Source organism: Luteimonas wenzhouensis (assembly GCF_007859305.1).
GTDB lineage: Bacteria > Pseudomonadota > Gammaproteobacteria > Xanthomonadales > Xanthomonadaceae > Luteimonas > Luteimonas wenzhouensis.
Genome location: NZ_VOHE01000003.1, coordinates 1 through 228,828 on the forward strand (window position 1 = coordinate 1; position 228,828 = coordinate 228,828).

Sequence of the window (228,828 nt, forward strand, 5' to 3'; positions counted from 1 at the left end):
ACGGCAACAAGTACCTGCGCCGGGCGCTTTACATGCCGGCCCTGACCGCCATCGTCCACGACCCGCATGCCAAGGCCTTCCGCGATCGGCTGCTGGCCCGGGGCAAGAAGAAGATGCAAGCCGTGGCGGCGGTGATGCGCAAGCTGCTCACAGCCGTGTGGGCCTTGGTGCGCAACCCCGCACGCTACGACGGCAGCAAGCTGTTCGCGGTTGTGCAGGGTTGACTGGGAACAGAGTGTCTACAGGCGTCGCGGAGGGTCGGCGCTCAGCCCGCGACGTGCGCGGGGCGCTATGCCGTGGCATCCGCGACCGTGGCGAACCACGCCGCCGGCAGCGCCGGCGGATGCGCGGCCGGGTCGTGTCCGGCGAGCAGTGCATCGAGGCCGTGGTCGTCGAGGTCGGGGACCCTGGAACGGGCCAGCGCCAGCACCTCGCACGCGAGCTGGCGCATGCAGGCCACGTCGCGGGCGGTGCGCTCGAGATAGGCGTCGTCGTCGAGCCGTTCGGTCAGCCCGGCGTTCATGCGCCGGCACCAGTCCACCGCGTACTGGTCGTAGGCGCGCGCGGCATCCAGCCGCGGCGCGGCAACGCGCAGGCCCCAGTCGCGCAGCAGCGCCTGCATCGCCAGGTTGAGGCTGCGCCCTTCGTCGAAGTACGGACGCAGCCGGCCCAGCACCGGCAGCCGTGTCAGCCGTCCGCTGAAGAACAGCGGCGCCAGCAGCGACCAGTAGTAAGCGTAGTCCCACAGCACCTTGGCCGGCATCACCTCCGGATGGCCGAACACCGGGTACTGGTCCTGGTAGAGCGTGAGCGTGTTGCGGTAGAACGAGAAGTACAGCTGCTGGAACAGGTCGGCATGAAGGCCGATGGGCTCGCCGGCGAAGTCCAGCCGCACCAGTTCGGCGATATAGGTGTTGCTGATCGCGATGAAGTCGCTGCCGGGCGAGTAGAACGGATCGAGGAACACGCCGGCCTCGCCGGTCAGCGCCCAGCGCCGGCCCGAGAACACCTGGCGGCAGCCATGCGAGAAGTGGCGCAGGAACAGGAAGTCCTGCACCTTGTGGCGCGGGTCCTCCAGCGCCCGTGCCGCGCGCGGCTGGTGCCGGCGCAGCCAGTCCATGGCCTTGGCGTGGGTGTTCATGGTCTCCAGGGGATGCATCTTCGCGTCGCAGACGATGCCCAGCGAGTGCGAGTCCGAGGCCAGCGGGATCAGCCAGAACCAGTAGCCCGGGCCGCACAGGTGGTTGGTCGACTTCCAGCGTTCGGCCGGCTGGAAACGGTCCGGCCAGTTGCCCTCGCCGGTCCAGGCGTCCACGTCGATGTGGCCGTCCACCCGCCACCAGGCGGCGTTGGCGTCGTGGTCGTTGGCCTCGGCCAGGCCCAGCTTGCGCTTGAGCAGCCCCGCGCGGCCGGCCGCGTCCACCACCCAGCGCGCGCGCAGCACGTGCTGTGCGCCTTCGTGCTCGAACGCCACCGCGTGCGCGCCGCCGTCGTCGGCCAGCTCGATCCCGCGCACCACCGCGCCATGGCGGAAATCCGCGCCCAGCGCCAGCGCGCGTTCTCCGAGGTGGTTCTCGAACCGCCCGCGATCGAGCTGCCACGAAGGCGTGGGCAGCAGCCGGCTCACGCCCATTTCCGAGCAGGCGTGCACCTGCGCCATGCCGTCGCTGAAGAAGTAGCGCAGGCCGTACTTGCGCACCTGGGCGGTCTCCAGGTGCCGGCGCAGGCCGAGCACCTCTGCGAAGTAGTGGGCGCCGATCTCGACCGTCGACTCGCCCACCTTGTGCGCGGCCTCGCGCACTGGATGCGGGCGGCGCTCGAGCACCGCCACGCTGCGGTCGGGCTGCTGCAGGCGCAGCTGCATCGCGAGGGTCAGGCCGGCGAGTCCGCCGCCGAGGATCAGGACGTCGACGTCGGTGGCGGGGGCTGGCGAAGGGCTTGGCATGCTGCGGTCTCGCGTGGCGGAAGGGGGAACGCGTGGTGCCGCAGCGCACGCCTACCGGCGCGCGACGGGACCGGATGTATCGGGGTCGAATACCACGGGCGGGCGTTGGCGGGCGTCGCGGTAGGCGCGCACCACCTGGCCGTTGGCGATCACCTGGCCGACGACGTGGCTGGTGATCCGGTACAGGTCGCGGAACAGGCGGAAGTGGCTCTTGCGGAACTGCTCGCTGCCGCCGGGCACGGCGTAGCGCGTTTCCACCGGGACCGCCACCACGCCGTACCCGAGGCGGCGCGCGGCCGAGATCAGGATCTGGGCCTCGAACACGAAGCCCTCGCCGGGCACCTCCTCGAGCGCCAGCACCGGCGCCGGGTACAGCCGCTGCCCGCTTTGGCTGTCGACCAGGCCGAAGCCGCAGCCCCAGGCGATGCCCCAGTCGCCGAAGGCGTTGCCCAGCCGCCGGTACCAGGGCTGGGTGCTGCGCTTGCGCAGCCGCGCGCCGATGATGATGTGGCCCGGGTGGGCGTTCGCCGCGGCGACCAGGCGCGGGATGTCGCGTGCGTCGTGCTGGCCGTCGCCGTCCATGGTCACCACCGCGGCCACGCCGCGGCGCAGCGCCTCGGCGAAGCCGTCGCGCAGGGCGCGGCCCTTGCCCATCCGCCGCCGATGGCGCAGCAGCACCGCGGGCGTGCCGGCGACGATCGCGGCGGTGTCGTCGTCCGAGCCGTCGTCGACCACGATCACCAGCTCGGACTGCTCCAGCGCGCCCGCCACCACTTCGGCGATGCGCAGCGACTCGTTGAGCGCCGGGACCACCACCGCGACGTTGCCGCGATGCAGGAGCGGCTGCTCAGCCATGCGCGATGTCCAGCTGCAGGTGGCGGCCGGCGCCTGCATGCAGCGCGACGCGGTCGCGGCCGCATGCCAGCGCGTCGAACAGTGGCAGCATCGGTGCCATCGCGTTGGCGTGGCCGCGCATGGCCAGCGGGCCGTCGCCTGCACCGGCTTCCCCTTCCTCCAGCGTGGCCGTGATGCGCGGCCCCGGCCCGGTGCGCGCGAGCACCAGCGCCGCGCCCAGCAGGCCTTCGCTGTGGGTCATCGTCGAGAGCAGCCCGGTGGCCCAGGTGTCATAGCCGACCAGCAGCACCGCGTCGGCGTCCGTGGCCAGCTGCGCCAGCGCTTCGAGCAGGCCCTGGGCGAAGCTCGCACGATGCGCGCTGATCGCGGTGGTCGTGCGCATGCAGCCGGTGCCGATGGTCCAGTAGCCGGCGGCGGCGTTGTGCACCGAATTGTGGAACTTCGTCGGCGAGACCTCGGTCGGCGCCTGCGCCAGGGTGGTGCACATGTAGTCGGTGATGCCCAGGTCGCCGTGGGTGGAGATGAACACCGAGGGCAGCGAGTCGGGCGCCAGGCCCGCGTCGCGGCAGGCGGCCTGCGCCACTTCGAGCGCGACCAGCACCGAGGGCGGCGCGCGCCGGCGCTCGTTCGGCGGCAGCAGCTGCGGCGCGGGCCTGGCCGGCGCGTCGGCAGGCAGCGTGCCGGTGTTGGCGAACGCGCGCGCGGCCGCCCAGCCGGGCAGGCCCTCGCTCCAGTAGCCGATGCCGGCGATGGTGGCGGCGAGCGGGGTCATGCCGCGCCTCCCTTGCCGAACACCAGCGAGCAGTTGTTGCCGCCGAAGCCGAACGAGTTGTTCATCGCCCAGGCGGTCGGGCGCTGGACGTGGTCGAAACGGATCTGCGGCCCGCAGGCGGGGTCGGGCGTGGCGCTGTTGAGCGTGCCCGGCAGCAGGCCGTCACGCAGCGCGATCAGCGCGAACACCGATTCGACGATGCCGGCCGCGCCCAGGGTGTGCCCGGTCCAGCCCTTGGTCGAGCTGGCGTGCAGCGAATCGGGGAACAGCGCGGCGACCGCGCGTGCCTCGATCGCGTCGTTGGCCGGGGTCGAGGTGCCGTGCAGGTTGAGGTAGCCCACGGCGCCGGGGTCGATGCCGGCCCGCGCCAGCGCGTCGCGCATCGCCAGCGTGGCGCCGAGGCCCTCGGGATGCGGCGCGGACATGTGGTGGGCGTCGCTCGACTCGCCGTAGCCGCGCAGCTGCAGGCCGTCCTCGTCCGGCGCCGCGCGCTCGAGCACGGCGAAGCCGCCGGCCTCGCCCAGCGACAGCCCGTCGCGCGAAGCGTCGAACGGCCGGCACGGTTCCGCCGACACCAGGCCGAGCGCGTTGAAGCCGAACAGCACGCTGCCGCACAGCGTGTCGACGCCGCCGACCAGGGCCGCGTCCACCACCCCGGCGTGGATCAGGCGCGCGGCCTGGGCGAAGACCTTGGCGCTCGACGAGCAGGCGGTGGCCACGGTCATGCACGGGCCGCGCACGCCGGTGGCGTGCTGCAGGAAATCGCCCAGCGAATGCAGGGTGTGCACCATCGGCCGCTGCAGGTCGGGCGGGAAACAGGGCTGGCCCTGCGCGTCCACCGTCGCGCGCGCATAGCCTTCCTCGCTGGCGCCGATGCTCGAGGTCGAGGTGCCCACCACCAGCGCGACGCGGTCGGCGCCGTGGCGCGACACCGCGGCCTCGAGCGCTTCACGCAGCCCGTCCTGCTGCAGCGCCAGCCAGGCCAGGCGGTTGTTGCGGCATTCCCAGGCGGCGAGGGCCTCCGGCAGCGGCGTGTCCTCGATCCCGTCCACGCGGCCGATCCAGGTCGGCAGTGGCGAGGGACCGAAATCGTTGCGGCGCAGTCCGCCGCGCCGCGCCGCCAACGCTCCTGCCTGCGCTTCCACGCCATGGCCCAGGGCCGTGGTCGCGCTGAACGCGCGGATGGCGATGGGCGGCATGGGGCGGGGCGGACTCGTTGCGGGCACGGCGGCTCCTGGCTGGGGCGGGCCGAGTATAGCCAGCGCCCCGTGAGGATGGGCGTTCCCCTACGGACCCAGGCAGCGGCGCAGGAACGATTCGGCCAGCCGGTAGCGGTGCAGCGCGTCGCTCCCGCGCAGGCCGTGCTTGGCGCCCGGGTAGGTCATCAGCTCGAACGGCGTGCCGCGCGCCTGCAGGTCGCTCATCAGCGCGGTGGAGTTGCTGAACAGCACGTTGTCGTCCGCCATGCCGTGCACCAGCAGCAGCGCGCCCGGCCGGATGCTGGCCGAGTGCGCGAGCACGCGCGCGGCCGCGTAGCCGTCGGGGTTCGCGTCGGGCAGGCCCATGTAGCGCTCGGTGTAGTGGGTGTCGTACAGCGCCCAGTCGGTCACCGGCGCGCCGGCGATGCCGCAGGCGTAGTCGTCGGGCGCGCGCGCCAGCAGCATCAGGGTCATGTAGCCGCCGTTCGACCAGCCGTGCACGCCGATGCGATCGCCGTCCACCCACGGCTGCGCGCGCAGCCACTCCACGCCCTTGCGCTGGTCGTCGACCTCCACCGTGCCCTGGCGACCGTACAGCGCGCCGCCGAACTCGCGCCCGCGCCGCGGCGTGCCGCGGTTGTCGAGCGAGAACACCACGTAGCCCTGCTGCGCCAGGTACTGGTTGAAGAACGCGTCCGAACGCCCCGGCCAGGCGTCGAGCACCGTCTGCGCCGCCGGACCGCCGTACACATGCACGACCACCGGGTACTTGCGGGACGGATCGAAGCCGGCCGGCCGGATGAGGCTGTAGTGCAGCGGGGTGGTGCCGTCGGCCGCGGTGAGGGTGCCGAATTCGGTCGGCAGGTGCGCGGCGCGGTAGGGCGCGTAGGGGTGCGCCGGATCGTCCAGGTCGTTGGGCAGCAGGTTGGCGATCAGGCGCCCGTCGGCGTCGTGCAGCACGACCTGCGGCGGCGTGGTGGTGCTGGACCAGCTGTCGACGTAGACGCTGGCATTGCGCGCGAAGCTCGCGTTGTGCACGCCGTCCTCGCGCGACAGGGTGCGGACCCGGCCGCCTTCGAGCGGTACCACGTGGACGTGGCGCTGGGTCGCAGCCGCGTCCGGCGCGGCGCCTTCCACGGCGCGTGCGCCGGCGCTGAAGTACACCAGGCCACGTGCCTGGTCGACCGCGAGCAGCTCGTCCACCGGCCACGGGCCGCTGGTGATCGGCTCGAGGCGCGAGCCGTCCTCCGACGCGAGGTAGAGGTGCTGGTAACCGCTGCGCTCGGACGACCAGATGAAGCGGCCGTCGGCCAGGAAGCGCAGGCTGTTGTGCAGCGGCACCCAGGTGTCCGCGGTTTCGGTGACGAGGATGCGCTGGCGGCCGGTGGCCAGGTCCGCCTCGACCAGGTCCAGGCGCTGCTGGTCGCGGCTCTGGCGCTGGAAGGTCAGGCGCTGCGGATCGCGCCAGTCCACGCGCGCCAGGTAGATGTCCGGATCGGGACCGAGGTCGATCCACTTCGGGCGCGCGCCCGCGCGCGGGGCGATGACGCCCAGCTGGATCCGCACGTTGGCCTCGCCCGCGGCCGGGTAGCGCTGTTCGACGACCTCGGTGCGGTCGGCGTACACCTCGTAGCGGCGCACCAGCGGCACCGGCGATTCGTCGATGCGGGCGAAGGCGATCGCCGAGTCGTCCGGCGCCCACCAGTAGCCGGTGTGGCGATCCATCTCCTCGTCGGCGACGAATTCGGCCACGCCGTTGGCGACGGTGTCGCTGGCGTCGGAGGTCAGTCGCAGCTGGCGGCCGGTGGCCAGGTCGATCACCCACAGGTCGCGGGCGCGGATGAAGCTGACGAAGCCGCCGCGCGGCGAGATCTTCGGATCGGTCGCGAAGCCTTCGCCGGAGGTGAGCTTGCGCACCGCGTCGGCGCCCCCGCGCTCCAGGTCGTACAGGTAGAGCTCGCCGCCGAGCGGGAACAGCAGGCGCTTGGAGTCGGGCGACCACTGGTAGTCGACGATGCCCGAGAGCCCGGCGATGCGCTGGCGCTCGCGGCGCGCCTTCTCCTCGTCGCTCAGGGTCTCCTCGCCGGGCAGCGCCACGCTCGAATCGACCAGCATCCGGGTCTGCCCGCTGGCGACGTGGTACTCCCACAGGTCGAGCCGGTTGCGGTCGTCGTCGCGCCCGCGCAGGAAGGTGACGCGCGAGCCGTCGGGCGCGATCTGCGGCTTCATCAGGGTCGGCCCCGACAGCGGGGCGTCGCCGGTGATGGCTTCGAGGGTGAGCTTGCCCGGCGCGGGCGGATTGGCGAGTGCGGGCATGGCGGCGAAGGCGAGTGCGGCGATCAGCACGGTCAGGCGCATGGAGCGGCGTTCCCGTCGGAATGGAATGGTCGACATCGTACCCGGACGCGGCGCGGGCGACGGGTGCGCGTGGTCATGCGTGCCCTCGGCCACTCCTGCCAGCCCTCGCGACGGGCGCCCGGAGAGCGCGTCCATCACAGGCCGCACGCGCCCCCGGTTCTTCACCTGCCGTAGCCTGGAAACGCACCGCAGCGATGCCGCAGTGACCCGGGGCGGGAGGGTGCGAGCGGCACACGGATGTGCCGCGGCCGCGAGTCGGACACGGACGTCCGACCGAGCGGCGCACCCTCCCGCCCTGGGGCGCTGCGGCCCGTCCGAAGAGGTGAACCGGAACGTGGGGGCCAGGCCCGGTCGGGCCAGCGCACCCGTCCGCGCCTCACCGCTTCACCGCTTCGGCTCGATCCCGAACAGCAGCTTCTTCTGCTCGTCGCTCATCGGCTTGCCCGCGTCGGGATTGACCTGCTTCGCCAGCGCGTAGGCGCGCGCGGTCGCCGGCCGCGCCCGGATGGCGGCGTGCCAGCGCCGCACCTCGGGGTAGGGCGCCATGTCAATGGGCGCCTTGTCGTAGACCCCGATCCACGGGTAGATCGCCATGTCCGCGATCGTGTACTCGTCGCCGGCGACGAAGGCGCGCCCCGCCAGCCGCCTGTCGAGCACGCCGAGCAGGCGGTTGGCCTCGTTGGCGTAACGGGTCTGCGCGTACTCGATCGGCTCGGGCGCGTACACGTGGAAATGCCCGTACTGCCCGGTCATCGGCCCGAGCCCGGCCATCTGCCAGAACAGCCACTCCAGGGTCGCGGTGCGGCCACGCAGGTCGGTTGGCAGGAAGCGTCCGGTCTTCCCGGCCAGGTAGAGCAGGATCGCGCCGGATTCGAACACGCTCAGCGGCGCGCCGCCGTCGGCCGGCGCGTGGTCGACGATGGCCGGCATCTTGTTGTTGGGCGAGATTGCCAGGAATTCCGGCTTGAACTGGTCGCCGTTGCCGATGTCGACGCCGTGGACGCGGTATTCCAGCGGCGCGCCGGCCTCGGCCAGTTCCTCGAGCAGCAGGGTGATCTTGTGGCCGTTGGGCGTGGGCCAGTAGTAGAGGTCGATCATGGGGACAGCTCCGTTCGGGACTTTCCCCAGTGTAGGCACTGCCGCCGGAAGCGGGCGTCATCCCCCAGGATGCACGCGGCCCGGGCCGAAACCCGGGCCGCGTGCGATGCGACGGGAAAATACCGGGGCGGCCAGTCCATGGTCGGCACGCCCCGGCGGAGGAGACTGCTCAGCTGGTCGGGCAGGTGACCAGGTAGTCGTACTCGGTGCTGGCCGCCGCCCGCGCCAGCGCGATCTTCGCGCCCGCCTCGCTGCGCAGCTGGAACGGCACGTCCAGCCGGCCGGTGTCGGCGCCGTACAGGCGCAGGCACTTGAGCGGCACGGCCAGGCGGGTCCACTCGCCGTGCGGCAGGCCGGCGAGCGCATCGCCGATCTCCACCTCGCTGCCGCAGCCCGCGCCGCAGCCGGCGCCCAGCCAGGCCTTGCCGCCGTCGGGCAGCGCGTCCACGCGCAGCTGCAACACCACCGGCACGTCGCCGTTGGTTTCACGGGTCAGGTCCAGCGGTTCGGGCGACACCACCCGCACCGCGGCCGGGCCAGACCAGGCGAACAGGCGCGCGCCTTCCTGCACCTCGTGGTTGATCGCGGTCATCTGCAGCGCACCGTCGCGGCTGGAACCGGTGGGCTGGGTCACCTCGACCGCGTCGTCGTCGGCGCCGACCAGGCGCAGGCTGAACCCGGCGGCCGGCACGCCGCGCTCGAACCAGGTGTTGCCGCCGCCCGCCTCGGGATCCACGCCCGGGTCCTCCGACAGCGGCGCCAGGTCCCCGTCGTCGGCGTAGCTCAGCCCGTAGCCGAACGGGAACAGCGGGTCGTAGCCCTCCTGGCCGTGGTTGTTGAGGTACTGGTCGGCGCGCCGCGGCCAGGAGAAGCTCAGCTTGCCCTTGAAGTCGTACTGCGGCTCGCCGTCGGCGCCGCGCAACAGCACGTCGGCCACGCCGCCGCCCTCCGAGCCCGGCAGCCAGGCCGCGACGAAGGCGTCGGCGGCGTTGATCTCGCGGTTGAGCCACAGCGGGCGCCCGCTCAGGAACACCGCCACCACCGGGATGCCGTCGGCCTTGAGCTTCCGGATCAGCTCCAGGTCGCCGGATTTTCCGGACTTGAACATCAGGTCGGACAGGTCGCCCTGGAACTCGGCGTAGGGCTCCTCGCCGAACACCACGATCGCGACGTCGGGCTTGCGCTTGTACGCACCGTCCACCGCCAGCTCGGCGCGGCCGCCCGCGGCCTCGACCTGGGCGCGGATGCCGTCCCAGATCGTGTCGGCGTTCGGGAAATCCTCGCGCCGGGTGTCGCTGCCCTGCCAGGTGAGGGTCCAGCCGCCGGTCTGCTTGGACATGTTGTCGGCGCCGTCGCCGGCCACCAGCACGTTCTGCTTCGGCGACAGCGGCAGGATCCCGCCCTGGTTCTTCAGCAGCACCAGCGACTCGCGCACCGCCTGGCGCGCGACCGCGCGGTGCTCGGGCGCACCAAGCAGCTCGAACTTCCCGCCCAGCGCACGCTCGGAGGGCTTGGGCTTGTCGAACAGGTTGGCGCGGAACTTCACCCGCAGGATGCGGCGCACCGCGTCGTCGAGCCGCTCCATCGGGATGGTGCCGGCCTTGACGTGGGCCAGGGTGGACTCGTACAGGCCCTTCCAGCTGTCGGGCGCCATCGCCATGTCGAGCCCGGCGTTGAAGGTCTGCGGGCAGTCGGTGGTGGTGCAGCCCTCGACCTGGCCGTGGCCGTTCCAGTCGCCGACCACGAAGCCGCCGAAGTTCATGCGCTCCTTGAGCACGTCGGTGAGCAGCGGCTTGTGGCCGTGCATCTTCCGGCCGTGGTAGCTGTTGAACGAGGCCATCACCGCCTGCGCGCCGGCGGCGATGGCGGGCACGTAGCCGGCGGCGTGGATGTCGCGCAGCTGCGCCTCGGTGGCGGTGTTGTCGCCCTGGTCGCGGCCGCCGTCGGTGCCGCCATCGCCCAGGTAGTGCTTGACCGAACTCATCACGTGGTGGTCGTCGAGGAACTCGGGCGTGCCGGGCTTGCCCTGCAGGCCCTCGACGAACACGCCGGCGAAGCTGGCCACCAGCTCCGGGTCCTCCGAATAGCCTTCGTAGGCCCGCCCCCAACGGTCATCCTGCGGCACCGCCACGGTGGGCGCGAAGGTCCATTCCATGCCGGTGGTGCGGGTCTCGATCGCGGTGATGCGCGCGATCTCGCGCAGCAGTTCGGGGTTGCGCGTGGCGCCCAGGCCGATGTTGTGCGGGAACAGGGTGGCGCCGACGATGTTGCTCTGGCCGTGCATCGCGTCGATGCCCCAGATCACCGGGATCGCCTTGCCGCCGCCGCTGGTGTCCATCGACGCTTCCCAGAACGCGTCGGCCAGCGCCAGCCATTCCTCCGGCCTGGCGTTGTACTTGCCGCCCGGGTCGGAGCCGCCGCCGGCCAGGATCGAGCCGAGCCGGTACTTGCGCACGTCCTCGGGCGTGGTGCTGGCGATGTCGCCCTGGATGATCTGGCCGACCTTCTCCTCGAGCGTCATCGAGGCCAGCAACTCGTCGACCTTGCGCTCGAGTTCGGGATCTTCCGCGAACGGCCACTGCGGCTGTGGCCAGTTGGCCGGGTCGATCGCGCCGGCTTCGGTCGCAGCGGCGGCGTCCCGCGATGCGTCGGCGGCCGCCGGGCGGTCGCCGCCGCAGGCGGCCAGCAGCAGCGTCGCGGCCAGGCCCGCGGCCAGGCGCGAAGCGGACAGGAAGGCGCAGGATGTACTCATGGACGTCGGTTCCCCTCGTGGCGTGTGCCGGCCGCGCTGCCGCAGGGCCAATGGCGCGTCGCGACATGACAGCGTTGTCAGAATGTGCACCATACCCGGTCTTTGGCGGCGATGCTTGCTGCACAGCACAAGCGTGCCGCCCGGTTCCCGGAGGAGCAGATGGCACCGCAACGCGATGACGCGCGCAAGCCCGTGGCCCCGCGGCATGCCCGGCCCGCGCCTCTGGCAGAATCCCCGGCCGTGCAGCGGAGGACCGGCAGGCCAATGGGACGGGTACGCATCGAGGACGTGGCGGCGGAGGCGGGCGTGTCGATGAAGACCGTCTCGCGCGTGCTCAACGACGAGCCCAATGTCTCGGATGCGACCCGCGAGCGGGTGCGCGCGGTGGTCGAGCGCCTGCAGTACCGCCCGCACCCGTCGGCGCGCGTGCTGGCCGGACGCCGCTCCTACCTGGTCGCGATGCTCTACGACAACCCGTCGAGCAACTACCTGATGGAAGTCGAGCTCGGCGTGCTCGACGCCTGCCAGGCCCAGCATTACAACCTGATGCTCGCGCCGGTGACCTACGACGCCAAGGACATCGTGTCCAAGGTGGAGGCGCTGGTGCTGCAGTCGCGCCTGGACGGCGTGGTGCTGACTCCGCCGATCACCGACGACGCGGCGCTGCTGGCGCGGCTGGACGAACTCGGGATCCCGTGGTCGAGCATTTCCCCGCGCGAGGCCAACCGCCGCGTTGGCGTGGTGGTCGACGAGTGCAGCGCGGTGGTCGAGATGATCGCCCACCTGGCCGGGCTGGGGCACCGCCGGATCGCCCACATCAAGGGCCACCCCGCGCACGGCGCGAGCGAATGGCGCCTGGCCGGCTACCTCGACGGCCTGGCGCGCGCCGGCATCGAATGCGACCCGGCCCTGGTGGTCGATGGCGGTTTCTCCTACGACTCGGGGTTCGAGGCGACCAACCGCCTGCTCGAGCTGCCGGACCCGCCGACCGCGATCTTCGCCGCCAACGACGACATGGCGGCCGGCGCGATCGGCGCGATCTGCGAACGCGGGCTGTCGGTGCCCAGGCACGTCTCGGTGTGCGGATTCGACGACACGCCGATCGCGCGCCACATCTATCCGTCGCTGACGACGGTCCGGCAGCCGACGCGGGAAATGGGCCGGCTGGCCGGGCTGGAGCTGCTCAAGGAGATCCGCGGCCAAGGGCAGGGTGGCCTGGTCACCGTTCCCTACACTCTGCAGCTGCGGCGCTCGACCGGCCCCAGGCCCTGATCCGCCCGGCCGCCTGCGCGTGCGCTGGCCACGGCCCGACCGCAGCAGCGTTGCTGCAATGCCGCATCCTGGCGGGGGCACGCACGGCGCCGGCCGAATGGTAACGCTACCATCCGATTCCGGTTGACAACGCTGTCAGCTTCCGCACCTAATGCGCCCGCCGGCCGAAGCGCCGCGCAGACAACTCAACCGTTCGTGACGACCTTGGGAGAGGGAAGGTTCATGACACACTCGCACGCAGCGCCCCGGCGGCGCATGCTGGCGTCCGCGCTGTTCCTTGCGCTGGCGTCGCTCGCAACACAGGCACAGGCGCAGGACCAGGCCACCGGCCCCGCCACCCCGGCCGACGAAGCGGACACGCTCGACACGATCGTCGTGGTCGGCATCCGCGCCAGCCTCGAATCGTCGATGAACCTCAAGCGCGACGGCCAGGGCATCGTCGACGGCATCGTCGCCGAGGACATCGGCAAGTTCCCCGACACCAACCTGGCCGAATCGCTCCAGCGCATCAGCGGCGTGTCGATCGACCGCTCCATGGGCGAGGGCTCGCGGGTCACGGTGCGCGGGGTGGGGCCCGACTTCAACCTGGTCCTGCTCAACGGACGGCAGATGCCGGCCTCGAGCATCGAGGCGACCAACGCCTCGAACTCGCGCGCCTTCGACTTCGCCAACCTGGCCTCCGAGTCGGTCTCGGCGGTGGAGGTCTACAAGACCAGCCGCGCGGCGACGCCCACCGGCGGCATCGGCGCGGCCATCAACATCCGCACCGCACGCCCGCTCGACACCGGCACCCTGGCCAGCGTCGGCCTCAAGGCGGTGCACGATGGGTCGGTGGGCAACCTGCCCGGCCCGATGCGCGGCGAGCAGTGGACCGGCGAACTCTCGGGCATCTTTTCCGAGACCTTCGCCGACGGCCGCTTCGGCATCGCGCTCAGCGGCAGCTACCAGGACCGCGACTTCGGCTACAACGAAGGCGGCGTGGCTGGCGGCTGGTACGGCTGCCGGCGCTGGTGCGACCCGCTGGCCGCGCCCGAACCGGCGGCCAACGCGACCAACCCGCCCGGGCCCGACGACAACTATTCGATCCCGCAGAACCTGCTGTACGCGGTCAACTCGGTGGGCCGCCAGCGCACCAACGGCCAGGCCACGCTGCAGTGGGCGCCCAACGACCGGGTCACCGCGACCCTGGACTACACCTATGCCGAGAACCGGATCCAGGCCCGCCGCCACGAGCTGTCCACCTGGTTCAACCAGGCGGCGTCGGAAACCGAGTGGACCGACGGCCCGACCGCCTCGCCGCTGCGCTACACCGAGTACGCCGGCTGCTACAACCCGGCTACCGACCAGTGGGCCGGCAGCGATAACGCCAACAACTGCCCGGCCGGGTTCGAACCGCGCTGGGGCGACCTGGCCATGGCCGGGTCGTACAACGCGACCAGGAACGAGAACAACTCGCTGGGCTTCAACGTGGCGTGGGAGGTCAACGACGCGCTCGACCTGGAACTCGACTACCACAGCTCGAGCGCCGAGTCCGGCGCCGACGGCCCGTACGGTTCCAACAACGTGATCGGCACTGCCGCCTTCGTGCGCGGCGTGACCAGCGTCGACTTCAGCGGCGACTTCCCGGTGCTGTCGGTGCTGCTGCCGCCGGGCATGGACCGCGTCGGCGCCGACCAGATGATGGTCACCGGCTCGTCGTTCCGCAACAGCTACATGAAGTCGGAGGTCGACCAGGGCCAGGTGCGCGGCACGTTCCGCTTCGGCGACTATTCGCGCCTGGACTTCGGCGTCGCCTATACCGAGGTGCGCAACCGCACCGCCTACCACTTCACCCAGCGCGACGACTGGGGCGGCTTCGGCGGCGGGGCCGCGGACTACCCCGACGACCTGTGGATCCGCGACGACATCAGCCGCTACTTCGACCGGTTCCCCGGCAGCGGCGATGCCTTCGGCGAGTTCTTCGTGTTCGACTTCCTCGCCGTGCGCGACGCCGCGATCGCCGCGCGCGGCGGCGACGAGGCCGCCTACCTGCCGCCCGACGACTTCTCCACCGACCGCCGCACCACCGAGAAGTCCAGGAGCGCCTACCTGCAGTGGAGCGACACCTTCGGCCTGGAGATGCCGCTCAACGTCGCGGTCGGGGTGCGCTACGAAGAGACCGACGTCGTCTCCAGCGCGCTGGTGCCGATCGCGACCGGGCTGCTGTGGACCGGCAACAACGAGTTCTCGGTCCAGTTCGGCGAGCCCGACTTCACCACCCTGCGCGGCAGCTACGACTACTGGCTGCCGAGCGTCGACCTCGGCCTGGAGGTCACCGACGAGATGGTGCTGCGCGCCAGCTACGGCCACACCATCGGCCGGCCGCAGTGGAACCACATCCAGGGCGGGCAGACGATCGATTCGTTCGCTGCCTACGAAGGCGGTACCGGCTCCCAGGGCGACCCGGGGCTCAAGCCGCTGGAGTCGCGCAACCTCGACCTGTCCTTCGAGTGGTACTACGGCGAGGGCAGCTATGTCTCGGTGGGCTGGTTCCGCAAGGACATCGACAACTACATCGGCACCTCGGTGATCGAGACCTCCGCGTTCGACCTGCGCACGCCGGTGGGCGGCGCCCTGTTCCAAGAGGCCATCGCCGCGGGCTGCAGCGAGGGATCGATCGACTTCCGCGGCTGCGTGCGCCGCTACATCCTCGAGAACCATGCCGGCTCGCCGGGGGTGGTCCAGACCGGTGTCGGCCAGGACGGCCAGCCGCTGGGCACGATCGCCGGCCAGCCGGGCGATCCGCTGGCCGTGTTCCGGATCACGGTGCCGGTCAACCGCGATTCCTCGCGGCTGGACGGCTGGGAACTCAACGTCCAGCACATGTTCGGCGGCACCGGCTTCGGACTGGCGGCGAACTACACCATCGTCGATTCGGATCTCACCTACGACGATCACGACCTGTTCGACCAGTTCGCCCTGGTCGGCCTGAGCGATTCGGCCAATCTGGTGGCGTTCTACGACCGGGGACCGTGGCAGGTGCGCGCGGCGTACAACTGGCGCGACCGCTTCCTGTCGAGCACCTACGACAGCTGGCGGCCGAACCCGGTGTACATCGAGGACTACGGCCAGCTGGACGTGAACGTCAGCTACCAGGTCAACGAGAACCTCTCGCTGCACGCCGAGGCGATCAACCTGACCGACGAGACCGCGCGCTCGCACGGGCGCGATGCGCGCCAGGTGTTCTTCGCCACCCAGACCGGCCCGCGCTACATGCTTGGCCTGCGCTACCGGTTCTGAACGTCGGCGCCGCGGCGCGCGGGCAAGCCCGCCGCCGCGGCCTCCCGCGGCTCCCCGCGGCGCCGGCCCGCGCCGGCGCCCGGGGGCCGGCGCAGGGCGCTTCAGTGGCCGGCGGCCGCGGCCAGCCGGTCCAGGTCGATGCCCTGGCGGCGCAGGATCGCCGGCGTGCGTGCGGCGTAGAACGCCAGGTAGGCGAAGCAGGCCACGCCGACGACGAAGCTCACGTGGATGCTGGCGACGTCCGCCAGCCATCCCTGCAGCCAGCTCACCAGCCCGCCGCCCATGATCATCATCACCAGCAGGCTGCTGCCCTGCCCGGTGTTGCGCCCCAGCCCGGTGATGGCCAGGGCGAAGATGCACGGCCACATCGTGCTGCAGAACAGGCCGACGCTGATGAAGGCGATCACGCTGGCCATGCCGGTGGTCAGCATGCCCACCAGCAGCGCGGCGATGCCGCACAGCGAGAAGATCAGCAGCATCCGCGCCGGGTTGCCGCGGCTGGCGAAGGTCGCGGCCACCATCACCACGATCACCGCCGCGTAGAGCAGGAAGTCGGCCACGGCGTAACCGGCGATGGTGTTCACCGCCAGGAACACGCCGAAGGCGAGGTAGGGCAGCAGCAGGGTCAGCACCAGGCGCACGTTCGGCGGCGCGCCGAACGCGCCGGCGGCGCCCGCCCAGCGGCCGATCATCAGGCTGGCCCAGTACAGCGACACGAACGGCGCGATCATCGATGTGTCCAGGCCCAGCCCGCCCTGCGCCACCGGCAGCTTGAGGTAGGCCGGCAGGTTGGCGATGGTCGCGACCTCCACGCCCACGTAGACGAAGATCGCCAGCATGCCCAGCACCAGCTGCGGATAGGCCAGGGCCGAGCCCTTGTGCACCAGCTTGCTGGCGTCCTCGGCCTCCTCGGCGGCGACCTCTTCCAGGTCGATCCGGTTGGGCACCGAGGAGAACTTCAGGAACAGCGCCACCAGCACGAACGCCGCGCCGAGCACCAGGTAGGGCGTCTTCACCGCCTCGATGCTGGCCTCGGTACCGCCGGCGGCCACGCTGCCGAAGATCGCCAGGCTCACCAGCAGCGGCCCGATCGTGGTGCCGAAGTTGTTGATCCCGCCGGCCATGGTCAGGCGCTGCGCGCCGGTGGCCGGGTCGCCCATCATGATCGCCAGCGGGTTGGCCGCGATCTGCTGCAGCGAGAAGCCCAGGCCGACGATGAACAGGCCCGAGAGCATCAGCCCGAACGAGCCGGCGTTGGCCGCCGGGTAGAACAGCAGGGTGCCGACGGCCGACACCAGCAGGCCCACGGCGATGCCGTTCTTGTAGCCGATCCGGTTGAGCAGGTCGGCGCCGATCGCGCGGGAAGTGAGAAAGTAGATGACCGAGCCCACGGTATAGGCCACGTAGAACGCCACCGCGACGTACTGGCTCTGCGCCTGGCTCAGGTCGAAGGCGTTCTTGAAGACCGGGATCAGGATCTCGTTGCTGGCGGCGACGAAGCCCCAGAAGAAGAACACGGTGATCAGGACGAGGAACTGCGACCAGCGGGTCTGATGGGTCGTCATGGGGCTGCCGTGGATGAGTGGACGGTGGGCCGGACAAGTTGGAGGCGGCCGGACCCCGGGTCCGGCCGCCTCCGGCCCATGCATGGCGCGACGCGCCTCTCCTCGCATCGCGGCCTCCCTGCGCAAGGGCCGGAATGCTTGTACAGGCGCCTTGACAACGTTGTCAAACAAGAGCCCCGGAAACTGCCGTCGTGCGCGTGTAAGCCTTTGAATTTCTGCCGTTTCCGCTGCGACGCAGCAAGGACTCCGCGCGTCCAGAAGCGGGACTGGCCCGCCGCCGCGTCCGCTTGGCACGCCGGGGCGCGCCGTTTAACCTCCGCGCTCCCCGACCCGCGCCCATGCCGATGTCCACCGCCGCCGCGCCCCAGGGCCTTCGCCCGCTCGCCTACGTGATCTTCGGCTCGCGCTGGCTCCAGCTCCCGCTCTACCTCGGCCTGATCGTGGCCCAGGGCGTGTACGTGTTCCTGTTCCTCAAGGAGCTGTGGCACCTGGTGCACGACGCCAACAGCCTCAACGAACAGGGGATCATGCTGCTGGTGCTGGGGCTCATCGACGTGGTGATGATCTCCAACCTGCTGGTGATGGTGATCGTGGGCGGTTACGAGACCTTCGTCTCGCGCCTGGGCCTGCAGGGCCATCCCGACCAGCCCGAGTGGTTGAGCCACGTCAACGCCAGCGTGCTCAAGGTGAAGCTGGCGATGGCGATCATCGGCATCTCCTCGATCCACCTGCTCAAGACCTTCATCGCCGCCGGCGAGGTGGGGATGCCGGTGTGCGGCAGCGCGGAGTTCATCGATGCCATGGCCGCACATGGGGCGGCCGTCGCCGGCGGGCTGTCGCTGGCCGAACCCACGTGCACCCGGGTGACCCCGGCCGGTGTGATGTGGCAGTCGATCATCCACGGCGCCTTCATCCTCTCGGCCATGGGCATCGCCTACACCGACAAGCTGATGACCGGCAGCACCACCCGGCGCGAGCACGCCGCGGCCGGGCATTGATCGCGGCGGTGTGGAACTGCTAAAGAAGGAAGGGGATGTTCCACGCCGGCGCAGGCGCGCCGGTGGCGTGTGCGCGTCGGGGACCACGGGGAAATCCTGCGCATTCGCGCCGCGCAGGCAGCCGTTTCCAGGGAAACGACCGCGCTGTCATGCGCTCCGTGCAGCGTTGCTGCACTGCAAAGTGACACCCTGCGTAACGCTATGTTATCAATTCGTAGCGCGTATGTTAGCGCTAACAACTATTACAACCATGCAAGGAAGCGGGCCGGTTCCGTGAAACAGGCAAGGTCCAGCGTCCCATCCGGGGCCGGGAGGCGGCATCGGGTGGAGCGGCCGGGCGGCGCAGCGGGCGGTTTGAAGCGGTGATTTGACACGCGTGCCAAGTGGCGTCGCGGTTGCCCGGAGGAGGGCGTCGTCAAGGAATCCTACTGATAGTCATGTGTGATAACGGGGAGGGCAGTCGGATGATGTGCAGATTCACGTCCCGCACTGTCGCGGGCGGTGGTCACTGACCGGCCGCCTGGCGCCAGCGACATGCTTTTCTTCGCTCCAATCCAGTGCTGAGGACACAATCCATGAACCATAAGTTGAAGGGTTTGAAGTCGAAGGCCATGTTCACCTTCGTGGGTGGCATGCTGGTCATCAACCCCGCCTTCGCGCAGGACCCGGCCCCGCAGGAGCCGGTCGCGCAGTCGCAGCCCGCGGGCCAGGACGCTTCCACGCTCGACACCATCGTCGTCACGGGCCTGCGTAACAGCCTCGAGAACTCGATGGGGATCAAGCGCGACACCAGCGGTGTGGTGGACGCGATCAGCGCCGAGGACATCGGCAAGTTCCCCGACACCAACCTGGCCGAGTCGCTGCAGCGCATCACCGGCATCTCGATCGAACGCCGCAACGGCGAAGGCGCGCAGATCACGGCGCGCGGCTTCGGCCCCGGCTACAACCTGGTGACCCTGAACGGCCGCCAGATCCCGGGTGCCGACGCCTACTCCAGCGGCGACGTCATCACCGGTGGCGTGGGCGCGGGTACCCGCGGCTTCAACTTCGCCCAGCTGGCCTCCGAGGCGATCAGCGGCATCACGGTCTTCAAGACCGGCCGCGCGCACGCGCCGAGCGGCGGCATGGGCGCCACCGTCGACATCCAGACCACCCGTCCGCTGAACCTGCCGTCCGGCCTGACCTTCAACGCCGGCATGAAGGCGATGTCCGACGAGTCGCAGACCATCGGCAGCAGCATCACCCCCGAGCTGTCCTCGATCGTCAGCTGGGCCAGCGACGACAAGCGCTGGGGCGCGAGCCTGAGCACCAGCTTCCAGCACCGCAAGGGCGGCGAAGTCCAGGCCACCGAGAACGAGTGGCGCGTCCAGCCCTGGACCGGCACCCCCGAGGCGTGGGGCGACCGCGTCGAGGTGATCAACGCGCCGGCCGTCGGCTCCCTGTACTCGGTGCCGGCCGACCTGCGCTACGCGTTCTCCAACTTCGAGCGCAAGCGCGTCAACGCCCAGGCCACACTGCAGTTCGCGCCGACCGACGCGGTGACCTTCACCCTCGACTACACCCACTCGACCAACGAGCTCACCGAGGACCGCGGCGAGCAGACCCAGTGGCTCAACCAGGGTCCGTTCTCGCGCATCGAGTTCGACACCAGCGGCGCGGTCGCGGTGCCGACCTACATCCGCGAGATCGTGGGCACCAAGGACTTCGGTTACGAGCAGCAGCGCAACGAGCAGAAGTACAAGCTCGACTCGATCGGCTTCAACGTCGACTGGCAGGTGACCGACCGGCTGAACCTGAACTTCGACGCCCACAGCTCCGAAACCAAGAGCCTGCCGAACGACCCGATCACCGGCGGCAGCGTCACCGCGTTCTCGTTCGCCGGCACCAGCGCGTGCCAGTCCGCCGGCGGTCCGTACTGCGGCGGCAACTGGGCCCAGGAGTACTGGTTCAACACCGGGCTGCCGATCATGGCCCGTACCTGGTACCCCGAGTCGCCCAACGCCAACGACGCCTTCAACAACGTCAACGGCGTGGTCAACCCCGAGTTCCCGCCGGAGCAGATCGGCACCCAGATCCAGCGCATCTGGTACTCGCGCCAGGACAGCAAGGTCGAGCAGGGCCGCATCGACGGTACCTTCGACTTCGACAACAGCCGCCTGCGCTTCGGCGTCGATTCGTCCAAGGTGTCGATGCGCCGCCTGACCTCGAACGACCACCAGACCGTGCTCGGCAACTGGAGCGTGGATAACGTCGGCGAGGAGCCGGGCTTCCAGGACCTGATCCGCCCGATCAACATCTCGGGCATGTTCAATGACTACAACACCGATGGCGCGCCGCACAATGCGTGGTGGGGCAACGCCAGCCAGCTGGCGCAGTGGGCCAGCGGGTTCTACGGCACGTCCTCGACCATCAGTGGCGTGATGGCCAACGACAACCTCATCGAGGAGAAGACCAGCGCCGCGTACGTGCAGTGGGAGTTCGACGGCCAGCTTGGCACGATGCCCTACAACCTGGTGCTCGGCGCCCGCTACGAGCAGACCGACCTGCGCTCGGTGTCGACGATCCAGGTGCCGCAGTCGATCAACTGGAACGGCGACAACGACTTCGCCATCACCCCGTCGGCCGAGGAGATGCCGTTCGCCGAGGAGGCCGAGTACAACTACTGGCTGCCGAACCTGGACTTCAGCATCGACTTCACCAGCTCGCTGAAGGGCCGCCTCTCGCTGAGCCAGACCATCGCGCGCGCGCCGTACGGCAACCTGTACGCCGGCCCGACCGCCGCCGCGCCGAACGGTTCGGTGCTGTTGGGCTTCCGCGCCACGGGTGCCGCCCAGAACCCGGGCCTGCTGCCGCTGGAGTCGGACAACATCGACGTGGCCCTGGAGTGGTACTTCGCCCCGGCCAGCTACGTGTCGCTGACGTTCTTCGACAAGCGCGTCAACAACTTCATCGGCAACACCCAGGTGCAGGAGAACCTGTACGGCCTGCGTGACCCGACCGGTGGTCCCGACGCCCAGGCCGCGCTGGCGTTCCTGACCAGCCCCGCGTGCCGTGCCCAGGTCGGCCCCAACGCCGCCCCGCACGCCTGCGGTGCCAACGCCATCGCCCTGTTCACGGCGGCGGCGCTGCAGCGCCATGCCGACGTCACCGGCGGCCTGGCGGCCTACGACGGCACCGACGCGCAGTGGAACGCGATGGAGGCGCTGGTGCGCCAGCCGGGCCGCGAGTTCGTCGGCATCGCCGAGGACCCGCTGTACATGTTCAACGTGAACCGCCCGGTCAACCAGCGGAAGGCCAACATCCACGGTTGGGAGCTGGGCAGCCAGTACTTCTTCGGCGACAGCGGCTTCGGCATCCAGGCGAACTACACCAAGGTCAGCGGCGACGTGGGCATCGACGATGCCGCGGCCCCCGGCGTGGAGCAGTTCGCGCTCACCGGCCTGAGCGACACCGCCAACGTGGTGTTCATGTACGAGAAGTACGGCTGGACCGCGCGACTGGCCTGGAACTGGCGTGACGAGTACCTGTTCGCGGCCAACCAGGGCAACTCGACCAACCCGTTCTACGTCGAGGACTACCAGCAGTGGGACTTCAGCGTCACCAAGCAGCTGAACGACAACTGGTCGGTGGGCCTGGAGGCGATCAACCTCACCGGCGAGGACGTGCGCTGGCGTGCGCGTACCAACCTCCAGATGCTGCGCCTGCTCGACCAGAGCCCGCGGTACATGGCGGCGGTCCGCTACACCTTCTGAGCTGAACCTCTCCAAGGCAAGGAAGGTGTGAAGGACGGGGCCGTTGCGAAAGCAACGGCCCCTTTTTTCCGGCCGGCGCGTGCCGCGACGCCGGTCCGTATGGATCGCCGGCCGCTCGCGCGCGAAGGCCGCGCCGCCGACGCAGGATCCCCGCGCCGGTGCGCATGCGCCGCCTCGATTTAATCGCGCGGCGGGGGCATCATTGCAATGGTCGCCACGACGCGTGGCGCATCCCCGAACGAACGCCGGCGGTCGACACCGCCGGCACGGTCCGGGCCAATGCCGGAGACGACATGGCGCGACACGAACTGCTCGACAACGTGGTCCACAAGGACCTGCGCGTGGACACCCGCTTCGGCGCTGGCCTGGGCGACCCGGCCGGCCTGGTCCCGGTGTGGCCGACCGAGTTCGCCGAACTCCAGCGCGAGTACCCGATCTTCCTGCAGAAGGGCGAGGGCGAATCGGAGTACCACGCGGTGGCCCTGCTCGGCTTCGATGCATCGGAGAACCTGTTCCTGGACGGAGACCGCTGGAACGCGAACTACCTGCCGGGCGCGGTCGTGCGCGGGCCGTTCTCGATCGGCTTCCGCGACCCGGTGCCGGGTGGCTCGCTCGAACCCGAGCCGGTCGTGCACGTCGACATGGAGCATCCGCGCGTGGCCCGCGACGGCGAGGGCGTGGCGGTGTTCATGCCCAAGGGCGGGCACAGCCCCTACCTCGACCACGTGATCACCGTGCTCAAGGGCATCCACGACGGGGTCGCGGCGGCGCGCGCGATGTTCGCCACGCTCGACCGGCTCGGCCTGCTCCAGCCGGTGGACCTGGACGTGCGTTTCGACGAGGCCCGTGGCGCCCGCGTCACCGGCCTGTACGGCATCGACCGCGACCGCCTGGCCGCGCTCGAGGCCGGGCAGCTGCACGCGCTGCATCGCGACGGGCTGCTCGAGGGCGTCTACCTGATGCTTGCCTCGCTCTACAACATGCGCCGGCTGATCGCCGAGAAGCAGCGCCGGCTGCGGGCCCAGGACGGCGCGGGCGCGGCGGCCTGAGGCGCATGGCCGCATCCCCCGCCCGCGTGCGCGAGATCCGCGGCAGCCGGCCCGACCAGCTGCCGCTGCCGGAACTGCTGGCCGGCGGCGAACCGGTCGTGCTCAGGGGGCTGGTGGATGGCTGGAGCCTGGTGCAGGCCGGACGCGACTCGGCGCGGGCGGCGATGGACCACCTGCTCGAGCACTACAACGGCCGGCCGCTGCCGTATTCCTGGGGACCGCCCGAAACCCGGGGGCGCCCGTTCTACCAGGACGGCTTCACCCGGCTCAACACCGAGGCCCGGCGCGGCACGCTCGACGCGGTGCTGGCGGACATCGCCGCGCACCTGGACGATCCCTCGCCACCCACCCACTACGTGGCCTCGGTGCCGGTCGACGGCGTGTTGCCGGGGCTGCGCGCGGCCAACGACCTGGACTTCGCGGCCCACGGCGTGGAGGCGCCGCCGGCGATCTGGATCGGCAACCGCGTCACCGCCTCGTGCCATTACGACGCGCCCGACAACATCGCCTGCTGCGCGGTCGGGCGTCGCCGCTTCACCCTGTTCCCGCCCGCGCAGGTGCACAACCTCTACCCGGGCCCGCTCGAGCCCACCCCCGGCGGCCAGGCAGTGAGCGTGGTGGACTTCGACGCGCCGGACCTGGCGCGCTATCCGCGCTTCGCCGAGGCGCTCGCCCACGCGCGGGTGGCCGAGCTCCAGGCAGGCGATGCGCTGTTCATCCCGAGCATGTGGTGGCACCACGTCCAGGCGCTGGAGCCGTTCAACGTGCTGGTCAACTACTGGTGGAGCAGCATGCCGGCCTGGATCCCCACGCCGATGCACGCGCTCTACCACGCGATGTGGGCGATCCGCGACCGGCCCGAGCGCGAGAAGCAGGCCTGGCGCGAGATCTTCGAGTACTACGTGTTCGGCCCCGCGGAGCGGGCCGGCGAACACCTGCCGGAGCCGGCGCGCGGCGCGCTCGGCCCGATGGACGAAACCATGGCGCGGCGGATGCGGGCGATGCTGATCGCCCGGCTCAACCGCTGACGCCCGCCGGCGGCGCGCGTCGCCGGCTCACTGCATCATCCGGGGAGGAACCAGACATGAGCGAAGGCAGGATCAGGCGCGTCGTCATCGCCGGCGGCGGCACCGCGGGCTGGATCGCGGCGTGCGCGCTCACCCACCAGTTTCCCAAGGACGTCCTCAAGGTCGTGCTGGTGGAGTCCGAACAGATCGGCACCGTGGGCGTGGGCGAATCGACCATCCCCACCATCCGCACCTTCCACGACCTGCTCGGGATCGACGAGCGCGAGTTCATGAGTTCGGTGGCGGCAAGCTTCAAGCTCTCGATCTCGTTCGAGAACTGGCTGCGCCCCGGCCACCGCTATTTCCACCCGTTCGGCCTGACCGGGCTCAACACCTGGGCCTGCGAGTTCCACCACTTCTGGCTCGACTCGCGCCGCCGCGGTGTGCAGTCCGAGCTGGGCGACTTCTGCCTGGAGACCGTCGCCTCGCGCGCGGACCGCTTCGTCCTGCTCGGCAAGGACGGCAGCGCCGGCCAGTGGTCGACCCGCTGGGCCAGCGGCGGGATGTCGCCCGACCGGCTGCGGGTCAACTACGCCTACCACTTCGACGCCGGCCTGTACGCGGCCTACATGCGCGAGCGCGCCGAGCGCCAGGGCCTGGTGCGGATCGAGGGCCGGATCGAGCAGGTGCGCCAGCACCCGGAGACCGGCTACATCGAAGCGCTGGTGCTCGACGATGGCACCGTGATCGAGGGCGACCTGTTCATCGACTGCACCGGCGGGCGCGCGGTGCTCAGCGAGCAGGCGCTCAAGACCGGCTACGAGGACTGGGACAACTGGCTGCCGAGCAACCGCGCGGTCGCCCTGCAGACCGAGGCCGACGGCCCGGCGGTGCCGTACACGCGGGCGATCGCGCACGAGGCCGGCTGGCACTGGAAGATCGCCCTGCAGCACCGCATCGGCTGCGGGATCGTGTTCTCCAATGCGCACATGTCCGACGACGAGGCGACCGCCAGGTTGCTGAAGGAGAACCCGGCCAAGCCGCTGCGCGACCCCTGGATCATCCCGTTCCGCACCGGGCGCCGGCGCAAGGCCTGGAACAAGAACGTCATCGCCATCGGGCTATCGAGCGGCTTCATCGAGCCGCTCGAGTCGACCAGCATCCACTTGACCCTGAGCGGCGTGGCCCGGCTGATCAAGCTGTTCCCCCACGATGGCATCGACGAATCGATGGTGCGCCGCTACAACGATGTCAGCCGCTCCGAGATGGAGCACGTGCGCGACTTCATCATCCTCCATTACCACCTCAACCAGCGCGACGAGCCGATGTGGCAGCAGGTGCGCCACATGCAGCTGCCCGACGAGCTCGCGCACCGGATCCAGATGTTCCGCGACCGCGCCCATGCGACGCAGGGCGAGAACGAGCTGTTCCGGCTCGATTCGTGGACCCACTGCCTGCTCGGCCAGGGCGTGGAGCCGCGGTCGTGGCATCCGCTGGCGCGCACCCTCGCCGACGACGACCTCAAGCGCCTGTTCGACGGCATCCGCCAGCCGATCCGCCAGGCGGTGGCGGCCATGCCCTCGCACCAGCAGTTCCTCGACCAGTACTGCAAGGCGCCGCAGTCGGCCTGGGAGCTGATGTACGAGCGGGCCCGCGCCCACGCGCGCATCACCGGCAAGATCGCCGGCGTGGGCGGCGAGCTGCGGCAGTGAACCTGCGGTGCTGATCCAGCCGCATCCGGGCATGCGGATGCAGGTCCGCCGGCTCGGCGTCGAGCAGGCGCCGCTGCTGGTCATCGACCAGGCGGTGGCCGATCCCGAGCGCCTGGTGCGCAAGGCCGCGCGTGGGCATTTCCGGCCGCAGGGCGCGATGTTCCCCGGCCTGCGGCTGCGTGCGCCGCTGTTCTACGAGGCCTTCCTCGAACGCCTGCTGCGACCGCTGCTGGCCGAGCACTTCGGCCTGCCCGCGGACGGCCGCCTGGCGTTCCCGATGTGCCACTTCTCGCTGGTCACCCAGCCCCCGGAACGGCTGGTGTTCCTGCAGCGCGTGCCGCACATCGATTCGGCCGCGGACAACGGCCTGGCGACCGTGCACTACCTGTTCCGCGGGGAGTGGGGCGGCACCGCGTTCTACCGCCACCGCGCCACCGGCTACGAGCGCGTGGACGAGGCGCGGCGCGACCGCTACTTCGCGGCATTGCAGGACGAGAGCCGGCGCGAGGACGCGACCGGCGCCGGCTACATCAACGGCGACTCCGCGCTGTTCGAGCGCATCGACAGCGTCGATGGCGCGTTCAACCGGCTGGTGGTCTACCGCCGCAACTCGCTGCATTCGGGCAATATCGACAACCGGCGGGTGCCGCCGGCGGACGTCCAGGCGGGCCGCCTCTCGGTCAACAGCTTCATCGACGTGCTGGACCCGGGCGGGTGACCGCGCGGATGCGTGCGGTGGGCGGACCTTGAGCGCGCTCCTGCTGCTGATGCTGCAGCTGTCGCTGGTGCTGGCCGCGGCCAAGGCCTGCGGCGCGGTGCTGCGCCGCCTCGGCCAGCCGCCAGTCATCGGCGAGATGGCCGGCGGCCTGCTGCTGGGACCGCTGGCGTTCGGGGCCTGGCTGCCGCACGCGCATGCCGCGGTATTCCCGGCCGACTCGCTGCCGGTGCTGTCGGGCCTGGGCACGCTGGGCGTGGCCCTGTTCATGTTCATCATGGGGGCCGAACTGCGGGCGCCCGACGGCACCCGCGCGCAGCTGCGCGCGGCCGTGTCGATCGGCGGCGTGGGCATCGCCGCGCCGCTGGCGCTGGGCCTGGCGGTGGCCCCCGCGCTGTATCCGCGCTTCGCCCCTGACGGCGTGGGCTACTGGCCGTTCGCCCTGTTCGTGGCCGCGGCGATCTCGGTGACCGCGTTTCCGGTGCTGGCGCGCATCCTGCGCGACCGCGGCCTGGCCCGCTCCACGCCGGGCCGGCTGGCGCTGGGCGCGGGCCTGGTCAACGACGCGGTGGTGTGGATCTTCCTGGCCGCGGTGCTGGCCGTGGCCGGGGGCGGTTCGGGGCGCGCGGTGGCCGCCACGGCCGCGGGCGCGGTGGTCCTGGCGGGCGTCGCCTTCCGGTGGCTCCGGCCGCTGTACGCACGGCTGCTGCGCCCGGCGGCGGGCGACGGCGCGCCGTCGTCTTCGGCCCTGGTGCCGGTGCTGCTGGGCCTGCTGGGCTGCGCGGCGTTCTCGGAATGGATCGGGCTGCACGCCATCTTCGGCGCCTTCGTGTTCGGCGCCTGCCTGCCGCGCGACGACCGGATCCTGGCCTGGTGCGTGCGCGCCATCGAGCCGCTCGCGATCGGCCTGCTGATGCCGGTGATGTTCGCGGTGGCCGGGCAGCACGCCACCCCGGAGGCGTTCGGCGCCATGGGCGCGGGTGTGTTCGCCCTGCTGCTGGCGGTGGCGATCAGCGGCAAGCTGGCCGGCTGCGCCGCCGGGGCCCGGCTGTGCGGCCATGGCTGGCGCGACAGTCTGGCGGTGGGGGCGCTGATGAACGCACGCGGGCTCATGGAGCTGATCGTGATCCGGATCGGCTATGACGCCGGCCTGATCGGCCCGGAGCTGTTCACCATGCTGTTCGCGCTGACCCTGGTGACCACGGTGATGGCATCGCCGCTGCTGTCCCTGCTCTACCGCGGCACCCCGTGGCCGGCGCCGGCCGCGGCCATCGTCCCCGAACGCAATGCCTGAACCAAGCGGCGTCCGGGGGGCTGCGACGGCGCTCGCCTAGAATGGGCGCATGGATGTCTCCCACCTGCTCGACGGGCTGAACGCGGCCCAGCGCGAGGCCGTGTCCGCGCCGCCCGGCCATTACCTGGTCCTGGCTGGCGCCGGCAGCGGCAAGACCCGCGTGCTCACCCACCGCATCGCCTGGCTGCACGAGGTGGTCGGCGTCCCCGTGCACGGCATCTTCGCCGTCACCTTCACCAACAAGGCCGCGGCCGAGATGCGCCACCGGATCGAGGGCCAGCTGCGCCACGGCGCGCGCGGGCTGTGGATCGGCACCTTCCACGGCCTCGCCCACCGCCTGCTGCGCCTGCACTGGCAGGACGCGAAGCTGCCCGAAGGCTTCCAGATCCTCGACAGCGACGACCAGCTGCGCCTGGTCAAGCGCGTGGTCCAGCAGCTGGAGTTCGACGAGGCGCGCTTCCCGCCGCGCCAGGTTGCGTGGTGGATCAACGCGCAGAAGGACGAGGGCCGCCGCCCGCAGCACATCCAGGCCGCCGGCGACGAGTGGTCGAGCGTGATGCTGCGCAGCTACCAGCTCTACCAGGAGCGCTGCGACCGCGCCGGGCTGGTGGACTTCGCCGAGATCCTGCTGCGCGCACACGAACTGCTGCGCGACCACCCGCCGCTGCTCGCGCACTACCGCCAGCGCTTCGGCCAGCTGCTGGTCGACGAGTTCCAGGACACCAACGCGATCCAGTACGGCTTCGTCCGCCTGCTCGCCGGCGACACCGGCCAGGTGTTCGTGGTCGGCGATGACGACCAGTCGATCTACGGCTGGCGCGGGGCCAGGGTCGAGAACATGCAGCGCTTCCTGCGCGATTTCCCCGGCGCCCGGACCATCCGCCTGGAGCAGAACTACCGCTCCAGCGCCAACATCCTGGGCGCCGCCAACGCGGTGATCGCGCACAATCCCGACCGGCTCGGCAAGCAGCTGTGGACCGACAGCGGCGACGGCGAGCCGATCGACCTGTACGCGGCCTACAACGAGATCGACGAGGCGCGCTTCGTGATCGAGCGCATCGCGCAGTGGGTGCAGGGCGGCGGCAGCCACGGCGACTGCGCGATCCTCTACCGCAGCAACGCCCAGTCGCGCGCGTTCGAGGAGGCGCTGCTCGCCGAACAGGTCCCCTACCGCGTGTACGGCGGCGTGCGCTTCTTCGAACGGGCCGAGGTCAAGGACACCCTGGCCTACCTGCGCCTGGTCGCCAACCGCGACGACGACGCGGCCTTCGAGCGCGCGGTCAACACCCCGGCCCGCGGGATCGGCGAGCGCACCCTCGACGAGGTGCGGCGGCTGGCGCGCGGGCAGGGCATGTCGCTGTGGCAGGCCTCGCGGCGGGTGCAGCAGGCCGGCGCGCTGCAGGCCCGGGCGCGCAATGCACTGGCCGGCTTCCACGCGCTGATCGACGCGCTCGACGGCGAGGTGGCCGAGCTGCCGCTCAAGGACAAGATCGACCACGTGCTGGCGCGCTCGGGCCTGCGCGTGCACTACACCAACGAATCCAAGGGCGCGGCCGACTCGCGCGTGGACAACCTCGACGAACTGGTCTCGGTGGCCTCGCGCTTCGTCCGGGGCGACGAGGACGACGCGGCGCAGCTCAGCGAGCTGGTCGCGTTCCTGTCCTACGCCGCGCTCGAGGCCGGCGAGGGCCAGGCCCAGGCCGGCGAGGACGGGGTCCAGCTGATGACCCTGCACAGCGCCAAGGGCCTGGAGTTCCCGCTGGTGTTCCTGGTCGGCATGGAGGAAGGACTGTTCCCCAATGCGCGCTCGGTCGACGAGAGCGGGCGGCTGGAGGAAGAGCGCCGGCTGGCCTACGTGGGCATCACCCGCGCCAGGCAGAAGCTGGTGCTCAGCTATGCCGAGGCGCGCCGCCTCCACGGCCAGGACATGTACGGCGTGCCCTCGCGCTTCCTGCGCGAGATCCCGCCGGCGCTGCTCAACGAAGTGCGGCCGCGGGTGCAGGTGTCGCGCCCGGCCTACGCGCCGCGGCCGCGGCGCGACTGGGGCCACGCCGCGCTGGACGAGGCGCCGGGCCTGCGGATCGGGCAATCGGTGGTGCATGCGAAGTTCGGCGCCGGCGTCGTGACCGATCTCGAAGGCAGCGGCGCCCACGCGCGCGTGCAGGTGAACTTCGAGGACGCGGGCGCCAAGTGGCTGGTGCTCGCCTACGCGAACCTGCAGGAGGCCTGAGGCGGACCGCGGGGGGGCGGCGCCGCGCATGGGTGCCGGCCCTGGCGCGCGGCGGCGGTGGCCGGTCGCGCGTCGCTCACGCCGGTCCGGCGAGACTGGACGCGGCCTCCGGATCCCGGGCATGGTGCGGACCGGGGGCATCCGCAACCGTCCGTGGGAGGTGGAGATGCAGCTGGGGATGATCGGCCTGGGACGCATGGGCGCCAACATGGCGCGCCGGCTGCGGCGCGGCGGCCATGCCGTGGTGGGGTTCGACCCGACGCCACCGGCGCGCGCCGCGCTCGAAGACGAGACGGTGGCCACCGTCGACTCGCTGCAGGCGCTGGTGGGCGCGCTCCAGCCTCCGCGCGCGCTGTGGATGATGGTCCCGGCCGGCGCGCCGGTAGACGACACCATCGCCGCGCTGCGGCCGCTGCTGGCGCCGGGCGACGTGCTCGTCGATGGCGGCAACTCCTGGTACCGCGACAGCCAGCGGCGGCACACGGCGCTGGCCGAGGCCGGCATCGCCTACCTCGACGTGGGCACCAGCGGCGGCGTCTGGGGCCTGGCGGAGGGCTACAGCCTGATGGTCGGCGGCGACGCGGAGCCCGCCGCGCGCCTGGCGCCGGTGTTCGCCACCCTGGCGCCGGCGGCCGACCGCGGCTGGGCGCACGTGGGCCCGAGCGGCGCCGGCCATTTCGCCAAGATGGTCCACAACGGGATCGAGTACGGGATGATGCAGGCCTATGCCGAAGGCTTCGCGATCCTCGAACGCCGCTCCGACCTGGTGCCCGACATCGCCGGCCTGGCGGAGCTGTGGCGCCACGGCAGCGTGGTGCGCTCCTGGCTGCTCGACCTCACCGCCGAGGCGCTGCGTGACAACCCCGGCCTGGAGGGCATCGCCGCCTGGGTCCCGGATTCGGGCGAGGGCCGGTGGACGGTGGCCGAGGCGATCGAACTCGACGTGCCGGCGCCGGTGATCACCCAGGCGCTGCTCGAGCGGCTGCGCTCGCGGCAGGACAACGCCTACGCCGACCGGCTGCTGGCCGCGATGCGGGCGGCGTTCGGCGGGCACGGGATCAAGCGGACGTGAGGCCGCGCGCGCCCTGCTCTGGATCAATGCGGGCCGGCGACGGCGGTGGTTCCATGAAACCGTCCCCTCAACTGGAGGCAGTGCGATGTACACCCACATCCTGATCGCGACCGATGGTTCGGCCCTGGCGGGCAAGGGCCTGGACGCCGGGCTGGCGCTGGCGGCCGCGCTCAAGGCCCGGGCCACGCTGGTGACCGCTTCCGACCCCTGGCAGGCGATGATGGCCGCCGAACCCTCCGGCCTGGCCCTGGGCGCCGAGCTGCGCGAGGAGCAGCGCAGGCAGAAGGAGGCCCAGGCCCGGGCGATCCTCGACGAGGGCCGGGAGCGCGCGGCGCGCGCGGGCATCGAACTGGAGACGGTCTACGTCCCCGAATGCCCGGCCGACGAGGCGATCCTCGAGACTGCGACCAAGATCGGCGCCGACCTGATCGTGATGGCCTCCCACGGACACCGCGGCCTGCGCAAGCTGCTGCTGGGCAGCCAGACCCAGGCGGTGGTCAGTCGCGGCCACCTGCCGGTGCTGGTGGTCCGCTGACGGGCGCCGCCGCGGGCAGCGGCACGGCGCGGCCGGTCGCGGCGCTTTCGCGGCCGGCCTCGAGCACCTGCATCACCGCCAGCGACTGCGCGAGCGTCGCCGGCGGCGCGCCGCGGCCGAGGATCGCATCGCGCATCGCGACGTAGCTGGCCAGATAGTCGCCCGGCGGGCCGTCCACTTCGCGAGGCGCCCCGATGCCGCCGGACCCGGCGGGAGTGAACAGCCCCGGACGCGGGTCGCGCCCCCAGCCCCGGCCGCCGGGCGCGATGCCGTCGCGCAGCGCGGCCTCCTGCGCGTCCATCCCGTGCTTGGTGAAGCTGCCGCCGGTGCCGTGGACCGCGAAGCGCAGGCGGTTGTCGGCCACCAGCGCGCCCGCGTGCAGCACCGCGCGCAGGCGCGGCCAGCGCAGCACCACGTGGAAGTAGTCGTCGACCTGCGCGCCGTCGCGCTGCGCGCCGATGTCGGCCCGCACGTCCAGCGGCATGCCGAACAGCAGCAGCACCTGGTCCACCAGGTGCGGCCCCAGGTCGAACCACAGCCCCGCGCCGGGACCGGCGCGCTCGCGCCAGCGGTCGGGCACCTGCGGGCGGAAGCGGTCGAAGTGCGAGTGCAGTTCGACCACCTCGCCGAGGTGGCCGCCCTCGACCAGGCGCCGCAGGGCGAGGAAGTCGGCGTCCCGGCGCCGGTTGTGGAACACGCTGAGCACGCGCCCGGCCGCCCGCGCCGCCTCGGCCATGCGCCGTGCTTCATCCAGGCTGGTGGCCATCGGCTTGTCCACCAGCACGTGGCGGCCGGCGGCGAGCGCGGCGATGGCCAACGGCGCGTGGGTCACGTTCGGCGTGGCGACCACCACCAGGTCGATGCGTGGATCGGCGAAGGCCTCCGCCGGATCGGCCACCACCGTCGCATCCGGGAAATCGGCCCGGACCCGCCCGGGCCGGCTGGACACCACGGTCCGCAGCCGCAGCCCGGGCGTGTGCGCAATCAGCGGCGCGTGGAAGACCCGGCCGGCCTGGCCGTAGCCGACCAGGGCGACGTCGAGCGCATCGCCCACGGCGCGGCTTACCAGCCGAACAGCTTGAAGTAGGTCTGCGGCGGGTCGTCGCCGTCGCGGGTGGACATGACCCGGCCGTCGCGCACGTACAGGTAGTACGTCGGCCCGCGCAGCGGCTTGACCTGCACCACGCGCAACTCCCCGCCGACGCGGTACTCGGTGATCACGTCGCCGTTGGCCTCGGTCCGCACCACTTCCTCGGCGCCCGGCGGGATCTCCACCGCGGCCGGGTCGGGCGAGCTGGCGCAGGCCGCCAGGCCCAGCAGCACGGACAGGGCGAGGGGCGGGAGGCGGCGTGCGGACATGGCGGTCTCCGGGAGTGGTGGCTGCGCCCATTATGCGCGCTCGCAGCGGCGGCGCGCGTGGAAGCGGCCCCGGCGCCCCGGGGGGGTGAATCGTGGCCGGGCCGGGGCGCGTAGAATCGAGCGATGCCCAGGCTTGTACTGATCGACGGTTCGTCCTACCTGTTCCGCGCGTTCCACGCGCTGCCGCCGCTGACCAACGCGCAGGGCGAGCCGACCGGCGCGCTGTTCGGCGTGGTCAACATGCTGCGGGCCACGCTCAAGGAACGGCCCGACTACGCTGCCTTCGTGCTCGATGCCAGTGGGCCGACGTTCCGCGAGGCGCTGTATCCCGAATACAAGGCCAACCGGCCGCCGATGCCCGACGAGCTGCGCGCCCAGGTCGAGCCGATGTGCCGGATCGTCGAAGCGCTGGGCTTTCCGATCCTGCGCGAGGAGGGCGTGGAAGCCGACGACGTGATCGGCACCCTGGCGCTGCGGGCCGCGGCCGAGGGCATCGACGTCACCATCTCCACCAGCGACAAGGACTTCGCCCAGCTGGTGCGCGAGGCCGCGCCCGGGCAGGGCCTGGTCGAGCTGGTGAACACGATGACCGGCAGCCGGATGGACAGCGTCGAGGCGGTGGTGGCCAAGTTCGGCGTGCGCCCCGACCAGATCGTGGACATGCTCGCGCTGATGGGCGACAGCGTGGACAACATCCCCGGCGTGCCCAAGTGCGGCCCCAAGACCGCGGCCAAGTGGCTGGCGCAGTTCGGGACGCTCGACGGGGTGGTGGCCGCCGCCGACACGGTGAAGGGCAAGATCGGCGAGAACCTGCGCGACGCGCTCGGCCACTTGCCGCTCAGCCGCGAACTGGCCACGATCCGCACCGACGTGGCGCTGCCGGTGGGCCCGCGCGACCTCGGCCTGCGCGAACGCGACGTGGAGGCGCTGCGCGAACTGTACACGCGCTACGGCTTCAACCAGGCGTTGCGCGAACTGGACGGCGGGAGCGCGGTCGACGCGGCGGAGAAGGAGCCGGCCCGCGCGCGCGGCGGCGCCCGCTACGCCGCGCCAGCCGGCGGCGACGCGCCAGCGCCCGATCCGGCCCTGTCCGCACCCGGCGAATACGAGACCATCCTCGATGTCCCGCGCCTGGAGACCTGGATCGCCGAACTGCGCCGCGCCGGGCGGTTCGCGCTGGACACCGAGACCGATTCGCTCGATCCGATGCGTGCGCGCCTGGTCGGGATCAGCTTCGCCGCGCAGCCGCGGCGCGCGGCCTACCTGCCCCTGGGCCACGACTATCCGGGCGCGCCGTCGCAGCTCGACCGCGACACCGCGCTGGAGATGCTGCGCCCGCTGCTCGAGGACCCGCAGGTGGCCAAGATCGGCCAGCATGGCAAGTACGACCTGCACGTGTTCCGCCGCCACGGGATCGCGGTGCGCGGCTACGCCGACGACACCCTGCTCGAGAGCTTCGTGCTCAATTCCAGCCAGCGCCACGACATGGATTCACTGGCGCGGCGGCTGCTCGGCTACGAGACCCTCCCGTACGAGGCGGTGGCCGGCAAGGGCGCCAGGCAGATCCCGTTCAACGCGGTGGCGGTGGATGACGCCACCCGCTACGCCGCCGAGGATGCCGACATCACCCTGCGCCTGCACCATGCGCTGTCGCCGCGGCTGGCCGAGGCGCCCGGGTTGCAGAAGGTGTACCGCGAGATCGAGATGCCGCTGGTGGAGGTGCTGGCGCGGATCGAGGCCAACGGGGTCATGGTCGATGCCGACGAACTGCGGCGCCAGACCGCCGACCTGTCGCGGCGCATGCTCGCGGCTCAGAACAAGGCCACCGAACTGGCCGGGCGCAGCTTCAACCTCGATTCGCCCAAGCAGCTGCAGGCGCTGCTGTTCGACGAACTCGGGCTGCCGGCGCTGGTGAAGACGCCCAAGGGCCAGCCCAGCACCAACGAGGAGGCGCTGGAGGCGATCGCCGACCAGCACGAGCTGCCGCGCGTGATCCTCGAGTACCGCGGCCTGGCCAAGCTGCGCAGCACCTACACCGAGAAGCTGCCGGAGATGGTCAATCCCGACACCGGCCGGGTGCACACCAGCTACCACCAGGCCGGCGCCGCCACCGGACGCCTGGCCTCGAGCGACCCGAACCTGCAGAACATCCCGATCCGCACCGTCGACGGCCGCCGCATCCGCAAGGCCTTCGTGGCGCCGGAGGGGCGTCGCCTGGTGGCCTGCGACTACTCGCAGATCGAGCTGCGGATCATGGCCCACCTGTCGCAGGACGAAGGCCTGCTGGGCGCGTTTGCCGCCGGCGCCGACATCCACCGCGCGACCGCGGCCGAGGTGTTCGGCCGCCGCCTCGAGGAGGTGACGCCGGAGGAGCGGCGCGCGGCCAAGGCGATCAACTTCGGCCTGATGTACGGGATGGGCGCGTTCGGCCTGGCCCGCAACCTCGGCATCGGCCGCGGCGAGGCCCAGGACTACATCGCCACCTACTTCTCGCGCTACCCGGGCGTGCGCGACTTCATGGAGCGCACCCGCCAGCAGGCGCGCGAGCAGGGCTACGTGGAAACCGTGTTCGGCCGGCGCCTGTACCTGGAGTTCATCCAGCGCGGCAACCAGGCCCAGCGCGCCGGCGCCGAGCGCGCCGCGATCAACGCGCCGATGCAGGGCACGGCGGCCGACATCATCAAGCGCGCGATGGTGGACATCGACGCCTGGCTCGCGGGCCAGGGCGGCCGGGCGCTGATGATCCTGCAGGTGCACGACGAGCTGGTGTTCGAGGTCGACGCCGGCTTCGTCGAGACCCTGCTGGCCGAGGTGCCGGCGCGGATGTCGGCGGCGGCGGAACTGCGTGTTCCGCTGGTGGTCGAATCGGGCGTGGGGATGAACTGGGACGAGGCACACTGAGGCCCGCATCGCCCGTGGCGACGCGTGTGAGCGCTCACACCCGGGGGAGCTCCGGCGTGCGCCGGTGACTTCCGGCGCCGCCCGGTTTTTCCAGCCGCGTTACATCGGCGTCGGGGCCCTCGCGGCGAGGTAAACGCCGGCTGAACTTTGCCGTCGTGGGGGCGATTTCTTCACGAACTCTCAATGCCCGTGGTGGTCATATAGGTCGCGACAGATGCAAGGTCTGTCGCTGATCTCTCCCATCCCCTGGAGCAGATCCCGGAACGTAAGACTTCTCCCCGAGTCCCGTTCCCCCCGGCCCCGCAGGCCCCCCCTGCCTGCGGGGCTTTTTATTGCCCGCTTTCCGGGCCGGCGCGTTCGCGCGTGCCCTGCCCGTGCGCACCTGGCTGCGTGCGATCCGCGTTCGCCGTGCCCTCGCCGCGGTTTGACCCTCACGGCCGCGCAGGCGTTGCCGTGAACCTGAACGGCCTTCAGGTCCGCCGCATCGACCGGGTGGCCCGGCCTGCCGCGAGGGCGGCTGCCGTCCGCTGCCCGGTCTTCATCCGTCGCCTGCGAGCATGCCGGCGTGCGATGGAGGAGGCGCGGTCATGTCCGGACTGTTCGAGCTCGAACTGCCGTGGTGGGAGCTGGTGCTGCGCGGCGCGGCGGTATACGTGGCGATGCTGGTGCTGGTGCGCCTGTCGGGCAAGCGCACCGTGGGCGAGTTCACGCCCTTCGACCTGGTGCTCGTGGTGCTGCTGGGTGAATCGGTGGGCGGGGCGCTGATCGGCGAGGACATGTCGCTGCCGGGCGGACTGATCGTGGCCGCGGTGCTCATCGGCCTGAACTGGCTGGTCGGCTTCCTGTCGGCCCGCCTGCCGCTGCTCGACCGGATCGTCGAGGGCCAGCCGGTGCTGGTCGCGCGCGACGGCGAGGTCTTCCGCGACGTGCTGCGCCGCGAGTCGATCAGCATGGCCGAGTTCGAGGCGGGGATGCGCGCCGCCGGCTGTCCCGGCGTGGACGAGATCCAGGTGGCGGTGCTCGAGCCCAATGGCCACATCAGCGTCATCCGCCGCGGTTCCCGCTGAGGCGTGGCCCGGGCCGGCGCGCGAGCGCCTAGAATCCACCGGGCGTGCGCAAGATCATCCACATCGACATGGACGCGTTCTACGCCTCGGTGGAGCAGCGCGACGATCCTTCGCTGCGCGGCCGCCCGGTGGTGGTGGCCTGGCGCGGTCCACGGTCGGTCGTGTGCGCGGCCTCCTACGAGGCGCGACGCTACGGCGTGCGTTCGGCGATGCCGGCGGCGCGGGCCGAGCGGCTGTGCCCGCAGGCGGTATTCGTGCCGCCGGACTTCCCGCGCTACAAGGCGGTCTCGCGCGAGGTGCAGGCGATCTTCCGCGAGCACACCGGACTGGTGCAGCCGCTGTCGCTGGACGAGGCCTACCTCGATGTCACCGAGCCGCTCATCCCCTCGCCCAGCGCCACCGCCACCGCGCAGGCGATCCGCCGGCAGATCCGCGAACGCACCGGACTGACCGCCTCCGCCGGCGTGGCCCCGAACAAGTTCCTGGCCAAGATCGCCTCGGACTGGAACAAGCCCGATGGGCTGTTCGTGATCCGTCCCTCGCAGGTGGACGCCTTCCTGCAGCCGCTGCCGGTCTCGCGGATCCCTGGCGTGGGCCGGGTCATGCAGGGCAAGTTGGCGAAGTTTGGCGTGAAGACCGTCGGCCAGTTGCGCGAACTCGGCCTCGACGAACTCCAGGCCCGCTTCGGCAGCTTCGGCGCGTCGCTCTACCGGCGCGCCCGCGGCATCGACGAGCGTCCGGTCGAGCCGAACCAGCCGGTCAAGTCGGTGTCCACCGAGGACACCTTCGAGGCCGACCTGCTGCTGGGCGAACTCGAGCCTCACGTGCGGCGCCTGGCGGCGAAGACCTGGGAGGCCGCGGTGCGCAAGGGCGGCCGCATCGGCCGCACCGTGGTGCTCAAGCTCAAGACCGCACAGTTCCGCATCCACACCCGCAGCCTCACGCCGGACGTGCCGCCCGCCAGCAGCGAGGCCCTGTGCGCGGTGGCGCTGTCGCTGCTGCAGCGCGTGGGCCTGCCACCGGCGACCCGCTACCGGCTGGCCGGCGTGGCGCTGTCCAACTTCCGTGATGCGGCCGAGCCGGACCTGCAGCCGGAGCTGTTCCCCCGCGTCGCCATCGCGTCGTGTGCGGCAGACCAGGCGCGCAGCGGGTAGACTGCGCGGTCCTCGAGGGAGCACGGATCATGCAGGAATTTCCCCGGGCGGTGCTGTTCGACCTCGACGGCACCCTGATCGACAGCGCCGGCGGCATCGCCTGGGCGCTCGACCGGACCTTGGTGGAACTGGGCCACGCGGGCGTCGGCGAAGCGCAGGCGCGCGCCTGGATCGGCGAGGGCGCGCGGGTGCTGCTGCGGCGCGCGCTCCGCCACGCGGGATCGGCGCTGGCGGACGACGAGGCCGGGTTCGAACATGCGTTCGCGCGGTTGATGCACCACTACGCAGATTCGCTTCCGCGGCAGGCGCAGGCCTATCCGGGGGCGGAGGAGGCGTTGCACGGTCTGCGCGGGCAGGGCGTGCGGGTGGCGCTGTGCACCAACAAGCCCGAGCGCTTCATCGCGCCGCTGCTCGATGCGCTGGCCTGGCACGACCTGTTCGACGGCATCGTCGGTGGCGACACCCTGCCCGAGTGCAAGCCTTCCGCCCTGCCGCTGCGCCACCTCGCCGACGCCTTCGGCGCGCGCGAGGCCGAGTGCGTGATGGTGGGCGACTCGCACACCGATGCCAGTGCGGCGCGGGCGGCGGGCATGCCGCTGGTGCTGGTCGACTACGGCTACCACCGCGACCTCGACCTGGAGGCGGCCGGGGCGCTAGCGGTCACCCCCGACCTGCGCAGCCTGCTGGTGGCGGCGCCAGCCTGAGGACGGGCGAGCGCGCGCTGTCAGCACTCGCCCCCGCCTGCTGACAACACCTGCGCCGCGACCGGCGCTAGGCTCCAGGCGCAAGCCTGGAAGTTGGAGGGCAACACGATGGGCGATATTCGACAGGGGGCGGCGGCGGCGCTGTGGCAGGACCTGGTCCGCGAGGCGCAGGCCGCCAGCGGCGACGCGCTGGACGAATCCCGGGAGAGCTACCTGGTGTTCGTGCTGTTGCGTCACCAGCGCGATGAACGGTTGCTGGCGCGGATCCAGGCGCTGGAGTGGCTGCACGCGCAGCAGCAGGTCGGCCGCGTGCGCACCGATGCGCTGCGCGACGTGGGCGACCGCTGCCTGCTGGTGGCGGGTCTGTTCCCGGACCTGGCGCAGCGCCGCCGGGTGAGCGTGGACTACTTCGTCGACCTGGGCCGCGGCGCCTACCAGGCCGTGGCCGACGCCGGGCGCGACGCGTATGCCGAGCTGTTCGCGCACCTGGCCGCGGGCTACCGCGAGCTGGTCTCGGTGCTGCGCCGGATCCGCGGCCCGGCGGGCGCGGCCGGCCTGTTGCGACCGGCGCCGGCAGTGTTGCACTGACCCGCCGCCCCGGCGCAGGTCCGCGCGCGCAAGGCGCCGGCGGACGTGCGTCCACCGGCGCCCGCGCAGGTCAGCGCACCGGGCGCCAGCGCAGCGCCAGGTGGAACTCGCGCCCGGGCTGGTAGTACCAGGCCACGGTCTCGTACTCGCGGTCGAACACGTTGCTGGCACGCGCCAGCAGCGTCCAGTCCGGGTGCGGCGCGTACTCCAGTCGCAGGTCGGCGGTGGCATGGCCGCCCAGGCGCACGATGTTGGCCGGATCGTCGTAGCGCGCGCCGGCACCCTTGACGGTGATGCCCGCGCGCAGCGGGCCGAAGTCGCGGTCCAGGTCGATCCGGCCGGTGGTGCGCGCGCGCCGCGCCAGCACGTGGCCGTGGTTGGCGCCGTGGCTGCGGTCGCGCGGATCGGCGTGGCTCAGCTCCAGCGCCACGTCGATCCCGGCCAGGGTGGTGCCGAACGAGAACTCGGCGCCGCGCACGCGCGCCTGGTCGACGTTGCTGCCCACGCCGCGGTAGTCCGGTGGCGGATAGACGAACACGATCAGGTCGTCGATGCGGCTCTCGTACACGTCCAGTGCCCAGTGGTGCCCGGCGGTGCTGCGCGCCAGCCCGAGGTTGAGGCTGACCGACTCCTCCGGGCGCAGGCCGGGGCTCTCCGAACCGGGGTAGTAGAGGTCGTTGAACGTCGGCGCCTTGAAGCCGGTGCCCAGGCTCGCGGTCAGGCGCAGGCCGTTGCCCGCGTCCAGGCCCCAGCCCAGGCCGCCGGTGACGTGGCTGCCGAACTGCTCGTTGTCGTCGTGGCGCAGGCTGGCCTGGACGCGCTGCCTGCCCACGCGCCCGCCGTAGGCGGCGAACACGCCGGTGTTCGCGCGCCCGGACACGGCGTAGGCCGTGGTGCTGTCGACGCGGTCCTCGAGATGGTCGACGCCGAGGCTGAGCAGGTGCGCGTCCGCCAGCCGCACGTCGGCCTGCAACGAGGCGCTGTCGCGCCGGGTCTGGAAGCTGGCGCGCGGCTCGTCGTCGTGGAAGTCGTCGGAGCGGTCGACGTTGCGCGCCAGCGCCAGCGTCGTCGTGACCCGACCCTGCTCCGGCGCGTGCTGCAGGCGTGCCCCGGCGATGCGCTGGCGCACCCGCGAGCGGTTGGTCCACGAGCCGTCGAACTCGTTCTCGCCATCGGCCTGCAGGAAGCGGCCATCCAGCACCAGCGCGTCGCCCAGGCGCATCCCGCCGCGCAGGTTGAGCGAGGTGTTGCGGTAGCCGTCCTCGTCGGGCTCGTCGGCGAAGCAGCCCTGGAACAACGCGTCCGACCCGCGGCAGGCATTGATGCCGTCGGTGGCGTCATAGGCGCCGTCCACGCCGATCCAGCCACGCTTGCCGCGGTAACCGAAGCCGGCGCTGGCCTCGCGCGCGCCGTGGCTGCCGGCGCCGACCCGCGCGTGGCGCGACAGCCCGGGTGCACCGCCGTCGCGGGTGAAGACCTGGATCACGCCGCCGATCGCCTCGGAGCCGTACAGGCTCGAGCGCGGCCCGCGGATGATCTCGATGCGTTCGATCTGCGCCAGCGGCAGGTCCTGGAACGCCGGCATCCCGGCGGTGGCCGAGTTCATCTTCACCCCGTCCACCAGCACCAGCACGTGGTCGGACTCGGTGCCGCGGATGTACAGGCTGCTGAGCTTGCCGCGGCCGCCGGTATTGCCCACGTCGATGCCGGCGCGGCCGCGCAGCAGTTCGATCAGGTCGCGCGCCTGGCTGCGCTCGATCTCCTCGCGCTCGATCACCTGCGCCGGCACCAGGCTGTCGGCCAGGCGTTCCTGGCTGCGGCTGGCGGTGACGAGCACGGTGTCGAGGTCGGTGGCGGCGCCTTCGGCGCGGACGCCGGCGGGAGCCGCCAGCACGGGAAGGAACACCAGGGTGGCGGCGATGGCCGCCGGTAGGGAATGACGCATGCAGTCCTCCGTCGCGCGCACGCCCACGTACGCGCAGGGGTTACGGGGAGTCGCGAACGAAGGACCGCGCAGCGTGATCCATGCCGGCATCGCCGCCGCGACGCCCTCCGCGTCGCAACCAGTGGACTTCGTGGCCGGTCTCCGGACTTGCGCGCGAGGCATCCGATGCCTCGGCCGTCGCGCCTTCCCATGCCTGCGGCACAGTGGCGGATGCGGCGGCCTGGACGCGCCTACCGTTGCGGGGGCAGTGCCGGACTGGCCGTGTCGCGTATCGCGACGCCGGCGTCACCGGCTTCCCGTTTCAGCCCTTGGACGAACGTCCGCGGGCCACCTCGAAGCGGGTGCATTGTAGGGCGGATCGCACGCGCTTGCCTCCCGTGCCCGGAAGCGCGCGCCTGGACGCGCCGGGGCGCGTTCAGTCGTCGCCGCCGGGGCGGTCGAGGAGCTCGGGCGCCGGCATCGCGCCTTCGTCCTGGTGGTGGGTGGTGGTCACCGGGGCGGCGGCGGGACGCCCGCGCGGCGGGGGCAGCTCGGCGGTGGCCGCCTCCACCGCCGCGACCAGTTCGGCCCGCCGGGCCTCGGGCACGTCCTGCCAGTGGCAGTCCTGCAGCGCCCCTTCGAGCGCATAGAGCATGTTCAGGCTCGGCTTGAAGCCCGCCCGGCGTACTCGCATGAACGCTTCTACCGCGCCCACCGCCACCAGGTCGGCCTCGGTGCGCAGGCCCACCTGGCGCAGCCAGGCCGCGGACTTGGGGCCGATGTTGCGCATTTTCAGCGGTTCAGTCATGGCAGCGACTCGAGGTAGATGCGGGCGATGGTTTCCAGCCCCTCCTGGTCGACAACGTCGAAACGCGCCGGATCCGGGCTGTCCAGGTCGAATACCCCCAGCAGCTCGCCGCCGCGCACCAGCGGTACCACCAGCTCCGAGCGCGAGGCCGCGTCGCAGGCGATGTGGCCGGGGAAGGCCTCGACGTCGTCCACCCGCTGGGTGCGGCGGGTGCGCGCGGCGGCGCCGCAGACCCCCTTGTCGAGCGGGATCCGCACGCACGCCGGCAGCCCCTGGAAGGGGCCGACCACCAGCTCGGTGCCGTCGAAGAAGTAGAAGCCCACCCAGTTCAGCCGCGGCAGCGCGTGGTAGACCAGCGCCGACAGGTTGGCGGCATTGGCGATGCGATCGGGCTCGCCGTGCACCAAGGCGCGCGCCTGGTCTGCGAGCTGGGCGTACTGCTGCGCCGTGTCGCCGCTTAGACTGGTGGGCGTGAACATGGGGCCAGTCTAACAGCGCCGCCGCGCGCGATCGGGAGACAGGGTGCAGGCAGGCAGGCGGACATGGCGTCGGGCGAACCGGGACCGTGCGCGCGGGAGCGCGTGGTGAGCGTTGCGTGGTTGGTCACCGGCACCGACACGGGGGTCGGCAAGACCTTCGCCTCGGTGGCGCTGCTGCACCAGCTGCGCGGGCGCGGCCTGCGCGCGGTGGGCATGAAGCCGGTGGCGGCGGGCAGCGCGCACACCGCGCAGGGCTGGCGCAACGAGGATGCGCTGGCGCTGCTCGCGGCCAGCAACCCGCGGCCCGCGTACGCCGACCTCAATCCCTTCGCACTGCCGGCGGCCACCGCGCCGCAGCTGGCCGAACGCGAGGCTGGCGTCGAGGTGGCCCTTCCGCCGCTGCTGGCTGCGTTTTCGCGACTGTCGGCGCTGGCCGACGTGGTGGTGGTGGAGGGCGCGGGCGGCTGGCTGGCGCCGCTGGGCGACGGGCTGGAGCATGCCGATCTCGCGCGTGCGATCGGCGGCGAGGTGCTGCTGGTGGTCGGCCTGCGCCTGGGCTGCCTGAGCCATGCGCGCCTCACCGCGCGCGCCATCCAGGCCGACGGCTGCCGCCTGGCGGGCTGGATCGGCAACCGCGTCGATCCGGGCTTCGAGCCCGTGGACGACTACCTCGACCTGTTGCGAGAGGCCCTGCCCGCACCCTGCCTGGGCGTGCTCGACCACGGCGCCGATCCCCGCGCCGCCGCGCGCGCCCTGGCGCTCCCGCTGTAGGAGCGGTTTCAGCCGCGACCCCGGACGCCGGGTGCCGCCGCCGTCAGCCGTGCGCCATCGAGGGGCGGCACGACCGGCATCGGGCCGCGCCGCCGCTCCGTCACGCGTGCTGCGGCTCCGCCGCCGCCGCCGCGGCCCCCGCGTCGCGGGCGTGGTCGCGCGCCAGGTACATGTAGAACGCCGGCAGCACGAACAGGGTGAACAGCGTGCCGATGGTCATGCCCGAGGCGATCACCGTGCCCATCGAGAAGCGCGAGGCCGCACCCGGTCCCCGGGCGATGAGCAGCGGGACCATCGCGAACACCAGCGCCGCGGTGGTCATCAGCACCGGGCGCAGGCGGATCGCCGCGGCCCGCTCGATCGCCTCGCGCTTGGACAGCCCCTCGTTGATCTGCAGCTTGTTGGCGAACTCCACGATCAGGATGCCGTGCTTGGAGATCACGCCCACCAGGGTGACCAGGCCGACCTGGGTGTAGATGTTGATGCTCATCCCGGGGAAGGCCTCGATCCCGGCGAAGCCGAGGATCCCGCCCACGATCGCGAGCACGTTGAGCGTCAGCAGCGCGCCGCAGATCGCCATCGGCACCGTCAGCAGCATGATCGTGGCGTCGCGGAAACTCTCGAACTGCGCCGACAGCACCAGGAAGATCACCACCAGCGCCAAGGCCAGGGTCAGCAGCATCGCCGATCCTTCCTGCTTGAACTGGCGCGACTCGCCGGCGTAGTCGACGGTGTAGCCCTGCGGCAGGATGTCGCGCGCGGCCTGGTCGAGGATCGCCAGCGCCTCGCCCTTGCTCACCCCGGGGCGCGGGGCGAAGGTGATCGCCACCGCGTTGAGCTGCTGGAAGCGCTTGAGCGATTGCGGCTGCGCGCTGTCCTTCAGCGTCACCAGGGTCGAGAGCGGGATCAGCTCGCCGTCGCGGGTGCGGGTGTAGTAGTGCTGCAGGTCGGAGGCGTTGAGCCGGTCGCTGCGCTGGACCTGCGGGATCACCAGGTACGAGCGGTTCTGCATCGCGAAGCGGTTGGTGTAGCCGCCCGAGAGCATCGCCGACATGTCGGCCGCCAGGGTGCGCATGTCGATGCCCAGCGAGGCCGCCTTGTCGCGGTCGATGTGCACCTCGATGCGCGGCTTGTCGATCTTCAGGTCCTTGTCGAGGAAGATGAAGCGGCGGCTTTCCATCGCCCGCTGCAGGATCGCGTCGGCCAGTTCGTCGAGCTGGGCCAGGTCGCCGACGCCGCCGATGATGAACTCGCCGCCGCCGTCGCCGCCGGCGCTGGGCAGCGAAGGCGGGACCAGGGCGAAGGTGTTCAGGCCGGTGACCTCTGCGATCTGCGGCTGCAGGTCCTGCTCGAGCACCTGCTTGGTCGAGCGGCTGCGCTCGCTCCAGGGCTTGAGCACGAAGCCGGCCATCGCCATCGGGCTGGCGCCGCCGCCGCTGCCGCCGAAGCCGCCGTTGAACAGGAAGTAGTCCTGGACTTCGGGAATGCCCTGGGCGATCCGCGACATCTCCTCGGTGTAGCGCTCGACGTAGTCCAGGGTCGCGGTCGGGTCGGCCTGGGAGATCGCGAAGACGAAGCCCTCGTCCTCCAGCGGCGCCGGTTCCTTGGGAGCGGTGGCGTACAGGAACACGCACGAGACCAGCACGATGGCGCCGAACACGGCGACCACCGACTTCGTCTCCAGGGTGCCGTGCAGGCGCCGCATGTAGCCCGACTGCAGCGCATCGAACTTCCGGTCCAGCCAGGCCTCGAGCCGGCCCTTGCCGCCCGCGCCGTGCGACTTGAGGATCTTCGAGCTCATCATCGGCGTGAGCGTGAGCGCGATCACGCCCGACAGCAGCACGCTGCCGGCCAGGGTGAAGGCGAACTCGGTGAACAGGATGCCGGTCAGCCCGCCCTGGAAGCCGATCGGCAGGTACACCGCCACCAGGGTGGTGGTCATCGCCACCACCGGCCAGGCCAGCTCGCGCGCGCCCTTGATCGCCGCGTCGTAGGGCGACATGCCCTCCTCGATGTGGCGGTGGATGTTCTCCAGCACGATGATCGCGTCATCGACCACGATGCCGATCGCCAGCACCATCGCCAGCAGCGTCAGCAGGTTGATGGTGAAGCCCATCAACAGCATCAGGAACAGCGCGCCAATGAGCGACAGCGGCACGGTGACCGCCGGGATCAGCACGCTGCGCAGCGAGCCCAGGAACAGGTAGATCACCACGATTACGATGATCACCGCCTCGATGATCGTGCTCACCACCTCGTTGATCGCGTCCTGGATCGCCTCGGTGCTGTCGTAGGGGATGGTGGCGACCAGGCCCTCGGGCAGCTGCGGCACGATCTCGTTGTCCCACAGTGCGCGCACGTCGGCGATCACGTCCAGCGAGTTGGCGTCGGGCGAGACGAAGATGCCCATGAAGGTGGCCGATTCGCCGTTGATCCGCACCGAGGTGCCGTAGTTTTCCGAGCCCAGCACCACGTCGGCCACGTCGCCCAGGCGCACGATCGCGCCGCCTTCCTCGCGGATCACCAGCTGGCGGAACTCCTCCGGGCTCTGCAGGTCGGTGCGCGCGGTCATGTCGATCGCGACCATCTGGCCCTTGGTCGAACCCACCGCGGAGAGCACGTTGTTGGCCCGCAGCGCGTTGGCCACGTCGCTGGCGGTGACCTGCAGCGCGGCCATGCGGTCGGGCTTGAGCCACACCCGCATCGCGAACGTGCCGGCGCCGAGGATGTCGGCGCGCTGCACGCCCGGCACCGTCACCAGCTTGGGCTGGACCACGCGGGTGAGGTAGTCGGTGATCTGGTTGTTGTCGAGCGTCTCGCTGGCGAACGACACGTACATCGCCGCGATCTGCTGGCCCTGCTGCAGGTCGATCACCGGGTCCTCGGACTCGGGCGGCAGCTGGCCGCGCATCTTGTTGACCTTGGCCGCGATCTGGGTCAGCGCCTCGTTCGGGTCGTGGTCCAGGCGGATGTAGGCCTGGATCGTGCTCACGCCGGCCGAACTGGTCGAGGACATGTAGTCGATGCCCTCGGCGCTGGCGATCTCGCGTTCGAGCGGGGTGGTGATGAAGCCCTGGATCAGGTCCGCGTCCGCGCCGTAGTACACCGTGGTCACGTTGACCACCGCGTTGCGCAGCTCCGGGTACTGGCGGACGTTGAGCTCGGAGAACGCGCGCAGCCCGAAGATCAGGATGAACAGGCTGACGACCATCGCCAGCACCGGCTTGTTGATGAAGATGTCGGTGAATTTCATGGCTCGACTCCCCCTCCCCCGCGCGCGGGGGAGGGTCGGGGTGGGGGCGCGGGACCGACGTCAGCGGTTCTGCGTCTGCGGCTCCGGGTCGGCGGCCGGCTGGATCTCGTTGTTGATGGTGACCTCGGCCTCGTTGCGCAGCTTCAGCAGGCCGCTGGTGGCCACCTGCTCGCCGGGCTTGAGTCCCTCGACCACCGCGACCAGGTCGCCGCGGGTCGCCCCGGTGCGGACGAAGCGCTGGGTGACGACCAGCTTGTTGCCGGTGAGCGGGTTGCCCTGCATGTCGGTCTCGCCCTCCTTGCGCGGCACCTCGCTGATGACGAACACCGCGTTGCCGTAGGGGTTGAAGCTGACCGCGGTCTGCGGGATCACCACCACCTCGCGTTCGCCGCCCAGCGAGAACCGGACCCTGGCGAACGCGCCCGGGCGCAGCAGGTGCTCGGGGTTGGCCAGGGTGGCCTGGGCGGTGAAGTTGCGCGTGGACGGGTCGATCCGCGGCTCGATCGCGGTGACCTCGCCCTCGAACTCGCGGCCGGGCAGGGCGTCGACCGTGGCCCGGATCCTGGTGCCCGGCCGCAGCTTGTCCATGTACTGCTCGGGCAGGGCGAAGTCGAGGTGGATCGGGTCGAGCTGCTGCAGGGTTACGATCGGGTCGCCCGGCGAGACGAATTGGCCGAGGTTGACCCGGCGGATGCCGAGCTCGCCGGAGAACGGCGCGCGGATGGTCTTCTGCGCGATCAGCGCGCGCTGCGCCTCGACCTGCGCGTGCGCGTTGGCGGCCGCCGAGACGCGCTGCTGCACCTCGTCCAGCGAGACCAGCTGGTCCTTGCCCAGCTGCTGCCAGCGCTCGGCCTGGACCTCGGCCAGCCGCGCGGTGCTCTCCAGCGCCTTGAGCGTGGCCACCTCGTTGTCGGTGTTCAGGCGCACCAGGACCGCGCCGGCCTTGACCGGCTGCCCGGGCTCGAACTCGATCGCGCGCACCACGCCGCCGGCCTCGGTGGTGACCTCGGTGCCGTTGACGGCCACCAGGGTGCCGACCGCCTCGCCGTCGTCGCTCCAGCGCTCGACGGTGGCGGTGGCCGCGCTGACCGCGGCCGCCGGTTGCGGCATGTTGTCGAAGAACTCGTTCATCTGCTTGCCGATGATCGCCTTCACGGCGAACACGCCGCCGAACACCAGCAGCGTCGCGATCAGCATCAGGGTCATGCGCAGCGCGAAGCGGGGCTTGCGCTCTCTGGAAGCAGTGGACATGGGGGAGCCTTGGGGGAAGCGTTGGGGGAACGGATCAGCGGTCGGGTTGGACGGGATAGGGACAGGGAACGTCGAACACGTCGCGGCACAGGCGTTCGTTCAGGCGGTCGAGCGCCGCCCCGTCGCCGGGGTCGAGCAGCGGGCGCCAGCCATAGCCGTTGAGCAGGTAGTGCAGGTGCTGGAAGAGCAGGCGGTACGGGTCGCCAAGGACCGGGTCGAGCAGGCCCTGCTGCTGGGCAAGCGTATGCATGCCCAGGCACAGGGTCCATGGGCCGATCGTCAGGGCGGCATCGGGCAGCGCGAACGAGCCGGGGAGGTCGCCGTCGCGCCGCGCCTGGGCGGCGATGTCGTCGACCAGGCGGCCGAGCGGCTCCCAGGCCGCGAGCGCGCGCTGCCGGATCGCGGCCGACGCCGCACCCCAGACCACGTCGCTCCACACGAACTGCGCCAGGCGGAAATGCTCGGGCTGCTCGCGCAGCACCACCAGGTCGGCCAGCGCCAGCGCCACCATGCGTTCGCGGGTCGGGCCCTGCCAGCGCGCGGCGCGTTCGAACAACTCCATCCGGCCCAGGCAGTTGCGCGCGGCCAGCGCGACCAGCAGGTCCTCCTTGCTGGCGAAATGCCGGTACAGGGTGCCGATCGCGTACTCGCACTCGTCGGCGATGCGCGACATCTGCAGGTTGAGCAGCCCGTCGCGCTGGATCAGCGCCTGCGCACAATCGAGGAACCGGTCCTCGCGGCGTGCGAATTCGCGTTGCTTGCGGGTGGCGGTGCTCAAGAAAGGTGGCCGGGGCGGGGGAGGCGGATTTTGAACCGGATTCATTCCATGATCCAGTCTCACCTGCGTGGCGCCCCCGGGTGGCGGACTGACTTGTGGCAGTGGTGCGCCTGACCTCCCTCTCATATACTGCGCGGTACAGTAATTACTACACCCGGCCGGCGCCCCACGGCGTCCGCCAGACAGGGATTGCCCATGCGCCGTTTGCCTGCCTGTGTCCCACTGCTGCTCCTGCTGGCCGCCTGCGGTGGCGAACCGGCCCCCCAGACCCCTCCCCCGCCCGAAGTCGGCGTGATCAGGGCCGAGGCCGTCGACCTGCCCCTCACCCTGGAGGTGGGGGGACGCCTGTCCGCTTACCGCAGCGCCGACGTGCGCGCGCGCGTGCCCGGCGTGCTACAGCAGCGCGTGTACACCGAGGGCAGCGACGTCGAGGAGGGCCAGGTGCTGTTCCTCATCGATCCGGCGCCGCTGCAGGCCGCACTGGGCACCGCGCGCGCCGCGCTCGCGCAGGCCGAAGCCAACCATGCCAACGCCCGTGCCAACGCCGAGCGCGCGCGCCGGCTGGCGCCGCAGAACTACGTCTCCGCCGCCGATCTCGACAACGCCCTGGCCGCCGAACGCAGCGCCGCGGCCGCGGTCGAGGCGGCGCGCGCGGCGGTGGAGAGCGCGCGCATCAACCTGGGCTACGCGACCGTACGCTCGCCGATCGCCGGTCGCGCCGGCCGCCAGCGTGTCACCGAGGGCGCCCTGGTCGGCCAGGGCGAGGCCACCCTGCTCACCACGGTCGACCAGATCGATCCGCTGTACGCGAACTTCTCGCTGGGCGTGGGCGAAGTCGACCGCATTCGCCAGGCGCGGGCCGCCGCGCCGGAGGCCGTCGCCAGCGTGGACGTGGTGCTGCCCGACGGCAGCCCGCACCCGCACGCGGGCACGCTGGACTTCTCCGGCGACGTGGTCGACCCCGCCACCGGCGCGATCTCGCTGCGCGCGGTGGTTCCCAACCCCGAGCGCCGGCTGCTGCCCGGCACCTATGTCAGCCTGCGTGCCAGGCTCGGCCAGCTGCGCGGCGTGTTCGCCATCCCGCAGGCGGCGGTGCAGCGCGACGCGCGCGGCGCCTACGTGCTGGTCGTGGGCGCGGAGGGCCAGGTCGCGCGCCGCGACGTGGCGCTCGAGCGTGCCGAGGGCGGCAACTGGATCGTGTCCTCGGGCCTGGAGGATGGCGAGCAGGTGATCGTCTCCGGGCTGCAGAAGGCCACGATCGGCGGCCCGGCCACGCCGGTGCCGTGGACGCCGCAGGGCCAGGCCCCCGGCGCGCCGGCGCCGGCGCCCGAGGGCGACGACGCCCCTGCCGAAGGCGGCGACGAAGCGCCCGGACGGGACTGAGCCCCCATGCCACGTTTCTTCATCCACCACCCGGTCTTCGCCTGGGTCATCGCGATCCTGATCTCGCTCAGCGGCGTGATCTCGCTGCTGAACATGGGCGTGGAGTCGTATCCGAACGTGGCGCCGCCGCAGGTGACCGTCGGCGCGACCTACCCGGGCGCGGATGCGCGCACCGCCGAGCAGGCGGTCACCCAGGTCATCGAACAGCAGCTCACCGGCATCGACAACCTGCTGTACTTCAGCTCGACCTCCAGTTCGTCCGGCCGGGTGTCGATCACCCTGACCTTCGAGACCGGCACCGACCCAGACATCGCCCAGGTCCAGGTGCAGAACAAGGTCTCGCTGGCCACGCCGCGCCTGCCTTCGGAGGTGGTGCAGCAGGGCGTGGTGGTGGCCAAGGCCAACAGCGGCTTCCTGATGGTGGTCGGGCTGCGCTCGAGCGATCCGTCGATGGACCGCAACGCGCTCAACGACCTGATCGCCTCGCGCATCCTCGAGCCGCTGGCGCGCGTGCCCGGGGTCGGCAACACCCAGCACTTCGGCTCCGAGTACGCCATGAACATCTGGCTCGACCCGGTCAAGCTGCAGGGCTACGGGCTGTCGGCCACCCAGGTGCTGCAGGCGGTGCGGGCGCAGAACGCGCAGTTCGCCGCCGGTTCGATCGGCTCGGACCCGGCGCCGGCGGGCCAGGGGTTCACCGCCACGGTGGCGGCCGAGGGCCGCTTCAGCACCCCCGAGGAGTTCCGCGACATCATCCTGCGCGCCGACCCGGACGGCGCGATCGTGCGCCTGGGCGACGTGGCCCGGGTCGAGGTGGGCGCGCAGGGCTACGGCTTCGACGCCAAGTTCAACGGCCAGCCCACCGGCGCGGTGGCGGTGATGCTGCAGCCCGGCGCCAACGCGCTGGCGGTGGCCGAGGCGGTCACCGCGCGCATGGACGAACTGCAGGCCACGTTCCCGCCCGGCGTGGAGTGGTACTCGCCGTTCGACTCCACCACCTTCGTGCGGATCGCGATCAAGGAGGTGGTCAAGACGCTGGCCGAGGCGGTGGTGCTGGTGTTCCTGGTGATGCTGCTGTTCCTGCAGAACCTGCGCGCCACGATCATCCCGACCCTGGTCATCCCGGTGGCCCTGCTGGGCACCTTCCTGGGCCTGAACCTGATCGGCTTCACCGTCAACCAGCTGACCATGTTCGCGATGGTGCTGGCGATCGGCATCGTGGTCGACGACGCGATCGTGGTGATCGAGAACGTCGAGCGGATCATGTCCGAGGAGCACCTGCCTCCGCTGGAGGCCACGGAGAAGGCGATGGGCCAGATCACCGGCGCGGTGGTGGCGATCACCGTGGTGCTGGCCGCGGTGTTCATCCCCAGCGCGCTGCAGGGCGGCGCCTCGGGCGAGATCTACAAGCAGTTCGCGATCACCATCGCCATGGCGATGGCGTTCTCGGCGTTCCTGGCGCTGGGCTTCACCCCGGCCCTGTGCGCGACCTTCCTCAAGCAGCACGCGGCGCCCGGCGAGAAGAGGGAGAACCGCTTCGTGCGCGGCTTCAACCGCCTGTACGAGCGCGTGAGCCGCACCTACGTCGGCCACATCGGCAGCGCGATCTCGCACGCGCCGCGCTGGATGGTGGTGTTCGCGGTGCTGGTGGTGCTGTGCGGGGTGCTGTTCACGCGCCTGCCCGGCAGCTTCGTGCCCGAGGAGGACCAGGGCTACGCGATGGTCATCGTGCAGCTGCCGCCGGGCGCGACCCTGCAGCGCACCCAGGCCGTGTTCGAGGACGTGCGCGCCACGCTGGAGGGCCTGGACGGCTACGAAGGCATGATGCAGATCGCCGGCTTCAGCTTCGTCGGCCAGGGCGAGAACGTGGGCATGGCGTTCGTGCGGCTCAAGCACTGGGACGAGCGCGACATCACCGTGCCCGAGTTCATCCAGCAGGCCAACGCCGCGCTGTACGGTATCCGCGACGCCTCGATCTTCGTGGTCAACCTGCCCACGATCCAGGGCCTGGGCCAGTTCGGCGGCTTCGACATGTACCTGCAGGACCGCGCGGGCGTCGGCCGCGAGGTGCTGGGCCAGGCACGCGACACGCTGCTTGGCGCCGCGGCGCAGCGCAGCGACGTGCTCACCGGGGTGCGTCCGAACACGCTGGCCGACTCGCCGCAGCTGCAGCTCGAGGTCGACCGCGCGCAGGCGCACGCGATGGGGCTGTCGGTGGGCGACGTGTACAACGCGATCCAGCTGATGCTGGCGCCGGTGTACGTCAACGACTACTTCTCCAACGGCCGCATCAAGCGCGTGGTCATGCGCGCCGACGCGCCCTACCGCACCGGGCCGGAATCGTTCGCGCACTTCTACAGCCCGTCGGCCATGCAGCGCGGCGAAGACGGCAACCCGGCGATGATCCCGCTCAGCAACGTGGTCGCGTCGGAGTGGATGATGAATACCCCGTCGCTGACCCGCTACAACGGTTACGCGGCGATCAACATCAATGGCTCGCCGGCGCCCGGTCGCAGTTCGGGCGAGGCGATGGCGGCGATGGAGGACATCGTCGTCAACGAGCTGCCCGCGGGCATCGGCTTCGATTGGACCGGCCTGTCGTACCAGGAAATCATCGCCGGCAACACCGCGACGCTGCTGCTGGTGCTGTCGGTGCTGGTGGTGTTCCTGTGCCTGGCGGCGCTGTACGAGAGCTGGTCGATCCCGGTCTCGGTACTGCTGGTGGTGCCGCTGGGCATCCTCGGCGCGGTGGTGTTCACCATGCTGCGTGGGCTGTCGAACGACATCTTCTTCAAGATCGGCCTGGTCACCGTGATCGGCCTGGCGGCGAAGAACGCGATCCTGATCGTGGAGTTCGCGGTGCTCGAGCGCGCCGCGGGCAGGACCCTGCGCGAGGCCACGATCGAGGCCGCGCGCCTGCGTCTGCGCCCGATCCTGATGACCTCGCTGGCGTTCATCATGGGCGTGACCCCGATGGCACTGTCGACCGGCGCCGGCGCCAACGCGCGCCACGCGATCGGCACCGGCGTGATCGGCGGCATGCTGTTCGCCACCTTCCTCGGCCTGCTGCTGATTCCGGTGTTCTTCGTGGCCGTGCGGCGGATGCTGGGCGACCCCATGGACGAACCGGCGCCGGGGCGCCAGGTGGGCCACGCGCCGCCGGACGCGCACTGAAGTGCCTGACGCCGGGCGGGCCTCGCCCGGCGGTCTGACCGTCGCCGCGATGCCCGGCTGCCCCGGTGCAGGTCCGACGTCTGCTGCGCCGCGGCGTTCCGGGCGCAGTCAGCGTGCCAGCACCGCCTCCGCCGCCTGGCGCGCCTCAACGTCGTCCCGCGCGGACGTGGACTGCGCATCGCGCGCGTCCAGCTGCGCCTGTCCGGACTGCATCCACAGCCGCGCCGGCGGGGTCTCGAGCAGTGCCGCGGCGCTGGCACTGATCTTCGCGCCGTCGCCGTCGCGGATTGCTTCGAGGAACCGCGCCAACGCCTGTCCCGATTCGCCACGCAGCACGGACTGCAGCGGCGAGTCCGTCGCCGCAGCGGGTCCGGCCTGCAGGTGGCGGTCGAGCAGTTCACGCGCGGCACGTTCCCGGCGTGCGATCTCGGCATCGAGGCTCGGGATCACCGCGGTGGCCATGCCGTGGCGTTCGAGGCCTTCCTGCAAGGCGGGGCCGGCGTTGCGCGCCAGGCCGATCGTGCCGCGTACTCCCGCGGCGCCGGCAGGATGGTTCGGGGCGTGCGTGGCGATGCTGCCGACGAGGAAGCCGGTGGTCGCGCCCAGCCCCGCGCCGGCGCCGGGCGCGCGCTGCGTGGTGGCGTCGATGCGCGCGCCCGAGTCTTGCAGCACGCCGCCCACGGCCTCGCCAGCGCGCTGCATGCCCCGGCGGACCGAGGCGCCCTGGCGGTCGAGATCTTCGGCCAGTGCCGCGCCGACGGCGCCCGCGATCAGCCGGTAGCGTCCGGCGTCGGCGCGCCCGCGTTCCAGCGCGTCCGCCGCCGCGGCGCCGGCTCCGGTCCTGGCCCGGCTGGCGCGCGCATCGAGCGATGCGGACAGCTCGCCGGCGCGCTCGTGCACGTAGCGACCGATCCCGCCCGGCAGTCCTCCGGCCACCCAGTGGATGCCCCGCGCGCCGCCCGCGCCGGCCGCATTGACGCGCGCTTCCAGCGCCCCGCCCGCGCGCAGCGCGACGGCCTCGGCGTTCGCGCGCAGTTCGCGCCACTGGGCGGCGAGTTCGCCGCCGGTGCGCACACCGTGGTCGATCGTGATGCCGGTGACGCGATAGCCCAGGCCGGCAAAGTCGCCGGCCTGGGCCCAGGTCCGGGACGTGACGGCGCCGGTCCATTCCAGTCCGCCGCGCGCCAGGTCGCCGCCGGCCTCGACCAGTGCCCCCATGCGGCGTCCGGCCTCGGCAGAGCGCGCGGTCGCGGCGAGCACGCTCAACATCGGCCCGGCGAGGCGATGCAGGTCCGCGATCGACGCGGCTTCCTCGCGCGCCACCAGCGACTGGCCCTGGGCGGACATCGCAACCAGTGGCGGCATGCGTCGGCCGGCCGCCTGTGGCAACTCGCCCAGCAGCGCGGCGCCGTCGCCGCGCGCCAGCCGGTCCACGAAGGCGTGGATCGCGGGATGCGAGGACCCGGGGACGCCTTCGACAGCGCGTGCTCGAGCCGCCCGCGCGCTTCGGGGACTTTGCGCAGCATTGTCGCGGTGTCGGCGAGGATCCCGGCCAGTCGCCGCCGCGAGGCGGGATCGAGGCTGGCCAGGTCGCCCTGGATGCCGTCGTTGAGCACGTCGCCCTTGACGTGCCAGGCGGTGACGGTGCGTGCGGTGTCGTAGATCCGAAGGCCATCGTTCTCGCGTGCGAAACGGGCGACGGTCTCGGGATGCAGGCCGGCCGCATTGAGCGTCACGGTGCGCATGCCGGTAACCGCCGATGCCGCGGCTGCGAGCCCGCCACCGAGGCTGTGGCCGGTGATGTCGAAGTCGAGACCGCGTTCCCTCAACAGAACCGCGAGGTCCATTGCCTGATCGTAGTAGTTCGTCTGCAGCCCAACGGATTGAGGAAAGTTGTTCCCAAGGAAATCTTCAGACGCCGTATGACGTCGGGCGCCGTCGGTGCCAAGGACTTCTCCTGCCGAGCCCTTGAACGCCAGAGTCGGTTTGAAGCCGGGTCCGAGCACATTCGGGTCGGGGATGTAGATCTCCGCCCGGAAACCGGAGTCGCTTGGCTGGAGTCTTGCCAGCAGTTGTTCATCCGTCGACGTTGTGTCGCCGATCAGTTCGCGGAGCAGGTCGAGATTCTCGCTGGCACGCAACCAGCCGTTGGGCGGATCGCCCTCGCCGCGAGCGGCATCGTAGACGTCCGCGGACAGCGCGGCCATCTCGCGAGCGTGGTAGATGTCCTGCAGCTCGTCCGCTGCTACGCGCGCCGATGGATCGTCGATCGCTCTGAGCTGCTCAATCAGCGCCAGCTGCTCTTTCCTTCCATCCATGGAATCTCTACCCTCATTGATCGGAACTACAGGATATGAATTTCGGATTCGTCATCCGGGAATCCCAAACGTGCCCGCATCTTCCTGTAGTGATCCGGCATCGGTGGGCGTTCGAACTCCTGGTCAGCCAGCCACTGCTGGCACACACGCTGCCAGGAAGGATCTTCCGGATTCCCTGGATGCCAGAAAATGGAGTTGATGGTTCGCGAGTCACTCTTCTGCACCGGTTCACCGTGCACGAATTCGCGGCCAGGCTCCGCGCCATGCTCGAGCAGCCAGTGGACCATCTTGAAGCCGCCCCTGGAGGCGTAGACCTCCGTGATCGTGCGTCCCAACGACACGTCGGCGTTCACATCGGCACCCCTCTCCACCAGCAGCTGCACGTTGCGCCATTTGTTCTGCTTGATGAAGGCATGGAACAACAGCGCTTCGCCATTGGCGTTGCGCGTGTCGGGGTCGCCGCCGTAGTCGAGCAGGATCCCGAGGTAGACCGGATCGTCCTGCTCCGCAGCCCAGACCATGGCGTTGCCGTAGTACTGGGGGCTGCTGCCCCTGCGCACGGGATACGGCTTCCTCGCATTCGGATCGGCGCCCGCCTCCAGCATGGCGCGCAGGCCTTCGGGACTGCCGCTGTAGATCGGCCAGGCGAGCAGCGGCATGCCGCCGCTCTGGCCGCCGAAGATGACGTCCGGATCCACGCCCTCGTCCTGCATCAGGCGCCGGATTTCGGCGGCATCGCCGCGTTCGGCGGCGATGGCCAGGGCCTGGGCGCGGGGATCGGGGAAGGCGCGTTCGAGCGAAGCCTGATATCGCGAGCGGGGCTGCGATGCGGACAGGTCGAAGCCGCAGCCCGGGAGCGGCAGCAGCAGGCAGGTCAGCAGTGCGACCAGCCATGGGCGGGCGATGCCCAAGCCCGTGCGCGGCGCGCGCGCGATCGCCTCCTTCACTCCATCCATGGCGTGTTCCGGTGCGTGCGGTGGCCCAAGCATACCCGCATGCTGCGGACACAAAAAAGCCCGGCAGCCTGGGCTGCCGGGCCGTGCGTCGGCGACGCTGGGAGGGGGACGTCGCCGGCGTCTGGGGGATCGATCAGCGGCGCTTGGACGCCTTGGTGGCCGCGGCCACGGCGCCCTGGGCCTGGTCCTGGGCCTTGGCCGTCGCGGACTCGATCTGGGTGCGGGCCAGCTCGGCGATCGCCTCGTTGGTCTTCACGGTCGCGCCGAGCACTTCCTGGCCGACGCTGATGACGCGTTCGACGTTCTCGCGGGCGATCTGCACGCCCTTCGGGAACAGCGTCTTCAGGCCGTCCAGGTCACGCACGTCGGCCGCCTGGCCGAGGAACGAGAACGTGGCCTCGGCATTTTCCTCGAGCGCCGCCAGCTGCAGGCCGAAGACCTTCTGGGCGTTCTCGAGGGCGAGGTGGTTGATGCGGGCGGCGGCGTCGGCGAACTGCCGGGTCGCGGCGGCGAACTGCTCGTTGTACTGGTAGTTCATGGTGATCTCCTGCGATCGGGCGGCACGGACTTTGCCGGTTTGTGCGGTGCACCATAACCCCGTTCTTGCTGCATTGCAACAAGAGCTGGCCGCTTTCCGCCCTTCCGTTCTGGAGGTCAATGAAATCAATACGTTACGGTGATGGTCCAGTATACCGGCAGCCAGAAGTGCAGGTTTCGTGGACCACGACTGCGCTGAGCGCGGGCAGGGCCGGGCGCAACCGGTCCCAGATCCAGACGGCCAGACGCTCGCTGGTCGGGTTCTCCAGCCCCGGCACCTCGTTGAGGCAGTGGTGGTCGAGCTGCTCGTACAGCGGTCGGAACGCGGCCTTGATGTCGGCGAAGTCCATCACCCAGCCGGTTTCGGCGCCCGGTTCGCCGCTCACCTGCAGTTCGATCCGGAACGAGTGCCCGTGCAGGCGCCCGCACTTGTGGCCCGGCGGCACGTTCGGCAGCCAGTGCGCGGCCTCGATGGTGAAGCTCTTGAAGATGTCCATCGCAGGATTCTCCGCGCATGCCCGGCGGTCGGCAATGCACGCCGCGTCGAAGGATGCGCCAGCGTACGTTAGGATGACGGGCCGCGCGCGGCCACCGGCCGTGCGGGATCCGTCCTCTCACGTGCCGTCCGCGAGCAGCGCCGCCCATGACCCCAGAAGAACTGTTGAGCAAGTACGGTCCCCGCGAGTCCATGGAGTACGACGTGGTCGTGGTGGGCGCCGGCCCGGCGGGGCTGGCCACCGCGATCCGCCTCAAGCAGCTGGCCGCGCAGGCCGGGCGCGACGTCTCGGTCTGCGTGCTGGAGAAGGGGTCCGAGCCGGGCGCGCACATCCTCTCGGGCGCGATCATGGATCCGCGCGCGCTGGCCGAGCTGTTCCCGGACTGGGAATCGCGCGGCGCGCCGCTCAAGCAACCGGTCACGCGCGACGAGTTCCTGTTCCTGGACGAGGGCAAGGCGAAGGCGACGCCCGGGTTCTTCCTGCCCGACTGCTTCCGCAACCACGGCAACTACATCGTCTCGCTCGGCGCGGTCACGCGCTGGCTGGCGCAGCAGGCCGAGGCGCTGGGGGTGGAGATCTTCCCGGGCTTCGCCGCGGCCGAGGTGCTGTACGACGACGCCGGCGCGGTGCGTGGCGTGGCTACCGGCAATATGGGCCTGGGCAAGGATGGCGAGCCCACGCCGGAGTTCCAGCTGGGCATGGAACTGCTGGCGAAGTACACGATCTTCGCCGAGGGCGCGCGCGGCCACCTGGGCCGCCAGCTGATCGCGAAGTACCGCCTGGACGAAGGCCGCGACCCGCAGAGCTACGGCATCGGCATCAAGGAGCTGTGGCAGGCCGATCCCGGCAGGCACCAGCCGGGTCTGGTGGTGCACACCGCCGGCTGGCCGCTGGACGCAAATACCTATGGCGGTTCGTTCCTGTACCACGCCGAGGACGGGAAGATCGCGGTCGGCTTCGTGGTCGGGCTCGACTACGCCAACCCGTACCTGAGTCCGTTCGAGGAATTCCAGCGCTGGAAGACCCATCCGGCGATCCGCAGGCACCTGGAGGGTGGCAAGCGCATCGGCTACGGCGCGCGCGCGATCACCGCCGGCGGACTGCTGTCGCTGCCGAAGCTGGTGTTCCCGGGCGGCGCGATGGTCGGCTGCGAGGCGGGCTTCCTCAACGCCAGCCGGATCAAGGGCAGCCACGCCGCGATCAAGACCGGCATGCTCGCGGCGGAGGCCGCGTTCGCGGCGATCGGTGCGGGCCGGGCGCGCGACGAGCTGGTCGAGTACCCGCAGGCGTTCGAATCGAGCTGGCTGCACGCCGAGCTGCGCCAGTCGAAGAACTTCAAGCAGTGGTTCAAGAAGGGACGTGGCCTGGCCACGCTGATGACCGGCATCGAGCAGTGGCTGCTGCCCAGGCTCGGCATCCGCAATCCGCCGTGGACGCTGCACCGGGACAGGCCCGACCACGCCTGCCTGGAGCCGGCCTCGCGCCACCAGCGCATCGCGTATCCGAAGCCGGACGGCGTGCTCACCTTCGATCGCCTGAGCTCGGTGTTCCTGTCGAGCACGATCCACGACGAGGACCAGCCCAGCCACCTCACGCTGAAGGACGCCTCGGTGCCGGTCGAGGTGAACCTCAAGCAGTACGCCGGTCCCGAGGCGCGCTACTGCCCGGCCGCCGTGTACGAATTCGTGGGCGAGGGCGAGGACGTGCGCCTGCAGATCAACTTCGCCAACTGCGTGCACTGCAAGACCTGCGACATCAAGGACCCGACCCAGAACATCGTCTGGGTGGCGCCACAGGGCGGTGGGGGGCCCAACTACGCCGGGATGTAGCCGCTCGCGTCCGCCCGCCGGCGTGCCGGCGGCGGCGCGGTCCCGTGCGGCAAGGCCGGGCCGTGCGCCATGGCGTCAGCCGGCGGCGGCGGGCGAGGCGCCGCGTGCCGGGTTGGCGCGGCGCGTCCACAGGGCGTGCAGGCCGTGCGCGGCCAGGTCCTCCGGATGCCGCTGCACCTGGACCCCGAGCGCGGCGAGCGCGCGCGCGTACGCCGCGAGCAGCCGCTCGCTGCCCACCAGGTGCACCGGTCCCGGGCAGGCGCCGTCGAAGGCGAGGCCGCCGCGCAGTTCGTGGCCGAGCAGCAGGCCGGACAGGTACGAGGGCAGCCCGTCGCCATAGCGGCCGGCCAGTCCGGCGGCGCGCACGCCGAACAGGTGGTGGAGCAGGCCGCTGGCCTCGGCGCTGCGGGCCAGGCCTGCGTCGAACGCGGCGCCGTCGAATCCCTCGTCGTCGCCCGGCATCAGCGCGCCGACCAGGCTGTGCCGGCGCAGCAGGCCGTACAGCTCGCCGGTCATGGCGGTGTGGATGCGGTCGATGCGGCCGTCGCGGATGGTCACCCACTTGCTGTGGGTCCCGGGCAGGCAGGCGCGGTGGCGGCCGGGCGGGAGCCGTTCGAGCAGCGCCGCGAGCTGGCTTTCCTCGCCGCGCATCAGGTCCGGCACCGCGCCGGAGCCGTCGCGCAGGCCCGGCACCAACCACAGCCGGCGGCCCTCGAAGCCGGGCGGCGCGAAGCGCTGCAGGTGCGCGGCGATCGCGTCCAGCCCGGCGGGACAGTCGAGATACGGCACCTCCTGCCAGCCGCCGCGTCCGCCGATCATGCCGCACAGCACGAGGTCCGGATCGTCCCAGCCGGCAAGCAGCGCGGACAGCACTTCGGCGTGGCGTCCGTGGCTGGCGTGCGCGCCCTGGTCGCTGCGCCGGCGCTCGACGATCGCGCCGGCCGCGTCCAGGCGGTACAGGCGCAGGTGGGTGCCGCCCCAGTCGACCGCGATCACGCGGGCCGGAACCTCGGTTCGGGCGCGCCGCTGCCCGCCGGCAGCGCCAGCGCGAACACGCCCCCCGCGGCCGGCATCGCCGCCAGGGTGGTCGCGTCGAGGTCCTCGCGCGCGGTGGTCACGTAGAGCGTGTCGAACGCCGCGCCTCCGATCGCGCAGCAGGTGGGCCGTCCGTGCGGGATCGCGACCACCCGGTCGACCGCGCCGTCGGGCGCGTGGCGGACCACGCAACCGCCGTCCCAGTGCGCGTTCCACAGTCCGCCGGCGGCGTCGACGGTGGACCCGTCCGGGGCCCGCCCGTCACGGGTCTCGGCGAACACGCGCACGTTGCCGAGCGTGGCGCGCGCCGGATCGTAGTCGCCGCACAGGATCCGCGGATGCGCGGTATCGCACCAGTACATGGTGGCGCCGTCGGGCGAGAAACAGATCGAGTTGGGCACCGCGGCCGGCGGCAGCGGCAGCGGGCGCAGGCCGTGCGCCGCCGAGAACTGGTAGAACCGGCCCAGCGGCGGATCCGCGCCGGTCTCGTCCTTGGTGCCGAACACGAAGTTGCCGTGGCGGTCACAGCGGCCGTCGTTGCTGCGGGTGGAGGCGCCCTGTTCGGGCTCGAGCGCGCACAGCGTCTCCAGTGCCAGGCTCGCGCCCGGCATCGGCGCCGCGGCCAGCCGTATCGACTTGGCCAGCGCCAGCAGCAGCCGGCCGTCCTCGCACAGCGCCAGGCAGCCCAGCGGCTCGGGCAGGTCCCAGTGGTGGAGCTGTCCGCTGCCGGGCACGTGCATCCACAGCCGCGCCGACAGGATGTCGGTCCAGTACAGGCAGCCGCGCCGCTCGTCCCAGACGATGCCCTCGCCAAGCCGGCAGCGGCTGTCGACCGCAAGCTCCGCCGTGGCCACGTTCACTGCACCCATTACACCTCCCATCGCATCACCATCCGGCCACGCGTCGGCGTGGCGACACAGCGGCTTGCGCCGGCACGGTGGCCGGCCGTTCGAGCCGTTCCACGTCGATCTTCGACCCCCGTCGCGGCCCTGGCGCGTCCCAAGGCGGCCCGCGTCGCAGCGCAAGTCGTCCCCGGTCGATCCCTGCCCGGCAGGCCGGCGTGCGCGTGGTCGCGGATGCCGGTGCCATGCGCCTGCAGCTTCGCGTTCCAGCATACGAAATCCGGCGGCAGGCACGTGGCTGGCGCGGAGTGTTCATCGGTGGTGGTCCATCCATGCCTGGCGGAAGCGCCGCGCCTGCGTGCGGGTGCGCTCGACCGGCTGCCCGGCGCGGTACAGCTCGCCGCCGATGCCGGCGCCCTGGCATCCGGCCGCCCGCCAGACGGGCAGGTTCCCCGGGGTGACGCCGCCGACCGCGAACAGCGGCACCGGAGGCAGCACCGCGCGCAGCGCCTGCACCATGCCCGGCCCGAAGGTCGAGGCCGGGAACAGCTTGAGCATCGGCGCGCCGGCGGCGAGCGCGGCGAAGGCCTCGGTCGGGGTGGCGAAGCCGGCCATCAGCGGCAGCCCGCGCGCGGCCGCGTGTGCGATCACGTCCGGCCGCGCATCCGGGGTGACCGCGAATGCGCCACCGGCGGCCAGCAGGACGTCGATCTGGGCGGGTTCGAGCACGGTGCCGGCGCCGATCCGGGCACGGCCGCCGCAGGCCGCGGCCGCCAGCGCCACGCTGCGCTCCCAGCCGGGCGAGTTGGTCGGGATCTCGATCGCGTCGTAGCCCGCCTCGACCAGCGCCTCGACGTGCGCCACCGCCGCCTCGGGCGTGATGCCGCGCAGGATCGCGACCAGGGGCAGGCCGAACGGGGACGGGGCCCGATCCATGCGTCGCGCCTTCAGCCGTGCACGCGCCCGCCGGCGCGCGTTGGACCCCTGGCCGCGGCCAGGTCGTCGGCGACGTGGCTGCAGGACGGTCGCGCCATCGTGTCTTCCTCCTTCGCGTTGCGGTGTCGCCGGATCCGGCGTCCGCGGCGGCGGCCCGGCCCGGCCGCCGTGCCCCGGCGCGACCACGACAGCCTCGCGTCACGAACCATGTGCGACAAATGAAATTTTGGCCGTATCCTATTCCGCGGACGCATAGCGCCGAGGGGAGCACATCGTGCAGCCGACCACCGCCTGGGCCGCCCTCACGCGCCTGAAGACGCGCCATCTGGCGCTGCTGCTGCACCTGTACGAACAGCGCTCGGTGCTGCGCGCCGCCGAGGCCGCGCACATGACCCAGCCGGCCGCCTCCAAGCTGCTTGCGGAAATGGAGTCGCTGCTGGGAGTGTCCCTGTTCGAGCGCCACGCGCGCGGCGTCGAGCCGACCTGGTACGGCCAGGTGCTGGTGCGGCGGGCGCGCTCGGCGCTGTCGGAGATCGGCCGCGCGCAGGACGAGATCGCCGCGCTGCGCAGCGGCCGCATGGGCCAGGCCGCGATCGGCACCGTGGTCAACCCGGGCACTACCCTGGTGCCGCAGGCGATCGCCGCGGTCAAGCGCGACTTCCCCGACATCCTGGTCCGGGTGGAGATGGACTACAGCCGGCCGCTGGTCGCGCGCCTGCTCGATGGCCAGCTCGACATCGTGGTCGGTCGGATCATGGGCCCGGAGGGGGCGTCGGACCTGGCCTTCGAGCCGCTGGCCGACGAGCCGCACTCGGTGATCGCGCGCGCCGGGCATCCGCTGGCGCAGCGCCCCTCGATCGACCATGCCGACCTGGCGCGCCACGGCTGGATCATGCCTCCGCCGGGCAGCGTGTTGCGCACCCGGCTGGATGCGGTGTTCCTCGAGCGCGGCCTCGAACCGCCGCGGAACATCGTCGAAACCGCCTCGCTGCCGGTGATGGTCCACCTGCTGCGACACAGCGACCTGCTCGCCGCGCTGCCGGCGCAGCCGGTCGCGCCGTACCTGGAGACCGGGCAAATGCGCCTGCTGCCGGTCGAACTGGGCGTGCGCATGGAGTACTTCGGGATCATCCGTCGCCGCGACCAGCTGCTGTCCCCCGGCGCGGAGCGGGTGCTCGAGGCGCTGCGCGCGACCGCCCGCCGCCTGTACGCCGGCGGGCGGCCGCCCGGCGCCTGAGCGGGGGCCGGCGAACCGGAAGCTATTCCGGAAGCATCTACCTGCACCCCGAAAAATCATTGGTCGCTCATGGGGACGCGTGCCTAGTCTCGCCGCAGGCAGCGCTGTCGAGCGCTGTCACACGCAGCCGTGCCCGCGTGGTGGGACACGCGGGCCATTGCGCTGTGCACCGCCTGTCATGTGCCCGTGGGAGGGACCGCCATGCCAATGCTCCGCCAGCGCCCGTATGCCGGGAAGGGCGCAACCGACCCGTTCGTCCGACTGCGCCGCCGCGCCCTCGCGCTGGGCGTCGCCGCCATGCTCGCCGCCACCGCCCAGGCCCAGGACGCCGGGGCGCCGGCGGATCCCGTCGAACTCGACAAGGTAGTCGTGAGCGGCATCCGCGGTTCGGTCTTCCGCGCCCAGGACATCAAGCGCGAGGCCGACACCTTCGTCGATTCGGTCACCGCGCTCGATATCGGCGCGCTGCCCGACCGCAGCGTGACCGAAACGCTCTCGCGGATCCCCGGCGTGACCATCGACCGCTTCCTGTCGGTGGGCGACCCGGAGCACTTCTCCGCCGAGGGCAGCGGCGTGGCCGTGCGCGGCCTCACCCAGGTGCGCTCCGAGCTCAACGGCCGCGACAGCTTCTCGGCCTCGGGCGGGCGCGCGCTGAGCTTCCAGGACGTGCCGTCGGAACTGATGGCCGGCGTGGACGTGTACAAGAACCAGAAGGCGGACATGATCGAGGGCGGCCTCGGCGGCACGGTGGACCTGCGCACCTTCATGCCGCTGGACTTCGACGGCAGCCGCTTCGGCCTGTCCTTCAGCGTCAACCGCGGTGACTTCGCCGAGCGCGTGAAGCCCTCGGCCTCGATGCTCTTCAGCAACCGCTGGGACACCGACCACGGCGAGTTCGGGATCCTGGTGGACGTGGCCCACTCCGAGCTGGCCACGCGCACCGACGGCCTGTTCGTGCGGCCGTTCTTCGACAACGCCAACAGCGACCTCGACGGGGACGGCGGCGCGGACCCGGTCTGGCTGCCGCGCGGCGCCGACTGGCGCACGCTCGAGTACGAGCGCGAGCGCCAGGGCGCCTACGTCGCGCTGCAGTGGCGGCCGAACGAGCGCCTGGACCTGTCGGCCACCGCGTTCCAGAGCCGCTACAACGAGCTGTGGTTCGAGGACGCGATCTTCGTCCAGAACGACCCGCGCCTGGTCGCGCTCGACGCCAGCCAGCCCTACCGCCTGGACGGCAGCGTGTTCGTGTCCGGGCGCCTGCGCGCCGACGGCGACATCCCGATGGGCACCGACATCCGCGCCTCGCACCGGCGCTCGCGCACCAGCGACTATTCGTTCTCCGCGAAGTGGCGCATGAGCGACCGCACCGAACTGTCCACCGACCTGCAGTTCATCAAGGCCACCACGCGCGCGCTGGATTCGACCGTGGCCCTGGGCCTGAACGTGCCGTGGATCGACGTCGACCTGGGCGGCGGCGTGCCTGCGATCGGGGTCGACCGCGACTTCGTCGCCGACCCGGCCAGCTACTACTGGGCGTTCACCATGGACCACCGCGACGACAACGAGGCCGAGGAAGTGGCCTGGCGCGCCGACCTGCGCCACAGCTTCGAGCGCGGCGCGATCGAGGCGGTGAAGTTCGGCGTGCGCGTCACCGACCGCGACGCCGACAACATCGACACCGGCTACGACTGGCAGCCGGTGATCCAGCCGTGGATGCAGTGGTGGGCGCTGCCCGGCGACCAGCCGCTGCCCGGCCTCGACCTCGGCCCCGGCGCGACCCTGGACCTGGTGAACCTGGCCACGTTCCCGGACTTCTACCGCGGCGACGCGAACATCCCCGGCGCCTTCCTCGCCCCGCGCCTGGCCACCGCGCTGGGCTTCCCCGGCAGCTACCAGGCGATCCACGCCGCGGCCGATCCGTACTACCTGTGCTGCTACGCCGGCACCTACGCGCCGCGCGACACCAGCGACCCGCAGTGGGGCAACGTCCAGCGCGAGCGCACCTACGCCGCCTACGCCATGCTCGAGTTCGGATTCGAACAGGCGCCGGTCTCCGGCAACGTCGGCGTGCGCGTGGTCCGCACCGAGAACAGCGCCGACGGCTACCTGGTGTATCCGTCCGAGGCCTACGCCCCGTACCTGGGCAACGGCGAGTCGGACCCGGTCCACGCCAGCAACAGCTACACCGACGTGCTGCCGAGCGTGAACGTGAAGTGGGAGCCGCTGCAGGACGTGGTGGTGCGCTTCGCCGCGTCGCGGGCGATCGCGCGCCCGTCGTTCAACGAGCTGCAGGCCTTCCAGATCCTCTCCGTCGCGCCCCGCGACGGCGTGACCGTGCCCGACGACGGCAGCACGCTCCCGCTCGAGGACATCGAACTGTCCTCGGACACCTACGGCAATCCCTACCTCACGCCGATGAAGGCCGACCAGTTCGACCTCTCGCTGGAGTGGTACTTCGCCCCGGACCGCGGCGGCATGGCGTGGATCAACGTCTTCCGCAAGGACGTGCGCGACTACTTCCGCCGCCAGAGCCTGCTCGAGCCCTATCGTGGCGCCGACGGCAACACCTACCAGTACCTGGTCACCCGGCCGGTGAACGTGGGCAGCGCGCGCATCCAGGGCGCCGAGGTCGGCTGGAACCAGTTCTTCGACTTCCTGCCCGCGCCGTTCGATGGCCTCGGCATGTCGGCCAATTACACCTACATCGACAGCTCGACCCGGATCCCGGACGACCCGTCGGTGCTGCCGATCGACACCGACGGCGCCCTCCTGGGCGACCTGCCCGCGGACGGCCTGTCGAAGAACGCCTACAACGTGGCCCTGTTCTACGAGAAGGGTCCGTGGCAGGTCCGCTTCGCCTACAACTGGCGCAGCCAGTACCTGCTGTCGGTGGGCGCGAACGGCTACAACGGCGAGGACGGCGGGGTGGCGTGGAAGCTGCCGGTGTACAGCGACGCCTTCGGCCAGCTCGACGGCTCGATCTTCTACCGCGTCTCCGACCACGTGCAGATCGGCCTCGAAATGAACAACCTGAACAACGCCGAGCAGCGCACGATCATGCAGCAGGGGGTCGCCGGCAGCCGGGTGACGTCCTGGTACGTGAACGACCGCCGTTACGCCGCGACCTTGCGCCTGAGCTTCTGACCGGGCCGGCGCGCCCCGCTGCCCGCCCTCCCGGGTGGCGGGGCAGGCCCTGGACTTTCGCCGCACCGGCCCGGACGTGGCGACCGTAACGTCTGCAAGTGTTTGCCGCGCCTTGGAAAATCCTGTTCGCCGGCGGTTTGACGGGCGGAAAAGGCTAGCGCTAACATCGGGCCGCGCGGCGCCTGTCGCCGTACCAGGGAGAGAAGGGGGACAGCCGGGGCGTCCGGCGCATCCAGCGGTATTTCTGCGCGCGGCGCCGGCACGGCGGCGTCGTTTTTTCGCGCAGCGGTTCGCAGCGTTCCGGACCCGATGGCCGATGTAGCCGCCGGGCCGGGCCGGTATCCGTGCCACACACAACTCGACCACGATCGCACGCAATCCTCGGGAGGGAGATCCATGCGAGCACACCACACATGCCGGCAGGCAACACGCCCGTCTGGTATCGACACCCTGCGCACGTTCCGCCGCAGCGCCATGGCGCTGGGGGTGGCCGCCCTTCTTTCCGGGCCGGCCCTCGCGCAGACCGCGGGCGGCGACGCCCCGCAGGGCTCCGACCCGGCCGTGGAACTGGACTCGGTCATCGTCACCGGCATCCGCGGCAGCGTCATGCGTGCGCAGGAGATCAAGCAGGAGGCGAACCAGATCATCGACTCGGTCACCGCCGAGGACATCGGCGCGCTGCCCGACCGCAGCGTCACCGAGACGCTCAAGCGCATCTCCGGCGTCACGGTCACCGGCTTCGCGGCGCGCGACGATACCGACCACTTCTCGGCGGAAGGCTCCGGCGTGATGATCCGCGGCCTGACCTTCGTGCGCGGCGAGCTCAATGGGCGCGACGTGTTCAGCGCGAACGGCGGCCGTGGGCTGAGCTTCGAGGAGGTCCCGTCCGAGCTGATGGCCGGCGTGGACGTGTACAAGAACCCCTCGGCCGAGATCATCGAAGGAGGCCTCGGCGGCACCGTCAACCTGCGCACCCGCATGCCGTTCGACGAGCCCGGCCGCAAGATCGCGGCCAGCGTCGATTACAACCGCGGCGACAAGGCGAAGGATGGCCGCCCCTCGGCCTCGTTCCTGTTCAGCGACCGCTGGCAGACCGGCGCCGGCGAGATGGGCTTCCTCGCCAACCTCTCGTACTCGGAGCTGGCGACCCAGTCCGACGGCATCCAGATCCAGCCGTTCTCGCGTCGCGGCCGCACGCCGGCCGAGCAGCCCGAGGGCCTGCCCGACGGCGTGGGCTGGGTCTACGACTGGGAGCAGGAGACCTGGGTGTCCGCGGACAGCCAGCGCGACCTGCTGCTCGAGGGCAGCGGGCGCGACCACGTGTTCGTGCCCGGTGGCGTGAACTGGCGCCGCACCGACTTCGACCGCAAGCGCAAGGGCGGCGCGCTCGCGTTCCAGTGGCGCCCGAGCGACGACACCGAGATCTACGCCCAGGTGGTCACCGCCAAGTACGACCTGGCCTGGCGCGAGCATTTCATGGAGTACACCGGCGCCGGCGAGGCGAACGACACCTCCAACTGGAACGGGGACCCGAACTACTACGACCAGTCGTGGGACGGCGGCGACGGCCTGGCCGACCGCACCAACCGCATCATCCCGATGCCGGGCACGACGTTCGACTACGACCAGAACGGCCGCTTCATCCGCGGCGCCATCCGCCTCGGCGGCTGGCGCGGGAGCCCGGACGACGAGACCCCGTCGATGTACAAGGGCCCGGGCATCCAGTTCGCCGTCGGCAACCGCTACAACGTCCAGCACTCGCAGACCACCGACTGGTCGGCGGGCTTCAAGCATTTCTTCTCCGACAACTTCCTGATGCGGGCGGACTTCCAGTACGTGAAGGCCACCAGCGACAACGTCGACTTCGCGGTCCACACCTCCACCCTGCTCGAAGGCATCTTCCTCGACCTGTCGGGCAAGTACCCGTCGGTCACCCTCGACAACCCGGAGCGCGCGCTGCAGCAGGACACCTACTTCTGGCGTTCGGCGATGGACCACATCGCCGACAACGTCGGCCACGAGCGTGCCGGGCGCGTGGACTTCGAGTACAACTTCAACGACAGCGACTGGTTGCGCCTGGTGAGGTTCGGCGCGCGCATCGCCGACCGCGAGTACACCAGCCAGTGGACGACCTGGAACTGGCGTGCGATCAGCGACGACTGGAACCGGATCGAGAACCCGGACCCGAACCGTCCGCCGGTGGCCTGGATCGACCAGTTCTATCCGGCCCAGAGCCAGCTGTACACGCTGACCGACTTCTTCCGCGGCAAGGCCAACCTGCCGACCCAGTTCTGGACCGCGCAGGACAGCTTCGTCGACATCGCCCAGGTCAACGCCACCCTGGCCACGATCCCCGGCGCGCAGTGGACGCCGATCACCTTCACGCCGGACGCGATCAACCAGCAGCGCGAACGCACCCAGGCGGCCTACGGCGTGCTGTACTTCGGCAACGACGAGCTTCGCTTCCCGGTGGACGGCAACGTCGGCGTGCGCGCGGTCAAGACCTCGGTCAAGGCCCAGGGCGGCGGCCTGATGCCGGACATGCGCGGCCAGTTCGTCGAGTCGGTGATCCCGGAGCTGGAGGACATGTTCTACGGCCAGGCCTTCACCAGCCAGGTCAACAGCTCCTACACCGACATCCTGCCCAGCCTCAACCTGAGGGTGCGCTTCGACGGTGGCCTGCAGTGGCGCTTCGGCGCGTCCAAGGCGATCGCGCGGCCGGAGTTCCGGCTGATGCAGAACTGGATCACCCTCGGCGCCAGCGCCGCCGGCTGCGCCCAGGCGCTCAGGGACGGCCTGCGCACCGAGCTGTGCGGTCCCGACGACCTGGCCTACAACGGCAGCGGCGGCAATCCCGCGCTCAAGCCGATGAGGGCGAACCAGTTCGACACCGCCCTGGAGTGGTACTTCGCCCAGGACGGCCACGTCTACACCACGCTGTTCTACAAGGACGTGGAGGGCTACTTCGCCACCTCCGTCGCCGACGAGCTCATCGACGGACGCGTGTACACGATGACCCGCACGCGGAACCTGGACGAAGGCAAGATCCGCGGCTTCGAGGTGGGATACTCGCAGTTCTTCAACTTCCTGCCCGGCTTCGGCATCCAGGCCAACTACACCTTCGTCGACAGCTCGGGCGGCACCAACGTCGACATCGGCATCCCCGACGGCAGCCAGCCGACCGAGGTGCCGCTGGACCTGCCGCTGGAAGGCCTGTCGCGCCGCAGCTACAACCTGATCGCGATCTACGAGCGGGGCAAGGTCTCGACCCGCCTGGCCTACAACTGGCGTTCGCGCTACCTGCTGACCTCCAGCGACGTGATGCCGGCGATGCGCCAGCCGGTGTGGAACGACGACTACGGCCAGCTGGACGGCTCGTTCTTCTACAACATCAACGACAACATCCAGATCGGCCTGCAGGCCAACAACCTCACCAACAGCATCACCAAGCTGCTGATGGGTCCGCGCGGCTACCGTCGGGACGGCTTCATCGACGAGACGCTGTACAACCGCGCGTGGTTCGAGAACGACCGCCGCTACTCGCTGGTGCTGCGCGCCAGCTGGTAACCGGCCGCGACCGGGAAGGCCGCGCGGTTCGCCGCGCGGCCTTCTACTTTGCGCCGTGGCAACGCATGGCGCGCCGCTTCGTGCGTCGCAGCATTCCCCGCCGATATATCCGGCGACGATTTCTTCATTGGTCCGGCATGACGCCGCTGCCTATCCTGCGTTGGCGACCCGCCGGGGCGTGGCCCCGGGCGTTTCCGGTGGCGGCGGCGATGCGGCGCGCCCGGGTCCGGATCGTGCCGCATCGGTGACGGCGGGGAAGGCGGACGGCATCATCCGGCAGGCGACCGGCGATCCCCGCCGGCCGGTCGCGCCTGGCCCGACCGACGGCAGGGACCCCTGGCACGGAGATCCTCGATGAAGAAGGCATCCACCCATTCGGCGCACCGCAAGCAGGCGGCCGGCGCATCCGCTCCCGGGCAGTCGCCCCGGCGCGGGATGGGGTCGCGCAGCGCCGCTGCCCTCGCGCTGTTGCTGCCGCTGGCGGCCGCGCACGCAGTCGAACTGCCGCGGGTGTTCGGCGAAGGGATGGTGCTGCAGCGCGACCAGCCGATCCCGGTATGGGGCCGCGCCGACCCCGGCGCCCAGGTCCGGGTCGCGCTCGGCGACCAGCGCGTGGAGACCCGGGCCGGTGCGGACGGCCATTGGCGGGTCGAACTGGCGCCGCGCACGGCGGGCGGACCGCTGGTGATGCGGGTCGATGACGGCAAGGCGCCGGTCGAGCTTGGCGACGTGATGATCGGCGACGTGTGGCTGGCCTCGGGCCAGTCGAACATGGAGTGGCGGCTGTCCGAATCGGCCGACGCCGAGGTGGAGATCGCGCGCGCGACCGATCCGCTGATCCGCCATTTCAAGGTCCGGCGTGCCTGGTCGGGCGAGCCCGAGTGGCAGCTGGCGGGCGGGGAGTGGATCGCGTCCTCGCCGCAGGTGGCGGGCAACTTCTCGGCGGTCGCGCACTTCTTCGCGCGCGAACTGCGCGCCTCGCAGGGCGTGCCGATCGGCATCATCGACAGTTCCTGGAGCGGCAGCGCGATCGAGGCCTGGATGGACGCCGCCAGCCAGGGCATCGACGCCGACGGCCTGGCGGCGATGGCGCGCCAGCTGCGCGAGGACGACGCGCGCGCGCTGGCGCAGGCGCGGCAGAACCTGGCGCGCTGGGAGCTGCCGGCCGACGACGCCGGCTGGCAGGCGCCCGGGCTGGACGCGTCCGGCTGGGACGACATCCCCGTGCCCGGACTGTGGGAAAGCGCAGGCTGGAACGGCATGGACGGCGTGGCCTGGTACCGCACCGGCTTCACGCTGTCCGCGGAAGAGGCGCGGGCCGGGGTGACCCTGGGCGTCGGCCGGATCGACGACAGCGACACCACCTGGGTGAACGGCGTCGAGGTCGGCGCGACGTCGATCCAGTACAACCTGCCGCGCGTGTACGAAGTGCCGGCGTCGGCGCTGCGCGAGGGACTGAACGAGATCGCGGTGCGGGTGGTCGACGTCGGTGGTGGGGGCGGCATCCACGGCCCGGACGACGAGCTGTTCTTGCAGGTGCAGGGCGGTGCGCGCCGGCCGCTGGCCGGCACCTGGAAGTTCCGCCCGGCCGAGGTCACCGCGCTCACGCTCGACGACGACAAGCACCAGCGCCCGACCCTGCTCTACAACGCCATGATCCACCCGCTGCAGCCATATCCGGTGCGCGGCGTGATCTGGTACCAGGGCGAGTCCAACGCCGGCAGCGTGGAGCAGGCGCTGCGCTACCGCGAACAGTTCCCGGCGATGATCCGGCAGTGGCGCGCGCAGTGGAATGCGCCGGAGCTGCCGTTCCTGTGGGTGCAGCTGGCGAGCTGGCACTCGGGCGGCGACCAGGGCGACACCAGCCCCTGGGCAGTGCTGCGCGAGTCGCAGACCGCAACCCTGTCGCTGCCGGCGACCGGGCAGGCGGTGGCGATCGACATCGGCGACGTCGACGACATCCATCCGCGCAACAAGCAGGATGTCGGCCGCCGCCTGGCGCTGGCCGCGCGCCGGGTGGCCTACGGCGAAGACGTCGTGCATTCGGGCCCGGTGTTCACCGGTGCGACCTTCGAGGGCGGGGCCGCGCGCCTGGCGTTCGAGGCCGACGGGCTGGCGGTGCGCGGTGGCGGCCGGCTGCAGGGCTTCCGTCTCGCCGGCGCCGACCGTGTGTTCCATCCGGCGGACGCGGTGATCGAGGGTGACGCCATCGTCGTGCGCAGCGACGCGGTGCCGGCGCCGGTCGCCGTGCGCTACGCCTGGAGCGACGCGCCGGTGGACGCCAACCTGGTCGGCGCCAGCGGGCTTCCCGCCTCGCCGTTCCGGAGCGACGACTGGTGACGGGGACGGGGGCGCCGGAGCTGCGACGCGGGGCTGCCCCCGCCCGACCCTCCCCCGCGGGCGGGGGAGGGCGTTCAAGGTTCCGCGGCGCCCTGGCCGGCGCGGTGCTGCTGGCGGCCTGGCTGGCGGCCTGCCAGCCGCACGGCGGCCAGGAAGGGCATGCGGCGGCCGGACGCGGGGCCGCGGCCGCGGCCGATGCCGGATCCGGCGAGCGCCCGATCCCGCGTTTCGAGAGCCGCGATGGCCGCCATGCGCTGATCGTCGATGGCGCGCCGTTCCTGGTCCTCGGCGGCCAGGCGCACAACTCCAGCAACTACCCCGAGCCGCTCAAGCAGGTGTGGCCGGCGCTGGACGAGCTCGGCGCCAACACCCTGTCGATCTCCATCGCCTGGGAACAGGTCGAGCCCGAGGAAGGACGGTTCGACTTCTCCTTCGTCGACCATCTGCTCGAGCAGGCCCGCGCGCACGACAAGCGGCTGATCCTGCTCTGGTTCGCCACCTGGAAGAACAACGGGCCGAACTACGCGCCGGCCTGGGTGAAGCTCGACAACGACCGCTTCCCGCGCGTGGTGCGCGAGGACGGCGTGGTGCTGAACTCGCTCTCGCCGCACGCGCAGTCGACGCTCGACGCCGACCGCCGCGCCTTCGCGCGCCTGATGGCGCACCTGCGCGAGCACGACCGCGAGCGCACCGTGATCATGGTCCAGCCGCAGAACGAGCCGGGCACCTACGGCGGCGTGCGCGACTACTCGCCGCTGGCACGGCAGGCGTTCGAGGGCCAGGTGCCGCAGGCCCTGCTCGAGCGGCTCGGCAAGCGCCCCGGTACCTGGCGCGAGGTGTTCGGCGCCGACGCCGACGAGACCTTCCACGCCTGGCACATCGCCCGCTACATCAACGAGGTGGCGAAGGCCGGGAAGGCCGAGTACCCGCTGCCGATGTACGTCAACGCCGCGCTGCGCGGCCCCTTCAACCCGGGCCAGCCGGGCCAGTACGCCAGCGGCGGTCCGACCGACAACATGCTCGACGTGTACAAGGCCGCGGCCCCGGACATCGACCTGCTGGCGCCCGACATCTACATGCCCGAGTACCTGCACTACACCACGGTGCTCGAACGCTACGCGCGCCCGGACAACGCGCTGTTCGTGGCCGAGACCGGCAACGCGCCCGAGTACGCGCGCTACCTGTTCGCCGCGCTCGACCACGACGGCATCGGCTGGGTACCGTTCGGCATGGACTACACGCCCTACGGCAACTGGCCGCTGGGCGTGAAGCGCACCACGCCCGGGACCATCGCGCCGTTCAGGCTGGCCTTCGCCCTGGTCAACCAGGGCATGCGCGAGTTCGCGAAGGCGGCGTCGGAAGGGCGCCTGCACGGCGTGGCCGAGCAGCCCGGCGTGCCCGAACGCACGATCCGGCTCAACGCGCGCTGGAACGCCACCATCGCCTACGGCCTGCCGCACTTCTGGTTCCAGGGGCAGGCGCCCGGCAATCCGGAACCGGTTGGCGGCGCGCTGATCGCCGAGCTCGGTCCCGACGAGTTCCTGGTCACCGGCATGCATGCACGCGTGACGCTGCAACCGGCCGCGGAAGGCGAGGCGCTGATCTACGAACGGGTCGAGGAAGGCCGCTACGTGGACGGACGCTGGGAGTTCCACCGCAACTGGAACGGCGACCAGACCGACTATGGACTGAACTTCTCCGACGCCGTGCAGCTGCTGCGCGTGCGCCTGGCGACCTACCGCACCACCACCGACGTCGAGCCCCGGGAGGACTGACGCCATGCAACGATTCCGCCGATCCGCGCCGCTGCTGGCGCTTCCGCTCGCCGCGATCCTCGCCGGCTGCGGCGCCCGCGCCGACACGCGCTGGGAGCACGTGGGCGGCGACGTCGTCGTGCGACCGGCCGCCGAGGACGCGGCCGACGTGCGTCTGCAGGTGGTGTCGGACCGGATCATCCGCATCACCGCCGATCCGGACGGGACCTTCGAGCGATCGCCGAGCCTGATGCGCGTGGAGCGCGATGCTCCGGCGCCGCGTTTCGACGTCGCCGAGGCCGACGGCACGCTGCGCGTGTCCGCCGCCGGGGTGTCGGCCGAGGTCTCGCTCGAGGACGGCCGGGTCGCGTTCTTCGATGGCGAGGGCCGGCCACTGCTCGCGGAGGCCGCGGGCGGGCGTGGCTTCACGCCGGTCCGGTTCGATGGACGCGACTACTACAGCGTCCGCCAGCGCTTCGAGTCCGCCGGCGACGAGAGCCTGCACGGCACCGGCCTCCACCAGCAGGGCTGGATGGACCTCAAGGGCCGCGACATCGAACTGCTCCAGCACAACATCGACAAGGCGATCCCGTACCTGGTTTCGAGCCGCGGCTACGGCATCCTCTGGGACAACAACTCGATCACGCGCTATGGCGATCCGCGCGGCCTGCGCCAGATCGGCGAGGTGGTGGCGCTGTACGACCGCGACGGCGTGGAAGGCGCGCTGACCGCGACCTACTCCATCGACGGCGACGGCAGGCTCGTGCGCCGCGAGGAGAAGATCGACTACCAGTTCATCTCCGGGCTGGAGGACTTCCCGGAGGAGGGCAAGAACCTCGAGCCCGGCGGCCGCAGCCTGGTGGTCTGGGAGGGCCAGTTCGCCGCCCGCCGCGACGGCCGCCACACCTTCTCGCTGTTCGGCAGCGAGTACATGAAGCTGTACGTCGACGGCGAGCTGGTGGTCGACCGCTGGCGCCAGAACTGGAACCCGTGGCACCACGAGTTCGCGCTCGACCTGCGGGCGGGCGAGCGCCACGACCTGCGCATCGAATGGGACCGGATCGAACCGGCGTACATCGCGCTGCAGGGCCGCGACCCGCTGCCACCGGAGGAGGCCGCCGACCTGTCGATCTGGTCGGAGGCGGCGCAGGTGATCGACTACTACGTCGTGGCCGGCGGCGACATGGACGGCGCCATCGCCGGCTACCGCGAGCTCACCGGCAAGGCGGTGCTGCTGCCGAAGTGGGCCTACGGTTTCTGGCAGAGCCGCGAGCGCTACAAGACCCAGCAGGAGCTGACCGGCGTGCTGGACGAGTACCGCCGCCGCAAGCTGCCGATCGACGCGATCGTGCTCGACTGGTCGTACTGGCCGGAGGACGCCTGGGGCTCGCACGACTTCGATCCGGCGAACTTCCCCGACCCGGACGGCATGGTCGACCACGTGCACGCGCAGAACGCGCAGATCATGATCTCGGTCTGGCCGAAGTTCTACCCGACCACCGAGCACTACAAGGAGCTCGACGCGGCCGGCTACATGTACAAGCGCAACGTCGAGGTCGGCGAGCTGGACTGGATCGGCAAGGGCTACCTCAACTCGTTCTACGACCCGTTCACCAGGGAAGCGCAGGACATCTTCTGGCGCCAGGTCAACACCAAGCTCAACAGCAAGGGCTTCGACGCCTGGTGGCTGGACGCGTCCGAGCCGGACCTGCACAGCAATATCGACATCGGCGAGCGCAAGGCGCGCACCATGCCCAATGCGCTGGGCTCCTCGACCGAGTACTTCAACGCCTATCCGCTGCCGCATTCGGAAGGCGTGTACCGCGGCTCGCGCGAGGTGGACCCGGACAAGCGCGTGTTCATCCTGTCTCGCGCCTTCTTCGCCGGCCAGCAGCGGGCCGCGGCGGCGTTCTGGAGCGGCGACATCGTGCCGCGCTGGGACGACTTCCGCGAGCAGATTTCCGGCCTGGTCAACGCCTCCATGGCCGGCGCGCCGAACGTGAGCTTCGACATCGGCGGCTTCTCGCCCGAGCGCCGCTACGAGCGCAAGGATCCCGCGCACCTGGCCGAATGGCGCGAGCTCAACCTGCGCTGGTTCCAGCATGGCGCCTTCGTGCCCATCTTCCGTTCGCACGGCCAGTTCCCGTACCGCGAGATCTGGGAGATCGCGCCGGAGGGCACGCCGCACTACGACAGCTTCGTGCACTACCTGAAGCTGCGTTACACCCTGCTGCCGTACATCTACACCCTGGCCGGCGACACCTGGCACCGCGACGGCACCCTCCTGCGCGCGCTGGCGATGGATTTCCCCGGCGACCCGAAGGCACGCGAGGTCGCCGACCAGTACCTGTTCGGCCCCGCCTTCCTGGTCGCGCCCGTGACCACGTTCGGCGCCACCAGCCGCGAGGTGTACCTGCCGGCCGGTGCGCAGTGGATCGACTTCGACACCGGGCAGCGGCACGAGGGCGGCCGCACGATCACCGCGGCCGCGCCGCTGCAGCGCATGCCGCTGTTCGTGCGCGCCGGCTCGATCGTGCCGCGGACCGTGGTCCAGGAGTACGTGGACCAGGTGCCCGACGCGCCGCTGACCATCGAGGTCTATACCGGCGCCGACGGCCGCTTCGCGCTGTACGGGGACGACGGCCGCAGCTACGGCTACGAGCGCGGCGAATGGTCGCGGATCCCGCTGGCCTGGGACGACGCGGCGGGCGTGCTGACCATCGGCGCGCGCGAAGGCGCGTACCCCGGCATGCCTGCCACGCGCGAACTGCGCGTGCGCTTCGTCGACGGCCCGCGCGGCGACAACGGCGCGCTGGAGCCGGCGGCCGACGTCACGGTGGTGTACGACGGCAGCGAGGTGGTCGTGGAGCGGCCGGGGGCATGACGCGCGGCGCGCGCCTGGCGGCCCCCACCCCGGCCTTCCCCCGCATGCGGGGGAGGGAGTTGATTGCGCGCGGAGCGGACGCAGTCGCCACATGGGCGTACACGGCGCTCCCTCCCCCGCGTGCGGGGGAGGGCCGGGGTGGGGGCAGCAACGGCCTCGGGCAGGCCCCAACCGCATCCGGCCCCGACCACTCGCCATGAGCTTCGACCCGCGCCGCCGCGACGCCCTCAAGGCCGCGACCCTCGCCGCCGTCGCCGGCGGGCTTGGCCTCGTCCCGGGGGCTCCACGCGCCGACGGCGATGCGCGGCCTTCCGCAGCCGATGCGGGCGCCATCGACACCGCCGCGGAGCCGGGTGCGTGGAACCATCTCCGCCTCTGGTACCCGCGCCCCGCCACCCAGTGGGTCGAGGCGCTGCCGCTGGGCAACGGCGCGCTGGGCGCCATGGTCTGGGGTGGCGCCAGGTATGAGCGGATCCAGCTCAACGACGACACCCTGTACGCCGGCGGCCCGTACGACCCGGCGCCCGAGGGCGTGGGCGAGGCATTGGCGCGGGTGCGCAGCCTGCTGTTCGCCGGCCGCTACGCCGAGGCCGAGGCGCTGGCGAACGAACGGCTGATGGCGCGGCCGCTCAAGCAGATGCCCTACCAGCCGCTCGGCGACCTGGTGCTGGACTTCCTCGAGATCGCCGAGACCGGCGGCTACCGGCGCGAGCTCGATCTCGATGCCGCCATCGCGACCACGACCTTCGAGGCACGCGGCATGCAGCACCGGCGCGAGGCGCTGGTGTCGGCGCCGGCCCAGTGCCTGGCGGTGCGGCTGACCGGCGACATGCCCGGCCGCATCGGCCTGCGCGTGGGCCTGCAGAGCGACCAGCCCTCGGCGCGCGCGGTCGCCGACGGGAACGGCGGCCTGCTGCTGCAGGGGCGCAACGAACCGGCGCACGGCATCGAGGGCCGGCTGCGCTTCTGCGCCCGGGCGCGGGTGCTGCCGGTCGGCGGCACGCTGCGCCACCTCGGCGACCGGATCGAGGTGCGCGACGCCGACGAGGTCGTGGTCCTGCTGGCCGCGGCCACCAGCTTCCGCCGCTACGACGACGTCTCCGCCGACCCCGACCTCGCCACCGCGCAGCGGCTTGACCGCGCGCTCGCACAGGGCTGGGACAGGATCGTCCGCGAGCACCTGCGCTTCCACCGCGCGCTGTTCCGCCGGGTCTCGATCGACCTCGGGCGCTCGCCGCCGGACGTGGCCGCGCTGCCCACGGACGAGCGCGTGGCGCGCTTCGCCGACGGCCACGACCCCGAGCTGGCCGCGCTCTACCACCAGTTCGGCCGCTACCTGCTGATCGCCAGCTCCCTGCCCGGCACCCAGCCGGCCAACCTGCAGGGCATCTGGAACGACCTGATGCACCCGCCATGGGAGAGCAAGTACACGATCAACATCAATACCCAGATGAACTACTGGCCGGCGGAGGCCAACGCACTGCCCGAGTGCGTGGAGCCGCTGGAGCGGATGGTGGCCGAACTGGCCGAATCCGGAGCGCGCACCGCGCGCACGATGTACGGCGCGCCGGGCTGGGTGGCGCACCACAACACCGACCTGTGGCGCGCCACCGCGCCGATCGACGGCGCCCAGTGGGGCCTGTGGCCGCTCGGCGGGGCCTGGTTGCTGCAGCACCTGTGGGACCGCTGGGACTACGGCCGCGATCCCGCCGTGTTGCAGCGCGTGTATCCGCTGTTCCGCGGCGCCGCCGAGTTCTTCGCCGCCACCCTGGTCGAGGACCCCAACACCGGCGCGCTGGTCACCGCGCCTTCGATCTCGCCGGAGAACCCGCATCCGCACGGTGCCACCCTGTGCGCGGGCCCGTCGATGGACGCGCAGATCCTGCGCGACCTGTTCGACCGCTGCATCGCCGCCTCGCGCCTGCTGGGCGTGGATGCGGACTTCGCGGCGCGCCTGGCCGCGCTGCGCGAACGGCTGCCGCCGCACCGGATCGGCAGGGCCGGCCAGCTGCAGGAGTGGCAGCAGGACTGGGACATGCAGGCGCCCGAGCCCGACCACCGCCACGTCTCCCACCTCTACGCCCTGCATCCCTCCAGCCAGATCAACGTGCGCGACACGCCGGCGCTGGCCGCCGCCGCGCGCCGTTCGCTGGAGCTGCGCGGCGACGAGGCCACCGGCTGGGGCCTGGGCTGGCGCCTGAACCTGTGGGCGCGGCTGCGCGATTCCGGGCGCGCGATGCGGATCCTGCGCCTGCTCATCAGCCCCTCGCGTACCTATCCCAACCTGTTCGACGCCCATCCGCCGTTCCAGATCGACGGCAACTTCGGCGGCACCGCGGGAATCACCGAGATGCTCGTGCAGAGCTGGGGCGACACCGTATTCCTGCTGCCCGCGCTGCCGCGCGAGTGGCGCGACGGCCACCTGCGCGGCGTGCGGGTGCGCAACGCCGCCCGCCTCGACCTGTCCTGGCGCGGCGGCAGGCTCGACTCCGCCGTCCTGCGCAGCGAACGCGGCGGCCGCTATCGCATCGATCATCGCGGCCGCGAACTGGCGGTGGAGCTGGCCGCGGGCGAGACCGCACGGCTGCAAGCGGGCCGCAATGGCGATCTGGTGCGCGGATGAAGCTCGCCCGGGTGAGGACGGAGTGGTTTCCCCGGCAACGGTTCCGGACGCCGATGCTGCATTGCACGAACCATCCCGGCCACATCTCGCGCTACCCTAGCGCGCCGTGTGACAGCGCAGTCATCGCCGTCAGGCCGGCGCCTCGGCGACGGGAGCCGGGCGCCGGCGGTCCTTCATTCGAGCAGCAACCAATGCATTCCCGGGGAGCGAGTACATGAGCAGTCCCAACGCCTCAGGCGAGAACACCCGTTTCATCATCCTGATCAGCCTGGTCGCCACCATCGGCGGCTTCCTGTTCGGCTACGACAGTGGCGTGATCAACGGTACGGTGGACGGCCTGGTCGCCGCCTTCCAGTCGGATGCCGCCGTCACCGGCTTCAACGTCGCCTCGATGCTGCTGGGCTGCGCGGTCGGCGCCTGGTTCGCCGGCACCCTGGCCGACCGCTACGGCCGCCGCACGATGCTGCTGTGGGCGGCGGTGTTCTTCATCGTCTCGGCCTGGGGCTCGGGCATCGCCAACTCCTCGCCCGAGTTCGTGATCTACCGCGTGCTGGGCGGATTGGCGGTCGGCGCGGCCAGCGTGATGTCGCCGGCCTACATCTCCGAGGTGGCGCCGGCGCGCTACCGCGGGCGGCTGGCGACGGTGCAGCAGATCGCGATCATCTCCGGCCTGTTCGCCTCGTTCCTGAGCAACTACATCCTCGCCCGCCTGGCCACCGCGTCCACCGCGATGCTGTGGTGGGGGTACGAAGCCTGGCGCTGGATGTTCTGGGCCGAGCTGGTGCCGGCGTTCCTGTTCCTGTTCCTGCTGTTCTTCATCCCCGAGAGCCCGCGCTACCTGGTCGCGCGCGGCCTGCGCGAGCGTGCCACGTCGGTGCTCACCCGCCTGTACGGCGCCCTGCAGGGCGAGCGCAAGCTGGGCGAGATCGACGCCTCGCTGGCGTCCGACCACCACCGTCCGCGCCTGTCGGACCTGATCAACAAGGCCACTGGCAAGATCCGCCCGATCGTGTGGGTGGGCGTGGGCCTGGCCACGTTCCAGCAGTTCGTCGGCATCAACGTGGTGTTCTACTACGGCGCGGTGCTGTGGCAGGCGGTCGGCTTCTCCGAGAACGACGCGCTGGCGATCAACGTGCTCTCCGGCGGCCTGAGCATCGGCGCCTGCATCGTGACCGTGCTGCTGATCGACAGGGTCGGCCGCAAGCCGCTGCTGTGGCTGGGGTCGGTCGGCATGGCGATCACCCTGGGCCTGGTGACGTACGCGTTCTCCACCGGCGGCCTCGACGATGCCGGCACGCTGCAGCTGAGCGATTCGATGGGCCTGCTGGCGCTGGTCGCGGCCAATGCCTACGTCGTGTTCTTCAACATGTCCTGGGGCCCGGTGATGTGGGTGATGCTCGGCGAGATGTTCCCCAACCAGATCCGCGGTTCGGGCCTGGCGGTGGCCGGCCTGGCGCAGTGGACGGCGAACTTCCTCATCACCTGGACCTTCCCGATGCTGCTCGCCGGCCTCGGCCTGGCCTTCGCCTACGGCATCTACACCGTCATGGCGGTGCTGTCGGTGTTCTTCGTGCTCAGGTTCGTGCACGAAACCAAGGGCCGCGAACTGGAGCAGATGGAAGGCTGACGCCGCACGACGTCCCGCCGCGTCGCCCCGGCGGCGCGGCGGAGCGTGCGCCACGCCTGGCGCGACCACCCGCGGACGGCGGCGCGCGGCGCCGCCTCGCCACCCGCCGCGCCGGCCCGCGCGGCGCGATCGCCGGAGGTGACGGATGCAGCTGTCGGGTCTGGATATCGGGATCGTGCTGGCCTACCTCGCCGGCATCTTCCTCCTCGCGCAGTGGGTCTCGCGCGCGAAGGCGGGGCACGACCGCGACGCCGAGGACTACTTCCTGGCCGGCAAGGCGCTGCCGTGGTGGGCGATCGGCGCCTCGCTGATCGCGGCCAACATCTCGGCCGAGCAGATCATCGGCATGTCCGGGTCGGGCTACGCGATCGGCCTGGCGATCGCGTCCTACGAATGGATGGCGGCCGCCACCCTGCTGATCGTGGGCAAGTGGTTCCTGCCGGTGTTCCTGCGCAACCGCATCTTCACGATGCCGCAGTTCCTCGAGCAGCGCTACGGCCGCCGCATCCGCACGGTGATGGCGGTCTTCTGGATCGGCCTGTACGTGTTCGTGAACCTGACCTCGATCCTGTGGCTGGGCTCGCTGGCGATCGCCCACGTCTCCGGCGTGGACCAGACCTGGGCGCTGCTGGGCCTGGCCGCGTTCGCGCTTGCCTACCAGATCCATGGCGGGCTCCGCGCGGTGGCGCTCACCGACGTGGTGCAGGTGGTGCTGCTGGTGCTGGGCGGGCTGCTGCTGGCCGGGATCATGCTCGAGCGCATCGGCGGCGACGCCGGCATGTGGGGCGGCCTGCAGCGCCTGCGCGCCGAGGCGCCGGGCCACTTCCACATGATCCTCTCGCCCGACCATCCCTTCTACAAGGACCTGCCCGGCATCAGCGTGCTGGTCGGCGGGATGTGGATCATGAACGTGAGCTACTGGGGCTTCAACCAGTACATCATCCAGCGCGCGCTCGCGGCGAAGGACATCGGCGAGGCCCAGAAGGGCGTGCTGTTCGCGGCCTTCCTCAAGCTGCTGATGCCGCTGATCGTGGTCCTGCCCGGCCTGGCCGCGGTGCTGCTGGCGCCGGGCCTGGAGCGGCCGGACGCGGCCTACCCGGCGATGATGGCGCTGCTGCCGGCCGGTGCGCTGGGGATCGTGTTCGCGGCGCTGATCGCGGCCATCGTCTCGTCGCTGGCCTCAATGAGCAATTCGATCTCGACGATCTTCACCCTTGACCTCTACCGCCGCCGCGACGCCGGCGAACAGCACCTGGTGCGGGTGGGCCGGATCGTCACCGCGGCCTCGATGCTGCTGGCCGTGCTGGCGGCGCGCCCGCTGCTGGGCAGCTTCGACCAGGCCTTCCAGTACATCCAGGAGTACACCGGCTTCTTCACCCCCGGCATCGTGGTGATCTTCGTGCTCGGGCTGTTCTGGAAGCGCGCCAACGAAGCGGGCGCGCTCGCGGCCGCGATCGGTTCGTTCCTGCTCTCGATCGTGCTCAAGCTGGCCTGGCCGGCGCTGCCGTTCATCGACCGCGTCGGCCTGGTGTTCCTGCTCGCGCTCGGGCTGGCGGCGGTGGTCTCGCTGCTCACCCCGCACGTGCCGGCGCGCGACGTGATCGAGACCGGGGACGTGGACTACCGGACCGGTGCGGCGTTCAACGCGGGCGCCGTGGCGGTGCTCGCGATCCTGGTCGCGCTGTACGCCGTGTTCTGGTAAGGCCGCGCGCGTTCCACCGCGCGCCGCAAGCGCGTAGGATCGGCCCGGGGAGGGGACGACATGCAGGCAATCGTGCTTGCCGCCGCCTGGCGGCTGTCGGTGGCGGCCGCGCTCGCGGCCACCGTGCCCGCGCCGGTCCGCGCCGCGGCGCCGGTCGACCTCGGGGACTACGTCCGCCGCGACCGTTTCGAGGACATCCGCATTTCGCCCGACGGCCGCCACCTGGCCGCGACCGTGCCGTTGGAGGACCGGGTGGTGCTGGTGGTGCTCGACCGGGCCACCGGCGGGATCGCCAGCGGCGGCGCGGGCGCGGCCAACACCGAGGTGGTCGATTTCTGGTGGGCCGACGACGGGCACGTGCTCCTCACCATGGGGCAACGCTTCGGGAGCAGGCAGGTCACCTACCCGACCGGCGAGATCCACGTGCTCGAACTGGACAGGAAGCGGGTGCGGCGCCTGATCGGCGAGGCCGGGCAGGCGGGCATCGTGCAGAACCTCGTCCCGACCACGCCGGAGTTCGCCATCGTGGTCGATCCGCTCCCCGATGAGCCCGGCGTGGCCCTGGTCGCGGTGGAACTGCCCGATGCCCAGCCCAGGGCCCAGCTCGAGCGCCTGAACCTGCGCTCGGGCCGCCGCACCACGGTGACCGCCGCGCCGGTGCGCCGCGCCCGCTTCATCCTCGATCCTGCCGGCGTAGCGCGCTTCGCCTACGGCTTCGACGTGGAGAACTACAGCAAGCTGTACTACCGCGACGGCGAGGGCGCGGCGTGGCGCCTGGTGCACGACGCACGCGGCAGCGACTTCATCGCCAAGGCCGTGGGCATGGCGGCCGACGGCGCCACCGCCTACGTGCAGGTCACCCGGCCCGACGGCGGGCCGGACGCGATCGAGGCCTGGGACATGCGGACCCTGGCCCGGACCCCGCTGCTCCAGGATCCGGTGGTCGATCCGGAGCGAATCATCTACGACAGCGACGGTCGCACCCCGGTGGGCGCGCGCTACATGGACGATGGCGTGCGCCTGCGCTTCTTCGACGAGGATTCGGCGGTGGCACGGCGCTACCGCATGCTCGAAAGCGCATTGCCCGGCAGCGCCGTGGCGATCACCTCCGGCACCCGCGACGGCCGGCTCTCGCTGGTGCACGCCGCCAGCGATCGCGATCCCGGCCAGTACCTGCTGTTCGATGCCGAGGCCAGGACGCTCGATGGCGTGTTCGCACGCATGGACTGGCTCGCGCCCGGGCAGGCGGCGCCCACCCGCCGGATCCGGCTGCAGGCGCGCGACGGCGTCGCGCTCCACGGTTACCTGACGCGTCCCGCCGGCGCGGACGAAGGGCCGCTGCCGCTGGTGGTGATGCCCCATGGCGGCCCGTTCGGGGTCTTCGATGCGTGGTACTTCGACACCGAGAGCCAGCTGCTCGCGGCCGCCGGCTATGCGGTGCTGCGGGTGAACTACCGCGGGTCGGGGAACTACGGGCGCCGTTTCCAGGAAAGCGGCGCCGGCCAGTGGGGCGGCGCCATGCAGGACGATCTCACCGATGCCACCCGCTGGGCGATCGACGAGGGGATCGCGGTGGCCGACCGGATCTGCATCGTTGGCGCCAGCTACGGCGGGTACGCGGCGCTGATGGGGGTGGCCCGGGAGCCCGGCCTGTACCGCTGCGCGGTCGGCTACGTCGGGGTCTACGACCTGCCCGCGCTGCACGCCGACCGGGCGCGCACGGCCGCGTCCCTGCGCCACTGGGTGAACGAATGGATGGGCGCGCGCGACACCCTGGCCGCGCGCTCGCCGGTCAACCTGGCGGCGCGGATCAAGGCGCCGGTATTGCTGGTCGCCGGGGGCGCCGACACCATCGCCCCGATCTCGCACAGCCGCCGCATGCAGCGCGCGCTGGAGGCGCATGACGTGCCGGTGCGGACGCTGTACGTGGACAGCGAGGGTCATGGCTTCCGCAGCGAGGACAACCGCCGTCGCTACTACGCCGAGCTGCTGTCGTTCCTGGCCGGGCATCTCGGTGGCGCCACCGCGCAGTGACCGTTGCGGCCGTGACCTTGATGGCGGTCGCGGCGCAGCGGGATACACTGCCTCCATCATGGAGGAGCGGGGGATGCGCGACATGCGGTGGCGGACGGCGGCTGGCGCAGGGACGGGTGCGCCCGGCGGGGGGCTGTCGGTCGACGCCGCGCGCCTGTCCGACGTGCTTGCGCGGATCTCGCGCGAAGCGCTGCAGGCCGATGGGCTGGACGAAGTGCTGCAACGCATCGTCGACTGCGTCGTCCAGCGGCTCCCGGTCCCGATCGCCAGCATCATCCTGCTCGACGATTCGGGTACCCGCTTCGTCAAGGAGGTCTGGGCCGGCGACATCCCGCTGGCCGAGATGGACGTGGCGATCTGGGACGTGTCCATGGGCATCGCCGGGCGCTGCGCGCGGACCGGGCGACCGCAGCTGATCAGCGACGTCACCCGCGATCCCGACTACGTGATGGGCAATCCCGCAGTCCGCTCCGAGTATGTGGTGCCGATCCACCATCGCGGCCGCCTGCACGGGGTGCTGAACATCGAGAGCACCTGCGACGATTTCTTCACCGCCGAGACCTGCGCGGTGTTCGACGCGGTGGCGCACCAGGTCGCCGGGGCCATCCACCTGGCCAGGGTGGTGGCGGAGCTGGAGGCGGCCAACCGCAAGCTGCGCGAACTCTCGACGGTCGACGGCCTCACCGGCCTGGCCAACCGCCGCTGCCTGGACGAGCGCCTGGCCCGGGATTGCGCCGACTGGCGCGGCCCCCTCGCCCTGTTGCTGGTGGACGCGGACTGCTTCAAGCAGCTCAACGACGCGCTGGGCCACCTGCACGGCGACGAGTGCCTGCGCCGGCTGGCGAGGATCTGCGCGGGTTTCGCCGCCGACGAGGCCGACCTGGCCGCGCGCTATGGCGGCGATGAGCTGGCGCTGGTGCTGCCCGGGCGCGGCGAGGCCGAAGCCATGGCCATCGCCGAGCGGCTGCGCCAGCGGGTCGAGGAGGCGGCGATGGCGCATCCGGTGTCGGTGGTGGCGCCCTGGGTCACGGTCAGCGTGGGCGTGAACGTGGCCGCCCCGGGGCAGGCCAGGACCCCGGCGCGCCTGCTGTCGGGCGCGGACCGCGCGCTGTACGCGGCCAAGTCGCAGGGGCGCAACCGCATCGCCGCGGCGATGCCGCCGCGCGACGGGAACGGCGGGCGCTGAATTGCCGTCAGGCCGGCGCGTGCGCCGGGCGCGCGCCCACCTGCCGCCGCACCGCCGCCACGTCGCGCACCGGTCGCACTTCGATGCAGCCGGTCTCCGCCCAGGGGAACTGCGCGGCCAGCTCCAGCGCCTCCTCCAGGCTGTCGGCCTCGACCAGGTTGAAGCCCGCCAGGATCTCCTTGGTTTCGGCGAACGGCCCGTCGACCACGCTGACCTTGCCGTTGCGGCGGCGCACGGACTTGGCGGTCGCGGGCCGCTCGAGCTGCCTGTAGTCGACCAGCGTGCCCCCGGCCTTGAGTTCGTCGGCGCGTTCGAGGCAGTGGCGCATGCGGCGCTCGTACTCGCCCTCGGGCAGCGCTTCCTGCAGCGCCTCGTCGATGTAGACCAGCAGCAGGTATTGCATGGGATCGTCCTGTCGGGGGAGCGGCTTCAGTCCGCGACGCCGGCCTCGGCGCCGCCGCGGCCGAGGGGGTCGGGCAGCGGCTGCCCGGCGTCGACGAAGGACAGCGACACCGAGTTGATGCAGTGGCGCTCGAAGGTGGGCGGCGGGCCGTCCGGGAACACGTGGCCGAGGTGGCTGCCGCAGCGCGCGCAGACCTCCTCGGTGCGGACCATGCCGTGGCTGGTGTCGCGCACGTAGCGGATGTGCTCCGGTGCGTAGGGGGCGAAGAAGCTGGGCCAGCCGGTGCCTGAGTCGAACTTGGCCCTGGAGCGGAACAGCGGCAGCCCGCACAGGCGGCAGCAGTAGACGCCTTCGCGCTTGTTGTCGAGGAACACGCCGCAGAACGGTGCCTCGGTGCCGTGGGCGAGCAGGACCCGGCGTTCGGCCTCGTCCAGGCCGGCTTCGAGCGCGGCGCGCTGGGCGGGATCGGGCGGGGTCAGGTCGAATCCGGACACGGGGACGGCTCCTGCGATCACTGCGACGAGTTTGCCACCGGTGCCGCCGATGCCCAACCGGCCGGCCCGCGCCCCGGGTCAGGCCTTCGGCGGCAGCAGGTACCAGGCCTCGACTTCGCCGTTGAGCTTGATCGTCAGTGGCTGTCCGCGGCGGTCGAGCGCCTTGCCGGCGGCCACGCGGATCCAGCCTTCACTGATGCAGTACTCCTCGACGTCGCGCCGTTCCACGCCCTTGAAGCGGATCCCGATCCCCCGGTCCAGCGCGGCTTCGTCGTAGTGCGGGCTGCGGGGATCGTTGGACAGGCGGTCGGGCGGGGAGTCGATCTGGGTCATGGCGGGCGGGTGGCGGTGGTGCGCGCCGATTGTAGCCCACCCGGCTCAGGGCGCCTCGCCGCGTCCCTGCGCCTTCGCGCGCGCGATCACCGCGCGCACCAGGTCGCGGTCGCGGTGGCGCGAGATCGGCCGCGCGCCGAGCGCGATCGCCAGCTCGCGCAGCTCGGCGGTGACGTCGTAGTGGGCGCCGCTGGTGCGGTCCTGGAACGCATGCCGCGGGATCCCCAGGCGCCCGGCGAAGGCGTGCAGTTCGTCGAGCGTGTCGGCCATCAGGTGCGCCCAGCGCCTGCCGCGCCAGAGCGTGACCGCATCATCGACGTACACCGCCATCGGCTGCAGGCTCCTCCGGGGACTGGCGGCAATCTTCGCGCAAACGCCGCACGTGCGCTGGGCGCGCGCCCGCGCGGACACTGCGCCGCGACCGCGGGGACGACGCACGGGCGCGGACGTCACCGCGCCCGCGACCGATCCGCACCGCGCGGAAACGACAGGGGCGCCATGGTTGGCGCCCCTGTCATGGCCGTTCGCCTGGCGCGGCCGCCTACCTGCGGGCCACCGGCGCCGGACCCAGCTCGTCGCGGACCCAGCGGTCGATCATGCGCTTCTCGAAGTGCAGGTTGTCGCGGGCAGGATAGTTGCCGCCGGTCAGGAAGCCAATGTCGCGCACCTCGCGCGTGCCCTCGTCCACCACTTGGCCGGTGGCGTCGAGATGGCGCACTTCCAGCGTCATCGACGGCGGGTAATGGTCGCGCACGATGCGCACGTCCTGCATCTGCACGCCGTGCCAGCCCTCGTAGCGACCGGCGCGGTTGAGGTCGGTGATGGTCACCTCCAGGCGATGGCCCTCGGGCAGGCGCCGTTCGGCGGCCTCGCGCAGGTAGCTGGCCAGCTCGTACACCCAGTTGCCCTGGGCGGCGCGCCAGCGGTTGCCGCTGTACTTGAGGTCGGCGAATTCGGCGGGGTCGGTCCACTGCACGCTCACCGGGCCCTCGTCCGGCAGGGCGCGGGGGGCATCGGGGTCGGTCACGTTGCGCGGCCCGGCGGCGACCGCGGCGGCCGCGAACACGGTGATGGCAAGCAGAAGCAGTCGGCTGGCGTGTCTCATGGCGATACTCCTGTCGTTCCCCGGAGTGTGCGACGTCGGCCCTGAACACTCCACGACCCTGAACCCCGGCTGGCCGTCATTCCTGAACGGCGGCGCCGGCCTGCGAATCGCGGACGGCGGCGGCGTCCAACAGCGGCGCCAGCGCCGGCCAGACGTGCGCCAGCAGCCGCTCCTGGGCCTGGGGGGCGGGATGCAGGTTGTCGTCCTGGAAGGCGTCGCGGTCGAGGGCGATCGGCTCGAGCAGGAACGGCAGCAGGCCGGTGCCGAACAGGGCGGCGAGGTCGCGGTAGATGCGCTCGAAACCGCGGGTGTAATCCTCGCCCAGGTTGGGCGGCATGCGCATGCCGACCAGCAGGACCCGGGCGCCGGCATGCTTCGAGGCGCCGATCATGCGCGCCAGGTTGCGCCGCGCCTCGCGCAGCGGCAGGCCGCGCAGGCCGTCGTTGGCGCCGAGCGCGATCACCACCACGTCCGGACGGTGGCGCAGCAGCTCGCCGACGATGCGCGAGGCCCCGCCGGCCGTGGTCTCGCCGCTGATGCTGGCGTTGACCACGCGCCAGCCGGGCTTCTCGCGCGCCAGCCGCTCGCCGAGCAGCGACACCCAGCCCTCGTGCGCGGCCATGCCGTAGCCGGCCGAGAGCGAATCGCCCATCACCAGCACCGTGCGCTGTGTCGCCGCCGCCGGCGCGGCCTGCGGCTGCGCGGCGGCAGGCAGCAGCGCCAGCAGCAGCAACAAACTCATGGCCCATTGCATCGGCCGGGCCCAGCCGCCATAAGGACATCCACGGGGCCGGACGCCGGCCCCGCGCCCATGCGGGCGGGACGGCTGCGGAACGCCGCGTCGGTTGGCCTGCTGCATCGATCGATCCTCGTTCGTGGTGCGCCTTGCGCCTGCGATCCACGATAACCAATCCGGAATGAACATGGCCGACGCCCAAGCGTTCCCCGCCGCCGCCGACCCTGCCGCCCGCGCCGCCGTGCCCGCCCTGCGCGTGCGCGGCCTGGGCAAGCGCGTGGACCTGCCCTCCGGGCCGCTGACCATCCTCGACGGCGTCGGCTTCGACATCGCCCGGGGCGAGGTGGTGGCGGTGGTCGGGGCCTCGGGCTCGGGCAAGAGCACCCTGCTGTCGCTGCTCGCCGGGCTCGATGTCCCCAGCAGCGGCTCGGTGGAACTCGACGGCGAGCCGGTCTCGGGTCTTGGCGAGGACGGCCGTGCGCGGGTGCGCGGTGCCAAGGTCGGCTTCGTGTTCCAGAACTTCCAGCTGCTGCCCTCGCTCACCGCGCTGGAGAACGTGATGCTGCCGCTGGAGCTGCGCGGCGACGCCGACGTCGAGGCGCCGGCCCGGGCCATGCTGGCCAAGGTCGGGCTGGGCGAGCGCCTGCACCACTACCCGCGCCAGCTGTCGGGCGGCGAGCAGCAACGGGTGGCGCTGGCGCGCGCCTTCGTCACCGGGCCGTCGCTGCTGTTCGCCGACGAACCCACCGGCAACCTCGACACCCGCACCGGGCAGGCGATCATCGAACTGCTGTTCGCGATGAACGCCGACGCCGGCACCACCCTGGTGCTGGTGACCCATGACCACCACCTGGCCTCGCGCTGCCACCGCACCCTGCGGCTGGACGGCGGACGCCTGGTCGCGGACGGACGCGGCTGAGCCGATGCGCACGCTGACCCTGGCCTGGCGGCAGCTGCGCCGCGACCTCGCCGCCGGCGACATCCGGATCCTGTTCGCCGCGCTGGTGCTGGCGGTGGTGGCGGTGACCTCGGTCGGCTTCGTCACCGACCGCGCCGCGCGCGCGCTGGCGATGGAGGCCAACCGCCTGCTCGGCGGCGACGCACTGGTGCGCAGCGACGCGCCGGTCACCGGGCCGATCGACGAGGCCGCCAACGACCCGGCGCTGCGCCGCACGCGGACGGTGGAACTCGACAGCATGATCCGCGTAGGCAACGGCGCCGACGCGCAGCTGCGCCTGGGCGACCTGCGCGCGCTGGACGCAGGGTTCCCGCTGCGCGGCGCGTTCCGGATCGTGGGCCGCGACGGGGTGGAACGCGATGCGGCCACCATACCGGCACCCGGCACGCTCTGGCTCAGCCGGGCCGGTGCCGACGCGCTCGGTGCGCGCATCGGCGACCGCGTCGGCATCGGCAGCCGCGAGTTCGAGCTCGCCGCGCTGGTGGTCCAGGAACCCGATGCCGCGATCGACTACTTCAACGTCGCGCCCAAGGCCTTCCTCAACCTCGCCGACCTGCCGTCCACCGGCCTGGTGCAGGAAGGCAGCCGGCTGCGCTACCGGCTGGTGGTGGCGGGCGACGCGGCCGCGGTCGAACGCTTCACCGCGGTGGCGCGCGACAATCTCGGCCGCGGACAGCGGATCGAGACGATCGGCGACGCGCGGCCGGAAGTACGTTCGGCGCTCGACCGCGGCGGGCGCTTCCTCGGCCTGGCCGCGCTGGTGTCGGTGGTGCTGGCGGCGGTGGCGGTGGCCATGGCCGCGCGCCGCCACAGCGAGCGCCACCTGTCGGGCGCGGCGGTGATGCGCTGCCTGGGCGCGCAGCAGCGCACCCTGGTCGGGATCCACGTCGGCGAACTGCTGCTGCTGGGCCTGGCCGCGTGCACCGTGGGCGTGGCGATCGCGTTCGCGCTGCAGTGGTCGGTGGCCGGCTGGCTGGCGCAGGCGCTCAAGGTGGAGATCCCGCCGGCGGGCATCTGGCCGGCGCTGCGCGGCTACGGCGTCGGCCTGGTGGTGCTGCTGGCGTTCGGCGCGCCACCGGTACTGGCGCTGCGCAGGGTGCCGGCGTTGCGGGTGCTGCGTCGCGACCTCGACGGCAGCGAGCCCTCGGCCTGGGCCGTCGCGCTGGCCGGGATGGGCGGTCTCGCCGCGCTGCTGTGGTGGCAGGCCGGCTCGGCCACGCTGGCGGTGGCGATGCTGGCCGGGATCGCGCTCACCCTGGCGGCGCTGGCGCTCATCGCCTGGCTGCTGATCCTGGTCGTGCGCCGCCTGCGCGCCCGCCTGCGCGGGGCGTTGCGCTACGGCCTGGCCAACGTCAGCCGGCGCGCCGGCGCCAGCATCGCACAGGTGTCCGCACTGGGGCTGGGGCTGATGGCGTTGCTGCTGCTCACCTTCGTGCGCACCGACCTGCTCGACCGCTGGCAGCTGGCGCTGGGGCAGGACGCGCCCAACCGCTTCATCATCAACGTGCAGGCCGACCAGATCGCCCCGGTGCGCGACTTCGTCGCCGGGCGCGGCATCCCCGAGCCGGTGCTGTTCCCGATGGTCCGCGCGCGCCTGGTCGAACGCAACGGCGAGCCGGTGCGCGGCGAGGACTATGGCGACGACGTCCAGGCCCGGCGCCGCGCCGAGCGCGAGTTCAACCTGTCGATGGCGCAGGCGCTGCGCGACGACAACAAGGTCGTGGCCGGCACGTTCTGGAACGGCAGGCCGTCCGCTCCCGAGCTGTCGGTGGAGGAGAACTTCGCCAGGGGCCTGGGCTGGCAGCTGGGCGACCGGATCGCGTTCGACATCGCCGGGCGCCGCTTCGAGGCACCGATCACCAGCCTGCGCAGCGTGGAGTGGGAGAGCTTCCAGCCCAACTTCTTCGTGCTCGCCTCGCCGGGTGCGCTCGACGGCTATCCCGCCAGCCACATCACCGCGGTGCAGGTGCCGGCCGGCGATGCGCGCTTCACCGCCGAGCTGGTGCAGGCGTTCCCGAACCTGTCGGTGATCGACATCGACGCGGTGCTGGCCCAGGTGCGTGCGACCGCCGACCAGGTGTCGACCGTGGTGCAGGTGGTGTTCTGGTTCTCGCTGCTGGCCGGCGTGCTGGTGCTGCTGGCGGCGGTGAGCGCCAGCCAGGACGAGCGCCTGCTCGAGGGCGGGGTGATGCGCGCCCTGGGCGGCAGCCGCGGGCAGCTGCGGATGGCGCAGGTGTCGGAGTTCGCGGCCATCGGCCTGCTCGCCGGGCTGGTGGCGACGGTCGCCGCCTCGGTGCTGTCCGGCGTGGTCGCGACCCGGGTGTTCGACCTGCCCTGGCGCCAGGACTGGATGCTGGCCGCCGTGGGCTGCGCGATCGGCGTGGCGGTGACCCTGGCCGCCGGGCTGTTTGCCACCCGCCGGGTGCTGGACGCGCCGCCTTCGGCGACGCTGCGCGAACTGCAGGGCTGAGGAGGGCGCCATGGCCGAAACGACGTTCGAACTCGAGGGCGACCACGTCGAACTCAACCAGCTGCTGAAGCTGTGCGGCGTGGTCGACAGCGGAGGCGCCGGCAAGGCGCTCGTGGCCAGCGGCGCCGTGCGCGTCGATGGCGCCGTGGAACTGCGCAAGACCTGCAAGATCCGCGCGGGCCAGGTGGTGGAGGCACAGGGCCTGCGCATCCACGTCGCCGCCCCGCCCGATTCCCCGTAGGAGCGGCTTCAGCCGCGACCCGTTGCGCCCTGGCGCCTGAGCTTGCCGTGCGCGGCCTGGACGGCGAGCAGCGTGTCGGCCAGGGCGTGGGGGGGCGAGGGACGGTGGTCGCGGCTGAAGCCGCTCCTACGAGGGGCGGCCGTGCGTGGCGCGGGGGCGGGCGGTCCCGGGCCAAGGGGCCCGGGATGCGGGTTTCCTGGTCGCGGCTGAAGCCGCTCCTACGGGGGCGGCCGTACGTGGCGCGGGTGCTTGCCCGCTCAGCCGTCCCAGCGGCGCAGCACCAGGCTGGCGTTGGTGCCGCCGAAGCCGAAGCTGTTGGACAGCACGGTGCGCAGGCTGGCGGCGCGGCTTTCGCGCACCAGCGGCAGGTCGGCGGCTTCCGGGTCGACGGTGTCGACGTTGATCGAGCCGGCGATGAAGCCCTCCTGCAGCATCAGCAGGCAGAAGATCGCCTCGTGCACGCTGGTCGCGCCCAGTGAGTGGCCGGTGAGCGACTTGGTCGAGGAGAACGGCGGCACCGCGTCGCCGAACACGGCGCGCATCGCGCGCAGTTCGGCCACGTCGCCGACCGGGGTCGAGGTGCCGTGGGTGTTGACGTAGTCGATCCCGCCATCGAGGCCGTCGATCGCCGAGCGCATGCAGGCGATGGCGCCGTCGCCCGAGGGCGCGACCATGTCCTCGCCGTCCGAGCTCGCGCCGAAGCCGACCAGTTCGCCGAGGATGGTGGCGCCGCGCGCCCGCGCGTGGCCGAGCTCCTCGAGCACCAGCGCGCCGCCGCCGCCGGCGATGACGAAGCCGTCGCGGTCCACGTCGTAGGGGCGGGAGGCGCGCTCGGGCGCGGCGTTGTATTTCGTCGACAGCGCGCCCATCCCGTCGAACAGCATCGCCATGCCCCAGCTGACTTCCTCGCCGCCGCCGGCGAAGACCACGTCCTGCAGGCCGGCCTGGATCTGCTGCGCGGCGACGCCGATGCAGTGCGCGGAGGTGGCGCAGGCCGAGGAGATCGAGTAGTTCAGGCCCTTGATGCCGAACGCCGTGGCTAGGCAGGCCGACACGGTCGAGCTCATCGTGCGCGTGACCTGGTACGGGCCGACGCGGCGGATGCCGCGTTCGCGCAGGGTGTCGGCCGATTCGATCTGGTTGGTCGGCGAGCCACCGCCCGAACCCATGATCAGGCCGGTGCGCGGGTTCGAGACCTGGTCTTCACCCAGGCCCGACTGCGCGATCGCGTCGCGTAGCGCGACGTAGGCGTAGGCCGCCGCGTCGCCCATGAAGCGGCGCAGCTTGCGGTCGATCTGCGCCTCGAGGTCGATCCGGGGCACGCCCGAGACCTGGCTGCGCAGGCCGCGGTCGGCGAACGCCTGGTCGAAGGCGATGCCGCTGCGGCCTTCGTGCAGCGCCGCGGAGACCGTGGCCAGGTCGTTGCCGATGCACGAGACGATGCCGGCACCGGTGACCACGACCCGGCGCGAACCCATCGACAGGCTCATGCCTCGCCTTCCCGCTGGAACAGGCCCACGCGCAGGTCGCGGGCGGTGTAGATCTCCTGGCCGTCGCAGAGCATGCGCGCGTCGGCGATCGCCATGATCAGCTTGCGCCTGATCAGGCGCTTGATGTCCACCTCGTACCGCACCAGCTTCGCGGTCGGGCCCACTTCGCCGGTGAACTTCACCTCGCCCGCGCCCAGCGCGCGGCCACGGCCCGGCAGCTTCTGCCAGGTGAGGAAGAAGCCGATCAGCTGCCACATGGCGTCCAGGCCCAGGCAGCCGGGCATTACCGGATCCCCGGCGAAATGGCATTCGAAGAACCACAGGTCGGGCCGGATGTCGAGTTCGGCCTCGATCCGGCCCAGCCCGTGCGCGCCGCCCTGGTCGTCGATGTGCGTGATGCGGTCGAACATCAGCATCGGCGGCAGCGGCAGGCGGCCGCTGCCGGGTGCGAACAGCCTGCCTTCGCCGGAGGCGATCAGTTGCTCGTAGCTGAAAGTTTCCTTCATCGGCGCGGCGGTCCTCGGTCCGGCGGGAAACCGTGAAGTATCGCGGAAATGCGATGGCGATGCCGTACGCGATGGTAGGTCAAAGCGTCCACCGGCGCCGCCGCGACCAAAGTCGCATCCGGCGGCGGGCCCCGCGGCCCGTGGCGACCGGGGATGCGCGGGGGGCGGTGGTCGTCCGGCCCCCGGGAGGGCCTGGGCCGTCAGTCCACTTCCTCCAGCACGGTGTCGAAACGGCGCGCGTGACCGCGTTCGTCGCTGACCCTCAGCACCTGGGCGCGCTCCAGGCCGGGCGCGCCGTAGACCGCGCACAGCACCACGCCGTCGCGGCGGCCCACGGCGTGCAGGCGGTAGCGCGACTGTCCGCTGCCCGTTTCCGGCGGGTAATGCCTGGGCGGCTCGGTGCCGTCCATGTCCACTTCGTTGTTGTCGATCACGCCGCCTACGAACAATGCGCGCATGGGGTGCTCCTGTAGCTGGGAATCGCGTTGGGATGGACAGCCTGCCGGCCCGGAGGTTCCGGCCCGGTCAAGGCCGGCGCCGGCGGGGTCGCCGCGGCTAGAATCCGGGGCTCCCCCGCCCGCGCCGTCCCGATGCCCGACCCGGCCCTTGATGCCCTGATGCTGCCCTTCGCCGACCGCCGCCTGGCCTGGCCGGAGGCGGGCGCCCTGTTCCTGCGCGCGCGCGAGGGCGCGGCCCTGCACGCGCACGCCCCGCGCGAGCGCGTGGTCTGCGAACAGTCGTTCCGGCCCGCGCACGACGCCCTGCAGCGGGCCGGCTTCCAGGTGCGGGCCGGGGGCGGGGATGCGTTCCCGCTGGTGCTGGCGCTGCCGCCGCGCCAGCGCGACGAGGCGCGGGCCCTGCTCGCGCGGGCGCTGGCGCGCACCGCCCCTGGCGGCCGGGTGGTGGCGGCCATGGCCAACGACGCTGGCGCGCGCTCGGGGCAGGCCGACTTCGAGGCCCTGCTGGGGCCCGCGCAGTCGATGAGCAAATACAAGAGCCGCGTGTTCTGGGCCGGGACCGGGCGCGCGGATGCCGCCCTGGCCGAGGCCTGGCAGGGGCTCGACGCGCCGCGGCCGATCCTCGACGGCCGTTTCCGCAGCCGGCCCGGGGTGTTCGCCTGGGACCGGATCGACCCGGCCTCGGCGTTGCTGGCCCGGCACCTGCCCGGCGACCTGGCCGGGCACGGCGCCGACCTGGGCGCCGGCTGGGGGTTCCTGTCCGACTGCGTGCTGGCCCGCTGCCCAGGGGTCGGGGCGCTGGACGTGGTGGAGGCCGAAGCGCGCGCCCTCGACTGCGCACGCGAAAACCTCGCCGTGCACGCGCCACGGGTCGCGCTCGAGTTCCTCTGGCACGACGTCACCGCCGGCCTGCCGCGCCGCTACGACTTCATCGTCACCAACCCGCCGTTCCACGCCCTGCGCGGCGAACCGCGTCCCGACATCGGCCGCGCCTTCATCGCCGCGGCGGCCGCGGCGATGCGTCCGGGGGGGCAGCTGTGGCTGGTGGCCAACCGCCAGCTGCCGTACGAACAGGCGCTGGCGTCGGGGTTCGCCCGGGTCGACGAGGTGGCGCGCGCGGACGGTTACAAGGTCGTGCGGGCGGTGAAGGGATGATCGGCGTCCGCGCCACCGACGTGTGCCCCCGCAGTGCCGCGCGCGGGCCGCTTCCCGGGCCGCGCAGCCGGGCGCGGGGAGGCCGGCCATGAAGCTGCTCCGCCTGCTGGCCAACCTCGGCTACGGCAGCCGCCGCGAGGTGCTGGCGATGTTCCGCGAGGGCCGCGTCACCGACGCCGACGGCCAGGTGCTGTCCGCCGACGACCGGGTCGCGCATGCCCGCGTGCGCCTGGACGGCGAGCCGCTGGACCCGGCCCCGGGCATGGTGCTGATGCTGCACAAGCCGGTCGGCCATACCTGCTCCACCCGGGATGCCGGCCGCCTGGTCTACGACCTGCTGCCGCCGCGCTTCCGCCTGCGCAGGCCGGTGCTGTCCACCGTCGGCCGCCTCGACCGCGACACCAGCGGCCTGCTGCTGATGACCGACGACGGCCAGCTGCTGCACCGGATCATCTCGCCCAGGTCCAACCTGCCCAAGACCTACGAGGCCGAACTGGCCGCGCCGCTGCGCGGCGACGAGGCGGCACTGTTCGCCAGCGGCACCCTGGTGCTCGAGTCCGAGGACACGCCGCTGCGGCCGGCCGTGCTCGAAGTGCTCGCGCCGGCCCGGGCACGGCTGACCATCACCGAAGGGCGCTACCACCAGGTGCGGCGGATGTTCGCCGCGGTCGGCAACCACGTGCAGGCGTTGCACCGCAGTCGCGTCGGCGGACTCGACCTGGGCGGCCTCGAGCTTGGCCGGTGGCGGCTGCTCGATGCCGACGACCTCGCGCGCCTGTTCGGCGCGCAGGCTGCATGAGCGCGGTCGCGCCGCTGCCGTTCGCGCCGGCGGCGGTGGTGTTCGACATGGACGGGCTGATGCTCGACAGCGAGCGCGCGATCACGGACTGCATGGTCAGGGCCGCGGAGGAAACGGGGCACGCGCTGCCGCCGTCGCTGTGGCTGGAGCTGATCGGCTCGGCCGAGGACGCCTGCCGCGAGCGCCTGGCCGGCCTGCTCGGCGCCGGGCCGGCCGATGCGCTGCTGGCCCGGGCGGACGCGCTCTACGAGACTGTGGTCGACGCCGGGGTGCCGCACCGGCCGGGCATCGTGCCGTTGCTCGACTGGCTTGAGCGGCATGCGCTCCCGCGCGCGGTAGCGACTTCCACCCGGCGCCCGCTGGCGCTGCGCAAGCTGCGCCGGGCGGGCCTGCTCGAGCGTTTCCATGCCGTGTGCACCAGCAGCGACGTGGCCCGGCCGAAGCCGGCGCCGGACGTATACCTGCTCGCCGCGCGGCGGCTCGGGGTCGCGCCGGCGCGTTGCCTGGTGCTGGAGGATTCGCCCACCGGGGTGCGCGCGGCGCTGGCCGCGGGGATGCTGCCGGTGCAGGTGCCCGACCTGCTGGCGCCGGACGAGGAGGTGCGCGCGTTGGGGCACCGGATCGTCGCCTCGCTGGACGAGGTGCGGGGGTTGCTGGAGGCGGTGGTGGCGGAGCGCCGCGGCGACGGCGCGTGCGCCCGGGACTGAAGCGGTTCCTGCGCCAGGGCAGGCGGGTCGCGGCTGAAGCCGCTCCTAAGGTGTGGGCGGCGGTCCGGGGTCGTCGTCGGCGAGCAGCCGCTGCCAGCCGTCGAAGCCGAGCGCGCGCACCCGCTCGATGTTGCGCTGGACGATCGCGTCCGGGTCCGGGAACGCCTCCACCGCGCGCGCCACGCTGTCCTCGCGCAGCAGGTGCAGGATCGGCCACGGCGCGCGGTTGGTCAGGTTCTCCACGTCGTCCGGGCCGCTGTCGGCGAACTGGTAATCGGGGTGGAAGCTGGCCACCTGGAGCACGCCGTCGAGCTCCATCGCCTCGAGCAGCGCGTCGGCCTCGTCGAGGAAGTCGTTGAAATCGAGGAACTCCGCGAGCACCAGCGGGTGCACCAGCAGGGTGGTGTCGATCCCTTCGGCGGGCGTGTCGCGCAGCAGCGCCATCTCCTCGCCCAGCTGCGCGAGCAGGGCCCGCGGGGTGCTGGCGTCGCTCACCACGATGCGCACCTGGCCCTTGGCGTACACCGCCCTGGCGAACGGGCACAGGTTGAGCCCGATCACGGCGCGCTCGAGCCAGCGCCGGACCCCGCGTTCCACCGCGTCGGGGTCGAAGGCGTCGTCAGTCACGGAAGTTGTCGAACTGCAGCGGCAGGCCGAAGTCCTCACCGCGCAGCAGCGCGATCGCAGCCTGCAGGTCGTCGCGCTTCTTGCCGGTCACGCGCAGCTTGTCGCCGTTGATCTGGCTGTCGACCTTGAGCCTGGATTCCTTGAGCTTGCCCTGGATCTTCTTCGCCAGCTCGCGGTCGATGCCCTGGCGCACCGTGACCTTCTGCCGCGCGCCGGACACGTTGGTCTCGATGTCGCCGAACTCCAGGCAGCGGGCGTCGATCTTCCGCGCGATCAGGCGCGCGCGCAGGATGTCGGTCATCTGCTGCAGCTGGAACTCGCTGGGCGCGGACTGGGTGATCACCGCGTCCTCGCGCACGAACTTCGCGTCCACGCCCTTGAAGTCGAAGCGGTTGGACAGCTCGCGGTTGGCCTGGTCGACGGCGTTGATCAGCTCGTGGGTGTCGACTTCGGAAACGATATCGAAGGACGGCATGGCAGGTTCCGGTCGCGTGGATGGGTGCGCGGTCGATCGACCTCGCGCCGCGCCCGCACAGGGTACTCCATGGTTACCCACGCAACGGATGCGCGCGGCGTTGCGAGACCTTAACGTGTCGCGGCGCCGCTCCGGGCGCGTGGTCCCCCCGACGCGTGAAACCATCCCCCACCATCGGCATTGTCGGCAGCGCCGGCACTTACGGACGCTGGCTGCGCCGCTTCTTCTCCACCCACCTGGGCCTGCGCGTGCTCGGCCACGATCCCGGCGACCCCGACGCCGATCCGCCCCAAGCGCTGCTCGACCAGGCCGACGTGCTGCTGTTCGCGACCCCGATCCGGGTGACCGCGGCGCTGATCGACGACTACGTGCGGATGTCGGCCGGTCGCGAGGCGGGGAAGCTGTGGCTGGACATCACCTCGATCAAGCAGGGCGCGGTCGAGGCCATGCTGCGCTCGCGCGCCGAGGTGGTGGGCCTGCATCCGATGACCGCGCCGCCCAAGGCGCCGACCATGAAGGGCCGGGTGCTGGTGGTGTGCGAGGCGCGGCTCGACCGCTGGCGGCCGTGGCTGCGTTCGCTGCTCGACGCGCTGGAAGGCGAGTGCGTGTACGCGAGCGCGCAGCGCCACGACGAGATGATGGCCCTGGTGCAGGCGATGGTCCACGCTTCGCACCTGGCCCAAGCCGGGGTGCTGGAGGAGTACGCCGCGCGCCTGGGCGGGCTGGAGGCGATCATGCCGTTCCGCTCGGCTTCGTTCGAGCTCGACGTCGCCATCGCCGCGCGCATCCTCTCGCTCAACCCGGCGATCTACGAGGAGATCCAGTTCGGCAACACGCATGCGGCCGAGGTGCTCGACCGGCTGCTGGAGCGGCTGGCGGAGTTGCGCGACCTGGTCCGGCGCGGGGACGACGAAGCCCGCGCCCGCTTCCGCGAACGCTTCCTGCGCAGTCGCGAGGGCTTCGGCGCGCGCGCCCTGGCCGAGGGCAACTACGCCTATGAGCGGGTGGGCTACCTGCTTGCCGACCTGGTCGGTTCGCGCTACACCAGCGTGCACCTGCCCGACGACCGGCCCGGGTCGCTGTGCACCCTGCTGCACGTGTTCGAGCGCCATGGCGTGAGCCTGGAGTCGATCCACTCCTCGCGCACCCCGGGCGGCGAGGTGCACTTCCGGATCGGCTTCGTGCGCGGCACCGACCCGGCCGGCCTGGCCGCCGCGGTGGAGGAGATCGGGCGCAGCGGGATCGGCCGCGTGCTCGAGAGCGGCTGAGGCCAGCCGCCGCGCCGGCGAACCGGTCCCGGACCCCGGATGGGGCATCATGTCGCTCCCGTGCCGAGGATCCCCGTGGCCACCATCCCCGCCCTTGCCGCCCGCCAGGCGCGCGCGCCGCTGGCGCCGTCCCCGGCCGCGCGCCGCCTGCCCGGTCCGGGGGACATGCAGGCCGGGGGCCCGGGTCGCGGCGCCTGCCCCACCGGCCCGGGTCGCGCATGAACCCGCCGACGGAATACCGGCCGGGCGCGGCCGCGGCCTGGATGCTGGCGGCGGGCCTGCTGTTCGCGATGATGGACGCGGGCATGAAGTGGATCGCCACCGACTACCCGCCGTTCCAGGTCGCGTTCCTGCGCAGCGCGGCGGCGCTGCCGCTGGTGCTGGCCTGGATCGTCGTGCGTGGCCGCGCCGGCACCCTGCTGCGCGTGCACTGGGGCCTGCACCTGCTGCGCGGGGTGCTGGGCGTGGCGATGATGGTCGGCTTCGTCTACGGCCTGGCGCGGATGCCGCTCTCGACCGCGTACGCGATCGTGTTCGTGGCGCCGCTGATGGTGACCGCGCTGGCGGTGCCGCTGCTCGGCGAAACGGTCGGGCCGCGGCGTTGGGCGGCGATCGCGGTCGGGCTGCTGGGCGTGCTGGTGGTGCTGCGCCCGACCGGCGCCGGCGTGGCCACCCTCGCGGGGCTGGCGGTGGTGGGCGCGGCGCTGGCCTACGCGATGGCGGCGATCACGGTGCGCAAGCTGGCACTGCGCGACAGTCCCGAGGCGATGGTGTTCTGGTTCCTGCTGCTGCTGGGGCTGATGGCCGGCGCAGTGGCGGCGTTCGACTGGCATCCGCTGCAGCGCGCGCACTGGCCGGTAGTGGCCGCGATCGGTGCCACGGGGGCGCTTGGCCAGGTGGCGCTCACCCATGCCTTCCGCCTCGGCCAGGCCAGCCAGATCGCGCCGCTCGAATACGCGGCGCTGGTATGGGTGGTGCTGCTGGACCTGGCGCTGTGGCGCGCGCTGCCCGACGCCATGACCTGGCTGGGGGCGGGGATCATCGTCGCCAGCGGGCTGTACCTGATCCGGCGCGAGCGCCTGGTGGCCGCCGCGCGCGAGGACGGCAGCGCGCAGACGCCGCCACCCTAGGGTCCGGCATGCCGCTGCTGCTGGCGCCGTTCGTCCTGTTGCTGCTGCTGGCCCTGCTGCTGCTGGCCTGGCCGCTGGGGCTGTGGCTGCGGCTGCGCAACGGTCGGGCGCGCCGGCGCGCGCATCCGCTCGCGGTCACGCTCAATGCGGTGGCGCTGGCGGCCTCGGCGTTGCTGTTCGTGGCCGGCGCGCTGGTGGCGGGCCTGTGGATCGACCACGCGGCCTGGAACGCGGCCGCGGGCCTGCTCGCCGGACTGGCCCTGGGCGTGGCCGGGCTGCGGCTGGCGCGGTTCGAGGCCGGCGCCGGCGCGCTCTACTACACCGGCAATGCCTGGCTGGCGTCGGTGCTGGTGCTGCTGGTGGCGGCGCGGGTGGCGCTGGCCGCGTGGCAGGCCTGGCACCGGGCGGCCGAAGGGGGGCCTGCGGCGGTGCCGTGGCCATGGCTGGCCACGCCGGCGAGCCTGTGGGGATTCGGCGGCCTGCTGCTGGGCTATCCGCTGGCCTTCGTGCTGGGCGTGCGACGCCGGTTGCGGAAGCTCGGGATGCTGCGCACGCGCGCCTTCGGGACACGCTGGCCCTGAAAGAAGACAGCGGACCCGTGGAGGGTCCGCTGCCGTCATGCGCATCGATGGCGGAAGGTCAGAAGCGGGCGCCGATGCCGATGCCCACCGTCCACGGGTTGAAGCGCACGTCGCGGGCCACGGTTTCGCCGGCCCTGCGCGCGTCGGCATCGCCGTCGAGGTAGCGCGCGTCGGCGCGCGCGAACCAGGTCGGGGTGATGTTCATGTCCACGCCCACGGTGCCGATCGCACCCTTGGGCGAGGTCAGGCCGATGTGGGACCCGTCCGCGGTGGCGATGTCCTCGTGGCTGATGTTGGTGTGGTGGTAGCCCAGGCCGACGAACGGGCGGAAGGTCTGGTCCGCGTCGCCGAAGTGGTACTGCGCACTGAGCGCGATCGGTTGCGATTCCACCGTGCCGAACTTGCCGGCGTCGCCGCGCACGCGGTGGGTGAAGCGGTCGGCCGCGCCCCAGAGTTCCACGCCGATGTTGTCGTTGGCGTGCCAGGTGGCGCTGAGGGTGGGGGCCACGTCGCCGTCGGCGTCCACGCGCGCGCCGGACAGGGGATCGGAATCGGGCTGCAGCACGGTGGCGCTGCCGACCACCGAGAAGCGCTTGCCCGAGGCGGTGTCGCCGTCCTGGGCGAAGGCGGGGGCGGCCAGCAGCGTGGCGATGGAGGCCGAAAGGCCGAGGATACGCAGGCGATGCATGGGGGACTCCTCATTGTCTGTTGTGGTGTCGCCGTTGCCCCTGAGGTGGGCACGGCCCGGACAAGCTAGGCAGGCGAGGATGAACCGGTCCGTGCATGGCGCGCGCTGCGGTGATCGCGGCTAGGCCGGGGTTCATCACCATGACGTCGAGCTGAGCGGAACACCCCGTCGGGGAACTTCCGGGGCTTGCGCGAACGGGTCGAAGACGTTCGCCCGGCTTCACGTGGCTTCCACATCCACAGTCCGCCGGCGGGGACGTGACGGGCACCGGGTCGCCTTGCCCGCGCCTGTTCGCCCGCGGCTGCAGGGCGATCGTGGCCAAGCTTGCAAACGCAACCATGGTGATGCCCTTGGCGCGACGCGGCGGCCGTGCGCGTGCGCCGCGGCCCTCCCGGGGGTGGTCGCCGCTGCCGGCGCCTGCGCGAGTTGGCGAAGCGTCGGCCATCCGGACACAATAGGAATCCCCTTGCCGCTGGAGAGGGCCGTATGGCCGAGCTCAAAGAGTCACGCGTCCCCGATATCGGCGGATACGAAGATGTCCCGGTGATCGAGGTGCTGGTCGCGGTCGGCGACACCGTCGCGCAGGACCAGGGCCTGGTCACGCTCGAGTCGGACAAGGCGACGATGGAGGTGCCTTCGGCCCATGCCGGGGTGGTGAAGGAACTCAGGGTCAAGGTCGGCGACACGCTGTCCGAAGGCGCGGTGGTGGCGGTGATCGAGACCGCCGGCGATGGCGCTGCGGACACGCCGGCGCCCGCGCCGGCGAAGGAGGCGCCGGTCCCGCAGCGGCCCAAGGAGCCCGATCCGGTGGTCGAGCCGGTGGCCACCGGGGACCGGGCCGATCGCCTCGCCCAGGCTTCGATCGACGCCCAGGCCGGCAAGCCGGCCTCGCCGGTTCAGCCTCCGGTGCGATTCGACGCCGATGCGCTGATCCCGGGCAAGGTGCCCTACGCCAGTCCCGCGGTGCGCCTGTTCGCGCGCGAGCTGGGCGTGGACCTGGGCCAGGTCACCGGCACCGCCAGGGGCGGTCGGATCACGAAGGAAGACGTGCAGAAGTACGTCAAGGGTGTGCTCACCGGCGGCGCGGCCGCGCCGGGCGCCGCCGCGTCCGCCGGCGGCGGGCTGAACCTGCTGCCGTGGCCGCAGGTGGACTTCTCGAAGTTTGGCGAGGTCGAGGAGAAGCCGTTGTCGCGGATCAAGAAGATCTCCGGTGCCAACCTTGCCCGCAACTGGGCGATGATCCCGCACGTCACCCAGCACGACGAGGCCGACATCACCGAGCTCGAGGCCCTGCGCGTGGCGCTCAACAAGGAGCACGAGAAGGCCGGGGTCAAGCTGACCATGCTCGCGTTCCTGATCAAGGCCAGCGCCAACGCCCTGGCGAAGTTCCCCGATTTCAACGCGTCGCTCGATCCCTCGGGCGAGACCCTGGTGCTGAAGAAGTACTTCCACATCGGCTTCGCCGCGGACACGCCCAACGGGCTGGTGGTGCCGGTGGTGCGCGACGTGGACCGCAAGGGCGTGCTCCAGATCGCGCGGGAAACCGCGGAACTGGCGAAGAAGGCGCGCGACGGCAAGCTCGGCCCCGCCGACATGTCCGGCGGCTGCTTCTCGATCAGCTCGCTGGGCGGGATCGGTGGCACCGCGTTCACGCCGATCGTCAACGCGCCCGAGGTCGCGATCCTGGGCGTGTCGAAGTCCTCGATGAAGCCGGTGTGGGACGGCAAGCAGTTCCAGCCGCGGCTGATGCTGCCACTGTCGCTGAGCTACGACCACCGCGTGATCGATGGCGCCGCCGCCGCGCGCTTCACCGCCTATCTGGCGCAGTTGCTGGCGGACATGCGCCGGGCGCTGCTGTAGCGCCGACGCGGCCGGCCGCCGGAGCGGCCGGTTTCCCCCACGCAGCGTGATGCGGTGGGCCGCGGCCCGCCCGACCCGAGGAACAGAGCATGGCGAACACGGTTGAAGTGAAGGTGCCCGACATCGGCGGCTACGAAGACGTGCCGGTGATCGAGGTGCTGGTCGCGGTCGGCGACATGGTGTCGAAGGACCAGGGCCTGGTCACGCTGGAGTCGGACAAGGCGACGATGGAGGTGCCGTCCTCGCACGCCGGCGTGGTGAAGGAACTGAAGGTCAAGGTCGGCGACACGGTGTCCGAGGGCAGCGTGGTCGTGGTGCTGGAGGCCGAGGGTGCCGGGTCGCCTCATGCGGCCGCGGGACAGGCCGACGCGGGCGGCGCTTCCTCGCCCCAGCCCGCCCGGCCGGTCGGCGCGGCCGACGGGCGTTCATCGGCGCGTGGGTCGATGAGCCATGAGCGCGCCTCGTCGCCCCCCGCGGGCGGAGCAGGGGGCGCTTCCGCGGGCGGCGGCGTGGTCGAGGCGAAGGTGCCCGACATCGGCGGCTACGAAGACGTGCCGGTGATCGAGGTGCTGGTCGCGGTCGGCGACACGGTGTCGAAGGACCAGGGCCTGGTCACGCTGGAGTCGGACAAGGCGACGATGGAAGTGCCGTCCTCGCATGCCGGCGTGGTGAAGGAGCTGAAGGTCCAGGTCGGCGACACGCTGTCGGAGGGCTCGGTGGTGGCGCTGATCGAGGCCGAAGGCGCCGCGTCCGCCGGTCCGGTGCCGGCCAGCCAGAAGGTCGCCCCGGGCAGCAAGCCGCCGGTCGCGCCCTCGCATCGCGCCCCGGCCGGGCCGGCGCCGCAGGCGGCGGCCGCCAGCGGGCGCAAGGCCGACGTCGAATGCGCGGTGGTGGTGCTCGGCGCCGGCCCGGGCGGCTACACCGCCGCGTTCCGCGCTGCCGACCTCGGCCTGGACACCGTGCTCATCGAGCGCTACCCGGCCCTGGGCGGCGTCTGCCTCAACGTCGGCTGCATTCCCTCCAAGGCGCTGCTGCATGCCGCCGACGTGATCGAGCAGGCCGCGCACGCCGGTGAGTTCGGCGTCGAGTTCGGCAAGCCGAAGATCAACCTCGATACGCTGCGCGGCTACAAGGACAAGGTCGTCGGCCAGCTCACCAAGGGCCTGGCCGGGATGGCCAGGCAGCGCAAGGTGCGCGTGCTGCAGGGCACCGGCAAGTTCGTCTCGGCCAATGAAATCGAGGTCGCGGGCGACGACGGCAAGGTGCAGCTGCTGCGCTTCGGCCAGTGCATCATCGCCGCCGGTTCGCAGGCGTTGAAGCTGCCGGGCTTCCCGTGGGACGACCCGCGGATCATGGATTCCACCGCTGCGCTGGCGCTGGCCGATGCGCCGAAGAAGCTGCTGGTGGTCGGCGGCGGCATCATCGGCCTGGAGATGGCGACGGTCTACCGCGGCCTCGGCAGCGAGGTGACCGTGGTCGAACTGGCCGACCAGCTGATCCCGGGCGCCGACAGCGATCTGGTCAAGCCGCTCGCCGACCGGCTGAAGAAGCAGGGCGTGTCGACCCACCTCAGGACCAGGGTGGTCGAGGCCAGGGCCGGCAAGAAGGGCATCGAGGTCACCTTCGACGGCGACAACATCCCGGACGGCAAGCTCTACGACCGCGTCCTGGTCGCCGTCGGCCGCGCGCCGAACGGGAACAGGATCGATGCCGAAAAGGCCGGCGTGCGCGTCACCGAGCGCGGGTTCATCGAGGTCGACGCGCAGATGCGCACCAACGTGCCGCACATCTTCGCCATCGGCGACATCGTCGGCCAGCCGATGCTGGCGCACAAGGCGACCCACGAGGGCAAGCTGGCGGCGGAAGTCGCGGCCGGCCACAAGAAGGAGTGGGTGGCGCGGGTGATCCCGTCGGTGGCCTACACCGACCCCGAGATCGCGTGGGTCGGCGTGACCGAGGCCGAGGCCAGGGCCAAGGGGCTCAAGGTCGGCGTGGGCAAGTTCCCGTGGGCGGCGTCGGGCCGGGCCATCGGCCTGTCGCGCACCGAGGGCTTCACCAAGCTGGTGTTCGACGAGGCGACCCGCCGGGTCATCGGCGCCGGGATCGTCGGCGTGCACGCCGGCGAGCTGATCGCCGAGGCGGCGCTGGCGATCGAGATGGGCTGCGAGGTCGAGGACATCGGCCACACCATCCATCCGCACCCGACCCTGAGCGAGTCGGTGGCGATGGCGGCCGAGGTCTACGACGGCACCATCACCGACCTGTACCTGCCGCGCAAGAAGAAGGCCTGAGCCGCCGCGCGGCCCGGACAGGCGAAAGCCCCGGTTGCCCGGGGCTTCCTGGGGGCACGCGCCGGACCGACGAGGAAAGCGGGCGGGCCCCGTCCTGCTGACCCGCGCCGGCCCGAAAGGTTCCCGGCCCGCGGGCGCCCGGTCGATTGTGCGCCGCACAAGGTTGCCGCCAGAAGCCCGCCACTGCTATAATTTTTCGGCTTTGCAGCAGCTCGAGCCAGGTACATCCCGATCCGATCCGGCCCGTCGCGCCGCCCTGCGGCTGCCGATGGCCCAGGGTGTGGCGGGACTGACCGGCGCGGGGGTGCTGGCGACGGTCGCCGGGGGTTCGCCCGCGGCGGCCTTTCTGATGGGTGCGACGGTGGTCGCCGCGGGGTCCGCGGTCTTCGCCTGGCGCACCGCAGGACGCGCGCCGGTGGCCCCCGCAGGACGCATGTTCATGCGTCTGCTGGTGGGTACCGGGCTCAAGTGGCTGGTGGTCGGCGCCGGGCTCGTCCTGGCGATGGGTGGCGCCGGCCTGCCTGCGGGATTCGTGCTGGGTGGGGCGCTGGTGGCCCTCCTGGTCTCCATGATTGGCTTGCCCTGGTTGCTTCGATGATCCGTGATCTCCTCCGCGCTGCCGGCGAAAGCCCCAGCGAATACGTCACCCATCACCTCAAGCACTGGCAAATCTCGATCGGCGACGGCGCGTTCTGGACCGTCAACGTCGACAGCCTGCTGGTCTCGGTGCTCGTCGGCGTGCTGACGATGGGCACCTTCTGGTTGATGGCCCGCCGCGCCACGTCCGGGGTGCCCTCGAAGTTCCAGGCGTTCATCGAGATGGCGGTCGGCTTCATCGACACCCAGGTCAAGGACGTGTTCCACGGCAACCGCAGCTTCGTCGCGCCGGTGGCGCTGACGATCTTCATGTGGGTGTTCATGATGAACGCGCTGAAGATGGTGCCGGTGGACTTCTTCCCCGCGCTCACCTCGGCCCTGGGCCTGGAGTACTTCCGGGTCGTCCCCACCACCGACCTGAACATCACCTCGGCCATGGCGCTCGCCGTGCTGCTGCTGATGTTCGCCTTCGCGATCGGCTCCAAGGGCGTGGGCGGCTTCGGCAAGGAGCTGCTCACCGCGCCGTTCCACGGCAGCGGGGTGATGAAGGTCGTGCTGGCGCCGTTCAACCTCGCCCTGAACATCATCGAGTACCTGTCCAAGCCGGTCAGCCTGGCGATGCGACTGTTCGGCAACATGTACGCCGGCGAGCTGGTGTTCCTGCTGATCGCGCTGCTCGGCGCGGCCGGCGGAAACATGATCCTGGAAGCGGGCCTGGCGGCGAAGGCCGGTGGCGTGCTCGCCTTCATCGGCGCGGTGCTGGCCGGCGCGGCCTGGTCGATCTTCCATATCCTGGTCATCACGCTCCAGGCCTTCATCTTCATGATCCTGTCGGTCGTGTACTTCTCGATGTCGGCCGAGTCGCACTGACCGGGCCGGGCGACCGCATCCTTTTCCCTTCACCCTAGTAGATCCACCCGAGGAACCCACCATGGAACTCTCCGCTCTCATCGCCGCCGTCCAGGGCAACACCGCGCTTGCGATCGGCATCATCATCGGCCTCGGCGCGCTCGGCGCCTGCGTCGGCATCGGCATCATGGGCTCGAAGTTCCTCGAGAGTGCCGCGCGCCAGCCGGAGCTGGTGCCGATGCTGTCGGGCCGCATGTTCCTGCTCGCCGGCCTGATCGACGCGGCGTTCATCATCGGCCTGGCGATCGCGCTGTTCTTCGCGTTCGCCAACCCGCTGCTGAGCGCCCTGCAGGCGGCCTGACACGGGTCGCCGGCCGCGCGCCCGGCTGACGGCGCGCGGCCAGGGTCGGGCGCGCTCGCGCGCCCGTGCGCCAATCGCGGAGCATCACGATGCAATTCAACGCCACATTCCTGGGTCAAGGCCTCGCGTTCGCGATCCTGATCTGGTTCACCTGGAAGTTCATCTGGCCGCCGCTGATGCGGGCGATCGAGGAGCGCCAGCAGAAGATCGCCGAGGGCCTGGCCGCGGCCGACAATGCCCAGAAGAACCTCGCCCAGGCCGAGGAGAAGGTCGCCGAGGAGCTCAAGGCGGCCCGCGCCAAGGCCAACGAGATCATCGAGCAGGCGCACCAGCGCGCGAACCAGATCATCGATGCCGCCAAGGCCGAGGCGATCGCCGAGGCACAGCGCCAGAAGGCGCTGGTGGAAGCCGAGATAGAGGCGTCCGCCAACCGCGCCCGCGAGGACCTGCGCCGCCAGGTCTCGTCGCTGGCCGTGGCCGGCGCCGAGAAGCTGCTGCGCCGCGAGATCAACGCTGAGGCGCACAAGGCGCTGCTCGACGAGCTCGCCGCGCAGCTGGCCGACAAGGCGGCCTGATCGATGAGCCAGGCACTGACCCTCGCCAGGCCCTACGCCCGCGCCGCGTTCCTGATCGCGAAGGACGCCGGCGCGCTCGCGGAGTGGTCCGCGGCGCTCGACTTCGCGGCCCGCATCGCCGCCGACCCGCAGGCTTCCCAGGTGCTGGGTCATCCGGCCCTGACCCGCGAGCAGGCGGTCGCGCTGCTCGCGCCCGAGGCCGCGCCGGCGTCGTTCAACGACTTCCTCTCGCTGCTGGCCGACAACCGCCGGATCGGGCTGCTGCCCGAAATCGCGGGGCTGTACGCGGGGCTGCGCGCGGACGCCGAGCAGGTGGTGAAGGTCCAGGTCACATCGGCCACGGCGCTGCCCGAGGCCGAGCTGGACTCGATCAGGGCGGCGCTGCGCAAGCGCTTCGGCCGCGAGGTCGAGCTCGAGACCTCGGTCGACGAGGCCCTGATCGGCGGCGCGGTCATCGCCGCCGGCGACGTGGTCATCGACGGCTCGCTGCGCGGCAAGCTGGCGCGGCTGCAGGCGGCGTTGGCGCAATGAAGCGTGAGCCGTGAGCAGGCGCTCGTGATCCGGGGAACGGCCTGACCGCCCGCCGGTCACGGACCCCGGACACGAAGCACCCATCACGACACAACCGAAATCCGAATGCCGCGCCCGCGGCATACGACCAGGAAGCAAAGCAATGGCAACCACCACGCTCAACCCGTCCGAAATCAGCGAGCTGATCAAGACCCGCATCGAGAAGGTCAAGCTGTCCGCGGAGGCGCGCAACGAAGGCGTCGTCACCTCGGTGGCCGACGGCATCGTGCGCATCTACGGCCTCGCCGACGCGATGCAGGGCGAGATGATCGAGCTCCCGTCCGCGGGCGACGGCACCCCGACCTACGCCCTGGCGCTGAACCTGGAGCGCGACTCGGTCGGCGCCGTGGTGCTCGGCGACTACGAGCACCTGCGCGAGGGCGACACCGCCAAGACCACCGGCCAGATCCTGTCGGTGCCGACCGGTCCGGAGCTGCTCGGCCGCGTGGTGAACGCGCTCGGCGAGCCGATCGACGGCAAGGGTCCGATCAACGCCAGGACCTCGGCCCCGGTCGAGCGCGTGGCCCCGGGCGTGATCTGGCGCAAGTCGGTCGACCAGCCGGTCCAGACCGGCTACAAGTCGGTCGACGCGATGACCCCGATCGGCCGCGGCCAGCGCGAGCTGATCATCGGCGACCGCCAGACCGGCAAGACCGCGATGGCGATCGACACGGTGATCAACCAGAAGGGCACCGGCATCAAGTGCGTGTACGTGGCGATCGGCCAGAAGGCCTCGACCGTCGCCAACATCGTGCGCCGCCTCGAGGAGAACGGCGCGCTCGAGCACACCATTGTGGTCGCCGCCACCGCGTCCGAGTCGGCCGCGATGCAGTACATCTCCGCGTACTCGGGCTGCACCATGGGCGAGTACTTCATGGACCGCGGCCAGGACGCGCTGATCGTCTACGACGACCTGTCCAAGCAGGCCGTGGCCTACCGCCAGATCTCGCTGCTGCTGCGCCGCCCGCCGGGCCGCGAGGCGTACCCGGGCGACGTGTTCTACCTGCACAGCCGCCTGCTCGAGCGCGCCGCGCGCGTTTCGGCCGAGTACGTCGAGAAGTTCACCAACGGCGAGGTCAAGGGCAAGACCGGTTCGCTGACCGCGCTGCCGATCATCGAGACCCAGGCCGGCGACGTGTCCGCGTTCGTGCCGACCAACGTGATCTCGATCACCGACGGCCAGATCTTCCTCGAGACCGACCTGTTCAACGCCGGCATCCGCCCGGCGGTGAACGCCGGCATCTCGGTGTCGCGCGTGGGTGGCGCGGCGCAGACCAAGATCATCAAGAAGCTGTCGGGCGGCATCCGCATCGCCCTGGCCCAGTACCGCGAGCTGGCGGCGTTCGCCCAGTTCGCCTCGGACCTGGACGAAGCGACCCGCAAGCAGCTCGAGCGCGGCCAGCGCGTCACCGAGCTGATGAAGCAGAAGCAGTACCAGCCGATGTCGATCGCCAACCAGGCGCTGTCGATCTACGCGGTCAACGAGGGCTACCTCGACGACGTGCCGGTGGCCAAGGTGCTGGCGTTCGAAGAGGCGCTGCACGCCCACTTCGCCAACACCCGCGGCGAGCTGATGGAGCGGATCAACGCCAGCGGCGACTGGAACAACGAGATCGAGGCCGAGTACCGCGCCGGGATCGAGGAGTTCAGGAAGACCGGGTCCTACTGAGCCGCGAGGCCAGTGGGACGGGCCGCCGGCGACGGCGGCCGGAACGAGTGGAGTGACGGGTCCGTGGGCGGTTCATCGGTAACCGCGCACGGCCGAGCAGGAAACACCGCGAGCGGAGCAAGCTAGATGGCTGGTGGACGGGAAATCAAGACCAAGATCAAGAGCGTGCAGAACACCCGCAAGGTGACGCGCGCGCTGGAGATGGTCTCGGCCTCGAAGATCCGCAAGGCGCAGGAGCGGATGAAGGCCTCGCGCCCGTACGCGCGCGCGATGCGGCAGCTGATCGGCCACCTGGCCCAGGCGAACTCGGAGTTCAGGCACCCGTACCTGGTCGAACGCGCCGAAGTCAAGCGCGTCGGCTACGTCATCGTCTCGTCCGACCGCGGCCTGGCCGGCGGCCTGAACAACAACCTGTTCCGCAAGCTGCTGGTGGAGATCCGGCAGTGGCAGGAGACGGGCGTCGAGGTGGACGTGGTCACCATCGGCCAGAAGGCCACGGTGTTCTTCCGCCGCCTGAAGCTGCGCATGCTAGCCAGCGTCACCCACCTGGGCGACCAGCCGCAGGTGGAGCAGCTGGTCGGCGTGATCAAGGTCATGCTCGACGGCTACGACGCCGGCGACGTGGACAAGGTGTTCCTGGTCTACAACGACTTCGTCAACACCATGACCCAGCGCGCGGCGTTCGACCAGCTGCTGCCGCTGCCGCCGTCCGAGGCGGTGGCCCAGCACGACTGGGATTACATCTACGAGCCCGACGCCGAGGCCGTGCTCAGCCACGTGCTCACCCGCTACATCGAGTCGCTGGTGTACCAGGCGGTGATGGAGAACGTGGCGTCCGAGCACGCGGCGCGCATGGTGGCGATGAAGGCGGCCAGCGACAACGCCACCAAGCTCATCGACACCCTGAACCTGATCTACAACAAGGCCCGCCAGGCCGCCATCACCCAGGAGATCTCCGAGATCGTGGGCGGCGCCGCGGCGGTCTGAGCCCGGTCCCGCGGGCGCCGCGCCCGCGGGGCTTCCCCTCCGGGGGTTGCGGAAAGCCCCGGCGGTTTTCCGGAACATCCGGTTTTCGAATCAAGCGAGTAGTGACATGAACGCCACCGTTTCACAAGGCAAGATCGTCCAGATCATCGGCGCCGTGGTCGACGTCGAGTTCCCGCGCAGCGAAGTGCCGAAGGTGTACGACGCGCTCAAGGTGCAGGGCACGGACATCACGCTGGAAGTACAGCAGCAGCTTGGCGACGGGGTGGTGCGCGCGATCGCGCTTGGCTCCACCGACGGCCTCAAGCGCAACCTGGTCGCCGTGAACACGGGCCGGGCGATCTCGGTGCCGGTCGGCCCCGGGACCCTGGGCCGGATCATGGACGTGCTCGGCAACCCGATCGACGAGGCCGGCCCGGTCAAGTCCGAGACCACCTGGGAGATCCACCGCCCGGCGCCGTCCTACGAGGACCAGTCCTCGACCACGGAACTGCTCGAGACCGGCATCAAGGTGATCGACCTGATGTGCCCGTTCGCCAAGGGCGGCAAGGTCGGCCTGTTCGGCGGCGCCGGCGTGGGCAAGACCGTCAACATGATGGAGCTGATCAACAACATCGCGACCGAGCACTCGGGCCTGTCGGTGTTCGCCGGCGTGGGCGAGCGCACCCGCGAGGGCAACGACTTCTACCACGAGATGCAGGAGTCGGGCGTCGTCAACACCGCCGAGCCGGAGAAGTCGAAGGTGGCGATGGTGTACGGCCAGATGAACGAGCCGCCCGGCAACCGCCTGCGCGTCGCGCTGACCGGCCTGACCATGGCCGAGTACTTCCGCGACGAGGGCCGCGACGTGCTGCTGTTCGTGGACAACATCTACCGCTACACCCTGGCCGGTACCGAGGTGTCCGCGCTGCTGGGCCGCATGCCGTCGGCGGTGGGCTACCAGCCGACCCTGGCCGAGGAAATGGGCGTGCTGCAGGAACGCATCACCTCCACCAAGACCGGTTCGATCACCTCGATCCAGGCCGTGTACGTGCCCGCGGACGACCTGACCGACCCGTCGCCGGCGACCACCTTCGCCCACCTCGATGCCACCGTCGTGCTGTCGCGAAACATCGCCGCGCTGGGCATCTACCCGGCGGTGGACCCGCTGGATTCGACCTCGCGCCAGCTCGACCCGAACGTGATCGGCCACGAGCACTACGACACCGCGCGCCGCGTCCAGGCCACGCTGCAGAAGTACAAGGAGCTCAAGGACATCATCGCGATCCTGGGCATGGACGAGCTGTCGGAGGACGACAAGCTGGCCGTGGCCCGCGCGCGCAAGATCGAGCGCTTCTTCTCGCAGCCGTTCCACGTCGCCGAGGTGTTCACCGGATCGCCGGGCAAGTACGTCTCGCTCAAGGAGACCATCCGCGGCTTCAAGGGCATCGTCGACGGCGACTACGACCACCTGCCGGAGCAGGCGTTCTACATGGTCGGCACCATCGACGAGGCGGTGGAGAAGGCGAAGAAGATCGCGGCCTGAGGCCGCGGCCTTCCCGGGGCCGGGGCCGTTGATGAGGCCCGGTCCCCGGATCCCCCTGGAGTAGCGAGGAAACCATGTCCACCATCCGTTGCGACATCGTCAGCGCCGAAGCCGAGATCTTCCAGGGCGAAGCGACCCTGGTCGTGGCCACGGGCGAGATGGGCGAGCTCGGCATCGCGCCGCGCCACGCGCCGCTGATCACCCGGCTCAAGCCCGGCAAGGTCGTGGTGACCCGGCCCGACGGCAGCCAGCTCGACTTCGCGATCGGCGGCGGCATCCTCGAGGTGCAGCCGCAGGTGGTGACGATCCTGGCCGACACCGCGATCCGCGCCGACGAGATCGACGAGGCCAAGGTGCGCGCGGCCAAGGAAGAGGCCGAGCGGGTGCTGGCCGGCCGCGGCGAGGCGATGGACGTCGCCGAGGCGCAGCAGAAGCTGGCCGAGGTCATGGCCCAGCTCTCGGCGCTCGAGCGCCTGCGCAAGAACCTCAAGCACTGAGGCGCGGCGCCCGCGCCGCATCCGCGGAAACGCCGGCCCCGTGCCGGCGTTTTCCGTTTCAGGCGGTGTCCCCGGCGGAAGCCGCGGCGCGGAAGTAGACCACCATCCGCACCGGCCGGTACTCGTCGACCACCAGGGTGGCGTGGCGGAAATCCGACGCATGGCCTTCCTCGTCGAGGATCGAGGTCAGCCCGCGCCGGGGACGCGCGGCGGACGGAAGTTCCTTCCACCATCGCCGGAACCGCGGGGATAGCCTTTGCAGGTCGTCCACCAGCGAGCGCAGGGCAGGGTCGTCGGGGGCCAGCGCATGGTCGCGCTTGAACTCGGCAAGCATGCCGGCCGCGTCCTCCTCCCACGCCGGCAGTCGTCGCCGCAGCCGGGGGCTGGCGAACACCATGTGCAGCAGGTTGCGCTCGTCCGGTGCCTGTTCCGAGAAGCCGAACAGGCCGTCGGCAGGCCGGTTCCAGGCCAGCACGTCCCAACGCAGGTCGAGCAGGTGCGCGGGCCGCGCATGCAGCTCGTCGAGCAGCTGCCGCACGAGCGGATCCAGCGCCGGCGCCTCGTAGCTTCCCGGCGGGGGCGCGCGTCCGTGCGCGAGCAGGAAGAGATGGCAACACTCGGCATCGTCCAGGCGCAGCGCCCTGGCGACGCGCAGCAGGAAATCCTCGGACACTCCGATATCGCGTCCTTGCTCGAACCAGGTGTACCAGGTGAGCCCCACCCCGGCGAGGGCGGCCACCTCTTCGCGCCGCAGGCCCGGCGTGCGCCGGCGTCCTCCCGGGGGCAGGCCCACGTCCGCTGGGGTCAGCCGGCGGCGGTGGCGAAGCAGGAACGCCGACAGCTCCGGGCGTCGGCGGGCAAGGCTCCGGCGCGCCACGATATCACTCCTTGTAACAGGATAAACAGCAAAATTGTAACCCTATCCACGTGCGGGAAAACTGTCGGCCCCTTACCTGCGGAAGTCGACATGTCATCGTGTGTCCTGCATGCGGCGGCGGCGCCGGAGCCACGGGCCGGACGGCGTGCGTGGATTGGCCTGGCCGTCCTTGCCTTGCCCACCCTGCTGTTGGGGCTGGACGTCACCATCCTGTACCTGGCCCTCCCGGCGCTGTCCGTGGAGCTGGGAGCCACCAGCGTGCAGGCGCTCTGGATCATGGACGCCTACGGGTTCCTGATCGCGGCGTGCCTGGTGGCGATGGGCGCGCTGGGCGATCACGTCGGCAGGCGGCGTCTGTTGATGGTCGGCACCGCGGCGTTCGCGGCCGCTTCGCTGATGGCCGCCTTCTCGCCCAATGCGCCGATGCTGATCCTCGCACGGGCGGCGCTGGGCGTGGCCGGGGCCACCCTGATGCCGTCCGCCCTGGCATTGATCAGCAACATGTTCGCCGCTCCCCGCGAGCGTGCGCTGGCCATCGGGATCTGGGCCACCATGTTCGCGCTCGGCATGGCGCTGGGCCCGCTCCTCGGCGGGTTCCTGCTCCAGCGGTTCTGGTGGGGCGCTGCATTTCTCGTCGCCGTGCCGGTCGCGGCGCTGGTCCTGGTGGCGGCGCCGCGCCTGCTCCCCGAGTACCGCGCCGCCCGCGGCCGGATGCCGGACGTGGCCGGGATCGTCCAGTCGTTGCTGGCCATGCTGGCCCTGGTATACGGGATCAAGGAGCTCGGGCGTGGCGGACCGGGGTGGGCGCCGCTGGCCTGGATGCTCGTCGGCCTTGCACTGGGTGCAGCGTTCGTCCGTCGCCAGCGCAGGCTTGCGAGCCCGCTGCTGGATCTGTCGCTGTTTGGCCATCGAACCTTTTCCGCGGCCCTGCTGGTGCTGGTGTTCGGACTGGTGGCGGTCGCCGGCGCCATGCTGCTGGTCAGCCAGTACCTGCAGCTGATCGCGGGGCTCGCGCCGCTGGAGGCGGGGCTCCGGCTGGGTCCGCCGGCGCTGGCGATGGTGGCCGCTGGCGTCGGCGCGCCGCTCCTCGCCCGCCGCGTGCGCCCGGGCCTGGTGGTGGCGGGATCGCTCGCCCTGTCGGCCGCGGGCTACCTGCTGATGGGGATCGCCGGGAGCGGGGCCAGCTTCGTGGTTGCCGGTTTCGCGCTCTCCTACCTGGGCCTGGGCACGATCGCCGCCCTGGGAACGGACCTGGTGGTGGGCGCGGCCCGGCCGGAGCAGGCGGGCGCGGCCGCCGCGCTCTCGGAGACCGCGCAGGAACTGGGCATCGCCATCGGCGTGGCCCTCGTGGGCAGCCTGTCCAATGCCGTGTACCGGATGCAGATGGCCGGGACGATCCTGCCGTCCCGGGAGGCCGACGACCTGCGCGCCGCGCTGCTGGACAGCCTGGCGGCGGCGACTGCGCGCGCCGACCGGTTGCCTCCTTCCTTGCTCGACCGCGCGCGCGAGGCCTTCCTCGAAGGCTTCAGCGTCTCCACCCTTGCCTGCGCGGCGCTGGTGTCGGCGCTCGCCGCGCTTGCGGCCATCCTGTTGCGCGACGTGGGGGTCGGGGCCGTGCCCCTGGACGCAACGGCCCGACGCCCTCAGCGCCGGTAGATCCAGTGCCGGGACAGCACGAAGCCCACCAGCCCGAGCGCGATCTCGACCAGCGGCTTGGCCAGCCAGGCCCACTCAAGACCGAGCACGTCGTCCACCGCGCCGACCGCGACCGTGCTCGCGGCGGTGGTGCACAGCCAGAGGAAGGCGAAGCGTTGGAACTGCACCCGGCCCATCGCGGAGTGCTCGCCGGCGAAGGTGAACTTGCCGTTGAGCCAGTAGCCCAGCATCGCGCCGCTGACGCGGCCGGTGACATTGGCCGGCTGGATCAGCATGCCCAGGTGCGACAGCCAGACCGTCACGCCCCAGTCGAGCAGCCACTGCAGGCCGCCGATCGCGAGGAAGTGGCTGCCCTGGCGCCTCAGGGTCACGGCCGCGCTCCAGGCCGGTGGGTGGTCCGGGAATCCATCCGCGCGAGCCTAGCGCCGTCCGGGTTAACGCGGCATTGGCACGCCGCCCGGCGGCCGCGCGGGCGCGCGGATTCCGTCACCGCTTAGAATCCACGCACCCGGAACGATGGAAGCGCAATGGCCAGACCCCTGCACGTCGTGATCCTCGCCGCCGGCGAGGGCAAGCGGATGAAGTCCTCGCTGCCCAAGGTGCTGCAGCGGGTCGCCGGGCGACCGATGCTGGCGCACGTGATCGCCACCGCGCGCGAGCTGCAGCCGGCCGGGATCCACGTGGTGTACGGCCATGGCGGCGACCAGGTGCGCGCCGCGTTCGCCGACCAGGCCGACCTGGCCTGGGCCGAGCAGGCGCGCCAGCTCGGCACCGGCCACGCGGTGCAGCAGGCGATGCCGGGCGTGCCGGACGAGGCCCGGGTGCTGGTGATGTACGGCGATGCGCCGCTGCTCACCGTCGCCACCCTGCGCCGGCTGCTGGGCGCGGGCGGCCGGCTGGCGCTGCTCGCCGCCGAGCTGGCCGACCCGGCCGGCTACGGGCGGGTGGTGCGCGATGCCGAGGGCAACGTGGCCGCGGTGGTCGAGGAGAAGGACGCCAGCGACGCGCAGCGCGCCATCCGCTTGGCCAACACTGGCGTGATCGCCGCCGACGCCGACGCGCTCAAGGGCTGGCTGGCGCGCCTGTCCAACGACAACGCCCAGGGCGAGTATTACCTGACCGACGTGGCCGCGATGGCCGCGGCCGACTTCGCCGCGGCCGAACTGGTGATCGTCGACGACCCGGGCGAAACCGAGGGCGCCAACGATCCCTGGCAGCTGGCCCAGCTCGAGCGCGCGTTCCAGCGCCGCGCGGTGCGCGCACTGTGCCTGCAGGGCGCGCGCGTGGCCGATCCGGCGCGGATCGACATCCGCGGCGAGGTGGTGGTCGGGCGCGACGTCGAGATCGACGTCGACGTGGTGTTCGAGGGCCGGGTGGAGCTGGGCGACGGCGTGCGCATCGGTCCCTTCACCCGGCTCAGGGACGTGGTGCTCGCGGCCGGGACCCAGGTACGGGCGCATTGCGACCTGGAAGGCGCGCGCACCGAAGGCGCGGTCCAGATCGGTCCGTTCGCGCGCCTGCGCCCCGGCACGGTCCTGGCCGATGGCGTGCACGTGGGCAACTTCGTCGAGGCCAAGAACACGCGCATGGGCGCGGGCAGCAAGGCCAACCACCTGACCTACCTGGGCGACGCGGTGGTCGGGGCGAAGGTCAACGTGGGCGCGGGCACCATCACCTGCAACTACGACGGGGTCAACAAGGCCACGACCACGATCGGTGACGGTGCCTTCATCGGCTCCAACACCGCGCTGGTGGCGCCGGTCACGGTCGGCGAAGGCGCGACCATCGGCGCCGGCTCGGTGGTCAGCCGCGATGCGCCCCCGGGCAAGCTCACCGTGGCCCGGGCGCGGCAGGCGACGATCGACGGGTGGAAGCGCCCGGAAAAGAAGGCCTGATGCCGTATCGCGTAGTCCGGACGGCGCCGCGGGCCGCATCCTGGTCCAGGCGTCGGCGGTGCGAAGGCGGAGGGTTACGCCTGGCCCGGCAACACCATCGACACGCACAGGCCGCCGTCCTTGCGGTTGAGCAGGGCGATGCGGCCGCCGTGGGCCTCGGCGATCTCGCGCGCCAGGGCCAGGCCCAGGCCGGTGCCGCTGCGCTTGGTCGAATAGAAGGGCAGCAGCGCGTTGGACAGCACCGCCTCGTTCATGCCGCCGCCGCGGTCGAGCACGTCGATCCGCCAGCCGTCGGCGATCCGCCGCACCGCCACCGACACCCCTTCCGGCGGCGAGCCCGACTCGTGCGCGTTCTTGAGCAGGTTGAGCATCGCCTGCTCCATCTGCGCCGGGTCGAAGCGCAGCACCTCGTCGGGCACCACGCCCTCGATGGCGAACGGCACCTGGGTGCGCAGCTTGTCGATGAACCGCGCCAGCGACACCGGTTCGTCGCGAGGCGCGGGCAGCTTGGCGAAGCGGGCGTAGTCGCGCAGGAAGCCCTCGAGGTGGCGGGTGCGTTCCTCGATCGTGGCCAGCGCCAGCGGCAGCTTCCCGAGTTGGCCGCGGCGCAGCAGTTCGGCGCCCGAGTGCGCCAGCGAGGCGATCGGCGCCAGCGAGTTGTTCAGTTCGTGGCTGATCACCCGGATCACCTTCTTCCAGGTCTGCACCTCCTGGCGGCGCAGCTCGGCAGTCATCTGCCGCAGCAGCACCAGTTCGTGGGGGCGCCCGTTGAGGCGGAACATGCGCCGGGCGAGGTGGTAGATCTCCTCGTGGTCCTCGTCGCCGACGGTGAACATGCCGTCGCCGCCGCGGGCGAAGGCTTCGCCCACCGCGGCCGGCGCCTCGCCCAGCAGTTCGTCCAGGGCACGTCCCTCGAGTTGCCGGCCATTGCCGAACATCCGCCGCGCGGCCAGGTTGCCCAGCACCACCCGCCGGCCGGGGTCGAGCAGCAGCATCGCCACCGGCGTGTTCTGGACCATGGTGTCGAGCAGCAGTTCGCGCTGCACCAGCGACAGCCGCTGCTCGCGCAGGGCCTGGCCGAGCTGGTTGTGCGCGTTGACCAGTTCGACCAGGTCGCCGTAGCGGTCCCAGGAGATGCCGAAGCTGAAGTCGCCGTCGCGGTAGCTGGCGACGGTGCCGGTCAACGCCCGGATCAGCCCGCGCAGCGGCACGAACGTGCGCCGGACCACCAGCCCTGCCAGGAGGCCGCATCCGGCGGCAGCGAGCAGGGCCGCCGGCCAGGGCGGCATCCACGCCGCGAGCCCGGCGGTGGCCGCGGCCGCGCCCACCGCCGTGAACGCCACCAGGACGACCATGCGTACCGCCAGCGGCATGAGTCTGAGGGCACGCATGGCGTCGCTCAGCCGCGCGGGATGCCGTAGCGGTCCATGCGCCGGTACAGCGCCTGCCGCGACATGCCCAGGTCCGACGCCGCCTGCGCGATCACGCCGCCGGCGCGCTGCAGCGCCTCTTCGATCGCCGCGCGCCCGGGTTCCTCGCCGTGGGCGACGATGGCCGGATCCTGCGGCGGCGCGGCCAGGCCGAGCGCGGCCGCTTCGATCGTGTCGCCCGACAGCAACGCCGCGCGCTGCACCGCGTTGCGCAGTTCGCGCACGTTGCCCGGCCAGGAATGTTCGAGCAGGGCGCGCTCGGCCTGGCGGCTGAAGGCCTTGCCGGCGGGCAGGAAGTGGCGCGCGAGCGGCAGGATGTCGCGTGGCCGCCTGGCCAGCGGCGGAAGCCGCAGTTCGATGCCGTTGAGGCGATAGTAGAGGTCCTCGCGGAACCGTCCGTCGGCGATCATCGCGGCGAGGTCGGCGTTGGTGGCGCTGACCACGCGCACGCGCACGCTGCGTTCCTGGGTGGCGCCCAGGCGCTGGAAACGCCCGCTCTCGAGCACCCGCAGCAGCTTGACCTGGCCGGCCGGCGGCAGGGTGCCGATCTCGTCCAGGAACAGGGTGCCGCCATCGGCGGCTTCGAACTTGCCGATGCGGGCCTTGTTGCCGGCGCCGGTGTAGGCGCCCGGTTCGGCGCCGAACAGTTCGGCCTCGATCAGTTCGCTCGGCAGCGCACCGCAGTTCACCGCCACGAACGGCCCCGACTTCACCGCCGAGTTGTAGTGGATGATCTCGGCGTACTTCTCCTTGCCCGCGCCGTTGGGGCCGGTGACCAGCACCGGCAGCTCCGAGCGCGCGACCTGCAGCGCCAGCGACACCACCGTCTCGCTGGCGACGTCGTCATAGACCAGTCCGCGCAGGTCGTGGTCGCGCGCCATCGCCTCGCGCCGGCCGCGCTCGCCGGCGCTGCGCGCGGCCAGTTCGCGCCGGGTCTCGGCCAGCTCCAGCAGGTTGTTCACCGAGGCCAGCAGCTTGTGGTCGTCCCAGGGCTTGCCGAGGTAGTCGGCGGCGCCGGCCTTGATCAGGTCCACCGCCGACTCCAGCCGGGTCCAGGCGGTGAGCAGGATCACCGGCATGTCCGGGTGCCGGGCGCGGATCTCGCGGAACAGCGCCACGCCTTCGTCCCCGGAAGTGGTGTCGGCGTGGAAGTTCATGTCCTGGATCACCAGGTCGATGCCGCCGCGACCCAGCACCTCCAGTCCCGGTTCCGGGCCGTCGGCGTGCACCACGTCGATGTCGTGGAGCGAGAACAGCAGTTCCAGCGCGGTGCCGACGGAAGGATTGTCGTCGATGACCAGGACGGTGGGCATGGCGTCGCGGGAAATGGCCAGTCGCTATCCTAGCGATTGTCAGTGGGCGGTGGCGCGGCGGCGCGTGGCAGCCGGCCCATCGTCGCCTCAGACGCTGCGCGTGGCGATGGCCGGGGGCACCGCGGCCGCGCGCCGCGCCGGGCCGAACACCGAGGCCTGGCCGAGCAGCCACAGCGCCAGCGCGCCGATCGGCAGGTAGTGCAGCGGCAGCCGCGTCAGTTCGTAGCGCTCCATCAGCAGGTGGTTGATCGCGTACGCGGCGAGCATGCCCAGCACGATGCCGATCGTGGCCAGCAGGAAGTTCTCGGTCTGGAAGTAGCGCATGATCTGGGTCCGGGTGGCGCCCAGCGCACGCCGCACGCCGATCTGCTTGGTCCGCTGCTGGACCCAGAAACTGGCCAGGCCGACGATGCCCAGCGCGGTCACCAGCAGCAGCGCCACGCACACGATGCCCAGCAGCCAGGCCATGGCCCGCGGCGCCTGGTAGTACTCGTTGCGCAGTTCCTCGAAGGTCCTGGTGTTCTCCTCGAGGATGATCCGGTCGCTGCCGTTGCCGCGCAGCGCCGCCACGGCGGCGTCCAGGACCTCCTGGCGGCGCGAGGGCTCGGTGCGCACCACGTAGTTGCCGCCGACGTTGTAGTGCGGGCGCAGCGGCAGGATCATCGAGTACTCGCGCGCGGACGGCCCGCCGAGCTGGCTCGGCCGCACCAGGTGCTCGACCACGCCGACGATCCGGACCGGTTCGTTGCCCCAGCTGTAGATCGACTTGCCCACAGCGTCCTCGCCCGGGAACAGGCGTTCGGCCATCTTGCGGGTGATGATCACGGCCGGTATCGCCGGCCGCGGGTCGGCCTGGTTGTAGTCCTCGTAGTCGACGAACTCGTCCGGGTTGAAGTGCCGGCCGGCCACCAGGTCCAGGCCGAAGGTGTCCATGAAGCCTTCCTCGACCAGGTAGCTCGTCGCCACCAGGGTCGCCTGCTGCTGGTCCGGGGTGACGCGCACGCCGCTGTTCCACGACGAGTTCACGAACGGCACCTGGTTGGTGACGGTGGCGTTCTTCACCCCCGGGATGGCGCGCAGGTTGGCCAGGTCGGTGCGGGTGCGGGCGGCCTGGTCGGGATCGCCGCCGATGCTGACGATCTGCACCCGGACCAGTTCGTTCTCCGCCAGGCCGCTGACCTCGCGCACCTGTTCCAGGCGGTCGCTGATGATGAACAGGGCGTTGCAGATGATGGCGCAGGTCAGCGCGATCTCCAGCACGATCAGCGCGGCCGCGGTCTTGTGCCGCTTCAGGGTCGAGAGGATGGGAAGGATGTCCATGGGAGGCTCCGTGTCTCGGTAAGAGGCCCGCCGGGCGGGTGCCGCGGCGGGGCCGGCGGCGTCACTGGCTCTTGAGCTGGATCGCGGGCGCGACCTGCATCGCCCGCCAGGCCGGCAGCAGGCCGGCCAGCACGCTGGCCACGATCGCCAGCACGAAGGTCAGCAGCAGCATGCCCAGGTCCAGGTGCGCGAGCTGGGCGTAGCTGGCCGGCTGCTGGCGCACCGCCCACAGCCCGAGCAGCGACAGCCCCAGGCCGAGCACGCCGCCGGCCAGGCCGACCGCGCCGGCTTCGACCAGGCACTGCTTGAAGATCTCGGCCCGGGAGGCGCCGAGCGCGCGGCGTACGCCGATCTCGCTGCTGCGGCGCAGGAACTTGGCCAGCAGCAGGCCCACGGTGTTGAGCAGGCACACCAGCAGGAAGCCGAAGCCCAGCCAGAGCTGCATCACCACGTCGTTGGGCACCACCCGGTTGAAGTCCAGCCATTCCATGACGTTGCGCAGGCGCACGTTGGCCGGGCGTTCGAAGCGGCCGGCGGCGCGTTGCTGTTCCGAGTAGGCGACCAGGTAGTCGCGATAGGCGGCGGCCTTGGCCGGGGTGTCGAGTTCAACCCAGTACTGGATCCAGGTGCACGGCGTGCCCGGGTCGTAGGGATGGCCGTCGTAGTCCGCCCAGCAGTCCATGCTGCCGCTGTGGTTCATCCTCAGGTCGACGGCGGTGCTGAAGGGCACGAACACGTTCTCCAGGTCGCCGTAGCGGTCGGTGTACATGTCATAGAAGCGGGGCGTCGGGCGCCAGGAGGGGTCGATGATACCCACCACCGTGAAATCGGCCTGGTCCAGCCGCAGCTGCCGGCCGGTGTTGTCGCCGCCGCCGAACACGCGCTCGTTCAACGAACTGGAGATCACCGCCACGCGCGCGCGGCCGTCGTCGTCCGCCGCGGTCCAGGCGCGGCCGTAGCGCAGCGGAACCTCGAACATCGGGAAGAAGTCTGCGGAGGTGTAGCGCGCGTCGGTGGCGAACGGCACCACGCCCTCGCGTTCGGGCGAGACCGCCACCCCGCCGCCGGTCATCATCGCCTGGCGGTCGGCGCGCCGCTCGCGCAGCAGGGCTTCGGCGTCGAACCGGGTGGACTGGTCGGCCGGCTCCTCGCCGGGGTTGTAGCCGCGCATGTTGGCCGGGTCGAGCTGGACGTAGTACAGCCGGTGGCTCTTGCCGGGGATCGGGTCCCCGGACAGGACGTGGAACGTGGTCAGGGTCGTCATGCATGCGCCGATGCCCAGCGCGATCGCCAGCACCATCAGCGCCGTGAGCACGCGGTTGCGGCGGAAGCTGCGCAGCGCGAGTTTGAAGTAGTAGCCGTACATGGGGGACTCCTTGGGGCGGAGGTTGGCCGCGGCGGGATCAGCAGGGGCAGGGGCGGCCGCCGCCGGGGCGCGTGGTCGCGCGCCGGGCTGCGGCGGTGGGTGGGGGGCGGGAACCGGTCGGCATGCGTCTTCTCCGGTGCAAGCGGGCAAGCGGCCTCATACGCTGCGCGTGGCGACCGCCGGCGGGACCGCGGCGGCGCGCAGCGCTGGGCCGAGCACCGCAAGCTGGCCCAGCAGCCACAGCACGGCCGCGCCGATCGGCAGGTAGTGCAGCGGCAGCCGCGGCAGTTCGTAATGGCCCATCAGCAGCTGGTTGATGGCGTAGGCCAACACCATGCCCAATGCGATGCCGATGCTGGCCAGCAGGAAGTTCTCGGTCTGGAAGTAGCGCACGACCTCGCGCCGGGTGGCGCCCAGGGCACGGCGCACGCCGATCTGCTTGGTCCGCTGCTGCACCCAGAAGCTGGCCAGCCCGACGATGCCCAGTGCCGTCACCGCCAGCGGCAGGCCGCACACGCTCAGCAGCAGGCCGATCATGTCGCGATCGTTGCGGAAGTGGTCGCTGCGGGCCTGGGCGTAGCTCTGCTGCTCCAGCACCAGGCGCCCGGGGCCGCTGCGCTCGAGCGCGGCAAGCGCCCGGGCGAGCACGTCCCCGCGCATTCCCGGATCGGACACCCGCAGCACGTACATGCCGCCGTTGCCGTAGTTCAGGCGCACCGGCAGGATGGCCGAGTAGGTGCGGTTGCCGTAGAGCCGGCCGGGACGTGCCAGGGTCTCCACCACGCCGACGACGGTCAGCGGAATCGGCCCCCAGTACGCGATCCGGCCGAGCGGGTCCTGGTCCGGGAACAGCGCCTGCGCGGCGGCGGCGCTGAGGATCACCGAGGTCCGCAGCGTGCGCAGGTCGTCGATCGCGAACAGCGCCGATCCGTCCTGGTACTCGTCGGCGCTGAAGTCGCGCCCGGCCACCAGCCGCAGGCCCAGCGCATCGAGCGAGCCCTCGTTCACCTGGTACAGCGCCGCGCTCAGCGTCGGCACGGGCTGTTCGGGCGACAGGGACAGGTCGGCGTTGGACAGGTCCTCGTGGAACGGCACCTGGTTGACCACCACCGCGCTGGCCACACCCGGCACCGCGCGCAGGGCGGCCAGGTCCTCGCGGGTGCGGGCATCGGCGTTGTCGCGCGGCTCGTGGTTGCCGATCCGGATCTGCACCAGCTCGTCCTCGGCGATGCCGCTCGGGGTACGCACGTCGTGCAGGCGATGCATGATCAGGAACATCGCGTTGCACAGGATCGCGCAGCTCAGCGCGATCTCCAGCACGACCAGTGCGGACGCGACCTTGTGCCGGGACAGCGCGGACAGGATGGGGCGGATTTCCATGGATGGCCTCGGTCCGGAACGGGTCACTGCGACTTGAGCTGGATGGCCGGGGCGACCTGCATGGCCTTCCAGGCCGGCAGCAGGCCCGCGAGCAGGCTGGCGCACAGCGCCAGGACGAAGGTGAGCAGCAGCATTGCCAGGTCCATGTGCGCAAGCGAGGCGTAGCTGGCCGGGCGCTGGCGGACCGCCCACAGCCCGACCGAGGCGAGCACCAGTCCAAGCGCGCCGCCGGCGACGCCGATCGTGCCGGCTTCGACCATGTACTGCTTGAAGATCTCCAGCCGCGATGCGCCCAGCGCCCGGCGCACGCCGATCTCGCCGCTGCGGCGCAGGAACTTGGCCAGCAGCAGGCCGACGGTGTTGATCAGGCACACCACCAGGAAGCCCATCGCCAGCCAGAGCTGCATGCGCACGTCGCCGGGCACCGCCCGGCGATGGTCGAGCCACTGGCGGACGTCGCGCAGGCGCACGTTGGCCGGACGCTCGAAGCGGCCGGCGGCCTGCTGCTGCGCCGAGTAGTTCCCGAGGTAGGCCAGGTAGTCGCCGGCGTCGGCGGCGTCGGCCAGTTCCACCCAGTAGTGCAGCCAAACGCAGGGGGCGTTCAGCGCGCGGGTGTCGTTGACCGGTACGTCGCCGTAGCAGTGGCTGCTGCCGAAGTGCTCCAGGCCCAGGTCGAGCGCGGTCGACAGCGGCACGAACACATGCTCTTCGCCGTCGAAATGCCCGGACTCGGAATCGTAGAACTTCGGCTTCGGCGCCCATCCGTCGACGACCCCGGCCACGCGCAGCGCATGGCCGTCGATGCGGATGCCGGCCCCGGTGCTGTCCCTGCCGCCGAACAGGCGCTCGTTGAGTTCGCGCGAGATCACCGCGGTGCGCGTGCGTGCGGCGTCGTCTTCCGCCGACCAGCCCCGGCCGTGCAGGAACGGCACGTCGAACATGGGGAAGAAGTCGGCCGTGGTGTAGCGCAATCGCGCCTTGAACGGCCTGGTCGCGCTGCCGTCGACGGCAATCGCGCCGGTGCCGGGCGCCATCATCGCCTGGCGCGGCGCCCGCGCCTGGGCCAGCAGTGCTTCCGCGTCCAGGCGGGTGAGGCGGCCGAGCGGCTCGATCCCCGGGCGGTAGCGCGCAACCGGCTCGGGGTCGAGCTGGACGTGGAACAGGCGGCTGCTCTTGTGCGGGATCGGGTCGCCCGACAGCACGTGGTAGACCGTGATCGTGGTCATCGACGTGCCGATTCCCAGCGCGATGGTCAGCACCATGAGCGCGGTCAGCACGCGGTTGCGCCCGAAGCTCCGGAGCGCGAGGTGGAAGTAGTGGACGAGCACGCCGGCGCCTCAGGTGACCGGGAGTTCGGCCTCGGCGTGGGCGCGGTGCGCGGCGGCCGGCGCCGGTCCACCGTCGCGGTCGAGGTCGGTGGCCATGCCGTCGACGATGTGCACGTTGCGCTGCGCGCGCGCGGCCAGCTCCGGGTCGTGGGTGACCATCACGATCGTGGTCCCGCGCGAGTTGATGTCCTCCAGCAGCTCCATCACGCTGCGCGCCATCTGCGAGTCGAGGTTGCCGGTCGGCTCGTCGGCCAGCAGCAGGCGCGGCGAGCCGGCCAGCGCGCGCGCGATCGCCGCGCGCTGCTGCTGGCCGCCGGACAGTTCGGCCGGGTAGTGCTTCATGCGCGAGCCCAGGCCCACCTGCGACAGCGCCTCCTCGATCCGCAGGCGGCGCTCGTTGGCGGGCATACGGCGGTAGCGCAGCGGCACCTCGCAGTTGTCGAACAGGTTCAGGTCGGGGATCAGGTTGAAGCTCTGGAAGATGAAGCCGATCTTCTCGTTGCGCAGGCGCGAGCGCTGGTTGTCGTCCAGGTCCTTCACGTCGACGCCGTCGAGACGGTACTCGCCGCCGGTGAAGGTCTCCAGCAGCCCGGCGATGTTGAGGAAGGTGGTCTTGCCCGAACCCGAGGGGCCGGTGACGGCGACGAACTCGCCTTCGCGCACCTGCAGGTCGAGCGAGCGCAGGGCGTGGGTTTCGACGAGTTCGGTGCGGTAGACCTTGGTGACCTGGCGCATGTCGAGCATGGTGTCTGTCCTTGTAGGGCGGGCGTGGGGAGGGCCATCCCGGCGCGTGGCCCGGAGAGAGAGGCGGGCGCGGCGCGACGGGATGGAATCGGGTGGGCGTCAGCCGACGCGGAAGCGCGGCGGCAGCGGCGAGCGCCCGGCATAGGGCGGGCGGGGCCGGCGCGGCACGCCGGCGCCGTTGGCGGCCGGATGGCCCGGGCCGTCGACGGTGATCGCGTACAGCTCGTGCAGCCGCAGCGGCACCGCGTCGGCGAGCTGCTGCGCGGTCCAGCGCAGGTTGTGGGGGAAGCAGGCGAAGGTGTCCATGATCATTGTCCCGAGATGCGGACCCGGTCCGCGTTGGCGAACTGGTCGGTGCCGGAGACGACGATGCGCTCGCCTTCCTCCAGGCCCGACACGATTTCCACGGCGTTGAGGCTGCTGGCCCCGGCCTGGATCGGCCGGCGCACGGCACTGGAGCCCTCGACCACCCAGGCGAAGCGCCCGCCGTCCTGCTCCAGGAACGGGCCGCGCTCGACCATCAGCACGTCCTCGCGGGTGTCGAGCACGATGCGCGCGGACAGGCGCTGGTTCTGGCGCAGGTTCGGCGGCTGCTGGCCCTGGTCGAAACGCAGTCGCGCGGTGACCTCGCCGTTGACCACTTCCGGCGACACCGCCGAGACCGTGGCCGAATAGCGGTTGCCGCTGCTGGCGATCTGGGCCGGCACGCCGATCGACAGGTCGCGGGCGAAGCTCTCCGGCACCCGGATCTCGACCTCGAACACGCTCAGGTCGATCACGCTCAGGATCGGCGCGTTGATCGCCACGTTGGTGCCCTGGGCGACCTGCACCTGTCCGACCTGGCCGTCGAAGGGCGCACGCAGGGTCAGCGCGTCCACCTGGCGGCGCAGCTCGGCGACCACGGCGCGCTGGCGTTCGGCCATCAGCTGCTTGTTGCGGGCGTCGATGCCCGCGCCCTGGCCCTGCAGGGCGAAGTCCTTGCGCGCGGCGGCCAGGCCCAGTTCGGCCTTCTTCAGCCCGTCCAGCGCGCGGTCGTACTCGTTCTTCGACACCGCGCCGCCGGCGTAGGCGCGCTCGTAGCGTTCCACGTCGCGCTGCGCGGCGGTGTAGTCGATCTGCGCCTGGTCGAGCAGCTTCTGCGCCTCGGAGCGGGTGAGCTGGGCGTCGAGCACCGCGCGGTCGGCCTCGCCCTCCAGGCTGGCCAGGGTGGATTCCTCCTGCACCAGCCGGCTGCGCAGCTCGGGGCTGTCGATCACCGCCAGCTCCTGGCCGGCCTCGACCACGTCGCCGGCCACCACCTTGAGCGAGACGGTGCCGCCGGCGATCGCGTACAGGGTCGGGCTGTTGGCGGTGATCACGCGGCCTTCGGCGCTGAGGTCGCGCACCAGGTCTCCGCGGGTGACCTGGGCGATGCGCAGGCGCGAGGCATCGAACGAGGAGGCCCCCGAGGCCCAGCCACCGGCCACCCACAGCGCCGCCAGCAGCACCGCCAGCGCGCCGGCGCCGCCGAGCAGCCACGCCTTCGGCAGGCGGCGCAGGCCGGTGGGCCGTGCGAGGACCTGGTCCTGTCCGGAGGTGTCGCGGATGCGGGGCGGGCTTTGCATGTGGTTCGGCGATGGCGGTGGGTCCGGCAACGGGTACGCAAACCCCGTGCCAATCTGTAGGATATTGATCCAAAAGGATATTCAGGCTGCGCCAGGTGTCCGGCCGGACACGCGACCTGTCCGGCCGGACAGTCCTTTCCCGTACACTTGGCGGACACCCTGGGAGTAGCGGATACATGTGCGGCATCGTCGGCGCGATCGCGGATCGCGATGTGGTCCCGGTCCTGATCGACGGCCTGAAGCGCCTGGAATACCGGGGTTACGACTCGGCGGGCATCGCGCTGGTGGACGGCGGCGACGTGCGCCGGGTGCGGCGCACCGGCCGGGTCGCGGAGATGGAGGCCGCGGCGCTGGCCGAGGGCGTGCAGGCGCGCCTGGGCATCGGCCACACCCGCTGGGCCACCCACGGCGGCGTCACCGAGGCCAACGCCCATCCGCACATCAGCCACGGCGTGGCGCTGGTGCACAACGGCATCATCGAGAACCACGAGCAGCAGCGCGCGCGCCTGCAGGAACTGGGCTACGTGTTCGAGTCGCAGACCGACACCGAGGTCATCGCCCACCTGATCCATCATTACCTGAAGTCGGGCGACGACCTGCTCGGCGCGCTGCAGCGCGCGGTCAAGGAGCTGCACGGCGCCTACGCGCTGGCGGTGGTGAGCCGCAAGGAGCCGCAGCGGATGGTGGTCGCGCGCATGGGCTGCCCGCTGCTGGTCGGCCTGGGCGAGGGCGAGAACTTCGTGGCCTCCGACGTCTCGGCGATCGTGCAGGCCACCCGCCGGGTGGTCTTCCTCGAGGAGGGCGACACGGCCGAGATCACCCGCGAGTCGGTGCGCGTGTTCGACGCCGACGACGCCCCGGTCGAGCGCGAGGTGCACCTGTCGGACGTGTCGCTGGCCTCGCTCGAGCTCGGCCCGTACCGGCACTTCATGCAGAAGGAGATCCACGAGCAGCCGCGCGCGGTCGGCGACACGCTCGAGGCGATCATCGACGCCGCCGCGTTCGAGCCGGAACTGTTCGGCAAGGACGCGCGCGAGCTGCTCGCCGGGGTCGAGGGCGTGCAGATCCTGGCCTGCGGCACCAGCTTCTACGCCGGTTCGGTGGCGCGCTACTGGATCGAGGCGATCAGCGGCCTGCCGTGCAGCGTCGAGATCGCCAGCGAGTACCGCTACCGCCAGGCGGTGGCCAACCCGCGCCACCTGGTGGTGACGATCTCGCAGTCGGGCGAAACGCTCGACACCATGGAGGCGCTCAAGTACGCCAGGTCGCTGGGCCACGACCTGACCCTGTCGATCTGCAACGTGCCCGAGAGCGCGATCCCGCGCGCCAGCCGGCTGGTGTTCTACACCCGCGCCGGCGCCGAGATCGGCGTCGCCTCGACCAAGGCCTTCACCACCCAGCTGGTCGGCCTGTTCGCGCTCGCCGCCACCCTGGCCAAGCTCAACGGCCGCCTGGAAGAGGACAAGGAGGCGGCGTACATCGAGGCGCTGCGCCACCTGCCCGGCAGCGTGCAGCACGCGCTGAACCTCGAGCCGCAGATCGCCTCGTGGGCCGAGCGCTTCGCGCCCAGGCAGCACGCGCTGTTCCTGGGCCGCGGGGTGCATTACCCGATCGCGCTCGAAGGCGCGCTCAAGCTCAAGGAAATCTCCTACATCCACGCCGAGGCCTATCCGGCGGGCGAGCTCAAGCACGGGCCGCTGGCGCTGGTCGACGCGGAGATGCCGGTGGTGGTGATCGCGCCCAACGACAACCTGCTCGAGAAGGTGAAGTCGAACATGCAGGAGGTGCGCGCGCGCGGCGGCGAGCTGTTCGTGTTCACCGACGCCGACAGCAACTTCGGCGAATCCGAGGGCGTGCACGTGATCCGCACCCCGCGCCACGTCGGCGTGCTCAGCCCGATCGTGCACACCATCCCGGTGCAGCTGCTGGCCTACCACACCGCGCTGGCGCGCGGCACAGACGTCGACAAGCCGCGCAACCTGGCCAAGGCGGTCACGGTCGAGTAACGCGCGCGGCGGCTGGTTGCCGCCGCGCCGCTTCAGCCCCCGCAACCCCCGCAGCAGGTCGACGGCTGGCGCTCGATCGCGCCGGCGTCCGCCGCGAACCCCGTGCGTGCCAGGCACGCGGCAATCCGCGCCTCGTCCAGGCTGGTGGACACGCGCAGGGTCCGGGTAGCGAGGTCGAGGTCGGCGAGCGCGGCCGGATCGAGCGACTGCAGTGCGTCCTCGACGGCGCCCAGGTCGATGCGGTTCTCGCCGAGCCTGACATGGAATTCCATCGTGGTCCTCCGCGGGGTGGCCGCCGCATCCGGACGGATGCAGGCGCGAGGCCGCAGCATCGCGCGCCAGGCCCCCTGCATGCCTTGACCTGGGTCAGCCGCCGGGCGCCGTCAGGGCCACGCCTGATCCAGGTCAAACCGCCGGCGATTGTGGACATTTTGTCCGTTCCCGCGTGCCCGCCGCCGCGCTGCAATGCGCGCATGGACGGAGGACATGCGATGAAAGCCAAGGCGTTGTGCATCTGCGTGGCGATGGCCCTGTCGTCGATGACGTCGGCATCGCCCACGCCCGGATCCGGAGCGCCGGCCATGCCGGACACGGTCGACCTGGATGCGGTGGTGGTCACCGCCGCGGCGCCGGTGGCGACCTTGACCTGGGTGACCGACCCGCGCCTGCCGCGGCAGCCGGTGCCGGCCAGCGACGGCGCCGACTACCTCAAGACCGTGCCCGGCTTCGCGGCGCTGCGCAGCGGCGGCACCAACGGCGACCCGGTGTTGCGCGGGCAGTTCGGCTCGCGCCTGAACCTGCTCGCCGGCGACGGCGCGCTGATGGGTGCGTGCCCCTCGCGCATGGACAACGCGATGTCCTACGTCGCGCCGGAAACCTACGACCTGCTGACCATCGTCAAGGGACCGCAGACGGTGCTGTGGGGCGGGGGCGCGTCGGCGGGCACGGTCCGCTTCGAGCGCGCGGTGCCGTACTTCGACGCGCCCGGCGTGCGCCTGGACGGCAGCGCCACCGTCGCCAGCCACGGCCGCAACGACCAGGTGCTCGACGCGGCCGCGGGCAATCCCACGGTGTACGCGCGGCTCACCGCCAACCGCTCCGGATCGGGCGATTACGCCGACGGCGCGGGCCGGCGCGTGCCCTCGGCCTGGGACAAGTGGAACGCGGACGCCGCGTTCGGATGGACCCCGGATCCGGACACCGTGCTCGAGGCCAGCGTCGGCACCGGCGATGGCCAGGCGCGCTACGCCGGCCGCGGCATGGACGGCACCCGGTTCGACCGCGACAGCCTCGGCCTGCGCTTCGAGAAGAAGGGCATGGAGGGGCGCCTGCGCGCGATCGCGGCCAACCTCTACGCCAACGACGTCGACCACGTGATGGACAACTACACCCTGCGCGACCCCGATCCGCAGGGCGCGATGCCGACGGCGATGGCGAGCAACGTCGCCCATCGCACCCGCGGCGGCCGCGCCGCGCTCGACTTCGGCGGCGAACGCTGGGAGCTGGCCGCAGGCATCGACACACGCACCAGCCGGCACGCGCGGCGCGCCGCGATGGGCCGCGACCAGTACCTGGCGCAGCCGTGGACAGTGGACGCGCGCTTCCGCCAGGCGGGCGCCTTCGCCGAGCTGCACTGGCACCTGCGGCCCCGCCAGCACCTGGTCGCCGGCGCACGCGTGGACCGCGCTGAGGTCGAGGACCGCCGCGCCAGCACCGGCGGGATGATGCCCATGCCCAATCCGACCCTGGGCCAGGCGCGCGCGGAGACCCTGCCCTCGGCCTTCGTCCGCTACGAACGGGACGTCGAAGGCAGGCCGCTGCGGTGGTATGCCGGCCTCGGCCACACCGCCCGCATGCCCGACTACTGGGAACTGTTCTCGCCCGACCGCGGCCCCGACGGCGCGGCCAACGCCTTCGCCGGTGTGCAGCCCGAGCGCACCACCCAGCTCGACGTCGGCCTGCGCTACGCCGGCAAGCGGGTCGAGGCCTGGGTATCGGCCTATGCCGGGCGGATGGCCGACTACATCGTGTTCGACTACCTCGACGCGATGGGCCGCACCACCACGCGTGCGCGCAACGTCGATGCCGACATCCGTGGCGCGGAGGCCGGCGTGGAGTGGCAGGCGGCCGGGCACTGGACGCTCGGCGGAACCCTCGCCCACGCCTGGGGCGAACTGGCCGGCGGCGAGGCGATGCCGCAGATGCCGCCGCTGGAGGCGCGGCTGAGCGCGGCCTGGGACGACGGGACGTGGTCGGCCGGTGCGCTGCTGCGCGTGGTGGCGGCGCAGGACCGCGTCAGTCCCGCGCTGGGCAACGTGGTCGGCCGCGACCTCGGCCGCAGCAGCGGGTTCGCCGTGTTCTCGGTCAACGGCGCCTACCGGATCAACGACCGGATGCGCCTGGCGGCCGGCATCGACAACCTGTTCGACCGCGACTACGCCGAACACCTCAACCTCGCCGGCAACAGCGCCTTCGGCTATCCGGCCGACCCGGTGCGCATCCACGAGCCCGGGCGCACGGCGTGGGTGAAGCTCGACGTGGAGTTCTGAGCCTCAGCCGGAGGTCGTGGCCTTGAGGATCTCGCGCAGCCGGCGCTTGTCGAGCTTGTTGGCGCCGGTGCGCGGCAGTTCGTCGAGCACCTGGATGCCCACCGGGCGCTTGTACTTGACCAGGGTCTCCTGGCACCACGCCAGCAGCGCATCGACGTCGACGCTGCCGCCGCGGCGCGCGACCACGAACGCGTACGGGTTCTCGCCCAGGTACGGGTCGGGAATGCCGACCACCGCGACGTCGGCGACGTCCGGGTACTGGCGGATGTGGTCCTCGACCTGGCGCGGATACACGTTGTAGCCGCCGACCAGGATCATCTCCTTCATCCGGTCGACCAGGTACAGGTAGCCGTCCGCGTCGAGGTAGCCGACGTCGCCGCTGTGCAGCCAGCCGTCGGCGTCGAGGCCGGTCTCGGCCGGGTTCTCCTGCAGGCGGTATCCGCGCATGACCTGCGGGCCGCGCACGCACACTTCGCCGGGCTCGCCCACCGGCACCGGGCGCGACGGGTCGGCCACGTCCACGAGCCTGAGTTCGATGCCCGGTGCCGGATGTCCCACCGACGAGGGGCGCTGCGGACGCGAGCGCCAGTTGTAGACCAGCGGCGCGCCTTCCGACATGCCCCAACCCTCGAGCAGCGGCGTGCCGACCTTCTGCATCCAGGCCTCGCGCAGCGGCTGCGGGCAGGGCGAACCGCCGGTCAGCGCCAGGGTCAGGTGGCCCAGGTCGGTGGAGGCGAACTCGGGCGAGGCCAGCAGGCCGGCGTAGATCGGCGCCGGGCCGCCGGCGAACACGGTCGCGCGCTGGCGCTGCAGCTGCTGCAGTACCTGCTCGGGCTGGTAGCGCGGCAGCAGGATCAGGGTGGAGGCCAGGTACAGCGGCGCCAGCATCGAAAAGCCCAGGCCCCAGATGTGGAACAGCGGCGCGACGTCGAGGATGCGCTCGACGTCGTAGCGCAGCTCCCACCCGGTGCAGTGCGCGCGCACCGAGAACACCATGCCGGCATGGCTGTGCTCGACCGCCTTGGACAGGCCGGTGGTGCCGCCGGTGAAGATCAGCAGCGCGGGTTCGTCGGGCGAGAGGTCCGGGCATACCGAGAGGATCGCCCCGGCGGCGTCGCCGCCGTCGTCCTCGAACGGCGCGGTCGCGTCGAGTTCCAGCAGCGCCGTGCCGCCCGTGTCCTCGGCCAGCGCGCGCGCCGCGGCGGCGCTGTCGCGGTTGTGGACGATGAGGTCGGGCGCCTGGGCCCTGAACAGCGTCGCCAGTTCGCTGCGGCCGTAGAACGGGTTCAACGGCGCGTAGCGCACGCCGGCCGCGAACGCGGCGAATGCGGTGACCACGCACTCGGGGCTGTTGGCCAGCGCCGCGGCCACGATGCCGCCGCGCGGCACGCGCTGCTTGAGTTCGCGCGCGAGCGCCGCCACGCGCAGGCCGAGTTCGCGGTAGCTTGTCTCCCGTCCGCCGAACACCAGCGCCGTGCGGTCGGGCGCGCGCGCGACCGAGTGCGCGAGCAGGTGGGCCAGCGTGGCGGGGGCGTGCAGGTGCGGCGCGACCTGGGCGGTCTGGCATCCGCGGGCGGGTGCTTGCATGGGTCCTCTTCCCGGCCGGTCGGGACGTGGCAGATAGGTATGATATATAACAATTCCGGAGGTGTTGAAAGTGGCGGCACGCAAGAAGGTGGGCGCGGCCGGGGGGCAGGACGAGCCGGCGCTGGTCGACGTCGTCGATACCGGCCCGGTGCAGGAATACATCGGTTTCAGGCTGCGCATGGCGCAGGTGGCGGTGTTCCGCAACTTCGTCGAGGCATTCCGGCCCTACGACCTGCGTCCGGTCCACTATTCCGCGCTGAAGCTCATCGCCCTCAATCCGGGGCTGCGGCAACAGCGGCTCGGCGAGACGCTCGAGATCAAGCGGCCCAACCTGGTGCTGCTGGTGGCCGACATGAAGCAGCGCGGATGGATCGAGCGCCGGCGCAGCCGCCTGGACAAGCGCTCGTACGCGCTCCACCTCACCCCCGCAGGCAAGGCCCTGCTGGCCGAGGCCGACGCGGCGCACGAACAGCACGAAAAGCGCCTGCGGGCGCTGCTGGGCCGGGACGTGACCCGCTTCTGCCTGGCGCTCGACCGGATCCGCAGCGAACTGGCGCCGCGCTGAGCCCCGGCGCGCCAGGGGGCTCCCGGCCCCCATGCCGCCCCCCGGCCGCCCGTCCCGCCCTGCCCCCTTCCATCCGCCCGCCCATTTGTTATGCTGCATAACAATGATCGGCCGGAGGTGTTCCGGGCCGGCACGCCACAGGTGCGAGGAGACACGATGGCTGACTACCAGGGACGCTGGAGCTGCGTCGAAGTGGAAGTGGAGGACGGGATCGCGTGGGTGACGCTGAACCGTCCGGCCAAGCGCAACGCGATGAGCCCGACGCTCAACCGCGAGATGCTGGAGGTCCTGGACGCGATCGAGGTGGATCGCGATGCGGACATCCTGGTGCTGACCGGCGCGGGCGAGTCGTGGTCGGCGGGCATGGACCTCAAGGAATACTTCCGCGAGACCGACGGTCAGGAAGAGATCATGCAGGAGCGGGTGCGCCGCGAATGCTCCGAGTGGCAGTGGCGGCGGCTGCGCTTCTATACCAAGGCCACGATCGCGGCGGTCAACGGCTGGTGCTTCGGCGGCGCGTTCTCGCCGTTGGTGGCGTGCGACCTGGCGATCGCGGCCGACGAGGCGGTGTTCGGCCTGTCGGAGATCAACTGGGGCATCCCGCCGGGCAACCTGGTGAGCAAGGCGGTGGCGGACACGATGGGCCACCGCCAGGCGTTGTACTACATCATGACCGGCAAGACCTTCACCGGCCAGGAAGCGGCGGCGATGGGCCTGGTGAACGCGTCGGTGCCGCGCACGCGGCTGCGCGAGGAAGTGAAGGCGCTGGCCCAGGTGCTGCGCGAGAAGAACCAGGTGGTGCTGCGGTTCGCCAGGCACGGGTTCAAGCGCTGCCGCGAGTTGACCTGGGAGCAGAACGAGGACTACCTGTACGCGAAGGTGGACCAGTCCAACCACCGCGACCCGGAGCAGGGCCGCCAGCAGGGCCTGAGGCAGTTCCTGGACGAGAAGACGATCAAGCCCGGCCTGCAGACCTACCGTCGCAACGTCGATTGACCGGCCGCCACGGCGGCGAAGAGAGGAGGAACCATGCATCACGTTGAACTTCTGATCGGTGGTGCGCGCCGCGCCGCCGCCAACGGCGCCACGTTCGACCGCCTCAACCCGGTCAATGGCGAAGTCGCCAGCCGCGCGCCTGCCTCGTCGGTGGCCGATGCCATCGCGGCGGTCGACGCCGCGGCCGCGGCGTTCCCGGCCTGGGCGGCGGTCTCGCCCGGCGAGCGCCGGGCCCGCCTGCTCAAGGCCGCGGACCTGATGGATGCGCGCGCCGGCGACTTCATCCGCATCGGCGTCGCCGAGACCGGCGGCACGGCCGGCTGGTACGGCTTCAACGTGATGCTGGCCGCCAACATGCTGCGCGAGGCGGCGGCGCTGACCACCCAGATCAGCGGCGAGGTCATCCCGTCCAACGTGCCCGGCAGCCTCGCCATGGGCGTGCGCCAGCCGGCCGGCGTGGTGCTGGGCATCGCGCCGTGGAACGCGCCGGTCATCCTCGGCACCCGCGCGCTGGCCACGCCGCTGGCCTGCGGCAACACCGTGGTGCTCAAGGCGTCCGAAGCGTGCCCGGGCGTGCATGCGCTGATCGGCGAGGTGCTGGTCGAGGCGGGGCTGGGCGAGGGCATCGTCAACGTGGTCACCAACGCCCCGGCCGATGCGCCGGAGATCGTGGCCGCGCTGATCCGCGACCCGCGCGTGCGCCGGGTCAACTTCACCGGCTCGACCCGCGTGGGCCGCATCGTCGCCAGGCTGGCCGCCGAGTCGCTCAAGCCGGCGCTGCTCGAGCTCGGCGGCAAGGCGCCGTTGCTGGTGCTCGACGACGCCGACCTCGAGGCCGCGCGCGACGGCGCGGTGTTCGGCGCGTTCATGAACCAGGGCCAGATCTGCATGTCGACCGAGCGCCTGGTGGTCGACAGCCGGGTCGCCGACGAGTTCGTGGCGATGGTCGCGGCCAAGGCCGCCACGCTCAAGGCCGGCGACCCGGCCGCGAACGACACTCCGCTCGGCGCGCTGTTCTCGCCCGAGGCGGCCGCGCACTGCCGCGAGCTGATCGACGACGCCGTGTCCAAGGGCGCGCGCATCGCCTGCGGCGGCCAGATCGACGGCACGATCATGCAGCCGACGGTGATCGACGGGGTCACCAGGCAGATGCGCCTGTATTCCGAGGAGTCGTTCGGCAACCTGGTCTCGGTGATCCGGGTCGACGGCGAGGACCAGGCGGTCGAAGTGGCCAATGACACCGAGTACGGCCTGTCGGCGGCGGTGTTCAGCCGCGACGTCTCGCGCGCCTGGCGCGTGGCCGCGCGGATCCAGTCGGGCATCTGCCACATCAACGGCCCGACCGTGCACGACGAGGCGCAGATGCCGTTCGGCGGGGTGAAGGACAGCGGCTACGGCCGCTTCGGCGGCAAGGCGGGCATCGCCGAGTTCACCGAGCTGCGCTGGATCACGATCCAGAACGAGCCGCGCCACTACCCGTTCTGACCGGCGGAATGAGCCTGCCGTGGCAGCCGCCGCTGGATGACATCGCCTTCCTCCTCGGCCCGTGGCTGCGGGCCCGGGACGACTGGAAGCGCATCCCGCGGTTCGCCGCCCTGGACCTGGACACGGCCGAAGCGGTGCTGGCCGAGGCCGGCCGCTTCTGCGCCGAGGTGCTGGCACCGCTCAACGCGGTCGGCGACCTGCAGGGCTGCCGGCTGGTCGACGGGTGCGTCCGTACACCCGACGGATTCGCCCAGGCCTACCGGCGCTACGTCGCGGATGGCTGGCCGGCCCTGGCCCGCGATCCCGAATGGGGTGGCCAGGGCCTGCCCGCGTTGCTGGAACTGGCATTCACCGAGATGCAGGTGGGCGCCAACCATGCGTGGACGATGTACCCGGGCCTGCTCGCCGGCGCGGTCGCCTGCCTGCAGGCGCACGCGTCGCCGGACGTCCAGGCCCGCTTCCTGCCGCCGCTGGTCGGCGGCGAATGGCTGGCCACGATGTGCCTGACCGAGCCGCAGGCCGGCAGCGACCTGTCGCTGCTGCGCACCCGCGCGGTTCCGGCCGCCGACGGCAGCGTGCGCATCACCGGGGCCAAGGTGTTCATCTCCGGCGGCGGCCAGGACCTGACCCCGAACATCGTCCACCTGGTGCTGGCGCGGCTGCCCGATGCGCCGCCGGGCACGCGCGGGATCTCGCTGTTCGTGGTGCCGGACATGCTCGAGGACGGCAGCCGCAACGGCGTGTTCGTCGACGGCCTCGAGCACAAGATGGGCCTGCACGGCAGCGCCACCACCGCGCTGCGCTTCGAGGGCGCGGTGGGCTGGCGGGTGGGCGAGGCGCATCGCGGGCTGCCGGCGATGTTCGTGATGATGAACGCCGCGCGCCTGCACGCCGCGATGCAGGGCGTGGCGCACGCGGCGCGCGCGAGCGAGCTGGCCCATGCCTACGCCCACCAGCGCCGGCAGATGCGCGCCGAGCCGCGCATGGAGCCGGAACAGCCCGCCGACCCGATCGCCGCGCATCCGCCGATCCGCCACCTGCTGCGCTGCCTGCGCGGCTGGTCGGAACAGATGCGCGCCGCCGGCTACTGGCTGGGCCACCTGATCGACCTGCATGAGCACGCGCCGGATGCGGACGAGCGCCGGCGTGCGGGGATGCTGGTCGAACTGCTGACGCCAGTGGCCAAGGCGCACTTCACCGAATGCGGGCACCTGCTCGCCAATCGCGCGCTGCAGGCCTTCGGCGGCTACGGATACGTGCGCGAATACGGCATCGAACAGGTGGTGCGCGACAGCCGCATCGCGATGATCTACGAGGGCAGCAACGAGATCCAGGCGCTCGACCTGCTGCAGCGCAAGCTGCTGGCCGACGACGGCGCGCGCCTGACGGTGTTCGCCGACGAATGCGAACGCGTCGCCGCCAAGGCGGAGGGCGCGGGGCTGGCGGCAGCGGCCGGCGTGTTGCGGCGGCTGTGCCGCAGGCTCTCGGCCGCGTTCGAGCGCGTGCGCGCGGCCGCCGCCAGCGACGCGTCGGCGCCGGCGCGGGTGGCCGACACCTTCCTGCGCGCCACCGGACAGCTGCTGCTGGCCTGCGCCTGCGTGCGCACGGCCGCGGTGGCGTCCGGCGATACCGGCGCCGGCGCCGACGCGTGCGAGCGCGCCGAACGCGCGCTATGGATGCTCGGGGAACTGCGCCTGGAGTTCAACGCGCAGCTGGCGCGGCTGCGCGCCACGTCCTGACCCGCGGATCAGGCGTCCGGGAACACCGCGGCGCCGTTTGCGAAGATGCGCGCGACCGCGGTCGCGGCCAGCGAACGTGCCTGCGCGGGCGGCACGCCGAGCGCCCGCAGCATCGACTGCGCCATGCTCCGGGCGATTTCGGCCGGTGGCGTGGCCAACCGCTCCTCGAGCACGTGGCGCACCGTGATCACGGTCAGGCCCATCACCACGAGCACCGCGCATTCCAGGTCGATGTCGCGGAAGCGGCCGGCCGAGAGGCCGCGTTCGAGCACCTCGGCCATGTTCCGGTTGATCGGCGCCTGGGCCATGGTGGAGCCGTCGTTGAGCTTGTAGAGCACGCGCGCGGCGTCGCGGAAGCGGGTCGCGAACCGGGCGAACACGCACAGCGCGAGGGCCGAGTGCAGCGCGGCGTCGTCCACGTCGGCGGTGACCGCGATGATGGCCTGTTCGACGCGGTTGCGGACTTCGGCCCCGATCTCGCGGGCGAAGGCTTCCTTGTCGCGGAAGTGGTTGTAGAAGCTGCCCTTGGCAACGTCGGCCAGGTTGACGATCTCGTCGATGCTCACCGCGTCCACGTCCCGCTGCGCGAACAGCGCCCGGCCGGCGCGCAGCAGCGCCTCGCGGGTGCGGTCCCGGCGCCGGTCGGGACGCCGTCTGGACGGGGCGGGACGGGACTCGTTGGGCATGCGGCCTTCCCTGCGGGCGACGGAGCGGTGGCCACGGACGCGGGGGCGTCCCGTGGTCCGGCCATTATGACCAGATGGTCAGAGGGCATCCATCCACGCGGGAACGCCCTTGGCGGTGGATGCCGCCGGGCGCGCGATGCGGTCGCACGGGACATCCCCGTGCGCGGGACACGGCGCGCGGCACGGTCGATCGATGGACGCCGCGGGTGCGGCGCAAACCGTGTCAGCCGTCCTTGGGCAGGCGCGCGGCGCGCGCGCGGTAGGCCGAAGGCGGGCAGCCCATCGCGCGGCTGAAGAAGCGGCTGAAGTAGGCCGGGTCGCTGAAGCCCAGTTCCTCGGCGACCACCTGGACCGGCTTGTGGGTGTAGGCGAGGTCGCGGTTGGCCTCAAGCAGCAGGCGCTGGTGCAGCAGGCCCTGGGCGCTGCTGCCGGCCAGTTCGCGGCAGATCCGGTTGAGGCTGGCGATGCTGATGCCCAGGCGCTGGGCGAAGTAGCCCACCGGCAGGTGCTTGCGGAAGTGCTGTTCCACCAGTTCGCGGTAGCGCTCGAGCTGCCGCTCGCGTGCGCGCCGCGGCGGCGCCGGTTCCGGCTCCCCGGGTTCGGCCTGGTGGCGCAGCAGGTGCACCAGCGCCTGCAGGCACAACGCGCGCAGCATGGCCTCGCGGCCCGGCGCGCGCTGGTGGTACTCCTCGTGCAGCTGGGCGAAGGTGGCCGCGAGGCCCGACCCGGCCTCGCCCACCCGCAGGCGCAGCGGCTGGCGCAATTCGCCGGCCGCGCCCAACTCCTCGGCCAGGCCGGCCAGCATCGGGGCCGCCAGGGTCACCACGTGGCCCTGCACGTCCTCGCTGAACACGAAACCGTGCACGCACAGTGGCGGCACGAACTGCAGCACCGGACCCTGGGCGCGATGCTCGCGCCCGTCGAGCTGGATCGCAACCCGGCCGCGGCCCACCCACAGCAGCTGGGCCAGGTCCGCATGCCGGTGGGGCGCGATCACCCAGCCGTGGCGGCGGCTGCGCGAGGCGATCGTCTCGCAGTGCACCAGGTCGGGCGCCTGCCATGGCGTGCGCTCGCCGTACAGCGGGAACAGCGGGATCGACGTGCCTGGGCGGGCGCTGGCGGAACCGGCCATGCGGGCTTCCTCCCGGGGGCGGTGGGGCCCCGGGTACGTTATGGACGATAACAAAATCCCGGGGGTGAGCGAAAAGTCCCGGTCGTGGCCCCGTCCGTGCATTCATCGGCACGGCCCGGGGCCGAACAATCGGAAGCGTCGGGGAATCCCCCCGGTTCTGGCGTGGAGCACGGATGAAGACCCAGGTCGTCGTGATCGGTGCAGGCCCATCCGGCCTGCTGTTGTCGCAACTGCTGGCGCGTTCGGGCGTGGACGTGGTGGTGCTGGAGCGGCAGAGGCCCGAGTACGTACTCGGGCGGATCCGCGCCGGGGTGCTGGAACGGGGGACGATGGAGATGCTGCGCCAGGCCGGGGCCGGCGAGCGCATGGACCGCGAGGGGCTGCCGCACGACGGCTTCCACGTCGGCGTCGACGGCGAGCTGCACCACATCGACCTCAAGGGCCTGACCGGCTGCTCGGTGATGGTGTACGGCCAGACCGAGCTCACCCGCGACCTGATGGAACTGCGCCAGCGCGAGGGCGGGGTGATCCACTACGGCGCCGCCGACGTGCAGATCCACGACCTCGACGGCGCCCGTCCGTCGGTCTCGTTCACCCGCCACGGCCGCCGCGAGCGCATCGAATGCGACTACGTCGCCGGCTGCGACGGCTTCCACGGCGTCAGCCGCCGCAGCATCCCGGCGGGCGTGCTGACCGAACACGAGCGCGTGTATCCCTTCGGCTGGCTGGGGCTGCTGTCCGACACCCCGCCCGTCGACGACGAGCTGATCTACTCGCGGCATCCGCGCGGCTTCTCGCTGTGCAGCATGCGCAGCCGCAGCCGCAGCCGCTACTACCTGCAGGTGCCGTTGACCGAGAAGGTGGAGGACTGGAGCGACGGCCGCTTCTGGGACGAGCTGCGCGGGCGGTTGCCGCAGGCGCACGCCGAGCGCCTGGTCACCGGGCCGTCGCTGGAGAAGAGCATCGCGCCGCTGCGCAGCTTCGTGGTCGAGCCGATGCAGTACGGGCGCATGATCCTGGTCGGCGACGCCGCGCACATCGTGCCGCCGACCGGCGCCAAGGGTCTCAACCTCGCCGCGTCCGACGTGTACGTGGCCTGGAAGCTGCTCGCCCGCGCCTGCGCCGGCGACCACGACGCGCTGCAGCGCTACTCGCCGCTGTGCCTGGACCGGATCTGGAAGGCGCAGCGCTTCTCGTGGTGGCTGACCAGCCTGCTGCACGACTTCCCGGACACGCCGATGTTCGACCGTCGCGTCCGCGAGGCGGAACTGTCCTACCTGCTCTCGAGCGAGGCCGGCCGCCGCAGCATCGCCGAGAACTACGTCGGGTTGCCGTTCCCCGAGACCGACTGAAGGCGCGGCGCTACAGCCAGAACGCCGGTTGCCCGTCGCGCTGGTCGCGGCCGGGATCGAGCGCGGCCGGCAGCCCGGAGCGGATCAGCGCCACCATCGAGCGCTGGGCCTGGGTGCTGGGCCGGTGCGCGCTGGTCGCCAGCATCACCCGTACCACCACCCCCGGCGGGGCGATGGAGCGGGTGAGGTAGCGCAGCGGCTGGGCCGCGGTGCGCACCGCGTTGGCGCTGAGCAGCGCGTGCCCGACGCCGTCGGCCACCAGGCCGAGGATCGCGTCCACGCCATCGGCCTCCATCGCGATGGTCGGCGCGTGGCCCAGCCGGGCCAGGGTGTCCTCGACCCGCATCCGGATGGTGTTGGGCCGGCGCGGGATCACCAGCGGCAGGCGCGCAAGTTCCTGCAGAGACACTGGCCGCGGATCGGCGCCGGCGCTGGCGCGCGACACCAGCAGCAGCGGTTCCTCGAACACCGTCTCCAGCGCCACGCCCGGCTGCTGCGGCAGGTCGTACACCAGGGCCACGTCGAGGGTGCCGGCGACCAGCGCCTCCAGCATCACCGTGCTCAGGCCCTCGCTGATCGACAGGGTCACGCCCGGCAGGTGGCGCGCGGCCGAGCGCACCAGGGCGACGGTCAGGAGCTTGGACAGCGTGGGCGGCATGCCGAGCGCGACCTTGCCGCGGGTGCCGCCGCCCAGGCGCGCGAGCTCGTCGCGCAGGCTCTCCACCTGGTGCAGCAGGCCGCGGCCACGCTCGAGCAGCACCCGCCCGGCTTCGGTCGGGGTGACGCCGCGGCCGTTGCGGACCAGCAGCGGCTGGCCCAGTTCCACTTCCAGCAGCCGCACCTGGCGGCTGAGCGCAGGCTGGGCCACGTCCAGCACCACGGAGGCACGGGTGAAGCTGCCGAGTTCGGCTACCTGCACGAAATAGGCGATCTGGCGCAGGTCCACGGCTCTACCGGTGCGGCGGGACGCCGATGGCCCATTCTACGCGCCGCGCCTCAGGCATCGAGGTCGAGCACCAGCCTCGGCGTCAGCGAGCGCGAGCAGCAGGGCGTGAACAGTGCGGCGGAGCTGCGTTCCTCGTCGGTCAGGAACTGGTCGCGATGGTCGGGGATGCCGGCCCGCACGCGGGTGACGCAGGTGCCGCAGATGCCCTGTTCGCACGACACCGGGATGAACACGCCGTGCGCCTCGAGGCACTGGGCGACGCTCTGGTCCGCGGCGACGCGGAACACGCGCCCGTCGTTGATCTCGACCTCGAACCCGTCGTTGCCCGGAGCATCCACCGGCAGCGCGCTGAAGGACTCACTGTGGAAGCGGTCGGCGCCGAACCCCGCCGCCTCGCAGGCCCGGCGCGCGGCCTCGATGAAGCCGGCCGGGCCGCAGGCGTAGACGTGGCTGCCGGCGGGAGCGCCGGCCACGAGCGCGTCGAGGCTGTGGCTGGGGCCGTCGGGGCCGTCGATGTGGACGCGCACCTGGCGGCTCCAGGGCGCGGTGGCCAGGCGCGCCTGGAACGGCAGCCGCGCGGTGCTGCGCGCGCAGGCGTGCAGCACGAACGGCCGTCCGTCGCGATGCAGCACCTCGGCCATGCTCAGCAGCGGGGTGATGCCGATGCCCCCGGCGAGCAGCAGGTGGTGCGGCGCATCGCTCGCGAGCGGGAACAGGTTGCGCGGCGCCCCGATGCGCAGCCGGTCGCCCTCGCGCAGCGCGTGCACGGCGCGGGAGCCGCCGCGCGAATCCTCGGCCAGCAGGACGCCGAGCTCGTACCACGGCTGCCCGGGCGCGTTGCACAGCGAGTACTGGCGCACCAGGCCTTCGCCCAGGTGCACGTCCACGTGCGCGCCCGGCTCGAACGCCGGTAGCGGCGCGCCATCGGCGCGTTCCAGGCGCAGCGAGACCACGCCCTGCGCCTCGTCGGCGCGACGCGCGACGCGGACGTCGATCGTGTCGCTCACGCGGAGGCGGCGGCGGTTTCGGCCGCGATCGCCCGCTCGATCATGCGCCGCGCCTGCACGCCGCCGGCGTCGATGTTGAGCTTGAGCAGGTCGCGGCCCGGGTGGTCGAGCAGGTTGCGCTGCTGCGACTCGAGCATCGCCAGGTCCTCGGCGAAGATGCGGCCCTGGCCTTCGCGGATGCTGGCGGTCAGTTCGGGGTCGTCGACCTTGAAGCGGCGCGCCATGCCCCAGAAGTACCAGTGGCTGGTGCCGGTCTCGGGGGTGATGAAGTCGACCACGACGCTGGAGGCCTTCACCGCGTCCGGCGCCTGGTGGCCGCCGTTGCCGGCCAGGGCCACGCCGACCTCGATCATGACGTGGCTGGGCAGGGTGAAGTGGCAGATCTGCCAGCGGTCCACCGGCTGGTCGTCGGGCAGGCCGTTGGCGCGCAGCGCGGCGCGCCAGAACGGCGGCGCCAGGACGTTCTCCATGAAGCGGCTGGTCACCACTTCCTGGCCGACCACGCGCGTGGTCACCGGCGACTCGTCGATCTCCTTCTGGCCGATGCTGCTGGCGTGGACGTAGGTCTCGTGGGTGAGGTCCATGAGGTTGTCGACCATCAGCCGGTAGTCGGCCTCCACGTGGTACAGGCCGCCGCCGTAGGCCCAGTCCGGGCTTTCAGCCCACTCGAAGTGGGGCAGGGCGTCGGGCGTGGCGAGCGCGGGGTCGCCGGGCCATACCCAGACGAAGCCGTAGCGCTCGAGCACCGGGTAACTGCGGATGCGCGGGAAGCCGCCGACGCGCTGCTGCGGCATCGACACGGTGCAGCCGTCGCGGCCCATCACCAGGCCGTGGTAGCCGCACACCAGCTTGCCCTCGCACACGGTGCCGAGCGAGAGCGCGGCGCCGCGGTGCGGGCAGAAGTCCTCCACCGCGGCGGCGCGGCCCTCTCCGTCGCGGTACAGGCACATCGACAGGCCGCAGATGCGCCGCCCCAGCGGCTTGCCCTCGATTTCGTCCGGGGTACAGGCCACGTACCAGGCGTTCAACGGAAACATGCGGATCCTCTTGGCTTGGGTTCCCGGCGCGGCGCGGCGGCGGCGGGAGGCGGGAGGCGGGAGGCGGCGGCTCGAATTATTGACTATTCGGTCATATGTAGAGGAACCAGTCAAGATCGGGAGGCCGCGCGTGGAGGCCCCAGGCGGCGGGCCCATGCGCCGCCCCGCCGATCCGCGGCCCGCGCCCGCGCCGGGCGGCAAGTTATTGACAATAACTAATTGCTGTGGCCTTCTCGACCCCGGCGTCGCCGGCCGGCGGCGAATGACGACGGGAGGAACCATGGGCCAGGCGGTGCGCGAGCCGGCGGGCAGGACGGCATGGCTGACGCTGGCACTGTGCTGCGCGGTGTCGGTGTTCGAGGGATATGACCTGCAGGCGGCCGGCGTGGTCGCGCCGCGCGTGCGCGCGGCCTTCGACCTGGGGCCGGACCAGTTGGGCTGGTTCTTCAGCGCCGCCACCTTCGGACTCATGCTCGGCGCGGCGATCGGCGGCCGGCTGTCCGACCGCTGGGGCCGCAAGGCGGTGCTGGTGGCGTCGGTGGCCGCGTTCGGCGCGATGTCGGTGGCCACCGCCTACAGCTGGAACGTCGAGAGCCTGCTGGCGGCCCGGTTCCTGACCGGCGTCGGCCTGGGCGGCGCGCTGCCCAACCTGCTCGCACTGGTGACCGAGAACGCGCCGGCGAACCGCCGCCATTTCGTGGTCGGGGCGATGTACGCGGGCCTGCCCACCGGCGGCGCGCTGGCCGCGCTGACCAGCGCCGTGGGGGTCGAGCCCGAGAGCTGGAAGAACGTGTTCCTGGTTGGCGGTTTCGCGCCGCTGCTGCTCACCGTGCCGCTGCTGCTGTTCCTGCCCGATTCGCGCGAACAGCGCCAGCTCGGCACCCGCGAGCGGGCCGGCGTGGCCCTGGCGCTGTTCGGGGAGGGGCGTGCCGCGCGCACGGTGGCGCTGTGGACCGGCTTCTTCCTCGCCCTGCTGGCGATGTACCTGCTGCTCAACTGGCTGCCGTCGCTGCTGGTCGGCCGCGGCCTGAGCGTGCGCGACGCCTCGTGGGTGCAGATGCTGTTCAACATCGGCGGGGCGCTGGCCAGCGTGGCCACCGGCCAGCTGATGGACGGCCGCTGGCGCACCGCCTGCGTGCCGGTGGCCTTCGTGTCCACGATCGCGGCGCTGCTGGCGATGGCCGCGTCGCCGGCGTCGCCGATCGCGGCGATGCTCTGCGGCCTGGCGATCGGCGCCACCGTCTCCTCGACCCAGACCATCCTCTACGCCCTCGCGCCCGGCCAGTACCCGACCGCGGTGCGCGGCACCGGGGTCGGCGCCGCGGTGTCGGTGGGGCGGCTGGGTTCGGCCGCCGGCCCGCTGCTGGCGGCGGCGCTGATCGGCGGCGGCTCGAGCGCCAACCAGGTACTGATGGCGCTGGTGCCGGTGCTGCTGGTGGCCGGCGCGCTGACCTGGTGGCTGACCCTGCGGAGCCGCCCGGCGTCCCCGCGCTGACGGCATGGATGGGCACCAGCCATGCCGGAATGCGATAACAGCTAGAGCGGTCACCGGGTGGCGCGGATTGTTATGGCCAAGAACAATGCAGGTCATGCATTCGCGTCCCGCCCCGTTCCGGACAGCCGGCCCCCACGCTGACGCGCAGGGGCGCGGCCCCGCCCCGGGAGGCGTCCATGGCTGACCTGCGCCCCGTCCTCGATGGCCTGTCGTCCATGGCCACCCGCCAGGTCCTGGGGGCGCTGGCGTCCGGGGCCCTGGCGGCCGGGCTGTCCCAGGTGCGGATCACCTCGGTCGGCGGCGTCGATGCAGAGAAGCGCGTCATGGACGGCGAGCCGGTCGACCTGGTGTGGCTGGCGGCGCCGGCGCTCGAGCGGCTGGAAGCAGCCGGGCACCTGGTGCCGGGCAGTCGCCGCGCGCTGATGCGGTCGGAGATCTGGGTGGCGGTGCGCGCGGGCGCGCCGCGGCCGCCGGTCGCCGACGAGGCGCAGGTCCGCGAGGCGGTGCTGGCCGCGCGCACCCTGGGCCATTCCACCGGCCCCAGCGGCACCTACCTCACCGGGCTGTTCCAGCGCTGGAGCATCCGGGAGCAGGTACAGCCGCGCCTGGTCCAGGCGCCGCCCGGCGTGCCGGTGGCGGCGCTGATCGCGCGCGGCGAGGTGGAACTGGGCTTCCAGCAGCGCAGCGAACTGGTCGGCGTGGAGGGCGTGGACGCGATCGGCCCGCTGCCCGACGCGATCCAGCACGCGACGGTGTTCTCCGGCGCGGTGTGCGTGCGCAGCCGCGATCCGAAGGCGGCCGCACGCCTGCTCGATTTCATGGCCTCGGACGCGGCGTCCGGGATCCTGCTCGCCCACGGCATGGCGCCGGCGTGAGCGTCACCGGCCGCCCCGGGGGCGGCGCAACACCAGGTAGGACCAGATGATCATCGACATCCATGGCCACTACACCACTGCGCCCAGGGCGCTCGAGGAGTGGCGCAACCGCCAGATCGCGGCGATCGGCAACCCGTCGGCCATGCCCAGGGCCTCGGAGCTGAGGATTTCCGACGACGAGATCCGCGAGTCGATCGAGCACAACCAGCTGCGCCTGATGCGCGAGCGCGGCTCCGACCTCACCGTATTCTCACCGCGCGCCAGCTTCATGGCCCACCACATCGGCGACTTCCAGGTCTCCTCGGCCTGGGCGGCGATCTGCAACGAGATGTGCCACCGGGTCAGCCAGCTGTTCCCCGACCACTTCATCCCCGCCGCGATGCTGCCGCAGAGCCCGGGCGTGGACCCGGCCACCTGCATCCCCGAGCTGGTCAAGTGCGTGGAGCAGTACGGCGCGGTCGCGGTCAACCTCAATCCCGACCCGTCCGGCGGCCACTGGACCAGCCCGCCGCTGACCGACCGCAGCTGGTATCCGATCTACGAAAAGCTGGTCGAGTACGACATCCCGGCGATGGTCCACGTCAGCACCAGCTGCAACGCCTGCTTCCACACCACCGGCGCGCACTACATCAATGCCGACACCACCGCGGTCATGCAGCTGATCCAGGGCGACCTGTTCCGCGACTTCCCGACCCTGAGGCTGGTCATCCCGCACGGCGGCGGCGCCGCGCCCTACCACTGGGGCCGTTACCGCGGCCTGGCCCAGGAGCTGAAGAAGCCGCTGCTGCGCGACCACCTGCTCAACAACGTCTACTTCGACACCTGCGTCTACCACCAGCCGGGCATCGACCTGCTGGCCACGGTCATCCCGGTGGACAACATCCTGTTCGCCAGCGAGATGATCGGCGCGGTCCGCGGCATCGACCCGGAGACGGGGCACTACTACGACGACACCAGGCGCTACATCGAGGCCAACACCCGGCTCAGCGCCGGGGACAGGCAGAAGATCTACGAGGGCAACGCGCGCCGGGTGTATCCGCGGCTCGACGCGGCGCTGAAGCGGAAGGGCAAGTGACCATGTACGAACTGGGCGTGGTGTACCGCAACATCCAGCGCGCCGACCGCGAGGTCGCCGACGCGCTGGCCCCGCTGGGCTCGGCCACCGTGCACGAGGCGATGGGCCGGGTCGGCCTGCTCAGGCCCTACATGCGGCCGATCTACCCGGGTGCGCAGGTGTCGGGCACCGCGGTGACCGTGCTCCTGCACCCGGGCGACAACTGGATGATGCACGTGGTCGCCGAGCAGATCCGGCCGGGCGACATCGTGGTGGCCGCGGTCACCGCCGAATGCAGCGACGGCTACTTCGGCGACCTGCTGGCCACCAGCTTCCAGGCCCGCGGCGCGCGCGCGCTGGTGATCGACGCCGGCGTGCGCGACGTGAAGACGCTGCAGGAGATGCAGTTCCCGGTGTGGAGCAAGGCGATCAGCGCCAAGGGCACGATCAAGGCGACGCTCGGCTCGGTGAACATCCCGGTGGTCTGCGCCGGCATGTGGGTGACCCCGGGCGACGTGATCGTGGCCGACGACGACGGCGTGGTCTGCGTGCCGCGCGAGCGCGCCGCGGCCACCCTGGAGGCGGCGCGCAAGCGCGAGGCCAACGAGGGCGCCAAGCGCGAGCGCCTGGCCGCGGGCGAGCTGGGCCTGGACATGTACGCGATGCGCGAACCGCTGGCGCGCGCCGGTCTGCGGTACATCGACTGACCATGCAACGGGTCGCGCTCATCGGCTATGGCGAGGTCGGGAAGATCCTGGCCGAGGACCTGCGCGCCGCGGGCGTGCAGGTGCGCGCCTGGGACCTGGCGCTCGCCACCGTTGGCGAACCGCATGGCGATGCGATGCGCGCGCACGCCGACGCGCACGGGGTGGTGCCGGGCCGCGATGCCGCCGACGCCGTCGCCGGCGCCGGGCTGGTGGTCAGCGCGGTCACCGCCAGCCGGACGCTGGATGCGGCCCGCGCCTGCCTCGCAGGCCTGCAGGCGGGCGCGTTCTTCCTCGACCTCAACAGCGCCTCGCCCGGGACCAAGCGTGAGGCCGCGGCCGCCGTCGACGGCGCCGGCGCCCGCTACGTGGAAGGCGCGGTGATGACCTCGGTGCCGCCGCACCGGATCAAGGTGCCATTGCTGCTGGGTGGCCCGCATGCGCGCGCGCTGGAGGCGCCGCTGCAGGCGCTGGGCTTCGCCGCGCGCTTCCACGACGAACGCCTGGGCGTGGCCAGCGCGACCAAGATGTGCCGCAGCGTGGTGATCAAGGGGCTCGAGGCGCTGGTCGTCGAGAGCCTCGCTGCCGCCCGCGAATACGGCGTCGAGGACGCGGTCCTGGCCTCGCTGGAGGAGACCTTCCCCGGCATCGACTGGCAGGCCCAGGCCAGCTACTTCTTCCAGCGCGTGATCGAGCACGGCCGCCGGCGCAGCGAGGAGATGCGCGAGGTCGCCCGCACCGTGGCCGAGGCCGGGCTGGAACCCTGGACCGCCGAGGCCGCTGCCCGGCGCCAGGCGCGAATGGCGGAGCTCGCCGACGCGGGCGCGTTCGGCGAGCGCGGCCAGCCCGGTTTCGCCCGAAGTCCCGACTGGCGCACCGAGGCCGACCGCCTGCGCGCCGCCTGCACCTCCCGAGGAACCCGATGACGTTCGAGAAGACCCCCGGCTGGCTGGACTGGCATCCCGATCCCAGCAAGCCCGCCTTCCAGCTCCCGTCCGGCGCGGTCGACGCGCACTGCCACGTGTTCGGCCCCGGGGACATCTTCCCCTACGCGCCCGAGCGCAAGTACACGCCGTGCGATGCGAGCGCGCAGCAGCTGTTCGCGCTGCGCGACCACCTCGGCTTCGAGCGCAACGTGATCGTGCAGGCCACCTGCCACGGCGCCGACAACCGCGCGATGGTGGATGCGCTGCGCCGCTCCGGCGGACGCGCGCGCGGCGTGGCGACGGTGCGCGCGAGCGTGACCGACGCCGAGCTGCACGAGATGCACGAGGCCGGCGTGCGCGGCGTGCGTTTCAACTTCGTCAAGCGCCTGGTCGACTCCGCGCCCAAGGACGAGCTGGCCTCGATCGCCGAGCGCGTGGCCAGGCTGGGCTGGCACGTGGTGATCTACTTCGAGGCCGCGGACCTGGCCGAGCACGAGGCCTTCTTCGCCTCGCTTCCCACCACCGTGGTGGTCGACCACATGGGCCGCCCGGACGTGGGCAGGGACGCGTTCGGGCCGGAGTTCGACCGCTTCATCCGCTTCATGGCCGACAATCCCCGGGTCTGGTGCAAGGTCACCTGCCCCGAGCGCCTGAGCATCAGCGGCCCGCCGGCGCTCGACGGCGAGCGCAACGCCTACCGCGACGTGGTGCCGTTCGCGCGCCGCGTGGTCGAGGCCTTCCCCGACCGCGTGCTGTGGGGCACCGACTGGCCGCACCCCAACCTCACCAGCCACATGCCCGACGACGGCCTGCTGGTCGATTTCATCCCGCACATCGCGCCCACCGCCGAGCTGCAGCGCAAGCTGCTGGTGGACAACCCGATGCGCCTGTACTGGAGCTGATCCATGCCGCTGGACAAACCCTACCTGGACATTCCCGGCACCACCATCTTCGACGCCGACCAGTCCCGCAAGGGCTACTGGCTCAACCAGTTCTGCATGTCGCTGATGAAGGCCGAGAACCGCGCCCGGTTCAAGGCCGACGAACGCGCCTACCTCGACGAGTGGCCGATGAGCGAGGAGCAGAAGCAGGCGGTGCTCGACCGCGACCTCAACCGCTGCATCGCGCTGGGCGGGAACATCTACTTCCTGGCCAAGATCGGCGCCACCGACGGCAAGTCGTTCCAGCAGATGGCCGGCAGCATGACCGGCATGACCGAAGAGGAGTACCGCGACATGATGATCAAGGGCGGGCGCTCGCCCGAGGGCAACCGCTACCTCGGCGAGGACGGCGACGCGCAGCCGCACCGCCAGCCGCAGGGCGCCGCCGGCGGGGAGGTGCGCTGATGGCCCGCATCACCGCATCGGTCTACACCTCGCACGTGCCGGCGATCGGCGCGGCCCTGGACCTGGGCAAGAGCGGCGAGGACTACTGGAAGCCCGTGTTCGCCGGCTACGACTTCTCCAGGCAGTGGCTGGAGGAGAACAGGCCGGACGTGGTGTTCCTGGTCTACAACGACCACGCCACCGCCTTCAGCCTCGACCTGATCCCGACCTTCGCGATCGGCACCGGTGCGCAGTACGCGCCGGCCGACGAGGGCTGGGGCCCGCGCCCGGTGCCGGTGGTCGAGGGCCATCCGGAACTCGCCTCGCACATCGCCCAGAGCGTGATCCAGGACGACTTCGACCTGACCATCGTCAACCGCCTGGACGTCGACCACGGCCTGACCGTGCCGCTCTCGCTGATGTGCGGGCAGCCGGAGCAGTGGCCGTTCAAGGTGATCCCGTTCGCGGTCAACGTGGTCCAGTACCCGGTGCCCTCGGGCCGCCGCTGCTTCGCCCTGGGCCAGTCCATCCGCCGCGCGGTGGAGAGCTTCGACCAGGACCTCAACGTGCAGGTCTGGGGCACGGGCGGCATGAGCCACCAGCTGCAGGGCCCGCGCGCGGGCCTGATCAACCGCGAGTGGGACAACGCCTGGCTCGACAGGCTGATCGACGATCCGGCCGCCGCGGCGCAGATCCCGCACATCGAGTACGTGCGCGAGGCCGGTTCGGAAGGCATCGAACTGGTGATGTGGCTGATCGCGCGCGGCGCGATGGCCGACGTCGCCGGCGGCCCGAAGCCGCGGGTCGCGCACCGCTTCTACCACGTGCCGGCCTCCAACACGGCCGTGGGCCACCTGATCCTGGAGAACGAACGATGAGCAGCATCAAGGTCGCCCTCGCGGGCGCGGGGGCATTCGGCATCAAGCACCTCGACGCGATCGCCAACATCGACGGCGTGGAGGTCGTGTCGCTGGTCAGCCGCGACCTGGAGAAGACCCGCGCGGTCGCCGCGAAGTACGGCATCGGGCACGCCACGACCGAGCTCGGCGAGGCGCTTGCGCGCTCCGACGTCGACGCGGTGATCCTGTGCACGCCCACCCAGATGCACGCCGCCCAGGCCAAGGCGTGCCTGGAGGCGGGCAAGCACGTGCAGGTCGAGATCCCGCTGTGCGACGTGCTCAAGGACGGCGAGGAGGTGGTGGCGCTGCAGGAGAAGACCGGGCTGGTGGCGATGTGCGGCCACACCCGTCGCTTCAACCCGAGCCACCAGTACGTGCGCCGCCGCATCCTCGCCGGCGAGTACCACATCCAGCAGATGGACGTGCAGACGTACTTCTTCCGCCGCAGCAACCTCAACGCGCTGGGCGAGCCGCGCAGCTGGACCGACCACCTGCTGTGGCACCACGCCGCCCACACCGTGGACCTGTTCGCCTACCAGACCGGCGGCGAGATCGTGCAGGCCAACGCGATCCAGGGCCCGATCCATCCCGAGCTCGGCATCGCGATGGACATGTCGATCCAGCTCAAGAGCAGCACCGGCGCGATCTGCACCCTGTCGCTGAGCTTCAACAACGACGGCCCGCTGGGCACCTTCTTCCGCTATATCGGTGACACCGCCACCTACATCGCCCGCTACGACGACCTGGTGCAGAGCACCGCCAAGGCCGGCGAGCAGCCGGTGGACGTGAGCCAGGTGGACGTGAGCGTCAACGGCATCGAGCTGCAGGACCGCGAGTTCTTCGCCGCCATCCGCGAAGGCCGCGAGCCGAACGCGAGCGTGGCCCAGGTGCTGCCCTGCTACCGGGTCCTGGACCAGCTGGAGAAGCAGCTCGCCGCGGCGCCCTGACGGCGGCGCGGGAATTCCGTCCCCGGCGCGCGAGCCTCGATGCCGCGCCCGCCCCTCCCCGGGCGCGGCAGATCGCCGGTGGCGGACGGCGACCGGTCGGGGCGACTTGATTGCACTGGGTCAAGTCGCCCCGATCGGCCACGTCGTTCCTGCCGCAGCCGCCCGCCCTCGCGCCCGTCGCGCACTTTCGCCGCACGCGGCATCGGCTGGCCCTCGCGCAGGCGCAGCCGCACGCCGCGGAATCAGCGCGTGTCGTTCTCCGCGGGCCCCGCCGCGCCCGGCCAGTACGCGTCGTCGGGCGTGGGTCGGCGGCCGAAGATCGCCGTGCCCACGCGCACCGTGGTCGACCCCTCGGCGATCGCCAGTTCGAAATCGCCGGACATGCCCATCGACAGCTCGTCCATCGCGATCCCGTCGGGCGCTTCCTGGCGCAGCCGGTCGCGCAGCTCGCGCAGGTGCACGAAGCACGGCCGCACGCGCGCCTCGTCGTCGGAGAACAGGGCCAGGGTCATCAGCCCGCGCACGCGCAGCGAGGAGAACGCCGGCAGCTGCTTCACGAACGCCGGCACCTCTTCCGGCGGCAGGCCGAACTTGCTCGCTTCGCCCGAGGTGTTGACCTGCACCAGCACGTCGATCGCGCGGCCCAGCTTCTGCAGCCGGGCGTCCAGCGCCTGCGCCACGCGCAGGCTGTCGAGCGCCTGGAACTCGCTGGCGAAGCGCGCCGCGTACTTGGCCTTGTTGGTCTGCAGGTGGCCGATCAGCACCCAGCGCAGGTCCTCCAGGTCGGCCATCGCCTCCGATTTGGCCATCGCCTCCTGGACCTTGTTCTCGCCCAGTTCGCGCACGCCCAGCGCATAGGCCTGGCGCAGGCGCGCCTCCGCGACGGTCTTGCTGACCGGCAGCAGCCGCACCTCGCCCGGATCCCGCCCGGCGGCGCGGCAAGCGGCGTCGATGCGCGCCCGGATGGCCTGGAGGTTGGCCGCGAGCGAAGCGGCGTCGGCGTCCATCGGCCTCAGGCCCCCGCCAGCCAGTCGCGCGGCACCAGGTAGTCGCGCAACCGCGCCTCCGCGCTGCCCGGTTCCGGCGCATAGCCGTACTCCCATCGCACCAGCGGCGGCATGCTCATCAGGATCGACTCGGCGCGCCCGCCGCTCTGCAGGCCGAAGTGGGTGCCGCGGTCGTAGACCAGGTTGAACTCGACGTAGCGCCCGCGACGGTAGAGCTGGAACTGGCGCTCGCGCTCGCCGTAGGGCGTGTCCTTGCGGCGCTCGACGATCGGCAGGTAGGCGTCGAGGAAGCCGTCGCCAACCGCGCGCAGGTAGGCGAAGTCCTGCTCCATGTCGGTGTGCAGGTCGTCGAAGAACAGCCCGCCCACGCCGCGGGTCTCGTTGCGGTGCCTGAGGTAGAAGTACTCGTCGCACCAGCGCTTGTGGGCCTGGTAGCGCTCCTGCCCGCCGAACGGCTCGCACAGCGCGCGCGCGGTGCGGTGCCAGTGCAGCACGTCCTCGTCGAAGGGATAGAACGGGGTCAGGTCGAAGCCGCCGCCGAACCACCAGGCCACGGTTTCGCCGTCGCGCAGGGCGCGGAAGTGGCGCACGTTGGCGTGGGTGGTGGGCAGGTAGGGATTGCGCGGGTGGAACACCAGCGACACGCCCACCGCCTGCCAGGACGCGCCGGCCAGCTCCGGGCGCGCGGCGGTGGCCGACGGCGGCAGCCGGTCGCCGGACACGTCGGAGAAGCCGATCCCGGCCTGCTCGAACACCGCGCCCTCGCGCAGCACCCGGGTGCGGCCGCCGCCGCGCAGGTGGGTGCTGGTGTCGCCGGGATCGCGCTGCCAGGCGTCCTCGATGAAGCGGGCCTTGCCGTCGGCGGCCTCGATCGCCGCGCAGATACGGTCCTGCAGGCCGGTGAGGTAGTCGCGGATGTCGTCGAATCGGTCCATGCCGCCATTCTAGGCGTCGCGCGTGCAGCTGGCATTGCGTCCGGTCAAGCGCGCCCGCGGACCGCCCGCGCTCCTCCGCCCTGCATCCGGAGCCGCGCCGCGGGCGGCGGGCCTTCGCAGCAAACTCAAGGAGGAGGAATCCGCCGGAGGCGGATTCCGGGGGACATTTGCGGAGAAGGCCCGCCGTCCGCGGCGTGGCCCCCGGACCCGGCGCGCGCCGAAGAACGGATCGATCTTCCGCGGCCGCAGGACCAGGGTCGCCCACAGCCCGCCGCGGAAAAGCCAGCCGGGCCGGACAGACTCGCCCCGGACTCTTCGGGCAGGACCGGCTCCGTTCCGAAGACGGGATTGCCTCCGGAACGTCAGCCCGGTTCCCGGAAACCGGCCGGACACCTATTTGAGGGTGCGCTCGAACAGCTCCAGGATCCGCCGGTACTGGTCGTACCACGAGTCGGACTGCTGGTAGGCATGGCGCTCGAGCGGGTAGCTGGCCATCTCCCACTTGTCCTTGCGCAGTTCGATCAGGCGCTGCGCCAGCACCACCGAATCGCGGTAGAACACGTTGTCGTCCATCATGCCGTGGGCGATCAGCAGGTGGTCCTGCAGCCCTTCGGCGTATTCGATCGGCGAGGACCTGCGGTAGGCCTCGGGGTCGATGTCAGGCGTGTTGAGGATGTTCGCCGTGTAGCTGTGATTGTACTGCGACCAGTCGGTGACCGGGCGCAGCGCGGCGCCGGCCTTGAACGTGCCCGGCTTGCGGAACAGCGCCATGAAGGTCATGAAGCCGCCGTAGCTGCCGCCGTAGATGCCCACGCGCTCGCGGTCGGCCTGGCGGTGCTCGACCAGCCAGTCGATGCCGTCGAGGTAGTCCTCGAGCTCGGGATGGCCCATCTGCCGGTAGATCGCCGTGCGCCAGTCGCGGCCGTAGCCTTCCGAGGCGCGGTAGTCGAGGTCGAGCACGAGGTAGCCGCGCTGCACCAGCAGGTTGTGGAACATCTGCTCGCGGAAGTAGTTCGGGTAGCGCTCGCTCACGTTCTGCAGGTAGCCCGCGCCGTGCACGAACAGCACCACCGGGTAGCGGCGTCCCGGCTCGAGCGTCCTGGGCCCGTAGAACTTGCCCCAGATGGTGCCGGCGCCGTGCTTCGACGGCACCTGCACGTACTCGGGCTGCAGCCAGTCGAACGCGCGGTATTCCGCGGTGCGGGTGTCGGTGAGGGTGCGCAGGCTGCCGCCGTCGGCGTCCATCACTGCCAGCTGCGGCGGCACGTAGCTCGAGGAGTGGCGCAGCGCGATGCGCGCGCCGTCGGGCGAGGCGACGAAGCCTTCCACGCCGCCCAGGCGGGTGAGTTCGCGCACCTCGCCGCCGCCGGCCGGCAACGCGCACAGTTCATAGGTGCCGGGACGGACGCGGTTGCAGGTGAACAGGAAGCGGTCGCCGGCCGGCGCCAGCACCGGCTGCGAGACCTCCCAGCGGCCCGTGGTCAGCGCGCGGGCGCGGCCGCCGCGCACGGCGTCGACCGTGTACAGGTGCGCATGGCCGCTCTCCTCGGACACGAACCACAGCGTGCGCTGGTCGGGCATCCAGCCGAACTCGTTGAACGCCCAGTTGATCCAGGCCGGGTCGTGCAGGCGGTGGCGCGAGTGCAGCGTGGTCGACCCGGGATCGAGCACCGCCAGCCAGCGGTCCTTGTTGTCGACCGAGTGCAGCATCAGCGCCAGGCGCTGCGAGTCGGCGCTCCACAGCAGCCCGCGGACACCGGCTTCGATCCGCACCGCCCGCGGCCCCTTGAGCGACTCGGCACCGGCTTCGCGGCGCAGTGCGGCCAGCGGGTCCTCGCCGATGCCGGGCAGCTGCGCGGTCGACACCTCGCGCGGCGTGCCCTGCTGCAGGTCGACGATCCAGAACGACTGCGCCCGCGGCAGGTTGCGGCCCACGCGGGTGCGCACCTCCTCGGTGTCCTCGTAGCCCGACTCGGTCAGGTACACCGGCATCCGGCCCGGCTGGCCGCGCTCGTCCTGCTTGCGCTCGGTCACCGCGAACAGCCAGCGGCCGTCGGGCGAAAGCGCGGTGGCGACGATCTCGACGTCCTTGCCCAGGTACACCGGCGCCGGCGGCCGGCTGGGATCGGCGCGGCGCCATTGCTCCTCCTGCGCGCGCAGCGCCTCGCGCTGTTCGCGCTCGCGCCGCAGCGTCGCCACCAGCCGCAGCTGGTCCTCGCGCATGCGGTCGGCCTTGGGCGGCCTGGCCGGATCGTCCTCGGCCTTCGGCGCGGCGGCGTGGACCACGACCCCGTCGCCGGCGTTCCAGCGGAACCAGTCGTGGCCGCTGCGCCAGACCAGGCTGCCGTCGCTGCCCCAGCGCGGATCGACCTCCTGGGCCTCGGAGCGGGTCAGCTGGAGCAGGGCGCCGCTGCGCAGGTCGCGCACGAACACGTCGCCGCTGCGCACGAAGGCCATGCGCACCCGCTGCGGGTCGAGTACCGGCTCGGCGCCGTCGATCGCGCCGCGCGCGGCGCCGTCGAGCAGGCGCGCCTGGCCGCCGTCCACCGGCTGCGCGTACAGGTCCTGGATCCGGGTGTCGCCGCGGCGCAGCGGGTAGTACACCTCGCGGCCGTCCCAGGACCACCAGGCCTGTTCCACCGGCGGCCCGATCCAGGCCGGATCGGCCATGATCCGGTCCAGGGTCAGCGGTTGCGAGGGCTGGGCCTGGAGCAGGCCGGCGAACAGCAGGCAGCACAGCGGAAGGAGTCGGCGCATGTCGGGCGAATGGACGTAAAAAACCGCAACAGCCTAGCCGTTCGTCGGCGCCGGGGCACCTGTCGGGGGGCACGGCCGGCCGCCCCCGCCCCGGCGGCTGAACCGCGGCGCGTTCCCCGGCGCGCGCATTTCCCGCACAATTCCGTGAACTGCGACACTGCGCGGGACATGCACGCCTACGTCTACAAAAGCCGGCGCCGGGCCGACACCTACGTCTACCTCGATGCGCGCGACGCGTTCGACCGCCTCCCCGAACCCCTGCGCGCCCGCCTGGGTCCGCTGCAGTTCGTGCTCGACGTGGCCCTGACCCCGGACCGCAAGCTCGCCCGCGAGAACCCCGACGAGGTGCGCGCGAACCTGGCCGCCCGCGGCTACCACCTGCAGTTCCCGCCCGCGCTGGACGCCGATCCGATGAGCGAGGACTGGGGCACCGATGCCTGAGGCCCGCCCGGACCGCAGGCCTGCGCTTGCCGCCGCGGCGATCGCGGCCCTGCTCATCCTCGCCACCGGCGTCGGCGGCGTGGTCGCGGCCGTGGCCGGCGCGCTGGCCCAGCCGGCGCTGGCGCTGGCGGTCCGCGCCCGCGACGGGCTGCAGGGCCTGGACCGCGCGACGGCGCTGCGCGACCTGCGCGCGCTGCTCGCGCTGTGGGCCGGCGCGCTGGCGGCGGCGGCCCTGCTCGCGGCCTGGCCGCTGGCCGCGCTGCTGCGCGGCGGCGGGCTGGGCGCGGCGCTCGGCCTGAGCGCGGTCGCCGGCGTGTGCGTGGTGGCGCTGTGGCGCAGCTGGCCGCTGTGGCGCGCCAGCGCGCGAGAGGGCGGGACGCTGGGCGCCCACTGGCAGGCGCTCGACGCCCGCGACGCGTCCGGCTGGCACGGCCTGGGCGCGGCCGCCTGCGTGGCCGCCATCCTCGGCTCGATCCTGCTGCTGGCCTGGCCCGGGCTGCTGGGGCCGCAGGCGCGCTGGGCCGTGGCCGGCGCGGCGCTGGTCGCCTGGCCGCTGCTGCACCTGCTGCTGCAGCGCCTGCCCGAGCCGCCGCTGCTGTCCAGGCCGATCCCGGTGGTCGACATGGAGGGCGAGCCTTCCAGCCTCGCGCCCGTGCTCCCCGAAGGCGACCTCGACCGCGCGCTGTACGCGGCCGCGCGCGCCGGCCGCGTCGACCAGGCGCTGGCCCTGCTCGAAGCGGGTGCCGATGCCCACGGCCTGCCGCTGGAGGACGAGCGCGACCAGCGCCCGCTCGCGGTGCTCGCCGCGGTCCTGCCCGACCTGCGCCTGCTGCGCGCGCTCATCGCCGCCGGAGTGGACGTCAACGCCGCCCACGGCGGGCTCACGCCGCTGCTGGCGGCCACCCGCGACAGCTGGCACGGCCGCCCCGAGGCGGTGATGACCCTGCTCGCCAACGGCGCCGACCCGCGCGCCGCCGATCGCGACGGCAACACCCCGCTGCACCACGCCGCGCGCAGCTCCGACCCCGGCGTGGCCGCGCTGCTGCTCGATGCCTCGGCCGCGCTCGATACCCGGAACCACGACGGCCTCACCCCGCTGGGCGTGGCCTGCGCGGCCGGCAACTGGCGCCTCGCCCGCTTCCTGCTCGAGCGGGGCGCCAGGCCCGGGGCGGAAACCGGCACCCCGGCGCTGTTGGCGGCCGCCGGCGGCGACGAAGACGACCCGGCGGGCGTGCAGCTGCTGCTGCGGCACAAGGCCAGGGTGGACGCGCGCGACGGCGAAGGCCGCACCGCGCTGCACGTGGCCGCGTTCCAGGGCCATGCCTCGACCATCGCCGCCCTGCTCGATGCCGGCGGCGACGTGCATGCGTGCGACGCCGGCCAGTCCACGCCGCTGCTCGAGGCCGCGCGCGGCGGCAGCCTGGCCGCGTTCGAGGCCCTGCTCGCGGTCGGCGCGGATCCCGAGGCGGTGGACGCGCAGGGCCGCCACGCCCTGCTGCTGGCCTGCGCGGCCGAGGTGCCGTCCTCGGCCCTGGTCGCGCGCCTGCTCGAACTCGGGCTCGATCCCGCGCGTCGTGACCGCGACGGCCGCAGCGCGGTCGAGGTCGCGGCGGGCGCCGGGCGCTGGCGCCTGGTCGCCCTGCTCGATCCGGCCTACGCGCTGCCGGCCAGCGTCCAGGCCGACGCCGGCGAAGCGCCGCTGCCCGACCGCGCGCCGCTGGTGCTGCTGCGCGAAGGCCTCGATGCCGGGCGCTACGAGGACCTCGAACGCGTCGCCGCGCTCGTCTCCCCGGCCGAACTCGGCGCGCTGCTCGCCCCGGGGGACGAGCTGCCCACGCCCGCGCGCATCGACTGGCTGGTGGCGCAGGGCGCGGACCTGGAGGCGCGCGACGCAGATGGCGGTACCGCGCTGTCCCGGCTGCTCGCGCGCGGCCCGGCCGCGGCGCCGGCGATCCAGGCGCTGTTGCGCCATGGCGCATCGCCGGCCGGGCGCGGTGGCCTGGCGCGGTTCCTGGCCGCCTGCGTCGACGGCGACCAGGCCGGTCGCGCGCTGGAACAATGCGCGCTGGAACTGGTGGACGCCGGCGTTGATCCGTTCGGCCCCTCGGATGCGGGCGACCCGGCGCTGTCGCTGGCCGTGCACCTGGGCTGGGACCGCCTGATCGATCGCCTGCTCGAGATCGGCGTCGATGCCGACGCCCGCGACGCGCGCGGCATGACCGCGCTGCACCTGGCCGCGGCGCTGGCGCGCGAGGGCGTGCTCAAGACCCTGGTGCGCCACGGCGCGGCGATCGACGCGCGCGCCCAGGACGGCCAGACCCCGCTCGGCGTCGCCCTGGCCAGCGGCCGCCGCGACCTCGCCGACTGGCTCGACTGGCGCGGCTGGCCGCTGCCGCGGCGCATGCTGCAGCCGGCCGACCTGCCGGCCGCGGCGATGGCCGGCGACGTGGACGCGGTGCGGCGCCTGCTCGACCTCGGCCTGCCGCTGGAAGCGGTCGACGCCCAGGGCTGCACCGCCCTGCTGCGCGCCTGCGGCGGCGGGCACCAGGCGGTGGTCGACCTGCTGCTGGCGCGCGGCGCGCATCCGCAGCACGTGGCCAACACCGGTGCCACCCCGCTGTCGGCGGCGGTGAGCATGCGCCACGTCGAGATCGTCGACCGTCTGCTCGCCGCCGGCGCCCAGCTCGAACAGCGCCTGCCCGGCGAGGTCACGGTGCTGATGCTCGCGGCCGCGCTCGGCCTGCCGGAGATGTGCGCGCGGTTGATGACCGCCGGCGCCAACGTGCATGCCACCGACGCCCAGGGCCTGACCCCGCTGCACTGCGCCGCGCTGTACGGCTTCACCGCGCGCGACCGCACCCGCCTGGTGGCGCTGTTCGACACCCTGCTGCTGGCCGGCGCCGAGGTCGATGCGGTCGCCGCCGGCGGGGTGACGCCGCTGCTGCTGCTGCTGGGCGCGCGCGCCGAGCCTGGCTCGGCCTGCGACGAGGACGTGCTGATGGCGGTGGTCGAGCAGCTGCTCGACGAGGGCGCGGACCTGGATGCGCGCGACCCGCGCGGCTTCGGCCCGCTGCACCTGGCCGCGCTGCACGGGCTGCTGCAGCTGACCCGGCGCCTGCTGCGCGCCGGCGCCGATCCCGAGGCGCGCGACGCGCTCAACCGCACCCCGCGCGAGATCGCGGTGATGCGCGGCTTCGTCGACGTCGCCCACGAATACGTTCCGGCCCCGACCGGCGTGTCGATGGCCCGGTTCCTGCGCGACCGCGGCTGAGGTCGCGCGCGTCCACTGATGCGGCGCCCGTTCCGCTGCCATGGGCGCGGCCGCGGCTTCGCGCGCCGCGCGACGGACCCCGGCAGTGGACCCCGGCGGGTGCCGACCGCGCCGGTCAGCGCCGCGCAGGAGCCGCCAGCGCCTCCAGCCGTCGCGCGCCGCGTTCGGCGATTGCCTGCAGTGCGTGCTCGTGCGCGAGGGTGTAGAAGTCGGCGTCCGGATGCTCGCTGTCGAGCACGCCGTACAGCGCGCGGCCGCACTGGATCGGCACCGCCAGTTCCGACAGGTTCGCCTGGTCGTCGGGCACGTAGCGCGGGTCGAAGCGCGCGTCGCCGGTGCGCTGCGGCAGGCGCAGCCGGGCGCAGCGGCCGACGATGCCCTGTCCCACGGCCAGCGTGAGCCGCGATTCGAGCACCCGGCTGGCGGCGCGCTTGGGGCCCCAGGCCGCCTGTTGGGTGAGGGTGGCGCCGCATGGATCGCGCAGGTAGGCGATCGCGTCCACCAGGTCGAGCTCCTTGCCGGCGAAGCCGCACAGCGTCCAGGCCACGTCCGTCGGCGCCGCGGCGCGCGCGAGCCGCGCGTCCAGTGCGTCCAGGCGCGCGGGGGCGTTGGCGAGGAAGGTGGCGGCGATCCGCGAAGACACGGCGATGTCCACGTCGGGCCGGCGCGCACGCCGGTGCCCGGGAGGCGCATGGTGCGGCCGGCGGGCGGGCCAAGTCCAGCGCGTGGGCGTCGCACCGGGGCCGTGGCGGCCGCGTTCGCGCCGCGCGCGGCGGATGCCTGCCGCCTGCCGGGCCGCGCGGGAACGGGGAACCGGAAAAGGAAAAGCCCCGCTGTCGCGGGGCTCGTCCGTGCGCCGGGCCCGGGGCCTCAGCGCTTCATCGAGGCGAAGAACTCGTCGTTGGACTTGGTGCTCTTCATCTTGTCGAGCAGGAATTCCATCGCCGCGATCTCGTCCATCGGGTGCAGCAGCTTGCGCAGGATCCAGATCTTCTGCAGCAGCTCCGGCTCGATCAGCAGGTCCTCGCGGCGGGTGCCGGAGAGGTTGACCGCGATCGCCGGGTACACGCGCTTCTCGGCGATGCGACGGTCCAGGTGCACCTCGGAGTTGCCGGTGCCCTTGAACTCCTCGTAGATCACCTTGTCCATCGCGCTGCCGGTGTCGACAAGCGCCGTGGCGATGATGGTCAGCGAGCCGCCTTCCTCGACGTTGCGCGCGGCGCCGAAGAAGCGCTTCGGGCGGTGCAGGGCGTTGGCGTCGACGCCGCCGGTGAGCACCTTGCCCGAGGACGGCACCACGTTGTTGTAGGCGCGAGCCAGGCGGGTGATCGAGTCGAGCAGGATCACCACGTCCTTCTTGTGCTCGACCAGGCGCTTGGCGCGCTCGATCACCATCTCGGCGACCTGCACGTGGCGCGCGGCCGGCTCGTCGAAGGTCGAGGACACGACCTCGCCGCGCACGGTGCGCTGCATCTCGGTCACTTCCTCGGGGCGCTCGTCCACCAGCAGCACGATCAGGTGCACTTCCGGGTGGTTGGTGGTGATCGCGGTCGCGATCTGCTGCATGAGCATGGTCTTGCCGGCCTTGGGCGGCGAGACGATCAGCGAGCGCTGGCCCTTGCCTTGCGGCGCCATCAGGTCGAGGATGCGGCCGGCGATGTCCTCGGAGGAGCCGTCGCCGCGCTCGAGCTTGAAGCGCTTGCGCGGGAACAGCGGGGTCAGGTTCTCGAACAGCACCTTGCCCTTGCTGGCTTCCGGCGGCTCGCCGTTGATGGTGTCGACCACGTTGAGCGCGAAGTAGCGCTCGCCGTCCTTGGGCCAGCGGATGCGGCCGGACAGGTGGTCGCCGGTGCGCAGGTTGAAGCGGCGGATCTGGCTGGGCGAGATGTAGACGTCGTCCGGGCCGGCCAGGTAGCTGGCCTCGGCGCCGCGCAGGAAGCCGAAGCCGTCGGGCAGGATCTCCAGCACGCCGTCGGCCTGCACGCCCTCGCTGGTGCGGGTGAGCACCTTGAGCAGGGCGAAGATCACGTCCTGCTTGCGGGCGCGGGCCACGCCTTCGATGTTGAGCTGCTCGGCGATGTCGAGCAGCTTGTGCGCCGGCATCCGCTTCAGGTCGCCCAGCGTGTACTGCGGGAAGCCCTCGGGGATGCTCGGCGGCGGCAGGCGGTGCGCCTGCTGGTCGCCGTTGCCGTCGTCCTGGGGCAGGCCGCTGTCGCGGTGGCGGTCGCGCTGGCGGTCGCGGCGGTTGCGGAAGCGGTCGCGACGGCTGCCGCCGGGGCTGCCGTTGTTGCGGTGGCCCTCGTGCTGCTGGCGCTGCGACTGGCCGCCTTCGCCCTGGGCGTCGCCGCCGCTGGTGGCGGCCGCGGCGGCCGGCGGCTGGGCGGGCGCCGTGGGCGCGGGCTGGGCGGCGGACGCGGCTGGCTGGGCGTCGGCGGCTGGCGCTGCCGCAGGCGCGGACGCGGCCTCCGGCGGGCGCGGCGTGGCCGGGGCGGCCGCCGGCTCCGACGGCTTCGGGGTATCGGTGGCGTCGGGAATGTCGGGGGCGGACTGGGCCTTGCGGGGCGCGCGGGCGGCAGTCTTGCGCACGCGCTTGGTGGCGGTGCCGCCGTCGTCGGGGGTGTTGTCGGACAAGTGCGAGATCCTCGCTAGCTGCGAGCGCCCTGGAACGGGCGGGAAGGAAAGAAACGGGAAGCGTTGCAGACGGGGTGCGGCGCGATGGTCCACGCCGGATGCGCCAAACCTAACACCGGGCGCGGGCCACGGCAAGCGGCCCCGCGGCGCCGTTCAGGGGCCGCGGAGGGTCCGCTCGGCCCCGCCGGACGGCCTGCCCGCCTACAGGGCCTTTTCGATCACCTGCGCCAGCTGGGACTTGCCCACGGCGCCGATCTGGGTGGCCTGGACCTGGCCGTCCTTGAACAGCAGCAGCATCGGGATCGAGCGCACGTGGTAGCGCATCGCGGTGGCGCGGTTCTCGTCGACGTTGACCTTGGCGATCTTCACCCGCCCGGCGTACTCGTCGGCCAGCTCGTCCAGGGCAGGCGCGATCATCTTGCACGGCCCGCACCACGGCGCCCAGAAGTCGACCAGCACCGGCTCGGCGGACTGCAGCACGGTGGCATCGAAATCGGCGTCGGTGGCGTGGATGACGTGTTCGCTCACGGAAGGGCTCCTGGAAGGGATGGGGGCGGCCGGTCGGGCGGCCGCGGGATGGATGGTAAACTTGGGCGATTCGCGGCCCAACTCAAGGGCCACCCGTCCGGGAGCCCCGGGGCGCCCCACGCGTCCCTGGCTGGTCCGCGAGCCCCCGGGAGCGCGCCTTCGCGGCGCCGTCCCGATTCCAAGGCAGTCTGCGATGCGGGCGCCGCCCACGCAAGCTCCAGAGCGCGTCATGCAGCCCGAAGCACTTCCCAGCCCGTTTGGGTCGCCGCGAAGCGGCGCCAGGTCCCGCAGCGCGGCGACCCAAGCGGACCGGGAGCTGCTTCCAGGCACGTGGCGGCAGCGGGAGCCGCACCCAAGATCCCATCCATGAGCGACAAGCCACTTACCGACGTCACCTTCTCCAGCTTCGAACTGCACCCGGCCCTGCTGGCCGGCCTGGAGGCGGCAGGATTCACCCGCTGCACCCCCATCCAGGCGCTGACCCTGCCGATCACCCTGGCCGGGCGCGACGTCGCCGGCCAGGCCCAGACCGGCACCGGCAAGACCCTGGCCTTCCTCGTCACCGTCATCAACCGCCTGCTGACCAGGCCGGCGCTGGCCGAGCGCAAGCCGGAGGATCCGCGCGCGCTGATCCTGGCCCCGACCCGCGAACTGGCGATCCAGATCCACAAGGACGCGGTGAAGTTCGCCTCCGACCTGGGCCTGAAGTTCGCCCTCGTCTACGGCGGCGTGGACTACGACAAGCAGCGCGCCCAGCTGCAGGCCGGCGCCGACGTCATCATCGCCACCCCCGGCCGCCTGATCGACTACGTCAAGCAGCACAAGGTGGTGAGCCTGCACGCGTGCGAGGTGTGCGTGCTCGACGAGGCCGACCGCATGTTCGACCTCGGCTTCATCAAGGACATCCGCTTCCTGCTGCGGCGCATGCCGATCCGCACCGAGCGCCAGACCCTGCTGTTCAGCGCCACCCTGAGCCACCGTGTGCTCGAGCTGGCCTACGAGCACATGAACGAGCCTGAGAAGGTGGTGGTGGAGGCCGAGACGGTCACCGCCGCGCGCGTGCGCCAGAAGCTGTACTACCCGGCCGACGAGGAGAAGCTGCCGCTGCTGCTGGGCCTGCTCTCGCGCAGCGAGGGCGCCCGCACCATGGTGTTCGTCAACACCAAGGTATACGTGGAGCGGGTGGCGCGCGCACTGGAGAAGGCCGGCTACCGGGTCGGCGTGCTCTCGGGCGACGTGCCGCAGAAGAAGCGCGAGTCGCTGCTGCGCAAGTTCCAGGCCGGGCAGCTCGAGATCCTGGTCGCCACCGACGTGGCCGCGCGCGGCCTGCACATCGAGGGCGTCAGCCACGTCTACAACTACGACCTGCCGTTCGACGCCGAGGACTACGTGCACCGCATCGGGCGCACCGCGCGCCTGGGCGCCGAGGGCGACGCGATCAGCTTCGCCTGCGAGCGCTACGCGATCGGCCTGCCCGACATCGAGGCCTACATCGGCCAGAAGATCCCGTCCGAGCCGGTCACGCCGGACCTGCTGGTGCCGGTCCCGCGCCAGCCGCGCGCGGCGGTGCCCGCCGGCGACGACGACGGCGACAGCATCGGCGAGATCTACCGCGAGGTGCGCGAGGCGCGCGCGGCCGAGGACGCCAAGCGTGGCGGTGGCCGCGGCCCGCGCGGCGCCGGCAGCCGCGGCCAGCGCCCGGACGGCGACGGCGAGCGGCCGCGCAAGCGGCGCACGCGCAAGCCCAGGCCCGATGCCGTACCCGCGGCGGCGGCCGCCGCCGATGCGCCGCCATCCAGCGACGCCGCCACGCCCGCGGCGCCGGCGCCCGTGATCGACGCCGCCGGCGCGGTGGCCGCGGCGATGCCCGACGAGTCGCGCCCGCCGCGCAAGCGCCGCCGCCGTCGCCGCGGAAAGCGCATCGACGGGGCCGAGGCCGCGGCCCATGGCAGTGGCCAGACGCGCGACGGCAAGCCCGCGCCGGAACGCGAGCGCGCGCGCCAGAAGCCGGCGCCGCAGCGGCCGGCCGAGGCGCCGGCCGGCCGCGCGCCTTCGCTGCTCTCGCGCATCGGCGCACGCCTGCGCAAGCTGGTGACGCGCGCGCCGCAGGGCCAGCACTAGCGGGGAACGCGTGCCGGCGCGGGCATCGCCGGCACCGCCGTCCGCCGCGGAAACCCGGCACCGCGCCCCGGTCCGGCGAAGGCCAGTTCTGCGATACTCCCGGCCATGGCCGTCCTGCGCTTCGACCACGTCAGCAAGCAGTACCCGGGTGGGCGAGCGGCGCTGTCCGAAGTCAGCTTCGAGGTAGCGGCCGGCGAGATGCTGTTCCTTACCGGGCATTCGGGCGCCGGCAAGAGCACCCTGCTCAAGCTGATCCACCTGGCCGAGCGCCCGAGTCGCGGCACGGTGCTGTTCAACGACCGCAACCTGCTCAAGGTGCGCGGCCGGCGCGTGGCCCTGCACCGGCGCGAGGTCGGCGTGGTGTTCCAGGACCACTGCCTGCTCACCGACCGCAGCGTGTTCGACAACGTCGCCCTGCCGCTGGTGCTGCGCGGCCTGCGCCGCGGCGAGATCGGCCGGCGGGTGCGGGGCGTGCTCGAGCGCCTGGGCCTGGGCGACCGCGAGCGCGCGCTGCCGGCGCAGCTCTCGGCCGGCGAGCAGCAGCGCGTGGGCATTGCCCGCGCGCTGGTGGGCGAGCCGCGCCTGCTGGTGGCCGACGAGCCGACCGGCAACCTCGACCCGACCCTGGCCGCGGAGATCATGTCGCTGTTCGCATCGCTCCCCGAGCGCGGCACCAGCGTGCTGGTGGCCAGCCACGACCTGGGGCTGGTCCGGCGCATGCGCAAGCGGGTGCTGGTGCTCGACCAGGGCCGCCTGGTCGACGATATCGCGCCGGAGGAACTGGCCGATGGCTGACCCGCGCGCCGCCGCGCCGCTGCGCCCGCCGTCGCCGGTGCGCACCTGGTTCGACCACCACGGCTACAGCCTGGTGGCCAGCCTGGGGCGCGTGTTCGAACGGCCGTGGGCGGCGCTGCTGACGATGGCGGTGATGGCGCTGTCGCTGGCGTTGCCGCTCGGATTGGCGCTGGTGCTCGGCAACCTCGAGCGCCTGGCCGGCAACGTCGAGCGTTCGCGCGAGATCACCGTGTTCCTGCGGCAGGACGTCGAGGATGCCCGCGCCGTGGCGCTGGCCGGCGAGCTGGAGGCCAACGCGGCCGTGGCCGCGGTGCGCCACGTGACGCCGGCGCAGGGGCTGGAGTCGCTGCGCGTGGATCCGTCGCTGGCCGGCGTGATCGACGCGGTCGGCGACGACAACCCGCTGCCGCACGCGCTGGTGGTGGCGCCCGCGGGGGACGAACTGGCCCTGGCCGGCTGGCTGCGCGAGCTGCCCGAGGCCGACCTGGTGCAGCACGACGCGCAATGGCGCCAGCGCTTGGACACCTGGCTGCGGTTCGGCACCCGCGTGGCCTGGGTGCTGGCAGCGCTGTTCGGCCTCGGCGTGCTGCTGGTGGTCGGCAACACGGTGCGCCTGGACATCCAGTCGCGGCGCGGCGAGATCGGCGTGCTGCAGCTGCTCGGCGCCACCGACGGCTTCATCCGCCGGCCCTTCCTCTACCTGGGGGCGTGGTACGGTCTGGGCGCCGGCGGGCTCGCGGCGGCGCTGCTGGCGGTGGCCGGCGCGGCGCTGGCCGGCCCGCTCGCGGAATTGGCCGCCAGCTACGGCAGCCGCTTCGCGCTCACCGGCATCGACCTGCAGTGGACGCTCTCGGTCCTGGCCGGGGCGACCGCGCTGGGCTGGCTTGGCGCCGGCCTGGTGACCGGGCACTTCCTGCGCCAGACGCGCCCATCCGGGACCTGACCAGCATGATCTCGCACGACCTGCGCCATCTGGACACCGACAACCCCTGCGTGCTGGTGGTCGACGGCTCCAAGCTGGTGCGCAAGCTGATCCACGCGGTGCTGCAGAAGGAGCTGCCCGGCGTGCGCGTGGCCGAGGCCGGCAGCGTGGCCGAGGCCAACGCGGCGCTCGCCGCCGGTCCGGTGGACCTGGTGACCACCGCGCTGGTGCTGCCCGACGGCGACGGCCTGCAGGTGGCGCGCGCGGTGCGCGAGGCCGGCGGCCAGCGCTACGTGCCGGTGATCGTGATCTCCGGCGACGTGCAGTCGCACCTGGAGGACCGCCGCTTCACCGAGGACGTCACCGACTACTTCGACAAGGGCCTGGGCCACAACGCGCTGGCCGCGTTCATCCGCGGCTACGTGCAGCCCGAGCCGATCCCCGACGCGCACGTGCTCTACATCGAGGACAGCCGCACGGTGGCGGTGGCGATCCGGCGCATGCTCGAGTCGCACCAGATGCGCGTCACCCACGTCACCAACGCCGAGGACGCGATCGCCTACCTCGAGGCCTACGTGGGCACCGAGGCCGCGCCGGGCGCGGACCTGGTGCTGACCGACCTCTACCTCAAGGGCGAGCTCGACGGCCGCGACGTGCTCGACCGGATCCGCAACGCCATGGGCTACGGCAAGCGCCGGCTGCCGGTGCTGGTGATGACCGGCGACGACAACCGCGACAACCAGGCCGCGCTGCTGCGCGAGGGCGCCAACGACCTGGTGCTCAAGCCGATCGAGGAACGCCTGCTCGCGACCAAGGCCCTGTTCCAGCTGCGCCTGTCGCGGCTGCCGGTCCATCCGCTGCAGGTATGAGCGACGCGCTGCGGCTCGAACCCTCGTGGAAGGCGCGCGTGGGCGGGTGGTTCGCGCGCGAGGACATGCGCGCGCTGTCGGCGTTCCTGCGCGAGCGCAAGGCCGCGGGCGTGCGGGTCTATCCGCCCGGCCGGCAGATCTTCGCGGCGTTCGACGCCACCCCGTTCGATGCGGTCAAGGTGGTGGTCCTGGGCCAGGATCCCTACCACGGACCCGGCCAGGCGCACGGCCTGTGCTTTTCGGTGGCGCCGGGCGTGCCGGTGCCGCCGTCGCTGCAGAACATGTACAAGGAGCTCGAGCGCGACCTCGGCATCGCGCCGCCCGACCACGGCTGGCTGCTGCCGTGGGCGCGCCGCGGCGTGCTGCTGCTCAACGCGGTGCTCACCGTCGAGGACGGCCGTCCCGGCGCGCACCAGGGCCGCGGCTGGGAAGGCTTCACCGACCACGTGGTGGAGGTGCTCAATCGCGAGCGCGAGGGCCTGGTGTTCATGCTCTGGGGCAGCTACGCGCAGAAGAAGGGCGCGATCGTGGACACGCGCCGGCACTGCGTGCTGCGCACCACCCATCCCTCGCCGCTGTCGGCGCACCGCGGGTTCCTGGGCTGCGGGCACTTCTCCAAGGCCAACCGTTACCTCGCCTCGCGTGGGCTGGCGCCAATCGACTGGTCGCTGCCGCGCAGGGCGGAACTCGACGCGTGGGACGCGGAGGCGGGCGCGGGTCACGGCTGAAGCCGCTCCTACAGCGGGACCGCTTGTAGGAGCGGCTTCAGCCGCGACCCCGATGACGACCGGTGGCACGAACGGGACGCCCGGACCCGTTCGCGCGCCCTCGCCCCGGCATCGGATCGGCGGCCGCCTTCCGTTCGGGCCGAACCGGAAACCCCGGAGGACACTCCTTGCCTCAGAACCAGATCCGCACCCCCGCCACGACGCGCGTCTCCCGCGCATGTCCGCCTACGGTCTCGCGTGCCCGCGCCGTGGCCCCGAACGCGCGCTCGTGCACCACGCCGACATAGGGCGCGAAGCGGCGGGTCACCTCGTAGCGCAGGCGCAGGCCCGCCTCGGCCGTCGACAGGCCGCGGCCGGTGCCGCGGGCCGGGTCGTTACGCGCGTCGAGTTCCAGTTCCAGCGAAGGCTGCAGCACCAGGCGGTTGGTGAAGCGCAGGTCGTACTCGGCTTCCAGCTCCGCGGACAGGCCGCCCGCGCCCAGGTAGGCGGTGGCCGAGACCTCGAACATGTACGGGGCGAGGCCCCGCACGCCGAGCGCGGCGCGCGTGCGCGGCTCGCCGGGACGGATGTCGTGGCGCATGCCGGCGAACACGTCCCACCAGCGCGCGACGGCGCGCGAGGCCTGCAGCTCGACGTGCGATGCGGTGGTGCGTCCGCCGGCGCGTTCGCCGCCGCCGCGCAGCCACAGGCGGTGGATGTCGCCACCGGTCGAAGCACTGGCGTCCCACGCGGCGCCGTGCTGGCCGTCGTCCTCCCAGCCCTCCAGGCGGTGCAGGGTCACCCGCGTGTAGCGCGCGGGCGCATGCACCATGCCCGCGTGCGCGAGCACGGGGAAGGCGGCCGCGCGGTCGACGTCGGTGACCGGCGGGACCGGCTCGCGCGGCATCGCCGCCGCGGGCGCGCAGTGGCCCATCGCGGCGTGCTCCGGCGTGCAGCCGGCCGGTGCGGGTGCGGGCGTGCAATGCCCCATCGCCGCGTGCCCGGGGCTGCAGGGCGCCGGGGGCGTCGGCGTCGCGGGCGGCGTGCAGTGGCCCATCGCGGCGTGCTCAGGCGAACACGTGGTGGCCGTGCGTGGGTCCGCGGCGGGCGGCGGCGTCGCGTCGTGCGGCGGGTGCTGCGGCGGCGCGGCATGGACGGAATGCCGGGCGGTGGCCTGCCCGGCGACGCCCAGCAGCAGCGTGACGGCGATGGCATGGGCGAAGCGCTTCATGCGCGTTCCTCCACGCGCACCTCGCGCATCATGCCCGCCTCCATGTGGTAGAGCAGGTGGCAGTGGTAGGCCCAGCGGCCGAGCGCGTCGGCGCGCACGCGGTAGCTGCGGCGCGTGCCCGGCGGCATGTCCACGGTGTGCTTGCGCACCATGAAGGCGCCGTTCGCGTCCTCCAGGTCGCTCCACAGGCCGTGCAGGTGGATCGGGTGCTGCATCATCGTGTCGTTGACCAGCACGATTCGCATGCGCTCGCCGTAGTTGAGCCGCAGCGGCTCGGCGCTGGCGAAGGGAATGCCGTCGAACGACCAGGCGAACTTCTCCATGTGCCCGGTCAGGTGCAGCTCCACCGTGCGGCCGGGCTCGCGGCCGTCGGGGTCGTCGAACAGGCTGCGCAGGTCGGCGTAGGCGAGCACGCGGCGACCGTTGCCGCGCAGGCCGATGCCCGGGTCGTCCAGGCGCGGCGCGGGGGCCATGGTCTGCATGTCGACCAGCGGATTGCCGGCTTCGCTGGCCGGGTGCGATTGCATGCCGTGGCCGGCGTGCGCGCCGTGCCCCGCGCCATGCGACATGGCCGCGCCGCAGGCGCCTTCGGCCATGTGTGCGCCGCATGCGCCCTCGGCCGGCGCACCGTGGCCGCCGTGTCCCATGTCCTGCATCGTCAGCAGCGGGCGCGGATCGACCGCGGGCACCGGCGCCTCCAGCCCTGCGCGCACGGCGAGCGTGCCGCGCGCGTGGCCGGTGCGCCCCAGGTCCTGGGCGAAGATGGTGTAGGCGTCCTGGCCGGACGGCTCGACGATCACGTCGTAGGTCTCGGCGGTGGCGATGCGCAGTTCGTCGACGCTGACCGGGTGCACGTACTGGCCGTCGGCGGCCACCACGGTCATCTTCAGCCCCGGGATGCGCAGGTCGAAGTGGGTCATCGCCGAGGCGTTGATCAGGCGCAGCAGCACCTTCTCGCCCGGGCGGAACTGGCCGGTCCAGTTGCCTGCCGGCGACCGGCCGTTCACCAGGTAGGTGTAGGTGTGGCCGTTGACGTCGGACAGGTCGCTCGGCGTCATCCGCATCCGGCCCCAGGCCGCGCGGTCGGCGAGCGTGGCGCGCAGTCCGTGCTCGCGCGCGTCGCGCAGGAAGTCGCCGACGGTGGGCTTGTACCAGTTGTCGTGGTGCGGCGCCTTCTTCAGGCGCCGGAACAGCGCGGCCGGGTCGAGGTCGGTCCAGTCCGAGAGCAGCACCACGTGCTCGCGGTCCCAGTGGTAGGGCGGCGGTTCGCGCGGGTCGACGACGATCGCGCCGTACAGGCCCGCCTGCTCCTGGAACAGCGAATGGCTGTGGTACCAGTAGGTGCCGGCCTGGCGCAGGGTGAAGCGGTACAGGTACGACTCGCCCGGCAGGATGCCGTCGAAGCTCATGCCCGGCACGCCGTCCATGTTGGCCGGCAACAGGATGCCGTGCCAGTGGATCGAGGTCGGCACGTCGCGCAGGCGGTTGCGTACGCGCAGGGTCACCGTGTCGCCCTCGCGCCAGCGCAGCACCGGTGCGGGCAGGCGGCCGTTGACGGTGATCGCCGGGCGCGGCCGTCCGGTGATGTCGACGATCGAGGCGCCGATGTCGAGCTGGAATTCGCGCCCGGACAGGACGCCGGGCGATGCGGCTTCACCGGCGTCGCGCGCGTGTGCAGGCAGGCGCGCGGTGCCCGCGGCGAGGGCGGCGGTGCCCAGGCACAGGCCCTGGACGAAGCGGCGGCGGCCGGACGACGGCGGCGCCGACGGCAATTGCAGCGGGTGGTGCATGGCGGACTCCGCGGCGCGCGTGCGCGCCGGCTGGCAGGGAGGTCGGCGCGCGGATGCCGCGCGCGATCAGGTGGCCCGCAGGCGCCGCTCAGCCGATGGGAGGACGCAGGGGCGGCCCAGCGTGCACCGGACCACGCTGCGACTGGCCGGTCGCCGCGGGGAGCGGGGCCTGCACGGTCGCGGGCAATGCAGGCGGAGCCGGGAGCATGGCCACGCCGTGCTGCAGGCACAGCTCCAGACAGCGCTCGAGGCAGTCCCCGTCCGGTGCGGCCGGCGCCTCGCGCTCCAGCATGGCCGCGTCGTGGCAGCCGTGCCCGGCCTGCGCCTCCACGGACGCCGGCCGCGGCGCGTCGACCGCCACGCGCGCCAGCGCCAGGTGCGTGCCGGCGACCGCCGGGCCGAGCGTGTCGACCAGCAGGCACAGGCACAGCAGCAGGCGCAGGAAGGAGGCGGTCACCGGCGGCGGGGGGGCAGGGCGTACGGCGAGGATAGCGCGACGCGCCGCGACCGTCCCGGCCGCGGCGGCCCGGTTCAGCCGATGCCCAGCGGCCGTTCCTTGCGTTCGGCCAGCCGCTTCTCGAGGTAGTGGATGTTCTGGCCGCCGGCCTGGAAGCCGCCGTCGGCCATGATCCGCTGGTGCAGCGGGATGTTGGTGCGGATGCCGTCGATCACCATCTCCGACAGCGCCACCCGCATGCGCGCGATCGCCTGCTCGCGGTCGGCGCCGTGCACGATCAGCTTGCCGATCATCGAGTCGTAGTTCGGCGGCACCGTGTAGCCCTCGTAGATGTGCGAGTCCACGCGCACGCCCGGGCCGCCCGGGGCGTGGAAGTGCTGGATCAGGCCCGGCGAGGGCAGGAAGGTCTCCGGGTCCTCGGCGTTGATGCGGCACTCGATCGCGTGCCCGCGCAGGACCACGTCCTCCTGCCGGATCGACAGCTTCTGCCCGGACGCGATCCGGAGCTGCTCGCGGATCAGGTCGATGCCGGTGACCATCTCGGTGACCGGGTGCTCGACCTGGATGCGGGTGTTCATCTCGATGAAGTAGAAGCGCCCGTTCTCGTACAGGAACTCGAACGTGCCCGCACCGCGGTAGCCGATGCGCAGGCAGGCCTCGACGCACACCCGGCCGATCTCCTCGCGCTGCTCGGGCGTGATGCCCGGCGCCGGCGCTTCCTCCACCACCTTCTGGTGGCGGCGCTGCATCGAGCAGTCGCGCTCGCCCAGGTGGATGGCGTTGCCCTGGCCGTCGGCGAGCACCTGGATCTCCACGTGGCGCGGGTTCTCCAGGAACTTCTCCATGTAGACCATGTCGTTTCCGAACGCGGCCTTGGCTTCCTGCTTGGTGGTGGCGATCGCGTTCGCCAGCGCCGCCTCGGTGTGGACCACGCGCATGCCGCGCCCGCCGCCGCCGCCGGCGGCCTTGACGATCACCGGGTAGCCGATGTCGTTGGCCAGCCGGTTGTTGGTGGCCACGTCGTCGCCCAGCGGCCCGTCGCTGCCGGGCACGCAGGGCACGCCGGCCTCCTTCATCGCCCGGATCGCCTCGACCTTGTCGCCCATCAGGCGGATGGTCTCGGCCTTGGGCCCGATGAACACGAAGCCCGACTGCTCCACGCGCTCGGCGAAGTCGGCGTTCTCGCTGAGGAAGCCGTAGCCGGGGTGGATGGCCTGGGCGTCGGTGACCTCGGCCGCGGCGATGATCGCCGGCATGTCGAGGTAGCTGCGGTTGGACGGCGCCGGGCCGATGCACACCGACTCGTCGGCCATGGCCACGTGCTTGAGGTTGCGGTCGACGGTGGAGTGGACCGCGACCGTGCGGATGCCCAGCGCGTGGCAGGCGCGCAGGATGCGCAGCGCGATTTCGCCGCGGTTGGCGATGACGACCTTGTCGAGCATCGGGGCCGCCTCAGCCGATCACGAACAGCGGCTGGTCGAACTCCACCGGCTGGCCGTTCTCCACCGCGATGGCCAGGATGGTGCCGGCGGCGTCGGCTTCGATCGGGTTGAACATCTTCATCGCCTCGATGATGCCCAGGGTGTCGCCGACCTTGACCGTCTGCCCGACGGTGACGAACGCCGGCTTGTCCGGCGCCGGCGAGGCGTAGAAGGTGCCGACCATCGGCGAGGTGACCACGTGGCCCTCGGGCAGGCCGGGCGCCGCGGGTTCGGGCGCGGCCTGGCGGCCGCCGGTGGGGCCGTCGACCGGCGAGAGCATCGGCATCACCGGCTCGCGCGGCGCGGCCGCGGCGGCGGGCGCCGGCGCGTAGGCCGCCGGGGCGGCGCTGCTGCCGCGCGACAGGCGGACGGACTCCTCGCCTTCTCGGATCTCGATCTCGGCCAGGTTCGACTCCTCGAGCAACTCGATGAGCTTCTTGAGCTTGCGCAGGTCCATGGACGGCCTCTGGTGGGACTACCGGTAAAGGGAAATTCGGGTCAGGCGCCGGCGGGCGCCAGGCGGCGCAGGGCGGCGTCGAGCGCGTAGGCGTAGCTGTCCGCGCCGAAGCCGCACACCACCCCCACCGCCTTGTCGCTGAAGTAGCTGTGCTGGCGGAAGGGCTCGCGGGCGTGGGGGTTGGACAGGTGGATTTCGATGTACGGGATCGCGACCGCGGCCAGCGCGTCGCGGATCGCCACGCTGGTATGGGTGAACGCGGCGGGGTTGATCAGGATGAACGCGGTACCATCGTCGCGCGCGGCCTGGATCCGCTCGACCAGCACGTGCTCGGCGTTGGACTGCAGGCACTCGAGTTCGTGGCCGGCGGCGGCGGCCTGCTCGTGCAGGGTGGCGTCGATGTCGGCCAGCGTGGTGCGCCCGTAGACCTCCGGCTCGCGGGTGCCGAGCAGGTTGAGGTTGGGGCCGTGCAGGAGCAGCAGTCGGGCCATTGCGGGGTCGCGGCGAAACAGGCGCGCAGTCTGGCGCAAGCGCCGGATCGTGTCCAGTTCGGCGAAGTTTGCCGGATTTAAGCGGTTGTTTGAGTTTTCGCCCCGTCAAGGGCCCGATCCCCCGCAGGCCCTGCCCCCGCACGAGCGGCTCCGGCTGCGACCGCCCCTCCCCACGCGCGGCACACCCTGTCGGTGCGGCTTCAGCCGCGACCCGTCCTGCCCCCGGCGCACGTCCTGGCCGATGGCGTCAAGGCCGTGCCCAGCGGTCGAGTTCACCGGGGTCGAACGGCCCGATCTTCTGCTTGAGCAGGCGTCCGTCGGCCGAGACCAGGATCGAATAGGGCAGCACGCCTCGGGGATTGCCCAGCCGCACCCCGGCGTCGGCGGGGCCGGGGGCGTCGATCGCCAGCCGGTAGCGCACCGGCACGCGCTCGAGGAAGGCGCGCACGGCCTCGGGTTCGTCCAGGGCCAGGCCGAGCACCTGCACGCCGTCGTCGCCCTGTTCGCGGGCGAAACGGTCGAGCTCGGGCATCTCCTCGATGCAGGGCGGGCACCAGCTGGCCCAGACGTTGACCAGCAGCGGCCGGCCGGCGAAGTCGTCCGGCAGTTGCAGGGCGTGCCCGTCGAGGGTGTTCAGGCGCACGGCGGGCAGCGGCTCGCCGCGCCGGGCCACCGTGCCGCCGTCGGGCAGCGGCGGGGCGCTGGCGGTGAGCGCGTCGTTGAGCAGGCGCTGGCCGGCGTCGGTGCCCCAGATCGGGCCGCCGCCGGTGACCATCAGCCCGGCCAGGAGGCCCAGCCCGCCGGCCGCGAGCGCGACCAGGACCACCTTTGCCGGCGTGAGCTTCATCGCGACGCGCGCTCCAGCGCCGAGGCCACGATGTCGTCGGTGAGCAGCACCGGCAGCACCTCGCCCTCACCGCCGCCGCGCGGGTACACCACGTACAGCGGCACGCCGACCGCGCGGTGCGCGTCGAGGAACGCGGCGATGCGCGGATCGGTGTTGGTGTAGTCGCCGACCAGGTAGCTCGCCCCGGCCTGCGCCAGCGCCGCGCGGAACGCCGGCTGCGACAGCACCCGGCGCTCGTTGGCCTTGCAGGTCACGCACCAGTCGGCGGTCATGTTCACGAACACCACGCGGCCTTCCTCGCGCAGCTGCTGCAGACGCTCCGGGCTCCACGGCTCGGACAGCTGCCCGGTCGTCGCCTGCTGCGGCGGCGGCAGCGAGCCGACCTTCCACACCGGCGCCAGCGCGAGCACCGCCAGCGCCAGCGCCAGCGCACTGCCCAGGCGCCCGCCGCGCCAGCGCCGCCGCTCGAACCACCACAGCGCCAGCGCGAACACCACCAGGCCGACAGCGACCAGCGCCATCGCGTCGACGCCGCGCTGCCGGCCGAGCACCCACAGCAGCCAGATCGCGGTGAGGTACATCGGGAACGCCAGCACCTGCTTGAGCGTCTCCATCCAGGCGCCGGGCTTCGGCAGCCGGTCCGCCAGCGCCGGCACCAGCCCCACCAGCAGGAACGGCAACGCCAGGCCCAGGCCCAGCACCAGGAACACCAGCAGCGCCAGCCACGGCGGCGCGGTGAACGCGAATGCCAGCGCGCCGCCCATGAACGGCGCGATGCAGGGGCTGGCGACCACGCAGGCCAGCACCCCGGTGAAGAAATCGCCGGCCGGGCCGCTGCGGCTGGCCAGCGCATGGCCGAGGTTGCCAAGCCCGCCGCCCATGGTGAACACGCCCGACAGCGCCAGGCCGACCGCGAACATCAGGTACACCAGCGCCGCCACGAACCACGGCTGCTGCAGCTGGAAGCCCCAGCCCAGGGCCTGGCCGCCGGCGCGCAGCGCCAGGACCAGCGCGCCGATCGCCGCGAACGACGCCAGCACGCCGGCGGTGTACCAGAGCGCGTGGCTGCGTGCACGCTGGCGGCCCTCGCCGCTCTGCGCCACGCCAAGCACCTTCAGCGACAGGATCGGCAGCACGCACGGCATCAGGTTCAGCACCAGGCCGCCGAGCAGGGCCAGGACCAGCGCCCCGATCGCACCGCCCGCCGGCAGGCCCGCCCCGGACGGGGGACGGGTGCGCGCGGCGTTGTCACCCGAGGCGTCGCGGGACGCGATGGCGCCGTCGCCGGCGCCGCCGGCATCGGCGGGCGCGGATGCCGGCGCGCCGCCCGCCGCTTCCCCGGCAGGCGGAACCCCGCCGGGTCCGGGGCCGGCGTCCGCGGCCGTTGCGGCCGCCGGAGCAGGCGGGGCCCCCGCCGCCGGCAGGGCCACCTCGACGCTGCGGGTCATCGGCGGATAGCAGATGCCCTCGTCCTGGCAGCCCTGGAAGGTGGCGACCAGGCGGATCGTCGCCGCCGCCGGCGTGCGTCGCTTCAGCGGCAGCGGCACATCGACCTGGTCGAAGTACACCACCACCTCGCCGAAGTGCTCGTCGCGGTGCGCGGTGCCCGCGGGCCAGCGCGGCTCGCCCGCGGCGATGCCATCGGCGCCCTCGACCCGGAAGCTGCTGCGGTCGCGGTAGAGGTAGTAGCCGCGCGCCGGGGTGAAACGCAGCAGCAGGCGCTCGCCGCCGTCGGCGATGGCCTCGAAGCCGAACGCCTGCTCGGGCGGCAGCGGCAGCGCCTGTGCGCGGCCCGCGGCGTCGGTGCCCGGCAGCACGGGCGCGGCGCCGGCGCCGCCGGCCAGCGACCGGCCGAGCGAGGCGAAACCCGGATCGGCGTCGCCGGACGCGGGCAGCGCCACGTCGAGCCGGCGCGTCTGCGGCGGATAGCAGACGCCGGCGTCGGCGCAGCCCTGGTACTTCACCTCCAGCACGAGCGTGCCGGCGTCGCCCGCGGCGGTGCCGGGCAGCACCGCGGCCAGGCGCCCGCGATAGGTCTCGACCTCGCCGAAGAACTCGTCCACGTGGCGCTTGCCGGCAGGCAGCTGCAGCGGGCCCGCCTCGAAGCCGCCTTCCACCACCCGCACCGAAGTCCGGTGGCGGTAGAGGTAGTAGTCGTCCGCGATCGTCCAGTCGATCTCGATCCGGTCGCGCGCCGGCGCGCGCGCCTGCAGCACGAACGCCTCGTCCACGGGCAGCAGCTGGGTTTCATCGACGGCCCCGGCCGCCGGCAGCGCCACCGCCAGCAGCAGCGCGCAGAGCCGGCCCCGGCGCCTGGCCCGGTGGGGGATCATGCGGAGTCTCCGGTGCGGGTTTCCTCGGCGATCCAGGCCAGGTAGGCCGGTAGGCCGCCGGCGATATCGACCGCCACGACTTCCGGAAGTTCATACGGGTGCAGCGCGCGGATCCGCTCCGTCAGCGCGTCCAGGCGCGCGCGCGTGGTCTTGACCACCAGCAGCACTTCCTGGTCTTCGTGCACCTCGCCCTGCCAGCGGTACACCGAGCGGACGCCGGGCAGCAGGTTCACGCACGCGGCCAGCCGTTCCCCGACCAGCGCGCCGGCGAGGCGGCGCGCGGTGTCGGCGTCGGGGCAGGTGCACAGGCAGGCGATGGCGCTCACGTGATCCGGGGGGCGGGGCGGGCCCAATAGGGTATCCGACCGCGCCGCGCCCTCAGCCGGACAGGTCCTCGGGCCGGCGCCGGCGCCGCACGTCGAGCGCCTGGCGCCAGCGCCGGGTACTGACCAGGCCGCGCGAGTGCAGCAGCACCAGCATCGCCACCACCGTGGCCCCGAAGGCTGCGAGCGACCAGCGCAGCTTCTCCCAGGCGCCGTCGAAACCGAAGTCGATCAGCTGGAACACCACCTGCAGCAGGCCGAGGAAGGCCACGTAGAACAGCACCCGTTCGAGGAACTTCTCCGACTTCTGCGCCTCGTTGCCGCGCAGGTCGTCGACCGTGCGCTCCAGGTCGGACACCACCCCGGCCCAGTAGGCCTCGCGCTGCTGGATGCCGCGGACGGTCTCGATCGATTCGTAGAACTCGCGCTCGGTGTCGTAGCGCAGCACGTTGAAGTAGCGGTGGCGCGCGACGTGGTTGAAGGTGTCGAGGCGGAAGCGGCGAAACGCCTCGAACGCCTCGTCGGCGACGCGGGTGGACCACGCGCCGCCGTCCTTCACCGTCTCGGCGTGCAGCAGGCCGTCGCGCTCGAGCTGCTCGACCAGCCCGCGCACCATCGCCTCGTAGCGGTGCACGAGGGTCTCGTTGTGCAGCGTCATCAGGTGGACGAGGAACAGGTACGGGCAGGTGCCGATCCAGCCGCGCCCGACGTCCAGGCTGCGCGACCCGGCCACGACCTCGTACACCGCCGACTGGGTGGCGTAGACCAGGAAGTGGCTGTCGTCGTCCTCGACCCCGGCCGGCGGGTAGATCGGGTCGGTGCCGTCCTGGATCTCGGAGACGTCCTGGCGCAGGAAGTCGACGATGTTCTGCAGGAAGCCCGACAGGAAGTAGTAGTCGAGGTGGTGCGGCGGGATCCCGGGCGCGCGCAGCAGCTGCTCGTCGTAGCGGCTGCGGCCCGCCTCGTCGCGCGCCGGTCGCACCGCCTGCACGTCGCGCAGCTGCAGGCGCAGCTGCGGCCGCAGCAGGGCGAAGAAGTACGGGTCCTGCAGCAGGACCACGCCGCGGCAGCGCAGGCCGGCCGGCGTGCGCAGCGCGGGGCGCTCGCCTTCGCGCTCGCCGAGCAGCTGCTGCCACAGGCTGCGGCCGGGCACGGGCGGCGCCATGGCGATGCCGCGGCGCCCCAGCTCCACCCGGATGCCGGCCAGCAGGCTGGCGGCGTGGCGTTCGAACATCGCCTCCAGGTACCCTGCCAGCGGCAGCGCTCCGCCGGCCTCGCGCGAGTGCACGCGCAGGCCGCCGTCGCCGTCGAGCCACTGCGTGCCCTCGGTCGGCGCGACCGCCTTCTGCAGCAGCGACAGCGCGTAGTAGTGGGCGTGGTCGTGCGCGTAGGGAAGTTCCAGCGACAGGTGGTAGGTGAGCGCGGCGTTGGAGTGCGCGACCCAGAACGCGCGGCAGCGCGCCCGCAGCCGCACCGGCTGCGCCAGCGACAGGGCGAAGCGGTCGCCCTCGGTTTCCCAGCGGATGTCGGCGGGGAACGAGATCTCCGGCTCGTCGCACACGTTCTCGCCGTCGCTGTCGCCGGGGCGCTGCGGCGCGCTGGGCGTGTCGAGCAGGAAGTCCTGGATGAACAGCCCGCGCTGGCGGTCGGCGATGTCGTTGAACAGCGGTTCGATCGCGCGGCCCAGGCGGCGGCTGTCCTGGTAATCGTCGCCGCCGTCGTCGCCGCGCAGCGCGGAGAGCAGCTTCCGGTTCCAGAAGCAGCGGCCTTCGCCGTCCACCACCAGTGCCTGCATCCGCGTCTCCTCGACGAGGAAGGAGAGGGTCAGGTGCAGGCGACCGCCCTCGCCGCGCAGGGCGAGGGCGCGCGCGAGCAGGTCGTCGTCGGCCGGTTGCGGCAGGGTCATGCGGGGTTCCCCGGAAGCGTTTCGGTGCCGGCGCCGGGCGCGGCCAGCCGGGCGCGCAGGCCCGGCCCCCTGCCGCCCCGGCCGGCGAGTGGCCGCAGCGCATCCAGCCGCGGCATGGGATCGAGCAGCCGGATCGCCTCGCCGGCCATGCAGCGCGTGGCGCACGCGCGCAGCTGGGCGGCGGTGTCCGGATCGGCGTGCGGGTCGCCGCCCTTGAGCACCGACACCGCGAAGAAGCGTTCCAGGTGCGTGCCGAGCACGCAGGCGTCGAGCGCCGGATGCGGCGGATCGACCACGCCCAGCATCAGGCCCGTGTCGGCGAATTGGCTGGCCGACAGCGGCGGCTGCACGTAGTCGAAGTCGAGCAGGCGCGCGCCCAGCCGCGCCCACACCGCCACGCGGTCGAACTGGTCGATGCCGGCGACCTCGCTGTCGAGCGCATAGGCCTCGGCGTCCATCAGCAGCGGATCGTTGAGTTCGATGAACAGGTACAGCGGCAGCGCGTCGGCGCCGGCGAAGGTCATCCGCGCCAGCCGGCGGGCGGCTGCGACCATGTCGCGCAGGTGGCCGCGGCCACGATGCGCCGGCGCCACGAACACGTAGTTGAGGTTCATCGCCAGCGCCGAGCCGTCTCGGCCCTCGAGCGCGTGACAGAAGAAGTTGGCGCCGCCCACGACGTCGCCGTCGCGCGAGGCCACCAGCACCCATTCGGCGTAGGGCGCCGCGATCGCGCCGGCGCCATTGAGCGCCAGGCATTCGAGGAAGCCCTCGCGGCCCTCCTTCTCGTCGGGCAGCACGAAGGCCTCGTCGTAGGCGGCGAAGAAGCGGTCGAACACCGCCCCGGGCCCGGTCGCGGCCTCGACGTCGAGCCGTCCGCCGCGCCCCCCCTCGAGCTCGAAACCGGCGTCGGCAAGACCGGACAGGGCGGGCAGCGGCATGGATGGGCGCGTCGTCGGGGAACGGCGACAGGGTAACCGGGCCGCGCCCGGAACGCTGCGTGCCGGGCCGGCGCCGGGGCGGCCGTACCGGACCCGGGCGCGAGGTCTTATCCTGCGCAGCTTCGAGTTCCCCCACCGGTGTCCCCATGTCGCGACCGATCCATGCCCCCGCGCGCCTGCTGGCCCTGCTGGCGCTGACGCTCCCCTGCGCCTTCGCCGCGCACGCCGCCGACCGGTTCGAGGTCGGCGCCGGCGTTTCGTTCACCCGCGACAACGAGGACACCCCGGTGTTCGCCGCCGCCTGGCTTCCGGAGTGGCGCGAGTATCGCGGCGGCACGCTGCGCTGGGAGATCGGCGCGATGCACGTGCGCGGGCGCAGCGATTCGCACTACGACAACTTCGACGACGTCACCGTGGTCCACGCCGGCCTGCGTTACGAGCGGCCGAGCGGCCTGGTCGCCGGCTTCGGCGCCGGCGTGCAGAGCGGCAAGACCGAGGCCCTCTCGGGCGACCCGCAGTTCATCAGCACCTTCGGCTGGCGCTGGAACCGCTTCTCGCTGCTGGCCCGGCACATCTCCAACGCCAGCATCCACCAGCCCAACGACGGCGAGACGATGCTGCAGGCGGCGTGGCGCTTCTGACGCGCCGGCGCCCCGTCACGCGTAGCGGCGCGGCACCCGCTTGAGGCCGGCGAGCAGGCGGTAGGGGCTGTTGCCGCTGCGCGCGGCCACTTCCGCCACCGGCAGGTTCGGCCCCCACAGTTCCACGCGGCTGCCGAGCCCGGCTTCCGGATGGTCGGTGAGGTCGATGGTGAGCATGTCCATCGAGACCCGCCCGATCAGCTCGCCCGGACGGCCGTCGATCACCACCGGCGTGCCCGAGGTGGCGTACTGCGGATAGCCGTCGGCGTAGCCGGCGGCGACCACGCCCACGCGCGTGGGCCGCGTGGTGGTGTAGGTGCCGGCGTAGCCGATCGGCTCGCCCGCGGCCAGGTCGCGCACCGCGATCACCTTCGATTCGAGCGTCATCACCGCGCGCAGTTCGTCGGCCGCGGCGCAGGGGGCGTCGAGCATGTGCGCGCCGTACAGCATCAGGCCCGGGCGCACCCACTCGCGGCGGGTCGCGGGCCAGGCCATCAGCGCGGCGGAGTTCGCCACGCTCGCCGGGGTGCCGGGCGGCAGCGACGCCAGTACCGACTCGAACACGGCCATCTGCCCCGGCGTGCTCGGGTGGGAGAGCTCGTCGGCGCGCGAGAAGTGGGTCATTGCCACCATGCGCTCGATCCACGGCAGGGCCGAGAGCCGTTGCCACGCCGGCACGAACTCCTCCGGCGACAGGCCCAGCCGGTGCATGCCCGAATCGAGCTTGAGCCACACCTGCCACGGCTGGCGCGCCCGGTGGCGCTCGAGCAGATCCACCTGCCAGGGCGAGGCGACGACCGTCCACAGGTGATGGCGTTCGACCAGGTCGAGTTCGTCGGCGTCGAAGAAGCCTTCGAGCAGCACGATCGGCGCCTCGATCCCGGCCTCGCGCAGCTCCAGCGCCTCCTCCATGCAGGCCACGCCGAAGCCGTCGGCGTCCGCTTCGAGCGCGCGCGCGCAGGCGATCGCGCCGTGGCCGTAGGCATCGGCCTTGACCACGGCGAGCGCGCGGCCGCCGCCCAGCCGGCGCGCCAGGCGGTAGTTGTGGCGCAGCGCGTCGAGGTCGATCGTGGCGCGCGACGGACGCATCAGCGCAGGCCCCTGGGCTGCGGCCAGGGACGGTCGTAGCGCGAGATGTCCAGGCCCTCGGGGTCGATCGCCGGCGTGCGGCCGTCGACGAGGTCGGCGAGGTAGCGCGCCGAGCCGCAGGCCATGGTCCAGCCCAGGGTGCCGTGGCCGGTGTTGAGCCACAGGTTGCGGTACTTCGTCGCGCCGACCACCGGCGGGCCGTCGGGCGTGGACGGGCGCAGGCCGGTCCAGAACGTGGCCGCGGAGAGATCGCCGCCGTCGGGGTACAGGCTGCGCACCACCATCTCCAGCGTCTCGCGCCGGCGCTGCGGCAGCGACAGGTCGTAGCCCGACACCTCGGCCATGCCGCCGACGCGGATGCGGTCGTCGAACCGGGTGATCGCGACCTTGTAGCTCTCGTCGAGCACGGTCGAGTGCGGCGCCAGTGCCGGGCGCGTGATCGGGATGGTGAGCGAGTAGCCCTTGAGCGGGTACACCGGCAGGTGGATGCCCACTGGCGCCAGCAGTTTCGGCGACCAGCTGCCGAGCGCGAGCACGTAACGGTCGGCGGTCTCGACTCGGCCGTCGATGCGCACGCCGGCGATGCGGTCGCCCGCGGCCTGCAGCGCCTCGACGGTCGCGCCGTAGCGGAACTCGACGCCGGCGTCCGCGGCCAGCGCGGCCAGGCGGGTGGTGAACAGGTGGCAGTCCCCGGTCTCGTCGCCGGGCAGGCGCAGCGCGCCGGCCAGGGTGTCGACCACGCCGGCCAGCGCCGGCTCCACGCGCAGGATGCCCTCGCGGTCGAGTAGCTCGTGGGCGACGCCGTATTCACGCAGCACCGCGATGTCGCGCGCCGCCCCGTCGAGCTGGGCCTGGGTGCGGAACAGCTGGGTGGTGCCCAGGGTGCGCTGCTCGTATTCGATGCCGGTGGCCTGGCGCAGTTCGCGCAGGCAGTCGCGGCTGTACTCGGCCAGGCGCACCATGCGCGCCTTGCTCACCGCGTAGCGATGGTGGGTGCAGTTGCGCAGCATCCGCCACAGCCAGCGGTACTGCTCCGGGTCGGCGGTCGGCTTGATCGCCAGCGGGGCGTGGCGCGACAGCAGCCACTTCAGCGCCTTGAGCGGGATGCCCGGCGCCGGCCACGGCGAGGCGTAGCCGGGCGAGACCTGGCCGGCGTTGCCGAAACTGGTTTCCATCGCCGGCCCGCTGGCGCGGTCGACCACGACCACCTCGTGGCCGGCCTGGCGCAGATACCAGGCGCTGGTCACGCCGATCACGCCGGAGCCGAGGATCAGGATGCGCATGCGTGTGCCCGTGTGCTGCTACCGGCGGGCCGTGCCCGTGCCGGCGGTAGAGATCCTGTCGCCGCCGCCCCCGGTTCCGTGGAGTGCTTCCGATACGCGGCCAGCTGCGGCGATTCAACCAGTATAGAAACGATCAGCCAGTTTGTTCTCCCGAAGAATGTCGCGATCGCGAGGTATATTCCTGCGGAAGAGGCTTTCCGGAGCGGATGTGAAGCGCAGGGGACTGGACCGGATTGACCGCCGCATCCTGAAGATCCTGCAGAAGGAAGGGCGGATCTCCTTCACCGAGCTGGGCGAGCGGGTGGGGCTGTCGACCACGCCGTGTACCGAGCGGGTGCGGCGGATGGAGCGCGACGGGGTGATCACCGGCTACCACGCGCGGGTCGCGCCCGAGGCGGTGGGGGCGGGGCTGCTGGTGTTCGTGGAGATCAGCCTGGCCTACAAGTCCGGCGACATCTTCGAGGAGTTCCGGCGCGCCGCCCTGCGCCTGCCCAACGTGCTCGAGTGCCACCTGGTGTCGGGCGACTTCGACTACCTGATCAAGGCGCGGATCTCGGAGATGGCCTCCTACCGCAAGCTGCTCGGCAGCACCCTGCTGACCCTGCCGCACGTGCGCGAGTCCAAGAGCTACATCGTCATGGAAGAGGTCAAGGAAACGCTGGAGTTGCCGGTGGGGGACTGAGACGCGGCCCGTGCTCGGTCCAACCGAGGCGATCCCGCGCCCGTTCGGTCCCTGTGCGCTTCGTCGCGACCGCGCGCCGGGCAATCGCTGTCGAGGCGGTGGAGCGGCACGGGGGTCTGCCGCCGCGCAAATGGTCCGGCTTCGGAGCCGCACCCGAAGCGCCGTCAGCCTGGCCGGTGGGCGTCGGGACCGACGGGCCGCGCCGGGGCGGCAGGCCCCCGCGGCAAATGTCCCCCGGCTTCTGCCTGCAGGCGGAAGCCTCCTCCTTGATTTCGCCGCAGGGGCCTGCCACCCCGGCACGGCCCGGCTGCCGGTAGCCGCTCTCGCCAAGCGCCCCGCCGCGACGCGCGCCCCCTCCCCCGTTTGGGGGGGAGGGCCGGGGTGGGGGCACCCGTGCCGCCCGGATGGGTCCAGGCGGGTGCGGGTGCGTCCGGGGACGAAATCAAGGAGGAGGCGCCGGCCGGAGGCCGGCGCCGGGAGACATTCGTCCCCGGGCGTACCCGTACCCGGCCCCCGCGCACGCCTGCCGGACTTCCTGGCCAAAAGCAGGGGCGGATGACCTGGACGCGTCTCGCGGCAGCCCCCACCTGAGGGGCCGGCCCGATCCGGAGTGCCACCCCCCCTTGAAAGCCCCGACGCGGCCCCCATGTTCGGCCGCACCTCCCGGGTCCAAAGCCGGGATTTTCGCGCCAGCGGTGCTGGCACTCCCTTGGGCCGAGTGCTAACATCGCCGCCCCTTTTACAGTGCAATCAATCACTTGCGAGGATTGAACATGAGCAACATCAAGCCGCTGTACGACCGCGTGGTCATCAAGCGCATGGAAGAAGAGAAGGTGTCCGCCGGCGGGATCGTGATCCCCGACTCGGCCACCGAGAAGCCGATCAAGGGCGAGGTGGTGGCGGTGGGCGAGGGCAAGGTGCTCGACAACGGCAGCGTGCGTGCCCCCAAGGTCAAGCCCGGCGACAAGGTCCTGTTCGGCAAGTACAGCGGCACCGAGGTCAAGCTCGACGGCAACGAGTACCTGGTGGTGAGGGAAGACGACATCTTCGCCCTGCTCGGCTGAAACCCATGACGGCGGCGACACGGACCGGGTGAGCCACGCCCCGCGGCCCAACCGTCCGGCGGGCCCTACGGATCGCCCCGCCGCCCGCACTGGTTCCGAAACACCAATCCACGAATCAAGAATCACGGAGTTTTCCAATGGCTGCCAAAGAAATCCGCTTCGGTGAGGACGCGCGTGCCAAGATGGTGCGCGGCGTCAACGTGCTCGCCAATGCCGTGAAGGCGACGCTCGGCCCGAAGGGCCGCAACGTCGTGCTCGAGAAGAGCTTCGGCTCGCCCACGATCACCAAGGACGGCGTGTCCGTCGCCAAGGAGATCGAGCTGGCCGACAAGTTCGAGAACATGGGCGCGCAGATGGTCAAGGAAGTCGCGTCCAAGACCTCCGACACCGCCGGTGACGGCACCACTACCGCCACCGTGCTGGCCCAGGCCTTCATCCGCGAGGGCTCCAAGGCGGTCGCCGCCGGCATGAACCCGATGGACCTCAAGCGCGGTATCGACCAGGCCGTGAAGGCCGCGGTCGAGGAGCTCAAGAAGCTCTCCAAGCCGACCGCCGACGACAAGGCCATCGCCCAGGTCGGCACCATCTCGGCCAACAGCGACGAGTCGATCGGCAACATCATCGCCGAGGCGATGAAGAAGGTCGGCAAGGAAGGCGTGATCACCGTCGAGGAAGGCTCGGGCCTGGACAACGAGCTGGACGTGGTCGAGGGCATGCAGTTCGACCGCGGCTACCTCTCGCCGTACTTCATCAACAACCAGCAGTCGATGCAGTGTGAGCTGGAAGATCCCTTCATCCTGCTGCACGACAAGAAGATCTCGAACGTCCGTGACCTGCTGCCGATCCTCGAGGGCGTGGCCAAGGCCGGCAAGCCGCTGCTGATCGTCGCCGAGGAAGTCGAGGGCGAGGCCCTGGCGACCCTGGTGGTCAACACCATCCGCGGCATCGTCAAGGTCTGCGCGGTCAAGGCCCCGGGCTTCGGCGACCGCCGCAAGGCGATGCTGGAGGACATGGCCGTCCTGACCGGCGGCACCGTGATCTCCGAGGAAGTGGGCCTGCAGCTCGAGAAGGCCACGATCCAGGACCTGGGCCGCGCCAAGAAGGTGCAGGTCTCGAAGGAGAACACCACCATCATCGACGGCGCCGGCGAGACCTCGGCGATCGAGGCGCGCATCAAGCAGATCAAGGCGCAGATCGAGGAGACCACCTCGGACTACGACCGCGAGAAGCTGCAGGAGCGCGTGGCCAAGCTGGCCGGCGGCGTGGCGGTGATCAAGGTCGGTGCCGCGACCGAAGTCGAGATGAAGGAAAAGAAGGCCCGCGTCGAGGACGCGCTGCACGCCACCCGTGCCGCGGTCGAGGAGGGCGTGGTCCCGGGCGGCGGCGTCGCCCTGATCCGCGCCAAGGCCGCCATCGAAGGCCTGAAGGGCGCCAACGAGGACCAGAACCACGGCATCACCATCGCCCTGCGCGCGATGGAGGCCCCGCTGCGCGAGATCGTCGCCAACGCCGGCGAGGAGCCGTCGGTCATCGTCAACCAGGTCAAGGACGGCAAGGGCAACTTCGGCTACAACGCCGCCAACGGCCAGTTCGGCGACATGGTCGAGTTCGGCATCCTGGACCCGACCAAGGTCACCCGCACCGCGCTGCAGAACGCGGCGTCGATCGCCGGCCTGATGATCACCACCGAGGCGATGGTGGCCGAGCTGCCGAAGAAGGAAGAGCCCGCGGCCGCGGGCGGCGGCATGGGCGGCATGGGTGGCATGGACTTCTGATCCAGCGCCGACCGCGTCACCGCAACACGGAAAACCCCGCCGCGAGGCGGGGTTTTCTTTTGCCTGCGTGGCGCGACGCGTCAGTTGCCCAGCAGCCCGCGCAGCAGTCCGCGTGCGGTCTCCTTTGCCGCCGGCCTGGCGGCGTCGCGGGTGGCGCCGGCGGCCAGGCCGGGCATGAGCATGGCGGTGGACTTGCTGCGCACGCGCACGGTCCAGGCCGGGGACCAGTCGCGCCCGGCGTCGGCCGGGCGCGGCTCGGCGATGCTGCGCTGGCCGCCGTAGGCGATCATCTGCACCACCGGCGTGGCCTCCACCCCGGCGAACACCTCGGCCGGGATCCGGCAGCTGCGCGCGTCGGCGCCGAGCACGGTGCGCTTGCCGGTCCACTGTGCCAGCAGGGCTTCGGGCAGGTAGTCCATCAGCTCGGGGCCGGCGTAGCCATCCTCGGAACTGCTCCACATCACGATGGTGTCGCCCTGCGAGGCCATGGCGTGGATGAAGTAGCCGCGCGCGCCGTCGACCGGGTTCCATTCCAGGGCCATGCCCTCGCCGGGGCTCCCCGTGCTGTCGAGCTCGATCCTGGGCAGGAAGTCGTCGCCCCGGTCGAGCGCGAACTGCAGCGACGCCGGCAGGCCGCTGCCCTCGAGCCGGTGGGTGCCGACCAGCGAGGCCGTGTCGGACACGCCGCGTCGCGCCCCCGGGTTGGGCCACAGCACGTGCTGCGGGCCGATGTCGGGGCCCTGCGCCGGCACCTGGCGCGGCGCCATCGCGCGCCCGCCCTGCACCGGCTTGCCGTTGCGCACGGTCATCGAGTACTCCACCGGCTGGCCGCTGCGCGCCTGCTCGCCGCAGCCCCAGAAATAGCGCACGCGGTAGCTGGCGCCGTCGGCCAGGCCCAGGCCGCCGCTGCCGTCGTGGCTGCCGGCGGCCTCGTCCCTGCCGCGCTCGCGCGCCAGCAGCTCGATGCTGTTGCCCAGTTGCAGCCCTTTGGGCACGGCCTGGGTGGCCGGCTGGCCGGGCGCGGCGCGGTTGTACAGCGCGACGTCCAGGTAACGGCCGGGCATGCCCGGGTGCCGGGTCATGCCGTAGCTGGGGCGCTGGCCGCCCATGGCGCCGGCCAGGCGGCCCATCGCGCCCATGCCTGGCATGCCCGGCATGGCGTGGGTGGCGGCATCGATGTACAGCTCGGCCGGCGCCGCCTGCGCGGACGCGGCCAAAGTGGCGGCGGACAGCGCAAGCGCCAGGGTCGACGCCGCGCGAAGCGGGGAAACGTGCATGGGAACGTGCATGGAATGGACCCTTTGCTGGAGGAGCGGGCCGGACGGCGGCCCTGCCGGCCCGGGGTGTCCGGGCCTGCCATCCACGAGGAAAGGGGGCGGCGACTGACAGCGCCGGTCGAACGGCCCGCAGGCCCGTTCAGTCGGCGATCGCGGCAATCCGCATGTAGCGGTCGTAGGTGTCGCGCAGGGTGTCCAGGCGCGCCTGTACCGCACTGCGTTCGGCGGCCGAGAGCGTGGCGAAGGGTTCGTTCGCCAGCACCTCGAGGGCGTGCTCGCGCTTGTGCGGCTCGAGCCGGTCCAGGCGCGCCTGGCCGTCGGCGCCGGCGTAGCGCTCGTGCATCATGTGCGCGTAGAGCACGTCGTTGACCTTTTGCCGCAGCCCGCGGTACTCCGGCAGCGGCAGGTCCGCCGTGGCGGCCACCTGCAGCCCCTGTTCGTCGTATTTGGACAGCGGGATGAAGTGGCTGCCGCTGGCGTCCATCAGCGCGATCTCCTCTTCCATGCCGCGCACGTAGGCGTCCAGCAGGTCGGGCGTGAGGGTCGGACGCGGATCTTCATTGGAGGGATGCCGGACCTGGTCGGCCGACCCGGGCGGCCCGGCCCGCTCGGGGCGCGCGCGTTGTTCACCGCAGGCCGCCAGCAGCAGCGGGAGGAGCAGGGCCAGGGCGGCGGCGGGAACGGCGGGACGGGGCAGGATGGCGTCGGGCATGGATCGGGTCTCGTGGAAGGTGGCGCAGGCGCCGGTCGGAAAGGTGTCCGCTTCATCCACGCGATCGGCGGGTGCGAACTGACAGGCCGGCCACCGGTCCACCGCGTCAGTCCACCGCGGCCGCCAGCCGCAGCGTGACCGGCCGCACGATGGCCTCGGCCAGTCGCCGCCTGAACTCCTCGCGCGTGATCTCGAACGCGCCCATCCGCTGCAGGTGCGGCTTGAGGTACTGCACGTCGTGCAGCAGGAAGCCGCTCCGGCGCAGGCTCGCGCACAGGTGGGCGAACCCGACCGCACCGGCGTTGTTCACCAGGCGGAACTGGCTTTCGCCGGCGAAGTAGCCGCCGATCGCCACCCCGTACAGCCCGCCGACCAGCGCACCTTCCTGCCAGACCTCGACGCTGTGCGCGGCGCCGATGCGATGCAGTTCGGCATAGGCCCGCATCAGCTCGTCGCTGATCCAGGTGTCGTGGCGGCGATCGGGATGGTGCGCGCAATGGGCCACCACCTGATCGAATGCCGTGTCCATGGTGACCGCGAAGCGTCCCTGGCGCGCGAGCCTGCGCGCCTCCCGGCCGATGCGGACGCCGTCGACCGGCAACACCGCGCGCATCGGTGGATCGAACCAGAGCACCCGGCGCCCGTCGTCCTGCGCCATCGGGAACAGGCCGCAGGCATAGGCGCGCACCAGCGTGTCCGCGCCCAGCGGCTGGGACTCGTGCAGCATGCGCGCGAGCGCGTCCGCGTCGCCGCCCTGCAGCCGTCTTGCAAGCGCCAGCAGCGTCCGCACGGCGCGATGCCTCGACCCGCGAAGGCGGCGCCGCATCCAGCCGGTCATGCGCGTGGAATCCCCCTTGGCATGGCGTGCCACCATACGACAAGGCGCCGGAACACGCAGCGCAAGGGCCGCACGGGCGCCCGGCAGCGGCTGCATGGCCGCGCCGCCGCGCCGCTGCGAGCCGCCCCGTCCGGCACGCCACGCGGATCGCGCCATGCGCCCGCCAGTGCCCGCCACGCCCGCCGGGCCATGTGGCTGCGCGATGAACGGCGCGATCCACTCCGCCCACGACGACTCCAGGTGCTGTATGGTGGCGCCACTGTTCAAAGCGGGATCACGGTACATCGTGGCCCGATGCGGTAGATCACAGGCGCCAGGTCGAAGACGGCCGCTCCGGACGATCCGCTCCATCGCTTCGCGTTACCCCTTGCTCGATACAGTCCGGCCACGCCTCCTGCGCGGCCGTGCATCCCCAACTGATCCAGGGAGTAACACCATGTCTGAGCGTCAAACCGGCACCGTCAAGTGGTTCAACGATGCCAAGGGCTTCGGCTTCATCACCCCGCAGAGCGGTGCCGACCTGTTCGTGCACTTCCGTTCCATCCAGGGCAGTGGCTTCAAGTCGCTGCAGGAAGGACAGCAGGTGTCGTTCAAGGTCGTGCAGGGCCAGAAGGGCCTGCAGGCCGAGGAAGTCCAGGCGCAGTAAGCCTGGCGCCAAGCCTGGACCGCAGTCGCGGTCGACACCGGACCCCGGGCGGCGACGCCCGGGGTCCGTGCTTTTTCGCGGGGCGGTTTCGCGCGGGCGCTCCGCGGCGATACCCGTCACGGCACGCGTGCGTGCGCTACGCGCCGGCGGCGATCCGGCGGACCAGCCTGGCCTGCAGTTGTTCGAGCTCGCCGCGGTCGCCCTGCTGCGCGGCGTGGACGCGCATGTCCTGTCCCGCGTAGCGCGGGACGATGTGCACGTGGATGTGGAACACGGTCTGTCCCGCGGCGGCGCCGTTGAACTGCGCCACCTGCACGCCGTCGGGCTGCAGCTCGTCGACGATCGCGCGGGCCAGCCGTTGCACCACCACCATCACCTTGCACAGCGCATCGGTGTCCACGTCGAGCAGGTTGCAGGCGGCCGAGCGCCTGGGGATCACCAGGGTGTGGCCGAAGGACTGCGGATACAGGTCCAGGAAGGCCAGGACGTCGTCGTCCTCGTAGATCCGGTAGCAGGGCGCCTCGCCGCGGATGATCCGCGCGAAGATGTTCTCCGGGTCGTAGGCATCGGTCAGGCTCATTGGCGGCTCCTCGATCGCCGGGGTGGCGCGGCGACCGCGCCGGCACTGCGGCCATCGCGCAAGGGGCGTGCGCAGTATCGTCCATCGCTCGTGGCGGGAGCCGTGCCGCGCATCGCTGCACAGGCCTTCGGCGCCTGCACACCGCTGCACTCCCCGGCCGGCGTCCGGGTCCGATCATCCAGGCGCGCGCGACCGGGTGCGCGACCAGCACGGCAGGCAGGGCCTGGAGATCATCGCGCGCCGCTCAGTCCAGGCGTGCGGCGTAGTCGTCGCGGACGTAGCGGTTGAGGTAGGTGTTCAGTCCGGTGCCGGCCTCGGCCAGGCGCTGCATCTGCATCACGTGCAGCGCGCCGGGGTGGCGCGCGTCGTAGCGGTAGGTGCCGCCGCGCCGGAAGCGGATGTCGATCCAGCCCGGCCCGCAAGCGTAGGCGACGATGCCCGAGTCGCCCCCGGTCGAGCGGTACGGCTGCATCGCGGTCCTGGCCCTGCCCATGGTGGCGAGGCTGGCAGCCTGGCGCGCACGGCTGCGTGAACACAAAGGCCGGCGGCCGATGGATGCTGCCGGATCGGTTGCGGGTGACGGGCGTCCGGGAGGCCCCCGCCGGGGCGGGGGCCTGTGCGTCCGGCATTGCCGGGGCGTGCTCAAAGGTCGATGCCGAAGCCGAGGCCGGCCGAGCGCTCGTCGCCGCTGAACGCACCGCCGAGCGAGAACGACGCGCGACCCACGCGCTTGCCGTAGCCCACCGACAGCCCGCGCTCGCCGCCCTGGAAGCCCACGCCCACGGCGACGCGCCCGCGTTCGCTGCCAGCGCCCGCGGCGTTGATCGCCATGTTGAGCATGGCCGTGCCCATCGCGCCCATGCGGTCGATGCGGCGGTCCTGGCGGTGCAGGCGGCGGTCGAGCTGGTCGAAGCGGTCCTCCAGCACGGTCATGCGGTCGTTGAGCCCGCCCGCGTCGAAGCCGATCAGCTGCTGGATCGCGGTGTCGGTGTAGCGGTTGGCCGAGGTCAGCGTGGTCACGTCGCCGCTGTCCATGTCCTCCCGGATCGCCGCTTCGCGCTCGTCCGTATACGCACCGGCCGAGGCCAGGGTGGCGGTGTCGCCCGCCTCGGAGACCTCGCCGGCAATGGCCTGCACCTGCGCCTCGGTCAGGCCGTCCCCGCCGCCGGCGGGGCCGGGCGGTCCGACCAGCGACGCCAGCCAGTCGTCCTCGCTGCCGGTGTAGCCGTTGCCCACCGCCACCTCGTAGGCGCTCAGCCCGCGCGGCCCGGGCGTGCCGCCCGGCGTGGATTCGAGAATGCCGACGCGTTCGTCCAGGCCCGCGAGCGCACCATCGACGGCCGCGAACGCATCGCCCACCGAGCCGTGGCTGCTGCCCTGGACCACGAACGCCGGCGCCGTCCAGGCACCGCCCGCGAACGCCGCGCCGCCGCCGAGGTAGGACGCGACGGTGCTGCCCATCGCGTGCAGCTGGGCCACGTTCACCGCATCGGTGGCTGCCGTGCCGGCGGCGACGCGGACCAGCCGCCGCTCGCTGCCCGCGTCGCCGAAGGACACGGTATCGGCCTCGGTGGCTACCGCGCCGTTGCCGATCGCGACGGCATTGGCGGCCGCGGAGCCGACCTCGGTGTTGCGGCCGATCGCGATGCCGTCCGCGGCGAGCGCCCGGGCATTGCGGCCGACGGCGACGGTGTCGTCCGCCGCGGCCCGGTTCTCGTAGCCGATCGCGACGCTGTAGCGCCCTTCCGCGGTGGCCGCGTCGCCGAAGGCGCTCGAACTGATGCCGCTCGCCTCGGCGCCCGATCCGACCGCCACGGCCCCCGCGCCGCTGGCGCTGCTGCTTGATCCCATCGCGATGGACACAACGGCGGTGGCGCTGTTGTTGCTGCCGACGGCCACGCTGCCCATGGCCGATGCCGTGTTCTGGAAGCCGAACGCGACGCTCAGCTGCCCGCCCGCGTCGTTGTTGCGGCCGAACGCGGAACTGTTGCCGCCGCTGGCGGTGTTGTTGGAGCCGAACGCGCTGTCGCCGGTGCCGCTGGCGGTGTTGCCGATGCCGAACGCCATCGCGGTGAAGCCGCTGGCGGTGTTGTCGCGGCCGAAGCCGGCGGCATTGTCGCCGGCGACCTCGTTGGCCGCGCCGAAGGCGCCGCTGTTGCTCCCGGTCACCGTATTGCTGCGGCCGAAGGCGTTGCTGGAATTGCCGTCGACGGTATTGCGCGCGCCGAACGCGCTGGAGTCGCCGGCGCCGCTGACCGTATTGCCCCAGCCGAACGCGCTGGCCCGGGTGGCGCGGGCGATGTTGCCGTAGCCGAAGGCGTTGCTCTCGACGGCGCTGGCGTTGTTGCCGCGGCCATAGGCATTGGCGGCGGGGCTGCAGGTACTGTTGCGATCGCCGTGCTCGTTGCCCTGGGTGCGGATCAGGGTGTCGCCGCTCTGCTCCCACGCGCCGGTGGCGTCGTTGAACGTCCAGCAGCCGGGGCCGGCGGGATCGGCCCTGGCCGCGGGCACCGCGACGGTCAGGCCGATAGCCAGCGCCAGCGGCGCGAGCGGCAGCAGGGTACGGGAATTCGGGGTCATGCCGTGGATCTCCTGGTTCGATTGGCTGGATGCGTGCCGCATGCCTGCTCGAGGCGCGGACGTCCATCCACGAGATCCGCGGTCGGGAACTGACAGGGGGTGCCGGCGGAATGTCCGGTACCGGCACTCAGCGCAGCGTGGCGGCCAGTTCGTGCATCCGCAGGGTGCCCGGATGCGACTCGCCATAGATCTCCAGGTGCGCCCGGAGCGCGTCTTCGACCGCGGCCTTCGCGTGCGCCGGACGGTGCCTGGCGTACAGTTCGGCGCGCGCGGCCATCACCCGCGGCCACTCGACGCCGTTGTCGACGCCGGCGGCACGCGCATCGGCGATGGCCTGCTCGAACAGGGTTTCGGCCTCGTCCACCCGGCCGAGCGCCGCCAGCGCCACGGCGCGCACCTCGTCGGTCGACGCCAGTCGGCGGGGATCCTTGTGCTCCGCGTTGCGGTAGATCGCGCTGGCCTGCCCGGCGAGCACGAGCGCCTCGGCGGCGCGGCCCTGGCGCAGCCGCAGGCGCGCCATCTGCACCAGGCCGATGGCGACGTAGGGGTGGTCCGGGCCCAGCATTTCGCGGCGCATGCGCAGGCCCTGGTCCAGCAGCGTCTCGGCCTCGTCGTGGCGCCCGGACTGGCGGTACAGGTTGCCGAGGTTGGCGACGGCGATCGCGTAGCGCGGATCGTCCCTCCCGAAGACCTCGCCGGCCAGCTCCATGGCGCGGATCATGTGCGGTTCGGCCTCGGCATCGCGTTCGGCATTGTCGAGCGCCAGTGCCAGGTTGTTGTAGGCGGCGGCGAGGGAGGAGCCCTGGGAACGCGAGGCTTCCCGGATCGCGATCGACTCGGTGATCGCCTCGACGGCTTCGTCGAACCGCGCCAGGTGGGTCAGGATGACGCCGTGCAGGTCCAGCAGCGAGGCGCGCGCGGGATGGTCCGGAAGGTACACCCTGCGAGCCAGCGCCAGTGCTTCCGACGACCGCTCCAGCGCCGCTTCCAGGTCCCCCCGCCCGAGGGCCGCGCCCGCCAGGCTGGCGTGCACCGGGAGCCGCTCGGTTGGCGTGAGCTTGTCCAGGCTTTGCAAGGCAAGCGCTTCTTCGAGCAGAGCCTCCTCGCGTTGCTCGTGTCCCTGCACGGAGAGGGCCGCAGCCAGCGCGCGCAGGTAGAAGAACATCGCCTCCGGCGGCAGCGCCGGCTCGTTGCGCGCGCGCGCCAGCGCAGCCTCGGCATAGGCGGCCGCTTCGGGGACCTTGCCCACGTCGGTCAGCGCGCGGCTGCGGTGCATCACCAGCTGGCCGTGCCGGTCCCCGGGGACCTGGCCGAGTCCCTCGAGCGCGCGCTCGACGGCATCGAATTCGGCCAATGCCTCCAGATGGCGGTCGGCCGCCGCGTCCAGCAGGCCCTTGCCCAACCTGGCGTGGATGACCAGCACCGGATCCCCGGTTTCCCCGGCCAGGGCGATGCCCTCGGCCAGCAGCGGTTCGGCGGCGTCCAGTTCCTGGATCCTCCGGTACAGGTCGCCGAGCAGGACCAGCATCTCCGCGCGCAGCGCCGGCGTGTCGCCGAAGGCGCCGCTCATCCGGTGCGCGCCCTGGTCGAGCAGGTCGCGCGCGGTGAGCGGGCCGTCGATGGAGGCATTGGGGTCGTTGGCCTCGAACAGCTGCACCATGAAATCGCGCGCGGCGGTCGCGCGCCGTTCCTGGATGCGGGCGATTTCGGCTTCGCGGCGCGCCTGGCCTGCCTGCCACAGGGTCGCGCCGACGCCACCGGCGACGCTCGCCACCAGCAGCACGGAAGCCGCCACGCCCAGCCTGTTGCGACGCAGGAACTTGCGCAGGCGGTAGCCGGCGCCGGGCGTCTGCGCCAGCACCGGCAGGCCGTCGAGCCAGCGGCGCAGGTCGTCGGCCAGCGCGTCGGCGGTGGCGTAGCGCTGCTCGGGTTCCTCGGCCAGGGCCTTGAGCAGCACGCGATCGAGGTCGCTCTTGAGCGGCACGTAGTGGCGGTGGTAGGCGTCGGAGGCCTCGCGCACCAGCAGCGACGGCCGGGCGGTGGCCTGGCCGTCGGCGGCGCCGGACTGCGGGGTGCGGCCGGTGAGCAGGCGGTGCAGCAGCGCGCCGAGGCCGTAGACGTCCATCGGCGTGCCGGGCGGGGCGCCGCGCAGCTGTTCGGGCGCGGCGTAGCCGGGCGTGAGCGCGCGCCACAGCGTGTGCGTGCGCTCGCCGGTGGCGTCGGCGAACTGGCCGATGCCGAAATCGAGCAGGCGCGCGTGCCCGGCATCGTCCACCAGCACGTTGGATGGCTTGATGTCGCGGTGGATGACGAGGTTGCGGTGCGCGTACGCGACCGCGCTGCAGACCTGCAGGAACAGGCGCACGATTGCCCGTGCGTCCGGCGCGTGCGCATCGCACCAGCGATCGATGCGTTCGCCCTCCACCAGCGGCATCGCCAGCCAGCAGGTGCCGTCGTCGGCCACGCCCGAGTCGACCAGCGCGGCGGCGTTGGGATGGTTGAGGCGGGCCAGGATCTCGGTCTCGCGCTGGAAGCGCTCGCGCCCCGCGGCGCCTAGCGCGCCGAGTGTCAGCACCTTCAGCGCCGCCTGCTGGCGCGCCACGCCGCGTTCGCGCCAGGCGCGGTGGACCACGGCCATGCCGCCGCGGCCCAGCTCCTCCTCCAGCGTCCATCCGCCCAGGCGCCGGCCGGCCAGGCCGCCGCTGGCCGGATCGAGCGCGGCGCTGGGCCGCAGGTGCGCGGCGATCAGTTGCTCGAGCCGGCGGCGTACCGGCTCCGGTGCGTCCAGGGCCGCCAGCCAGGCCTCGCGACCGGTTCCGGGCAGGTCCAGCCACTGGTCGAAGAGCGCATCGGCCTGCCGCCACTGCGCCAGCTTGTCAGGCTCCATCGCACGCCCCGCCGCCCGCTTCGTCATCGAGCATCGCCTGCAGGAATGCGCGCGCGCGGTCCCATTCCCGGTAGACGGTGCGCTCGGAGATGTCGAGCATCGAGGCGATCTCGGCGAACTCCATGCCCGCCAGCCAGCGCAGCTCCACGATCTGGCGCCGCCGCGGGCTGATGGCGTCCAGCGCCTGCAGGCCCTGCTCCAGCGCGAGCATGCTGGTGCGCGCCTGCGGTGCGTCGGGGATCCGGTCGTCGAGGCTGACCATGACCTGGTCGCCGCCGCGCTTGCCGGTGGCGCGCTGGCGCGCGTGCTCGACCAGGATCCAGCGCATCGCCCGCGCCGAGGCGGCGAAGAAGTGCTGGCGATCGACCACCGACAGCGGCGCGCCCTGGCTGATGCGCAGGAACAGCTCGTGCACCAGCACCGTCGGGGTGAGGGTGGAGTCGCGCCCGGCCATGCGCGAACCGGCCAGTCGCCGCAGCTCCGGGTACAGGGCTTCGAACACCGCATCCATGCGCGCTGTTCCGCCATCGCGCGCCTGCGCGAGCAGCTGGGTGATGTCTTCGCCTGGCACGCCTTGCGACCTGGTGGCTCGCGGCCGACGCTAGCATCCGCCCGGATGGGGCGCAAACCGCCGCGCTCAGGCCGCGGGACGATCCCCGGCCTCGTCCCCCAGCGCCTGGTAGGCGCGGCGCACGACGTCGGCGCCGTAACGGCGCTCCAGCCGGCGCACCGTGAAGTGCCCCTGGGCCATGGCCTGGAAATGGCGCATGAACAGCGTGTTGAGCGTGGCGCCGGTGACCGCGCCCACCAGCGGCACCGCCTGCAGCGCCAGCTTCTGGCTCACGTTGACCGAGAACCGCGAGGCGATCGCCGACAGCAGTTGCACGATCAACGGCCCGCCCTTGCCGACCAGGCCGTGCACGGCCACGTACTCGGCCGCCGCCGCGACTTGCTGCGCGAGCACCGCGCGCGCGGCGAAGTAGCCCGACTCGGCGCCGTCGTCGCTGCTGCTGCGCCCGCCCATGGTCAGCACCTCGAAGCAGGCGAGGGTCGTGGCGGGATCGTCCAGCGATTCGCCCTGGGCGCGCGCGATCTCGGCGATCGAACGCAGGATCACCGTGGTGGTCACCGGCAGCTCCACCGCCAGCCCGGCAAGGCCGAACGCGCCGCCGGCCGCGCCGCTGGCGGCGGCGACCAGGGTATGGGTCCGCGTGCGCGGCGGACGCCGCTGGTCCGGATCGAGCGTGGCCACCGCCGCGCGCAGCGACTGCTGCAGCGCCGAGCGCACCAGCGCGTTCACCAGGCGGGTGGCCGGCACGGGCAGGCGCCGGGTCATCACGTACTCCAGCGGCGCGCCCACCGCGTTGGCCAGCTGCGCGGCCAGGCCGGGGGTCTCGAGCAGGGTGTGCGCCTGGCGCAGTTCCTCCAGCGCGGCAGGGTCCAGTCCGTCGCCGCCGGCGCGGGCGCCGGGCAGGGGAATCGGCAGTGCGGTGTTCATCGGCGCACGGTAGCGCAGTCGCTGCCTCTCCGGCATGGCCGCGGCCGGTCACGGAGGCGCTGCGCGGCGCCCGTGTCGCGGCCAGGACGTGCGGATCCGGGTCCGTCGAGGTCCACCGCCAGCTCGCCATGGCCGGAACTGAGGACGGGCGGAGCAAGGGCCACGGAGGCTCCCGCATCCCGCGACGGCCGCTGGACGCCCGCCTGGGCGCCCGTGACCCGAACCTTGACGCCCGCTGAACGATCCGGGGCGTATGTTGATCATGGGTCCATCGAGACCAGGATCCGACGGCGCGAGGCCGCCCCGTTCCGCGGCTCCGCGCAGCACCGCAGCAAGGAGGCGCCATGCTGTATTCCCTGTATGAATGCCGCGACGGCACGTTCGTAGTCGTCCCCAAGGGCTTCACACCGCCGATCGAGGTCTACAAGCGCCACGGCGACTGCCGCCACGTCAGCGACGACTGCCGTGGCGTGTTCGACTCGCCGGTCTGGGACGAGGTGTCCCGGGTGATCGACCGGCGGCTCTACGCCCCGGTGCGGGCCGAGGTGGCGCTTCGCATTTTCGACGTGGAGCACCGCCGCCCGCCCGCCCCGGCGTCCGACCGGCGGTGGCGGCGTCCGCGCCAGGTTCCGGCGCGGGCGCAGCAGTCCCTGCGCGGGACCTAGACCCGCTGCAACCGAGAGCCCGGCAGCGGCGCGCTATCCGGGACGACACCAGCCCGCCCCCGCTCCCCGGGGGCATCCCTCGCCCGTCGACGCCGGATGGTAGCGCTACCTCGCGGCCCGGGCGGAAGCCAAGGAGAGTCGACAATGCAAAGGACCCACCGCCACCACGCCCTGTCCCTCGCGGCCGCGCTGCTGTGCGGAGCCGGCATGGCCCCGGGCGCCGCCCAGGCGCAGACGCTCAACAACAACGCCACCGGCACCCACGACGGCTACTACTACACGTTCTGGAAGGACTCGGGCAGTGCGTCGATGACGCTGCATCCGGGCGGGCGCTACAGCTCGCAGTGGAACAACAGCACCAACAACTGGGTTGGCGGCAAGGGCTGGAACCCGGGCGGCCCGCGGGTGGTGAACTACTCCGGCTACTACGGCGTCAACAACAGCCAGAACTCGTACCTGGCCCTGTACGGCTGGACCCGCAACCCGCTCATCGAGTACTACGTGATCGAGAGCTACGGCTCCTACAACCCTGCCAACTGCGCGGGCGGACAGGACTTCGGCAGCTTCCAGAGCGACGGCGCCACCTACAACGTGCGTCGCTGCCTGCGCCAGAACGCGCCCTCGATCGAAGGCAACAACAGCACGTTCTACCAGTACTTCAGCGTGCGCAACCCGAAGAAGGGCTTCGGCAACATCTCCGGCACCATCACCGTGGCCAACCACTTCAACTACTGGGCCAGCCGCGGCCTGAACCTGGGCAGCCACGACTACATGGTGCTGGCCACCGAGGGCTACCAGAGCTCGGGCAGCAGCGACATCACCGTCAGTTCCGGCGGCAGCAGCCCGCCTCCGGGTAACGGCGGCAGCAAGACCATCGTGGTGCGCGCGCGCGGCACCAGCGGCGGCGAGGTGATCAACTTCAAGGTCAACAACCAGACCATCGCCACCTGGACGCTCGGCACCACCATGAACAACTACACCGTGACCACATCGGCCTCGGGCGGCACCCTGGTCGAGTTCACCAACGACGGCGCCAACCGCGACGTGCAGGTGGACTACATCAGCGTCAACGGCCAGGTGCGCCAGGCCGAGGACCAGACCTACAACACCGGCGTCTACCAGAACGGCCAGTGCGGCGGCGGCAACGGCCGCAGTGAATGGCTGCACTGCAACGGCGCGATCGGCTTCGACAACATCTGAGCGCAGGCGCGCCATGGCGGGGCCGCGTGCATCGCTTCGGTCGCTGGCCCTGGCCGCCGCGCTGGGCGCCGGCGGCATGGGCCTGGCGATGGGCCTGGCGATGGGCCCGGGTCGCGACGACGCCGCCCGATGCCCCCGGGCCACGCCGGCCGCCGCCGACGCGGCGGGCATGCCCCGGACGGCCCCGGCGCCGACCGGGGCAGTGTTCGTGCCCGCCGGCGCGGCCGCCGTCGCCACGCGGACCGGCGCCCGTGCCGACGTGCCGCCCCCGGGGCCTGCCGATCCTGGACGCGATGCCGAACGGGCGCTCAAGTCGCTGCTGGCGCCGCCCGCCGGCGCGGCCGACATCCGCGGCAAGCTTGCCGCTTTCCTCGACCGCCATCGCGATCGCGACGGCGTCGCCGTCGCCAGCCGTGGCGTGTTTGAACTGGCCGACAACCCGGTGCTGCTCCCGGATACCGCCATCGCCGCGCTGTACCTGGAACGCGAAGAACCGGACATCCGGCGGGTGTTGGCCCAGGTCGCGTCGATGCGCGGCGACAACCGCTGGATCGAACTGCACGTCGCCGAGACCGCGCTCGGCCTGCACGCCAGCGAGGCCGCGCAGCGGCAGCAGGCGCTGGTGGAACTGGCGCGGACCCGGCACGCGGCCGCGGCCGATCTGGCGCTGCCGATGCTGGCCGACCACGACACCGGGGTGGTGCTCGATGCGCTGCTGGCGCTGCGCGTCACCGGCAACCAGCGCCACGCGCAGGCCGTGTCCCACCTGCGCGGGCATCCCGACGAAGCCGTGCGCTGGCTGGCGCGCGACGTGGCCGCGGAACTGCGCATGCTCAGCGGCCAGGCCCGCACCCGGGTGGCGGGCGGGGACCTGATGGCCGAACTGCCGGCGCTGCCGGCCCCGGCGATCGCCTGCGGCCGGGCCGGCCACGGCTGAGGCGCGCCCGGCCGCCGCGGCGTTTTCCGACGCGGCGACGCGGCGTCCCCCGACACCGCGCCCCCCGCGCCTGCGCCACGCTCGTGACAGGCGATCGCAGGGACGCGGCGACCATGGACTGGCTCGAACTCCCGGGCATCACCCGCCACGTCGTGCAGCAGGTGCGCACGGGGTTCACCGGCGATGGCGACCGCCACCACTACCTGCGCGAACTCTTCCTGGCCGCCGAGCGCGAGTTCTGCAGCCTGCATGCCTACGTCCTGCTCGAGCGTCGCGTGCACCTGCTGCTCACGCCGATGGCCTCCGGCCAGGCCGCGCGGATGATGCAGGCGCTGCGCCGCCGGCACCGTGCGGGCGGCGGTGGCTGGCACAGCCTGCTGCTGCCCGACGGCGAGGCGGTCCTGCGCCGGCAGCGCTGGATCGAGCTGTCGCCCGTGCGCGCCGGCCTGGTGGCGCACCCGGCGCGCTATCGCTGGTCCAGTCATGGCGCCCATGCCGTGCCAGTGCGCGACTGCCCGCTGCAGCCGCATCGCGCCTGGCTGGCGCTGGGCCCGGACCTGGCCGCGCGCCAGCGCGCCTGGGCGGGACTGGTGGCGACCGGGGTACCGCGCGTGCGCGGCCGCGGCGACGGCCGCAATGCATCCGGGCCCTGGTGCCGGCAGGCCGGCGGCGTCAGCTTCGCCGGGCCCTGGCGCCCCGGACAGCGGCATGTGCGGCGTTGAGCATCGTGGCCCTGGTTCGGCCCGGCCGGCTTGCCTGCCGCCAGCGACGGTGGCCTACTGTCGCCGGCGCGGGCGACCGGGGATCCCGCGCCGCCGCGCCGCGTGCGCCCGTCCGGAACGGATTCCCGGCCATGAACAAGGAGTGTCCATGAACGTCCCACGCCCGTCCGCCGTGCTCCTCGCTGTCGCCGTCGCCATCGCCGCGCCCGCCGCGCAGGCGCGGGAGGGTGCCGGCGCCAGCGAATGCGAGCGCAACTTCACCGTCGAAGGCTCGTTCCTGTCGGGGCGCACCTATGCCACCGAAGCGCTGGTACAGGGCGCCACCTATCCCGACGCCCTCCACCGCGTGCGCGACAAGCTGGTCGAACAGGGGCTGGACGTGATCGCGGCGCAGGAGAAGAACGGCTACATCCGCGCCAACAACGCCGTGCGTGGCGCCGAGGGCGGCAGCGCCAACGCGCCGCTGCGCGGCTACGTCACCCCGGTGGACGGCAACAGCGTCAACGTCTCGCTGCAGCTCACCATCCACGGCGGGCAGTCGGCCCGGAAGAAGACGGTGATGCAGTACCTGTGCGACGCGGTGGCAGCCGCCGCCGCCGGCTGAACCGGCGATGGCCCGGCCGGTCCCGGCCTGGCCGTCGACGCCGCCCCGACGCGTGCGGGTGCTAGCCTCGGCCCATGTCCAGCCTTCCGGCTTCCCCGTCCATGGTGGACGGCGCCAGCCTGGTCGCACGCTACCGCCAGGTCCGCGCCCGCACGACGCGGCTCGCCGCGCCGCTCAGCGCGGAGGATGCGCAGGTCCAGTCGATGCCCGAGGCCAGTCCGGCCAAATGGCACCTGGCCCACACCACCTGGTTCTTCGCCCGCTTCGTGCTGGAGGATCCGGCGGCCGTGCCCGACTGCTGGGACGTGCTGTTCAACAGCTACTACGTCGGCGCCGGCGAGCGCCATCCGCGCCCGCGGCGGGGGCTGCTGACGCGTCCATCGCTGGAGGAGGTCCTGGGCTGGCGCGAGGCGGTCGATGCACGGGTGGTGCGGGGCCTGGAGACAGGCGCGTTCGATCCGGCGCGGCGGCAGGTGCTGCTGCTGGGCACCCACCACGAGCAGCAGCACCAGGAACTGCTGCTCACCGACATCAAGCACGCGCTGTGGTGCAACCCGCTGGCGCCGTCCTACCGCCCGGACCTGGCGGCGGTGGCCCACGCGCCAGGCGCGGCCGCGCAGGCCCTGCGCTGGCTGTCCCGCGACGAGGCGGTCGTGGAGATCGGCGCCGCCCGCTGGCCCGATGCCGGTGCCGGCTTCGCCTACGACAACGAAACCCCGCGCCACCGGGTGCTGGTGCCGGCGCACGCGATCGCGCACCGGCCGGTGACCAACGCCGAGTTCGCCACGTTCGTCGCCGAAGGCGGCTACGCCACTCCCACGCTCTGGCTGAGCGACGGCTGGGACCACGTCCAGCGCGAAGGCTGGCGTCGTCCGCTGTACTGGCACGAGGACGGCGCGCGCGAGTTCACCCTGGGCGGCTGGCGCGAGCGCGATCCGCACGCGCCGGTCTGCCACCTCAGCCACTACGAGGCCGACGCGTTCGCGCGTTGGGCCGGGGCGCGCCTGCCCACCGAGGCCGAATGGGAAGCCTGGGCCGCCGGCGTCGACGTCGAAGGCAACTTCGCCGATGACGACGCGTCGCTGCACCCGGTCGCACCGCGCGACGCGCCCGCGGCCGACATGCCGGCGGACCTGTTCGGCAACGCCTGGGAGTGGACCGGCAGCGCCTACGCCCCCTATCCCGGCTTCCGCCCGCTGCCTGGGGTGCTGGGCGAGTACAACGGCAAGTTCATGAGCGGCCAGCTGGTGCTGCGCGGCGGCAGCTGCGCGACGCCGCGCGACCACGTGCGCGCGAGCTACCGCAACTTCTTCCCGCCGCACGCGCGCTGGCAGTTCTCCGGCCTGCGCCTGGCGAGGGATCCCGATTGAGCGGCGGGCCGCGACTCACCGACCGCCACCCCAGCCCCGACGACATCGCCGGCGACGTGCTGCGCGGCCTGTCGGCCACGCCCAGGCGTCTGCCGTCGAAGTACTTCTACGACCGTCGCGGCTCGGAGCTGTTCGAGGCCATCACCCGCCAGCCGGAGTACTACCTCACCCGGGTGGAACTGGAACTGCTCGCCGGGCGTGGCGCGCAGATCGCCGCGGCCGTGGGGCCGCGCGCGCACGTGGTGGAACCGGGTAGCGGCAGCGGACGCAAGACCCGGCTGCTGCTCGAGGCGCTGGAGGATCCGGTCGCCTACACCCCGATCGACATCTCGCGCGATGCCCTTGTCGCGAGCGCACGGCGCCTGGACAGCGAGTTCGGCGCGATCGAGGTGCTGCCCGTGCTGGCCGACTTCACCCGCCCCGTACCCTTGCCCCGGCCTGCGCGCGCGGCCGCGTCGGTGCTGGTGTTCTTCCCGGGCTCGACCCTGGGCAACTTCACCCGCCACGAGTCGGTGGCCCTGCTGCGCGCCATGCGCGCCACCATGGGCGAGGGCGGCGCCGCGCTGCTGGGGCTGGACCTGGAGAAGGATCCGGCCCTGGTCGAGGCCGCGTACAACGACGCCGCCGGCGTCACCGCCGAGTTCACCCTCAACCTGCTGCGTCGCCTGAACCGCGACCTGGGCAGCGACTTCGACCTGGACGCGTTCGCGCACCGCGCGCGCTACATCGTGGACGAGGGCCGCATCGTGACCACGCTCGAGAGCCTGCGCGACCAGGTGGTGACGGTGGCCGGCCGGCGCTTCGCCTTCGCCGCGGGCGAGCACCTGCACGTCGAGCAGAGCCAGAAGTACACCGATGCCCGCATCGCCGGCATCGCCGCCGATGCGGGCCTGGAGGTGGTCGCGGGCTGGAACGATGCCCGCGACTGGTTCGGGCTCCGGCTGCTGCGGCCCGCCGCATAGAAAACACCGCCCGGCCTGGTGGCCGGGCGGTGCGTGCGTGGCGCCGCGGGAGCAGTGCCGCGGGCTCGTCGCGATCAGTCCGCCTTGACGGTCAGGCGGCTGCTGTCGACGTTGACCACGCCCTCGATCTCGCGCGCGATGCGGGTGGCCTCGTCGATCTGCGCCTGGCTGTCGACTTCACCCGACAGGGTCACGGTGCCGTTGACCGTTTCCACGTCGATCGACAGGCCCGAGACGTCGCTGTCGGCCAGCAGCGAGGACTTCACCTTGGTGGTGATCCAGGTGTCGTCGACCGGCTGGTCGGAATCGCCGAGCCGGTCGGGGGCGCCCATGTCCGGATTGGCGTCGGCATAGGTCGGGTCGGCCTGCGCGTCGGTGGGGCCCACCGGCGGAGTCGCGGCCTGGTCGGCCGGCTCGGTCATCGCGGCATCGGCGCGGTCGTCCACCGCCGGATCGGCGCGGTCGGCACAGCCCGCGGCGAAGGCGAGGGCGGCGGTCATGGCAACGGCAAGGGGAATGCGGGACTGCTTCATGTGTTGGCTCCTGTGGGGATCGGCCGGCCAAGTGTGGGCGTGGCGCCGTCCAAGAGGCGTGACCGGGGCGTTCCGGTGGCGTGAAGCGGCCCGCGGGCTGAATCCTGCGTTCACGCCCCGTCGGGCGCGGCGCGGAGCTGGCGACCGCGCGCCTAACGGGCCTGTCCGGCGTCGTCCGCCTCGCGGAAGCTGCGCACGTGTTGCACCAGCGCGCGCAGCTTCGCAGGCTGGTTGTGGCGGCCGGGGAAGTACAGGAAGAAGCCGGGGAACGGCGGCAGGTACTCCTGGAGCACGGCGACCAGCTCGCCGCTGCGCAGCCACGGCCGGTAGTTCTCCTCCATCCCGAAGGTGATGCCGCCGCCGGCCAGCGCGGTGCGCAGCATCAGGCGCAGGTCGTTGGTGGTGACCTGCGGGTCGACGTCCACTTCGAAGTCGCGGCCGTCCTCGCTGAATTCCCAGCGGTAGGGCGCGGTCGCGGGGGCGGGTCGCCAGCCGATGCAGCGGTGGTGGACGAGGTCGCGCGGATGCCGCGGCACGCCGTGCCGGTCGAGGTAGGCGGGTGCGGCCACCGCCACCTGCCGCTGCGGGCCGGTGAGCGGGACCGCCACCATGTCCTGTTCGATCACCTCGCCCAGGCGCACGCCCGCGTCGAAACCGCCGGCGACCAGGTCGATCGGGTCGTCGCTCACGGTGACATCCAGGGTGATGCCGGGGTAGGCCTCGGCGAATTCCGCCACCAGCGGGCCGGCGAGGAAACGCTCGGCGATCGACGACACGTTGACCCGCAGCAGGCCGCGCGGCGGGCCGTCGTCCAGTGCTTCCTCCAGCGCCGCATCCACGGTGCGCAGAGGTTCGGCCACCTGGTCGCGCAGGCGCTGGCCCGCCTCGGTCAGTCGCACGCTGCGCGTGGTGCGCTGGACCAGGGCCACGCCCAGCGCATCCTCCAGCCGGCGGATGCCCTGGCTGACCGCCGACCGGGTCACGCCCAGCGCGTCGGCCGCGGCGCGGAAGCTGGCCGCGTCCGCCACGGCCAGGAACATGCGCAGGAGGTTGAGGTTGGGCGGCATTGGTTAGCCAGTCTAACCGCGGAATCCAGCAGTGGGCGGGTTCTCTCGACAGATTGCGGCGCCTACCGTGGTCGCCGTACCCCGCTGTCGAGACACCGCCATGACCCGCTCCCTCGACTACGTCGACGACACCGGCGACGGGTCGCAACGCGACGTGCGCTGACGCGTCGTCCCCTTCCCCTGTTCGAATCCACGAGGACAGCCATGAACGACAACATCCACGGCAAGGTCGTGCTGGTCACCGGGGCCAGCAGCGGCATCGGCGAGACCACCGCCCGCATCCTCGCCGCCCGCGGCGCGACGGTGGTGCTGGGCGCGCGGCGCGTCGAGCGGCTCGAGGCGCTGGCGGCGGACATCGACGCCGCCGGCGGAACCGCCCTTGCCCGCGCGCTCGACGTCACCTCGCGCGGGGACGTGCAGGCCTTCGCCGAGCATGCCCTGCAGCGCTTCGGCCGCATCGACGTGCTGGTGAACAACGCCGGCGTGATGCCGCTGGCGCCGCTGTCCGCGCTCAAGGTGGATGAGTGGGACCGCATGATCGACGTCAACATCCGCGGCGTGCTCAACGCGATCGCGGCGGTGCTGCCGGTGATGGAGCGACAGGGCCACGGGCACGTGGTGAACGTGTCCTCGATCGGCGGCCTGTTCGTGATGCCGACGGCCGCGGTGTATTGCGCCACCAAGTACGCGGTGCGCGCGATCTCCGACGGCCTGCGCATGGAAAGCGACACGGTGCGGGTGACCTGCGTGTATCCGGGCGCGGTGGAATCGGAACTGGCCAGCACGATCACCCACGCCGAATCGGCCGCGGCGATCGCCCAGTTCCGCACGATCGCGCTCGAGCCCGAGGCGATCGCGCAGGCCATCGCCCATGCGATCTCGCAGCCGGGCGAGGTCTGCTCCTCACCCTGGTTACGCACGCCCGCCCGCTGGCCGCCGCATCCCCGCCATCCCCGCCATCCCGGGCTTCGCCGGCCCCTCCGTCCCCTCCGGATTCCCTGTAGGCGCGGCGTCAGCCGCGACCCCGCCCACCGCCCGCGCGCGCACCACGACCCCAGGTGCGCAAGCCCTGGCCCTCCCCCGCGCGCGGGCGCGAGAAGCGGGGCATCGACCTGCAGGCCGCACAACCGCCCATGCAGGCGGGCATGTGAGCCGTGTTAGAATGGCCACGGTTTCGCGCATTTTTGTCGCCGTTCGCCGCGTGATTGGCGAACTTGCGGTCATTCCGGCCGCCCTGGCCATGCCCGGCGCGCGGACCTCCATGCCCGATATCGGCAGGAACGGAGCTGCGCTCCGGTCGGGAATTCCGACGTGTCTTTCCAGCGGTCCATCGGGTGCCGCCCGCCCGGGCCGGGCGTTTGCGCGCCCCATGGCGCGCCACGAGTAGTGGAGATGACAACCAGCATGACCCAACGAATCGCCGTCCTCGGCGCCGGCCCAAGCGGCCTGGCCCAGTTGCGTGCCTTCGATGCCGCCCGCCGCGCGGGCGCGGACGTGCCCGAGATCGTCTGCTTCGAGAAGCAGTCCGACCTGGGCGGCATGTGGAACTACACCTGGCGCACCGGCCTGGACCAGCATGGCGAGCCGGTGCACGCGAGCATGTACCGCTACCTGTGGTCGAACGGCCCCAAGGAGTGCCTGGAGTTCGCCGATTACAGCTTCGAGGAGCACTTCGGCCGCCCGATCGCGTCCTACCCGCCGCGCCCGGTGCTGCGCGACTACATCATGGGCCGCATCGCGCGCAGCGGCCTGCGCGACCAGATCCGCTTCAACACCGCCGTGCACTCGGTGGAGTACCACGAGGACACCGGCCGCTTCACGGTCACCGTGCGCGAGCTCGAGGAAGACCGCATGGTGAGCGAGGAGTTCGACTGGGTGGTGGTGGCCACCGGCCACTTCTCCACGCCCAACGTGCCCGAGTTCGAGGGGCTGGACAGCTTCCCGGGGCGCGTGCTGCACGCGCACGACTTCCGCGACGCCTGCGAGTTCGCCGGCAAGGACCTGCTGCTGGTGGGCAGCAGCTATTCGGCCGAGGACATCGGCACCCAGTGCTACAAGTACGGCGCCAGGTCGATCACCTTCAGCTACCGCAGCCAGCCGATGGGCTACACGTGGCCGGAGGCGTTCAGCGAGAAGCCGCTGCTCACCCGCGTGGACGGCCGCACCGCGCACTTCGCCGACGGCAGCCGCCGCGAGGTGGACGCGATCATCCTGTGCACCGGCTACCTGCACCACTTCCCGTTCCTGCCCGACGAACTCACCCTGCGCACCCGCAACCGGCTGTACCCGCAGGGCCTGTACAAGGGCGTGTTCTGGATCGACAACCCGAAGCTGGTGTACCTGGGCATGCAGGACCAGTACTACACCTTCAACATGTTCGACGCCCAGGCGTGGCTGGCGCGCGACGTGATCATGGGCCGCACCGCGCTGCCCAGCCGCGAGGAGATGCTCGCCGACAGCCAGGCCTGGTTCGCGCGCGAGAACGCCTGCGCCAGCGCCGACGACGAGATCGACTTCCAGGCCGCCTACGTGCGCGACCTGGTCGACCGTAGCGACTACCCGGACTTCGCCATCGAGGAAATGGCGGAGATGTTCAAGCAGTGGCAGCGCGACAAGCGCGAGGACATCCTCGGCTACCGGGACCGCCGCTACCGCTCGACCATCACCGGCACCCTCGCGCCGCCGCACCACACACCGTGGATGCAGGCCATGGACGATTCGCTCGAGGCGTTCCTGCGCGACCCGCAGGAGCTGGAGGAACAGCCCGCGGCCGACGCTGCGCGGCCATCGCCCGCGCCTGCGCCTGCGCCTGCGCCTGCGCCTGCGCCTGCGTCCGCGGAGGCGGCCCCCGAGCCGCGCGCGCGCCGCACCGCCTGACGCCATGGAACGGGCCGGCAGGCGGGCATCGCCGCCGGCCCCGGCCTTTGCGGATGCGGGGCGCCTTCGCCCGCTGCGGTCCTCCATGCACCGCCTGGCCATCGGGGCCGGCGCCGCCATCGTGGTGGAGGGCCCCTCAGGCGCGCGCGCGAGGGCCCGCCTGGATCGTTCGCGCCCGCAGCCTGCGCCGCCGCCCGCGCCACAGGCAGGCCGCCTCCAGCCCGGCGCCCGAGGCCGCGCCGATGACGGCCATCATCCACAGTCCTTCCGACCGCAGTTCCAGCACCCCGCCGCCGAATGCCGCGGTCGTCGCGCCGCACGCCAGCGCCGCCGCCACCGGGCGCGCCGCCGCGCCCAGCCGCGGCCGCAACACGCCCATGCAGGCGCCGCCGACCAGGGCCGGCACCATCCCCGGCACGTAGGACATCACCAGCAGGAACAGCAGCATCGTCAGCGGCTCGGGATCGTCGTGCACGAGCATTGCCGCGATGCCGAGCAGCAGGCCGCCCAACGGTGGTCCCAGCGCGGCGAACAGCAGCGCCGGCCCGGCCACCTGCGACAGGCGCAATGGCGCGCCCCCGTCCGGACGCCGGAGCAACGCCGCCGCGACGACGACCAGCACCGGAACCAGCAGCAGCGCCAGCCACGCCAGCGGCCAGGATCGCGACATCGCCCCCTTCCCATCGCGGCGGCATCGCCGCAAACCCGTCGCAGTATACGAACCGGCGCGTGGCGCGCCGGCCGCGCTCAGTGAGTCACGCGCCCGGGCAGCAGCCTGGCCAGCCGCTCCATGGGCAGGTAGCCGCTGGACTCCGGGTCGTCGGGCAGGGCGCCGACCTGCAGGTGGTGGACGTGCTCGGCCAGGGCGAGTTCGCCCAGGCCCACCTCGAGCATGGTGTAGGTCGCGTCGAGGAAGTCGTCCTCGCGCGCGGGATCGTAGTGCGGGAACCCCACCTCGATGCCGAAGAAGCCCGGATCGTCCGGATCCTCGAGCGCGACGAACCGCGCCTGCCGCGGATCGATGGCGATCCCCGAGCGGTTGAGCACGAATCCAAACCCGCGCGGCGGCTTGAACGCCGTGATCTCCCAGCCCTCGATCGCGGGCGCCGCGTCCACCAGGGCCACCACGTCGGCGAAGGCCCCGGTGTTGCCTTCCGCGGTGACGATCAGGTGGCCGCTGCCGTCCTTCATGAGGCCCAGCTCGAACCACAGCTGCTCGGACACCTGCTGCAGGCGTTCGAGCAGTTCGTCGGCCAGGGCCTCGCGCCGTGGATGGCCGCGGTCCTTGAGTTGCCGTTCATTGGCGCAGAACCACCGCCAGAAGTCGCCGGGCGCCGCCATGCCGTGCCTGCATCGGTCGGGGAAGGAACAAGTATGCACGGATGCACGCCATCGGGCGCCCAGCCCGGGCAGCGCCGGGCCCGGGCCGCGTCCGGCCACCGCCGCGCCGACCCCTGCCCCGTCGTGATCCCGGCCCGCCCGCCGCCACGCAGGCTACGCTGGTGCGGCGTGGGCAACACCGCGCTGCGCCGGCGCGCAACGCGGCGGTGCGCAACGCCGCGCGGCTGGCGTGCCGGCGGTCGCGGCGGTAGAGATCCGGACCCCCTCGTCAGTACCCGAACGCCTCGGTGAAATGCTCCAGCAGAGTGCCGAAGATCCCCAGCTGGCTTTCGAGGTACTCGCCCACGCGCGCGTGCGGCAGCTCGAAGTCGTACAGCAGGTACGGATCCATGTCCTCGTCCAGGTACGCCCGGCCGTAGCGGTACGTCCGGTTGTACTGGTTGACCACCTGCGGCGTGGTGCCTGCCTCCAGGTCCAGGCCGACTTCCAGCTGCAGCGAACCGCAGCGGTCGTTGCGGCAGTCGAAGAAGTTCAGCCTGCAGGTCAGCCCGTTCTGCTGAAACATGATCTCCGGGTCGCCATGCCGGTCGCGCCCCAGCTCGGGCGACAGCCCCAGGGCGGCCAGCACCTCCGCCGCCTGCGGGCCGGAGATGGTGCCGAGCGACTGCGCGGTGGCCGCCTGCGGGGCGGCCAGGGCGAATGCGAACAACGCGGCGAGCAGGCGCCGGCCTGGCAGGTGCATGGTGGATCCCCCTGGGTGTGTCGGGCGCATCCTAACCCGATCCCGCCGCCGCCGGCGCCGGCAGCGGCGCCCGAACCCCCCGCCAAGGCCTGGCCCGGCCGCCGCAGATGGTGCGGACCGGACAGGCGCCACCTCCCCCATGGCCCGTCCGGCCCATCCCCGGTGCTATCGTGCGCGTCGCCACGCCGCACCACACCGGAGGCCCACGCCCATGCGCAAGCGTGCGCGCTCCCTTCTCCTGTTCGCCTGCCTGGTCACGCAAGCGATGTCTACCGCCTCGGCAAGCCCGGGCCAGGCCGGCGCGCTGTACGTGTTCGAGGAAGCCAGGCGGCTGTGCGAGCGCGACGACGGCGCGTTGTGGGGCAGGTCGCTGTGCGGGCCGATCATGATCGTCGACCCGGTCGACCGCGGCATGGTTGCCAACCAGCAGGATCGCGGTGGCGTGTTGCAGGCCAGCGACGGGGCCTTCGTTGGCCAGCTGCCCCCGGAGGTCATGCTGGCCAACACGCGCGTCGAATGGTCGGGCACCGAGTGGACGCAACTGGTGTGGCCGGTGCCGCTTGAACCAGGGGTGCTGCGCGTGTTCCTGGTGCACGAGATGTTCCACCGCATCCAGCGCGACCTGGGGCTGGCACGCAACGAGGCGGGCAACCGCCACCTCGACATGCGGGAGGGCCGCTACCTGCTGCAGCTGGAGTGGCGCGCGCTCGCCCAGGCGCTGATGGCCGATGACGAAGGGGCGAGGCGCGACCGCATTGCCGATGCGCTCGCCTTCCGGCACGAGCGCCGCCGCCTGTTCCACGAGGCCGCCGCCGACGAGTCCGCGCTGGAAGTCAACGAAGGAATCCCGGAATACACCGGCGTTCGCCTGGGCCTGGCCCACGACGGGCAGCGCCGCGCCTACGCGGTCTACGCCCTTGCCCGCTTCCTCGACGCGCCCAGCTTCGTGCGTTCGTTCGCCTATGCCAGCGGCCCCGCGTATGGCCTGCTGCTCGACCAGGCCGATCCCGGCTGGCACCGCAGGCTCGATGCCGACGCCGATCTTGGCGCACTGCTCGCGAGGGCGCACGGCATCGGTCCCCCGGACCCGGCCGGCCATGCCGCGCGGGTGCAGCGCTACGACCGCGATGGCAGCCTGGGCCGGGGCGAGGACGCGCGCGAACAGGCGCGTGCAGCACGAGTGGCCGCGTGGCGCGCGACCCTGGTCGATGGCCCGCGGCTGGTGCTGCCCCTGGCCAGGACGAGTTACCAGTTCAACCCGCAGACCCTGGCCACGCTGGATGGCATCGGCACGGTCTACCCCAGCCTGCGCCTGACCGACGCCTGGGGCGAGCTGGTGGTCGTGGAGGGCGGTGCCGCCCTGGTGCACGCCGACCGCAAGCGGGCGGCCGTGGCCCTGCCGGCCAACCGCGCGCCGCTGGCGGGCGAGGTGGTGGCGGGCGAGGGCTGGACCCTCACGCTCGCACCCGGCTGGACGCTGGTGGCCGGCGAGCGCGAGGGCGACATGACGCTGGCACCCGGGCCGCATTGACCCGGCCGCACGGTCGCCGGGCGCCGGACCGGGGCGTGCCGCAGGGATCGGGCCGGTCGCGCACCCTATACTCGTGGGCCGCAGGCCACCCCGCCCGAGGACCCGGTCATGACCGATCGCAGCCGCAGGGATGTCATCCTCGCCGCCACCGCCCTCGCGGTCGGTGCAACCGCCACCGGCTCCCGCGCGGCCGCGCCCACGCCCGCCGGCAAGGCATCGTTCCCGCCGGTCGTGCACCACGTGTTCTTCTGGCTGAAGAATCCCGATTCCAGGGAGGACCTCGCGAAGCTGATCGCCGGGTTGCGCACGCTGGCGGGCATCGACACCGTGCGCGGCATCCATATCGGGGTGCCGGCGGACACCGAGCAGCGCGGCGTTGTCGACGGCAGCTACAGCGCCTCGGAGATCCTGTTCTTCGACGACGTGGCCGGGCAGGACGCGTACCAGGTCCATCCCATCCACCAGCAGTTCGTCGCCGACTGCGAGCACCTGTGGGAGCGGGTGGTGGTGTATGACGTCATGGCCGTCGCGCCATAGTGCGCCCGCGCGGGCGGGTCAGCGGGCCCGGGCGTCGTCCAGCCGCATCCCCGGGAACCAGCCGCTGTCGCGCAGGAAGGCGTCGGGGTCGTCCAGGTCGATGATGCGCGCCACCGCGGCACGCTTGTCTTCGGCCTGCAGGTAGTAGGCCTTCGCGACGCGGTAGCCGACCCAGTAGCCCAGGTCGTAGGGCTCGTCCGGGCCGGGCCGGTAGTTGTACAGCCAGGGTCCGAGGTCGGACCCGTGCATGGCGGCCTGGAACGCCGTTTCGATCTCCAGCTCGCGGCCCCGCGTCCACTCCGCGTGGTGGATGTTGCTCACGCTGCCGGAGACCAGCTCGGCGACGAACTCGGCCGCGCCTTCCAGCAGCGACATGCGCAGCACCGTCGCCCGCGGGTCGCCCGGCTCGGGCTCGTCGCGGGCCAGGGCCTGCAGGGTATGCACGTACTCGTGGGCGATCACGTGCACGAAGCGGTCTTCGGGATCGGGATGCAAGAAATCGGCGGCGCACAAGGCCTCCAGGCCGATGGTCGCGCCGGAGGGATCGGCGATCCCGACAGGGCGGCCGCGGCCGACGACGATCGCCACCGGCGGATAGGCCGCGTCCGGATACAGGTCCGACAGCGTGTCCAGCGCCGCCTGCAGCCGCCGCTCCACCGCAGGCAGCACCCGCAAGCATTCCCGCGCGTGCTCGTACATCCCCGGGTTGGACGCGATCTGCGCGGCGATGCGCTCGCCCGTCACCCGGCGCGCGCGCGCGAACTCCTGGAGGCGCTGGCTGCCCCCGGCGAGGTAGGCATCGAGCTGCTCGACGCTGGGGCGTCCACCGGTGGCGTCGTAGAGCGCGTAGAAACGGTCGACGTCGCCGGTGTGGATTTCGGGCGTGGCCGCGAACGCAGCGCTGCACATCGCGCCGCACGCTGCCGCCAGGAACGCGCGCATCGGGAGCTCCATGCGCCTACGCTACAGCGATGGCCGGCGATGTGGCTGTGCCACTGGTCACCGTCCCGGGAACGCGTGGCAACGATGGAGGCGAGGCTGTCCAGGTGCGCTTGCTTCGCTTACCTGGGCGACGGCTCCGACAGGCAGCGCTCGACGGCCACCTTGTCGATGACCGACCACACCCGGGCGATCTTCCCGTCCGCGTACCCGTACATCACGTTCTCGCAGAACCTCGCCCGGCGGCCGTCGACGTCCAGTCCCAGGAACCGTCCCGCCGGATGGCAGTCGAACGCCAGGCGCGCCGCCACCGAAGAGCCGTCCGCCACCAGCAGCTGCACCTCGAAGCGCAGATCGGGGATCGCCCGGTAGTCTTCCTCGAGCATCCGGCGATAGCCCTCCAGCCCGATCGGCTCGCCGTTGTAGGTCACGTCCGCGGCGACGAACTCGCCCAGCCGGGACAGGTCGCGGCTGTTGAGGCAGGCGATGTAGTCGCGGTAGAGGCGAGCGAGTGACATGTGTGTCCTGGGCTATCCAGTCATCGGCATATCGTCGCCACATCCTAGCCCGGCCAAGGCCGCTGGCCGCATCCGGGGCCTCGCGACAACCGTGCTGCGACGCTGCAGGACTCCCGGAGGCGAACCGAAGCCAGGCTGCCTTGTCGTCAGTCGATCCCGGCGAGGAGGTCGTCGGGCTGGCGCCATGTGGACGGACGCGGCTCCCAGTCGCCTTCGCCGAGCACGGCCGTGACCAGGTTGGCCAGGGGAAATCCGAGCTCCTGCTCGGCCGCCTGCGCGCCCGCGTCTTCCCAAAGGGTAGCGACGACGAAGGCGCGGAACGCTGCGTCTTCGCGGGCGGCCAGCCGGGACAGGATGGCCGCCAGGTCGTAGGCCAGCTCCACGCCTTCGCCGAAGTGGAAGGCCTCGCCGGACCAGAATGCTTGGATCCGCTCCGCGTCCCACCACGCCAGGTGGCGGGCATGCATCTGGGCCGGGGTGTACAGGCGCACGCGCGGGTCCGCAAGCGCGGGGACCAGCGCGTGCTCGACGTTCTGCGCCAGGCCCTCGTTGAGCCACACGGGTAGGTCGAGGTGGCGGAGCAGCGCATGGGTCAGCTCGTGCGCCACCACCGGCTCGAGTTCGTCGAGCCCGTCATGCCAGGAGGCGAAGTGGCCGTACCCCGCATCGAGGAACACGCCGCTGGAAAGCGCGCGCCCGTCGCCCCTAGGACCATAGTGTTCGAGGTACGCGTAGTAGCTGTCCTGGGAGGCGAAGACGACGACCACATGGGGGCCGTATCCCTCGTCCTTGCCGATCGACCCCAGGCGCTGCCGGATCGCGCGCCGCGCCTGCTCGCAACGCTCAAGCACCAAGTCGGCCGTGCGGTCGGGCAGGGAAGACAGCAGTAGGAAGTCGTCGCTGGCCCGCTGCGAATACTGCCCGTCCGGCAGCGCACGCCCCAGCGCCTCCATCCACCGCCGCGCGGCGGCGGTATACCAGTCGTGCAGGAACGCATCGCTGGCGCCGCCACCGGCGACGTCCATCGCCTCCCAATCAGGGATCGGCAAAGTGGCGTCGGAACGCCAGCGCATCTCGGCCGCGGCCGGCGCGGGATACGCGGGTTCCGATGCTGGCACTGCCGGGGCTGCCCTGTCCTTGCGAAACCACCCGAACATTGCGAAGCACCTCCCCCGTTTCCGTGCCGGCGGCGCAGCGAACAATTGAACCTGACCCCGCTACTGCTCGGCCCTAGACTACCAATCGCCGGCAAAGTACGAAGAGCGGCTCAACCGCTTGGGGAATGTGCCCTAGGTTCACTGGCCGAAGAACCCGGGTCACTCCAACCTGACCCCTCTCTTGTGCCCGGGCTACGCCCGCTGCTACATGATGAGTCTTAGTTGGTCATTCGTCGCTTGGGTGGCGGCCTCATACACTTGTTCCACGAGCTTGATCAAGGGCGATAGGCGGGTCACGTCATTTACCTTGAGCATGCGCTGGGCCCAGCGGCCCTTTGCCTGCATGAGTTGACCCCGTTCAATGGACCAGGGGTTCCCATTCTCTGGGAACGCAACGGCGCATTCGCCTGCCTCATGAGAGGCTTGGATTACATGAGGGCAGTAGAACCGCTCTAAGCCAACAAAAGTTGGTCCGAGCTCATTGAAGCAGAAGCTCGGATCTGCGCGCACAACGTATCTGTCGCCACGTTCGCCGTAGTGCTGTATGAGCGTGTTGATCCTACTCTCTGATACCTCCCAGTCTACAAGCACCAAGAGGGGGCAATCCTTTGGTCTCCGGGACAGAAGCCGGGAGTTCTTCCTTATGTAAGAGATTAAGGAATCGACCCCGGACGACTCGTCACTTTGCAGGTTAGGCAATGTGACAAACTTGAGGATGCCTCTTCCAATAACGTTCGCTACGTGGTTCAGTACGGCCTCATCAAGATCGCCTTCCACGAGGACAACTGGGCTGAAGGGATATGAGAGTATAGGGTGTAAGTAAGTGGAGACCCCTTGCTCCTCTGCAGCGCGAACCAGTGCAGGAGTTGCCATCGGATGGAATACGCTAGTTGTGTCGTCAACTTCGACCCAATAGCCACGATCTGCTGACATAGAGACTACGGGAGAATGGGTGGTCGTGAATATTTGGAGGCGTCTGCTTTCGTCAGAGGTCCAGTCAATGAACTTCTTTGCCAATCGAGTCTGAAGATCATGATGAAGGCCAGATTCTGGCTCCTCAACTGCCCAGACGGTGGCTTGCCTCCATCCAAACTGACGGGTGTAGTCAGTATCAATGTCGCGCAATAGATGCAGTAGAAAGAAGGCCTGATGACCGGCGCCCCAATTCTCGTCTTTCACTTTGACGCCATTAAGCCCAACGGCTTGAAATCCGGACATCCGAAGCATGCCGCCAAGTGACTCAGCTGTGGCAATGTTTGGCCTGGTTATTGGCGCGCCCGAGTCCGCTAGCGCGGACGCCGTGGAATTAAGGATCCTTTCTGCAGACTCCGAAAGGCCTCTCAGTACGTCAGCTGCCTGAGAGGATTCCCGCATTCTCTTGAATATGACGCTGGCGATTGCTTGGCTTTCGTCGCGGAGCAGTTCGGACGGGACTGTTCGGTTCGGAATGTAGCGAAAAACGATCAGAGATAGGAAGTCCGAGACCATCCGGTCACCATCTTGGACTTCTTCTCCGCTCGCGATGAGCGTGACTGATTCTTCGGGGCGGCGTTGACGATCGAGGGACCATGTCTTCCTTATGCTGAAGTTGGACCCAAGACGTTGGAGTGACTCAAGGCCGGACCTAAAGCGAAACTGGGAGGGAAGAGAAAACTCCACCTCAATTGAGATCTGCTTCTTCTGTCTCCTTGAAGGCCGGAAGTGGAGGTCTACGTCAAAGTCGACTGGTTCGCCTGGGGATGTCTCGCCATTGAAGAATAGATTCAGTGCGCGAAGAACGTTGGACTTGCCGCTGGAATTCTTCCCTGTGAAGACAACGTGGCCATCTAAGCTTGTCAACTTCTCGTCGGCGATTGATCGAAAGCCTTGGATACGAATTGAGCTTATGAGTTTCAAAGTCAACTCCTCTCGCAAGAGTCCATCCTGGGTTCCTGACCGAAGCGATTTCCGGCAACTTTCGAACAGAACGGTTGCCACTTGAAATAAAGGGCCGGCAGTACTTCAAGAACTGCCGGCCCTTATATCAATCTCAAGTGGTGTTCCTAAGCTATCCGCACTTGCTATACCCACAATTCAAACAAGTCGCGCACCCGTCCATGATCACCAGCGCCTTGGTGCTGCACTTGTGGCACATCGTGGCGCTGGGCGGGAAGCTGGTGCCGTCGCCGGTGACTTCGACGTCTTCTTCGTGGTGGGAGGACGTCGCGACGGAGCCGTCCCCATCCCGGCCTTCCCCCGCTGGGGCGGGGGAAGGAGCAGCGGCTACGTCAGGGTTTTTTTTTGAGCGCGCTTCGTACTGCTTGCGCTTCTCGGCGATCAGGGCCTTCTGGGCGGCGCTCATCTGCGGGTCATGGAGCAGGCCGATGGACTTGAGGTGCTCTTCGACGATGAAGCCCAGTTCGGCCACCAGCGAGGGCATGTACACGCCGCCGGCCTTGAAGTAGCCGCCCTTGGGGTCGAACACCGCCTTCATCTCTTCCACCAGGAAGGTGACGTCGCCGCCCTTGCGGAACACCGCGCTCATGATCCGGGTGAGCGCGACGATCCACTGGAAGTGCTCCATCGACTTGGAGTTGATGAAGATCTCGAACGGGCGGCGGTGCTCGTGCTCGGTGTCGGCGTTGAGCACGATGTCGTTGATGGTCACGTACATGGCGTGCTCCACCAGCGGCGACTTGATCTTGTAGGTGCTGCCGACCAGCACGTCGGGGCGCTCGATGCGCTCGTGCATCTGGATCACGTCGGCGCTGGGCCGTTCGTCGCCGGCCGGTTCGCTCTTCACCGGGGCGCCTGCGGCGGCCTTCTCCCTGTCCTCGGGGGTGACGACGGAATATCCGGTGATCTTCTTTTCAATCTTGACGGCCATTGCGTGATCCTGGGGCTTGCGGGGGACGAGGTTCCGGGGGGGAGGTGCCCGCCCCCGGCGCGGGGGCGGGCGGGCATTGCGATTACTTCTTCCTGCTGGCGGCCTTCCTGGCCGGCGCCTTCTTCGCGGGCGCCTTGCCGGTGGTGCGCTTGGCCGCGGCCTTGCGGGCCGGGGCCTTGCGCGCGGCCGCCTTCTTCGTGGAGGCCTTGCGGGCGGCGGGGGCCTTCTTCGCCACCTTGCGGGTCGCGGCCTTCCTGGCCGTGGCCTTCTTCGTCGCGGCCTTCCTGGTGGCCGTCTTCCTGGCCGGGGTCTTCTTCGCTGCGGCCTTGCTGGCCGTGGCCTTGCGGGCGGTCTTCTTCGCGGTGGCCTTCTTCGCCGCCTTCTTCGCGGTCGAGGTGCCGGCGGTCTTCTTCCTGGCCTTCGCCGCGGCCACCTGCTGCTTGCCGGCGCTGCTCGCGTCGGCCAGGCGCTTCTTGGTGGTGGCCAGGCGCTTGCTGACCGCCTTCTTCGCCTTGCGGGTGGTCTTGCTCACCGCCTTGGTGGCCTTGTCCGCGGTCTTGCGCGCGCGCTTGACCACGGTGCTCGCCTTCTTCACGACCTTGCTGCCGATCTCCTTGGCCGTCTCGGCGACGGTCTCGGCGGCGTGGGTCAGGGAGTCGGTGACCCCGGTGCCGTTGCTCATGGGTGGTTCCTCGTCAGTGTGCTCTTGTTGCGGTAATCGGGTCACGGGCAGGGCCCGTGGGTCGAAATGTAGCGCGAAGCGCGCGCCACGCAAGCAGTCGAACGAGGGCCGTTTTCCCGTCCCCGGCGCGCCCCTTCCATCGGGATGCGCCGGCGCCCGTGGCGGGCGGCCGGGGAGTGCCCGGTGCCCGCCGGAGGGCGTGGCGGGGAGCGTGCCGTGTGGCCATCCTGGCCTTTGGTCGCAGCTTCCCGTGTGCCTCCAGGATCCGACGGCGAAGAAGAGCCGTCAGAACTTGCCGTAATAGCCTTCCTTCAGGGCGTCGAACAGGTTGGCGGCGGTGTGGATCTCGCCGTCGTACTCGATCTGCTCGTTGCCCTTGACCTCCAGCACGCTGCCGTCCTCGAGCTCGAAGCGGTAGGTGGTGTTGGCCAGGTCGGTTTCCTTCACCAGCACGCCCTGGAAGGCGGCCGGGTTGAAGCGGAAGGTGGTGCAGCCCTTCAGCCCCTTCTGGTAGGCGTAGCGGTAGATGTCCTTGAAGTCCTCGTACGGGTAGTCGGTCGGGACGTTCGCGGTCTTGGAGATGGACGAGTCCACCCACTCCTGGGCGGCGGCCTGCACGTCCACGTGCTCCTTCGGGGTGATGTCGTCGGCCGAGACGAAGTAGTCGGGCAGCTTCGCCTCCGGGTCCTCGGAGAACGGCATCGCCTTGGGGTTGATGAGGTGGCGGTAGGCCAGCAGCTCGTACGACCAGACGTCCACCTTCTCCTTGGTCTTCTTGCCTTCGCGGATCACGTTGCGGCTGTAGTGGTGCGCGAAGGAGGGCTCGATGCCGTTGGAGGCGTTGTTGGCCAGCGACAGCGAGATCGTGCCGGTGGGCGCGATCGAACTGTGGTGGGTGAAGCGGGCGCCGGTCTCGGCCAGCTGCTCGACCAGGTCGGGGGCGACCTGGGCGATCTTCTGCATGTAGCGGCTGTAGCGCGCGTGCAGCACCTTGCCTTCGATCTTCTGGCCCACGCGCCAGCCGTCCTTCGCCATCTCCGGGCGCTTGCGCAGCATCGCCGGGGTGACCTCGAACTGCTCGTCCATGATCGGCGCCGGGCCCTTCTCCTGGGCCAGGGCCAGGCCGGTTTCCCAGCCGGCCACGGCCATCTCGCGGGCCACGCGGCCGGTGAACTCGCAGCTCTCGGGCGAGCCGTACTTCATCCGCAGCATGGTCATGGCGCTGCCCAGGCCGAGGAAGCCCATGCCGTGGCGGCGCTTGCGCAGGATCTCGGCGCGCTGCTGCTCCAGCGGCAGGCCGTTGATCTCGACCACGTTGTCGAGCATGCGGGTGAACACGCGCACGACCTCGCGGTACTCCTCCCAGTCGAAGGAGGCCTTGTCGGTGAACGGGTCGCGCACGAACTTGGTCAGGTTGACCGAGCCCAGCAGGCAGGCGCCGTAGGGCGGCAGCGGCTGTTCGCCGCAGGGGTTGGTGGCGCGGATGGTCTCGCACCACCAGTTGTTGTTCATCTCGTTGACGCGGTCGATCAGGATGAAGCCCGGCTCGGCGTAGTCGTACGTCGAGACCATGATCATGTCCCACAGGTGCCGGGCCTTGACGTGGCCGTAGATCTTGCAGGCCACCATGCCGTCGTCGCGGGTGAGGTAGCCCTCGGTGTAGGGCCAGTCGCGCCAGGTCACGGCCTGGGGGTCGTTGAAGTCGATGTCGCCGGCTTCCTTCTCCGAGACCGGGAACACCAGCGGCCAGTCGGCGTCGTCCTCCACCGCCTGCATGAAGCCGTCGGTGATCAGCAGCGAGAGGTTGAACTGGCGCAGGCGGCCGTCCTCGCGCTTGGCGCGGATGAAGTCGCGCACGTCGGGGTGGGAGACGTCGAAGGTGCCCATCTGCGCGCCGCGGCGGCCGCCGGCCGACGAGACCGTGAAGCACATCTTGTCGTAGATATCCATGAAGGACATCGGGCCGGAGGTGTAGGCGCCGGCGCCGGCCACGAACGCGCCGCGCGGGCGCAGGGTGGAGAACTCGTAGCCGATGCCGCAGCCGGCCTTGAGGGTCAGGCCGGCTTCGTGGACCTTGCCCAGGATGTCGTCCATCGAGTCGGTGATGGTGCCCGACACGGTGCAGTTGATCGTGCTGGTGGCGGGCTTGTGCTCGAGCGCGCCGGCGTTGGAGGTGATGCGGCCGGCCGGGATCGCCCCGCGGCGCAGCGCCCACAGGAAGCGGTCGTACCAGTACTTGCGCTTCTCGTCGGTCTCCTCGGCGTCGGCCAGGGCGCGCGCCACGCGCTGGTAGGTGCCGTCGATGTCGGCGTCGACCGGGACCCCGTGCTTGGTCTTGAGCCGGTACTTCTTGTCCCAGATGTCCTGCGAGGCGGGCTGCATCGGGATCTCCCGTTCCACGTGCGTCTTCACTGCTTCCAGACGAACCGTACTCATGCGTCTGTGGTCTCCTGATCTCCGGCCGGGGTCTGCCGCGGTCTTTATGGTTGTTATGGGTCGATGCCGCCGTACCGCGCAGGCGGGCCGGTGGACGGGTCGGCGGTGCCCGCACAGGCGCGCGGCCACCGGGAAGGTTCAAGGGTGCCTGTGTTCCGGCGCTGTGTTGTCACTGCGCGGTCCCCCTGTCGCCGGGGATGCGGGTTTTGCCGGGTTTTTTGCCCAAACCCTATTGCTTGGGCCTGGCTGGACCGGCTGACCCCAACATCTTGTGGCGGGCCGAGCCAAGCTACGCGCCGCGATTTGCGAAGTCAACTTTCCCGTGCGGGCCGCCCGGCCAGGCCGCAATGGACCGTGGCCGGGTGCCCGGCAAGTCCCTGTTCAGGTGGCCGCGGGCCGCCGGGCCGACACTTCGCACCGGCCGTCGTGCTGCACTGCGGCGCGGCGCTGCGCGGCCCGGACCGGCCCTTGCCCGTCCGTTGCCCGGCGCCCATGTAACGTAGTCCCCTCCCGTGACCGACACGTCCACGCACACCCCACCGCCCATGCGTCCAGCCCCCACCCTGCTCGTCCTCGCCGCCGCCGCCGCGTTCGGCGGATTCGCCGCCACCGCCATCCGCGACGCGCTGCACGCGCCTGCGTCCGCGACCGAGCCGGCGGCCGCCAGCGCCCTGCCAGCGCCCGCGGTGGCCGCGCTGCCGGCCGCGGTGGACGGCCAGCCGATGCCGTCGCTGGCGCCGATGCTCAAGCGGGTCACGCCCTCGGTGGTGAGCGTGCACGCCGCGCAGCGGCGCCAGGTGAGCCCGTTCGGCAACGACCCGTTCTTCCGCCGCATGTTCCCCGAGCTGTCGCAGGAGCGCATCGCGCGCTCGCTGGGCTCGGGCGTGATCGTGGACGCGACCAACGGCTACGTGCTCACCAACCACCACGTGATCGAGAACGCCGACGAGGTGTCGGTGACGCTGTCGGACGGACGCACGCTGGCGGCCGAGTTCATCGGCTCCGACCCGGACACCGACGTGGCCCTGATGCGGATCCCGGCCGAGCGGCTGCAGGCGATCCCGCTGGCGCGCGGCGGCGAGCTGGAGGTGGGCGACTTCGTGGTCGCGGTGGGCAACCCGTTCGGCGTCGGCCAGACCGTCACCTGGGGCATCGTCTCGGCAGTCGGCCGCAGCAACGTGCCGGGGGTGGGCTTCCAGAACTTCATCCAGACCGACGCCTCGATCAACCCGGGCAATTCCGGCGGCGCGCTGGTGAACCTGCGCGGCGAGCTGGTGGGCATCAACACCGCCAGCTTCAACCCGCGCGGCAGCGCCGCCGGCAACATCGGCCTGGGCTTCGCGATCCCGGTGGACCTGGCCCGCAACGTGATGCAGCAGCTGGCCGCCACCGGCACCGTGCAGCGCGGCACCCTGGGCATCGAGACCCAGGCGGTGGACGCGCGCCTGGCCCCGGGGCTGGGCCTGGACGAGGCGCGCGGCGTGGTGGTCACCCGCGTGTACGGCGATTCGGCCGCGGGCGCGGCGGGCGTGCGCGCCGGCGACGTGATCACCGCCGCCAACGGCCAGCGCATCGACAGCCCGGTGGCGCTGCGCAACTTCCAGGGCCTGCAGCCGATCGACACGCCGGTGACCCTGGACGTGCTGCGCGACGGCCGCCCGCTCAAGCTCACCGCGCGCCTGCGCGCGCTGCCGCGCGACGGCGCCAGCTACGACGAGCGCCTGGCCGGCGCCACCCTGGCCGACCTGCCCGAGGCGGTGCGCCGGCAGAACCCGAACGCGCGCGGCGTGCTGGTGGAGAAGATCGAGCCCGGCAGCCGCGCCCACCGCAACGGCCTGCGCGAGGGCGACTACATCTTTGCCGCCAACGCCGGCGAGTTTCGCGATCTGGCCGGGTTCCGCGACAGCCTGGCCGACCGCCCCGACCGACTGGTGCTGCGCATTTCACGCGGCCGCAGCGTCGGCGACCTGATCATGCAGTAACCGGCGCGCGCGCCGGCCCTCCCAACGCGCACTTTCCCGAGGAGACGACAGATGAGCCCGAGTTCGACCGATGCGATGAAGACCAACCTCGGCCAGGCCGGGGCCCACCTGAAGAACGCCGCGACCGACGCCGGCAGCGCGATCCGCAACGCCGCCCAGGTCGCCGGCGAGGAGCTCAAGGTCGGCCGTGCCGCGGTCAAGTCCGACCTGGCCGATTCGGCGCTGGCCGGCATCGCCGCGCTCGAGGAAGGCGGCGGCGCGGCCAAGGAGCAGGTGGACGTGCTGATGGACAAGGGGCGCGACCTGATCGACAGCGCCGCCGACCTGATCCGCGAGCGCCCGATCGCTTCGTTCGGCGTCGCCTTCGCCGCCGGCTGGATCATCGCCAAGCTCGCCCGCAGCGGCGACAGGTAAGCGCCGCGACGTGGCAGGGGATGCGCCACAAGACGCCGGCGCCGGCGACGGGGGGCGCGGGCCGGCGCCCGGTCTGGACGAGAGCCTGGCCGCGATCAACGCCGCGCGCCGCGAGGCGCTCGACGCCAGCCGCGGCACGCTGCGCGCGCTGCGGCGGCTGGCCTCGGCCGACTTCGCGCTGGCCCGCAGCGCGTTCGGGCGCGCCCTGGCCTGGGCGGGGGCGGCGACGGTGTTCGGCGCCTCGGCCTGGCTGTTCGTCACCGGCACCCTGATCGCGCTGATGCAGCGGATGGGGCTGTCGTGGCTGCAGTCGCTGGCGGTCGCGGCGCTGATGAGCCTGGTCGCGGCCGGGTTCGCGGCCTGGCGGGTGTCGCGCTATTTCGACCTCATGGGCATGCATGCCACCCGCCGCCAGCTCAGCCGGCTGGGGCTGTTCGACGAGGACGGCGCCGGCGACGATGACGACGACGAACCGCCGCCCGGCCCCGGCGCGGACGCCGCGCGCCCCGCCGCGGCGGCGGCCGCCCGCCCGACGGGCGCGGGCCCGGGGGGTGGGTGATGCGCTTCGAGCAACTGCGCGAGGAGGTGGCCCGCGCCGAGCGCAGGGTGGAGACGCGGCTGCTGCGGGCGAAAACCAACTGGCGCGTGCTGGGCACGACCTGGCGCGAGGCCTGGACCCCCGGGCGGATCCTCGTGGTGGGCCTGGTCGGCGGGCTGCTGGTCGGCCGCGCCCGCCCGCTGGACAAGCTGGGCGGGCTGGACGCGCCCGGCGGGCTGCCGTTGGCGCGCTGGGTGCAGCTGGCCACCAGCCTGTCGGGCCTGGTGACCGCGCTGCGCGCGCGGCACGCGGCCGAGTCCGCGCAGGCCGCGGCCGACGATGCCGGGGCGGTGGCCGAAGAAGCGGCCGACACGGTGGAACAGGCGGCCGGCCCGGAGGCCGCCATGGGGCAGGGCGAGGCGGCGGCCGGACCGGCGTTGCGCCCGGCGTCGGACGCGCGCCGCCGGCCCGAGCCGCCGTGGGTCGGCGAGCCGCGCGCGGCCGAGGCCGCCACCGAACTGTCCGAACGCTGAAGCCGGCGCGCCGCGCCGCCCGTCGGCGGCGATCCCCGGCCAGCGTCATCACGGGACCCTGTCCGGGGACGATGCATGCTCGCCCGGCATTCCAACGGTCCCGCCATGCCGCAAACCGCCCCGACACTCGACCCCGCCGACAGCGCGCCGCCGCCAC

The 228,828-nt window shown here is 71.8% G+C and carries 191 protein-coding genes, 2 pseudogenes and 1 riboswitch (1 of these 194 only partly in view); of the genes and pseudogenes, 99 read left to right on the forward strand and 94 right to left on the reverse strand.

The genetic code is table 11. From position 1 onward, the window contains the following. Positions 1-224 (forward strand): annotated as a pseudogene (locus FQY79_RS15340) (IS110 family transposase); the annotation flags it as partial. Between the two features lie 65 nt (positions 225-289). Here FQY79_RS15340 and FQY79_RS06435 read toward each other — a convergent pair. The 7 genes from FQY79_RS06435 to FQY79_RS06465 all read right to left on the reverse strand — a co-directional run bounded on the left by FQY79_RS06435 (position 290) and on the right by FQY79_RS06465 (position 10,979). Beyond that, entirely contained in the window at positions 290-1,945 is a 1,656-nt protein-coding gene (locus FQY79_RS06435; RefSeq protein ID WP_146311940.1) for an NAD(P)/FAD-dependent oxidoreductase, read from the reverse strand. A gap of 51 nt (positions 1,946-1,996) precedes the next feature. Then, on the reverse strand, positions 1,997-2,800 hold the full coding sequence (locus FQY79_RS06440; protein ID WP_146311942.1) for a glycosyltransferase family 2 protein: 804 nt from the start codon (positions 2,798-2,800) through the stop codon (positions 1,997-1,999). Beyond that, positions 2,793-3,572 carry a beta-ketoacyl synthase chain length factor gene (locus FQY79_RS06445; RefSeq protein ID WP_146311944.1) on the reverse strand — a complete coding sequence of 260 codons (780 nt, stop codon included), beginning with the start codon at positions 3,570-3,572 and terminating at the stop codon, positions 2,793-2,795. Before FQY79_RS06445 ends, FQY79_RS06440 begins: the two co-directional genes overlap by 8 nt. Next, a complete protein-coding gene (locus tag FQY79_RS06450) occupies positions 3,569-4,771 on the reverse strand; it encodes a beta-ketoacyl-[acyl-carrier-protein] synthase family protein (protein WP_146311946.1) in 1,203 nt (400 codons plus the stop codon). The genes FQY79_RS06445 and FQY79_RS06450 overlap by 4 nt, the downstream gene beginning before the upstream one ends. Before the next feature lie 87 nt (positions 4,772-4,858). Then, complete coding sequence (locus FQY79_RS06455) at positions 4,859-7,123, reverse strand: S9 family peptidase (protein WP_425463195.1); 2,265 nt, start codon at positions 7,121-7,123, stop codon at positions 4,859-4,861. Between the two features lie 390 nt (positions 7,124-7,513). Beyond that, a complete protein-coding gene (locus FQY79_RS06460; protein ID WP_146311950.1) occupies positions 7,514-8,227 on the reverse strand; it encodes a glutathione binding-like protein in 714 nt (237 codons plus the stop codon). Between the two features lie 169 nt (positions 8,228-8,396). Then, positions 8,397-10,979 carry a glycoside hydrolase family 3 protein gene (locus FQY79_RS06465; RefSeq protein ID WP_146311952.1) on the reverse strand — a complete coding sequence of 861 codons (2,583 nt, stop codon included), beginning with the start codon at positions 10,977-10,979 and terminating at the stop codon, positions 8,397-8,399. 264 nt (positions 10,980-11,243) lie between these two features. Here FQY79_RS06465 and FQY79_RS06470 point away from each other — a divergent pair, with 264 nt between their 5' ends. Together FQY79_RS06470 and FQY79_RS06475 are read left to right on the forward strand one after the other, a co-directional pair. Next, on the forward strand, positions 11,244-12,251 hold the full coding sequence (locus FQY79_RS06470) for a LacI family DNA-binding transcriptional regulator (protein WP_246123030.1): 1,008 nt from the start codon (positions 11,244-11,246) through the stop codon (positions 12,249-12,251). Between the two features lie 222 nt (positions 12,252-12,473). Then, a complete protein-coding gene (locus FQY79_RS06475; RefSeq protein ID WP_146311955.1) occupies positions 12,474-15,530 on the forward strand; it encodes a TonB-dependent receptor in 3,057 nt (1,018 codons plus the stop codon). 101 nt (positions 15,531-15,631) lie between these two features. Here FQY79_RS06475 and FQY79_RS06480 read toward each other — a convergent pair whose 3' ends face one another. Then, positions 15,632-17,203, reverse strand: coding sequence for an MFS transporter (locus FQY79_RS06480; protein ID WP_342779012.1), 1,572 nt, complete (start codon positions 17,201-17,203; stop codon positions 15,632-15,634). A gap of 236 nt (positions 17,204-17,439) precedes the next feature. Here FQY79_RS06480 and FQY79_RS06485 point away from each other — a divergent pair, with 236 nt between their 5' ends. From FQY79_RS06485 to FQY79_RS06530, 10 genes are all read left to right on the forward strand, one after another. Continuing rightward, complete coding sequence (locus tag FQY79_RS06485) at positions 17,440-18,093, forward strand: TIGR00645 family protein (RefSeq protein WP_146312508.1); 654 nt, start codon at positions 17,440-17,442, stop codon at positions 18,091-18,093. A gap of 575 nt (positions 18,094-18,668) precedes the next feature. Beyond that, entirely contained in the window at positions 18,669-21,845 is a 3,177-nt protein-coding gene (locus FQY79_RS06490) for a TonB-dependent receptor (RefSeq protein ID WP_146311957.1), read from the forward strand. Between the two features lie 293 nt (positions 21,846-22,138). Next, positions 22,139-22,894 (forward strand): SapC family protein, encoded by a 756-nt coding sequence (locus FQY79_RS06495; RefSeq protein ID WP_146311962.1) that lies wholly within the window; start codon positions 22,139-22,141, stop codon positions 22,892-22,894. 5 nt (positions 22,895-22,899) lie between these two features. Continuing rightward, positions 22,900-23,922, forward strand: a complete 1,023-nt coding sequence (locus tag FQY79_RS06500) for a cupin-like domain-containing protein (RefSeq protein WP_146311964.1) — start codon at positions 22,900-22,902, stop codon at positions 23,920-23,922. A 56-nt stretch (positions 23,923-23,978) separates the two neighbouring features. After that, a complete protein-coding gene (locus FQY79_RS06505; RefSeq protein WP_146311967.1) occupies positions 23,979-25,613 on the forward strand; it encodes a tryptophan halogenase family protein in 1,635 nt (544 codons plus the stop codon). 31 nt (positions 25,614-25,644) lie between these two features. After that, the gene (locus tag FQY79_RS06510; RefSeq protein ID WP_246123031.1) at positions 25,645-26,331 is read left to right on the forward strand and encodes a DUF6445 family protein; all 687 of its coding nucleotides are present in this window, start codon (positions 25,645-25,647) and stop codon (positions 26,329-26,331) included. 28 nt (positions 26,332-26,359) lie between these two features. Continuing rightward, complete coding sequence (locus FQY79_RS06515; RefSeq protein ID WP_146311970.1) at positions 26,360-27,622, forward strand: cation:proton antiporter; 1,263 nt, start codon at positions 26,360-26,362, stop codon at positions 27,620-27,622. A gap of 49 nt (positions 27,623-27,671) precedes the next feature. Then, the gene (uvrD, locus tag FQY79_RS06520; protein ID WP_146311972.1) at positions 27,672-29,852 is read left to right on the forward strand and encodes a DNA helicase II; all 2,181 of its coding nucleotides are present in this window, start codon (positions 27,672-27,674) and stop codon (positions 29,850-29,852) included. 166 nt (positions 29,853-30,018) lie between these two features. Beyond that, positions 30,019-30,924, forward strand: coding sequence for a phosphogluconate dehydrogenase (NAD(+)-dependent, decarboxylating) (gene gnd / locus FQY79_RS06525; protein WP_146312509.1), 906 nt, complete (start codon positions 30,019-30,021; stop codon positions 30,922-30,924). 85 nt (positions 30,925-31,009) lie between these two features. Further along, positions 31,010-31,459: a universal stress protein gene (locus FQY79_RS06530; protein ID WP_146311974.1), complete on the forward strand. Its 450-nt coding sequence runs from the start codon at positions 31,010-31,012 to the stop codon at positions 31,457-31,459. Here the strand turns inward: FQY79_RS06530 and FQY79_RS06535 are convergent. Together FQY79_RS06535 and FQY79_RS06540 are read right to left on the reverse strand one after the other, a co-directional pair. Further along, positions 31,422-32,513 carry an oxidoreductase gene (locus tag FQY79_RS06535; protein WP_146311976.1) on the reverse strand — a complete coding sequence of 364 codons (1,092 nt, stop codon included), beginning with the start codon at positions 32,511-32,513 and terminating at the stop codon, positions 31,422-31,424. The genes FQY79_RS06530 and FQY79_RS06535 overlap by 38 nt on opposite strands. Positions 32,514-32,521: 8 nt before the next feature. Then, a complete protein-coding gene (locus FQY79_RS06540) occupies positions 32,522-32,818 on the reverse strand; it encodes a DUF2782 domain-containing protein (RefSeq protein ID WP_146311978.1) in 297 nt (98 codons plus the stop codon). A gap of 123 nt (positions 32,819-32,941) precedes the next feature. Between FQY79_RS06540 and polA the strand changes: the two genes are divergently transcribed. The 5 genes from polA to FQY79_RS06565 all read left to right on the forward strand — a co-directional run bounded on the left by polA (position 32,942) and on the right by FQY79_RS06565 (position 39,232). Further along, positions 32,942-35,719 carry a DNA polymerase I gene (polA, locus tag FQY79_RS06545; protein WP_146311980.1) on the forward strand — a complete coding sequence of 926 codons (2,778 nt, stop codon included), beginning with the start codon at positions 32,942-32,944 and terminating at the stop codon, positions 35,717-35,719. A gap of 587 nt (positions 35,720-36,306) precedes the next feature. Further along, positions 36,307-36,786: a DUF421 domain-containing protein gene (locus tag FQY79_RS06550; protein ID WP_146311982.1), complete on the forward strand. Its 480-nt coding sequence runs from the start codon at positions 36,307-36,309 to the stop codon at positions 36,784-36,786. A 44-nt stretch (positions 36,787-36,830) separates the two neighbouring features. Further along, positions 36,831-37,940, forward strand: a complete 1,110-nt coding sequence (dinB, locus tag FQY79_RS06555; protein WP_146311984.1) for a DNA polymerase IV — start codon at positions 36,831-36,833, stop codon at positions 37,938-37,940. Positions 37,941-37,969: 29 nt separating this feature from the next. Continuing rightward, complete coding sequence (gene gph, locus FQY79_RS06560; protein WP_146311986.1) at positions 37,970-38,644, forward strand: phosphoglycolate phosphatase; 675 nt, start codon at positions 37,970-37,972, stop codon at positions 38,642-38,644. Between the two features lie 108 nt (positions 38,645-38,752). Further along, positions 38,753-39,232, forward strand: a complete 480-nt coding sequence (locus FQY79_RS06565) for a hypothetical protein (RefSeq protein ID WP_146311988.1) — start codon at positions 38,753-38,755, stop codon at positions 39,230-39,232. Positions 39,233-39,302: 70 nt separating this feature from the next. Here FQY79_RS06565 and FQY79_RS06570 read toward each other — a convergent pair whose 3' ends face one another. The 3 genes from FQY79_RS06570 to FQY79_RS06580 all read right to left on the reverse strand — a co-directional run bounded on the left by FQY79_RS06570 (position 39,303) and on the right by FQY79_RS06580 (position 42,443). Then, complete coding sequence (locus FQY79_RS06570; RefSeq protein WP_146311990.1) at positions 39,303-41,177, reverse strand: TonB-dependent receptor domain-containing protein; 1,875 nt, start codon at positions 41,175-41,177, stop codon at positions 39,303-39,305. Positions 41,178-41,292: 115 nt separating this feature from the next. After that, positions 41,293-41,527, reverse strand: a riboswitch (cobalamin riboswitch). A 65-nt stretch (positions 41,528-41,592) separates the two neighbouring features. Then, positions 41,593-41,964 carry a TfoX/Sxy family protein gene (locus FQY79_RS06575; RefSeq protein WP_146311992.1) on the reverse strand — a complete coding sequence of 124 codons (372 nt, stop codon included), beginning with the start codon at positions 41,962-41,964 and terminating at the stop codon, positions 41,593-41,595. Continuing rightward, positions 41,961-42,443 (reverse strand): GAF domain-containing protein, encoded by a 483-nt coding sequence (locus tag FQY79_RS06580; RefSeq protein ID WP_146311994.1) that lies wholly within the window; start codon positions 42,441-42,443, stop codon positions 41,961-41,963. Before FQY79_RS06580 ends, FQY79_RS06575 begins: the two co-directional genes overlap by 4 nt. Before the next feature lie 63 nt (positions 42,444-42,506). Here FQY79_RS06580 and bioD point away from each other — a divergent pair, with 63 nt between their 5' ends. Next, positions 42,507-43,214 (forward strand): dethiobiotin synthase, encoded by a 708-nt coding sequence (gene bioD / locus FQY79_RS06585; protein ID WP_425463187.1) that lies wholly within the window; start codon positions 42,507-42,509, stop codon positions 43,212-43,214. A 100-nt stretch (positions 43,215-43,314) separates the two neighbouring features. Here bioD and FQY79_RS06590 read toward each other — a convergent pair whose 3' ends face one another. From FQY79_RS06590 to FQY79_RS06600, 3 genes are read right to left on the reverse strand one after another with little or no spacing between them, the layout of a single operon-like run. Next, on the reverse strand, positions 43,315-46,467 hold the full coding sequence (locus FQY79_RS06590; protein WP_146311998.1) for an efflux RND transporter permease subunit: 3,153 nt from the start codon (positions 46,465-46,467) through the stop codon (positions 43,315-43,317). Between the two features lie 60 nt (positions 46,468-46,527). After that, positions 46,528-47,718: an efflux RND transporter periplasmic adaptor subunit gene (locus FQY79_RS06595; RefSeq protein ID WP_146312000.1), complete on the reverse strand. Its 1,191-nt coding sequence runs from the start codon at positions 47,716-47,718 to the stop codon at positions 46,528-46,530. Between the two features lie 34 nt (positions 47,719-47,752). Beyond that, entirely contained in the window at positions 47,753-48,496 is a 744-nt protein-coding gene (locus FQY79_RS06600) for a TetR/AcrR family transcriptional regulator (protein ID WP_186759829.1), read from the reverse strand. A 195-nt stretch (positions 48,497-48,691) separates the two neighbouring features. Here FQY79_RS06600 and FQY79_RS06605 point away from each other — a divergent pair, with 195 nt between their 5' ends. Both FQY79_RS06605 and FQY79_RS06610 read left to right on the forward strand, forming a co-directional pair. Further along, entirely contained in the window at positions 48,692-49,879 is a 1,188-nt protein-coding gene (locus FQY79_RS06605) for an efflux RND transporter periplasmic adaptor subunit (protein WP_146312004.1), read from the forward strand. 6 nt (positions 49,880-49,885) lie between these two features. After that, positions 49,886-53,053: a multidrug efflux RND transporter permease subunit gene (locus FQY79_RS06610; protein ID WP_146312006.1), complete on the forward strand. Its 3,168-nt coding sequence runs from the start codon at positions 49,886-49,888 to the stop codon at positions 53,051-53,053. A gap of 108 nt (positions 53,054-53,161) precedes the next feature. On the opposite strand, the gene FQY79_RS06615 is transcribed toward FQY79_RS06610, so the two are convergent. The 5 genes from FQY79_RS06615 to queD all read right to left on the reverse strand — a co-directional run bounded on the left by FQY79_RS06615 (position 53,162) and on the right by queD (position 57,361). Continuing rightward, the gene (locus FQY79_RS06615; RefSeq protein WP_146312008.1) at positions 53,162-54,400 is read right to left on the reverse strand and encodes a hypothetical protein; all 1,239 of its coding nucleotides are present in this window, start codon (positions 54,398-54,400) and stop codon (positions 53,162-53,164) included. Further along, positions 54,316-55,371: a Tle-like phospholipase domain-containing protein gene (locus FQY79_RS06620; RefSeq protein ID WP_146312010.1), complete on the reverse strand. Its 1,056-nt coding sequence runs from the start codon at positions 55,369-55,371 to the stop codon at positions 54,316-54,318. The genes FQY79_RS06615 and FQY79_RS06620 overlap by 85 nt, the downstream gene beginning before the upstream one ends. A gap of 26 nt (positions 55,372-55,397) precedes the next feature. Then, complete coding sequence (locus FQY79_RS06625) at positions 55,398-56,327, reverse strand: ankyrin repeat domain-containing protein (protein WP_146312012.1); 930 nt, start codon at positions 56,325-56,327, stop codon at positions 55,398-55,400. 133 nt (positions 56,328-56,460) lie between these two features. Continuing rightward, positions 56,461-56,865, reverse strand: coding sequence for a phasin family protein (locus FQY79_RS06630; RefSeq protein ID WP_146312014.1), 405 nt, complete (start codon positions 56,863-56,865; stop codon positions 56,461-56,463). A 133-nt stretch (positions 56,866-56,998) separates the two neighbouring features. Continuing rightward, on the reverse strand, positions 56,999-57,361 hold the full coding sequence (gene queD, locus FQY79_RS06635) for a 6-carboxytetrahydropterin synthase QueD (RefSeq protein WP_146312016.1): 363 nt from the start codon (positions 57,359-57,361) through the stop codon (positions 56,999-57,001). A gap of 146 nt (positions 57,362-57,507) precedes the next feature. On the opposite strand from queD, the gene FQY79_RS06640 reads away from it, so the two are divergent. Next, a complete protein-coding gene (locus FQY79_RS06640; RefSeq protein WP_146312018.1) occupies positions 57,508-59,190 on the forward strand; it encodes an electron transfer flavoprotein-ubiquinone oxidoreductase in 1,683 nt (560 codons plus the stop codon). A gap of 75 nt (positions 59,191-59,265) precedes the next feature. Here FQY79_RS06640 and FQY79_RS06645 read toward each other — a convergent pair whose 3' ends face one another. The 3 genes from FQY79_RS06645 to FQY79_RS06655 form a co-directional block, all read right to left on the reverse strand. After that, on the reverse strand, positions 59,266-60,186 hold the full coding sequence (locus FQY79_RS06645) for a 2-dehydro-3-deoxygalactonokinase (RefSeq protein ID WP_146312020.1): 921 nt from the start codon (positions 60,184-60,186) through the stop codon (positions 59,266-59,268). Then, the gene (locus FQY79_RS06650; protein WP_146312022.1) at positions 60,183-61,094 is read right to left on the reverse strand and encodes an SMP-30/gluconolactonase/LRE family protein; all 912 of its coding nucleotides are present in this window, start codon (positions 61,092-61,094) and stop codon (positions 60,183-60,185) included. The genes FQY79_RS06645 and FQY79_RS06650 overlap by 4 nt, the downstream gene beginning before the upstream one ends. Positions 61,095-61,379: 285 nt before the next feature. Next, positions 61,380-62,003, reverse strand: a complete 624-nt coding sequence (locus tag FQY79_RS06655; RefSeq protein WP_146312024.1) for a 2-dehydro-3-deoxy-6-phosphogalactonate aldolase — start codon at positions 62,001-62,003, stop codon at positions 61,380-61,382. Positions 62,004-62,277: 274 nt separating this feature from the next. Here FQY79_RS06655 and FQY79_RS06660 point away from each other — a divergent pair, with 274 nt between their 5' ends. The 11 genes from FQY79_RS06660 to FQY79_RS06710 all read left to right on the forward strand — a co-directional run bounded on the left by FQY79_RS06660 (position 62,278) and on the right by FQY79_RS06710 (position 86,101). After that, positions 62,278-63,240 carry a LysR substrate-binding domain-containing protein gene (locus FQY79_RS06660; RefSeq protein WP_246123032.1) on the forward strand — a complete coding sequence of 321 codons (963 nt, stop codon included), beginning with the start codon at positions 62,278-62,280 and terminating at the stop codon, positions 63,238-63,240. A 201-nt stretch (positions 63,241-63,441) separates the two neighbouring features. Beyond that, positions 63,442-66,384 (forward strand): TonB-dependent receptor, encoded by a 2,943-nt coding sequence (locus tag FQY79_RS06665; protein ID WP_246123033.1) that lies wholly within the window; start codon positions 63,442-63,444, stop codon positions 66,382-66,384. A gap of 396 nt (positions 66,385-66,780) precedes the next feature. After that, complete coding sequence (locus tag FQY79_RS06670) at positions 66,781-69,951, forward strand: TonB-dependent receptor (RefSeq protein ID WP_146312026.1); 3,171 nt, start codon at positions 66,781-66,783, stop codon at positions 69,949-69,951. A 435-nt stretch (positions 69,952-70,386) separates the two neighbouring features. Next, positions 70,387-72,291, forward strand: a complete 1,905-nt coding sequence (locus FQY79_RS06675) for a sialate O-acetylesterase (protein WP_146312511.1) — start codon at positions 70,387-70,389, stop codon at positions 72,289-72,291. A gap of 20 nt (positions 72,292-72,311) precedes the next feature. Next, positions 72,312-74,066: a DUF5597 domain-containing protein gene (locus FQY79_RS06680; protein WP_186759881.1), complete on the forward strand. Its 1,755-nt coding sequence runs from the start codon at positions 72,312-72,314 to the stop codon at positions 74,064-74,066. Positions 74,067-74,070: 4 nt separating this feature from the next. Further along, entirely contained in the window at positions 74,071-76,929 is a 2,859-nt protein-coding gene (locus FQY79_RS06685; protein WP_146312028.1) for a TIM-barrel domain-containing protein, read from the forward strand. 196 nt (positions 76,930-77,125) lie between these two features. After that, the gene (locus tag FQY79_RS06690) at positions 77,126-79,552 is read left to right on the forward strand and encodes a glycoside hydrolase family 95 protein (protein WP_146312029.1); all 2,427 of its coding nucleotides are present in this window, start codon (positions 77,126-77,128) and stop codon (positions 79,550-79,552) included. 214 nt (positions 79,553-79,766) lie between these two features. Continuing rightward, positions 79,767-81,179 (forward strand): sugar porter family MFS transporter, encoded by a 1,413-nt coding sequence (locus FQY79_RS06695; RefSeq protein WP_146312031.1) that lies wholly within the window; start codon positions 79,767-79,769, stop codon positions 81,177-81,179. Positions 81,180-81,324: 145 nt separating this feature from the next. After that, on the forward strand, positions 81,325-82,881 hold the full coding sequence (locus tag FQY79_RS06700; RefSeq protein WP_027070996.1) for a sodium/sugar symporter: 1,557 nt from the start codon (positions 81,325-81,327) through the stop codon (positions 82,879-82,881). Positions 82,882-82,941: 60 nt separating this feature from the next. After that, positions 82,942-84,915 (forward strand): alpha/beta hydrolase family protein, encoded by a 1,974-nt coding sequence (locus tag FQY79_RS06705; protein ID WP_146312033.1) that lies wholly within the window; start codon positions 82,942-82,944, stop codon positions 84,913-84,915. 73 nt (positions 84,916-84,988) lie between these two features. Next, on the forward strand, positions 84,989-86,101 hold the full coding sequence (locus tag FQY79_RS06710; protein WP_186759830.1) for a sensor domain-containing diguanylate cyclase: 1,113 nt from the start codon (positions 84,989-84,991) through the stop codon (positions 86,099-86,101). 7 nt (positions 86,102-86,108) lie between these two features. On the opposite strand, the gene FQY79_RS06715 is transcribed toward FQY79_RS06710, so the two are convergent. The 6 genes from FQY79_RS06715 to FQY79_RS06740 all read right to left on the reverse strand — a co-directional run bounded on the left by FQY79_RS06715 (position 86,109) and on the right by FQY79_RS06740 (position 89,178). Beyond that, positions 86,109-86,504: a YciI family protein gene (locus FQY79_RS06715; protein ID WP_146312037.1), complete on the reverse strand. Its 396-nt coding sequence runs from the start codon at positions 86,502-86,504 to the stop codon at positions 86,109-86,111. 26 nt (positions 86,505-86,530) lie between these two features. Beyond that, positions 86,531-86,998 carry a peptide-methionine (R)-S-oxide reductase MsrB gene (msrB, locus tag FQY79_RS06720; protein WP_146312039.1) on the reverse strand — a complete coding sequence of 156 codons (468 nt, stop codon included), beginning with the start codon at positions 86,996-86,998 and terminating at the stop codon, positions 86,531-86,533. Between the two features lie 78 nt (positions 86,999-87,076). Continuing rightward, entirely contained in the window at positions 87,077-87,331 is a 255-nt protein-coding gene (locus tag FQY79_RS06725; protein ID WP_146312041.1) for a DUF3297 family protein, read from the reverse strand. Between the two features lie 45 nt (positions 87,332-87,376). After that, complete coding sequence (locus FQY79_RS06730) at positions 87,377-87,661, reverse strand: DUF4031 domain-containing protein (RefSeq protein WP_146312043.1); 285 nt, start codon at positions 87,659-87,661, stop codon at positions 87,377-87,379. Positions 87,662-87,872: 211 nt separating this feature from the next. Beyond that, positions 87,873-88,442, reverse strand: a complete 570-nt coding sequence (locus FQY79_RS06735) for a DUF3016 domain-containing protein (protein ID WP_425463196.1) — start codon at positions 88,440-88,442, stop codon at positions 87,873-87,875. 70 nt (positions 88,443-88,512) lie between these two features. Next, positions 88,513-89,178 carry an arylesterase gene (locus FQY79_RS06740; protein ID WP_186759831.1) on the reverse strand — a complete coding sequence of 222 codons (666 nt, stop codon included), beginning with the start codon at positions 89,176-89,178 and terminating at the stop codon, positions 88,513-88,515. 181 nt (positions 89,179-89,359) lie between these two features. Between FQY79_RS06740 and FQY79_RS06745 the strand changes: the two genes are divergently transcribed. The 3 genes from FQY79_RS06745 to FQY79_RS06755 are packed head-to-tail and all read left to right on the forward strand — an operon-like array spanning position 89,360 to position 92,841. Further along, entirely contained in the window at positions 89,360-90,091 is a 732-nt protein-coding gene (locus FQY79_RS06745) for an ABC transporter ATP-binding protein (RefSeq protein WP_146312514.1), read from the forward strand. 4 nt (positions 90,092-90,095) lie between these two features. After that, positions 90,096-92,600, forward strand: a complete 2,505-nt coding sequence (locus FQY79_RS06750) for an ABC transporter permease (protein ID WP_146312047.1) — start codon at positions 90,096-90,098, stop codon at positions 92,598-92,600. 10 nt (positions 92,601-92,610) lie between these two features. Continuing rightward, positions 92,611-92,841 (forward strand): RNA-binding S4 domain-containing protein, encoded by a 231-nt coding sequence (locus FQY79_RS06755; protein WP_027071006.1) that lies wholly within the window; start codon positions 92,611-92,613, stop codon positions 92,839-92,841. 257 nt (positions 92,842-93,098) lie between these two features. On the opposite strand, the gene fabB is transcribed toward FQY79_RS06755, so the two are convergent. The 3 genes from fabB to FQY79_RS06770 all read right to left on the reverse strand — a co-directional run bounded on the left by fabB (position 93,099) and on the right by FQY79_RS06770 (position 95,295). Continuing rightward, a complete protein-coding gene (fabB, locus tag FQY79_RS06760; RefSeq protein ID WP_246123034.1) occupies positions 93,099-94,331 on the reverse strand; it encodes a beta-ketoacyl-ACP synthase I in 1,233 nt (410 codons plus the stop codon). After that, positions 94,328-94,837, reverse strand: coding sequence for a 3-hydroxyacyl-[acyl-carrier-protein] dehydratase FabA (gene fabA, locus FQY79_RS06765; protein WP_146312049.1), 510 nt, complete (start codon positions 94,835-94,837; stop codon positions 94,328-94,330). Before fabA ends, fabB begins: the two co-directional genes overlap by 4 nt. Positions 94,838-95,037: 200 nt before the next feature. After that, positions 95,038-95,295 carry a hypothetical protein gene (locus FQY79_RS06770; protein ID WP_146312051.1) on the reverse strand — a complete coding sequence of 86 codons (258 nt, stop codon included), beginning with the start codon at positions 95,293-95,295 and terminating at the stop codon, positions 95,038-95,040. Between the two features lie 159 nt (positions 95,296-95,454). Between FQY79_RS06770 and FQY79_RS06775 the strand changes: the two genes are divergently transcribed. The 3 genes from FQY79_RS06775 to FQY79_RS06785 all read left to right on the forward strand — a co-directional run bounded on the left by FQY79_RS06775 (position 95,455) and on the right by FQY79_RS06785 (position 97,956). Further along, on the forward strand, positions 95,455-96,450 hold the full coding sequence (locus tag FQY79_RS06775) for a class I SAM-dependent methyltransferase (protein ID WP_425463188.1): 996 nt from the start codon (positions 95,455-95,457) through the stop codon (positions 96,448-96,450). 88 nt (positions 96,451-96,538) lie between these two features. Further along, positions 96,539-97,249 (forward strand): pseudouridine synthase, encoded by a 711-nt coding sequence (locus FQY79_RS06780; protein WP_146312055.1) that lies wholly within the window; start codon positions 96,539-96,541, stop codon positions 97,247-97,249. Then, a complete protein-coding gene (locus FQY79_RS06785; RefSeq protein ID WP_146312057.1) occupies positions 97,246-97,956 on the forward strand; it encodes an HAD family hydrolase in 711 nt (236 codons plus the stop codon). Before FQY79_RS06780 ends, FQY79_RS06785 begins: the two co-directional genes overlap by 4 nt. Positions 97,957-98,001: 45 nt before the next feature. On the opposite strand, the gene FQY79_RS06790 is transcribed toward FQY79_RS06785, so the two are convergent. Beyond that, the gene (locus tag FQY79_RS06790) at positions 98,002-98,583 is read right to left on the reverse strand and encodes a DUF1415 domain-containing protein (RefSeq protein ID WP_146312059.1); all 582 of its coding nucleotides are present in this window, start codon (positions 98,581-98,583) and stop codon (positions 98,002-98,004) included. Further along, positions 98,576-99,058, reverse strand: a complete 483-nt coding sequence (locus tag FQY79_RS06795; protein ID WP_146312061.1) for a YajQ family cyclic di-GMP-binding protein — start codon at positions 99,056-99,058, stop codon at positions 98,576-98,578. The genes FQY79_RS06790 and FQY79_RS06795 overlap by 8 nt, the downstream gene beginning before the upstream one ends. A gap of 155 nt (positions 99,059-99,213) precedes the next feature. Between FQY79_RS06795 and FQY79_RS06800 the strand changes: the two genes are divergently transcribed. The 3 genes from FQY79_RS06800 to FQY79_RS06810 all read left to right on the forward strand — a co-directional run bounded on the left by FQY79_RS06800 (position 99,214) and on the right by FQY79_RS06810 (position 102,037). Next, entirely contained in the window at positions 99,214-100,326 is a 1,113-nt protein-coding gene (locus FQY79_RS06800; RefSeq protein WP_146312063.1) for a prephenate dehydrogenase, read from the forward strand. 218 nt (positions 100,327-100,544) lie between these two features. Next, the gene (locus FQY79_RS06805; RefSeq protein ID WP_146312065.1) at positions 100,545-101,456 is read left to right on the forward strand and encodes a DMT family transporter; all 912 of its coding nucleotides are present in this window, start codon (positions 100,545-100,547) and stop codon (positions 101,454-101,456) included. Between the two features lie 8 nt (positions 101,457-101,464). After that, positions 101,465-102,037, forward strand: a complete 573-nt coding sequence (locus FQY79_RS06810) for a CcdC protein domain-containing protein (RefSeq protein ID WP_146312067.1) — start codon at positions 101,465-101,467, stop codon at positions 102,035-102,037. A 58-nt stretch (positions 102,038-102,095) separates the two neighbouring features. On the opposite strand, the gene FQY79_RS06815 is transcribed toward FQY79_RS06810, so the two are convergent. Next, positions 102,096-102,725, reverse strand: a complete 630-nt coding sequence (locus FQY79_RS06815) for an OmpW/AlkL family protein (protein WP_146312069.1) — start codon at positions 102,723-102,725, stop codon at positions 102,096-102,098. A 486-nt stretch (positions 102,726-103,211) separates the two neighbouring features. Between FQY79_RS06815 and aceF the strand changes: the two genes are divergently transcribed. The 11 genes from aceF to FQY79_RS06870 all read left to right on the forward strand — a co-directional run bounded on the left by aceF (position 103,212) and on the right by FQY79_RS06870 (position 114,503). Continuing rightward, entirely contained in the window at positions 103,212-104,585 is a 1,374-nt protein-coding gene (aceF, locus tag FQY79_RS06820; RefSeq protein WP_146312071.1) for a dihydrolipoyllysine-residue acetyltransferase, read from the forward strand. An 89-nt stretch (positions 104,586-104,674) separates the two neighbouring features. Then, positions 104,675-106,876 (forward strand): dihydrolipoyl dehydrogenase, encoded by a 2,202-nt coding sequence (gene lpdA, locus FQY79_RS06825; RefSeq protein WP_146312073.1) that lies wholly within the window; start codon positions 104,675-104,677, stop codon positions 106,874-106,876. Between the two features lie 202 nt (positions 106,877-107,078). Then, positions 107,079-107,474 carry a hypothetical protein gene (locus FQY79_RS06830; protein ID WP_146312075.1) on the forward strand — a complete coding sequence of 132 codons (396 nt, stop codon included), beginning with the start codon at positions 107,079-107,081 and terminating at the stop codon, positions 107,472-107,474. Next, on the forward strand, positions 107,471-108,343 hold the full coding sequence (gene atpB, locus FQY79_RS06835) for a F0F1 ATP synthase subunit A (RefSeq protein ID WP_146312077.1): 873 nt from the start codon (positions 107,471-107,473) through the stop codon (positions 108,341-108,343). The genes FQY79_RS06830 and atpB overlap by 4 nt, the downstream gene beginning before the upstream one ends. Before the next feature lie 61 nt (positions 108,344-108,404). Then, positions 108,405-108,683, forward strand: coding sequence for a F0F1 ATP synthase subunit C (atpE, locus tag FQY79_RS06840; protein ID WP_146312079.1), 279 nt, complete (start codon positions 108,405-108,407; stop codon positions 108,681-108,683). Positions 108,684-108,772: 89 nt separating this feature from the next. Beyond that, positions 108,773-109,258 (forward strand): F0F1 ATP synthase subunit B, encoded by a 486-nt coding sequence (locus FQY79_RS06845; protein WP_146312081.1) that lies wholly within the window; start codon positions 108,773-108,775, stop codon positions 109,256-109,258. Positions 109,259-109,261: 3 nt separating this feature from the next. Further along, positions 109,262-109,789, forward strand: coding sequence for a F0F1 ATP synthase subunit delta (locus FQY79_RS06850; protein WP_146312083.1), 528 nt, complete (start codon positions 109,262-109,264; stop codon positions 109,787-109,789). Positions 109,790-109,931: 142 nt separating this feature from the next. Next, complete coding sequence (gene atpA / locus FQY79_RS06855) at positions 109,932-111,497, forward strand: F0F1 ATP synthase subunit alpha (RefSeq protein WP_146312086.1); 1,566 nt, start codon at positions 109,932-109,934, stop codon at positions 111,495-111,497. 126 nt (positions 111,498-111,623) lie between these two features. After that, on the forward strand, positions 111,624-112,484 hold the full coding sequence (gene atpG, locus FQY79_RS06860) for a F0F1 ATP synthase subunit gamma (protein WP_146312087.1): 861 nt from the start codon (positions 111,624-111,626) through the stop codon (positions 112,482-112,484). A gap of 106 nt (positions 112,485-112,590) precedes the next feature. After that, complete coding sequence (gene atpD / locus FQY79_RS06865; RefSeq protein WP_146312089.1) at positions 112,591-114,006, forward strand: F0F1 ATP synthase subunit beta; 1,416 nt, start codon at positions 112,591-112,593, stop codon at positions 114,004-114,006. A gap of 74 nt (positions 114,007-114,080) precedes the next feature. After that, complete coding sequence (locus tag FQY79_RS06870; RefSeq protein WP_146312091.1) at positions 114,081-114,503, forward strand: F0F1 ATP synthase subunit epsilon; 423 nt, start codon at positions 114,081-114,083, stop codon at positions 114,501-114,503. A gap of 58 nt (positions 114,504-114,561) precedes the next feature. Here the strand turns inward: FQY79_RS06870 and FQY79_RS06875 are convergent, their stop codons facing one another. Next, positions 114,562-115,380 carry a helix-turn-helix transcriptional regulator gene (locus FQY79_RS06875; RefSeq protein ID WP_146312093.1) on the reverse strand — a complete coding sequence of 273 codons (819 nt, stop codon included), beginning with the start codon at positions 115,378-115,380 and terminating at the stop codon, positions 114,562-114,564. A gap of 174 nt (positions 115,381-115,554) precedes the next feature. On the opposite strand from FQY79_RS06875, the gene FQY79_RS06880 reads away from it, so the two are divergent. After that, the gene (locus tag FQY79_RS06880; RefSeq protein WP_222434252.1) at positions 115,555-117,036 is read left to right on the forward strand and encodes an MFS transporter; all 1,482 of its coding nucleotides are present in this window, start codon (positions 115,555-115,557) and stop codon (positions 117,034-117,036) included. On the opposite strand, the gene FQY79_RS06885 is transcribed toward FQY79_RS06880, so the two are convergent. After that, positions 117,024-117,407 (reverse strand): GtrA family protein, encoded by a 384-nt coding sequence (locus tag FQY79_RS06885; RefSeq protein WP_146312096.1) that lies wholly within the window; start codon positions 117,405-117,407, stop codon positions 117,024-117,026. The two genes, FQY79_RS06880 and FQY79_RS06885, sit on opposite strands and share 13 nt — an antisense overlap. Positions 117,408-117,563: 156 nt before the next feature. Between FQY79_RS06885 and glmU the strand changes: the two genes are divergently transcribed. After that, complete coding sequence (glmU, locus tag FQY79_RS06890) at positions 117,564-118,931, forward strand: bifunctional UDP-N-acetylglucosamine diphosphorylase/glucosamine-1-phosphate N-acetyltransferase GlmU (RefSeq protein ID WP_146312098.1); 1,368 nt, start codon at positions 117,564-117,566, stop codon at positions 118,929-118,931. 74 nt (positions 118,932-119,005) lie between these two features. On the opposite strand, the gene FQY79_RS06895 is transcribed toward glmU, so the two are convergent. The 9 genes from FQY79_RS06895 to FQY79_RS06935 form a co-directional block, all read right to left on the reverse strand. After that, complete coding sequence (locus FQY79_RS06895; RefSeq protein ID WP_146312516.1) at positions 119,006-120,304, reverse strand: sensor histidine kinase; 1,299 nt, start codon at positions 120,302-120,304, stop codon at positions 119,006-119,008. A gap of 26 nt (positions 120,305-120,330) precedes the next feature. Next, positions 120,331-121,674: a sigma-54-dependent transcriptional regulator gene (locus FQY79_RS06900; RefSeq protein ID WP_146312100.1), complete on the reverse strand. Its 1,344-nt coding sequence runs from the start codon at positions 121,672-121,674 to the stop codon at positions 120,331-120,333. 87 nt (positions 121,675-121,761) lie between these two features. Then, a complete protein-coding gene (locus FQY79_RS06905) occupies positions 121,762-122,994 on the reverse strand; it encodes an ABC transporter permease (RefSeq protein WP_146312102.1) in 1,233 nt (410 codons plus the stop codon). A 61-nt stretch (positions 122,995-123,055) separates the two neighbouring features. Then, a complete protein-coding gene (locus tag FQY79_RS06910) occupies positions 123,056-124,360 on the reverse strand; it encodes an ABC transporter permease (protein ID WP_146312104.1) in 1,305 nt (434 codons plus the stop codon). A 156-nt stretch (positions 124,361-124,516) separates the two neighbouring features. Further along, on the reverse strand, positions 124,517-125,740 hold the full coding sequence (locus FQY79_RS06915; protein WP_146312106.1) for an ABC transporter permease: 1,224 nt from the start codon (positions 125,738-125,740) through the stop codon (positions 124,517-124,519). 23 nt (positions 125,741-125,763) lie between these two features. Then, complete coding sequence (locus tag FQY79_RS06920) at positions 125,764-127,068, reverse strand: ABC transporter permease (protein ID WP_146312109.1); 1,305 nt, start codon at positions 127,066-127,068, stop codon at positions 125,764-125,766. Between the two features lie 9 nt (positions 127,069-127,077). After that, positions 127,078-127,812: an ABC transporter ATP-binding protein gene (locus FQY79_RS06925; RefSeq protein ID WP_146312111.1), complete on the reverse strand. Its 735-nt coding sequence runs from the start codon at positions 127,810-127,812 to the stop codon at positions 127,078-127,080. Positions 127,813-127,911: 99 nt separating this feature from the next. Beyond that, a complete protein-coding gene (locus FQY79_RS06930; protein ID WP_146312113.1) occupies positions 127,912-128,118 on the reverse strand; it encodes a hypothetical protein in 207 nt (68 codons plus the stop codon). A 2-nt stretch (positions 128,119-128,120) separates the two neighbouring features. Then, positions 128,121-129,416, reverse strand: coding sequence for an efflux RND transporter periplasmic adaptor subunit (locus FQY79_RS06935; protein WP_146312114.1), 1,296 nt, complete (start codon positions 129,414-129,416; stop codon positions 128,121-128,123). Positions 129,417-129,592: 176 nt separating this feature from the next. On the opposite strand from FQY79_RS06935, the gene glmS reads away from it, so the two are divergent. Next, positions 129,593-131,422 (forward strand): glutamine--fructose-6-phosphate transaminase (isomerizing), encoded by a 1,830-nt coding sequence (gene glmS / locus FQY79_RS06940; RefSeq protein WP_146312116.1) that lies wholly within the window; start codon positions 129,593-129,595, stop codon positions 131,420-131,422. A 32-nt stretch (positions 131,423-131,454) separates the two neighbouring features. On the opposite strand, the gene FQY79_RS06945 is transcribed toward glmS, so the two are convergent. Then, positions 131,455-131,694 carry a hypothetical protein gene (locus FQY79_RS06945; protein ID WP_146312118.1) on the reverse strand — a complete coding sequence of 80 codons (240 nt, stop codon included), beginning with the start codon at positions 131,692-131,694 and terminating at the stop codon, positions 131,455-131,457. Between the two features lie 219 nt (positions 131,695-131,913). Between FQY79_RS06945 and FQY79_RS06950 the strand changes: the two genes are divergently transcribed. Next, a complete protein-coding gene (locus tag FQY79_RS06950) occupies positions 131,914-133,971 on the forward strand; it encodes a TonB-dependent copper receptor (RefSeq protein ID WP_146312120.1) in 2,058 nt (685 codons plus the stop codon). A gap of 3 nt (positions 133,972-133,974) precedes the next feature. Here the strand turns inward: FQY79_RS06950 and FQY79_RS06955 are convergent, their stop codons facing one another. Further along, positions 133,975-135,558, reverse strand: coding sequence for a class I adenylate-forming enzyme family protein (locus tag FQY79_RS06955; protein WP_186759833.1), 1,584 nt, complete (start codon positions 135,556-135,558; stop codon positions 133,975-133,977). 70 nt (positions 135,559-135,628) lie between these two features. Here FQY79_RS06955 and FQY79_RS06960 point away from each other — a divergent pair, with 70 nt between their 5' ends. The 4 genes from FQY79_RS06960 (at position 135,629) to FQY79_RS06975 (ending at position 140,343) form a co-directional block, all read left to right on the forward strand. Then, a complete protein-coding gene (locus tag FQY79_RS06960) occupies positions 135,629-136,123 on the forward strand; it encodes a MarR family winged helix-turn-helix transcriptional regulator (RefSeq protein ID WP_246123051.1) in 495 nt (164 codons plus the stop codon). Between the two features lie 156 nt (positions 136,124-136,279). Further along, positions 136,280-137,119: a p-hydroxycinnamoyl CoA hydratase/lyase gene (locus FQY79_RS06965; protein WP_146312126.1), complete on the forward strand. Its 840-nt coding sequence runs from the start codon at positions 136,280-136,282 to the stop codon at positions 137,117-137,119. A gap of 33 nt (positions 137,120-137,152) precedes the next feature. Further along, positions 137,153-138,604: an aldehyde dehydrogenase gene (locus tag FQY79_RS06970; RefSeq protein WP_146312128.1), complete on the forward strand. Its 1,452-nt coding sequence runs from the start codon at positions 137,153-137,155 to the stop codon at positions 138,602-138,604. Between the two features lie 8 nt (positions 138,605-138,612). Further along, positions 138,613-140,343, forward strand: a complete 1,731-nt coding sequence (locus FQY79_RS06975) for an acyl-CoA dehydrogenase family protein (protein WP_222434255.1) — start codon at positions 138,613-138,615, stop codon at positions 140,341-140,343. Positions 140,344-140,351: 8 nt separating this feature from the next. Here FQY79_RS06975 and FQY79_RS06980 read toward each other — a convergent pair whose 3' ends face one another. Together FQY79_RS06980 and FQY79_RS06985 are read right to left on the reverse strand one after the other, a co-directional pair. Next, positions 140,352-141,029, reverse strand: coding sequence for a TetR/AcrR family transcriptional regulator (locus FQY79_RS06980; RefSeq protein WP_146312130.1), 678 nt, complete (start codon positions 141,027-141,029; stop codon positions 140,352-140,354). 223 nt (positions 141,030-141,252) lie between these two features. Beyond that, positions 141,253-142,161, reverse strand: a complete 909-nt coding sequence (locus tag FQY79_RS06985; protein WP_186759839.1) for a helix-turn-helix domain-containing protein — start codon at positions 142,159-142,161, stop codon at positions 141,253-141,255. Between the two features lie 173 nt (positions 142,162-142,334). Between FQY79_RS06985 and pobA the strand changes: the two genes are divergently transcribed. Then, positions 142,335-143,513: a 4-hydroxybenzoate 3-monooxygenase gene (gene pobA, locus FQY79_RS06990; protein ID WP_146312134.1), complete on the forward strand. Its 1,179-nt coding sequence runs from the start codon at positions 142,335-142,337 to the stop codon at positions 143,511-143,513. Between the two features lie 10 nt (positions 143,514-143,523). Here the strand turns inward: pobA and FQY79_RS06995 are convergent, their stop codons facing one another. Genes FQY79_RS06995 through FQY79_RS07005 form a run of 3 tightly spaced genes read right to left on the reverse strand, consistent with a single transcriptional unit; the run spans position 143,524 to position 146,503 of the window. Then, positions 143,524-144,459 carry a LysR family transcriptional regulator gene (locus FQY79_RS06995; protein WP_146312136.1) on the reverse strand — a complete coding sequence of 312 codons (936 nt, stop codon included), beginning with the start codon at positions 144,457-144,459 and terminating at the stop codon, positions 143,524-143,526. Positions 144,460-144,509: 50 nt separating this feature from the next. After that, complete coding sequence (locus FQY79_RS07000; RefSeq protein WP_146312138.1) at positions 144,510-145,466, reverse strand: PDR/VanB family oxidoreductase; 957 nt, start codon at positions 145,464-145,466, stop codon at positions 144,510-144,512. Beyond that, complete coding sequence (locus tag FQY79_RS07005; protein ID WP_146312140.1) at positions 145,463-146,503, reverse strand: aromatic ring-hydroxylating oxygenase subunit alpha; 1,041 nt, start codon at positions 146,501-146,503, stop codon at positions 145,463-145,465. The genes FQY79_RS07000 and FQY79_RS07005 overlap by 4 nt, the downstream gene beginning before the upstream one ends. A gap of 280 nt (positions 146,504-146,783) precedes the next feature. Between FQY79_RS07005 and mhpT the strand changes: the two genes are divergently transcribed. The 9 genes from mhpT (at position 146,784) to FQY79_RS07050 (ending at position 154,728) form a co-directional block, all read left to right on the forward strand. After that, on the forward strand, positions 146,784-147,998 hold the full coding sequence (mhpT, locus tag FQY79_RS07010) for a 3-(3-hydroxy-phenyl)propionate transporter MhpT (RefSeq protein WP_146312518.1): 1,215 nt from the start codon (positions 146,784-146,786) through the stop codon (positions 147,996-147,998). Positions 147,999-148,174: 176 nt separating this feature from the next. Beyond that, entirely contained in the window at positions 148,175-148,873 is a 699-nt protein-coding gene (locus FQY79_RS07015) for a substrate-binding domain-containing protein (RefSeq protein ID WP_222434256.1), read from the forward strand. A 46-nt stretch (positions 148,874-148,919) separates the two neighbouring features. Then, positions 148,920-149,948, forward strand: a complete 1,029-nt coding sequence (locus FQY79_RS07020) for an amidohydrolase family protein (protein ID WP_146312142.1) — start codon at positions 148,920-148,922, stop codon at positions 149,946-149,948. A gap of 11 nt (positions 149,949-149,959) precedes the next feature. Then, positions 149,960-150,634: a 4-carboxy-4-hydroxy-2-oxoadipate aldolase/oxaloacetate decarboxylase gene (gene ligK, locus FQY79_RS07025; protein ID WP_425463197.1), complete on the forward strand. Its 675-nt coding sequence runs from the start codon at positions 149,960-149,962 to the stop codon at positions 150,632-150,634. Positions 150,635-150,636: 2 nt separating this feature from the next. Further along, the gene (locus tag FQY79_RS07030) at positions 150,637-151,557 is read left to right on the forward strand and encodes an NAD(P)-dependent oxidoreductase (RefSeq protein WP_146312144.1); all 921 of its coding nucleotides are present in this window, start codon (positions 150,637-150,639) and stop codon (positions 151,555-151,557) included. Then, positions 151,554-152,459 (forward strand): amidohydrolase family protein, encoded by a 906-nt coding sequence (locus tag FQY79_RS07035; protein WP_146312146.1) that lies wholly within the window; start codon positions 151,554-151,556, stop codon positions 152,457-152,459. Before FQY79_RS07030 ends, FQY79_RS07035 begins: the two co-directional genes overlap by 4 nt. A 3-nt stretch (positions 152,460-152,462) precedes the next feature. Further along, on the forward strand, positions 152,463-152,903 hold the full coding sequence (gene ligA, locus FQY79_RS07040) for a protocatechuate 4,5-dioxygenase subunit alpha (RefSeq protein ID WP_027071054.1): 441 nt from the start codon (positions 152,463-152,465) through the stop codon (positions 152,901-152,903). Next, complete coding sequence (locus FQY79_RS07045) at positions 152,903-153,760, forward strand: class III extradiol dioxygenase subunit beta (protein ID WP_146312148.1); 858 nt, start codon at positions 152,903-152,905, stop codon at positions 153,758-153,760. Before ligA ends, FQY79_RS07045 begins: the two co-directional genes overlap by 1 nt. Further along, the gene (locus tag FQY79_RS07050) at positions 153,757-154,728 is read left to right on the forward strand and encodes a Gfo/Idh/MocA family oxidoreductase (protein ID WP_146312151.1); all 972 of its coding nucleotides are present in this window, start codon (positions 153,757-153,759) and stop codon (positions 154,726-154,728) included. Before FQY79_RS07045 ends, FQY79_RS07050 begins: the two co-directional genes overlap by 4 nt. A 242-nt stretch (positions 154,729-154,970) precedes the next feature. Here FQY79_RS07050 and FQY79_RS07055 read toward each other — a convergent pair whose 3' ends face one another. The 3 genes from FQY79_RS07055 to FQY79_RS07065 all read right to left on the reverse strand — a co-directional run bounded on the left by FQY79_RS07055 (position 154,971) and on the right by FQY79_RS07065 (position 159,427). Beyond that, a complete protein-coding gene (locus FQY79_RS07055; protein ID WP_146312153.1) occupies positions 154,971-155,735 on the reverse strand; it encodes a YggS family pyridoxal phosphate-dependent enzyme in 765 nt (254 codons plus the stop codon). Positions 155,736-155,740: 5 nt separating this feature from the next. Next, positions 155,741-156,670 (reverse strand): oxygen-dependent coproporphyrinogen oxidase, encoded by a 930-nt coding sequence (gene hemF / locus FQY79_RS07060; protein WP_146312155.1) that lies wholly within the window; start codon positions 156,668-156,670, stop codon positions 155,741-155,743. A gap of 393 nt (positions 156,671-157,063) precedes the next feature. Continuing rightward, the gene (locus FQY79_RS07065) at positions 157,064-159,427 is read right to left on the reverse strand and encodes a S9 family peptidase (protein WP_146312156.1); all 2,364 of its coding nucleotides are present in this window, start codon (positions 159,425-159,427) and stop codon (positions 157,064-157,066) included. Positions 159,428-159,595: 168 nt separating this feature from the next. Here FQY79_RS07065 and FQY79_RS07070 point away from each other — a divergent pair, with 168 nt between their 5' ends. Both FQY79_RS07070 and FQY79_RS07075 read left to right on the forward strand, forming a co-directional pair. Continuing rightward, on the forward strand, positions 159,596-159,868 hold the full coding sequence (locus tag FQY79_RS07070) for a YcgL domain-containing protein (RefSeq protein WP_146312158.1): 273 nt from the start codon (positions 159,596-159,598) through the stop codon (positions 159,866-159,868). After that, on the forward strand, positions 159,861-163,139 hold the full coding sequence (locus FQY79_RS07075) for an ankyrin repeat domain-containing protein (RefSeq protein WP_146312160.1): 3,279 nt from the start codon (positions 159,861-159,863) through the stop codon (positions 163,137-163,139). Before FQY79_RS07070 ends, FQY79_RS07075 begins: the two co-directional genes overlap by 8 nt. 115 nt (positions 163,140-163,254) lie before the next feature. Here the strand turns inward: FQY79_RS07075 and FQY79_RS15345 are convergent, their stop codons facing one another. From FQY79_RS15345 to trxA, 3 genes are all read right to left on the reverse strand, one after another. Continuing rightward, positions 163,255-163,782, reverse strand: a complete 528-nt coding sequence (locus FQY79_RS15345; RefSeq protein WP_186759840.1) for a GAF domain-containing protein — start codon at positions 163,780-163,782, stop codon at positions 163,255-163,257. Positions 163,783-164,009: 227 nt separating this feature from the next. After that, positions 164,010-165,770, reverse strand: a complete 1,761-nt coding sequence (rho, locus tag FQY79_RS07085; RefSeq protein WP_146312164.1) for a transcription termination factor Rho — start codon at positions 165,768-165,770, stop codon at positions 164,010-164,012. Between the two features lie 201 nt (positions 165,771-165,971). Continuing rightward, positions 165,972-166,298 carry a thioredoxin TrxA gene (trxA, locus tag FQY79_RS07090; protein WP_146312166.1) on the reverse strand — a complete coding sequence of 109 codons (327 nt, stop codon included), beginning with the start codon at positions 166,296-166,298 and terminating at the stop codon, positions 165,972-165,974. 366 nt (positions 166,299-166,664) lie between these two features. Between trxA and rhlB the strand changes: the two genes are divergently transcribed. From rhlB to ung, 5 genes are all read left to right on the forward strand, one after another. Continuing rightward, entirely contained in the window at positions 166,665-168,419 is a 1,755-nt protein-coding gene (rhlB, locus tag FQY79_RS07095) for an ATP-dependent RNA helicase RhlB (protein ID WP_146312168.1), read from the forward strand. Positions 168,420-168,524: 105 nt separating this feature from the next. Beyond that, positions 168,525-169,214 carry a cell division ATP-binding protein FtsE gene (gene ftsE, locus FQY79_RS07100; RefSeq protein ID WP_146312169.1) on the forward strand — a complete coding sequence of 230 codons (690 nt, stop codon included), beginning with the start codon at positions 168,525-168,527 and terminating at the stop codon, positions 169,212-169,214. After that, complete coding sequence (gene ftsX / locus FQY79_RS07105) at positions 169,207-170,157, forward strand: permease-like cell division protein FtsX (RefSeq protein ID WP_146312171.1); 951 nt, start codon at positions 169,207-169,209, stop codon at positions 170,155-170,157. The genes ftsE and ftsX overlap by 8 nt, the downstream gene beginning before the upstream one ends. A 5-nt stretch (positions 170,158-170,162) precedes the next feature. Then, positions 170,163-171,005, forward strand: a complete 843-nt coding sequence (locus FQY79_RS07110; RefSeq protein ID WP_146312173.1) for a response regulator — start codon at positions 170,163-170,165, stop codon at positions 171,003-171,005. Continuing rightward, on the forward strand, positions 171,002-171,733 hold the full coding sequence (ung, locus tag FQY79_RS07115; protein WP_146312175.1) for a uracil-DNA glycosylase: 732 nt from the start codon (positions 171,002-171,004) through the stop codon (positions 171,731-171,733). The genes FQY79_RS07110 and ung overlap by 4 nt, the downstream gene beginning before the upstream one ends. Positions 171,734-171,905: 172 nt before the next feature. On the opposite strand, the gene FQY79_RS07120 is transcribed toward ung, so the two are convergent. The 11 genes from FQY79_RS07120 to FQY79_RS07170 form a co-directional block, all read right to left on the reverse strand. Then, entirely contained in the window at positions 171,906-172,943 is a 1,038-nt protein-coding gene (locus tag FQY79_RS07120) for a copper resistance protein B (RefSeq protein WP_146312177.1), read from the reverse strand. Beyond that, a complete protein-coding gene (locus tag FQY79_RS07125; RefSeq protein ID WP_051322596.1) occupies positions 172,940-174,733 on the reverse strand; it encodes a copper resistance system multicopper oxidase in 1,794 nt (597 codons plus the stop codon). Before FQY79_RS07125 ends, FQY79_RS07120 begins: the two co-directional genes overlap by 4 nt. 88 nt (positions 174,734-174,821) lie before the next feature. Next, positions 174,822-175,190, reverse strand: coding sequence for a CopL family metal-binding regulatory protein (locus FQY79_RS15350; protein ID WP_027071073.1), 369 nt, complete (start codon positions 175,188-175,190; stop codon positions 174,822-174,824). 74 nt (positions 175,191-175,264) lie between these two features. After that, the gene (gene accC / locus FQY79_RS07135; protein ID WP_146312181.1) at positions 175,265-176,632 is read right to left on the reverse strand and encodes an acetyl-CoA carboxylase biotin carboxylase subunit; all 1,368 of its coding nucleotides are present in this window, start codon (positions 176,630-176,632) and stop codon (positions 175,265-175,267) included. 10 nt (positions 176,633-176,642) lie between these two features. Next, positions 176,643-177,128, reverse strand: a complete 486-nt coding sequence (gene accB / locus FQY79_RS07140) for an acetyl-CoA carboxylase biotin carboxyl carrier protein (protein WP_146312183.1) — start codon at positions 177,126-177,128, stop codon at positions 176,643-176,645. 41 nt (positions 177,129-177,169) lie between these two features. Next, positions 177,170-177,619, reverse strand: a complete 450-nt coding sequence (gene aroQ, locus FQY79_RS07145) for a type II 3-dehydroquinate dehydratase (protein ID WP_146312185.1) — start codon at positions 177,617-177,619, stop codon at positions 177,170-177,172. A 247-nt stretch (positions 177,620-177,866) separates the two neighbouring features. Further along, the gene (locus FQY79_RS07150) at positions 177,867-178,466 is read right to left on the reverse strand and encodes a TlpA family protein disulfide reductase (protein WP_146312187.1); all 600 of its coding nucleotides are present in this window, start codon (positions 178,464-178,466) and stop codon (positions 177,867-177,869) included. Then, positions 178,463-180,799, reverse strand: coding sequence for a protein-disulfide reductase DsbD family protein (locus FQY79_RS07155; protein ID WP_146312189.1), 2,337 nt, complete (start codon positions 180,797-180,799; stop codon positions 178,463-178,465). The genes FQY79_RS07150 and FQY79_RS07155 overlap by 4 nt, the downstream gene beginning before the upstream one ends. Then, positions 180,796-181,125: a divalent-cation tolerance protein CutA gene (gene cutA / locus FQY79_RS07160; RefSeq protein ID WP_027071081.1), complete on the reverse strand. Its 330-nt coding sequence runs from the start codon at positions 181,123-181,125 to the stop codon at positions 180,796-180,798. Before cutA ends, FQY79_RS07155 begins: the two co-directional genes overlap by 4 nt. A 52-nt stretch (positions 181,126-181,177) precedes the next feature. Then, positions 181,178-183,028, reverse strand: coding sequence for a hypothetical protein (locus FQY79_RS07165; protein ID WP_146312191.1), 1,851 nt, complete (start codon positions 183,026-183,028; stop codon positions 181,178-181,180). Continuing rightward, positions 183,025-183,966, reverse strand: a complete 942-nt coding sequence (locus FQY79_RS07170; protein ID WP_146312193.1) for a GNAT family N-acetyltransferase — start codon at positions 183,964-183,966, stop codon at positions 183,025-183,027. The genes FQY79_RS07165 and FQY79_RS07170 overlap by 4 nt, the downstream gene beginning before the upstream one ends. 146 nt (positions 183,967-184,112) lie before the next feature. On the opposite strand from FQY79_RS07170, the gene FQY79_RS07175 reads away from it, so the two are divergent. Continuing rightward, positions 184,113-184,607 (forward strand): acyloxyacyl hydrolase, encoded by a 495-nt coding sequence (locus tag FQY79_RS07175; protein ID WP_027071082.1) that lies wholly within the window; start codon positions 184,113-184,115, stop codon positions 184,605-184,607. A gap of 15 nt (positions 184,608-184,622) precedes the next feature. On the opposite strand, the gene alr is transcribed toward FQY79_RS07175, so the two are convergent. Both alr and FQY79_RS07185 read right to left on the reverse strand, forming a co-directional pair. Continuing rightward, positions 184,623-185,696: an alanine racemase gene (gene alr / locus FQY79_RS07180; RefSeq protein ID WP_146312195.1), complete on the reverse strand. Its 1,074-nt coding sequence runs from the start codon at positions 185,694-185,696 to the stop codon at positions 184,623-184,625. Further along, positions 185,696-186,979: a D-amino acid dehydrogenase gene (locus tag FQY79_RS07185; protein ID WP_146312196.1), complete on the reverse strand. Its 1,284-nt coding sequence runs from the start codon at positions 186,977-186,979 to the stop codon at positions 185,696-185,698. Before FQY79_RS07185 ends, alr begins: the two co-directional genes overlap by 1 nt. Before the next feature lie 157 nt (positions 186,980-187,136). Between FQY79_RS07185 and FQY79_RS07190 the strand changes: the two genes are divergently transcribed. The 3 genes from FQY79_RS07190 to groL all read left to right on the forward strand — a co-directional run bounded on the left by FQY79_RS07190 (position 187,137) and on the right by groL (position 190,500). Further along, a complete protein-coding gene (locus tag FQY79_RS07190) occupies positions 187,137-187,661 on the forward strand; it encodes a winged helix-turn-helix transcriptional regulator (RefSeq protein ID WP_146312198.1) in 525 nt (174 codons plus the stop codon). 773 nt (positions 187,662-188,434) lie between these two features. After that, positions 188,435-188,725: a co-chaperone GroES gene (groES, locus tag FQY79_RS07195; RefSeq protein ID WP_146312200.1), complete on the forward strand. Its 291-nt coding sequence runs from the start codon at positions 188,435-188,437 to the stop codon at positions 188,723-188,725. A gap of 137 nt (positions 188,726-188,862) precedes the next feature. Next, positions 188,863-190,500 (forward strand): chaperonin GroEL, encoded by a 1,638-nt coding sequence (gene groL, locus FQY79_RS07200; RefSeq protein ID WP_146312202.1) that lies wholly within the window; start codon positions 188,863-188,865, stop codon positions 190,498-190,500. Between the two features lie 80 nt (positions 190,501-190,580). On the opposite strand, the gene FQY79_RS07205 is transcribed toward groL, so the two are convergent. The 3 genes from FQY79_RS07205 to aat form a co-directional block, all read right to left on the reverse strand. Then, positions 190,581-191,777: a hypothetical protein gene (locus tag FQY79_RS07205; RefSeq protein WP_146312204.1), complete on the reverse strand. Its 1,197-nt coding sequence runs from the start codon at positions 191,775-191,777 to the stop codon at positions 190,581-190,583. Between the two features lie 139 nt (positions 191,778-191,916). Beyond that, positions 191,917-192,489, reverse strand: coding sequence for a hypothetical protein (locus FQY79_RS07210; RefSeq protein WP_146312206.1), 573 nt, complete (start codon positions 192,487-192,489; stop codon positions 191,917-191,919). Positions 192,490-192,595: 106 nt separating this feature from the next. Next, on the reverse strand, positions 192,596-193,279 hold the full coding sequence (gene aat / locus FQY79_RS07215; RefSeq protein ID WP_222434257.1) for a leucyl/phenylalanyl-tRNA--protein transferase: 684 nt from the start codon (positions 193,277-193,279) through the stop codon (positions 192,596-192,598). A 484-nt stretch (positions 193,280-193,763) separates the two neighbouring features. On the opposite strand from aat, the gene FQY79_RS07220 reads away from it, so the two are divergent. Continuing rightward, complete coding sequence (locus FQY79_RS07220) at positions 193,764-193,973, forward strand: cold-shock protein (RefSeq protein ID WP_027071091.1); 210 nt, start codon at positions 193,764-193,766, stop codon at positions 193,971-193,973. 136 nt (positions 193,974-194,109) lie between these two features. Here the strand turns inward: FQY79_RS07220 and FQY79_RS07225 are convergent, their stop codons facing one another. The 6 genes from FQY79_RS07225 to FQY79_RS07250 all read right to left on the reverse strand — a co-directional run bounded on the left by FQY79_RS07225 (position 194,110) and on the right by FQY79_RS07250 (position 201,464). Next, positions 194,110-194,553 carry an HIT family protein gene (locus tag FQY79_RS07225; protein ID WP_146312208.1) on the reverse strand — a complete coding sequence of 148 codons (444 nt, stop codon included), beginning with the start codon at positions 194,551-194,553 and terminating at the stop codon, positions 194,110-194,112. Between the two features lie 244 nt (positions 194,554-194,797). After that, positions 194,798-195,046 carry a hypothetical protein gene (locus FQY79_RS07230; RefSeq protein ID WP_425463189.1) on the reverse strand — a complete coding sequence of 83 codons (249 nt, stop codon included), beginning with the start codon at positions 195,044-195,046 and terminating at the stop codon, positions 194,798-194,800. Positions 195,047-195,195: 149 nt separating this feature from the next. Further along, a complete protein-coding gene (locus FQY79_RS07235) occupies positions 195,196-197,133 on the reverse strand; it encodes a hypothetical protein (RefSeq protein ID WP_146312210.1) in 1,938 nt (645 codons plus the stop codon). 127 nt (positions 197,134-197,260) lie between these two features. Then, on the reverse strand, positions 197,261-200,020 hold the full coding sequence (locus FQY79_RS07240; RefSeq protein ID WP_186759842.1) for a serine/threonine-protein kinase: 2,760 nt from the start codon (positions 200,018-200,020) through the stop codon (positions 197,261-197,263). Continuing rightward, the gene (locus FQY79_RS07245) at positions 200,010-200,591 is read right to left on the reverse strand and encodes an ECF-type sigma factor (RefSeq protein WP_146312214.1); all 582 of its coding nucleotides are present in this window, start codon (positions 200,589-200,591) and stop codon (positions 200,010-200,012) included. Before FQY79_RS07245 ends, FQY79_RS07240 begins: the two co-directional genes overlap by 11 nt. 66 nt (positions 200,592-200,657) lie before the next feature. Further along, complete coding sequence (locus FQY79_RS07250; protein WP_146312521.1) at positions 200,658-201,464, reverse strand: EcsC family protein; 807 nt, start codon at positions 201,462-201,464, stop codon at positions 200,658-200,660. Between the two features lie 398 nt (positions 201,465-201,862). Here FQY79_RS07250 and FQY79_RS07255 point away from each other — a divergent pair, with 398 nt between their 5' ends. From FQY79_RS07255 to egtD, 7 genes are all read left to right on the forward strand, one after another. Next, complete coding sequence (locus FQY79_RS07255) at positions 201,863-202,183, forward strand: hypothetical protein (protein WP_146312216.1); 321 nt, start codon at positions 201,863-201,865, stop codon at positions 202,181-202,183. A 144-nt stretch (positions 202,184-202,327) separates the two neighbouring features. Further along, positions 202,328-203,383 carry a glycoside hydrolase family 11 protein gene (locus FQY79_RS07260; RefSeq protein ID WP_146312218.1) on the forward strand — a complete coding sequence of 352 codons (1,056 nt, stop codon included), beginning with the start codon at positions 202,328-202,330 and terminating at the stop codon, positions 203,381-203,383. A gap of 13 nt (positions 203,384-203,396) precedes the next feature. Further along, a complete protein-coding gene (locus FQY79_RS07265; RefSeq protein ID WP_146312219.1) occupies positions 203,397-204,320 on the forward strand; it encodes a hypothetical protein in 924 nt (307 codons plus the stop codon). Positions 204,321-204,433: 113 nt separating this feature from the next. Continuing rightward, positions 204,434-205,042, forward strand: a complete 609-nt coding sequence (locus FQY79_RS07270) for a transposase (RefSeq protein ID WP_146312221.1) — start codon at positions 204,434-204,436, stop codon at positions 205,040-205,042. Between the two features lie 148 nt (positions 205,043-205,190). After that, positions 205,191-205,646, forward strand: a complete 456-nt coding sequence (locus FQY79_RS07275) for a hypothetical protein (protein WP_146312223.1) — start codon at positions 205,191-205,193, stop codon at positions 205,644-205,646. A gap of 74 nt (positions 205,647-205,720) precedes the next feature. After that, positions 205,721-207,016, forward strand: a complete 1,296-nt coding sequence (egtB, locus tag FQY79_RS07280; protein ID WP_146312225.1) for an ergothioneine biosynthesis protein EgtB — start codon at positions 205,721-205,723, stop codon at positions 207,014-207,016. Next, positions 207,013-207,978 (forward strand): L-histidine N(alpha)-methyltransferase, encoded by a 966-nt coding sequence (egtD, locus tag FQY79_RS07285; protein ID WP_246123035.1) that lies wholly within the window; start codon positions 207,013-207,015, stop codon positions 207,976-207,978. The genes egtB and egtD overlap by 4 nt, the downstream gene beginning before the upstream one ends. Positions 207,979-208,052: 74 nt before the next feature. Here egtD and FQY79_RS15590 read toward each other — a convergent pair whose 3' ends face one another. Together FQY79_RS15590 and FQY79_RS07295 are read right to left on the reverse strand one after the other, a co-directional pair. Then, positions 208,053-208,511, reverse strand: a complete 459-nt coding sequence (locus FQY79_RS15590) for a BON domain-containing protein (protein WP_246123036.1) — start codon at positions 208,509-208,511, stop codon at positions 208,053-208,055. Between the two features lie 152 nt (positions 208,512-208,663). Next, positions 208,664-209,578, reverse strand: a complete 915-nt coding sequence (locus FQY79_RS07295) for a LysR family transcriptional regulator (protein WP_146312227.1) — start codon at positions 209,576-209,578, stop codon at positions 208,664-208,666. Positions 209,579-209,782: 204 nt separating this feature from the next. Between FQY79_RS07295 and FQY79_RS07300 the strand changes: the two are divergent. Then, positions 209,783-210,475 (forward strand): annotated as a pseudogene (locus FQY79_RS07300) (SDR family oxidoreductase); the annotation flags it as partial. 507 nt (positions 210,476-210,982) lie between these two features. Beyond that, complete coding sequence (locus FQY79_RS07305; protein WP_146312231.1) at positions 210,983-212,455, forward strand: flavin-containing monooxygenase; 1,473 nt, start codon at positions 210,983-210,985, stop codon at positions 212,453-212,455. A gap of 136 nt (positions 212,456-212,591) precedes the next feature. On the opposite strand, the gene FQY79_RS07310 is transcribed toward FQY79_RS07305, so the two are convergent. The 3 genes from FQY79_RS07310 to FQY79_RS07320 all read right to left on the reverse strand — a co-directional run bounded on the left by FQY79_RS07310 (position 212,592) and on the right by FQY79_RS07320 (position 214,538). Then, a complete protein-coding gene (locus FQY79_RS07310; protein ID WP_146312233.1) occupies positions 212,592-213,125 on the reverse strand; it encodes a hypothetical protein in 534 nt (177 codons plus the stop codon). Between the two features lie 77 nt (positions 213,126-213,202). Further along, positions 213,203-213,796: a hypothetical protein gene (locus tag FQY79_RS07315; RefSeq protein WP_146312235.1), complete on the reverse strand. Its 594-nt coding sequence runs from the start codon at positions 213,794-213,796 to the stop codon at positions 213,203-213,205. 268 nt (positions 213,797-214,064) lie between these two features. Continuing rightward, the gene (locus FQY79_RS07320) at positions 214,065-214,538 is read right to left on the reverse strand and encodes a YbjN domain-containing protein (protein WP_146312237.1); all 474 of its coding nucleotides are present in this window, start codon (positions 214,536-214,538) and stop codon (positions 214,065-214,067) included. A gap of 211 nt (positions 214,539-214,749) precedes the next feature. On the opposite strand from FQY79_RS07320, the gene FQY79_RS07325 reads away from it, so the two are divergent. Together FQY79_RS07325 and FQY79_RS07330 are read left to right on the forward strand one after the other, a co-directional pair. Further along, positions 214,750-216,069, forward strand: a complete 1,320-nt coding sequence (locus FQY79_RS07325; protein WP_146312239.1) for a hypothetical protein — start codon at positions 214,750-214,752, stop codon at positions 216,067-216,069. Between the two features lie 108 nt (positions 216,070-216,177). Beyond that, positions 216,178-216,606, forward strand: coding sequence for a Dabb family protein (locus FQY79_RS07330; RefSeq protein ID WP_146312241.1), 429 nt, complete (start codon positions 216,178-216,180; stop codon positions 216,604-216,606). 18 nt (positions 216,607-216,624) lie between these two features. On the opposite strand, the gene FQY79_RS07335 is transcribed toward FQY79_RS07330, so the two are convergent. The 7 genes from FQY79_RS07335 to FQY79_RS07365 all read right to left on the reverse strand — a co-directional run bounded on the left by FQY79_RS07335 (position 216,625) and on the right by FQY79_RS07365 (position 225,204). Further along, positions 216,625-217,560 carry a DUF2268 domain-containing putative Zn-dependent protease gene (locus tag FQY79_RS07335; protein ID WP_146312243.1) on the reverse strand — a complete coding sequence of 312 codons (936 nt, stop codon included), beginning with the start codon at positions 217,558-217,560 and terminating at the stop codon, positions 216,625-216,627. A gap of 107 nt (positions 217,561-217,667) precedes the next feature. Continuing rightward, a complete protein-coding gene (locus FQY79_RS07340; RefSeq protein ID WP_146312245.1) occupies positions 217,668-218,063 on the reverse strand; it encodes an ester cyclase in 396 nt (131 codons plus the stop codon). A 146-nt stretch (positions 218,064-218,209) separates the two neighbouring features. Next, positions 218,210-219,112 (reverse strand): hypothetical protein, encoded by a 903-nt coding sequence (locus tag FQY79_RS07345; protein WP_146312247.1) that lies wholly within the window; start codon positions 219,110-219,112, stop codon positions 218,210-218,212. 312 nt (positions 219,113-219,424) lie between these two features. Next, positions 219,425-221,134: an ATP-dependent nuclease gene (locus FQY79_RS07350; protein ID WP_222434258.1), complete on the reverse strand. Its 1,710-nt coding sequence runs from the start codon at positions 221,132-221,134 to the stop codon at positions 219,425-219,427. A gap of 133 nt (positions 221,135-221,267) precedes the next feature. After that, entirely contained in the window at positions 221,268-222,086 is an 819-nt protein-coding gene (locus FQY79_RS07355; protein ID WP_146312251.1) for a TSCPD domain-containing protein, read from the reverse strand. Positions 222,087-222,168: 82 nt separating this feature from the next. Continuing rightward, complete coding sequence (locus FQY79_RS15355) at positions 222,169-222,768, reverse strand: hypothetical protein (RefSeq protein WP_186759844.1); 600 nt, start codon at positions 222,766-222,768, stop codon at positions 222,169-222,171. A 285-nt stretch (positions 222,769-223,053) separates the two neighbouring features. Then, positions 223,054-225,204: an adenosylcobalamin-dependent ribonucleoside-diphosphate reductase gene (locus FQY79_RS07365; protein ID WP_146312253.1), complete on the reverse strand. Its 2,151-nt coding sequence runs from the start codon at positions 225,202-225,204 to the stop codon at positions 223,054-223,056. A 545-nt stretch (positions 225,205-225,749) separates the two neighbouring features. On the opposite strand from FQY79_RS07365, the gene FQY79_RS07370 reads away from it, so the two are divergent. The 5 genes from FQY79_RS07370 to FQY79_RS07390 all read left to right on the forward strand — a co-directional run. Next, positions 225,750-227,186, forward strand: coding sequence for a Do family serine endopeptidase (locus FQY79_RS07370; protein ID WP_146312255.1), 1,437 nt, complete (start codon positions 225,750-225,752; stop codon positions 227,184-227,186). A 51-nt stretch (positions 227,187-227,237) separates the two neighbouring features. Next, positions 227,238-227,600 carry a hypothetical protein gene (locus tag FQY79_RS07375; RefSeq protein WP_146312257.1) on the forward strand — a complete coding sequence of 121 codons (363 nt, stop codon included), beginning with the start codon at positions 227,238-227,240 and terminating at the stop codon, positions 227,598-227,600. A gap of 10 nt (positions 227,601-227,610) precedes the next feature. Continuing rightward, entirely contained in the window at positions 227,611-228,159 is a 549-nt protein-coding gene (locus tag FQY79_RS07380) for a phage holin family protein (RefSeq protein ID WP_146312259.1), read from the forward strand. Next, the gene (locus tag FQY79_RS07385; protein ID WP_146312261.1) at positions 228,159-228,671 is read left to right on the forward strand and encodes a hypothetical protein; all 513 of its coding nucleotides are present in this window, start codon (positions 228,159-228,161) and stop codon (positions 228,669-228,671) included. The genes FQY79_RS07380 and FQY79_RS07385 overlap by 1 nt, the downstream gene beginning before the upstream one ends. A gap of 105 nt (positions 228,672-228,776) precedes the next feature. Then, positions 228,777-228,828, forward strand: the start of a protein-coding gene (locus FQY79_RS07390; RefSeq protein WP_146312263.1) for an AI-2E family transporter. Its footprint extends 1,034 nt past the window's final position; 52 of the gene's 1,086 nt are visible here — the first part of the coding sequence; its start codon is at positions 228,777-228,779; its stop codon lies off the right edge, out of view.

What these genes read in the sequence shown, in the direction of transcription:
- FQY79_RS06435 (WP_146311940.1), bottom strand. Translation starts at nt 1,945, where the DNA reads ATGCCAAGCCCTTCGCCAGCCCCCGCCACCGACGTCGACGTCCTGATC.
- FQY79_RS06440 (WP_146311942.1), bottom strand. Translation starts at nt 2,800, where the DNA reads ATGGCTGAGCAGCCGCTCCTGCATCGCGGCAACGTCGCGGTGGTGGTC.
- FQY79_RS06445 (WP_146311944.1), bottom strand. Translation starts at nt 3,572, where the DNA reads ATGACCCCGCTCGCCGCCACCATCGCCGGCATCGGCTACTGGAGCGAG.
- FQY79_RS06450 (WP_146311946.1), bottom strand. Translation starts at nt 4,771, where the DNA reads ATGCCGCCCATCGCCATCCGCGCGTTCAGCGCGACCACGGCCCTGGGC.
- FQY79_RS06460 (WP_146311950.1), bottom strand. Translation starts at nt 8,227, where the DNA reads ATGATCGACCTCTACTACTGGCCCACGCCCAACGGCCACAAGATCACC.
- FQY79_RS06465 (WP_146311952.1), bottom strand. Translation starts at nt 10,979, where the DNA reads ATGAGTACATCCTGCGCCTTCCTGTCCGCTTCGCGCCTGGCCGCGGGC.
- FQY79_RS06470 (WP_246123030.1), top strand. Translation starts at nt 11,244, where the DNA reads ATGGGACGGGTACGCATCGAGGACGTGGCGGCGGAGGCGGGCGTGTCG.
- FQY79_RS06475 (WP_146311955.1), top strand. Translation starts at nt 12,474, where the DNA reads ATGACACACTCGCACGCAGCGCCCCGGCGGCGCATGCTGGCGTCCGCG.
- FQY79_RS06480 (WP_342779012.1), bottom strand. Translation starts at nt 17,203, where the DNA reads ATGCGAGGAGAGGCGCGTCGCGCCATGCATGGGCCGGAGGCGGCCGGA.
- FQY79_RS06485 (WP_146312508.1), top strand. Translation starts at nt 17,440, where the DNA reads ATGTCCACCGCCGCCGCGCCCCAGGGCCTTCGCCCGCTCGCCTACGTG.
- FQY79_RS06490 (WP_146311957.1), top strand. Translation starts at nt 18,669, where the DNA reads ATGAACCATAAGTTGAAGGGTTTGAAGTCGAAGGCCATGTTCACCTTC.
- FQY79_RS06495 (WP_146311962.1), top strand. Translation starts at nt 22,139, where the DNA reads ATGGCGCGACACGAACTGCTCGACAACGTGGTCCACAAGGACCTGCGC.
- FQY79_RS06500 (WP_146311964.1), top strand. Translation starts at nt 22,900, where the DNA reads ATGGCCGCATCCCCCGCCCGCGTGCGCGAGATCCGCGGCAGCCGGCCC.
- FQY79_RS06505 (WP_146311967.1), top strand. Translation starts at nt 23,979, where the DNA reads ATGAGCGAAGGCAGGATCAGGCGCGTCGTCATCGCCGGCGGCGGCACC.
- FQY79_RS06510 (WP_246123031.1), top strand. Translation starts at nt 25,645, where the DNA reads ATGCGGATGCAGGTCCGCCGGCTCGGCGTCGAGCAGGCGCCGCTGCTG.
- uvrD (WP_146311972.1), top strand. Translation starts at nt 27,672, where the DNA reads ATGGATGTCTCCCACCTGCTCGACGGGCTGAACGCGGCCCAGCGCGAG.
- gnd (WP_146312509.1), top strand. Translation starts at nt 30,019, where the DNA reads ATGCAGCTGGGGATGATCGGCCTGGGACGCATGGGCGCCAACATGGCG.
- FQY79_RS06530 (WP_146311974.1), top strand. Translation starts at nt 31,010, where the DNA reads ATGTACACCCACATCCTGATCGCGACCGATGGTTCGGCCCTGGCGGGC.
- FQY79_RS06540 (WP_146311978.1), bottom strand. Translation starts at nt 32,818, where the DNA reads ATGTCCGCACGCCGCCTCCCGCCCCTCGCCCTGTCCGTGCTGCTGGGC.
- polA (WP_146311980.1), top strand. Translation starts at nt 32,942, where the DNA reads ATGCCCAGGCTTGTACTGATCGACGGTTCGTCCTACCTGTTCCGCGCG.
- FQY79_RS06550 (WP_146311982.1), top strand. Translation starts at nt 36,307, where the DNA reads ATGTCCGGACTGTTCGAGCTCGAACTGCCGTGGTGGGAGCTGGTGCTG.
- gph (WP_146311986.1), top strand. Translation starts at nt 37,970, where the DNA reads ATGCAGGAATTTCCCCGGGCGGTGCTGTTCGACCTCGACGGCACCCTG.
- FQY79_RS06565 (WP_146311988.1), top strand. Translation starts at nt 38,753, where the DNA reads ATGGGCGATATTCGACAGGGGGCGGCGGCGGCGCTGTGGCAGGACCTG.
- FQY79_RS06570 (WP_146311990.1), bottom strand. Translation starts at nt 41,177, where the DNA reads ATGCGTCATTCCCTACCGGCGGCCATCGCCGCCACCCTGGTGTTCCTT.
- FQY79_RS06575 (WP_146311992.1), bottom strand. Translation starts at nt 41,964, where the DNA reads ATGACTGAACCGCTGAAAATGCGCAACATCGGCCCCAAGTCCGCGGCC.
- FQY79_RS06580 (WP_146311994.1), bottom strand. Translation starts at nt 42,443, where the DNA reads ATGTTCACGCCCACCAGTCTAAGCGGCGACACGGCGCAGCAGTACGCC.
- bioD (WP_425463187.1), top strand. Translation starts at nt 42,507, where the DNA reads ATGGCGTCGGGCGAACCGGGACCGTGCGCGCGGGAGCGCGTGGTGAGC.
- FQY79_RS06590 (WP_146311998.1), bottom strand. Translation starts at nt 46,467, where the DNA reads ATGAAATTCACCGACATCTTCATCAACAAGCCGGTGCTGGCGATGGTC.
- FQY79_RS06595 (WP_146312000.1), bottom strand. Translation starts at nt 47,718, where the DNA reads ATGTCCACTGCTTCCAGAGAGCGCAAGCCCCGCTTCGCGCTGCGCATG.
- FQY79_RS06605 (WP_146312004.1), top strand. Translation starts at nt 48,692, where the DNA reads ATGCGCCGTTTGCCTGCCTGTGTCCCACTGCTGCTCCTGCTGGCCGCC.
- FQY79_RS06610 (WP_146312006.1), top strand. Translation starts at nt 49,886, where the DNA reads ATGCCACGTTTCTTCATCCACCACCCGGTCTTCGCCTGGGTCATCGCG.
- FQY79_RS06615 (WP_146312008.1), bottom strand. Translation starts at nt 54,400, where the DNA reads ATGTCCGCCCAGGGCCAGTCGCTGGTGGCGCGCGAGGAAGCCGCGTCG.
- FQY79_RS06620 (WP_146312010.1), bottom strand. Translation starts at nt 55,371, where the DNA reads ATGGATGGAAGGAAAGAGCAGCTGGCGCTGATTGAGCAGCTCAGAGCG.
- FQY79_RS06625 (WP_146312012.1), bottom strand. Translation starts at nt 56,327, where the DNA reads ATGGATGGAGTGAAGGAGGCGATCGCGCGCGCGCCGCGCACGGGCTTG.
- FQY79_RS06630 (WP_146312014.1), bottom strand. Translation starts at nt 56,865, where the DNA reads ATGAACTACCAGTACAACGAGCAGTTCGCCGCCGCGACCCGGCAGTTC.
- queD (WP_146312016.1), bottom strand. Translation starts at nt 57,361, where the DNA reads ATGGACATCTTCAAGAGCTTCACCATCGAGGCCGCGCACTGGCTGCCG.
- FQY79_RS06640 (WP_146312018.1), top strand. Translation starts at nt 57,508, where the DNA reads ATGACCCCAGAAGAACTGTTGAGCAAGTACGGTCCCCGCGAGTCCATG.
- FQY79_RS06650 (WP_146312022.1), bottom strand. Translation starts at nt 61,094, where the DNA reads ATGGGTGCAGTGAACGTGGCCACGGCGGAGCTTGCGGTCGACAGCCGC.
- FQY79_RS06655 (WP_146312024.1), bottom strand. Translation starts at nt 62,003, where the DNA reads ATGGATCGGGCCCCGTCCCCGTTCGGCCTGCCCCTGGTCGCGATCCTG.
- FQY79_RS06665 (WP_246123033.1), top strand. Translation starts at nt 63,442, where the DNA reads ATGCCAATGCTCCGCCAGCGCCCGTATGCCGGGAAGGGCGCAACCGAC.
- FQY79_RS06670 (WP_146312026.1), top strand. Translation starts at nt 66,781, where the DNA reads ATGCGAGCACACCACACATGCCGGCAGGCAACACGCCCGTCTGGTATC.
- FQY79_RS06675 (WP_146312511.1), top strand. Translation starts at nt 70,387, where the DNA reads ATGGGGTCGCGCAGCGCCGCTGCCCTCGCGCTGTTGCTGCCGCTGGCG.
- FQY79_RS06685 (WP_146312028.1), top strand. Translation starts at nt 74,071, where the DNA reads ATGCAACGATTCCGCCGATCCGCGCCGCTGCTGGCGCTTCCGCTCGCC.
- FQY79_RS06690 (WP_146312029.1), top strand. Translation starts at nt 77,126, where the DNA reads ATGAGCTTCGACCCGCGCCGCCGCGACGCCCTCAAGGCCGCGACCCTC.
- FQY79_RS06695 (WP_146312031.1), top strand. Translation starts at nt 79,767, where the DNA reads ATGAGCAGTCCCAACGCCTCAGGCGAGAACACCCGTTTCATCATCCTG.
- FQY79_RS06700 (WP_027070996.1), top strand. Translation starts at nt 81,325, where the DNA reads ATGCAGCTGTCGGGTCTGGATATCGGGATCGTGCTGGCCTACCTCGCC.
- FQY79_RS06705 (WP_146312033.1), top strand. Translation starts at nt 82,942, where the DNA reads ATGCAGGCAATCGTGCTTGCCGCCGCCTGGCGGCTGTCGGTGGCGGCC.
- FQY79_RS06710 (WP_186759830.1), top strand. Translation starts at nt 84,989, where the DNA reads ATGCGCGACATGCGGTGGCGGACGGCGGCTGGCGCAGGGACGGGTGCG.
- FQY79_RS06715 (WP_146312037.1), bottom strand. Translation starts at nt 86,504, where the DNA reads ATGCAATACCTGCTGCTGGTCTACATCGACGAGGCGCTGCAGGAAGCG.
- FQY79_RS06725 (WP_146312041.1), bottom strand. Translation starts at nt 87,331, where the DNA reads ATGACCCAGATCGACTCCCCGCCCGACCGCCTGTCCAACGATCCCCGC.
- FQY79_RS06730 (WP_146312043.1), bottom strand. Translation starts at nt 87,661, where the DNA reads ATGGCGGTGTACGTCGATGATGCGGTCACGCTCTGGCGCGGCAGGCGC.
- FQY79_RS06740 (WP_186759831.1), bottom strand. Translation starts at nt 89,178, where the DNA reads ATGAGTTTGTTGCTGCTGCTGGCGCTGCTGCCTGCCGCCGCGCAGCCG.
- FQY79_RS06745 (WP_146312514.1), top strand. Translation starts at nt 89,360, where the DNA reads ATGGCCGACGCCCAAGCGTTCCCCGCCGCCGCCGACCCTGCCGCCCGC.
- FQY79_RS06750 (WP_146312047.1), top strand. Translation starts at nt 90,096, where the DNA reads ATGCGCACGCTGACCCTGGCCTGGCGGCAGCTGCGCCGCGACCTCGCC.
- FQY79_RS06755 (WP_027071006.1), top strand. Translation starts at nt 92,611, where the DNA reads ATGGCCGAAACGACGTTCGAACTCGAGGGCGACCACGTCGAACTCAAC.
- fabB (WP_246123034.1), bottom strand. Translation starts at nt 94,331, where the DNA reads ATGAGCCTGTCGATGGGTTCGCGCCGGGTCGTGGTCACCGGTGCCGGC.
- fabA (WP_146312049.1), bottom strand. Translation starts at nt 94,837, where the DNA reads ATGAAGGAAACTTTCAGCTACGAGCAACTGATCGCCTCCGGCGAAGGC.
- FQY79_RS06770 (WP_146312051.1), bottom strand. Translation starts at nt 95,295, where the DNA reads ATGCGCGCATTGTTCGTAGGCGGCGTGATCGACAACAACGAAGTGGAC.
- FQY79_RS06775 (WP_425463188.1), top strand. Translation starts at nt 95,455, where the DNA reads ATGCTGCCCTTCGCCGACCGCCGCCTGGCCTGGCCGGAGGCGGGCGCC.
- FQY79_RS06780 (WP_146312055.1), top strand. Translation starts at nt 96,539, where the DNA reads ATGAAGCTGCTCCGCCTGCTGGCCAACCTCGGCTACGGCAGCCGCCGC.
- FQY79_RS06785 (WP_146312057.1), top strand. Translation starts at nt 97,246, where the DNA reads ATGAGCGCGGTCGCGCCGCTGCCGTTCGCGCCGGCGGCGGTGGTGTTC.
- FQY79_RS06795 (WP_146312061.1), bottom strand. Translation starts at nt 99,058, where the DNA reads ATGCCGTCCTTCGATATCGTTTCCGAAGTCGACACCCACGAGCTGATC.
- FQY79_RS06805 (WP_146312065.1), top strand. Translation starts at nt 100,545, where the DNA reads ATGAACCCGCCGACGGAATACCGGCCGGGCGCGGCCGCGGCCTGGATG.
- FQY79_RS06810 (WP_146312067.1), top strand. Translation starts at nt 101,465, where the DNA reads ATGCCGCTGCTGCTGGCGCCGTTCGTCCTGTTGCTGCTGCTGGCCCTG.
- FQY79_RS06815 (WP_146312069.1), bottom strand. Translation starts at nt 102,725, where the DNA reads ATGCATCGCCTGCGTATCCTCGGCCTTTCGGCCTCCATCGCCACGCTG.
- aceF (WP_146312071.1), top strand. Translation starts at nt 103,212, where the DNA reads ATGGCCGAGCTCAAAGAGTCACGCGTCCCCGATATCGGCGGATACGAA.
- lpdA (WP_146312073.1), top strand. Translation starts at nt 104,675, where the DNA reads ATGGCGAACACGGTTGAAGTGAAGGTGCCCGACATCGGCGGCTACGAA.
- atpB (WP_146312077.1), top strand. Translation starts at nt 107,471, where the DNA reads ATGATCCGTGATCTCCTCCGCGCTGCCGGCGAAAGCCCCAGCGAATAC.
- atpE (WP_146312079.1), top strand. Translation starts at nt 108,405, where the DNA reads ATGGAACTCTCCGCTCTCATCGCCGCCGTCCAGGGCAACACCGCGCTT.
- FQY79_RS06845 (WP_146312081.1), top strand. Translation starts at nt 108,773, where the DNA reads ATGCAATTCAACGCCACATTCCTGGGTCAAGGCCTCGCGTTCGCGATC.
- FQY79_RS06850 (WP_146312083.1), top strand. Translation starts at nt 109,262, where the DNA reads ATGAGCCAGGCACTGACCCTCGCCAGGCCCTACGCCCGCGCCGCGTTC.
- atpA (WP_146312086.1), top strand. Translation starts at nt 109,932, where the DNA reads ATGGCAACCACCACGCTCAACCCGTCCGAAATCAGCGAGCTGATCAAG.
- atpG (WP_146312087.1), top strand. Translation starts at nt 111,624, where the DNA reads ATGGCTGGTGGACGGGAAATCAAGACCAAGATCAAGAGCGTGCAGAAC.
- atpD (WP_146312089.1), top strand. Translation starts at nt 112,591, where the DNA reads ATGAACGCCACCGTTTCACAAGGCAAGATCGTCCAGATCATCGGCGCC.
- FQY79_RS06870 (WP_146312091.1), top strand. Translation starts at nt 114,081, where the DNA reads ATGTCCACCATCCGTTGCGACATCGTCAGCGCCGAAGCCGAGATCTTC.
- glmU (WP_146312098.1), top strand. Translation starts at nt 117,564, where the DNA reads ATGGCCAGACCCCTGCACGTCGTGATCCTCGCCGCCGGCGAGGGCAAG.
- FQY79_RS06895 (WP_146312516.1), bottom strand. Translation starts at nt 120,304, where the DNA reads ATGCCGCTGGCGGTACGCATGGTCGTCCTGGTGGCGTTCACGGCGGTG.
- FQY79_RS06900 (WP_146312100.1), bottom strand. Translation starts at nt 121,674, where the DNA reads ATGCCCACCGTCCTGGTCATCGACGACAATCCTTCCGTCGGCACCGCG.
- FQY79_RS06905 (WP_146312102.1), bottom strand. Translation starts at nt 122,994, where the DNA reads ATGGACATCCTTCCCATCCTCTCGACCCTGAAGCGGCACAAGACCGCG.
- FQY79_RS06910 (WP_146312104.1), bottom strand. Translation starts at nt 124,360, where the DNA reads ATGTACGGCTACTACTTCAAACTCGCGCTGCGCAGCTTCCGCCGCAAC.
- FQY79_RS06915 (WP_146312106.1), bottom strand. Translation starts at nt 125,740, where the DNA reads ATGGAAATCCGCCCCATCCTGTCCGCGCTGTCCCGGCACAAGGTCGCG.
- FQY79_RS06925 (WP_146312111.1), bottom strand. Translation starts at nt 127,812, where the DNA reads ATGCTCGACATGCGCCAGGTCACCAAGGTCTACCGCACCGAACTCGTC.
- FQY79_RS06930 (WP_146312113.1), bottom strand. Translation starts at nt 128,118, where the DNA reads ATGGACACCTTCGCCTGCTTCCCCCACAACCTGCGCTGGACCGCGCAG.
- FQY79_RS06935 (WP_146312114.1), bottom strand. Translation starts at nt 129,416, where the DNA reads ATGCAAAGCCCGCCCCGCATCCGCGACACCTCCGGACAGGACCAGGTC.
- glmS (WP_146312116.1), top strand. Translation starts at nt 129,593, where the DNA reads ATGTGCGGCATCGTCGGCGCGATCGCGGATCGCGATGTGGTCCCGGTC.
- FQY79_RS06945 (WP_146312118.1), bottom strand. Translation starts at nt 131,694, where the DNA reads ATGGAATTCCATGTCAGGCTCGGCGAGAACCGCATCGACCTGGGCGCC.
- FQY79_RS06950 (WP_146312120.1), top strand. Translation starts at nt 131,914, where the DNA reads ATGAAAGCCAAGGCGTTGTGCATCTGCGTGGCGATGGCCCTGTCGTCG.
- FQY79_RS06955 (WP_186759833.1), bottom strand. Translation starts at nt 135,558, where the DNA reads ATGCAAGCACCCGCCCGCGGATGCCAGACCGCCCAGGTCGCGCCGCAC.
- FQY79_RS06965 (WP_146312126.1), top strand. Translation starts at nt 136,280, where the DNA reads ATGGCTGACTACCAGGGACGCTGGAGCTGCGTCGAAGTGGAAGTGGAG.
- FQY79_RS06970 (WP_146312128.1), top strand. Translation starts at nt 137,153, where the DNA reads ATGCATCACGTTGAACTTCTGATCGGTGGTGCGCGCCGCGCCGCCGCC.
- FQY79_RS06975 (WP_222434255.1), top strand. Translation starts at nt 138,613, where the DNA reads ATGAGCCTGCCGTGGCAGCCGCCGCTGGATGACATCGCCTTCCTCCTC.
- FQY79_RS06980 (WP_146312130.1), bottom strand. Translation starts at nt 141,029, where the DNA reads ATGCCCAACGAGTCCCGTCCCGCCCCGTCCAGACGGCGTCCCGACCGG.
- FQY79_RS06985 (WP_186759839.1), bottom strand. Translation starts at nt 142,161, where the DNA reads ATGGCCGGTTCCGCCAGCGCCCGCCCAGGCACGTCGATCCCGCTGTTC.
- pobA (WP_146312134.1), top strand. Translation starts at nt 142,335, where the DNA reads ATGAAGACCCAGGTCGTCGTGATCGGTGCAGGCCCATCCGGCCTGCTG.
- FQY79_RS07005 (WP_146312140.1), bottom strand. Translation starts at nt 146,503, where the DNA reads ATGTTTCCGTTGAACGCCTGGTACGTGGCCTGTACCCCGGACGAAATC.
- mhpT (WP_146312518.1), top strand. Translation starts at nt 146,784, where the DNA reads ATGGGCCAGGCGGTGCGCGAGCCGGCGGGCAGGACGGCATGGCTGACG.
- FQY79_RS07015 (WP_222434256.1), top strand. Translation starts at nt 148,175, where the DNA reads ATGGCTGACCTGCGCCCCGTCCTCGATGGCCTGTCGTCCATGGCCACC.
- FQY79_RS07020 (WP_146312142.1), top strand. Translation starts at nt 148,920, where the DNA reads ATGATCATCGACATCCATGGCCACTACACCACTGCGCCCAGGGCGCTC.
- FQY79_RS07030 (WP_146312144.1), top strand. Translation starts at nt 150,637, where the DNA reads ATGCAACGGGTCGCGCTCATCGGCTATGGCGAGGTCGGGAAGATCCTG.
- FQY79_RS07035 (WP_146312146.1), top strand. Translation starts at nt 151,554, where the DNA reads ATGACGTTCGAGAAGACCCCCGGCTGGCTGGACTGGCATCCCGATCCC.
- ligA (WP_027071054.1), top strand. Translation starts at nt 152,463, where the DNA reads ATGCCGCTGGACAAACCCTACCTGGACATTCCCGGCACCACCATCTTC.
- FQY79_RS07045 (WP_146312148.1), top strand. Translation starts at nt 152,903, where the DNA reads ATGGCCCGCATCACCGCATCGGTCTACACCTCGCACGTGCCGGCGATC.
- FQY79_RS07050 (WP_146312151.1), top strand. Translation starts at nt 153,757, where the DNA reads ATGAGCAGCATCAAGGTCGCCCTCGCGGGCGCGGGGGCATTCGGCATC.
- FQY79_RS07055 (WP_146312153.1), bottom strand. Translation starts at nt 155,735, where the DNA reads ATGGACGCCGACGCCGCTTCGCTCGCGGCCAACCTCCAGGCCATCCGG.
- hemF (WP_146312155.1), bottom strand. Translation starts at nt 156,670, where the DNA reads ATGGACCGATTCGACGACATCCGCGACTACCTCACCGGCCTGCAGGAC.
- FQY79_RS07065 (WP_146312156.1), bottom strand. Translation starts at nt 159,427, where the DNA reads ATGCGCCGACTCCTTCCGCTGTGCTGCCTGCTGTTCGCCGGCCTGCTC.
- FQY79_RS07070 (WP_146312158.1), top strand. Translation starts at nt 159,596, where the DNA reads ATGCACGCCTACGTCTACAAAAGCCGGCGCCGGGCCGACACCTACGTC.
- FQY79_RS07075 (WP_146312160.1), top strand. Translation starts at nt 159,861, where the DNA reads ATGCCTGAGGCCCGCCCGGACCGCAGGCCTGCGCTTGCCGCCGCGGCG.
- rhlB (WP_146312168.1), top strand. Translation starts at nt 166,665, where the DNA reads ATGAGCGACAAGCCACTTACCGACGTCACCTTCTCCAGCTTCGAACTG.
- ftsE (WP_146312169.1), top strand. Translation starts at nt 168,525, where the DNA reads ATGGCCGTCCTGCGCTTCGACCACGTCAGCAAGCAGTACCCGGGTGGG.
- ftsX (WP_146312171.1), top strand. Translation starts at nt 169,207, where the DNA reads ATGGCTGACCCGCGCGCCGCCGCGCCGCTGCGCCCGCCGTCGCCGGTG.
- FQY79_RS07110 (WP_146312173.1), top strand. Translation starts at nt 170,163, where the DNA reads ATGATCTCGCACGACCTGCGCCATCTGGACACCGACAACCCCTGCGTG.
- ung (WP_146312175.1), top strand. Translation starts at nt 171,002, where the DNA reads ATGAGCGACGCGCTGCGGCTCGAACCCTCGTGGAAGGCGCGCGTGGGC.
- FQY79_RS07120 (WP_146312177.1), bottom strand. Translation starts at nt 172,943, where the DNA reads ATGAAGCGCTTCGCCCATGCCATCGCCGTCACGCTGCTGCTGGGCGTC.
- FQY79_RS07125 (WP_051322596.1), bottom strand. Translation starts at nt 174,733, where the DNA reads ATGCACCACCCGCTGCAATTGCCGTCGGCGCCGCCGTCGTCCGGCCGC.
- accC (WP_146312181.1), bottom strand. Translation starts at nt 176,632, where the DNA reads ATGCTCGACAAGGTCGTCATCGCCAACCGCGGCGAAATCGCGCTGCGC.
- accB (WP_146312183.1), bottom strand. Translation starts at nt 177,128, where the DNA reads ATGGACCTGCGCAAGCTCAAGAAGCTCATCGAGTTGCTCGAGGAGTCG.
- aroQ (WP_146312185.1), bottom strand. Translation starts at nt 177,619, where the DNA reads ATGGCCCGACTGCTGCTCCTGCACGGCCCCAACCTCAACCTGCTCGGC.
- FQY79_RS07150 (WP_146312187.1), bottom strand. Translation starts at nt 178,466, where the DNA reads ATGAAGCTCACGCCGGCAAAGGTGGTCCTGGTCGCGCTCGCGGCCGGC.
- FQY79_RS07155 (WP_146312189.1), bottom strand. Translation starts at nt 180,799, where the DNA reads ATGATCCCCCACCGGGCCAGGCGCCGGGGCCGGCTCTGCGCGCTGCTG.
- FQY79_RS07165 (WP_146312191.1), bottom strand. Translation starts at nt 183,028, where the DNA reads ATGACCCTGCCGCAACCGGCCGACGACGACCTGCTCGCGCGCGCCCTC.
- FQY79_RS07170 (WP_146312193.1), bottom strand. Translation starts at nt 183,966, where the DNA reads ATGCCGCTGCCCGCCCTGTCCGGTCTTGCCGACGCCGGTTTCGAGCTC.
- FQY79_RS07175 (WP_027071082.1), top strand. Translation starts at nt 184,113, where the DNA reads ATGTCGCGACCGATCCATGCCCCCGCGCGCCTGCTGGCCCTGCTGGCG.
- alr (WP_146312195.1), bottom strand. Translation starts at nt 185,696, where the DNA reads ATGCGTCCGTCGCGCGCCACGATCGACCTCGACGCGCTGCGCCACAAC.
- FQY79_RS07185 (WP_146312196.1), bottom strand. Translation starts at nt 186,979, where the DNA reads ATGCGCATCCTGATCCTCGGCTCCGGCGTGATCGGCGTGACCAGCGCC.
- FQY79_RS07190 (WP_146312198.1), top strand. Translation starts at nt 187,137, where the DNA reads ATGTCGCGATCGCGAGGTATATTCCTGCGGAAGAGGCTTTCCGGAGCG.
- groES (WP_146312200.1), top strand. Translation starts at nt 188,435, where the DNA reads ATGAGCAACATCAAGCCGCTGTACGACCGCGTGGTCATCAAGCGCATG.
- groL (WP_146312202.1), top strand. Translation starts at nt 188,863, where the DNA reads ATGGCTGCCAAAGAAATCCGCTTCGGTGAGGACGCGCGTGCCAAGATG.
- FQY79_RS07205 (WP_146312204.1), bottom strand. Translation starts at nt 191,777, where the DNA reads ATGCACGTTTCCCCGCTTCGCGCGGCGTCGACCCTGGCGCTTGCGCTG.
- FQY79_RS07210 (WP_146312206.1), bottom strand. Translation starts at nt 192,489, where the DNA reads ATGCCCGACGCCATCCTGCCCCGTCCCGCCGTTCCCGCCGCCGCCCTG.
- FQY79_RS07220 (WP_027071091.1), top strand. Translation starts at nt 193,764, where the DNA reads ATGTCTGAGCGTCAAACCGGCACCGTCAAGTGGTTCAACGATGCCAAG.
- FQY79_RS07225 (WP_146312208.1), bottom strand. Translation starts at nt 194,553, where the DNA reads ATGAGCCTGACCGATGCCTACGACCCGGAGAACATCTTCGCGCGGATC.
- FQY79_RS07230 (WP_425463189.1), bottom strand. Translation starts at nt 195,046, where the DNA reads ATGGGCAGGGCCAGGACCGCGATGCAGCCGTACCGCTCGACCGGGGGC.
- FQY79_RS07235 (WP_146312210.1), bottom strand. Translation starts at nt 197,133, where the DNA reads ATGACCCCGAATTCCCGTACCCTGCTGCCGCTCGCGCCGCTGGCGCTG.
- FQY79_RS07240 (WP_186759842.1), bottom strand. Translation starts at nt 200,020, where the DNA reads ATGGAGCCTGACAAGCTGGCGCAGTGGCGGCAGGCCGATGCGCTCTTC.
- FQY79_RS07255 (WP_146312216.1), top strand. Translation starts at nt 201,863, where the DNA reads ATGCTGTATTCCCTGTATGAATGCCGCGACGGCACGTTCGTAGTCGTC.
- FQY79_RS07260 (WP_146312218.1), top strand. Translation starts at nt 202,328, where the DNA reads ATGCAAAGGACCCACCGCCACCACGCCCTGTCCCTCGCGGCCGCGCTG.
- FQY79_RS07265 (WP_146312219.1), top strand. Translation starts at nt 203,397, where the DNA reads ATGGCGGGGCCGCGTGCATCGCTTCGGTCGCTGGCCCTGGCCGCCGCG.
- FQY79_RS07270 (WP_146312221.1), top strand. Translation starts at nt 204,434, where the DNA reads ATGGACTGGCTCGAACTCCCGGGCATCACCCGCCACGTCGTGCAGCAG.
- FQY79_RS07275 (WP_146312223.1), top strand. Translation starts at nt 205,191, where the DNA reads ATGAACGTCCCACGCCCGTCCGCCGTGCTCCTCGCTGTCGCCGTCGCC.
- egtB (WP_146312225.1), top strand. Translation starts at nt 205,721, where the DNA reads ATGTCCAGCCTTCCGGCTTCCCCGTCCATGGTGGACGGCGCCAGCCTG.
- FQY79_RS15590 (WP_246123036.1), bottom strand. Translation starts at nt 208,511, where the DNA reads ATGAAGCAGTCCCGCATTCCCCTTGCCGTTGCCATGACCGCCGCCCTC.
- FQY79_RS07295 (WP_146312227.1), bottom strand. Translation starts at nt 209,578, where the DNA reads ATGCCGCCCAACCTCAACCTCCTGCGCATGTTCCTGGCCGTGGCGGAC.
- FQY79_RS07305 (WP_146312231.1), top strand. Translation starts at nt 210,983, where the DNA reads ATGACCCAACGAATCGCCGTCCTCGGCGCCGGCCCAAGCGGCCTGGCC.
- FQY79_RS07310 (WP_146312233.1), bottom strand. Translation starts at nt 213,125, where the DNA reads ATGTCGCGATCCTGGCCGCTGGCGTGGCTGGCGCTGCTGCTGGTTCCG.
- FQY79_RS07315 (WP_146312235.1), bottom strand. Translation starts at nt 213,796, where the DNA reads ATGGCGGCGCCCGGCGACTTCTGGCGGTGGTTCTGCGCCAATGAACGG.
- FQY79_RS07320 (WP_146312237.1), bottom strand. Translation starts at nt 214,538, where the DNA reads ATGCACCTGCCAGGCCGGCGCCTGCTCGCCGCGTTGTTCGCATTCGCC.
- FQY79_RS07325 (WP_146312239.1), top strand. Translation starts at nt 214,750, where the DNA reads ATGCGCAAGCGTGCGCGCTCCCTTCTCCTGTTCGCCTGCCTGGTCACG.
- FQY79_RS07330 (WP_146312241.1), top strand. Translation starts at nt 216,178, where the DNA reads ATGACCGATCGCAGCCGCAGGGATGTCATCCTCGCCGCCACCGCCCTC.
- FQY79_RS07335 (WP_146312243.1), bottom strand. Translation starts at nt 217,560, where the DNA reads ATGGAGCTCCCGATGCGCGCGTTCCTGGCGGCAGCGTGCGGCGCGATG.
- FQY79_RS07340 (WP_146312245.1), bottom strand. Translation starts at nt 218,063, where the DNA reads ATGTCACTCGCTCGCCTCTACCGCGACTACATCGCCTGCCTCAACAGC.
- FQY79_RS07355 (WP_146312251.1), bottom strand. Translation starts at nt 222,086, where the DNA reads ATGGCCGTCAAGATTGAAAAGAAGATCACCGGATATTCCGTCGTCACC.
- FQY79_RS15355 (WP_186759844.1), bottom strand. Translation starts at nt 222,768, where the DNA reads ATGAGCAACGGCACCGGGGTCACCGACTCCCTGACCCACGCCGCCGAG.
- FQY79_RS07365 (WP_146312253.1), bottom strand. Translation starts at nt 225,204, where the DNA reads ATGAGTACGGTTCGTCTGGAAGCAGTGAAGACGCACGTGGAACGGGAG.
- FQY79_RS07370 (WP_146312255.1), top strand. Translation starts at nt 225,750, where the DNA reads ATGCGTCCAGCCCCCACCCTGCTCGTCCTCGCCGCCGCCGCCGCGTTC.
- FQY79_RS07375 (WP_146312257.1), top strand. Translation starts at nt 227,238, where the DNA reads ATGAGCCCGAGTTCGACCGATGCGATGAAGACCAACCTCGGCCAGGCC.
- FQY79_RS07385 (WP_146312261.1), top strand. Translation starts at nt 228,159, where the DNA reads ATGCGCTTCGAGCAACTGCGCGAGGAGGTGGCCCGCGCCGAGCGCAGG.